Here is a 222,459-nt window from a genome sequence, read left to right on the forward strand (position 1 = left end):
ATCCTATGCTGTCGAGAAAAGCCTCTAGCGAGTTTCATGGCGGCCCGTACCCTAAACCGACTCAGGTGGTCAGGTAGAGAATACCGAGGCGTTCGGGTGAACTATGGTTAAGGAACTCGGCAAAATGCCCCCGTAACTTCGGGAGAAGGGGGGCCATCACTGGTGATCGGACTTGCTCCGTGAGCTGGGGGTGGCCGCAGAGACCAGCGAGAAGCGACTGTTTACTAAAAACACAGGTCCGTGCGAAGCCGTAAGGCGATGTATACGGACTGACGCCTGCCCGGTGCTGGAACGTTAAGGGGACCGGTTAGTGACCTTTCGGGGTTGCGAAGCTGAGAACTTAAGCGCCAGTAAACGGCGGTGGTAACTATAACCATCCTAAGGTAGCGAAATTCCTTGTCGGGTAAGTTCCGACCTGCACGAATGGCGTAACGACTTCTCGACTGTCTCAACCATAGGCCCGGTGAAATTGCACTACGAGTAAAGATGCTCGTTTCGCGCAGCAGGACGGAAAGACCCCGGGACCTTTACTACAGTTTGATATTGGTGTTCGGTTCGGCTTGTGTAGGATAGGTGGGAGACTTTGAAGCAGCCACGCCAGTGGTTGTGGAGTCGCCGTTGAAATACCACTCTGGTCGTGCTGGATGTCTAACCTCGGTCCGTGATCCGGATCAGGGACAGTGTCTGATGGGTAGTTTAACTGGGGCGGTTGCCTCCCAAAGGGTAACGGAGGCGCCCAAAGGTTCCCTCAGCCTGGTTGGCAATCAGGTGTTGAGTGTAAGTGCACAAGGGAGCTTGACTGTGAGACCGACGGGTCGAGCAGGGACGAAAGTCGGGACTAGTGATCCGGCGGTGGCTTGTGGAAGCGCCGTCGCTCAACGGATAAAAGGTACCCCGGGGATAACAGGCTGATCTTCCCCAAGAGTCCATATCGACGGGATGGTTTGGCACCTCGATGTCGGCTCGTCGCATCCTGGGGCTGGAGTCGGTCCCAAGGGTTGGGCTGTTCGCCCATTAAAGCGGTACGCGAGCTGGGTTTAGAACGTCGTGAGACAGTTCGGTCCCTATCCGCTGTGCGCGTAGGAATATTGAGAAGGGCTGTCCCTAGTACGAGAGGACCGGGACGGACGAACCTCTGGTGTGCCAGTTGTCCTGCCAAGGGCATGGCTGGTTGGCTACGTTCGGGAGGGATAACCGCTGAAAGCATCTAAGCGGGAAGCCTGCTTCAAGATGAGTATTCCCACCTCCTTGAGAGGGTAAGGCTCCCAGTAGACGACTGGGTTGATAGGCCAGATGTGGAAGCCCGGTAACGGGTGAAGCTGACTGGTACTAATAGGCCGAGGGCTTGTCCTCAGTTGCTCGCGTCCACTGTGTTAGTTCTGAAATAACGAACAGCTGTGAAAACACCAGCGTTCTAAATTTCATAGTGTTTCGGTGGTCATAGCGTTAGGGAAACGCCCGGTTACATTCCGAACCCGGAAGCTAAGCCTTTCAGCGCCGATGGTACTGCAGGGGGGACCCTGTGGGAGAGTAGGACGCCGCCGAACAATCATTGTGGGAAAGCCCCGCACCTTATGGTGCGGGGCTTTTCTGCGTTTACGGGGCGGATGGACTCCGGCCGCGCACCCGGACCGCGCCGGCCTCACGTCTCACGGCTGTCGTCCGAATGGCCGCAGCAGTCCGATGACGCGTCGTCGGCGGCCCGGCGAGACGGGCCCTACGTCCCTTTAGTTCGTACTGTGGGGGTATGGGCTACGACCTCGTCATCTTCGACAACGACGGCGTGCTGGTGGACAGCGAGCCGCTCGCCAACAGCATCCTCGCCGGGTACCTGACCGAGCTGGGGCACCCGACCACCTACGAGGAGTCGGTCCGCGACTACATGGGGTCCGCCGTGCACCGGGTGCACGACCTCGTCGTCGAGCGGACCGGGCAGCAGTTGCCGGCCGACTTCGACGAGACCCTGCACGCGCGGACCGTCGCCGCGTTCGAGCAGGAGCTGAAGCCCGTCCCCGGTGTGGAAGAGGTGCTGGGCGCGCTGACCGCGCAGGGGGTCGGGTACTGCCTGGCCTCCTCCGGGAGCCACGACCGCATCCGGGTCGGGCATCGGGTGGCCGGGCTCGACGGATGGTTCGAGGAGGAGTGGATCTTCAGCGCGCAGGACGTGGGCCAGGGGAAGCCGGCTCCCGACCTGTACCTGCACGCGGCGCGGCAGATGGGCGTGGAGCCCGGCCGTTGCGTGGTCATCGAGGACAGCCCGCTCGGTGTCCGTGCCGCCGTCGCGGCGGGCATGGACGTGTACGGGTTCACGGGCATGCTGCCCGCCGACCGACTCCCCGGAGCCACCGGGTACTTCGGTGACATGAAGCAGCTCACCGGACTGCTCGGGCTGGAAGCCGGACTGGGTATGTGATCTCTCTACCCACGGGTAGCCCGTGGCCCTACGCTGGCCCGCCATGACGGATGATGTGCGGCTGCGGCGCGGCCGCGGCGCTCTGGGGTTCAGTTTCTTCGTGCAAGGCGTCGCCTTCGCGCTGCTCGTGACGCGGATCCCGGCCATCCAGGACCGGTACGGGATATCCGACGGCCTGCTGCCCGCCTTCCTCGCGGCCGTGCCGGTGCTCGCGGGCGCGTCGAGCGTGGCCACCGAGCACCTGGTGAAACGGGTGGCGCCCAGCGTCGTACTGCGGTGGGCGCAGCCGCTGGTGCTGCTGTCCCTGCTGGCCGTCGGGGCCGGTAGCCGGATGTGGCACGTGGCGGTGGCGCTGGGGGCGTTCGGGCTGTCGGTGGGTGCGCTGGACGCCTCGATGAACATGCTCGGGGTCAGCCTGCAGCGGGCGTACGGGCGGAGCATCATGCTGGGCTTCCACGCCGCGTACAGCCTCGGCGGGATCCTGGGGGCCTCGGCCGCGTGGGCGGGCGCGCACTGGGAACTGGACCTCTTCGTCAGCTATCTGCCGGCCGTGGTCGTGCTGCTGCCGTCGGCGCTGCTGGGGAGCCGGCACTACGTCGACGGGACGGCGGGTCAGGGGGAGAGCGGCGGGAAGGGGACGGGGGCCGGCGGGTTCAAGCTGCTGTTGCCGCTCTGCCTGGTGATGGCGTGCGCGTACATCGGGGACTCCACGGTGGCGAACTGGAGTGCCAAGTACCTCCAGGACGTGCTGGGGAGCTCGGAGCAGATGGCGACCGTCCCCTACAACGTGTACATGGTGACCACCCTCGTGGGGCGGGCCGTCGGGGACCTGGGCGTGCGGCGCTTCGGGGCGGCGGCCGTGGTGCGGGCCGGGACGCTGGTGGCGGCCGCCGGGTTCGCCGTGGTGGCGGCGGCGCCGGGGGCGTGGGCGGGCATGCTCGGCTTCACGCTGCTGGGGATCGGGCTGTGCGTGATCGTGCCGCAGACCTTCGCCGCCGCGGGACGTCTGTTCCCGGGGGCGTCCGACACGGCCGTCGCGCGGCTGAACATCTTCAACTACGTCGGCTTCCTGATCGGGTCGCCGCTCGTCGGGGCGGTCGGTGACGCGTGGAGCTACCGGGGCGCGATGCTGGTGCCGATGGCGCTGGTCCTGGTGACACTCTTCCAAGCCCGCTCGTTCGGCTCCGAGGGCGCCCGATACGGTGTCCGGCATGAGCGGCGAGCCGGTGACCGGGCTGTTGATGTGGGACGAGGCGGTAACGGGGTATGACTTCGGACCGAGCCATCCGATGGACCCGGTGCGCCTGGCGCTGACCATGGGCCTGGTGCGCGCCTTCGGACTGGACCGGGCGATGGAGGTACGGGCGGCGCCCGCGGCCGGGGATTCGACGCTGCGGCTGGTCCATCGGGAGGACTACGTCGCCGCGGTGCGCGAGGTGTCGGCAGACCCCGGGACCGCGGACGGCTCGTACGGGCTGGGGACCCTGGACGATCCGGCCTTCCACGGGATGCACGAGGCGTCCGCGCTGATCGCCGGGCAGTCCGTGGCGGGCGCGGAGGCGCTCTGGCACGGTGAGGCCGAGCACGTCGTGAACTTCGCCGGCGGGCTGCACCACGCGATGCCGGGCGGGGCGGCCGGCTTCTGCGTCTACAACGACGCTTCGCTGGCGGTGGCACGGCTGCTGGAGCTGGGGGCCGAGCGGGTCGCGTACGTGGACGTGGACGTGCACCACGGGGACGGTGTGCAGGCGGCCTTCTGGGACGACCCCCGGGTGCTGACCATCTCGATGCACGAGCATCCGCGGACGCTGTTCCCGCAGACCGGCTGGCCCGAGGAGACCGGCGGGCCGGGGGCGGAGGGGTCGGCGGTGAACATCGCGCTGCCGGCCGGGACCGGGGACGAGGGCTGGCTGCGGGCCTTCCACGCGGTCGTGCCGGAGCTGCTGGCGGACTTCCGGCCGCAGGTGCTGGTGACCCAGCACGGGGCCGATACGCACTTCGAGGACCCCCTCGCCCACCTGGCGGTGTCACTGGACGCCCAGCGGGCCGTCCAGGAGGCCTGTCACCGGCTCGCGCACGAGTACGCGGACGGGCGGTGGCTGGCGCTGGGCGGGGGCGGTTACGCGGTGGTGGACGTCGTCCCGCGGTCGTGGACGCATCTGGTGGGGATCGCCGCCCACCGGCCGGTGGATCCCGGGACGGCGGTGCCCGCTTCGTGGCGGGACGAGGTGTACGCGCGGACGCGGCAGTTGGCGCCGGCCCGGATGACGGACGGGCGGACCCCTTCGTGGCCGGACTGGGACGCGGGCTACGACCCGGCGGACCGGACGGACCAGGCCGTTCTGGCCACGCGTCGGGCGGTGTTCCCGCTGCGCGGCATGCTGACCTGACGTGCGGTCCGGGGCTGGCGCATCGTTACGCCAACTGTGGGGCTGTTCGGTGGAATTGATGAACCGCCAGATGGGTTGGGGCAGCATCGGAGGGTGTTGAGCACCGGCGCGCTGCGTGCGCATCTGCTGGCCGCCCGGTTGGCCGGGCCCGTCGCCACCTCGCGGGAGGAGAGCCTGCGCAGTTACCGGCTGTTCGCGGCGCGGGATCCACGGGTGATGCTGGGGCTGGATCCGGAGTGGGCGTGGGGCGAGGGTGATCTGCTGAGGCTGATGGCGGACAAGTGCGGGGTCTCGGCGGACCCGGCGCACGTCAGCGGGCCGGACGTGATCGATCCGGAGCGGACGGTGGCCGCGCTGGAGGCCTTCGCGGGGCGGCTGTGCGAGGCGGCGAGGGTGCGGTCGCCTGTGTTGTTCGGGACGGGCCATCCGCATCGACTCCTGGGTTTCTACGCCGGTTTGGCGGAGGCGTTGTCGGCGGCGGGATGTGTTGTCCTCACCCCGGCGCAGGGGGTGAGCGTCGACATGGCGACGCGGTTCGGCGTACGCACGCACAGCATCGAATACGTACGGGGGGTCGCACTGGTGCGGGAACCCGGCGTGCGGGTGCCGGGAAGTGCGACCGGCGTGCACAGCCATTCGCCGCTGCCGGTTCGGGTGGCGCTGGGGGCCCTCGCGGAGGCCGGCGGGCCGCTGCCGGAGCTGGTGGTGGGGGACCACGGGTGGGTCTGCGGCGCAGGTCAGCTCGGTGTGGAGGCCATCGGGCTGGCGGATACGGATGATCCCGCGCTGTTCGTCGGGGAGGCCGAGGGGCGCGTCTCGGTGGCCGTTCCACTTGATGACGCGGTGCGAGCGGACTACTACCGACCGCTCACGCGATACGTGCTCGGCCGCGCGAGTCTGACGGGGCGGCAGGAGTGGCCGTAGCTCCTCTTCCCCACTCGTATCACGCGCCCCTACTCTGGGGAGTGAGCGTGCGACGACGAGGAGTAACCGGAGGGGAAGCCGGTGCCCGTCATGCGCGGAAGGTCAAGGTGTGTCATGGCTGCTGGCGAGAGGCCTCTCAGTGAGGTTCAGTTCCTGACCGTGGCGGAGGTCGCCTCGGTGATGCGAGTGTCGAAGATGACCGTGTACCGGCTGGTGCACAACGGTCATCTGCCCGCAATCCGGGTGGGCCGGTCCTTCCGGGTCCCCGAGAACGCGGTCCACGAGTACCTCCGAGAGTCCTATGTGGGGGTGGAGTCGGCCTGATACTGAGGCTCGGGAAGCCCCCGGCTACGACGCGGAAGCGCTCGGATTACAAGCTCAGAGCTCGGGCGGGTAGGCTAGGCCGACGTAGGTCGTGTGGGCCCAGACGCCCCGCACCAGTGAAGAGAAGTGAGCGAGGGTAGTCGTGGGCTCTGTTATCAAGAAGCGGCGCAAGCGGATGGCTAAGAAGAAGCACCGCAAGCTGCTCAAGCGCACCCGCGTCCAGCGCCGTAACAAGAAGTAAACGGCAGCTGTACGTGTTCTCCGCAGCCCCTCCACCATCCTTGGTGGAGGGGCTGCGGTGCAGCCGGGGGACTTCTCGAGGGAGGCGCTGAGCTCGTGGGGAAGGTCGTACTCGTCACCGGGGCTGCCCGGCAGTTGGGCGGCCGCTTCGTGCGCCGGATCCAGCGTGATCCGGACGTCGAGCGGGTGATCGCGGTGGACGCCGTGACACCGCCGCACCGGCTGGGATCGGCGGAGTTCGTCCGTACGGACATCAGGCAGTCGGCGATCGCCAGAGTGCTGGCCGAGCACGCCGTGGACACGGTGGTCCATCTGGCGGTCACCGGAGGCAGCGCGGGAACGGGCGGTGCGCACAGCACCGTCAAGGAAACGAACGTCATCGGCACCATGCAGCTCCTCGGGGCCTGCCAGAAGTCGCCGACGGTACGACGGCTCGTGGTGAAGTCCAGTACCAGCGTCTACGGCGGCACCCCCCGGGACCCGGCCGTCTTCACCGAGACCACGCAGCCGAAGTCCCTGCCGGCGGGCGGCTTCGCCAAGGACGCCGCCGAGGTCGAGGGCTACGTACGGGGCTTCGCGCGCAGACGGCCGGACGTCGCGGTGTGCGTCCTGCGCTTCGCGAACATCCTGGGGCCCTTCGCGGACTCGGCGCTCGCCGAGTACTTCTCCATCCCGGTGATGCCGACGGTGCTGGGGTACGACCCGCGGCTGCAGTTCGTGCACGAGGACGACGTCCTCGAAGTGCTGCGGCTGGCGGCGCGGGAGCCCCGGCGCGGGACCTTGAACAGCGGGACGTTCAACATCGCGGGTGACGGAGTACTGCTGCTGTCGCAGTGCTCGCGGCGGCTCGGGCGGCCCACGCTGCCGCTGCTGCTGCCGGCGTTGAACTGGGTGGGTGCCGCGCTGCGGGCGGTCGGGGCCAGTGACTTCTCGCCGGAGCAGATAAGGCTGCTCACCCACGGCCGGGTCGTGGAGACCACGCAGATGCGCGAGGTCCTCGGCTTCGAACCGCTCTACACGACCGCCGAGACCTTCGCGGACTTCGCGCGGAGCCGGGGGACGGGGCTGCTGCCGCCGGAGCGGGTCGGACGGGCCGTGGACCGGGTGGCGGCCATGCTGGACGCAGAGGGGCTCGACGGGCTCAAGGACGACGCCTACGCGGCTGAAGGAGCGAAGCGATAGTGGCGGACGCCAAGGTCATTCCGTTCGACGAGGACCGGCCGCGGCGGCGGATCCCCCGCCGGGTGCGGGCGGTACCCGCTGCCGAGCCGGTGGTGGAGCCGTCGGACGCTCCCCAGCCGGCGCCGGCGCCTGCGGCGGCGCCCGGTGACAGCTGGGACCGGCGGATCGCCGGCGGGCTGGCGTTCCTGCGGCGGCGGGTCACCGGGGACTACGAGGTCGACGACTTCGGCTACGACAAGGAGCTGACGGACCAGGTCCTGATGTCCCTGATGCGGCCGCTCTACGACAAGTACTTCCGGGTCGAGGTCAAGGGCATCGAGAACATCCCGGCGGAGGGCGGCGCGCTGATCGTGGCCAACCACTCCGGGACGCTGCCGCTCGACGGGCTGATGCTCCAGGTCGCCGTGCACGACCACCACCCGGCGGAGCGGCACCTGCGGCTGCTGGCGGCGGATCTGGTGTTCATGCTGCCGGTGGTCAACGAGCTGGCCCGCAAGGCGGGGCACACCCTGGCGTGCGCGGAGGACGCGCAGCGGCTGCTGGAGGCCGGGGAACTGGTCGGTGTGATGCCGGAGGGCTTCAAGGGGATAGGGAAGCCGTTCGGGGACCGGTACAAGCTGCAGCGGTTCGGGCGCGGCGGGTTCGTGTCGACGGCGCTGCGGGCGGGCACGCCGATCGTGCCGTGCTCGATCGTGGGGGCGGAGGAGATCTACCCCATGGTCGGCAACGCGAAGACGCTGGCGCGGCTGCTGGGCGTCCCGTACTTCCCGATCACGCCGACGTTCCCGTGGCTGGGGCCGCTGGGCGCGGTGCCGCTGCCGACGAAGTGGACGATCCAGTTCGGGGAGCCGATCCCGACGGACGGGTACGCCGCGGAGGCGGCGGAGGACCCGATGCTGATGTTCAACCTCACGGACCAGGTGCGGGAGCAGATCCAGCACACGCTCTACAAGCTGCTGGTGCAGCGGCGGTCCGTCTTCTTCTGACGCACTGTCGGCGCAAGGCCGAAGGGAAGGGCGGGGCTGCTGTGGCAGCCCCGCCCTTCCTCGTCACCAGGCGTTACTCGGCGTCCTCCGCGCCCAGGCCCAGGCCCGGAAGGAGTCCCGGGAGCAGGGGCGGGATGGTGATGTCCGGCTTCGGGTTCTCCGGCGTGCCCGAGGGGGGCGGGGCCGACTGTCCCGCGGGCGGGTTCAGCAGGTCGCCCGTACCGCCGAGGAGACCGCCGGCGGGCGGCCGGGAGGTGCCCGAGGGGGACGGCGCCGCGGGGCTGCCGGACGGCGTGCTGCCGGCGGCCGGGGCGGACGGGTGGGTGCCGCTGGGGGTGCCCGGCTTGGCGGACGAGCCGGGGGTGCCTCCGGTGCCGCGGGTCTGCTCCGGTGCCTTGGGGAGCAGGCTCTGCAGCGGCGCCACGTCTTCGTCTATGGCCTGGAAGACCGAGTCCACCTCACCGCCCACGTCCGTGAGCTGCGCCGGGAGCTTCTCGCGGAGCTTGCCCCACGCGTCGCGGTGGGAGCGGGAGAACGACGACAGCTTCTGGATCGGGCCGAGCGAGCCGTCCCGTTCGTACGCGGCCTGGAGGAGGCGGTGGCCCTCCTCCGCGTCGTGCTTCACGCTCGCCAGGGCCCGGCGGATCGCGCCCAGGGACTCGTGGTCCAGGTCGCCCAGCCGGCCTCGTTCCATCAGCCGACGGGCTTCCGACAGGCGGTTCGAGGCCTGGTCGAGATAGAGCTCGCCCCGGTCCGAGTCGTCGTCGGCCATCCCCAGCTTCAGGTCCTCCATGCCCCGCTTCACGGGGTAGAGGTTGTCACCGGGCAGGGCGTCGGAACTGGCAGCGGCCACTCCGCTGAAGGCCCCCGCGGCCACACCCACGGTGAGGCCGCCCGCTGCGATGCCCTTGGACCAGCGGGAGCGGGGCCGCAATTTCCGGAGCGGCGTCGCCCGGTGGGCGCCGCGGCCGGTCCGCTGTTCGGGCAGCTGAGGGTCCGAGGCGGCACCGCCCCCGGCCCTCTCTTCCAGCTCCATGGCCTCCATGGCGGCAATGAGCTGGGCTCGTTGCACCACTTTGACCTCGGGGTCCAGCGCTGGGCGCGGCATTCTTTCGCCGAGCACGCTCGCCAGGGCCAACAGCCGGTCGTGGTCGGCAGGTTCGGCAGGTGCCTCGGACTGCTCGGCCGCCGAGTCCGGATCTGGAAGGTCGGACGGGGTCCGATCCTCCAGGGCCTGGGCGAAGGCGTTCGCCCGCCGGTGCGGGGTCACGTTCGCGATCACTGGCGGCACCTCCTCTCGTCATGACGATCGACTCCCCAAGGTGTCCGGAAGGTTGCCTTCCTTGAGCGCATCCACACTTTCGAGTGAGCGGCTTCAGGCAAGGCGTGTCCACAGGGAGCCTGCATTCCGCACAACGAGCGTCGCGGCACTTGGGTTACGGACGAAGGATGATCTGACCACAGCGTCATCGAGGGGTCACCGAATGTGAGGTTGTCTGGTGTCGGAGGGTCAGCGGGCGTCTTCGGGGAGGAGGCGGGCCAGGGTGCGCACCGCCCGGTACTGGAGCGTCTTGATGGCGCCCTCGTTCTTCCCCATCACCCGGGCCGTCTCGGCGACCGAGAGGCCCTGCAGGAAGCGCAGGGTCACGCACTCCTGCTGCTGTGGATTGAGCTTGCGCACGGCCTCCAGGAGGGCCGCGTTGGAGAGGGACTCCAGGACGGAGTCCTCGGGGCTGCGCTCGACCTCGTTCGCGTCGAGCATTTCGCCGGTGGTGACCTCCAGCCGGAAGCGGCTGGACTTGAAGTGGTCCGCCACCAGGTTGCGGGCGATCGTCACGAGCCAGGCGCCGAAGTCGCGGCCCTGCCAGGTGAAGGTGGAGATCCGGCGCAGGGCGCGCAGGAACGTCTCGCTGGTGAGGTCCTCCGCGGTCGCCTTGCCGCCGACGCGGTAGTAGATGTACCGGTAGACCGTGTCGCTGTACTGGTCGTACAGGCGGCCGAAGGCCTCGGCCTCGCCCGCCTGGGCGCGCTCGACCAGATCCATCATGCGGGCCTGGTCGCTGTCCGCCGTGGGGCGGCGATGGGTGGTCTGGGTGCCGGTGGCGTTCGAGCCGCCGCCGCCGCGACCTCGTCTGCCCACCGTCGCGCCCCCGTCGGTCAGGGCATAGCAAGGACCGGCCGGGCCGAGGCCGGCAGGGACCGCGGCGGCGAAGGCGGGGGCGGCGTACGCGGTGGGGACGAAGCCGCGCAGGTGGTCGAGGACCGTTGCGCGCAGCTGAGCCAGGCCCGAGGCGTCAACCCCGACAGGTGGGTACACGGGACTCCCAGAGGCAGAGCTTCCATCACGTGCAGTGCGGAACCGTTCACCCGTCGTGGCGACAGATGGCCGGTGGCATGCGTTTGAGGAGAATAACGCTTCGTACAGGCAGTGCTACACCCAGTTGCTCAAATCACCGGTTCCGACACTTCTGTTGCGTGTCGAGGGCATATTCAGTCGCAGTTGGTGATCGATTCTTGATCGCTTGAGTGCGCGGAATGGACGCTTCCAAGGAGTCCCACGACCGAGTCGGGCATGCCGGAGTGCCGCACCGGGGGCGCGGGTAGAGGTGTGCGAATGTCCGGGCGGGGCCGTGGTCCGGGCGGGCCCGGGGCTCACGGGGCCCCGGGCCTGGTGTTGTTACTTGCGGCGGCGGTGCAGGGCGATGGCCGCGGCGGCGCCGCCGGCGATCGCGCCGACGCCGGCGGCCGCCGGGACGCCGACCTTCACGGCCTTGCGGCCGGTCCGATAGTCGCGCAGTCGCCAGTCGTTGGTGCGGGCATGCTTGCGCAGTTTTGTGTCGGGATTGATCGCGTACGGATGCCCGACCAGCGAGAGCATGGGGATGTCGTTGTGCGAATCGCTGTACGCGGCGCAGCGTTCGAGGTCGAGCCCCTCGGCGGCGGCCAGGGCGCGGACGGCCTCCGCCTTCGCGGGGCCGTGCAGCGGTTCGCCGACCAGGCGGCCGGTGTAGATCCCGTCGACGGACTCGGCGACGGTGCCCAGGGCCCCGGTGAGGCCCAGGCGGCGGGCGATGATCGTGGCCGTCTCCACGGGGGCGGCCGTGACCAGCCAGACCTTCTGGCCGGCGTCGAGGTGGGCCTGGGCCAGGGCGCGGGTGCCCGGCCAGATCCGCTCGGCCATGTACTCGTCGTAGATCTCCTCGCCGATCGCCATCAGCTCGGAGACCTTGTGGCCCTTGACGATGGACAGGGCGCTGTCGCGGGCGTCCTGCATGTGCTCGGGGTCCTCGACCCCGGCGAGCCGGAACCAGGCCTGCTGCCAGGCGAAGCGGGCGAGCTCGCGGCGCCGGAAGAACTCGCGCTTGTAGAGGCCGCGACCGAAGTGGAAGATCGCGGCGCCCTGCATGACGGTGTTGTCGAGGTCGAAGAAGGCGGCGGCGAGATCGTCGCCGGCGACCGGGAAGACGGGTTCGTCCGGGGTCTGCTCCGGGCTCTCTCCGGCCCGGGATTCCGGTTCCGTTTCTGGTTCGGTGAGCGCCGGGGCCTCGGCCAGAGCGGTCTTGCGGGCGGCCTCGGCCGAGGCCTCGCCCGCCAGCACGCTGCGTGCCGTGGCGGAGCGCCGACGAGAGGGGAGCCATCCGGGAGCGGCCATGACGCGAGCATAGCCACTGTGTTCGGGAGTTCCCGAACCGATGGGATGCGGAGGTGTGAACTCTTCGGGGCGCTGCTGTTACGTGCGGGCGCGGGAGAATGGGTGGCATGAGCCCTTTTTTGCGCCGCAAGGAAAAGAAGAGTCCCGGTGAGCGGACGGTGACGCTCATCGGGAAGCCCGGGTGCCACCTGTGCGACGAGGCGGAGGAGGTGGTCGCGAAGGTGTGCGCCGAGACGGGTGCGCAGTGGGAGAAGAAGGACATCTCGCAGGACGAGGAGCTCTACCGGCTGCACTGGGAGCAGATTCCGGTCGTGCTCGTGGACGGCGAGCAGCACACCTTCTGGAGGGTGAACCCCGACCGGCTCCGGCGGGCGTTGGAGGCCTGACCCTCCTCCCGGTTACCATCATGGGCGATTTGTGGGGTCTCGGGGGCGTATCTGTGAGGAGTGTGCACGGTTTTGCCCCCTTTGGGATTTGAACGGGTTCGACGTGCCGATGGTTCCGGCTTTAGGTGCCGGAGTTGCGTGACCCCGGTCACTTTGGTCGGACAAACCGGACACAATCTTTGTGCACGCGTTCACAAAGGCATAGCCTGCTGTCGACGGGGCGGTCCTGGGACAAGTGGCCGCCTGCAGCCCCGCTCATCCCGCAGGAGCATCGTGGCAACTGGCCGAACTCACCGACCGGCGACCCGCAGCCGAGGTATTCCCGAGGCCACTGTCGCCCGGCTTCCGCTGTACTTGCGTGCCCTCACCGCGCTCTCCGAGCGATCGGTGCCCACGGTGTCCTCCGAGGAGCTCGCGGCCGCCGCCGGAGTCAACTCCGCGAAGCTGCGCAAGGACTTCTCGTACCTCGGTTCCTACGGGACCCGCGGTGTCGGCTACGACGTCGAGTACCTCGTCTACCAGATCTCCCGTGAGCTCGGCCTGACCCAGGACTGGCCGGTCGTCATCGTCGGCATCGGCAACCTCGGCGCCGCCCTCGCCAACTACGGCGGCTTCTCCGCGCGCGGCTTCCGCGTCGCGGCCCTCATCGACGCCGACCCGGCGATGGCCGGCAAGCCGGTCGCCGGCATGCCCGTGCAGCACACCGATGATCTGGAGAAGATCATCTCGGAGAACGGCGTCTCGATCGGCGTGATCGCGACCCCCGCGGGCGCGGCGCAGCAGGTCAGCGAGCGGCTGATCGCGGCGGGCGTGACGTCCATCCTGAACTTCGCGCCGACCGTGCTGTCCGTGCCCGAGGGCGTGGACGTGCGCAAGGTCGACCTCTCCATCGAGCTCCAGATCCTCGCCTTCCACGAGCAGCGCAAGGCCGGTGAGGAAGCGGCCGCCGCTGCCTCCGGCAGCTCCTCCACGGGCGGCGCCGCGGCCGCCGCGGCCGTGCTGCCGCCGGCCGGGCGGACCGCCGCCGAGCAGCGCAAGGGCGGCCCCGACGGCGACGTGCCGGCGGTGATGCCGGCATGAGCCTGCTCGTCGTAGGGCTGAGCCACCGCAGCGCGCCCGTGAGCGTGCTGGAGCGGGCCTCGCTGTCCGCGGACGCCAAGGTGAAGCTGCTGCACGACACCCTCGCCGCCGAACCGGCGACCGAGGCGACCGTGCTGGCCACCTGCAACCGGATCGAGCTGTACGCGGACGTGGACAAGTTCCACGCCGGTGTCGCCGAGCTGTCCACGCTCCTCGCGCAGCACAGCGGGGTCGGGCTGGAGGAGCTCACCCCGTACCTGTACGTGCACTACGAGGACCGGGCGGTGCACCACCTGTTCTCGGTGGCGTGCGGCCTGGACTCGATGGTCGTGGGCGAGGGGCAGATCCTCGGCCAGATCAAGGACGCGCTGGCGCTGGGGCAGGAGCTCCACACCGCCGGGCGGCTGATCAACGACCTGTTCCAGCAGGCGCTGCGGGTCGGCAAGCGGGCGCACTCCGAGACCGGGATCGACCGGGCCGGCCAGTCGCTGGTGACCTTCGGCCTGGAACAGCTGGCCGTGGACGTGCCGGTGGGCGAGTGGGCCGCGGGCAAGCGGGCGCTGGTCATCGGCGCCGGATCGATGTCCTCGCTGGCCGCGGCGACGCTGGCGCGCGTCGGGGTCGCCGAGATCGTCGTGGCGAACCGGACCGCCGACCGGGCGGAGCGGCTCGCGGAGATTCTGGTTGCCTCGGGCACCGGGGTCGCGGCGGTGGCCGTGCCGATGGCCCGGGTCGCCGATGAGCTGACACGAGTCGACGTGGTCGTGTCCTGCACCGGCGCCACCGGGCTCGTGCTGAGCGCCGACGACGTCCTCGCCGCCGTCTCCTGGGGCGCTGCCCCAGACCCCGCGCCTCAAACGCCGGCGGGGCTGGATTCGGCTCCGGCCCAGTCGCCCGCGCCTCAATCTCCCCCAGCTACCGCTGGGCGGGGCCCCCTGGCGGGGCTGGATTCGGCGGGGCCGGACATGGCCGATGTCGTGGCCCGGTTGGCCGCCGCCGCGCAGACGCACGGCCGGCTCGCCGACGCCGGGGCCGCGCGGACGATCAGTGCTCCCGTGGAGGGCGACGGGTGCCCCGTCGGGCCCGACGGGCGCTCCGCGCTGACCGGGGTCGACGCCAACTCCCTCGAACTGCACGGGACCTGGGCCGACCAGGGCGAGGCCGCCGCACAGCGGCAGCCCCGCAGGAGCACCCGTACGCAGCCCCACGCGACCGCCGTCCGGCTCGCGCTGCTCGACCTGGCCATGCCCAGGGACATCGACGCGGCCGTGCACCGGATCCCGGGCGTCCGGCTCGTGGACATCGAGTCGCTCGCGGAGGCGTCCGCCGACGCCCCGATGGCGGCCGACGTCGACGCCGTCCGCGGGATCGTCGCCCAGGAAGTGGCGGCCTTCGGGGCGGCGCAGCGGGCCGCGCACATCACGCCCACCGTCGTCGCCCTGCGCGCCATGGCGGCCGAGGTCGTGGCCATGGAAGTGGCGCGGCTCGACGGGCGCCTGCCCGACCTCGACGAACGGCAGCGCGCCGAGGTGACCCAGACCGTGCGCCGCGTCGTGGACAAGCTCCTCCACGCGCCGACCGTGCGCGTCAAGCAGCTCGCGAGCGAGCCCGGCGGCGCCGGGTACGCGGAAGCGCTGCGCGAACTCTTCGACCTCGACCCTCAGACGGTTGCTTCCGTCAGCCGGGCGGACGCGGCCGATCCGATGAACGACGACGACCCAGGACGGGCATCATGAACACACGTCCCGACCAGCCGCTGCGGCTCGGTACGCGGCGGAGCAAGCTGGCCATGTCCCAGTCGGGGCACGTCGCCGACGCGGTACGGGCCGTCACCGGCCGGGCCGTAGAGCTCGTGGAGATCACGACCTACGGCGACGTCTCGCGCGAACACCTCTCGCAGATCGGCGGGACGGGCGTGTTCGTCACCGCCCTGCGCGACGCGCTGCTGCGCGGCGAGGTCGACTTCGCCGTGCACTCGCTGAAGGACCTGCCGACCGCGCAGCCCGACGACCTCGTGATCGCGGCCATGCCGCGCCGCGAGGACCCGCGGGACGCGCTCGTCGCCCGGGACGGTCTGACCTTCGATCAGCTGCCCGACGGCGCCCGGATCGGTACCGGCTCCTCCCGCCGCACCGCCCAGCTCAACCACCTGGCGCTGTCGCTCGGCAAGCGGATCGAGACGGTGCCCATCCGCGGCAACGTCGACACCCGGATCGGCTTCGTCCACGACGGTGAGCTCGACGCGGTCGTCCTCGCGGCCGCCGGTCTCAACCGGATCGGGCGCGGCGGCGAAGCGACCGACCTGCTGTCCGTCGACAGCGTCCTGCCGGCTCCCGGCCAGGGCGCCCTGGCCGTGGAGTGCCTCGCGTCCGACACGGACCTCGCCGCCGCTCTCGGCGTACTCGACGACCCGCACACCCGGGCCGCCGTGACCGCCGAGCGTTCCCTGCTCGCCGCCCTGGAGGCAGGCTGCAGCGCACCCGTGGGCGCGTTCGCCGACCTGTTGGCCGACGGGGAGACTGTCAATGAAATGCGCCTGCGCGGCGTCGTCGGAACCCTCGACGGCACGACGCTGGTGCAGCTGTCCACCACCGGTCCCGTGCCCCAGTCGTACGACGAGGCCATGGCGCTCGGCCGCGAACTCGCGGACGAGATGCTGGCCAAGGGCGCGGCCGGTCTGATGGGGGAGCGATCGCTTTGAACCCCTCAATTCCGACCACCTCCGCCTATCCGGCCGTCGCCGCCCACGGACGCGTCACCTTCCTCGGTGCCGGCCCGGGCGACCCGGGTCTGCTGACGCTGCGCGCCGTCGAGGCGCTCGCCGCCGCGGACGTACTGATCGCGGAGCCCGAGGTGCTCGAGGTCGTACGGACTCATGCGCGGGCGAACGTCGACACGCCGCAGCTGACGATTGCTGATGAAGTGTCAGCGGCCGCCGGGGTCCCGGTGATCCGGGACGCGGCCAATCTTGTCATGGAGGCCGCACGCTCCGGCAAGCGGGTCGTGCGTGCCGTCACGGGCGACCCCGGACTCGACGGCAACGCCGCCGAGGAGATGCTCGTCTGCGCCACCGCCGGCATCCCCTTCGAGGTGGTGCCCGGCGTCGCGACCGCGGTGGGCGTACCCGCGTACGCCGGTGTCCCGCTGCGCGACAAGCAGGGCGCGGACGTGCGGTTCGTCGACGCGAAGACCGCCTCGGCGCGCTGCTGGAGCGAGGTCGGCGCGAGCGACGGCATCCTCGTCGTGTCGGCGACGCTGGAGACCGTCCCGGCGGCCGCCGCCGAGCTGGTGAGCGCCGGGCGCAAGCCCGACACCCCGCTGACCGTGACGGTCTCCGGTACCACCACGCGGCAGCGGACCTGGTGCGCGACCCTGGGCACCATCGCCCAGGTGTTCAAGCAGGGCAAGGTGCTCCCCTCGCCCGAGGGCGCCCGGCCCGTCATAGCCGTGGTCGGTGAGCACAGCGCCGCCGCGCGGCGCGAGGACCTGTCCTGGTTCGAGTCGAAGCCGCTGTTCGGCTGGCGCGTCCTCGTACCGCGGACCAAGGAGCAGGCCGCTTCGCTCTCCGACCAGCTGCGTTCGTACGGCGCGGTGCCCCACGAGGTGCCGACCATCGCCGTGGAGCCGCCGCGCACCCCGCAGCAGATGGAGCGCGCGGTCAAGGGCCTGGTGACGGGCCGCTACGAGTGGATCGCCTTCACCTCGGTCAACGCCGTGAAGGCCGTCCGCGAGAAGTTCGAGGAGTACGGGCTCGACGCGCGCGCCTTCGCGGGCATCAAGGTCGCCGCGGTGGGCGAGCAGACCGCCGCGGCCCTCGTGGAGTTCGGCGTGAAGCCGGACCTGGTGCCCAGCGGTGAGCAGTCCGCGGCCGGACTGCTGGAGGACTGGCCGCCGTACGACCCGGTCTTCGACCCGATCGACCGCGTGTTCCTGCCGCGGGCCGACATCGCGACCGAGACGCTGGTCGCCGGGCTGATCGAGCTCGGGTGGGAGGTCGACGACGTCACCGCCTACCGGACGGTGCGCGCGTCGCCGCCGCCGGCGGACACGCGCGAGGCGATCAAGGGCGGCGGCTTCGACGCCGTTCTCTTCACGTCCTCGTCCACCGTCCGCAACCTGGTCGGGATCGCCGGGAAGCCGCACAACGTGACCGTCATCGCCTGTATCGGCCCCGCGACGGCCAAGACGGCGGAGGAGCACGGGCTGCGCGTGGACGTCCTGTCCCCGGAGCCGTCGGTGTCGAAGCTGGCCGAGGCCCTCGCCGAGTACGGTGCGGCGCGCCGCGAGGCGGCCAAGGAGGCCGGCGAGACGGTGTTCCGGCCGAGCGAGCGACGGCCGGGCGCGCGGCGGCGTCGTACGACGTGAGCGCCTTAGGCCCGGCCGGGACGCCGGCCCACGGAACGGGTGAGGGGCCCGGGTGCGATCGCACCCGGGCCCCTCACCCGTTCCGGCCCGGGCGCAATCCGGTTGCGGTCCCCCCTCGTCCCGGCGAGGATCCCCGCCGGGACGAGGGGGGCGGATGACGGAGCTGGACGACCGGCTGGCGGAAGCGGTGGCGGCGGGGGACGCGGAGACGGTCCGCACCCTGCTGGCGGAAGGCGCGGACCCGGACACGCCGGGCGGGGACGGGCTGCCGGTGCTGTGCGCGGCGGTCGCGGCGTACGCGTCCGCGGCGGCGGGGGCACTGGTCGAGGGCGGCGCGGATCCCTACCGGGTCCTGCCGGACGGCACGACCCCGCTGGCGCGGGCCGTCGAGGGAGGTTCCCCCGCGGTGTGGGAGGCGGTACGCGGCTCCGCGCCGGTGCGGGAACGCGAGCGGCTGCTCGCCGCCGCCCGGCGGTGGTACGAGGCCGGTGCGGAGGCGGAGCTGCGGCGCCTGACGGGGGTGGACGGACCGGCACGGACCCGGATCGTGCGGGACGGGGAGTCCGACCGGATCCTGGAGATCACCCTCGGCGGGCGGACCGTACGGGACGGGCACGGCGCGATCATGACCGTCCTGGAAGGGGACCTGCGGATCCTGCCGCCGGTCGGGGAACTGATGGCCCGGGCCGTACGGCAGGCCGACGCGTACGGGGACGAGGAGCACGTCGACCGGTCCGCGGCCCTCTGGCACCTCCTGTCGCGGCGGAGCGCCGAAACCTGGCAGGCGGTGGTGGACTTCCACCGGCACCCCTCACCCGCGTACCGGGGCTTCGTCGCCGACTTCCTGGGCCTGGGCACGCTGATGGCCGGCATGACCCGGCACCACCGCTGGTACGAGAAGCGGATCGCCGAGCTGCTCCCCGGCTGGGCGGCGGTGGAACCGGACGGCGGGGTGCTGGCGACGGTGCTCCGCCTGCTGGCCGAGACGTGCCATCCGCAGGCGCGGGCGTTCGGCCTGCGGTACGCCGGACACCCGGACCCGGGGGTGCGCTGCCGGGTGCCGCACATGTTCGAGGCGCCGGGGGACCCGGAGACGGCACGGGTGGTGCGCGGCCTCGGCCGGGACCCGGACGGCGAGGTGCGGTCGTGGGCGGCGGAGGCACTGGACTGCGATGTGGAGGAGGACCGCGAGGTGCTGCTCGCCCTGCTCCGGGACGAGAGCTCGCAGGTGCGGGTGCGGGCCGCGTACTCCGTGAGGTCGGGGCACGACCGCTCGCCGGCCGTCACCGGGGCGCTGGTGGAGCTCCTCGACGCCGACGAACAGGACGAACGGCTGATGGCCGCCTACGCGCTGGCCTGCCGGGACCACCCCGGCACGCCGGAGGCGTACGAGAAGGTGGGCCCGCTGGGCCCGGAGCTCGCCGGAGACCACCGGGCCGACGGGCTGTGGCGGTGGAGGTTCAGGAACGAACCCGCCGGGTGAGGCGGCGCGCCGGTCAGGTGGGGTTCGCGCTGCGGAACGCGCGGCGGTAGCTGTCGGGCGGGACGCCGACGATCCGCTTGAACTGGCGGCGCAGCGTCGTCGCCGTACCCATGCCGGTGGCGACGGCGACCGCCTCGATCGTCTCGTCGGTGGCCTCCAGCAACTCCTGGGCGCGCCGTACGCGTTGGGTCAGCAGCCATTGCAGCGGGGTCTGGCCGGTCACCGCCCGGAACTGCCGTCCCAGGTGGCGCGGGCTCGTACTGGCTCGGCGCGCCATGTCGGTGACGGTCAGCGGCCGGTCGAGGCGTTGCTGGGCCCAGGCGAGCAGCCCGGCGAGCCGGTGGTCGCCGTCGGCTCGCACCGGGGTGGCCACGAACTGGGCTTGGCCGCCCGGCCGGTGCGGCGCCATGACCAGGCGGCGGGCGACGGCGTTGGCGACGGCGGCGCCGTGGTCGAGGTGGACCAGGTGCAGGCACAGGTCCACGGCGGCGGCCTTCCCCGCGGCCGTGAGCACGCTGCCGTTGTCGGTGTAGAGCACGTCCGGGTCGACCTCGGCCAGCGGATGGCGTGCGCCCAGCTCCGCGGCGTGTGCCCAGTGGGTGGTGGCGCGCCGTCCGTCGAGCAGGCCCGCGGCGCCGAGCACGAAGGCCCCGGTGCACAGGGAGGCCACCCGGGCACCCGCCGCGTGGGCCGCGCGTACGGCGTCGACCAGCTCGGGCGGCGGCGGCTCGTCCACGTCCGCGCAGGCGGGCACGATCACGGTGTCGGCCCGGACCAGGCGCTCCAGGCCGTGCTCGGGCTCGACGGTGAACGGGCCGACGCGCACCGGGCCGGGGCCGCAGAGCAGTACGTCGTACCAGCCCTGCGGGGCGTCGGGCGGGGGGTTGCCGAAGATCTCGTGGGCCACCGCCAGCTCGAAGTGCAGCAGGTGACCGGCGGCCGCCAGGGCGACAGTGGGCATGTCCGAAAGTGTACGGGTGCTGTCGTTCCGGACCATCACGTTCGGGCACGGCCCGCGCCGAGACTGGGCGCATCGAGCCGCACAGGGCGCACGGGACGGGGAGCACGATGAGCACGATGAGCACGATGAGCACGGCGGGCGAGGCGCGTACGGCGGGGCCGGTGGTCGTATACGGGGCGACCGGGCACACCGGTCGTTTCATCGTCGCCGAGCTGCGCAGGCGCGGCATCGCCACCGTCGTCTCCGGCCGTGACGGAGCCCGGCTGGAGGAGCTGGCGGCCCAGGACGCGGACCTGCTCGTCAGCCCGGCCGCGGTGGACGACCCGGCCTCCCTGGACCGCGCCCTCGCCGGAGCCGCGGCCGTCGTCAACGCCGCCGGACCGTTCGCGGTGACGGGCGGCCCGGTCGTCGAGGCGGCACTGCGCGCGGGGATCCCCTACGTCGACGTCGCGGCGGAGATCGAGGCCAATGCGGCGATGTTCACCGACCACACGCGGGCGGCCCGCACGGCGCGGGTGCCCGTGGTGCCGGCGATGGCCTTCTACGGAGGCCTGGGCGACCTGCTGGTCGGCGCGGCGATGGGCGAATGGACCGCGGCGGACGAGGTGCACGTCGCGTACGGGCTGAGCAGCTGGCGGCCCACGGCGGGCACCAGGAAGGCCGGAGAGGTGTCCCACGAGCGCCGCGGGGGCCGCCGGGTGAGGTTCTCCGACGGCGCCCTGCGCTACCACGACGACGAGCTGTCGCAGCAGGACTGGGTCTTCCCCGAGCCGCTCGGCCGGCGGGCGGTGATCGCGGAGTTCACCATGGCCGACGTCGTCACCGTGCCCAGCCACGTGGCCGTGCCCGAAGTGCGCACGTACATGGCCGTGGCGGCCGCCCGGGACCTGGCCGGGGCGGACACACCGGCGCCGGAGGCGGTCGACGACCTCGGGCGGTCGGACCAGACCTTCGTCGTCGACGTCCTGGTCCGCGCGGGCGGCGTCGAACGCCGTGCCACGGCCCACGGCCGGGACATCTACGCGGTCACCGCGCCGCTGGCGGTGGAGGCCGTCGAACGCATCCTGTCGGGGCGCATCCGGACGACGGGCGTGGCCTCGGCCGCGGCGATGTTCGACGCACCGGACTTCCTGCGGGCGCTGGCACCGTACCTGTCGGTCGAGGTCCCGCACTGACCGACGGCCGGCCGGGAGCGGGCCGGGAGCCGGGCGGGAGCCGGGCGGGGCCCGGGAGCGGGGGGTCCGGGCTCTACCCTTGTCCGGACTGCTGTCGATGCTCGAAGAGGCGACTGAAGATGAGCGCGTACGGATCCTTCCCCGGTTCGCGGCCCCGCCGGCTGCGCACCACCCCGGCGATGCGGCGCATGGTCGCGGAGAACCGGCTGCACCCCTCGGACCTGATCCTCCCGGCGTTCGTCCGGGAGGGCATCACCGAGCCCCTGGCGATCTCCGCGATGCCGGGCGTCGTGCAGCACACCCGGGACACGCTGCGGAAGGCCGCCGTCGAGGCGGTCGAGGCGGGGGTCTCCGGGATCATGCTGTTCGGTGTCCCGGCCGACGAGAACAAGGACGCGCTGGGCACGGCGGGCACCGAGCCGGACGGGATCCTCCAGGTCGCCATCCGCGACGTGAAGGCCGAGGTCGGGGACGACCTGGTGATCATGTCGGACCTGTGCCTGGACGAGTACACCGACCACGGCCACTGCGGCGTGCTCGACGAGCACGGGCGCGTCGACAACGACGCGACGCTGGAGCGCTACGCCGAGATGGCGCAGGTCCAGGCCGACGCGGGCGTCCACGTGGTCGGGCCCAGCGGAATGATGGACGGTCAGGTCGGCGTCATCCGCGACGCCCTCGACGAGACCGGGCACGAGGACGTCTCGATCCTCGCCTACACGGCGAAGTACTCCTCCGCCTTCTACGGCCCCTTCCGCGAGGCCGTCGCCTCCTCGCTGCAGGGCGACCGCAAGACGTACCAGCAGGACCCGGCGAACGCCCGGGAGTCGCTGCGGGAGCTCGCCCTCGACCTGGAGGAGGGCGCGGACATGGTGATGGTCAAGCCGGCCGGCCCCTACCTCGACATCCTGCACCGGGTCGCGCAGGCGGTGGACGTTCCGGTGGCGGCGTACCAGATCAGCGGCGAGTACGCGATGATCGAGGCGGCCGCGGAGAAGGGCTGGATCGAGCGCGACCGCGCCATCCTGGAGACCCTGCTGGGCATCAAGCGGGCGGGCGCCGACACGATCCTCACCTACTGGGCGACCGAGGTCGCGGGCTGGCTGCGCGAGACCCGCTGACCTGCGCCACGGCCTAGGGCCAGTCGACGAGGCCGTTGAAGACGACGGCGTCGAGGACGACGGCGGCCGGAGCGACGAAGGCGAGCCACACCCTGGCGGCGGCGTACCGCCGCTGCCAGGGCAGCGCCCAGGCGGCGACCAGCACGACCAGCACCACCAGCAGGCCGAGCCCGAAGACGGGGAAGGCGACGTCGTACGAGGCGTCGAACCGGTCGCCGTCCGCGGTCCCGCAGGAGTCGCAGGCCATCGGGGACAGCCCGGCGAAGAAGAACGCGACGGCGGCCATCGGCAGCGTCAGCAGCGTGGCGACGAGCGGCGCGACGAAGGCACGCGGGTGGCGGGCGGTGTCCGGTGCCGGGTCCGCGTCGAGGTCCGTGGTCATGAGCCCCAGTCAACCCGGCCCGGCGGGCGGGGTCATGAGTGCCGGTACTCAGGCGGGCGCAGGGGCCCGTGCCCGGACGGGACCCGGTTGGCTGCGCTGTGTTGCAGGCCCGTGCACCCGGTGCGACCGTGGTCGAGGGGGCGATGCCGACGGCCTTGCGGGCGACGGCACTGCGGGCCGATACACGGCTGAACCGCGCCCCACCTTCTCCGGCATCCGCCAGTCGGTGCACCGGCGCGTCCACGAACCGGGGGCAGCGCACAGAGAGCGGGAAACCCAATGACGAACGGACCCATGGACAGGCGTGCCTTCAGCGAGCCGCCCGAACAGCACGGCGGCAACGGTACGGGCCAAGGCTCGGAGTACACCGGCCGGTACGTGGTCCTGCTCGATCCGGGGGATCAGGAGAGCGGACTGAACGCACTGCGCGCCTCCGCGAGCATCGCGCCCGTGGAACGGGTCAGGGGAGCCGCGGCCGCGAACGTCGCCGAACTCCTGGAGCGTCCGGACGTCTCGGTGCTCTTCGAGAACCTGTCCGTGGCCGTCGTCGAGGTACCGCCCGACAAGCGCTTCGCGCTGGTGACCGCGGCCGAGGCGGAGGGTTCGATCCTCGCGGCCGAACCGGAGCGCTGGGTCCGCGCCTCACCGATCACCGCCCCGCAGCAGGCGCCGACCGATTTCTACCCGGCCTACCGCAGCGACGAGGACGTGGTCGCCCGGCATTCCCTCGCCGAAGCGGCCGTGTCCCTGGGGCCGGCCCTGGACGAACAGAACGTGACCTGGGGCCTGCAGGTGATCAGGGCCAACGTCTCCGGCATGACCGGACGCGGGGTGAAGGTCGCCGTCCTCGACACCGGTGTGGCCACGGAACATCCGGACCTGATCGGGTGCATCGAGGAGACGGCGTCCTTCGTGCCCGGCCAGGCGGCCGAGGACGGCCACGGCCACGGCACGCACTGCATCGGCACCGTCGCCGGTCCGGCCAGTCCCCAGCAGGGGCCCCGCTACGGGGTGGCGTGCGACGCGCGCATCCTCGCCGGCAAAGTGCTCGCCAACGACGGCTTCGGTCCGGACGGCGGAATCCTGGCGGGCATCGAGTGGGCGATCGCCCGCGGCGCGAAGGTGATCTCCCTGTCGCTCGGCGCTCGCGTCCTGACGGGTGAGATCTTCCCGCAGACGTACGAGATCCTGGCCGCACGGGCGCTGGAGATGGGGACGGTGATCGTCGCGGCGGCGGGCAACAGCAGTCGGCGGCCCGGGCTCGTGTCCCCGGTCGAGCGGCCCGCCAACTGCCCGTCGATTCTCGCCGTGGGCTCGCTGGACAGGGCGATGAGGATGGCGCACAGCTCCTGCGGCGGCATCAACGGCCAGGGCGGCGAGGTCAATATCGCGGCCCCCGGCGTGAGCGTGCGCTCGGCGGCCCCCGGCGGCGGCTACGCGACGATGTCGGGCACCAGCATGGCCACGCCGCACGTCGCGGGTGTCCTCGCGCTGCTCGCCGAGGCGAACCCCAACGCATCCGCGGCCGATCTGAAGGCCACCCTGATGTCCAGCGCGCTCCCGTTGACGCACCCCGTACGGGACGTCGGCGCGGGTCTGCTGCAGGCCCCGTGAGCGAGTCGTCCGAGACGTCCGAGCCGGTCGGGGTCATCCTCGCGGTCGACCCCGGCCGGTTCGCAGACGTGGTCGAAGCCCTGCGGCGGGCCGGTCTGACGGTCTCGGCCGAGCAGCCCCTCGTCGGTACGCTCTCCGGCACCGTCGCCGGGGACCGGATCCCGGCGCTCGCGGCGGTCGACGGGGTCCGGGCCGTCGACCGCGAGTACACGAACCGGATCCCTCCGCCGTAGACCCGCCCGGGAGGGGCCGGGCTCCCGGCTCGCGTCGTATCCCCCGCGGGCGCACCCTGGAGGGAAGGGTGACCCCCTGGAGGTGATGCACCATGGCCACGCTCGTCGGGTGGCATGTGGAGCTCGAATTCACCGAGGAGGGCCACCGCACCAGTGCGGCGGCCCTGGTCAGGCTCGGGGACGGCTCCGAGATCAAGGCGCGGGGCTATGCCCTGCGTCATCCCTCCGACCCGGAGCAGCTGAGGGTCGGGGAAGAGATCGCGGGCGCTCGTGCGCTCATGGATCTCGCGTCGCAGATGCTGCAGAAGGCCCACGCCGAGATCGATGAGGCCACGGGCCGTACTTCCTACCCGCTCAATCACTGAGCTGAGCGGCAGGCTCACAGGCCCGCTGAGGGGCTCCGAACAGGGGCCCCTCAGCGGGTCCTGCCGCGGAACAGGACCGCCGCCAGGGTCACGGCCCCGGCCGTGATCCCCGCGCACCAGGCCAGCGACACCCAGGGGGCGTTCCCCGCGGGCTGCGCCAGGAGCAGTGCGCGCAGGGATTCGATCACCGGGGTCAGCGGCTGGTGGTCGGCGAAGCCGTGGAGCCAGCCCGGCATGGTCTCGATGGGGACGAAGGCGCTGGACGGGTACGGCAGGAACATCATCAGGAAGGTGAAGCCGCCCGCCGCCTCGGGGGACTTGGCCAGCAGCCCGAGTGCGGCGGCCAGCCAGGAGATCGCCGTGATGTACGTCAGCAGCAGTCCGGCGGCGGCGAGGAAGGCGGCCGGTCCCGCCTGCGGGCGGAAGCCGATCGCGAGGGCGACGGCGAGGACCAGGGCGGTGGAGATCAGGTTGCGCACGACCGAGGCCGCGACGTGTCCGGCGAGGATCGGGATGCCGCCGACATCGAGGGAGCGGAAGCGGTCGATGACGCCGTTTCCCATGTCCTCGGCGACGCTGACGGCGGTGGAGGCCGCGCCGAAGCCGGCGCAGAGCAGCATGGCGCCGGGCACCACGTACGTCACGTACGCCGTACCGGTGTCGATGGCCCCGCCGAAGAAGTAGACGAAGATCAGCATCAGCATGACGGGCAGCATCAGGGCGGCGATCAGCGCGTCGGGCCGCCGGCTGCTGATGCGCAGGCTGCGGCCGGCCAGGGTGAAGGCGTTCATGGGTACGGCAGTCATCGGCCGGCTCCCGTCAGGGCGAGGAAGACGTCGTCGAGAGTGGCGCTGCGCAGGGCGAAGCGGTCGATGTCGGTGCGGTCCGGGTCGAGTTCGTCGAGCAGGGTCCTGATGTGGGCGGCGGTGCCGTCGGTGGCCAGGCCGAGCGTGAGTTCTTCCGGGGCGTGGTGCACGGCGCGCGGGGCGAGCGCCTCGTAGGCGGCCCGGGTGGTGAGGGTCAGGTCCAGCCGGTGGCCCGCGACACGGGACTTGAGGTCGGCCGGGGCGCCCTCGGCGGCGATCCGTCCGTCGGCGAGCACGGCGACGCGGTCGGCCAGCCGGTCCGCCTCCTCCAGGTACTGGGTGGTGAGCAGCACGGTCGTGCCGTCGGCGCGCAGTTCCCGTACGAGCTCCCACAGCCCTTGGCGGCTGCGCGGGTCGAGCCCGGTGGTCGGCTCGTCGAGGAAGATCACCTCCGGCCGGGAGACCAGGCTCGCGGCGAGGTCGAGGCGGCGGCGCATGCCGCCGGAGTACGTCTTCGCGGTGCGGCCGGCCGCCTCGGTGAGGCCGAACCGGGCGAGGAGTTCGTCGGCGCGGGTACGGGCGGCGCGCGGGGAGAGCCCGGCCAGGCGGCCCATCACGCGCAGGGTCTCGGTGCCGGTCAGGAGTTCGTCGACCGCGGCGAACTGGCCGGTGAGGGAGATGAGTGCGCGGACCCGGGCGCGTTCGGCGACGGTGTCGTGCCCGGCGACGCGGACGGTGCCGGAGTCGGCGGTGGTGAGGGTGGCGAGGATCCGGACGGTGGTGGTCTTGCCGGCGCCGTTGGGGCCGAGGAGGGCGAGGACGCTGCCGCGCGGGACGGCGAGGTCGATGCCGTCGAGGACGCGGAGGTCGCCGTAGGACTTGGTGAGGCCGGTGGTGTGGATGCCGAGGTCGTCGGTGGCGTGCGTGGTCATGAGGGACGGTGCTCCCTTCCCAGCTTCTGCGTATGCCTTACGCTCTTCTGTGTAAGTAATACACAGAACTAGGATGGGGGTCAATCGAGGAGTGGGCGGTCATGGCGGACGAGGACAGCGGGACAGGGCTCCCGGCCAGCCTGGAAATGGCCTGGGGCCTGCGCGAACGCCCCGGCAAGGGGCCGCGCCCCACGCTCACCCTGCCGAAGATCGTGGAGGCGGCCGTGACGCTGGCCGCGGGTGAGGGGATGGACGCCGTCTCCATGGGCCGGGTGGCCAAGGAGCTGGGTGTCTCGACGATGTCCCTCTACCGGTACGTCGCCGCCAAGGAAGAGCTCTACGTCCTCATGGCGGACGCCGGCGTCGGCACCCCCCCACCGCTTCCGGCCGAGGCCGAAGGGTGGGGCTGGCGGGAGCTGCTGACGCAGTGGGCATACGCGCAGCGGGCCGTCCTGATGGCCAACTCCTGGATCCTGCGCATCCCGATCACCGCCGCCCCGGTCAGCCCCAACCAGCTCGCCTGGATGGAACGCGGGCTCGCGTCCATGGCCGGCACGTGCCTGAAGGAGAGCGAGAAGCTCTCGACGATCATCCTGATCGGAGGGCTGGTCCGGAACGAGGCCACGATGGCCGCCGACATGATGGACGCCATCGTCAAGTCCGGGGTCGCCCCGGAGCGGGCGCTCGGCCAGTACGTCCGCACGCTGGGCCTGCTGACCGGCCCGGACAGCCATCCGGCCGTGACACGGCTGCTGGACTCGGACGCGTTCAGCGGCTCCGGCGACCCGGACTTCCAGTTCCGCTTCGGCCTGGACCGGATCCTGGACGGACTGGCGCCCCTGGCGGCAGCAGATCGCTCGCGCTGACGGTGTACGTCAGCGCGGGATAGACGAAGTCCGTCTCGTGGTTCTCGCGGCGCCGCAGCCGGTAGAACTCGCCCCTCTGCTCCTCGTCGGCCGGTGTGAGGCGCGCGCCCCGTGCGAGGTGCGCCTGTCCGTCGCGGTACCGGACGAAGGTCTTCGACGTCCGGAACGTCACGCCCAGCCACTGGTTGTCCGCCGCCGGGACGGGCGCGTCCAGCACGATCCTGTGCCTGAACCGCCGATTCGCGTCCACGGAGAACGCGACGACACCGTTGTGGGCGAGAGGGATCTCGAACCCGTCGACACCGGGCCCCTTCGACTCGAACACCAGCTTCCGCGGCGGGCCCGCTTCGGGATGCCGGTAGCAGGAGAAGACGGCGATGAAGGACCCGTCGGCCAGGTCCAGGGCCTGGTCGGAATGACTGCCCATGGTCCTGTAGGCATTCGTGTAGCTCTCGATGAGAGCGTTGTTGAAGCCGACCGGGATCGCCGTGACTTCTTGAATCCGCTGCGCCAGCCGTTCGTGCACCGCGCGAAAACGCTGCGCCGGGCCGCCGTATTGAGTGGTGGTCCGCACGAGAGGCACACCCCGCGCCTCGTCGACCCGGGTGAGCACGGCACCCTGCCGGCCCTTTCCCACGTCCTCCAGAAGGGCCGACGCGGACAGCGCCGCGAAGAGGTCCTCCTCGGCCGGCAGCGAGTGCGAGATGATCTCGTCCGAGATCCTAGACACGGGGGGCCGCATAGTCTCCCGTGTTCATGCTGAAGAGGAACGCGTCGCCGTAGTCGATGAAGGACGAGGTCCTGTTCTCCTCGGCGTACAGCCTGCGCAGCTCGTCCATCCCCTCCGGCGTGGGCGGCCCAAGCTTCACCGGGTCCCCGGCCGCTTTGAGGAACGTGTGACCGTCCTTGTGAACGGCTTCGGCGCTCGAACAGCGCACCACGTACCCCAGGCGGGTCGGGAGCGCCTCGGCGCCCAGCGTCGAGGGCCGGATCTCGTGCGTGTACAGACGGTTGGTGGACAGCGGCATGAAGAACACGGAGCCGGGATACAGGGTCAGGGCGAACTGCGCGGGGAGAGCGACCCCGTCGATGTCCCCGACCGGCTCCTTGAGGCGGAAGTGGAGTCGGGTCAGCCCGCTGGCACGCTTCACGCCGTAGTCGAAGGCGTCTTCGGCCATGGGCCGCAGCCTTTCGAGCCCGTCATAGAAGGTGCAGAAGGCCATGACGCCGTTGACGGGCATGTCCTTGGTCTTGTCGGCATGGGCCGATATCTTCGCCTTCGACTGCTTGCGCTCGGCGGTGGCAAGGGTGTTGTGGTAGATCTGCGCGAGCACGTGGTTCAGCGGCGCCTGGTCCCGGAACACGGTGGCGGCCTCGCGGTTCAGCGCCTCGACGATGCGGGTGTCGGTCGCACGAAAGCCCTCGGTCGGCCCGGAGAGATTCGTGGAGCACCGCAGCAGGCGGAAATGCAGTTCGTCGCCGTCCCGCTCGACGGGCGTCAGATAGATTCCGCTGCGATGGGCCGTTCCTGGCTTGGTGGACTCCGTCAGGGACTGGAAGGCGTGCTCGGCAAGGATCCGCCCGAAGTGGTCGTCGCCGAGGTCGAAGAAGCGGCGGTAGTACACGCCGGCACCGTGCACCCGGACGGGAACCCGGCCGACACCGACGACCGGCCAAGGCGTCTCGTCGCCACCGTGCGACAGCTCCCGGACGACGAACACCCGCTCCGCCGCGTCCAGCCGGTGGCCGCCGATCCCGGACACGTCGCCGCAGAGGTAGACGGTCTTCCCAGCGAGGTCGGGCGAACCGGATACGAGGTCCTCCGGCGTGATCACGGACCCGAAGAAGTCCCTGATCAGGTCACTGTCCGGCGATGTCGAAGGCGCGACCAGTATGTTGCGCGCATCGTCGATGCGGGCTTCCGTCAGCTCTGTCGGGTGCACGCGGCTACCGCCCCAGCCAGCCGGTCAGCGCCGTCCAGCTGGCCGCACCGATCTCCAGGACGGGGCCGTCCTGGACCTTCGAGTCCCGGACGTGGATGGTGGTGGGGCTGATGGCCATTTCGACGCAGGCGTCACCGTCACCGCCGCTGTACGAGGACTTGCGCCAGGCTACGGCGACTTCCAAGCAGGCGCCGCCTTCGCTACCGCTGTAGCTGGACTTGAACCACTTCAGCGCAGTCGTGGCACTCATGTCTCTCCTAGCAGCTGGCCCAACAGGCCCTTCGTCTGCTCGGTGTTGAGGGCCTGAGTTCGCAGCATCGCATACTTGCGCGCGAGGATGCTGACCTCATCGGGGTCCGAGATGAGCTGGCTGCCGCGCTGGGTTTCTGTATAGCCGAGGTGCCGGTGATCCGGCGTTTCCACGAGGATGAACGGGCCGTCGAGAGCGGCGTGCGAGGTCCGCCCCAAGGGCATCACCTGAAGGCTTATGTCCGGCAGGTCGGCACAGGTACGGAGGTGGTGCAGCTGCTCCGCGTAGACCTCGTCCCCGCCCAGCCGGTCGCGGAGTACAGCCTCCCAGACGACGAAGCTCAGGGTCGGTGGCGTGCTGCGGCGCAGGATTTTCTGGCGCTCGATGCGGCGGGCGGTCAGGGCCTCGATCTCCGCCTCGGGGTGGGCCGGGACGCGGCACCTGAAGACGGCCCGGGCGTAGTTCTCCGTCTGGAGCAGGCCCGGCACCACCTGGTTGTCGAACCAGGAGAGCGCGACCGCACGGGCTTCGAGGTCCATGTACTCCTCGGCCCACGGCGGCGTCGCGTCCATGGCTGGCATCCCATGGGCCGCCACGGTCAGTAGCCCCGGAAGCCCCAGGTGGAAGTCCATCAGCTCCGCGACGTTCGGCATCAGCGCCCGCCGGCCCTGCTCGATCGACGCGATCGTCTCCGCGTCCAGCCGGACCAGTTCACCCAGCTGCTTCTGGGTCAGGTTCTTGGCGATGCGGGCTGCGGCCACCATCGCGCCGACCATCTTCATGGTCGTCGCGTTCGGCCGTACTCGTTTCCTCGGTGGCATGACAGCGAACTCCCCACCCACGCACGCGGAATACCCCGTGCCGACCCGTACTCATGAAGGAGTACGGGTCCGCGCTCAGCCACACGCTAGTCACGCAACGCGACGATCGTCCCGTGAATCCAACTATTCAGGCGGCGCTCGTGCGCGAGCGGCTCTACCTGCGCTCGCCCCGAACCGTCGCAGCTGCGCGCCAGTTCACACGTGACACCTTGCAGGCGTGGGTGGTGACCGAGCGGCAGGACGAGATGTTGCTCTGTGTGAGCGAACTGGCCACCAACGCCCTGCGGTACGGCGTCCCGGCCGGCCGCGGTTACCTGCTGCGGTTGTTCGGCTTCGAGGACGCGACCGTCCGCATCGAGGTGCACGACGGCGGGCCCGGAGCGTCGCGGATCGGTGAACGGCCGCACGGCCGGGGGCTGACCCTCGTCTCCGCGCTCGCAGACGAGTGGGGAGTGCTGGCGCGGACCCCCGGAAAGGTCGTCTGGTGCGAGTTCCACGAGGAGAAGGCGCACGGGGAGAACGTCACCCGTGCGCCCGATCGGATCAGGCCGGCTGCTCCGTGACCGTGGAGGTGATCACCGCGAAGGGGCCGCCCTGGGGGTCGGTCATGACGGCCATGCGGCCCGCCACCATGTCGAAGGCGGGGGCGAGGACGGTGGCCCCGGCCCGTACGGCGGCGGCCTGGATCTCGTCGACGTTGTCGACGTGGAAGTACGGCAGCCAGTTCGGGGGAGTGCCGGGCGGCGACTGGTCGAGGTTCATCATGCCGCCCACCACGCGCCCGGAGGCCTTGAACTCCGTGTACCCCTCGGCGCCGGGCATGTGGGATGCGGCCGTGGTGATCGGCAGGATCGCGGAGTAGAACGCTGCCGCGGCGGGGACGTCGCTGGTGCTCAGCTCGTTCCAGATGAGCGCGCCGTGCTCGTTGACGATGCCCGCGCCGTCGAAGGAACCCGGCTGCCACAGGCCGAACACGGCGCCGGTCGGGTCGGCGGCGACGGCCATCCGCCCGAGGTCCATGACGTCCATCGGGCCCATCATGACGGTGCCGTGGGCGTCGGTGACCGACTTGAGGGTGGAGTCGAGGGAGTCGGTGGACAGGTACGTCGTCCACACGGTCGGCGGCATCGGGTCCGGGACGGTGCCGTCCGGGTTCATCGCCTTCATGATGCCGGCGACCGGACGGCCCTTGAGGGTGCAGACGGAGTAGCCGCCCTGCTCGGCCGGACCGATCTCGCCCTGCCAGCCGAAAAGGTCGCAGTAGAAGTCGAGGGCGGCCTGCTGGTCGGGGACCATCAGGTCGATCCAGCAGGGAGTGCCGGGCTTGTAGGGGCCGTTCATGTCGGGCACGGAGGCCTCCGGGGTGTGTGGCGCCTATGGGGGGATGGACGGGCCATCCCCTACCCGGACATTACGCCCCGAACCGGGCTGAACGGGTGAGGCCCGCCGGTCGCGGCGGGCCGGCGTCCCGGGGAAGTGGTCTCACCGCACGAACGCGCCCAGCGGACCGTGTCACGCGGCGATGGTGTCGGCGGAACGCAAGGGTGCCGCCTACTGCCAGAAGCTCTCCTCCACCACGATCTGGGGCTCTGCCACCCGGGGAAGGAACGTGAACAGGATCCACCCGCGGTAGCCGTCGAAGTAGGCGATGTGCGGGCCGCGGGGCCGTCGGCGAGGGCGAGCCGGTACTTCTCGGCGTCCTGCGTGCGGTCCAGGGCCCAGGGAGGCCCGGTGAACTCCTCGCTCACTCGCCGGGCTCCAGGTCACGCAGCTCGTGGCGGATGCGCGAGGCCTCGTCGAGGAGTTCGCGAGCCGTTTCGGCGTTCGTGGCTTCGGCTGCCCGGGCTTCGAGGTCATTCACACGATGGTCGAGCTCGGGGTCGCGTGCGAGGGCGTACTCGCCCCACCAGCGGGCCATGAACGCGGGAACAGGCCCGATGTCGTAGGCGTCGGCGATCTGCTGTCGCCAGGCGGCGTCGAAGTCCGGCAGGAGTGCGGGAGGCGACGGCGGCACGTAGGGCCGTCGGCGTGTACTCAGGCATCGGCGGCACTGATCCGCCGTGTGCAGGCGTCGCGGTGGGCATTTGCGGTTCCTCCTCGGATCGGACGCCGCCCACCCCAGCCGTCGGGCTCGGGCGCGGCCCGTCCCACGCGGTCCGGCCCCGCCACCCGTGGGGGTGGCGGGGCCGGGACGGCGGCCGAGGGGGTCAGCGGGTAGTGCGGCGGCGGCGACCGGTGCCCGCGACCAGGGCGGCGCCCATGGCGAGGGCCACGCCCGCGCCGTTCAGGGCCCAGCTGGTGGCCGGGTCGGCGCCGGTGGCGGCGAGGGCGGGGGCGCCGGTGTCGCTCCCGCTGGTGGGGACAGTGCCGGTGTCGCTCCCGCTGGTGGGGACAGTGCTGATCGGCGTGGTCTCGGTGCCGCCGTTCGGCACGGGCCCGTTGCCGCCGGCCGCACCGCCCGGGGCGCCGCCTCCCGGGGCTTCGCCGCCGGGGGTCCCCCCTCCGGGCGCGCTGCCTCCGGGTGTCCCGTTCCCGGAGGTGCCGCTGCCGGGGGTCTCCCCGCCGGGCGTGTCGCCTCCGGGGGTGCCTCCGCCAGGGGTTTCCCCTCCCGGGGTGCCTCCGCCGGGTGTCTCCCCACCGGGAGTTTGCCCGCCAGGGGTACCGCCTCCGGGGGCGTTGCTTCCCGGGGCTTCGCCGCCGGGGGTGCCCCCGCCGGGCGTGCCTGCGCCTGGTGTCTCTCCGCCGGGGGTGCCTCCGCCGGGAGTTTCCCCACCTGGGGTGCCTCCGCCGGGGGTGCCTCCGCCGGGAGTTTCCCCGCCCGGGGTGCCTCCGCCGGGGGTCCCTCCGCCAGGGGTGCCGCCTCCAGGGGTCTCCCCGCCCGGGGTCCCTCCGCCGGGGGTGCCCCCGCCGGGGGTCCCGCCGCCCGGGGTTTCACCGCCGGGCGTGCCCCCGCCGGGGGTCTCCCCGCCCGGGGTCCCTCCGCCGGGCGTCCCGCCTCCAGGGGTTTCGCCGCCGGGCGTGGGGGCGGGGGCCGGTTCCAGGAGTGTGGTCAGGCGACGGGGCGAGCGGGAGCCGGCCCATGGTGGGGGTGTCTCCGCGTCGACCTGGGAGGTGCCCCAGGCGAAGAAGGAGACCGAGCCGGTCGGGGCGTCGGCGGAGAAGCGGACGCGGACCGGGACGTCGAAGGCCGCGCCCGCGCCGATCGGGCCGCGCACGAGGCCGCCCGCGAAGAAGTAGCCCTCCTCGTCCGGGGTGATCCCGACGGGCTGCCAGGCCGCCGGCTGCCCGTCGGCAGCCGGCCGCAGGACCTCGACCTCGATCTGCGAGACCTGCATGGAGACGAAGTCGGGCCGGGCCAGGACCAGTCCCAGATCGAAGGCGGCCAGTTCGCCCTTCCCCGCGTTGTCCACCCGGACGGAGAGCTCCGTCCAATCGCCGCCCGCCCGCACCGATTCCGGAACCCCGCTCACCGTCAGGGAGGGACCTTCGACGTGTACGGGGTCCTCGTCACCGCCGGGCGCACCCGTGATCCTGGTCGCGTACACGGACGTGAAGGAGCTGCCGGTGGCGTTCCCGACCCGGCCCCTGCCGTCCGCCGTCAGGTCGAACGGTACGGCGGGGGTGCCCGCGGCGAAGCTGATCCGGACCTCGATGGTCCGGGTCTGGCCGGAGGGGACCGTGGTGGCGCCGCCGAGGGCGTAGCCCAGCACGGGGGCCGTGCCCGGGACCGGCGCGGCGGCCGTCCACGGCCCGCCCGCGGTGCGGTACTCGACGCTGATCTGCGCCGGTACGAACTGCCCGGCGGCCTGCGAGACGCCCAGCACCGGGGTGTACTCGTCGACGGCGACGTGGCCCGAGTTGTCGACGGTCACGGTCAGCGGGGTCCAGCTGCCGTCGGCCCTGAAGCCGTTCGCCGGGATGCCCTGGACCGTGACCTCGGGGCCCATCAGGATCCGGCCGGACCCGGTGTCCTCACCCTCGCCGAGGGCCTCCGGCGGGGCGGCCTGCGCCGGCTCCTGCGTCTGGGCCGGGGCCTGTACCTGCGCCTGTACCTGCGCCTCCGGTGCGGCCGGGACAACAGGTGCGTCGGGCACCGCCGGTGCGGCCACGGCCTGTACGGCGGGCTGCTGCGCGCCGGAGTCCTCGGCCGGGGTCTTCTCCTCCGGCTGCTCCTGGGCTTCTTCCGACGGCCCGGCGGTGTCCACGGGTACCGCGTCCGGCGCGGTCACCGCCGGATGCTCCTCGGCCACCGCGGGTGCGGCCATCAGGAGTGTCTGGCCGGCCACCGCGGCTGCTGCCACGACGGCCATGCGCTTGAACTGCATGCTCTATACCTCCCCGGGCTCCGGACACGTCCGGAGCCACCCCAAACCCCTTGGGAGGCGCCAAGGCTAGTGAGGCGGGAGGAGCTTGCAGAGGGCTACAGGATTGCGAAGTATGTGCGGTCCGCCGACACGCCGGGGGCGGGCCGCCGACAGCGCCGGTCCGGGCCGTCTCCTGCCTGGCCGTACGACCCGTACGGCCCGAATCGGGCCGTACGGGTGAACGCGCGCTGTGCCTCAGGCGGTGGTGCGGCGGCGGCGACCGGTGCCCGCGACCAGGGCGGCGCCCATGGCGAGGGCCACGCCCGCGCCGCCGAGGGCCCAGGTGGTGGCCGGGTCGCTGCCGGTGGCGGCGAGCTCGCCACCGGTGGTGGTGGTGCCGGTGTTGCCAGTGGTGCCCGTGTTGCCGCTGGTGTCGGTGATCGGCTTGGCACCGCCGTTCGGCTTCGGCTGGTTGCCGTTGCCGTTGCCGTTGCCGCCCGTCTCCGTGGAGGCGGCGACGATGGTCGTCAGGCGGGCCCTGGAACGCGAGTCCGCCCACGGCCCCGGGGTGTCCGGGCCGACGTTGGACGAGCCCCAGGAGAAGATGCTGACGGCGCCGAGCGGCGCGTCGGCGGTGAAACGGATCCGGACCTGGACGTCGAAGCTCTTGCCGGCCGGGACCGGGCCGCCCGCGAGGTCGATGCCGAAGAAGACGCTCTCCTCCTCGGACCAGACCTCGGCCGAGTGCCAGCCGACCTTGCCGTTCTTGTCCTTGCTCAGGACCTCGGCCTTGATCTGGGACGGCTTCATCTTGACCCAGTCGGGACGGGCCAGGACCAAGCCGACGTCGAAGCCCTTCAGGGCCTCCTTGCCGGAGTTGTCCACGTGGACGGAGAGGTTCGTCCAGTCGCCGCCCGCCTTGATGCTCTCCGGTACGCCGTTGACCGTCAGCGCGGGGCCCTCGACGAACGGGTCCTCGGGTCCGCCGACCGCACCGGCGATGCGGGTGTTGTACCAGCTGGACGGCGAGTGGTTGACCTGGTTCCCGACGCGGCTCTGGCCGTCCGAGGTCAGCTCGAAGGGCACCACCGGGGTGTTCGCGGCGAAGGAGATCCGCACGTCGACCGTGTAGGAAGTGCCCTTGGCGAGGGACGCGGTGGTACCGAGGTTGTACTGGAGGCCGGGGCCGAGCGCCTCGCCCTGGACGAGCTTGGCCGCCTGCCAGGTGCCGCCGGCGGTCTTCCATTCGACCTTCACGTGCGAGGGCTTGAACTTGCCGTCCTGCTCGAAGACGGTCACGTTCGGCGTGTAGTTCGGCACGGCGACGTGGCCGCCGTTGTCGACCGTCACCTGCAGCGGGGTCCAGCTGCCGTCGGCCTTGAAGCCGTCCTTCGGGATGCCGGCGACCGTGACCTCGGGACCCATGAGCATCCCGTCGGTCACGTCGTCCTGCGTGTCCTCGTCGCTCTTGGCGTCCTTCTTGGCGTCCTTCGCCGCCTTGTCGGCGACGGGCGCCGGCTCCGTCTTCGGCGCGGGCGCCTGAGCGTCCGGGACGGCCGGCGCCGGGGCCTTGACGTCCGGTACGGCCGGGGCCGGCGTACCCGCGTCGGCGGCGTCGTCCTTCGGCGCCACGTCCGGGACGATGACGGCCGGCTGGTCGGCGGCCATCGCGGGCGTCGCGGTCAGGATGGTCGGGCCGGCCACGGCCACCGCGGCCACGGCAGCCATGCGCTTGATGCTCTTCACGAATTTCCCCCCACTAAGTTTTGAACACGATCAGATTAGTGGGGGTGGTGGGGTCATGGGGGCTTCGGAGATCACGAAATGCCTACGGCCCCGGCAGCAGCTGCCGGGGCCGTACACATTTGGCGCGGGTTGTGCGGTTGTCCGGATCGAGCGACGTCAGAGCTTCTCGGGGGTCCGGATACCGAGCAGGGACATGCCCTTCGTCAGCGTGCGGGCCGTCAGGTCGCACAGGAACAGCCGGTTCTCGACCTGCTCCGGGGTGTCGGCCTTGAGGACCGGGCACTCCGCGTAGAACGTCGTGAACAGGGACGACAGCTGGTAGAGGTACGCCGCCACCTTGTGCGGGGCGTGGTCCGCGGCCGCCTCGGCGATCAGCTCGCCGAACTGGTCCAGGTGCAGGCCCAGAGCACGCTCGGCCGGGGCCAGCTCCAGCTCCGGGTGCGCGACCGGCTTGCGGTCACCGGACCGGCGCAGGATCGACTTGATCCGCGCGTACGCGTACTGCAGGTACACCGAGGTGTCGCCGTTCAGCGAGACCATCTGGTCCAGGTCGAACTTGTAGTCGCGCGAGGCCGAGGTCGAAAGGTCGGCGTACTTCACCGCACCGATACCGACGTACTGGCCGTTCTCGACGATCTCCGCCTCGGTCAGGCCCACCTTCTCGGCCTTCTCGCGCACGACGGCAGTCGCCCGCTCCACGGCCTCGTCCAGCAGGTCCACCAGCCGGACCGTCTCGCCCTCACGGGTCTTGAACGGCTTGCCGTCCTTGCCGAGCACCGTGCCGAAGGCCAGCTGCACGGCCTTCACATCGTCGTTCAGCCAGCCCGCCCGGCGCGCCGTCTCGAAGACCATCCGGAAGTGCAGCGACTGCCGCGCGTCGACCACGTAGATCAGCTCGGTCGCGCCCAGCTTGCCCACCCGGTCGCGGATCGCCGACAGGTCGGTCGCCGCGTAGCCGAAGCCGCCGTCCGACTTCCGCACGATCAGCGGCGTCGGGTTGCCGTCCGGGCCCTTGACGTCGTCGAAGAAGACACAGAGCGCGCCGTTCGAGCGGACGGCGACGCCCGACTCCTCCAGCAGCTCGCAGGTCTCGACCAGCATGTCGTTGTAACCCGACTCGCCGACCACGTCCGGGTCCTGGATGTCCATGTCCAGCTTGTTGAAGACGGAGTAGAAGTAGATCTTCGACTCGTCGACGAACCGCTGCCACAGCTCCAGCGTCTGCGGCTCGCCCGCCTGGAGGTCCACCACCCGGGCCCGGGCCCGCGTCTTGAACTCCTCGTCGGAGTCGAACAGCGCGCGCGAGGCCTTGTAGAGCCGGTTCAGGTTGGACATGGCCTCCTCGCCGGAAGCCTGCTCGTCGGCGTCCTCGCCGCCCTTGTGGTCCAGCTCGTGCGGGTGCTCCAGCAGGTACTGGATGAGCATGCCGAACTGCGTGCCCCAGTCGCCGATGTGGTGGCGGCGGACCACCTTCTCGCCCGTGAACTCCAGGATCTCCACCATCGCCGCGCCGATCACGGCGGACCGCAGGTGACCGACGTGCATCTCCTTCGCCACGTTCGGCTGCGCGTAGTCGATCACCGTGGTGCCCGGGTTCGCCGCGAACGGGACGCCCAGACGGTCGTCGCCGGCCCGCGCGGCCAGGGTCTCGATGATCGCCCGGTCGGTGATGGTGATGTTGAGGAAGCCGGGGCCGGAGACCTCGATCTCCTGGATCAGGTCACCGGTCGGGATGCCCCCGACCACGGTCGCCGCAAGATCCCGCGGGTTGGCCTTCGCCTTCTTCGCGAGCGCCAGGATGCCGTTGGCCTGGAAGTCGGCCCGGTCGCTTCGTCGCAGCAGCGGGTCCGCGCCACCGGCCTCCGGCAGGGCGGAGGCAAGGGCGTCCGCGACGCGCTGATTGACGGAAGAAGCGAGGGAAGGGACCGAGGCCATGAGCTGCCGTTCCTGTGAGGTCGTGCCGGTGAGTGCACTTGGTTGTTCCGACAAGAGCCGAGTATCCCACGCGGGCGCAAACCGTTTCCCGATGGAAAAGCAACCTCAGAGTGACCCGTTCCGTCTGGGAGAATGGCTGAAGCCAGCATTCGAGATAGAAGGACGTGTCGTGGCTCAGAGCAGCACCGAGACCGACTGGGTCTCCCGTTTCGCGGACGAGGTCATCGCCGAGGCGGAGCGCCGAGCACCCGGCAAACCTGTCGTCGTCGCGTCCGGACTCTCCCCCTCCGGCCCCATCCACCTGGGCAACCTCCGCGAGGTCATGACCCCGCACCTGGTCGCGGACGAGATCCGCCGCCGGGGCATCGAGGTCCGCCACCTCATCTCCTGGGACGACTACGACCGGTACCGCAAGGTGCCCGCCGGCGTGCCCGGCATCGACGAGTCGTGGGCCCAGCACATCGGGCGCCCCCTGACCTCCGTGCCCGCCCCGGCCGGGTCCGCGTACCCGAACTGGGCCGAGCACTTCAAGGCCGCCTTCGTCGAGGCCATGGCCGAGATGGGCGTCGAGTACGACCCGATCAGCCAGACCGAGCAGTACACGAACGGCGTCTACCGCGAGCAGGTGCTGTTCGCGATGAAGCACCGCGGCGACATCGACGCCGTCCTCGACCAGTACCGCACCAAGCAGAAGCCGGGCGGCAAGAAGCCCCAGCAGAAGCAGGTCGACGAGGCCGAGCTGGAGGCCGCCGAGGGCTCCGGCGCCGCCGCCGAGGACGACGGCAGCACCGGCGAGGGCGGCTACTTCCCGTACAAGCCGTACTGCGGCCAGTGCGGCAAGGACTTCACCAAGGTCACCTCGTACGACGACGAGACCACCGAGATGACCTACGTCTGCACCGAGGACGAGTTCACCGAGACGGTCAAGCTCAGCGAGTTCAACCGCGGCAAGCTCGTCTGGAAGGTCGACTGGCCGATGCGCTGGGCCTACGAGGGCGTGATCTTCGAGCCCTCCGGCGTCGACCACTCCTCGCCCGGCTCGTCCTTCCAGGTCGGCGGCCAGATCGTGCACATCTTCGGCGGCGAACAGCCGATCGGACCGATGTACGCGTTCGTCGGCATCAGCGGCATGGCCAAGATGTCCTCCAGCAAGGGCGGGGTCCCCACCCCGGCCGACGCGCTGAAGATCATGGAGCCGCAGCTGCTGCGCTGGCTCTACGCCCGCCGCCGCCCCAACCAGTCCTTCAAGATCGCCTTCGACCAGGAGATCCAGCGGCTCTACGACGAGTGGGACAAGCTGGAGGCCAAGGTCGCCGACGGCTCCGTGCTGCCCGCCGACGCCGCCGCGCACACCCGCGCCGTGCGCACCGCCGCAGCCGAGCTGCCGCGCACCCCGCGCCCGCTCCCGTACCGGACGCTCGCCTCCGTCGCCGACATCACCGCCGGCCACGACGAGCAGACCCTGCGCATCCTGACCGACCTCGACCCGACGCAGCCCCTCACCTCCCTCGACGAGGTACGGCCGCGCCTGGACCGCGCCGAGAACTGGATCACCACCCAGGTCCCGGCCGACCAGCGCACCCTCGTACGCGAGGACGCCGACACCGAGCTCCTGTCGTCCCTGGACGACGAGGGCCGCGAGTCGCTGCGCCTGCTCCTGGAGGGCCTGGACTCGCACTGGTCCCTCGACGGGCTGACCACCCTCGTCTACGGCGTCCCGAAGGTCATGGCCGGCCTCGAACCCGACGCCAAGCCGACGCCCGAGCTCAAGGTCGCGCAGCGCACGTTCTTCGCGCTGCTCTACCGCCTCCTCGTGACCCGGGAGACCGGACCGCGACTGCCCACGCTGCTGCTGGCGGTGGGCGCCGACCGCGTGCGCAAGCTGCTCGCCGTCTGAGCCGGCCGAACCGGAACACGGAAGGGCCCGCACCCCTCGGGGTGCGGGCCCTTTCCGCTGTCCGTAGCCGTAGCCGTAGCCGTAGCCGTAGCCGTAGACGTCAGGCGATGTGCTCGGCCTCACGGTCCTTGTGGTACCGCTGCTTGAACGCCGGGATCATCCGGCGCAGCAGCGAACCGCTGCGCGGGTGGGTCACGCCGTAACCGTCCGACAGGTGTATGTCGAGGGCCTCCGCCGACGGGTAGTCCTGCTTCTCGTCGACCAGCGCGCAGAACACCTTGTACGCCACCTCGGCGAACTCGGCCTCGTCAGGGGTCTCGGGACCCTCGGCCGGAGCCTCCTCCTGGCGCGGCGCCGGCACGGACGGTTCCTCCTCCGGGCCCATCGGCGGCAGGACCGGGGTCGGCTCCAGGCCCTCCACGTACTGCGGGTTGTAGCCGCCCTCGTACGCCGCCTGCGGCGCGAGCGGCGCGGCGAACCACGCACTGTTGTGCGCCGCCGGCATCGCCGTCGGGTCCACCGCGAAAGCCGGCGGGGCGTGCTGGGCGACACCCGGAACAACACCGGCCGGATTCTGCATCTGCTGCACCGGTTGCGCCTGCTGGCCCTGCTGCGCGAGCTCCGGCCCGGCCGCCAGCGCCGGAGCCTGCTGCCCCGGCTGCATCTGCTGGACCTGCTGGACCTGCTGCTCCACCGGCGGCAGCACCGCCGGCTCGATACCCGTCGCCGCCAGCGCCTCCGGGGTCGTCTCCGCGAGCGGCACACCGATCTTGGCCAGCTTCAGCGGCATCAGCGCCTCCACCGGAGCCTTCCGCCGCCACGAACGCCCGTACCGCGCCTGCAGCCGCGCCTGGTAGATCAGCCGGTCCTGCTCCATACCGACCGCCTGCTCGTAGGAGCGCAGCTCCCACAGCTTCATCCGGCGCCACAGCTTGAAGGTCGGCACCGGCGACAGCAGCCACCGGGTGATCCGCACGCCCTCCATGTGCCGGTCCGCGGTGATGTCCGCGATCCGCCCCACCGCGTGCCGGGCGGCCTCCACCGTCACCACGAACAGCATCGGGATCACGGCGTGCATCCCGACACCCAGCGGGTCCGGCCACGAGGCCGCACCGTTGAAGGCGATCGTCGCGGCCGTCAGCAGCCACGCCGTCTGGCGCAGCAGGGGGAAGGGGATCCGGAGCCACGTCAGCAGCAGGTCCAGCGCGAGCAGCACACAGATGCCCGCGTCGATACCTATCGGGAACACCAGCGAGAAGCTGCCGAACCCCTTCTGCAGGGCGAGCGCACGCACCGCGGAGTACGAGCCCGCGAAACCGATCCCCGCGATGACCACGGCTCCCGCGACCACCACGCCTATGAGTATCCGGTGCGTACGAGTCAGTTGCATCGCGGCCACCCGCGATCCCCTCCCCTTGTCGAGCACATACCGAGCGCAGCGTGCCGAGACTCGGTACTGGGTACTTACCGAGCCTTTACAGAGCTGCGGCAGGCACAGCGTACGGGTGACTGGAGGTCAGTGCCCCAGGAGGCCCCGACCCGCACCCGTCCCTACTGGGGCTGCGGGGACTGCGACTGCTCCGCCGGCGCCTTGTTGGCCGCGCCCACCGAGGTCACGGCCTCCTTGGCCGCCGTGATCGCGTCCTGGAGCAGCTTCGCCTGGTCCGGCGCGCCGGCCCCCTCGTACGCGGCACCGTTGTAGTCGAGCCGGATGACCACGTTCTGGGCGCGCGCCACGATCGAGGTGTTGTAGGAGTCGACGTCCTTCTTCGTCTTGTAGACCACCGACGTCGCCTGGTCGCCGGTCTCGGCCACCGCCTCCGTCTTCGGGTCCTGCGCGCCCTCCTCGGTCTTCGCCGTCTCGACCTCCTTGTTGTACTGCTCCTCCGCACGCTTGTTGGCGTCGCCCAGGGTGGCGTGCGAGTCGTAGCGGAAGAAGGAGAGCGAGAGCCAGCGGTACTGCGAGCCCTTCAGGCCGTCCTCGTCCAGACCGTTCCAGGAGCAGCTGGCACGGGAGGCCAGGTCGTTCGACTTGGTCGCCGTCCCGTTCTTGTCCTTCGCCTCCGGGACGAGCGTGTCTATCGTCGCCGTCGCCAGCGCCTTGCAGGGATCCGGGAGCGTGGCGAACGCCGCCTTCTCCAGAACCTTGGAGGACTTCGGGTTGGGCTTGGCCGACGAGGACGAACCGGACTTCTTCTCGCCGTTCGAGCTCGTGTCCTTGCCCGAGTCGGACGAACACCCGGCGACGGTGAGGATCACCGGGACGGCTGCGCAGGCGAGAACGCGGGTGAGGCGCGAGGCTGATCGGTGCATGGTTCCTTCAGTACGTTTGTCGGTTGTTCTTCGGACGCGGGACCCGGGCAACGGTAGCCCGACCGGGTACCCGCCTGCTGTGCGCGCCATCACGCGACGGCGTGGCGCGCACCGCTCATTCGCTGAAACGCTCGGCCAGGGCCTGAGCCAACTGCCTTGCCCTGTCCTGGGTTTCGGTGCTCGGAGGGACCGTGCCGGGCAGTGCGGGCTGCACGCTGTACTCGATGGTGACGATCACGTTCGAGGTGCGGAACACAATGCGCACGGTGCGGGACTGCGCGGCGCTCGCCCCGGCGGGGCTGAGCTTGTCCTCCAGGAAGGCGTCGCTGCCGAGGCCCTCCAGGACGCGTGATCCGAGCTCGACCGGCGCCGACGGGCTCGCGGCCGGGGACGCCGGCGCCCCGGGGGCGGGCGCGCTCTGCGTCGGGGCCGCCGGGTTGGCGGCGGGGGTGGGGGCCGCCGGGGTGGGGCTCGCGGTCGGGCCGGGGAAGGGCAGCTTCGCGTCGGTGAGCCGGCGTACGTAGACCTGCTTGGCCTTGTCGTCGTCGCTGGTGGCGGTCCGGTCGTACGAGACCACGCGCTCGAAGCCGACCGCCAGCAGCCGCGTCTCCTCGGGGCTCTGCCCGGTCCAGCGGCAGCCGACGTGCCGGTCGCCGTCGTACGAGGCGTCCGCGACGCCGGCGTACATCTGGTCCCGCTGCTCGGGGGTGAGGCTGTCCCCGGCCGGGAGCATGCCCTTGAGCTTCTTGCTGTCGGCGGCGGCCCTGCAGGGCGCGGGCAGACTGCGGTACTTCCCCGGCTGGGCGGGCGCGGCGGAGCTGCCGCCGGCCTTCGAGTCGCTGGTGCTTCCGCCGTTGCTCCCGCCGGTGCACCCGGTCAGACCGGCCGCCCCGGCGGCGAGCGCGGTGAGCATCGCGATGCCTGGCAGGACTCGCCCCCGTACCGCCTTGCGCTGCACGTCCACTGGCTCCCTTCGACCGGCGGGCCCCCCGACGGTCAGGAAAATGCGTTGCCGCGACTTGGGCGCGGCTGGACACAATGTCTATCGCACACGCTGGTGCTGGCGCCGGTCCCCTGTCGTATTTGGGATCAAGAGCGAGGCTTTTGCGCATTCTGACTTTTCTGTGATTTTCGGGGGATTGATTCCTTATGTCGTATGTAGAGGTACCCGGGGCAAAGATCCCGATCCGGATGTGGACCGACCCGGCGTCGGTCGAGGACAGCGCGATGCAGCAGCTGCGCAACGTCGCCACCCTCCCCTGGATCAAGGGTCTGGCCGTCATGCCGGACGTCCACTACGGCAAGGGAGCCACCGTCGGCTCGGTCATCGCCATGAAGGACGCGGTCTGCCCGGCGGCGGTGGGCGTGGACATCGGCTGCGGAATGTCGGCGGTGAAGACGTCCCTGACGGCGAACGACCTTCCGGGGGACCTGTCGGGGCTGCGCTCGAAGATCGAGCGGGCGATCCCGGTGGGGGCTGGGATGCACCGCGAGGCGGTGGACCCGTCGCGGCTGTACGGATTCACGGATGCGGGCTTCGGGGACCTGTGGGAGCGCTTCGACTACGTCGCGGACGCGGTGAAGTTCCGGCGGGACCGAGCGATGCGGCAAATGGGAACCCTTGGCCAAGGAAATCACTTTTGCGAAGTATGTATCGATTCGTCCGGTTCGGTGTGGCTCATGCTGCACTCGGGATCGCGGAACATCGGCAACGAGCTCGCTGCCTTCCACATCGACGTGGCCCGCGGACTCTCGCACAACCAAGGACTCGTGGACCGGGACCTCGCGGTCTTCCTCGCGGCCACGCCGGAGATGGAGGCGTACCGCAACGACCTCTTCTGGGCTCAGGAGTACGCGAAGTACAACCGCGCCGTGATGATGAGCCTGTTCAAGGAGGTGTTCCGGAAGGAGTTCCGGAAGGCGAAGGTCTCCTTCGACCGGGAGATCAGCTGCCACCACAACTACGTGGCGGAGGAGCGGTACGACGGCATGGACCTGCTGGTCACCCGTAAGGGCGCGATCCGCGCCGGCAGCGGTGACTACGGGATCATCCCGGGCTCCATGGGCACGGGCTCGTACATCGTGAAGGGTCTCGGCAACGAGAAGTCCTTCAACTCGGCCTCGCACGGCGCGGGCCGGAAGATGAGCCGGACGGCGGCGAAGAAGCGGTTCTCGGCGCGTGACCTGGCGGAGCAGACCAAGGGCGTCGAGTGCCGCAAGGACTCGGGCGTCGTGGACGAGATTCCGGGCGCGTACAAGTCCATCGAGCAGGTCATCGACCAGCAGACCGACCTGGTGCAGGTCGTGGCCAAGCTCAAGCAGGTCATCTGCATCAAGGGCTGAGGCCCGGGCGCGGATGTCGGGGGAGTGGAGGGGCCCGGGTCGTGATCGGCCCGGGCCCCTCCGCGTCGTCTTGCTCAGGCTTTGCCGGTCCGCAGGCGCCAGAGGCGCATCGAGCAACTCTGCTCGGTCCTGTCGAGGGCGATCCCGGCCGCTGCGGGGTCGTTCAACCGCAGTAGGGTCTCGTCGTCCTTCGGGGTCCAGCGGCGGCGGGGCGGGGCGACTCGCATGTCAGCCGGTCGGAGCCAGCCGCGAATTTCGGCTGCCTTGGCCTTCTTGCGCTCCAGACCCAGGCAGCCGTCGTAGTACAGGTGCACGGCCAGCTCGATCGCCGCTTCCTTGGTGTAGAGGACGTTGTAGATCCCGTCGCGGGCATTGCGTTTGATGGTCCGCTCCGCTCCGGTGACCTTCTTGGCGTAGTGGCAGAGGTAGGCGCCGATCGCCGTGCTGGCGGTGGTGAGTGAGACGAACGGGAGGCCCTTGCCCGTGTAGCCGACGGATCCGTCGGCGTCGATGATCCCTCGAAGGTAGTCGCGGCGGGAGAACTCCACGCGGGGCGGCTTGATCGTCCTCGACTTGCGCCCATAGGGCATGCCAAGCCGGTTGATCGTGCTCCGGGCTTCGAGGGAGCAGAGGCTCCACGTTGCGGAAGGGTGGCACTCGGCGAAGTTCGTGCTCCTGACGCGCTCCGTGATGGAGCTGAAGTAGGGCGTGAGCTGCTGGAACTCGCGGAGGATGTGGATGTCCCGTGCGTTGATCTCGGCGGTGAGCTTGCCCTTCTGCCCCGCGCCCTGCGCGAGGTGCCCATCGGCCTGGAGGAAGCCGAACATGTAGGCGTAGCGGGGGTCGGTGAGGTCCATGAAGCGCGCGGCGGCGCTAAGGTCCTGTTCAGCCATGAGGAAGGCCTTTCTTCCCTGTTGGTGAGGCCCTCGCCCGGGACTGCCATCCCGGGCGGGGGCCGTTCGCGTTGCGGCTGAACTTAGGTGCGGATTCCTGGCGGGCCTGGCCGATCCCCCGATGATCGCTCGAACGTGTGACGGAATTTCACATTGCGCCGCGTGCGCGTAGCCGTGCCCGCCGACATTCCGTGCGTATCACCCGTACGGGCTCCAGGGATGCGGGGCGTCAACTTCCGCTTGGGGCAGGAGGGTTGACCCGCGAGATGGTCTAGACCAAGGTGTGCCGCATGTGGAGATCCCGCGTGCTGACCGCCGCGCTCGTGTCGTTGTCGCTCGTTCTCGGGGCCGTCGGGTCCGCCCGGGCGAAGGCCGGGCTGCCGCCCGTCGTGTCGCATGTGCCGACCCGGGAGAAGGTCGTCTTCATCACCGTCGACGACGGCTGGAACCACGATCCCGGCGCGGCCCGGATCCTGCTGGAGAAGCGGGTGCCCGCCTCGTTGTTCCTGCTGCCCGGGGCGATCTCGTACGACACCGCCTACTTCACCCGGCTCACGGAGGAAGGGCGGGTCACCGTCGAGAACCACACCGTCAGCCACCCGGACCTCACGACGCTCGACGCGGCCGGCAAGGACGCCGAGGTGTGCGGGGCCGGGGAGCGGCTGCAGGCGGCCTTCGGGCGGACGCCGAAGCTGCTGCGGCCGCCGTACGGGGCGGTGAACGACGACGTGCGGCTCGCGGCCAAGGCGTGCGGGGTGAAGGCGCTGGTCACCTGGACGCACGACTTCACCACCTGGGGCGAGACCCCGCCCACGCCGCGGCTGCAGGCCGGGGACATCGTGCTGCTGCACTTCACGCCGACCCTGGAGGCGGACCTGCGGCGGGCCCTGGACGCGGCGAGGGCCGCCGGGCTGAAGCCGGCGGCCCTCATGCCGCACCTGAAGGCGGCGGGAGTCCTTTAGAGCTCGCGGTGGACCTTGGTGTTCGAGGCCTGGGCGCGGGGGCGGACCACCAGGAGGTCGATGTTGACGTGGCTGGGGCGGGTCACGGCCCAGGTGATGGTGTCGGCCACGTCGTCGGCGGACAGGGGCTGTGCGACGCCCGCGTAGACCTTCTCGGCCTTCTCCGCGTCGCCGCGGAAGCGGGTCTTCGCGAACTCCTCGGTCTTGACCATGCCCGGGGCGATCTCGATGACGCGTACGGGCTGGCCGACGATCTCCAGTCGGAGGGTCTCGGCGAGGACGCGGGCGCCGTTCTTGGCGGCGACGTAGCCGGCTCCGCCCTCGTACGTGGCGTGCCCGGCGGTGGAGGAGAGGACCACGACCGTGCCGTCGCCGGAGGCGGTGAGGGCGGGGAGCAGGGCCTGGGTGACGTGGAGCGTGCCGATGACGTTGACCTCGTACATCGTGCGCCAGTCGGCGGGGTCGCCGGTGGCGACGGGCTCGGCTCCGATGGCGCCGCCGGCGTTGTTGACGAGTACGTCGACGGAGGGGAAGCGGTCCAGGGAGGCGGCGAAGGCGTCGACGGCGGCGCGGTCGGTGACGTCGAGGGCGTGCGCGGTGGCCTGGTGGCCGGCCTCGGTGAGCTCGGCGGCGAGGGCCTCGATGCGGTCCTTGCGGCGGGCGGTGAGGACGACGTGGTAGCCGGCTGCGGCGAGCTGCCGGGCGGTGGCCGCGCCGATGCCGCTGCTCGCGCCGGTGACTACGGCGGTTCGGGTGGCGGCCGTGCTCATGTGCGGGCTCCTCGGTCGTTCGTGGGTCGTTCGTACGGGCGATTCCCCGCCAGCATAGGCGCGGCCCGGCGGCCGCGCGGGGCGTGCGTGACGGCTCGGGGGTGTGCACGGCAGATGGGGGTGGGCGCGCCCTCGTTCGTGTGATGGTCCGACCGGTCGGGGGCGTGGGTGGCTAGCCTCCGCGCGAGGAGGTGGTGTCGGTGCGCCGTGGTGCCGTACGAGGTGTGGTGGTGGCGGGCTTGCTGGCGCTCGGCGCGGGTGTCCCCGGGTCGGCCCAGGCGTCGGCCCCGGTGTCGGACCGGGCGCCGGTGCCGGCGTGGGACGGGCCGGAGGCCGATGTGGCCTACCACGGCCGGGTGGCCCTGTCGGGGGCGCGGCTGCGGATCTGGCTGGTTCCGGAGAACGACGGCCCCGCCGCGCTGCCGAACGCGACGGTGCGGGTGCGGTTGTCGGCGGAGCTCGCGGACCGGCAGGAGCTGGCGGAGGGCTGCGCGCGGGCGGGGCTGCGCGAGGTGGTGTGCGAGACGGGGCCGCTGCCGTTGCACGGGCGGGGCCGGCACATCGGGCTGCGGCTGGAGCTGCGGGAGCAGGAGCCGGAGGTGGCGGTGCGGGTCGACACGTGGTGGAACGGTGGTGCGACGGACCGCAACCGCACCAACAACGAGCACGTGGTGCTGGCGCTGGACACGGGTGACGCCTACGCCTTCTAGGGGGCGTCAGGCCGTGCCGAACTCCACGAGGGCCTCGTCGACGATCCGTTCGAGGCGGGCGTGGTGGGCGCCGCGCCAGTAGACGCGCTCGCACTCGCCGCACTGCGCGAACACGTCGTAGGAGCGGTGCGTGCCGTGTTCCAGGCGGTCGCCGACGCTCTCCTTGTCGGCCTCGTGGAGCGGGCCGTTGCAGGCGGTGCAGCGGGTCCATGGTGCGAGGGCGGGCGCGAAGCGGCCGAGTACGTCGCGCAGTTGCTCGTCGGGGTTGTCGCTGTAGATGTACGCGCCGGCGAACAGCTCGCGGCGGCGCAGGAGTCCGCGGTCGCGGGAGAGCAGTACGCGCTGTTCGGCCGCGGAGCGGGTGGCGAGGGCGGGGTCGCCGATGTCCTCGTTCTCGTAGGCGGCGTCGACGCCGAGCAGGCGCAGGCGGCGGGCGAGGGTGCCGAGGTGGACGTCGAGGAGGAAGCGGAGGGGGGCGCCGGGGACCTGCTGGGGTCGTTCGACGCCGTACACCTCGACGTTCTGGCCGTTGCGGGGCACGTAGGAGACGGGTACCTCGTGGCCGTCGACGAGGAGGCGGCCGACCTCGGTGAGCGGGACGCCGGCCGATTCGACGACGTGGCCGAGGCTGGAGGCGCCGTCGGTCGCGGTCGGTACGCGGTCGGCGCGCCGGCTGGGCGGGGCGAAGAGGCGCAGTTCGGGGGCGAGGGTGAGCTGAATGCCGGGTCCGTTCACCCGCTCAGCATGCCATTTCCGGTGTGGTGGCCGCGGCCGAATTACGGGGTCGAATTACGGGGTCGCGGTGGCCTGGTCGTAGGTGTCGCGGTGGGTGCTGACCTCGTCGAAGTGGTTCTCGGCCCAGAGCTTCACGGACGACAGGAGGCAGCCGAGGCTGCTGCCGAGGTCGGTGAGCCGGTAGTCGACGCGGGCGGGGACGGTGGGGGTGACGGTGCGGGTGACGAGGCCGTCGCGTTCGAGGGAGCGCAGGGTCTGGGTGAGCATCTTCTGGCTGACGCCGGGGATCTTGCGGCCGAGGTCGCTGTAGCGCATGGAGCGGTTCTCGGCCTGGCCGAGGGCGCTGACGATGAGGCCGACCCATTTGTCGCTGATGCGGGCCAGGAGCTGGCTGGTGGGGCATTCCTTGAGGAAGGCGTCGTAGGCGGTACGGGCTTCCTCGCGGCGGGCCGCGGCGGTGCTGGTGGCCATGGGTGCCCCACTTCCGGGTCGGGTACGCACCTCGGAGTGCGTACTTACGAAAAGAGAGTACCTCTCCTTAAGTTAGTGCTCATCGGGAACGCGACAACGCGTGAGAACACGCGAGAACGCACGAGAACGCACGAGCGAACGGGAGAGACGAAGATGAGCGAGCAGACGATGCTGGCGGCCGTGGTGACCGGGTTCGGCGGCCCGGAGCGGGTCGAACTGGCCGAGGTCCCTGCGCCCCGCCCCGCCGCCGGCCAGCTCCGCATCAAGGTCACCGCCGCCGGGCTCAACCCGGTGGACGGCGCGGTCGTCGCCGGGGTCTTCGGCGGCGCCGGGCAGCGGCTCGGCCTCGGCTGGGACGTGTCCGGGGAGATCGACGAGATCGGCGCCGGGGTGACCGGCCGGCGCATCGGCGACCGGGTCGTGGGCCTGCACTACGGGCAGGTGAAGCCGCTCGGCACGCACGCGCAGTACGTGGTCGTCGACGCCGCCGCCGTCGCGTCCGCCCCGGCCACCGTGGACGCGGTGACCGCGGCCGGGCTCCCGCTCGCCGGCCTCACCGCCGCCCGCGCCGTGGACCTGCTCGGGCTCGCCCCCGGCTCCACGGTGCTGATCACCGGAGCCGCGGGCGTCGTCGGCGGCCTGGCCGTCCAGCTCGCCGTGCGGGCCGGCCTGGAGGTGACGGCCCTGGCGGGCGCCGAGGACGAGGAGTTCGTACGGTCCCTGGGCGCGACCGGGTTCGTCCCGCGCGGCGAGGCTCCGGCCGGGCCCGTGGACGGGGTTCTGGACGCGGCGGTACTGGGCGGGGCCGCGCTGGGCGCCGTGCGCGACGGCGGGGTCTACGTGGGCCTGATCCCGCACCACGCTCCGGCCGCGGAGCGCGGTGTGCGGGTCGTGGAGCAGGAGGTCGCGGCGGACGGGGCGCACCTGGCCCGCCTGGTGGCCCTGGTCGACGAGGGGGCGCTCACCCTGCGGGTCGCGGAGACCTTCCCGCTCGGCGAGGCGGCCGAGGCGCACGCCCGCCTGGCGACGCCCGGGGTCCGCGGCCGCATCATCCTGACGGTGTGAGGCCGCCCTGCGCACGCCCCACCCGGTAGCGCCAGTCGCGGCTCGGGTGGGGCACGCCGGGCGGGTACTCGAAGTCGACCTCGCCCAGGCAGGTGAAGCCGGCCCGTCGGCACACCGCGTTGGACGCGGGGTGGTCGGTGCCGGGGAAGGCGTGCACGCTGTCGCGGGTGCCGTGGGCGCGGACGTACGCCAGGAGCTCCGTGAGCGCCGCCACCGCCAGGCCGTGGCCCTGGAACTCGGGCAGGATGCCCCAGCCGGCCTCGTAGACCGGCTCGCCCCGCCACTCGCGTTCCCAGAAGCCGACGGAGCCGACGCTCTCGGCGCGTCCGCCGTCGATGTCGCCGCCGTCGTGCCCGTCGCCGTCGGCGGGGGTTGTCCCGGCCGGGGTCCGCACGACGCGGAACATCCGGCCCGCGGCCGGCTCCCGCGCGCTCAGGGCCTCGTAGCGCCGCTGCCGGTCGGCGAGCTTCGCGGCCGGCTCCGGGCCGCCCAGGAACCGGGTCATGGCCGGTTCGTTCTTGCGCTCCAGCAGCCAGAAGTCCCCGGCGGACCAGGGCTCCAGCCGTACTCGGGTCTCCATCGGGCCACTCTAGGGAGGCGCGGGCCGCCGCTCCACGGGTTTCGGCCTCGGCGGCGCGGCGCAGGTCGTGAACGCGTCTATTTTCAGGCCGTGTTCGGGTTCATCCGGACCGCGCGCATCCGGGTGGCGCGGCTCCGGCGGCGCTCCGCCGCCCCCTCCCGGTACCCGTGGGGCTGACCTGCGCCGACCCCTGATTTCCCGGCGGGTGCCGGTGTGCCGGAATGGTGGATTCGCGCATCGGGAATCGATCAGTGAATGATCAATTCCAATCATCAACAGCCGCTCTGATAAAGGCAATTGACCTTTTGTTTCCGGTGGGCGTGGCCTAGCCTGATCTCAGCCGACCGGGGGGAAGGGCTTCGGCTGCCCTGCCCTCTCACTGCATCAGTCACCACCCGACTAGGGGGAGTCACGAGTGCTCAGTAAGAGGATTTCGGCCGGATTCATCGCGATGGCGGCCGTGGCCGGCGTCATCGCCGCGGCGCCGTCCGCAGCGGCCGTGGACCGTACGTGTTACGACGGCAACTTCTGCATCTACAAGGACAGCAACTACAGCACCAACAACTCGATGTACCGGACGAAGTACGAGTCCGCCCGCTGGGACATCGACATGCCGGCCGTCTACGAGGCCGACAGCTCCTGGTGGAACCGGCGCGGTCAGTCGTCCAAGACCTACGGGGGTCGCTGGATGACGTGGGGCGTGGAGATCTGCCTCGTCCCGGGTGGTTCCGTGAACTACTACTGGGACGCCAACGACGACGGCGCGAGCAACACCCTGAACGACGGCAACGGCTGCTGATCACCGCCTGAAGGCTGGGTCGCCCCGCATCGCGGAGGCGGCCCGGCCGCACCTCCAAGAGGACACGGACATTGAAGAAGCGCACCCGGTGTATGACGGCGATCGCGGTGACGGTGCTGCTGGGCGCGGCCGCCTCCGCCTGCTCGGAGGAAGCCCCGCAGGACATGGAGACGGCCCGCAGGGCGCAGACGGCCCTCGACAGCGCCAACGCGGCGCTGGACCAGGAGCGTGACGCGGAGTCCAAACTGATCCGCAAGTGCATGAACGACAAGGGCTTCAAGGTCTTCCCGGCGAACGGCACCGCCACCAACAGCGGCAAGAAGCGCAGCGACGACCTCTCCCCGTCGGCCGAGACCGCGCGCAGCGTGGGCTACGGGGCGGACCCGCGCAGGTCGGACAACCAGAAGGCCCAGGAGGGCCCGGACGACTTCGACGCGCTGCCCGAGGACGTCAAGCGGGCCCACAGCATGGCCATGGACGGGTACGTCGACAAGCCCGAGGGCGGTGTGGAGTTCGACTTCGGAGGCGGCAAGGTCATGGTGCCCTCGAAAGGCTGCCGCGGTGAAACGCTCAAGGCCGTGTACGGGGACGTGAAGGAGTACCTCCGGCTCAACTGGACGGTCTACAACAGCGTCAAGCAGAACAGCGCGCATATCCTCGCCGATGACGACGGATATCAGAAGGCGGTTTCCGAGTGGGCTGCCTGCATGAAGGCCGGCGGATATCCGGAAATCGGGACTCCGGAGAAGGCCAGGGAATCGGCTCTCTCGCATTACTCGAATATTCCCGACGGTGACACCGCGGCGCTCGACAACGCCCAGCGTGCCGAGATCAAGCAGGCCACCACCGATGCCGAGTGCGGCACGAAGGCCGGTCTCAACACCAAGGCGCGGGAGGCCAAGAGCAAGGCCTCGGCCGCTTCGCTGGTGAAGCACGAAGCGGAGATCACGGCGTGGCTGGAACTCATCACGAAGGCCAAGGGCAAGGCCCAGGATCTACTGCGAGAGACGTCCTAATACTGTCATGAGCCTCGAACAAGCCGATGAGACACAGGTGGAGACACAGGTGGACCGGCCGGCCGGCGGGCGGGCGACGGGTGCGCGGCGGAGGTCTCGGCGGGGCCTGGTCGCCGTCGCCGTCGCCGTCGTGCTCTTCGGCGGCTCCGGTTCGGTCTGGTGGATCGCCTCCCAGGCCAGGACCCCGGAGCAGCGTGCCTCGAACGCCGCCGCGCCGCCGCCCTCCCAGATCACGGCGAAGGTCTCCGACCAGCAGCTCGTCGAGCGGATGGACCTGACCGGGAAGGTCGAGACGGCCTCCCGCACCACCATCACCGGTGTCCAGCCGCAGGGCACCAGCCGTGCGGTCGTGACGGCCCTGCCGGCGGCCGCGGGCAAGAGCCTCAAGGCCGGGGCGGTCGTCGCGGAGGTGTCGGGCCGGCCGGTCCTGCTGCTGCCGGGGCGCTTCCCCGCGTACCGGGACCTGAAGGCGGGCGACAAGGGTCCGGACGTGCAGCAACTGCAGCGCGCGCTGCAGCCGTTGTACGGGACGGCGGTGAACGGGACGTACGGCCCGGCCACCGTCGAGGCGGTCCGCAAGCTGTACGCGGCGGCCGGGTACGAGGCGCCCGCGGGGCAGGGGCAGAGCACCACCGGGGGCGGCGGTTCCGGCTCGGGCCCGGACCGCGGGGGCGGCGCGTCCCCGGGCGGCGGCACGGCTCCCCGGGGCGGTGCGGAGACCGACGGCGGCACCGGCGCGGCCCCCGGCACGAACGGCACTGGCAGTACGGGCGGCAACGGCGGCAAGGGCGCTGCGAACGGCACGGGTGGGGCGAGCGCGCCGCCCGCCGCCGGGCCGGCCGGGCCCGGCGAGGTGCTGCCGGCCGCGGAGGTCACGTACGTCGGCGCCCTGCCGGCCACGGTGGTGCAGGTCTCCGCAGCGATCGGCGACGCCGCCGACAAGCCGCTCGTGGTCCTCGGCAGCGGCGGCCGCCAGGTGCGGGCCGCCCTCAGCGCGGACCAGCGCACGCGGCTGCGCGATCTGCCGGCCGACGCGGTCATCCGCTTCGGCACCGGCCCGTACGAGGGCAGGGAGGGCACCCTGGGTTCCCTCACCAGCCCCTCGGACGGCAAGAGCGGCGACCAGCAGGGCAGGAGCGGGGGACAGGACGGCGCGGCCACGGCGGGAACGGGCGCGGCAGCCGGTACCGGCAGTGGCAGCGCCCCGGGCGCCGGGGGCGGCCAGCACGAGGCCCTGTTCGTACCCACCGGTGCGGAGGCCAAGGAGGGCTCGGCCCAGCAGATCAGCGTCGAGCTGCGGCGCAGCCCCAAGGGCGCGCTGACCGTTCCGGTGTCGGCGGTCTGGACCGACCTCGGCGGCTCGTCCACGGTCACCGTCACCGGCACCGGGGGCGGCAAGGAGCGGAACATCCCGGTCGAGGTGCTGTTCACCCATGAGGGCCTCAGCGCGGTCCGCGCGCTCGACGAGAACCTGGCCGTCGGCCAGACGGTCGTCCTCGTCCGCCGCGGCGGCCCGGCGGGCGGCGACTCGGGCGCTGCCCCGGGCGGTGCCGATGACTGAGGACGCCCCGCCCCTGCCCCTGCCCCCGCCCCCCGTCATCGAGATGACCGGCATCGCGAAGACGTATCCGGGACCGCCGCCCGTGCACGCGCTGGCCGACGTCACGCTCGACATCCGGCCCGGCCGGCTCGCGGCCATCGTCGGCCCCTCGGGTTCCGGGAAGTCCACCCTGCTGAGCGTGCTCGGACTGCTCGACGTCCCGACCCGCGGCCGGTACCTGCTGCAGGGCAACGACACCACCGCCCTGTCGGAGCGGGCCCGCACCGCCCTGCGGGCCCAGACGCTCGGCTTCGTCTTCCAGGCCTTCCACCTGGTCCCGCACCTGACCTGCGTGCAGAACGTGGCGCTGCCGCTGGTGCACCTGGGCGTGCCGCGCGCCCAGCGGCGGCCGCAGGCCGTGCGGGCGCTGGAGTCCGTGGGCCTCGGGCACCGGCTCGACGTCAGGCCCACCACCCTCTCCGGCGGGGAACGGCAGCGGGTCGCGGTCGCGCGGGCCATCGTCCACCGGCCCGCCGTCGTCCTGTGCGACGAGCCGACCGGCAACCTGGACACCGCCAACTCGGCCCGCGTGATGGACCTGCTGACGGGACTGGTCGCGCAGGACCGGGCCGTGGTCGTGGTCACGCACGAACCCGATGTCGCGGCCAGGGCCGATCGCGTCTTCAAGGTGGTGGACGGCCGTGTGGCGTAGCCGGAGGAGGGGCAGGCCGCCCGGGCACCCCCGGACGTCGGCGGCGGATCTGCTCGTCCAGGCGTTCCTCGCGCTGTTCGGCCGCCGGTTCCGCACGCTGCTGACCATGGTGGGCATCTCCGTGGGTCTGGCCGCCGCCCTGGCCACGCTCGGCATCACGGCCAGCGCGGCCGGCGCGGTCTCCGACCAGTTCGACGCGCTCAAGGCGACGCGGGTGACGGTCAAGTACCCGTCGGAGCCGGTCGGCGGGGTCCGGCCGCGGCCCGACGGCGGTGACACCCAGCGGGTGCGCGACCTCAACGGCGTCCGCAGCGCCGGTCTGGTCAGCCGGGCCGGCGAGCAGCCGGCCGTGTCGCGGCTGCCCGGTGGCACGGGGAACGATCTGCCCGAGGGCACGGTCATGGCCGCGCAGCCCGAGGCGCTGCTCGCGATGTCGGCCGAGCTCACGCAGGGCCGCTGGTTCGACACGGGGCACGACGCCCGGCGCGAGCGGGTGGCCCTGATCGACACGGCCGCCGCCTCCCGGCTGACCGTGGACGGCGGCGCCGGCAATTCGGTGATCCACGTCAACGGGGTCGCCTTCAGCGTGCTCGGCGTCTTCCGGGCGCCGACCGGCGACACGAACCTGACCGGTTCGGTGGTCATTCCCTACTGGGCCGCTCTGCAGGATCCGGCGGGGCTGGGCTTCGCCCCCGCGGAGATGGTCATCCGTACGGAGCTGGGCGCCGCCGACCAGGTCGGCGACGAGGCCCCCTTCGCCCTGGCCCCGGGCGCCCCGGACAAGCTCGTCGCGCTGGTGCCGCCGGACCCCCGGTCCCTGCGCCACGGGGTCGAGTCGCAGACCCGGGCCCTGTTCCTGGGCCTGGCCGCCGTCTCGCTGGGTGTGGGCGCGCTCGGCGTCAGCAACACCGCGTACGTGTCCGTGCTGGAGCGGCGCTCCGAGATCGGCCTGCGCCGGGCGCTGGGCGCCTCGCGGCGGGCGGTCGCCGGACAGTTCTGCATCGAGAGCGGCCTGGTCGGGCTGGCCGGCGGCGTGGTGGGCACGGTGCTCGGCATCCAGATCACCGCGGTGACCTGCCTGGCCAAGAACTGGCTGGTGGTCCTCGACCCCGTCCTCACCACCGCTGGCCCGCTGGTCGGCCTCGTGGTGGGTCTGGCCGCAGGGCTCTACCCGGCCCTGGCGGCCGCCCGCATCCTCCCCGCCGAAACGCTGCGCGCGGGTGTCTGAGGGCGGCCCGCGCGCCGGGCACCTGCGGCGGTCAGGGCCAGACCAGGCAGTACGGCTGGTGACCGGCCTCGTGGAGGCGGTGGCTGAAGTCCTGCCACTCGTGGAGCAGCTGGTAGACGTTGAAGGCGTCGCTCGGGCCGCCGCGGTCCGGGACCGTGGACCAGATGAAGGCCGCCGCGCCCACCGATTCCTCGCCGATCCCGCGCAGCGGGTCGACCACGGTCATCGGGAGCTTGACCACCGCGTAGTCGGGGTGGAGGACGACCAGCTCCAGCGGGGGCACCTTGTGGAGGGGTATGCCTTCGATGCCGGTCAGGACCATCGCGGCCACCGTCTCCGGCTTGATCTTGGTGAAGAGGCCGCCCATGCCGAGCTCGTCGCCGCCGAGCTCCTCCGGCCGCATCGTGACCGGGACCCGGGCCGCCGTGGCGCCGTCGGGGGCGCCGAAGTACTTGTACGTCACTCCCATGCCGCGGCCCTTGGGCAGGTCCTCGGGCGGGGTCGCCGGCCCGGGGGCGGCGTCGGCCGCCTCCATGCCGTGGCGCCGGTGCTTGCCCCGGCGGCGGGCCTCGCGGGCTTCGCGGGCGCGCTGCGGGTCGAGGCCGTCCGTACCCTCGCCCGGTCCACCACCGCGTTGCATATCTCCACCCGACTGGTCTTGCTCGCCCCGGCCCCGCGGCCCCCGCCACGCAGCCTGATCATCATGGCAGTGACCTCCCCCGCGGCGACGCGGTGAAACGCCCGTCCGCAAGTCTGTCGCGGCCTCTGAGACCATGGCAGGTGTGAGCTACCCGTACCCGTATGAAGCCCCAGTTTCGCAGACGCTCTTCGAGCGCGCCTCCCTCGTGACCCCCGGCGGCGTGAACTCTCCCGTGCGCGCCTTCCGCGCCGTGGGCGGTACGCCCCGGTTCATGGTGTCCGGGACCGGTCCGTACCTCACCGATGCCGACGGTCGTGAGTACGTCGACCTCGTGTGCTCGTGGGGGCCGATGATCCTCGGCCATTCGCACCCCGAGGTGATCGGGGCCGTCCAGGCGGCCGTCGCCCGCGGTACCTCTTTCGGTACGCCCGGTGAGGGAGAGGTGGCGCTCGCCGAGGAGATCGTCGCGCGCGTCGAACCCGTGGAGCAGGTCCGCCTGGTGTCCTCCGGCACCGAGGCGACCATGTCGGCGATCCGGCTGGCCCGCGGCTTCACCGGTCGCGCCAAGGTCGTGAAGTTCGCCGGCTGCTACCACGGTCACGTGGACGCGCTGCTGGCCGCCGCCGGTTCCGGTCTGGCGACCTTCGCGCTTCCGGACACCCCCGGTGTGACGGGTGCGCAGGCCGGCGACACGATCGTCCTCCCCTACAACGACCTCGAAGCGGTACGGGCGGCCTTCGCCGCGCACCCGGGCGAGATCGCCTGCGTGATCACCGAGGCGGCGCCCGGCAACATGGGCGTGGTGACCCCCGCCGAGGGCTTCAACCAGGGGCTTGCGGACCTGTGCCGGGAGCACAGCGCGCTCTACGTCTCCGACGAGGTCATGACCGGCTTCCGGACCTCCCGCGCCGGCTGGTACGGCGTCGACGGGGTCAAGCCCGACCTGATGACCTTCGGCAAGGTCATGGGCGGCGGCTTCCCCGCCGCGGCGTTCGGCGGCCGCGCCGACGTCATGGGCCACCTGGCCCCGGCCGGTCCCGTCTACCAGGCGGGCACGCTCTCCGGCAACCCGATCGCCACCGCCGCCGGTCTCGCGCAGCTGCGCCTGCTGGACGCGGCCGCGTACGAGAAGGTCGACGCGGTCTCGAAGCAGATCCAGGGCCTGGTCACCGGCGCGCTCGCCAAGGAGGGCGTGGCGCACCGGCTGCAGACCGCGTCCAACATGTTCTCCGTCTTCTTCACCGAGGACGAGGTGCGCAACTACGACGACGCGAAGAAGCAGGAGAGCTTCCGCTTCAACGCCTTCTTCCACTCGATGCTGGCGCAGGGCGTCTACCTGCCGCCGTCCGCCTTCGAGTCCTGGTTCGTCTCCACCGCCCACGACGAGAAGGCGATCGAGCGCGTCGCGGCGGCGCTGCCGGCCGCCGCCCGAGCCGCCGCGGAGGCCACCGCATGAGCAGCAGCGCCACGCCCGCCACCCCCGAGCTCACCGTCGTGCACCTGGTGCGCCACGGCGAGGTGCACAACCCCGAGGGCGTGCTCTACGGGCGCCGTGACGGATACCACCTCTCCGAGCTGGGCCGGCAGATGGCGGACCGGGTCGCCGAGCACCTGAGGGGCCGGGACATCGCCTACGTGGTGTCCTCCCCGCTGGAGCGCGCGCAGGAGACGGCCGAGCCGATCGCCAAGGTCCACGGCCTGGACCTGGCGACCGACGCGCGGCTGCTGGAGGCGGAGAACGTCTTCGAGGGCAAGACCTTCGGTGTCGGTGACGGCGCGCTGCGCAAGCCCGGCAACTGGAAGCACCTGACGAACCCGTTCAAGCCGTCCTGGGGCGAGCCGTACGTGGAGCAGGTGGTCCGGATGATGAGCGCGCTGGAGGCGGCGCGCGACGCGGCCCGCGGCCGTGAGGCGGTGGCGGTCAGCCATCAGCTGCCGATCTGGATCGTGCGCAGCTTCGCGGAGAAGCGCCGGCTGTGGCACGACCCGCGGCGCCGGCAGTGCACGCTCGCCTCGATGACCTCCTTCACCTTCCAGGGCGACAAGCTGGTGTCGGTGGGCTACAGCGAGCCGGCCCGGGACCTGGTCCCGGCCCATCTGCTGGCCGGGGCCAAGCCGGTGAAGGGTGCGTCCAAGGCGTTCGGCGCCTGATCGACGGACTGTTACGGGGCGTTACGTTTCTTCCCAACTAAAAAGAGGTCGCGCGGGAATCACCGTGTCAGCTCGCATATCCAATCTGATTGTCCGTTTATATGGGCTTCGGGTCGGTATGGGTGATCGACAGTGGGGACGGTGACATGCGCGACATCAGGGGAGTCAGTCGGAGGGGGTTGCTGGGACTGGGACTCGGTGCGGCCGCCGCGATGGGAATCGCGGGCTGCGGCTCATCGGAGACCTCCGGTCCCGGCGCTCCCGGACCCGCCAGGAACCCGAAGAACCCCAAGCCCGGCGAGAAGCCGGCGGCCAGGCCCATCGGTGACGGCTCCACCGCCGACACCGGCCCGCAGCCGAACCAGCCGGACGCGCCCGTGCCGCTCCAGCCGGGCGAGACCCCGCCGCAGTTCGTCGTCTTCAGCTGGGACGGCGCGGGGGAGATCGGCAACGGTCTCTTCCCGCGCTTCCTCAAGCTCGCCAAGGACCACGGCGCGGCCATGACCTTCTTCCTCTCCGGCATCTATCTGCTGCCCGAGTCCAAGCGGCACCTCTACCGGCCGCCGAACAACCCCGTCGGGGCCTCGGACATCGGCTACCTCAAGGACGAGAACGTCCGCTCCACCCTCACCTGCGTCCGCCAGGCCTGGCTCGACGGGCACGAGATGGGCACCCACTTCAACGGCCACTTCTGCGCCGGCTCCGGCTCGGTCGGCAGGTGGACGCCGGACGACTGGCAGAGCGAGATCGACCAGGCCGTGTCGTTCGTCACCAACTGGCGCACGAACACCGGATTCACCGACCTCGAACCCCTGCCCTTCGACTACGCCAAGGAGCTGAAGGGCGCCCGCACCCCCTGCCTCCTCGGCCGGGACGCCCTGCTGCCGACGGCCCAGCGGCTGGGCTGGCGCTACGACGCCAGCTCCCCCGGCGGTCTCCAGGTCTGGCCGGTGCGCCGGTCCGGCGTCTGGGACCTGCCGCTGCAGTCCCTGCCGTTCCCCGGGCACTCCTTCGAGGTCCTCTCGATGGACTACAACATCCTCGCCAACCAGTCGAAGAGCACGACCAGGGGCGTGCCCGCCAACTACCCCGGCTGGCGCGCCCAGGCCACGGCCACCTACCTGGGCGGCTTCCGCCGGGCCTACGAGACCAACCGCGCGCCCCTGTTCATCGGCAACCACTTCGAGGAGTGGAACGGCGGCATCTACATGGACGCCGTCGAGGAGGCACTCAAGGGCATGGCGGACAAAAGGGATGTACGGCTCGTATCCTTCCGGCAGTTCACCGACTGGCTGGAGGTCCAGGACCCCCGGGTGCTCGCCAGGCTCCGGGGCCTGGGCCCCGGCCAGCCGCCGGCCGGCGGCTGGAGCGCGTACATGACCGCCGCCTGACGGGCGGCTGGGCGCGGCGTGACCAGGGCGCGGACACCGCTCCGGGGGGTGCGGAAGATCCGCGAATTGCTCATGCGAAACTTTTCACATGAGCCTTAGCCGCGCGCGTATCCGTCGTAGTAGCCGCCGCTCGACCGGCGGCCGTGCCACCCTGCTGGCCGTGGCGGCCCTGGCCGGTGCCCTCACGCTGTCGGCGTGCGGGGGCCCGGACGGCGGCAAGCCGGTCAGCGGGTCCGGCGGCAACTACGTCACGGGTGCGAGCGGCATCTCCACCGTGTCCAAGGAGGAGCGGGCCGAGGCCCCCAAGCTCGACGGCGAGACGGTCGACGACGGGACCCTCGACACCAGCGCGCTCAAGGGCAAGGTCGTGGTCCTCAACGTGTGGGGCTCCTGGTGCCCGCCGTGCCGCGCCGAGGCCGGCCACTTCGCGACGGTCTCCAAGGAGTACGCCGACGCCGGCAAGGACGTCGCCTTCGTCGGGATCAACACGCGCGACAACAGCAAGCAGAACGCGATCGCCTTCGAAGAGAACTACGGGATCACCTACCCGAGCCTCTACGACCCCGCCGGAAAGCTGATGCTCCGCTTCCCCAAGGGCACGCTCAACCCGAACGCCATCCCCTCCACGATCGTCCTCGACAAGGAGGGCAAGATCGCCGCCCGCACCCTGGTCCCGGTCAACGCCGAGCAGCTGCGGTCGATGGTCGAGCCGGTCCTCGCGGAGAAGTGACCCCGTGGGCGGTGCGGACGTTCCGCATCACAGGTTCGTGGGACAGCATCGGCAGCGACACAGAGCGGGACCCAAGGCTTCACGGTGGGGATCTGAGGACTGAAGGCACATGAGTACGACAGACAAAGCGACCACTGAGACGCCCGACGAGGCCTTGCACCCGTCCGCCGCGGCGGACTCCGCCGACGCCGCGGCCGGTGCCCAGCTCTCCACCGCCCCGCTGGAGGACGGCCCCGCCGGGCCGGCCGTCGGCATCGGCGTGATCGGCTGGGCCCGCTGGTTCTGGCGGCAGCTCACGTCCATGCGGGTGGCGCTGATCCTGCTCTTCCTGCTGTCCCTGGGCGCCATCCCCGGCTCCCTCGTCCCGCAGACCAACGTCGACGCGATGAAGGTCGCCGAGTGGAAGCGGGACAACCCCTCCTGGGTGGGCGTCGCGGAGAAGCTCCAGCTCTTCGACGTCTACAGCTCGGTGTGGTTCTCCGCGATCTACCTGCTGCTGTTCATCTCGCTCATCGGCTGCATCGTGCCGCGCTCCTGGCAGTTCGTCGGCCAGCTCCGCGGCCGCCCGCCGGCCGCCCCCCGGCGCCTGGACAGGCTGCCCGCCCACACCACCTGGCGCACCGGGAAGACCCCGGACGAGGTCCTCTCGTACGCGCGCACGGTGCTGCGCGACAGCCGCTTCCGCACCGAGGCGGGCGAGGGCCACGTCGCCGCGGAGAAGGGCTACCTCCGCGAGGCCGGGAACCTGATCTTCCACGTCGCGCTGATCGTGATGCTGGTGGCCTTCGCCTGGGGCCAGTACTTCAAGTCCGAGGGCGGCAAGCTGGTCCTGCGCGGCACCGGCTTCTCGAACACGCTCACCCAGTACGACGACTTCAAGTCCGGCACCCTCTTCGACCCGGACGACCTGCCGCCGTTCAGCTTCACGCTGGACCGCTTCGACGCCTCGTACGAGATGACCGGCCCGCAGCGGGGCACCCCGCGCGACTTCAAGGCGTACGTCACCTTCTCGGACGGCGCCCACGGCGCTCCGCAGAAGCGCGAGATCCAGGTCAACAAGCCCCTGGAGGTCGACGGCTCCAAGGTCTACCTGCTCGGCCACGGCTACGCGCCGATCATCTCGGTGACCGACCCCACCGGCAAGGTGATCTTCAAGGACGCCGTGCCGATGCTGCCTCAGGACGCCAATCTCACCTCCACCGGAGCCGTCAAGGTCACCGACGGCTACAAGGACAAGGACGGCAAGAAGGAGCAGCTCGGCTTCAACGCCGTCTTCGTGCCGAGCTTCGCCGGTGAGGGCAAGGGCACGATGTTCTCCCAGTTCCCCGCCCTCCTGAACCCGCAGCTGATGCTCAACGCCTGGCACGGCAGCCTCGGCGTGGACTCGGGTCTGCCGCAGAACGTCTACCGGCTCACCACCACCAAGATGGAGCCCTTCAAGGACGAGTCGGGCGCGCAGTTCAAGCAGAAGCTGGCGCCCGGAGACACGATGACCCTGCCCGGTGGCGCGGGCACCGTGAAGTTCGAGGGCATCGAACGGTGGGCCACCTTCTCCGTCACCCACCAGCCCGGCAGCGGCCTCGCCCTCGCGGGTGCGATCGCCGCCATCGCGGGCCTGGCCGGATCGCTGTTCATCCAGCGCCGCCGGGTCTGGGTCCGCGCGGTGACCGGCAAGGACGGCGTGACCGTCGTCGAGATGGCGGGCCTGGGCCGCAGCGAGTCCACCAGGCTCCCGCAGGAGCTGGCGGAGCTCGCCGCCCAGCTGCACCAGCAGGCGCCCACGGCGTCTGATCCTGTTGAAGAAACCCCTGAAGGAGAGCGCGGATGACGCCGCTCGCAGCCGCAGCCAACGAGAACCTGGCTGAGATCAGCAACTATCTGATCTATTCGTCGATGGCGGTCTACATGCTCGCCTTCTTCGCGCACATCGCCGAGTGGACCTTCGGCAGCCGCAGCAAGGTGGGCCGTACGGCCGCCGCGCTGACCGGCGCCAAGGGAGCCGGAGCGGCCGCGGCGGCAGGAGCGGCGGCGAAGGCCCCCGCCGTGCAGGTCCGCGGCAAGGCCGGCGCCACCGCCGTCCTCGACCAGCCCAAGGTCACCACCCGCTCCGCCGCCGGCACCCGCGACGTCCCGGACGGCCCCGGCGCCGCCGGCGGCACCGTGCAGGGCGACCTGTACGGGCGGATCGCGGTCTCGCTGACCGCGCTCGCCTTCCTCGTCGAGGCGGCCGGGGTGGTCGCCCGCGCCCTGTCGGTGCAGCGGGCCCCCTGGGGCAACATGTACGAGTTCTCGATCACCTTCTCCACGGTGGCCGTCGGCGCGTACCTGGTGCTGCTCGCCCTGAAGAAGAACGTCCGCTGGCTCGGCCTGATCCTGGTCACCACGGTCCTGCTGGACCTCGGCATCGCCGTCACCTGGCTCTACACCGACAGCGACCAGTTGGTCCCGGCCCTGCACTCGTACTGGCTGTGGATCCACGTCTCCACCGCGATCTTCTGCGGCGCCGTCTTCTACATCGGCGCCGCGGGCGCGGTCCTCTACCTCTTCCGGGACTCCTACGAGAGCCAGCTGGAGGCCGGCCGCACGCCGGGCAGGTTCCGCACCTCGGTCCTGGAGCGGCTGCCCTCGGCGGCCTCCCTCGACAAGTTCTCGTACCGCATCAACGCGGCCGTCTTCCCGCTGTGGACCTTCACGATCATCGCGGGCGCGATCTGGGCCGGCGACGCCTGGGGCCGCTACTGGGGCTGGGACCCCAAGGAGGTCTGGTCCTTCGTCACCTGGGTGGCCTACGCCTGCTACCTGCACGCCCGCGCCACCGCCGGCTGGAAGGGCCGCAAGGCCGCCTACCTGGCGCTCTTCGCCTTCGCCTGCTGGATCTGGAACTACTACGGCGTGAACATCCTGCTCAGCGGCAAGCACTCGTACGCGGGCGTCTGACCGGCAGGAGTGGGACGCTGGTGGCATGTCTCTCGTGAGTCATGCCACCAGCGAGCAGCGCGGCGAGGACCGCTGGCTGCTCCGTTTCGAGCTGCACCTGCCGCACGCCTACGCGTCCCTGTGGCCGGCCCTGACCACGCCGGAAGGGCTGAGCGGCTGGCTGGCGGCGGCGGACGTCCTGGAGCGCAGGCTCGGCGGGGCGGTCACGCTGCGCTGGCTGAACACCGGGACCGTGGTGACCGGGCGGGTCACCGCCTGGGACGTGGAGCGGGTCGCCGAGTACACGGTCACCGAGCACGGGCGGATCCGCTTCCACCTGGAGCCGGTCGGGACCGATTCGACCGTGATCCGGTTCGTGAACGAGCGGGGCGGCAGCGAGGACGAGCGCCTGGACTGCCTGGCCGGCTGGCACGAGCACTTCGAGCTGCTGGACTCCGCCCTGGCCGGGCGGCCGGCGGACTGGTCCACCTGGACGGACATCCGCTGGGCGACCCTGCGCGAGGCCTACGCCTCCCTCGCCCGCGCCTGAGGCCCGTCACCACACCGGGCGCAGCGGCGGCAGTCCGCCCTCCCCGTGGAAGGTGCGCACGACCTCGCCGAGCCCCTCGCGCAGGGCGGTGAGGTCGGTGCCGCGGCCCAGTTCGGCCTCCAGCTCGTGCAGGATCCGGCCCGCGACGGCGAGGTGGTCGCGGGCCGCCCGGGTCAGGACCACCAGCTTGCGGCGGCCCCCCTCGGGGTGCGGCTCGCGGCGGACGTAGCCGCGCTTCTCCAGGTCGTCGACGATCTGTCCGGCGGCCTGTTTGGTCACTCCGAGCCGCTCGGCGAGCTCGGTGGCGGTGGCGCCGTCGCGCTGGAGGGCCTGGAAGGCCATGCCGTGCACCGGCCGCAGGTCCGGGTATCCGGCCTCGGCGACGCGCCGGGTGAACTCCCCCAGCAGTGTCTGGAAGCCCAGGCCGAGCAGGAACAGCAGCTCGACGCCCTCGTTCTCGTCTCTCGTCACGCAAATATGGTGACACGGTCGAGTCAAGCTGCTTTACTCAGTCGGAGTAAAGCAGCTTTACTCACATGCCGCGAGAAGACGAGGACCCGCCTTGCACGTGATCAGCGCATCCCCCGAGAACGTCACCACCACCCCCAACGCCACCATGACCGGCTTCGCCGCCCCCAGCCGCGGCAGCTCCGAGCTCAGCAGCTGGCACGTGGTCATGCCCGCCGGAGCCACCGGCCCCGAGCACTCCGTCAGCCGCGAGCAGGTGTGGACCCTGACCGCCGGCTCCCTGGAGGTCACCTGCGCCGGCCGCACCGAGAAGGTCACCGCCGGCCAGACCCTCGTCCTGCCCCCGGACGCGCTGCGCCGCATCCACTCCGCCGAGACCTTCGAGGCCTGCGTCGTGATGCGCGCGGACGGCGTGGTCTCGGTCCCGGGGGAGGAGGGCACCCGCGTACTGCCGTGGGCGCGCTAGGGCGGCCGTCGTCAAGTCGCGGGAATCAGGGACGTGACCGCAGGCGGCCGCCGGCGCGCAATGGAGGCACGGCCCGCCCGGCGGAGCCGCCCGCCCCAGGAAGGAGCACCACCATGTCCCGCACCCGCACCCGCACCCGCACCGGGTGGATCGCCCTCGCCACCGTGTCGGCCCTGGCCGTGGGAGGGGTCTCGCTCTCGTCCGGCGCCTTCGCCGACACGCCGGGACCGGCCCCCGCCCCGCGACCGAGCCCGAGCGCCCCACCGGGGCAGTACGCGCCGTTCGCCGACATCCGGGACCTCTACGGCCCCGAGCCGGGGCCGCACCCCAGCACCGGCTGGGTGGGTCCGCCGTACGCGGACATCGGGGACCTGCGGCCCGGGCCGCGCCCCAGCAACCCGGTCAGCCCGTTCGGCCTGGGCGGCCACGGTGGGGGCACGGGCACCAAGGACTCACGGCAGGGCCTTTGGTACTTCTTCGTCGGCTGAGCACGAGCACCGCCCCGCCGTCCGCGGGACCCCTCAGTCCTGGTCCTTGTCCTTCTTCTTCTCCTGCTCGTCGCGCAGCGACTTCAGGAACTCCGGGTTGTCGTCGGGCGCCACCCACTGCGTCCGGCGCGCCCGGCCCCCGCCCGCGGCCGCCCGTTCCTTGCCCGCGAACAGCCACACGACCGGCCCCACGATGGAGAAGAGCAGGATGATGATCACCCAGACCACCTTGGGGAGGTGCTTGACCTCCGGCTCCGGGGTGTTCAGGCAGTCGATGAAGGCGTAGATGGTCAGCGCGAGGATCAGCAGGAACGGCAGATAGCGCAGCACGGTGTGGGACCGACTCCCAGTCAAGTGACGGGGGGCCCGCGTCAGGGCCCCGGTGACGCCTCCAGGGTAGTTGGTGACGGATACTGACCCCTATGGCTTACGACGATCTCCGCTCGCTGCTCCGGGCTCTGGAGCGAGAGGGCGACCTCAAGCGCATCAAGGCCGAAGTCGACCCGTACCTGGAGGTCGGGGAGATCGTCGACAGAGTGAACAAGGCGGGGGGTCCGGCGCTCCTCTTCGAGAACGTCAAGGGCTCGGCGATGCCGCTGGCCATGAACGTCTTCGGCACCGACCGCCGCCTGCTGAAGGCCCTCGGCCTCAAGTCGTACGGCGAGATCAGCGAGAAGATCGGCGGCCTGCTCAAGCCGGAACTCCCGCAGGGCTTCATCGGGGTCCGCGAGGCCTTCGGCAAGCTCGGCTCGATGGTGCACGTGCCGCCGAAGAAGGTGAAGGGCGACGCCGCGCCCGTCCAGGAGGTCGTCCTCACCGGCGACGACGTGGACCTCGACCAGCTCCCGGCCCTCTTCACGTGGCCCAAGGACGGCGGCGACTTCTTCAACCTCGGCCTGACCCACACCAAGCACCCCGAGACCGGCGTGCGCAACCTCGGCCTCTACCGGCTCCAGCGCCACGACAAGCGCACCATCGGCATGCACTGGCAGATCCACAAGGACAGCCGCAACCACTACGCCGTCGCCGCGGCGAAGGGCGAGCGGCTTCCGGTCGCGATCGCCTTCGGCTGCCCGCCTGCGGTGACCTACGCGTCCACCGCGCCGCTGCCGGGCGACATCGACGAGTACCTCTTCGCCGGCTTCGTCGCGGGCAAGCGGATCGAGATGGTCGACTGCAAGACGGTCCCGCTCCAGGTCCCGGCCAACGCGGAAGTCGTGATCGAGGGCTGGCTGGAGCCCGGCGAGATGCTCCCGGAGGGTCCCTTCGGCGACCACACCGGCTTCTACACCCCGCAGGAGCCCTTCCCGGCCCTGAAGATCGACTGCGTGACGATGCGCAGGCGTCCGCTCATCCAGTCGATCGTCGTCGGCCGTCCCCCGACCGAGGACGGCCCGCTCGGCCGCGCGACGGAGCGGTTCTTCCTGCCCCTGCTCAAGATCATCGTGCCGGACATCGTGGACTACCACCTCCCGGAGTCGGGCGGCTTCCACAACTGCGCGATCGTCTCGATCGACAAGAAGTACCCCAAGCACGCCCAGAAGGTCATGCACGCCATCTGGGGCGCGCACATGATGTCGCTGACCAAGCTGATCATCGTGGTCGACAAGGACTGCGACGTCCACGACCTGCACGAGGTCTCCTGGCGGGCCCTCGGCAACACCGACTACTCCCGCGACCTCACCGTCGTCGAGGGACCGGTGGACCATCTGGACCACGCCTCGTACCAGCAGTTCTGGGGCGGCAAGGCCGGCATCGACGCCACCAAGAAGCTGCCCGAGGAGGGCTACACCCGCGACGGCGGCTGGCCCGACATGGTCGAGTCCGACCCGGACACCGCCGCCCTGGTGGACCGCCGCTGGAAGGAGTACGGCCTGTGAGCCCGATCGCCGTCGACGGCCCGGAACTCCTCATCGGCACCTCCGAGACCTACGTGGCCCTGATGCGCCCGGAGATCGACCCGACCCAGCCCGGCGTGCTGATCGCCGCCCGCGACGCGGGCGTGAGCCCGGAGGAGTTCGCGGGCACCGGCGACGTCTGGGCGCTGATGTACGACGTGGACGGCGAGGGCGACGGCTTCGAACTGCCCGGCGCGCGGGACGTGGAGGCGGACGCCTTCGCCGAGCAGCTGCAGCAGGCCCTGTCCGCGGCCGAGCCGTTCACCGTCGAGGCCGGCAACTTCCTGCGTCTCGAAGCCCGCCCGTCGGGCGGCGACTGGGTGGTCACCGCCCGGGTCACCCCGCCCGAGGACGAGGAGGACGGCGCGGCCGGCCCCCGGACCCTGGAACTCGGTGCGCTCCCGGCGGCGCAGCTGCTGGCCGACCTCGAAGACTTCCGGAGAACCCTCGCATGATGACGACCGCCGACGAGTTGATCGGGCGGGACCCGGCGCCGCAGCCGACCGGCAAGGTCAAGGCGTTCCTGAGACTCGTACTCATCGAGCACTCGGTCTTCGCCCTGCCCTTCGCCTACATCGCGGCGTTCACCGCCATGTTCCAGCTCGACCGGCGCGTCCACTGGGGCGTCCTGCTGCTCGTCACCATCTGCATGGTGGGGCTGCGGACCTTCGCGATGGCCGCCAACCGGATCATCGACCGCGAGATCGACGCCCGTAACCCGCGCACGGCCGGCCGCGAGCTGGTCACCGGCGCGGTGTCGGTCCGTGCGGCCTGGACCGGGGCCGGGATCGCGCTCCTGGTCTTCCTCGGCTCGGCGGCGCTGCTGAACCCGCTGTGCCTGGCGCTCGCGCCGGTCGCCGTGATCCCGATGGTGGTCTATCCCTACGGCAAGCGGTTCACGAACTTCCCGCACGCCATCCTCGGGCTGGCCCAGGCCATGGGCCCGGTCGGGGCCTGGCTCGCGGTCACCGGCGAATGGTCCTGGGACGCGGTCGTCCTGGGCCTGGCGGTGGGCGTGTGGATCGGCGGCTTCGACCTGATCTTCGCCTGCCAGGACGTGGCCGCCGACCGTGCGGAGGGCGTCAAGTCCGTCCCGGCCCGCTTCGGCGTCCCGGCCGCCCTCTGGGGCGCGCGCGGCGCGCACGCCGTGACCACGGCCCTGCTGGCCTGGTACGCGCTGGCCACCGGCGCGGGCGTGCTGTTCTGGACGGGTCTGGCGGTCGTCGTCGCCGCCTTCCTCTACGAGCACACGATCGTCAAGCCGCACGACCTGTCCCGCCTGAACCGGGCCTTCTTCACGGTCAACGGCTTCATCGGCATCGCCCTGTTCGTGTGCGCCCTGGCCGATCTGGTGGTCCGCGGCCTGACCGTGTAGGTAGCGTCCGGTCCGCCATCACGTGCGTGAACAGGCAGGCCGTGGAGGGCCGTGGAGGTCGTCTCCCCCAGCGGCGTGCAGAACGACTACGAGGTCAAGGACGGTCGACACCTCAGCCCTGCCCGTGGACCCCTCCGCCGTCAGCCGGTGAGAACGGGCTGCCGACGGGCCGGGCGGCGGTAGTAGAGGGCGGTGACGACGCCCGCGACGAGGCCGATGAGGTGGGCGTACCAGCCGATGCCGGTGTCCGTGGGGAGGATGCCCAGGAGGGCCGTGCTGCCCCAGAGACCGCCGATGACCAGGCCCACCGCCGCGTTCAGCGGCTTGCGCTCGACGAAGCCGCGGACGACCACGTAGCCGAAGAGGCCGAAGACCAGGCCCGAGGCGCCGGCCCCGACGGTGTGCGGCGGGGCGATCAGCCAGGAACCGATCCCGACCGCGGCTATGTTCAGGGCGCTCACGGCCAGGAAGCGGCGGATGCCGCTGAGGGCGGCGATGAAGCCGAGGACGAGCAGCGGCAGGCTGTTGGACGCGACGTGGCCGAAGCCGAAGTGCAGGAAGGGGTGGGCGACGATGCCGACCAGCCGGTCGGGGTCGCGGGGGAAGACCCCGTACGCGTCGAGGGCGTGGCCGGTGGCGTGGTCGACGGCCTCCAGGACCCACAGCAGGGCCACCCAGCCCAGCATCAGCTTGGCGGCCGCCTTCGCCCGGTCGGTCTGCGTCCAGCCGGTATCCACCGTCGTGCTCATCTTCGCCCCCTTCGTGGCTCCCCTCACGGGAACGTGCGGTCACCTTACTGAGTGCCCGCAGGGCATGGCCGGATAGTCTCGGAGGTATGACTGAGCGCAATCGCACCCCGTGGGTGGTCGGGGTTTCCGGGGCGTCCGGGACGCCGTACGCGGCGGCGGTGCTCCGCGGGCTGCTGGCCGCGGGGGAGAGTGTCGATCTGGTGGTGAGCCGCGCCTCGCGCCTCACCCTGCTGGACGAGACCGGGATCGCCTTCCGCGACGCGCACTGGCGCGAGGACCTGGGGGAGTGGCTGGAGCGCGGAGCCGACGGGAAGCCGGGGACCTTCGCGCGGCCGGAACTGGACGGCGTCCGGTACTGGGGTGCGGGGGACCTGGCGGCGGGCCCGAGTTCGGGCTCGTACCCGGTCAAGGGGATGCTCGTCGTCCCGGCGTCCACGGCCTGTGTGGCGGGGGTGGCGCTCGGACTGTCGAAGGACCTGCTCCAGCGCGTGGCGAGCGTGACGCTCAAGGAACGGCGCCGGCTGGTGGTCGCGGTGCGGGAGACCCCGCTGAACGGGCAGACGCTGCGCCACCTGGTGGCGCTGGACGAGGCGGGCGCGGTCGTGCTGCCCGCCTCTCCGGCGTTCTATGCGGGTGCGACGCACATCCAGGATCTGGTGGACTTCGTCGCGGGGCGGGTGCTGGACGCGGCAGGGGTGCCGCACCAGCTGTACCGCCGCTGGGAGGGGGAGCTCGGAGGCTCCCGTACTCCCCGGGAGGCAAGCGCCGGTGACTAGGCCTTCTTCTTGCGGCCGAGCGGCTTGCGGACCTTGTCGACGCGGTAGGCGGCGGCGGGCTGGTGGGCACGGGATCGGTTGGCCAGCTCCTGGAGCTCCCGCATGTGTGCGTAGGCCATCTCGATCGTGAACACGGTGAACCACTCCTGAAGATCGTCATTGATCAGTTGAAAGATTTCACAGGGTGTTGACCCTGTGTGCCTTAGATTCTATACCTAGACTTGCAGGATCGCCGAATAATGGAAGGCTCCACGTAATGGACACGGTGGACAGGCAGCTCATCCAGGCACTCCGGGAAAACGGCCGTGCCTCGTACGCGGAGCTGGGCCGTCTCGTGGGCCTCTCCGGCCCCAGCGTCACCGACCGCATCAACCGGCTGGAGACGGCCGGCGTCATCACCGGCTACCGCGCGACGGTCGACTCCGCCTCGCTCGGCCTCGGCGTCACGGCGCTGATCGGCATCTCGCTCTCGGACGCCGCGGACCACGAGGACGTGGCCCGGCGGCTGCGCGACCTCGCGGAGATCGAGGACTGCTGGTTCATCGCGGGCGACGACTCCTTCATGCTGAAGGTGCGCGCCAGCGACGTGGACGGCCTGGAGAAGATCATCCGCAAGCTCTCCGGCACCAAGGGCGTATCGCGCACCCGGACCACCATCGTGCTCTCCACCAAGTGGGAGAACCGGGTCGGGGAACTTCCCGAGGAAGCCTGAGAGTACGGTTGGCCAGGGTTCGCAGGACAGGCAGAGGCATCTAGAGGAGGCGACCGGCACATGGACGCTGGGCTCAAGCGTGAGCTGGAGGAGAAGGTCCGCTCCGGCGAGCGGCTGACCCGTGAGGACGGAATCGCCCTCTACGAGTCGGACGACCTGGCCTGGCTCGGTGGCCTCGCCCACGAGGTGCGCACGCGCAAGAACGGTGACGTCGTCCACTTCAACGTCAACCGGCACCTGAACATGACGAACGTGTGCACCGCCTCGTGCGCGTACTGCTCGTTCCAGCGCAAGCCGGGCGAGAAGGACGCGTACACGATGCGCATCGAGGAGGCCGTGCGCCTGGCCAAGGCCATGGAGAACGACAACCTCACCGAGCTGCACATCGTCAACGGCCTGCACCCGAACCTGCCGTGGCGCTACTACCCGCGCTCGCTCTCCGAGCTGAAGAAGGCGCTGCCGAACGTCTCGCTGAAGGCGTTCACGGCGACCGAGATCCACCACTTCGAGACGATCTCGGGGATGTCGGCCTCCGACATCCTCGACGAGCTGATCGAGGCCGGCCTGGAGTCGCTCACCGGCGGTGGCGCGGAGATCTTCGACTGGGAGGTCCGCCAGCACATCGTCGACCACCGCACCCACTGGGAGGACTGGTCGCGCATCCACCGGCTCGCGCACGAGAAGGGTCTCAAGACCCCCTCGACCATGCTGTACGGGCACATCGAGGAGCCGCGCCACCGCGTGGACCACGTGCTGCGGCTGCGCGAGCTCCAGGACGAGACCGGCGGCTTCCAGGTCTTCATCCCGCTTCGCTACCAGCACGACTTCGTGGACATGCAGGACGGCAAGGTGCGCAACAAGCTCCAGGCGCGCACGACGATGGCCACCGGCGCCGAGGCGCTGAAGACCTTCGCCGTCTCGCGACTGCTCTTCGACAACGTGCCGCACGTCAAGGTCTTCTGGGTGATGCACGGCGTGCAGACCGCCCAGCTCGCGCTGCAGCACGGCGCGGACGACATGGACGGCTCGGTCGTCGAGTACAAGATCACGCACGACGCGGACAACTACGGCACCCCCAACAAGCTGGGCCGTGACGATCTCCTGGACCTGATCCGGGAAGCGGGCTTCCGCCCGGTCGAGCGCAACACGCGCTACGAGATCATCCGCGAGTACCCCGGTCCGGACGCGAGCCTGCGCGAGACCCCGCAGGCGATGCGCGTCTGACGCCTCGTCCGACCCGTTCCAGGTGAGGTGGACCCCGGCCCGCGGGCCGGGGTTCCGCTTTTCTGGACGACTCGCCGAGGTAATGGATAATCTTGATGGATGACCCTTACGTTCACCCTGGACCCGGTCGTCGACCCCTCCCTGCGTGAGGGAATCGTGGCGCTGTGGGCCGACGTCTCCAACGCGGGCGGCGCCGTGGGCTTCGTGCCCCCGGTCACCCTCGACGACATCCGCCCCTCGCTCGACGAGCACCTCGCCGGCGTCGCCGACGGAAGCCGCCGCCTGCTCGTCGCGCGCGACGCGGGCGGGGCGGTCGCCGCGACCGCCTTCCTCGTCCACAACACGCACCGGCTCCAGCTCCACTGGCTGTGGGCCTACACCGTGATGGTCCATCCGCGGCACCAGGGCAAGGGGTACGGGCGCGAGCTGATGGCCGCGACCGAAGCCGCGGCCCGCTCCATCGAGGGCGTCGACGCGATCCGCCTCGGCTGCCGCGGCGGCCTCGGCCTGGAGCACTTCTACGCCTCCTGCGGATACAAGGAGGTCGGCCGCGTCCCCGGCGCCGTGCGGGTGGCCCCGGGCGACGACCGCGACGACATCACGATGCTGCTGCCACTGCACTGACGTGCGGCCGGGTCCGCCGCCGGACCCCGGAGGGCGGGGGGCGGGTTCCGGCGTGCTTCACTGGACGGGCACCAGCCACCGGACCACGACGAGAGAGAAGGGGTCACCGTGTCCCTCAGGACGAGCGCAACCAGGACGAGCGCAACGATCCGCTACACCGCGATGCGCCTGGGCATCTTCGTCGGCTGCCTCGTCGCCGTCGCGGGCCTCGTCCGGCTCGGCTGGGTGCCCGCAGGGCTCGGTGACGCCAACGCCGCCTGGGTCGTACTGCTCGCCATCGTGATCTCCGCCCCGCTCTCCTTCGTCCTTCTGCGCAAGCAGCGCGACGAGATGTCCACGCAGATCTCCGGGCGCGTCGCGGGTGCGAAGGAGCGGCTCGCCGCGAACCGCAGCCAGGAGGACCAGGCGGACGACGCGGCGCGCGCCACCTCGTAACACCGCAGTTGGCTTCATCACACATCGAACCGCCCCAGCACCGGGTATACCGCCCGTAACGCTGGGGCGGTGGTGTTTTCCGGGGGTGCGCAAGAGGGCCTCGTGCGCCGTTGTCTCAAAGCGCCCCTTTGAGATTCCCAAAGTGGAAGTGTTAGCGTGTTCAACATGTTGACCACAGTTGCGCACCCCCTGATCACGGGCCTTCCGCTCGTGACGCGCCTGCACGTCGACCTCTGCCGCCGCGCGTCCGCGGCCTGTTGCTGTTGAGCTGAATCGATACAGCAGCCGTCCCGGCCGGCCCTTCTGGCTGCTGCCGCACCGCTTCACCACCGCAGTACTTCCCCCCTGTCTTCGTGCGCCACCTCCGGAGAGTGTCCGTGTCCGCGACCCCCCAGGCCCCTGCCAAGGCCTCGTTCAAGTTCCCCTTCTGGGCCCAGATCGTCGCCGGTCTCGCCCTCGGTGTCCTCTTCGGCTGGATAGCCCGCAGCTACGACGTCAGCTGGCTCGCCACCACGCTGGAGAAGACCGGCGACCTCTTCGTCCAGCTGCTGAAGCTGGCCATCGCCCCGCTCGTCTTCTTCGCGATCCTGGTGTCGATCACCAACCTGCGGAAGGTGAACAACGCGGCGCGCCTCGCCTCCCGCACCCTCCTCTGGTTCATGATCACCTCGCTGATCGCGGTCGGCATCGGCATCGCCATCGGCCTGCTGACCGACCCCGGTTCCGGCACCGGCCTCACCGCCGCCGACGGCAAGGACCCGAAGAAGACCGGCTCCTGGATCGACTTCCTCACCGGGATCGTGCCGACGGACATCGTCACGCCGTTCACCGAGCTGAAGGTCCTTCAGATCGTCTTCCTGGCCGTCGTCGCCGGCATCGCCGCCCTCCAGCTGGGCGGCAAGGCCAAGCCGGTCCTCGACCTCGCCGAATCCGCCCTGGAACTGCTCCAGAAGGCCCTGTGGTGGGTCATCCGCCTCGCCCCGATCGGCACCGTCGGCCTCATCGGCACCGCGATCGCCACGTACGGCTGGGACCTGATCGGCAAGTACGCGACCTTCACCGCCGACATCTACATCGGCTGCGCCCTCGTGATGTTCGGCGTCTACCCGCTGCTGCTCGCGACGGTCGCCAAGGTCAGCCCGCTCCAGTTCTTCAAGGGCGCCTGGCCCGCCATCCAGCTGGCCTTCGTCTCCCGCTCCTCGGTCGGCACCATGCCGGTCACCCAGAAGGTCACCGAGCGCCTCGGCGTCCCGAAGGAGTACGCCTCCTTCGCCGTCCCGTTCGGCGCCACCACCAAGATGGACGGCTGCGCCGCGATCTACCCGGCCCTCGCCGCCATCTTCATCGCGCAGATCTTCGACGTGCAGCTCGGTATCAAGGAGTACCTGCTCATCGTCTTCGTCTCGGTCATCGGCTCCGCCGCCACGGCCGGTCTGACGGGTGCCACCGTCATGCTGACGCTGACCCTGTCCACGCTGGGCCTGCCGCTCGCGGGCGTCGGCCTGCTGCTGGCGATCGACCCGATCCTGGACATGATGCGCACCGCCACCAACGTGGCCGGCCAGGCCCTGGTCCCGGTCATCGTCGCGGCCCGCGAGGGGATCCTGGACAAGGAGGCCTACGCCTCCGCCTCGGCCTCCCCGCTGGACGAGCCCGCCCCGGCCACCGAGCCGGTCGCGGTCGCGGCCTGACCCGCACCGCCCCCCACGCACCACCCGCCGCAGCCCCCGCCCCCGACCGGGCGGGGGCTGCGGCGTTCCCTCGGGCCGGCCCGCGACGGTCGGCACGGAGCGCTGTCAGCGGCGGATGCAAGCATCGGGATCATGACGAAGCCGGATGCGACACCGTTCGACTGGCGCCCGTTCCTGCTCCGCTGGAGTGGGGAGTGGGCGGATTCCCTGCCCGACGACGCCGGGCTCGGCGAGGAGGACGAATCCGCCCGGCGGGACCGGTGGCTGGGGTTCCCGCCCGCGTCCGAGGAGCGGATCGCGGCCATGGAGCAGCGCCTCGGCCGACGGATGCCACCGTCGTACCGGGAGTTCCTCGAAGTCAGCGACGGGTGGCGGCACGCCGGCGGGTTCGTCCGGCTGCTGGCGGGGACCGCGGACGTGCGTCGGCACGACAACGAATCCGGGCTCGCGGACATGTTCGAGGAGTACCTGGACGACGATGCCGGACCCGACGCGCGGCGGAACGCGGACGTCTGGCGGCGCGGGCTCCAGCTCGACGTCGAGTCCGACATCACCCACGTCCTCCTGGATCCCGAGGACGTGGACGAGGACGGCGAGTGGGCCGTCTGCACGTGGGCGAGCTGGCGGGGCGAGGCACCCGAGCGGCACGCGAACTTCGCCGCGTTCATGCGGGCCATGTACCGGGAGTTCCACCGCTTGCACGCGCGTCCGGTCAACGGGGAGCCGGAGTTCGCCAACGACACGACGCGGGAGCTGGAGGCCCTGGTGGAGCAGGCCCGGCTGGAGGCGCTGCGCGGCGGGTGGGAGCGCGCCGGGCGTCAGCTGGACGAGGCGAAGGGGTACGGCAGACCGCGGGCAGGTGGACTGGGTGACCAGATACGCCGCCTGCTGGGACAGACCTACATGGTGTACTTCGAGGACGTGGTGATCGACCCGCGGTACGCGCCCGAGCTGCTGCCGGTACTGGTCGGCGACCATGCGGTCCAGTCGTACAGGGACGACTCCACGCTGGAGTACCACCTGCGGGGAGCCGGTGACGACGTGCTGGCGCAGGCCCGCGCGACGCTGGAGCAGGTGCGCGGCGGCACGTACCGGTACACGGCGGCCGGGCCGTTCGGGGAGGCGGTCGAGCGGGCACGGGAGCTGGCGAGGTGGGGCGACACCGACCGGGCATGGCGGACGCTGGTCGACGCCCTGCCGGTGTGGCAGCCGCCGGGCCCCGACCTCCTGGCGCCGCTCGGATGGCTGGCCGACCCGCTGCTCGGATCCCTGCTGACCCCGGAACGGGGCCGCGAGCTGCTGTCGACCCCCAGGGGCGGGCAGTCGGGCGAGGCGCCGAGCCCGAGCGCCGGCATCGACCCGGACGGCCTGGCGTGGCTCGCGGACCTGGACCCCCACGGCAGCCTCACGTCCTACCGGTTCGTCCTGGTCGAAGGCGTGGAACCGGAGGACCTTCCCGGACGCCTCGCGGACGGTGACGAGGCAGTCCTCGGCGATCCCGTGACCTACGACGAAGCGCGCTCCCGCCTGATCAACGGCCAACGGGAGTTCTCGTCCTACGACGACAAGGCCCTCATGGCGGTCGGCCGGGCCGGCGCCGGGTGGAGCTTCGCCTTCGACGGCAACCCTCCGTATTTCGACCCGCGGCGGTTCGTCTCCCCGGCCCCGGCCGCGGCCTCCGGCGCGGGCACCCGCGCGGTGGTCGTCTGGTGCGGCCTGCGGGACTGGCGCGGGGAACCGTTCTTCCACCTCTCCATGGCGCGGGACGGAGCCGAGCGGTACGCGTTCACGTACGCGGACGGCGAGGTCCACCGGACCGGGGAGATACCGGGGGCACTGGACCCGGACCGGTTCTTCGGCTCGCAGGCGGAGCGCGCCGGGGCGGAACGGTCCCTGCTGGAGGCCGTGGCCGACGAGTTCGGAGTCCGGCTGCCGCGCCACGCGCTCACGGCCGGACGGCTGCACACGTTCACCACCCGCTCGTGGCGGCGGCCGCCGGGGGACGGGGAGGGCTACGCCGTGATCACCCTGAGCTGAGGTCCCGCACCCGGCCGGGGCCGGGTGCCCCGCCTCCTCCGGTCAGGCCGTCTGCGCGCGGACGTAGGCGATCGTCGCCAGCAGGAACGGCAGGGCGAACCACCACCGGCCCATGGTCCGCCGGAACAGCGGGCTGATGGTGATCAGCAGTCCCGCGAGGCACAGCACCAGGCAGCAGCCGGCCAGGAAGCGGACGTCCTCGCGCAGCGGGTCGTCGCGGCCCTCCGGGTGGAGCGACAGGGTGAGGTAGCAGGTGTACACCGCGGGGACGTAGGAGAGGGCCAGCGGGATCCCGAGGACCCACTGCAGGCAGCCGCGGTCCTCGGGCAGGTCGATGTTCTCGCGCCGGAGCCCCATCCGGGCCTCAGCCGAGCGTCGAGCCGCGGAGGAACGCGGTCAGCCCGAGGAGGAGGGGCGGGGCGAACCACCACGGGCCCATCGTCCGGCGCACGCTCGGTACGGCGGTGATGAGCAGGCCCAGCACGCTCAGGGAGACGGAGACCAGGCACAGCGCGCCGACGTTCTCGTAGCCCTGGTCGTCCCATTCGCCCTGGGGTCCCGCGAACAGGGCCCCGAACACGGCGGCGCCGTTGAGCAGATGGATGATTCCGAGCGGAACGCCCAGCACCCACCGCAGGCAGCCCTGGTCCTGGGGCAGGTCGATGCCCTCACGGGGGTACGTCATCGCATTGCGTCCTTCGCTTGGGCGAGGTTGCCGACGAACCGGTCCCCGTAGCCCTGGGCCTTGGGGAGGTCCCAGTACGGGCCTCCGTTGTAGCGGGCGGCGATCTCCCGCATCTGGGCCTCCGTCATCCGATCGGCCGGGACGTCGGCGAGACCGCTCTCCGCCTTGATCTGGGCCAGGAAACCGGCCGCTATGAAGGCATTCTGCTTGGGGTCCTGGAGCGCCTCCTCCACCAGGGTCCGCTGGTGGTCCGTGAGGTTCGCCGGGTCGTAGCCGAGCACTTCTGCGCCGCGCCGGAGCTGGATGGCGATCGGCCCGTACGAGGTCTCGTCCAGCTTCCCGCCGAGCCGCCACGGAAGGTTCTCGGGGGTGACCGGGCTCAGGCCCCACGGGGCGGCGGCCTGTTCGCGGATCGTGCCGGTCACGTCGTCCAGCAGTCCGGGCTGGTAGCCGCCGATCTCCTGCCAGGCCACACCCGCGACCAGCTCTTCCGGCAGACCCGCGTTCTTGGCCGCCGCCCGCAGGATCTCCTTGTTCTGGGAGATCCAGTCGGCGTGCTGGCCGTCCGTGACCAGCGGGATCCAGTAGTTGTCGGCGGCGTCCCCCGGCAGTCCGGCGACCCGCAGCCGGATGTCGCGCAGCTGCGGGGAGACCGGGGTGTCCGGCCCCACCGGGCCGGTCATGTCCTTCTTCGGGCCGCTGCCCGGCAGCTGGACCAGGGGGTTGGTGCGGGCCTCCGCCGCCTCGCGGCGGATGTCGGCCATGGCCGCGTAGAGGTCGACCCCGCCGGCACCGCCCTTCAGCCGGAACTCGGGCAGCAGCTCGTACGCCTGCTTCAGCGCGTGGACGCAGGAGCTGCGCGCCTCCTGCTCGGTGGTCTTCGCCAGCTGGAAGTTGCCGCCCGCGTCGTCGTGGAGGCGGTCGGCCTCGTCGCGGATGTCGTCCACGTCCATCGTGAGCTCGGCGAGACCGTCGAGGAACCCGGTCGTCGCCCGCATGTCCTCCCACTGGCACATCGGCTCGGCCTCCTGGGCCGTGCGGGTCACCGCGGTGCCCTTCGTGGCGATCAGGGCGGCGAGCTTGCGCTCGGAGCCCTTGCCGTTCGCGTAGTGGGACTTGGCGGTCGTCAGGGCGGCCGCGTACGCGTGCAGGGCGCCGGCGGCCTTGTCGTAGCCCTCGGCGATGTGCTGCACGAGCTGCCGCGCCTCGGACAGGCGCGCGGTGTAGGTGTGGCTGCCGTCGCTGTGCCACTCCGTACGGGTCTCGGCGCGCCGGGCGGGCTCCTCGACCTGCACGAGCAGATCGCGCAGGCGCTTGAACTCGGCGGCGTTGCGTTCCACGAGCGCCGGGTTGCACTCCTCCAGGAACTGGACGTCCTTGCGGTGACTGATCCCGCTCACTTGGCCTCCGGCTTCACGTACTGCCCCGATTCGAGGAGGCCCGCGAGGAAGGAGCGGGCGGTGGCGTCGTCCACCTGGGCGAAGTCGGTGCCGGCCGTCTTCAGGCGGGTGGCGAGGGCGGCGAGCAGGCCGATCGTGTCCTTGAACTGGTCGTCGGCGAACCGGGCGAAGCGCAGAACCTGTGCCGAGACGTCGGCGTGGGCGCGCGGGGCGCGGGCCATCGTGCCGGCGTCGCCGTCGGGCCGGCCCTCGTGGAGGAGGGCGGCGATCTCGATCAGCAGGTTGGCGTTGCCGTTGATGGAGGCAGCCCCGGCCACCAGGCTCCCGGCGGGACTCCCCGGCACGCTGCCGTCCGCCGGCGCGTGGTTGAGGCGCATGACGGGTGACTGCTGTGCGAGGGCGGCGGCCTTGTGCTGGGCCCATTCCGCGTCGAACGACATGTGTCCCCTGAATAGTTGATAACTGGACATGGCCAGAATCAGCTGGTCATGTGCATGCTAATACGGGGATTTCCACGTCCGGAACCTTGTGGTGCCGTTATGGGCCGGAGACGCGACAGGTGCCCGTCCGGTTCCGCACGGGCCTCTCGGGCCGGAGCCGACCGGAGCCCGGGGATCCGCGACGCGGCGCGAGGGGAAGGAGGGGGGAGGCGGCCCCGGACCGGGCCGCGGAGGGCCGCGATCCGGCGTGCTTGGACGCGTAAGGATCCAAAAAACCGGGAGAAAGAACCAACCGACCCAACCCCACCCCGGCAGCCGGGGCGCGCATCGCTCGGTCGGGTGAATCGTGCCAACTGGGCTGGATTTCGCATGGGTTGGCGGGCATATGCTCGCCCCGACCACCGCAGACATGAGACGGCCCCCGACGGGACGGCGAATCCCGGCCGAGGGCCTGACCAACGAAGGAAGTCAACACCACTTCCCCATGGCTCTTGAGAACCCTAGCGCGCCCTCGCGCGCCTCGTCCCCCGTTCCCGCCGCGATCCCCCGATCCGGTGTCATCCACGTCAACGCGCGGCACGCGAGTCACTACACCGTGGTCGGCAACCACCTCCTGCAGCACAAGGAGTTGTCGGCGACGGCGATCGGGGTCGCGGCGTACATCCAGTCGCTGCCGCAGGGGGCGCCGATCGGCATCAAGGCGCTGACCGCACGGTTCCCGGAAGGCGAGATCCGGATCGGGTCCGCCCTGCGAGAGCTGGAGCGGCACGGATACCTGGAGCGGCGGCGCGAGCGGCTGGCGACCGGGCGGGTGGTGACCCGGACGTACTCGTACAACAAGCCGGGGAGCACCACGGCGGAACCGCCGTACCCGTCGCCTCCGACTCCGGCCCCGACTGCCCCGCCGGCGTCGCCGGCCGGGGAACCCGGCGCCGAGTCGGTGCCCGGGCCCGGGCCGGAAGCCGTACTCCCGCCCCCTCCCCGCCGCGTGCACCCCGGCGCCGTCGAACTGCTCGCCGGGCTGCGGCGCTACGACCCGCGGCTCCTGCTCTCCGAGCGGGACGTACGGCGGCTCGCGCCGGACGCATCGGCCTGGCTGGAGCGCGGGGTGACCCCCGAGGCGGTCGCGAGGGCCCTGTCGGCGGACCTCCCCGAGCGGATGCGCAGCCCCGCGTCGGTACTCGCGTACCGCCTCACCGCGCTGATCCCGCCGCAGCTGCCCCCGGCTCCGGCGGCCCCGGTGGTCCGGGACGGCAGACGGCCGGACCCGTTGCAGAACTGCGGCGGCTGCGAGCGCGCCTTCCGCGCCCCGCACCCCGGCCGCTGCCGGGACTGCCCGCCGGAGGAGGATGCGGCGGCGGCATGAGCGGGCCCGGCCGGGCCGGGCCCGGAGGCCTCAGGAACCGGCGGCGCGGACCGAGCCGGTGGTCGGGCCGGCGGGGTCGCCCATGAAGCAGGTGACCTCGCGGTCGCCGAGGACCCAGGTGGCGGCCTGCGGGTAGTAGTAGTAGACCTCCAGCTTCTCCGAGAGCTTCGGGTTGTCGCCCACGTAGGAGGAGAGGGCGGTGCCGCTGCACTTCTCCTCGGCGGACTTGATGACCTTGTCGTTGCCCGGGTACGCCCCGCTGTCCAGGTCGAAGACCGCGTAGGCCTCGCCCTTGTGCGGCTGGGTGCAGGGCACGATGGTCACCGAGCGGGCGGCCTGGGTGCCGTCCTCGTCGCCGTACTCGGTCAGGTCGTCCTTCGTGTTGAAGCAGTCGCCCTTGCGGATCTCGGTCACGCCGCTGGAGGCCGGACCGGTGACCTGGCCGGTGGTGGTGTCGCGCTTCTTCGGGGCGTCGTCGCCCAGCGATCCGGTGAGGCCGAGGGCCACGACGACGATCCAGAGCACGATGACCAGGCTGTGGATGACGATCGCCGCGACGGCGAGGCCCTTGCCCTTCTCACCGCGGGACTTGATCTGGGACAGGGCGACGATGCCGAGGATCAGCGGGACCAGCGGGATGCCGCAGACGAGCGCCATGACGAACGCGACGATGGCCAGCACGTTGGTCTTCTGCTGCTGCGGCGGGTACCAGCCCTGCGGCGCGCCGCCGTAAGGCGGCGGACCGGGCTGCCCCGGCTGCCCGTACGGTCCGGGCTGTCCGGGCTGCCCGTACGGACCGGGGGACGACGGGGGCTGCGGTGGTATGGACATGCGTGTGGAGCTCCTTGCTCAGAGGGTGGGACGCAACAACGGCCCGGCAGTCGCAACGCACCGACGCATGCCTGCCCGTGGTCTTTACGCCGCCCCTACGCTACCTCCCGCCGCCGACAGCCCACGGGCTGCCCGTCCCCGTGCCCCCGCCCTCCGGTCCGGCCCGCCGGGCGACGGCCCGCGCGCGGTGCCGGCCCGGGCGAACGGCTTCGGGCGGCGGCGCGGATCGAGAACGGCGGGGCCGGGACGTTCCGGCTGAACAGGGCGCCGTCGGACCGCACTTCGCCGGGCAGGCTCGCCGGCGCATCCATGCGGCCGGAGCCTGGACGCTCGGACATGGAACTGAGCGGGACGGCCATTTCGCGTCCGGGCGCCGCCGGATTCACTGGTCGCATGACGACGACGAGGAACGACACGGCGGCGAACGACACGGCGGCGAACGGCACGACGGCGAACGGCGCGACGACCGGGCCGATCCTGGTCCTGGGCAGCACCGGCCGGACGGGCAGCCGGGTGGCCGCGCAGCTGCGCCGGCGCGGACACGAGGTCCGGGGAGCCTCCCGGAAGGGGCCGGTCGCCTTCGACTGGACCGACGAGAACACCTGGGAGCGGACGCTGGAGGGGGTCGGCGCGGCCTATCTGGTCGACTCGCAGCTCCCCGACGCCGCCGAGTCGATGCGCTCCTTCGCCGAACTGGCCGCTGCCTCCGGCGTCGAGCGGCTGGTGCTGCTGTCCGCCCGCGACTGGGTGGTGCCGGAAGGCGCGGAGAAGCTCCCCTGCGAGCGCGCGGTCCGCGAGTCCGGCGCGCAGTGGACCATCCTCAAGCCGTCCTGGTTCTTCCAGAACTTCAGCGAGGACCCGTTCATCGCCGGTCAGGTCCAGGACGGCGAGGTCGTGATGTCGGCCGGGGCCGGCGTCGAGCCGTTCATCGACGCCGAGGACATCGCCGAGGTCGCCGTGGCCGCGCTCACCGAAGAGGGGCACGGCGGGCAGGCCTACGAGCTGTCCGGCCCGCGGCTGCTGAGCCTGGACGCCGTGGTCGGCGAGATCGCCCGGGCCACCGGCCGGGTCATCACCTACCGCCCGCTCCCGGCGGACGAGTTCGCCGCCCACGCGGTGGCGCAGGGCGTGCCGGAGGAGTTCGCCGGCCTGCTGAACATGCTCTACGGCTGGATCGCCGAGGGCCGCTTCGCCACCCTCGCCGACGGGGTGCAGCGGGTGCTCGGCCGGGAGCCCCGTGACTTCGAGGACTACGTGCGGACCACGGCCGCGTCCGGGGTGTGGGGCGGTTGCGGCGGCGGTGGCGGTGGCGTGGAGCGTCCGTGAAGAACGGCTCCGGGGGCTGGTCGGAGCGGGTTACCGCTACGTAAATTACCGGCGGTAACGCCCGTGCCGAGCCGAGGAGAGTCCGCCGTGGGAGCCGAGCTGAGGCCGGTCCGGGCCGTAGAACCGGTCGAACCCGTCAAGACCGTGATCGACGGAGTGGTCCGCGAGGTACGGGTGCCCGCGCTGGTGGGCCGCGTGGAGCGGGGAACCCTCGGGGACCTCCCCTTCGTCAACGCCCGGGAGGCCCCCGGGGAGGCGGTGTTCGCCCGCAAGGACCAGGACGGCGTCTGGCACGACATCCCGGCCGCGCAGTTCGCGGCCGAGGTGCTCGCCGTGGCCAAGGGCCTGATCGCCGAAGGGCTCCGCGAGGGCGACCGGCTCGCCATCATGGCCCGCACGACCTACGAGTGGACCCTGCTCGACTTCGCCGGCTGGGCCGCGGGCCTGATCACCGTACCGATCTACCCGACCTCCTCCGCCCTCCAGGCGCGCTGGATCATCCAGGACTCCGGGGCCGTGGCCTGCGCCGTCGAGGACACCGCGCAGGCCCGGCTCATCAGCGCCGAGCGCGCCAACCTGCCCTGGCTGACCCACCTGTGGGAATTCGACACCGGTGCGGTGGCCCGGCTGGTCAAGGCCGGGGAACGGATCCCGGACGCGGTGGTGCACAACCGGCGGGCCACCCTCACCCCGGACTCCGTCGCCACCCTCATCTACACCTCCGGCACCACCGGGCGGCCCAAGGGATGCGTGATCACCCACGCCAACTTCTTCGCCCAGGTGGACAACGCGGTGGAGCTGCTGCACCCCGTCTTCAAGTCCGTCAGCAAGGACCCCGCCTCCACCCTGCTGTTCCTGCCGCTCAGCCACGTCTTCGGGCGGATGGTGGCCGTCGGCTGCATGCGGGCCCGCGTCAAGCTCGGGCACGCGCCCAGCATCCGTACCGAGGACCTCCTCGCCGACCTCGCCGGTTTCCGGCCCACCTTCCTCCTGGCGATCCCCTACGTACTGGAGAAGGTCTACAACACCGCCCGGGCCACCGCCGAGAAGATGGGCCGGGCCTCCTCCTTCGACCGCGCCGCCCGCATCGCGCAGCGCTTCGCCGAGACCACCGAGGCAGGGCGCCCCGGGCCCGTGCTGCGCCTCGCCCGGTCCCTCTACGACCCGCTCGTCTACCGGCGCATCCGGGCCGCGCTCGGCGGCCGCGTCCGCTACGTCCTGAGCGGCGGATCACCCCTGGGGCGGCGGCTCGCCGCCTTCTACACCGGCGCCGGCATCGAGGTCTTCGAGGGCTACGGGCTGACGGAGACCACCGGTGCGAGCACCGTGACCCCGCCGCAGCGGCCCCGTCTCGGCACGGTCGGCTGGCCGCTGCCGGGCACGGCCGTACGGATCGCGGACGACGGGGAGGTGCTGCTGGGCGGCGGCCACGTCTTCGCCGGCTACTGGAACGCCGCGCACGCGGCCCCGTACGGCAGCTGGCTGGCCACCGGCGACATCGGCGAGCTCGACGCCGACGGGTACCTCACCATCACCGGCCGCAAGAAGGACCTGATCATCACCTCCGGCGGCAAGAACGTGGCCCCGGCGCCGCTGGAGGACTGGCTGCGGGCCCACCCGCTGGTCGGCCAGTGCATGGTGGTCGGCGACAACCGGCCGTACATCACCGCGCTGATCACCCTGGAACCCGACGGGCTGCAGCACTGGCGCCAGATGCACAAGAAGCAGAACGTGCCGATGCGCGAGCTGGTGCGGGACGAGGAACTGCGGGCGGACCTCCAGCGGGCGGTGGACGAGGCGAACCGGCTGGTCTCGCGGGCCGAGTCGATCCGCCGCTTCACCGTCCTGGCCGCCGATTTCACCGAGGCGCGCGGCCACCTGACCCCGTCGCTGAAACTCAGGCGGGGCGCGATCGCCCGGGACTACGCGGACCGGATCCAGGAGCTGTACCGGGGGCCGCGCGAAGCCTGAGCGGCGGGCACGGCGGGGCCGGTCTATGGTGGGCAGATGGGTCCGGGGGGCCGCCCGAGGAGGGCGCAGTGCACCGTTCCCGAGTCCGTACGGTCATAGCCGGCGGGACCGCTGCCGGTGCGATGCTCCTGGCCTCGCTGGGGGCCGCACCGCCGCCCACCCCGACCCCCAGCCCCAGCCCCAGCCCGGCGTCCGTGCCCGCAGGGGGCGACGACGACCCCCTGGCGCGGTTCCACGCCCAGCGCGTCCGCTGGGGCGCCTGCCCCGAGAAGCCCGTCCCCGCCGAGATGCGGTGCGCCGTCGTGGAGGTCCCGCTCGACTACGCGGCCCCGGGCAAGGGCACGGTCAAGGTGGCCCTGGGCCGGCTCCCGGCCACCGACCCGGACCGGCGGATCGGCTCGCTGCTGATCAACTTCGGCGGCCCCGGTGCCCCGGGCCTGGCCGGCCTCGCCGCCGATCCCAAGGCGTTCGCCGACCTCGGCGAACGCTACGACCTGATCGGCTTCGACCCCCGCGGCGTGGGCCACAGCGACCCCGTCTCCTGCGGCGGCGCCGGGGACAGCGCGGGAGACCCGGAGGCCGACACCGCGGCGGCGCTGGCCACCCTGCGGGAGGAGGTCAGGCGTTGCGAGATCAACTCCGGCCCGGTCCTCGCGCACATGGGAACCATGGACGTCGCCCGCGACATGGACGTGGTGCGCCGCCTCCTCGGGGACGAGAAGCTCAACTTCCTCGGGTTCTCCTACGGGAGCCGGCTCGGCGCGGTGTACGCCGCCCTGTTCCCCCGGGACACCGGCCGCATGGTCCTGGACGGCGTCGACACCCTCACCGAACCGCTGATGGAACAGGCGCTGGTATCGGCCCGCGGCCAGCAGCGGGCCCTGGACAACTTCCTGACCTGGTGCGCCCACCAGAGCGACTGCGTCTACGGGACGAACACCCGTACCGCGAAGGAGAAGGTGGCCGCCCTGGTGGAGCGGGCCGACACGAAGCCGCTGGTCGGCGACGACGGCACGGCGGTGGGCGGCCTGTTCATCGTCCTCGCGATCGGCCAGGCCCTGTACTCGCCGAAGACATGGCCCGCGCTCGCCAAGGCGCTGGCGCAGGCGGAGCGCGAGCACGACCCGGCCGGGATGCTGGCTCTGCTCGGCCTGGGCGCGCAGCCGACGGACCCTGCGGACCCGGCCGACCCACCCCAGGCCGCCGGATCCGACCCGGTGCCCGCCGACAACCTCGCCGCCGCCTTCGCCGCCGTGACCTGCGCCGACGACCCGGACCGGTCGATCGAGAAGGCCGGCCCGGCCGCGCTGGAGAAGGAGATCGAGGAACGGGCGGAGGAGTTCCTCAAGGTCTCGAAAGTGTTCGGCGTGCCACAACTGCTGTCCGTGCTGACCTGCTACGGACGGCCCGCCGGCACCGACTTCATCCGGAAGATCGACCACCCGGGAGCCCCGCCGATGCTCCTGATCGGCACCCGCGGCGACCCGGCGACACCGTACGAGTGGACGGAGGAAACGGCCGAGCGCCTGGGCTCGGCGGTGATCGTGGACCACAAGGGCGAGGGCCACACCGGCTACGCGACCTCGCGCTGCGTCCAGGAGTACGTGGACGACTTCCTCCTCCACGGCCGCCTCCCACCCGCAACCCGCTCCTGCCCCGCAGGAGAATGAACCGCCCCCGGCCCCGCTGGTCCCCCGTGACGCCTCTGCGATGCTGGAGCCCGATCGAGAGGGGCCGCAGCGATGTCCTGATGGACGAAGGGGTGCGTTGACCCTGAAGGAAAGCATCGCTCTCACCCTGCCCCTGCCGAGCAGCACCTTGTCCGACCTGGTGCGGTAGGTGCAAGGACTGAACCCACGCTGACTCGTGCCACGACGGTTTTCAAGAGGGTTATGCCCTGGCATGCACACGACTGGCTGACCTGCATGAACGGCTGCCACTGAGACTCCGAGAACCCTTGGCGGTCCATGCCTGGTCCACTGGGCCGGTGGCTCAAGTGCTCACTGACTTTCTACCGCTAGATCATCGCCCGGTATGTCGATCCATGCTCGCCGTCGACGAAGGTACTGAGGCTGGAGCGATTAGGCATCCTTGCTCGGGCTTGTGGTGGTGCGGCACTTCATTGCCTCTGCGCTTGGATGTGCTGGCTCGGCGCGGCTAACCTGGTTTGACGGCCTGCGGCCGTTCGCCCTCACTGCGATTGAGGGCGAACGGCCGCGGGTCTACTTCAGTGGCGGGGCCTGTCAGGTGGTGGCCTTGCCAATGCAGAACCACACGGTGCCTGCGCCGAGGCCGCCGGCGGCGGTGATGCAGGGAACACAGGCGGCCCCGGCTGTTCCTACGCAGGCGGCGGCGCACGCGGTACCGATCAGCGCGAGGGTCCAGGACGAGACACCCGCACTGGCCAGACAGTTGTTCAGCTTGCTCCAGCTGAAGCCGAAGGTCGAGAGCTGCGGCTGCTTGATGCTGAGGTCCTTGGGCAGGTCCTCCGCCTTGATGATCTTGTCGGCGGTCAGGCTGCCGTTGCGCCACACCTGCGCGTGTCCGGTCTTGTCGTCGTGGGTGAGCTGCATTTCCAGCGTCTCGACCAGCTTGCCGGAGGAGTTGTACACAGCGTTCAGGCTCGCGCCGACGACCTGGCCGCTGATGGGAACGGCCACCTGGGTGTTGCCGTTCTTGAACTTGTAGACGGTCGCGCCCTCCGTCACCAGGGACGAGCCGTCGTTCAGGTGGACGGTGATCTTTTTGCCGTCCACATCTGCGCCGACCCTCTCCACCCAGGTCTTGGCCTGCTCGCCCTCGATGACGGAAGCCTGGCTCTGAAGCGTCTGGATGTTCTTGGCCAGTGCGGCGGTCTCGGGAGATACAGAGCCCGAGGCGGACACCGAGCTGAACGCCGAGGGGGCGAACGCGTGGCTCTGCGCGGCTGTCGTGCCGACGAGGGCGAGGCCAGCCAGGGTGGCGGTGGCTATGCGGTAAGAGAGCTTCAAGGCGGCGTTTCCTTCTTGAGCACGGATAATGGAAAATTGCTCGCACGGATCATGGCCATCAGCGCTTGCGAAGAAGCACGAGGAAGACGAGCAAAGAACTCGCCGCAGCGGCCACCCAGGGAGTGGGACCGTCATCCCAAGTGACGACGGCTGCTGCAATGGTCAGGGCCGTGTTGAAGCCCGCAAGTCCCAGGACTACCCCGGTCGTTCGCCCGTCTTCCATCTGCGTCCCCTGCTGTGGTCGTTCACTCCTGCGATCAGAAGTGACCATATGAGCGCGATAAGCCCCTCTCAAGTGATCAACGGGTCATAGTAATGGTTTCCGGACAAGCTGAGGCGGCTTCGAGGCATGCGGACTGCTCGCTCACATCTCCGCCTTGCAGCTCGCAACAGACCTAAAAACAGGCGCAGTTGATTTGATGGCCTTGTTTCTGTGGGCTGCCGGTTCGCGGCGATCGACCGTCCGAGTGAGCTTCGGCGAGATGTCTTGATCGCGCGACAGTAGCCTGGCCTTCACGGAGGGCCCGTTCGGCTCCACTGTGCAGCTGAACTTTCCTTGTGCGGTGCGCCGTCCGGTGCGGATTGCCGCGACAGTCCGGGCTTCAATTTTTTTCAGACTGGTGGAGCCATGGAGCGCTTATGTTGTTTGCATGGCTGACTTCTGGATCGTGATCACGACTGTGAACACCCACGGCGGCGCGCAGAAACTTTCACTGTCGGCAGTGGGGGCGAGCCTGGCTGCCTCTGGGCAGGTGACCGGACCTATCGAGACGACGTACCGACACCTCGGATAGGTCTGCGCGTCATGATCGCGATCTCGTCCAGGTCCACCCAGTACGCCCAGTCCGGGCCTGGCTCGTCGCTGTGTTCGTGGATGGCATCTTCGGCAACGCCCAGGGCGTAGTCCGCCTCCCGGCCGTTCCCCACGGTCGCGTGCTGCCACGCCAGCCGGTCCGCCAGCAGTGCCCGCACCACGGGCGCTGTCCCGGAGCCGAGTGCCTCGTATGCGGCGGTGGCGAACTTGATCCCGGAGCCACCACCCACAGTCCACTCCAGGTAGGCCAGGAACGCGCGCGAGTTGCCCTCCAGGGCGGTGTCCTCTGCGGCCCGCGATGCGGCCAAGGCCGTCATGTAGTGCCCGCGGGCGCCCTCGTAGTTTCCGGCGTCGTACGCCGCCCAGCCCGCCAGCTGCGCCTGTTCCGCGATGATTCCGCGCAGTCCCCGGCCTGTCGCCTCGCTGTAGACCCCTTCGTCCGCCAGTCGGGTCGTGTCCTCCAACTCCCGGACGTACATCTGGTAGGTGTCTCCGCCACCCACGAAGTCGTCCAGGCGGCGGAGCCGGGCGGTGCGGTGGCTCAACTGCTTCGGGACGTCGGCCCCGATCCTTCTCCCCGACGAAAGCAGCGAAGAGGGCTGTATGACGGCGATCCCGGCGCCGGCCGAAGCCGTCATGAATCCGCGGCGGTCGAACACGTCGTTCTCCTGGTCGGTCTCGTCCTTCTTCTCCTGACGTCGCAGACGCCGGGCGAGAGTGACGGCCCGCCGCAATTCCGTCTCCGGCAGGCCGAACTCCGCAGACAGCAGCGCCCTCGAAGCCGGGTCCGGGAGACGCTCGTGGGTCTCCCACCGCGACACCGCACCCTGCTCCAGCGGGTACCCCCGCCGCGTGGAGAGATCAGCCGCCAGTTCCTCCTGCGTGCGCCCGCCGGCCATCCGCAGGCGCCGCAACAGCGGCCCGATCGGTTCCACGCCGTCGTCCTCGTTCGTGGTCATCATCGCCACCCCTGGCCATCCACAGAGCCCGGATCCCAGCCTGGCCATAAAACCTGGTCATGTCCCCGGAATGCCCATGTCTTCTGGCCCATCCGTCCAAACGCTGACGGCAGTTGACTGGTCACAGCCGCCCGGAGAGGCGGCCTCCCCCTCGCAGCGGGTCGTCGGGCCGTCCGCAACGTCACACCTACGGCCCGCTGCGGCCCCGGAGTGCAGTGCCCGACCGAGACCGAGGAGAGGCGCAGTGTCTACCAAGAGCCGTAATCGTCAGCGTCAGACCGTGCCAGGCTGGGTCAGCGAGGGCACCCGCATCCGCGACCCGCTGAACGGCCGCACCGGCATCGTCCAGTTCATCGGCGAATTCGAGGACCTCAAATCCCGCGTCGTCATGCAGAACGCCGTCTTCGCCCGGCCGGAGGGCGGTGGGGTGGAGTGGGTGGTCGAGGGCCCCTCCAGCCCGGAACGCGGCTGACTGCACGCGCCCCGGGGGGCTGGCCGTTAACAGCTCGCCGGCCTCCTGTACGCCGTCGCCGTCAGCGTCCTGATGGTCGCCCTGGCCATCGCTGGTGATCCCGGCCGCTGACCTCCGACCGGCCTCCGGCACAATTCATCGTGGGGCTCGATCTCCTCGACACCACAGTCGTCCTGCGCAATGCCTGGCAGGCGGGCGAGACCTGGGGCATGAGCCCGTTCGGGGGTGGCAACCGAAGGGTGTGGGAAGACTTCGACCCTCGCCCGTTCCTTCGACCGCCCCACGATGGCTTGTCCCGCGTGTAGGCAGCATTCCGTACGGCGTTCCACCTGCCGAGTGCTGCCGCGGTGACCGTCGGCACCGACGACCCCGGTCACCTGGCCCAGCTCGTCACGGCCCTGGGCGCGGAGGTGAACCCCACCGCCGTCAGTCAGTACCTGCGCGCCCTCCATGGACACCGTCAGAGCTGAAGCTCGGCCACCATGCGCTCGCCCTCCTTCCGGGCCGGGGCCAGCAGCGGATCCTCCTCGTACGCGTGAGGTCCGACGACCTTCGACAGGAAGAACAGCGACATCAGCTTGCCGTCCCGGCACTCCAAGTCCGCACGTCGCTCCTGACGGACGCGGTCCGCGAGCGCCGGGACGGCCAGCGCGTTACCCCACAGGGTGGCGGCGTCCAGGCCTCGGGGTGCCATGCCCCAGTCCTCCCAGTCGATGATGGAGAACTCCGGCCCCATCACGTTGGCCCAGGTGAGATCGGCATGAGCCGGAAGCCACCGCTCGATCCGCGTATCAGTGATGCCGGGAAAGACCTCGCAGAGTGTCTGCGTCACCTGCTCCTGGGTGATCGTCACCGTATCCGGCGTCGCGATTCGCGGCGTCTGCTGTCCAGCGAGGGCGTCCAAAGAGGAGTTCAGGGCCGACCACCAGGCATCCGGCAGGCCCGGGTCTTCGAGGGCCAAGGCGCCCTTGGCGACAGACGGCGACGCAAGCAACTGCAGCTCATCCGCCCGCCACATCACCGGTTCCCCCGGCTCGCGCCACGCCACGCCCTGGTACCACTCGGGCATCGCGACCCCTTGCAGAACGGCAGCGACCTCGGTCCCGTTCCAGCCCTGCGGGCCGATCCGCTCGAACCCCCGCCGCTCGATACGCACCCACGTCCCTCGGTCTGTACGGCTGCCCACCGAACGGCGCTTGCGTACCAGCGCTTCTCGGTCCAACTGAACGTGCAGGGCCCCCTCCACACGCTCCAGCACGTCGTCGAGCGGCTGGCGGCGCAGGTCCACTCGGGCAGCGACAGGCGGGGAAACAGCCATCATGACCTCCTCGGCGAACGGATGACCGTAGCAGCAGCGGCCTCCCCAACACGACCCGCCTGTCAACGTCCAGCGGAGCAACTCCTCCCCTTTCTTGAGGTGTTGCCGAGCCGCTCGACGTCACGCACGCAGGGCCCGTCGCCCCCGCCCTCCGGAGGTCCCGCGTCGGGGGGCGTCGGCCTGGGTATGCGCCAGGCGGGGGACCGAGGGGGCGGGCGTGGGGCGACGGGGTGTGCGGGTGTTGGGGCGGGGGGCCGCCGGGGTCGGGGTCGTGGTGACCCTGGCCCTCGCCGGGTGGTTGACGTGGCTGCTGCCCGGGCCGCAGATGGCCGCCGTGCTCGGGTTCGGGCCCGTCGACGGGGTCTTCTCCGTCCAGGAGTGCTACGAGGCGAGCGACGCAGAGGGCTATGCGACGGGCACCGACTGCACCGGCCGGTACACCCCCCGGGGGTCGGCCGGGCCGCCCCGCGACATCGTCCTGGACACGGCCGCCGACGACTACCGGCCCGGTACGCGGGTGGAGGTCCGGACGGCGCGGGGACGGGCGTACGAACTGTCGGGCGGCGCCGTGTTCCGCTTCGGCACCGTCATCGGCCTGCTGCTCGTGCCGTTCCTGGTCCTGGCGGCCTGGCTGTTCGCCTGCGCCCGCCGGGGCCGGGTGGCCGACGGCGAGGGCTACGTGTTCGTGGCCCTCGCCGGCCTGGTCGTCGCCATCGTGCCGGCCGCCGTCGCCGGGATCCTGGTCGAGATCGGCATGCTGGTCTTCTGACCAGGCCGTCTCTTTCGGCTCAGGCGGCCGGGCGGTAGGTGCACACGTGGACGCCGGCCGGGCTGATCGCCGTGGAGACCAGTTCGAGCGTGCGCAGTCCGCCGTCGGCGGGGAAGATCGACTTGCCGCCGCCGAGCAGCACCGGCATGACCATCAGCCGCAGTTCGTCGACCAGGCCCTCGGCCAGCAGGGTGCGTACGAGGGTGGGGCTGCCCATGACCACCACGTCGCCGCCCTCGGCCTCGCGCAGCTCCCGGATCCGGTCGACTGCCTTGTCTCCGGCGATGAGCGTGGTGTTGTCCCACGCCAGATCTGCCTCGCCCAGGCTCTGGGACACCACGTACTTCGGGAGGGAGTTCATCCGGTCGGCGAACGGGTCGCCCGCCCGCTCCGGCCAGGCCGCGGCCATCGTCTGCCACGTGCGGCGTCCGAACAGCAGGGCCTCGGCGTTCTCCACCGCCTCGGTGAAGGAGCCGCCGACCACCTCCGGGTCGAAGAACGGGTGCGACCAGCCGCCGTGGGCGAAGCCGCCGTCGTTGTCCTCGCCCTGGCCGCCCGGGGCCTGTACGACGCCGTCCAGGCTGATGAACTCGGTGATGACGATGCGCATGGGTGGTTCCTCCGTCTCGGTCCCGCTGTTTGTACAAGGGAGACCGCCGCGCTCGCCGGAATTCATCGCACCCGGCCGGGCCTTGTCGAGTGAGCTGGATCACACCTTCGATGACAGGTGGTAGAAATGGTCTGTCATCGGGGTGATTCGGGCGAGGGTTCGGGGCGGCTGTCCATTCGGTCGTGAGAGCCGGGTGAAGCCGAGACGAATGGTGCGTCACATCTCCCGGAGCAACGGCGAGTCGGGGGCAAATACCTGATAGACAGTGGATATTCACGGCTCGACCAGCCATGTACGTCTTGACGGCTCCTTGGGGGGATCGCCGCACTGTGAAGCCGCTTCACCGCCACCTCGTCAATACCTCGCGCAAGGTCCTGTGCACGGCCGCGCTCGCGGCCAGCCTGACCACCGCCGCGGTCGTGACCAGTCCGTCGACCGCCGACGCGGGAGAGTCCGAGCCCACTCCGGACAGTCCGCAGGCCGCCGACCGCGGTGACGCCCGGCTGGATCTGCCCGACATCATCGCCGACCCGCCGCCCTCCGGGGTGGCCGCTCCGGAAGGGGCCAGCGGGATACCCGCTACCGCCCTCGACGCCTACCACCGTGCCGAGCTGTCGGTGGCCGCCGCGCTCCCCGGCTGCAAGCTGCCCTGGCAGCTGCTCGCGGGCATCGGCCGCGTGGAGTCCGTCCACGCCTCGGGCTACGGCCTCAAGGCGGACGGCTACACCGAGAAGCCCATCCGCGGCCCCCGCCTCGACGGCAACGGCTTCGCCGAGATCCGGGACACGGACAAGGGCGAGTGGGACGCGGACGCGGTGTACGACCGGGCCGTCGGCCCGATGCAGTTCATCCCGTCCACCTGGCGCACCTGGGGCGCCGACGGCAACGGCGACTCCAAGCGGGACCCGAACAACATCTACGACGCGGCACTGGGCGCGGGTCTCTACCTGTGCGCGGGCGACCGCGACCTGTCCGACGCGGCCAAGCTCGACCAGGCGATCCTCAGCTACAACAACTCCCGCGAGTACGTGAACACCGTGCTCGGCTACATGCGCCAGTACCAGGCCGGTGGCGCGGACGCGGTGGCGAACCCGCCCGTCGGGGACTACCCGACGCAGCCGCCGGGCAGCACCCTGCCCACCCCGCGCGTGCCGGTCACGCCGTCGAACCCGGTCACGCCGTCGACCCCGGTGACGCCGACGCCCAAGCCCACCCCGACGCCGACCCCCACCCCCAAGCCCACACCGACGCCGACGCCGGAGCAGCCGAAGCCGGCCACCCCGCGCCTGGCGGAGCTGGCGCTCCTGGGTGGTCCCGGCCTCACGGCCGAGGCCGGTGCGGCCTTCGCGGAGGTCCCGAAGGTCAAGGTGCTCCTCAGCGACGGCAAGCCCGCCGTCAACCAGGAGGTCGTCTTCGCGGTCGAGGGGGACACCACCGGCGGCACCCGCTTCGGTACGGCGGACTCCCTGGTGGTCAAGGCGGGCGCCGACGGCATCGCCGCCGCGCCCGGACTCAAGGCGGGTCCCAAGGCCGGCACCTTCACCCTGCGGGCCTCGGCCTACGACAAGCAGGGCGGGTTCACCGTGCAGTTCGAGGGCAAGGTCACGGTGACGGTGACGGTCGCCGACAAGCTGGCCCGTGCGGGTGACGCGAAGCCGCTGGAGGCCCTCGCGGGCCAGAGCTTCACCGGCGTGGAGGTCTTCGCCACCGCCGCCGGCAAGCCCGTCGCGGGCACGGAGGCCGTCGCCGAGGTGGTCGTGAAGGACGCCGACGGCAAGTGGGTCCCGGTGGACCCGGAGGCCGCGAAGGGCCCGTTCTTCAAGGACGAGGCCGGGAAGCCGGTCTTCGGCCGGCTGCTGGCCAAGGCGGGCGCCGACGGCATGATCGTCCTGCCGGAGCTGTTCACCACGGACGTGGCCCCGGGCCCCTACTTCGTGCGCCTGACCACCAAGGAGAAGGTGACCCTGGTCCTGGAGCTCAAGGTCACGGCTCCGGCCACGACGCCGACCACGCCCACGACGCCCACGACGCCGACCACGACCCCGGCTCCGGCCCAGTCTCCCGCGAAGGAGCCGGCCGCCCGCCCCTGAGGCCGGTAGGTACGCCAGTGGCCCCCAGCACCGTTCCACGGTGCTGGGGGCCACTGCGTTGCTCCCCCTGCCCCACGCCGGCGGGCGAGGGGCAGGGGGAAAGGCAGGAGCCCTGCCGGATCTGCTCGCGCAGAGGGGACAGGGCTCCTTGGGTACTGCTTTTCCAACCCGCGAGAGTTGGCCCAGGCGACTAGGCCGGGGTGACGTTCTCCGCCTGCGGGCCCTTCGGACCCTGCGTGACGTCGAAGTTCACCGTCTGGTTCTCCTCGAGGGAGCGGAAGCCAGAGGCGTTGATCGCGGAGTAGTGGACGAAGACATCCGGGCCGCCGCCGTCCTGGGCGATGAAGCCGAAGCCCTTTTCAGCGTTGAACCACTTCACGGTTCCGGTAGCCATGAGCCCTCCTATGGGCCAAAGGGTCGCCCTGCTCCAGAACCTGCTAAGAAGTCTGAAAACTACAAAAGCCTGCGGGTCACATTCTCCGCAGGCCTCGTACTGCAAGGGAAACCAAACTGCAACTTGCGTCGAGCCTAGCACGCACCCTGCGGCCGAGACCAGAGGGAAAGATCACGTCACCCGGACGTTTGAGACCCGCCGCAAGGCTGACGCAGACCCGGCCGCTAGTCTCGCGATGTGGACGTCTATCGCAGCCGGCCCCGCGTCGGCCACATTCAGTTCCTGAACTGCCTGCCCCTCTACTGGGGGCTGGCCAGAACCGGCACTCTGCTGGACCTGGAGCTGACCAAGGACTCCCCCGAGAAACTCAGTGAGCGCCTCGTCCAGGGGGACCTGGACATCGCCCCGATCACCCTCGTGGAGTTCCTCCGCAACGCCGACCAGCTCGTCGCCTTCCCCGACATCGCGGTCGGCTGCGACGGTCCGGTGATGTCCTGCGTGATCGTCTCGCAGGTCCCCCTGGAGCAGCTCGACGGAGCCCGCGTCGCACTCGGCTCCACCTCCCGTACGTCCGTACGCCTCGCCCAGCTGCTGCTTTCCGAGCAGTACGGCGTACGGCCCGACTACTACACCTGCCCGCCCGACCTGAGCGTGATGATGCAGGAAGCGGACGCGGCCGTACTGATCGGGGACGCCGCGCTGCGGGCCTCCCTGCACGACGCGCCCCGGCTCGGGCTGACCGTGCACGACCTGGGGCACATGTGGAAGGAGTGGACCGGGCTGCCGTTCGTCTTCGCCGTCTGGGCCGCCCGCAAGGATTACCTCGCCCGCGAGCCCGCCGTCGTGCGGGAGGTCCACGAGGCCTTCCTCTCCTCCCGGGACGTCTCCCTGGAAGAGGTCACCAAGGTGGCCGAACAGGCGGCCCGTTGGGAGGCCTTCGACGCGGAGCTGCTGGAGCGTTACTTCACGACGCTCGACTTCCGCTTCGGCCCCGAGCAGCTGGCGGGCGTACGTGAATTCGCACGCCGTACGGGATCGACGACCGGGTATCCCGCGGATGTCGACGTGGAGCTGCTGAGCACGGTGGTCCAGGAGTGCTGACCGGGTTTACCCGGCTGTAGTCCAAAGGGTGGACAGCGACGGATGTGAGGTTTACCGGGAATTCCCGCCCTTTTAGCATTTCTCGCCCCGGGAGGGAAATGCAAAAGGGTGACCTCGCTGCGTCCCCGTCCCGCTCCGGCACCGCCTAGGCTGCTGCTCGGCCGGGCGGCACAAGACGCCCGGGATCACGGGGAATTGGGGGACGCGATGCAGCCGCTCGAAGCCGGTGAGCCACGGACCATCGGCGCCTACCGGCTGCTCGGCCGGCTCGGCGCGGGCGGCATGGGCCGGGTCTACCTGGGGCGCAGCGCGGGCGGCCGGACGGTCGCCGTCAAGATCGTGCACCCGCACTTCGCCACCGACGAGGAGTTCCGGGCCCGGTTCCGCCGTGAGGTGGAGGCGGCCCGCCGGGTGGGCGGCGAGTGGACCGCGCCGGTGCTGGACGCGGACCCCGAGGCCCCGGTGCCGTGGGTGGCCACCGGATACGTGGCAGGGCCCTCCCTGGACCGTGCGCTGGCCGCGCACGGCCCGCTGCCGGAGGCATCGGTACGGGCCATAGGCGCGGGTCTGGCGCGCGCCCTGGTGGCCGTGCACGGCCTGGGCCTCGTCCACCGGGACGTGAAGCCGTCGAACGTGATGCTCACCCTCGACGGGCCGCGGCTGATCGACTTCGGCATCGCGCGGGCCACGGACGGCACCGCCTCGCTGACCTCCACCGGTGTCTCCGTCGGCTCGCCCGGCTACATGTCGCCCGAGCAGATCCTGGGCAAGGGGATCACCGGGGCGGCCGACGTGTTCTCGCTCGGGGCGGTCATGGCCTTCGCGGCGACCGGGCGGCCGCCCTTCAGCGGGGACAACTCGGCCACCCTCCTGTACAAGGTGGTCCACGAGCCGCCCGAGCTGGGCGCGCTCCCGGCCGGGGAGCTGCGCGACCTGATCGAGTCCTGCCTGGCCAAGACGGCGACCGACCGGCCGGCCCCCGAGGTGGTCGTGGCGGCCCTCGGCGGGGCCCTGGGCGCGCCCGGCTGGCTGCCCGGGCCGCTGGTCGAGGAGGCCAGCCGGGCCGCCGTGGCCCTGCTGGACCTGGACGCCGATTCCCCGGAGGGCGGTGCGGGAGGGGGCAGGGCCCCGGCCGGAGCCGGAGCCGGAGCCGGGGCCGCGGCGGAGGCCGTGTCGGGCCCGGTCCCCTTCACCGCCGGGTCCTACGCCCCCGCCGGTGCGGGCTTCGGGGCCCCGGACCCCTCCTACGGCGGCGTCGCCGGCCCTTACGCCCCGCCCGGCGGTTCCGGCCCGTACGGGAGCGCGCCCACCGTCGGCTCCGGCCCGGCGGCGAGCCCGTACGCCTCGCCGACCGAGACCGCCGCCGGCAGCGGGCTGCCCGGGCAGCGGACCCCCTCCGACGGGCGGCAGGTCACCGTCAGCGCCGCGGGGCGCCGGTTCAGCTGCACCGTCGTACTGGCCGCGGCGGCCGTCCTGGCGGTGCTGTCCGGCGGGATCTACTTCCTGGACCTGCTGCCGGGCCAGGGCGGCAAGGAGCGGGACCTGGCCGATGCCGGAGCGCACCCCTCCGTCTCGGCGTCCGCGCCGGCCCCGGCGGCCACGCCCTCCTCGGTCCCGACCGGGAGCGGGAGCGCCGCCCCCAAGGGGACCCGTACCGACGTCCCCAAGGAGCTCATCGGCACGTGGAAGGGCACCGTCACCACCGCCCACACGCGCCTGTCCACCGAGTTCGAGATCACCGTCAAGGCGGGCAAGGTCGGTGACGTCGTCGGCCGCGACAAGTCGGTCATCCCCGTCCTCGGCACGGACTGCAGCGGCGACTGGAGGCTCGCCGCGGCGACCGACCGCTCCCTGGTCCTGGACACCTCCGCCGGACCCAACCCGGCGCCCGGCATGTGCTCCAACGGCTCCGCCGACGAGCGGTTCACCCTCAACGACAACGGGACGCTCCACTACAAGTCGGGCGACGGCGCGGCCGGAAACCCCGAGGGCGACCTCACGCGCAGCCCCTGAAATCCGTCGCCGGACCCTGGCGTAGGCTGGCTCGGTCCGGACCTTGACACAGACACACCGCCGAAAGGTGACTCACCGGTGACCGACCAGGCCGTTCTCCAGTCTGTCCTCGACCGCGCCGCCGCGGGGGGCCGGATCACCAAGGAAGAGGCGCTCGACCTCTACCGCCACGCACCGCTGCACGCGCTGGGCCAGGCGGCCGACGCCGTGCGCCGCCGCCGCTACGCCGGCAGCGAGCACATCGCGACGTACATCATCGAGCGCAACATCAACTACACCAACGTGTGCGTCACGGCGTGCAAGTTCTGCGCCTTCTACGCGGCCCCCAAGGACGCAAAGAAGGGCTGGTCCCGCGACCTCGACGACATCCTGCGCCGCTGCGCGGAGACCGTCGAGCTCGGCGGCACCCAGATCATGTTCCAGGGCGGGCACCACCCGGACTACGGCGTCGAGTACTACGAGCACCACTTCTCGGCCATCAAGAAGGACTTCCCGCAGCTGGTCATCCACTCCCTCGGCGCGTCCGAGGTCGAGCACATGGCCCGCATCTCGGGCGTCTCGGCGGAGGAGGCCATCCGGCGCATCCACGCGGCCGGCCTCGACTCCTTCGCGGGCGCCGGCGCCGAGCTGCTGCCGGAGCGGCCGCGCACGGCGATCGCGCCGCTCAAGGAGTCCGGCGAGCGCTGGCTGGAGATCATGGAGATCGCCCACAAGCTGGGCGTGGAGTCCACCTCCACCATGCTGATGGGCACCGGCGAGACCAACGCCGAGCGCATCGAGCACATCGCGATGATCCGCGACACGCAGGACCGTACGGGCGGCTTCCGCGCCTTCATCCCGTACACCTACCAGCCCGAGAACAACCGCCTCAAGGGCCGCACCCAGGCGACGATCTTCGAGTACCTGCGCATGATCGCGATCGCGCGCCTCTTCCTCGACAACATCGCCCACATCCAGGGCTCCTGGCTGACCGTCGGCAAGGAAGCGGGCCAGCTCTCGCTGCACTACGGCGCCGACGACCTCGGGTCGATCATGCTGGAGGAGAACGTCGTCTCCTCGGCCGGTGCCAAGCACCGCTCCAACCGCCAAGAGATCATCGACCTGATCCGCAAGGCGGGCCGCACCCCGGCGCAGCGCGCGACGACCTACGAGCACCTGCTCGTGCACGACGACCCGGCGAACGACCCGGTCGACGAGCGCGTGGTCTCGCACATCTCCTCCACCGCCATCGAGGGCGGCACGGCGCACCCCGAGCTGAAGCTCATCTCCACGAACTGACGACGCCCGCCGACCGATGCTGACGCTGCACACCGCCGAACTCCTGGTCCCCGGGCCCGGATCCGCGCCGCTGCCGGGCGGTGCGGTCCTCGTCGACGGCGACCGGATAGCCCGCGTGGGGCCGTACGAGGAGGTCGCCGCGGCGCACCCGCACGCCCGGACCCGCCGCTGGCCCGGGGTGATCACCCCGGGGCTGGTGGTGCGCGGCGCGGACGAGCTGCTGGAGCGCACGTACTACCCGGACGACCCGTACGAGGTCACCGAGCTCGGCGCCGACCCGATCCGGGGGGCGGCCGCGCTGGAGGCGCTGAGGATGACCGAGCCGCGGTGGGGCCACAGCGCCCGGCGCGGTACGCAGCGGCTGCTGGCCCGCGGGGTGGTGGCGGTCTGCGGCCGCTTCACGATCCCCGCGGTGCGCACGGCGGTGTCCCGGTCCGGGCTCACGATCCTGCCGCCCGCCGCCTACGAGGGGCTGCCCGCACTGGATCCCTTCGCCGGGCGGGGCGCCGCGGCGGAGGCCTTCCACGGGATCCTGGAGGCGGGGGTTCCGGCGCGCTTCGCGGTCTTCGCGGCGGCGGACGAGGCCGAGCTGCTGGAGCGGGGTGCGACCACGTGCGTGGCCACGGTCATCGGCGGGCGGTTGCTCCACCGTCGTCGCTGAGCCCGTTCTCCCCGTCGCCGGCGGGCCCTTTCTCCGCGTCGCCGGTGGCGTCCTCGGCGCGCCGGGTGTCCTCCCGGGCGAGGGCGGCCAGCAAACAGGCCTGCAGGCGGCTGATGCCGCCCAGCTTGGCCCGTATGTTCACCACGTGGAACTTGACCGTGCTGACGGAGAGTTGGAGCTCGTCGGCGAGTTCCCGGTTGGAGGCGCCGGTGGCCAGGCACAGGAACACCGCCGATTCCTGCTCGGTCAGCTGGGCGTCGACGGGCCGGCACCCGTCCGGCGCGGAGCCGTCCGGCACGGCGGCGCCCGGCACGTCCTCGCGCGGCGCCTGTTCCTCCGCGCCCGGCTCCTCGTACGAGGGGAACCACGCCGGGACGCTGAAGCTGACGACGCGCACGTTTTCTCCTAGCCCCCGGCGCCCGTCCTGTGGCCGCCTCTCGCCCTAGAGGACGGACGGACCGGACAGGTAGGTTCCATTCGCGTCGTACGGCCAGGCGTTGGACTTGCAGCCGAGGAGCCCCTTGATCTGCTGCATCATCGCGGGAGCGGGCTTCCCGGGGGCGGGGCAGGTCTCGTGCCCGCGGCCGAGCTCGTGGCCGACCTCGTGGTTGACGATCAGCGCCCGGTACTCCTCGGGCGTGCCGTCGAACTGCGGCGAACCCTCCTGCCAGCGCTTGAGGTTGACCACCACGGTGTGCCCCGTGCTGCAGTTGGTCTCGCCGATCAGCTCGGGCGTGACCACGTCGCACAGGCGGTCGGTGGTCTTGGGCGTGGCGATCTTGATGCTGAAATCGACCGGCTGGCCGGCCCCGACGAGCTGGAAGCCGTACTTCGGGTCCTGGGTCCAGCCGCGCGGGTCCCCGAGGATCGCCTCGACCGAGCGGGCGGCCGACTCCGGGTCGACCCCGCTGCCCTCCTCGACCTCGATCCGCCAGCGGCGCGCGGGCCCCTTGCCCTGTGCTTTGCCCGCGGTGGTGGAGGACTTGAAGGTGCCGCCCGGCTGGGCCGGTGTGGTGGCGCCGGACGGCGACGGCGTGGGCGAGCCGGGAAGGGACGCCTTGGGCGAGGTGGACGGCTGGGCGGAAGGGGACTCCTGGCCGCCCTGCGGGAGTGCGTTCGCGGAACCGTCGGCGGACTCCCCGGCCGTCGGGTCCGGCTTGGCCGCGGCCCGGCCGGCTGAGGCCTTCGCGTCGTCGTCCTGGGGCAGCAGCGTGTACGCGGTCGCCGAGACCACGGCCAGTGCCGCCGAGCCGAGGAGGATGGTGCGCCGCAGCCGCTTGCGCCGCTCGGCCCGGCGCTGGGCGCGCGGGCTGGTGCGGCGGGAGCGACCGGTGGAATGGCCTGGCGGCATCGTGAAGCTTCCTGTTCGCAGCGGCCACTGCCGGACCGGCCACGATTCGGTCACCGATCCGGTGGGTGACTTTCACCGGGCCGCACCATGTCAGTCAACGTGTCGGGCGGGGCGCGGCGTAACTGTCCTTCGGAACAGTTTCCGCCATCCTTCCGGTGGGAAGGGGGGCCGGGGGTGGCGGAGCCCGCGCGGTCGGTGGGGGGCGGGGCCTGAGAGGATGGGGCTCATCCGCCGATCCGCATCGCACACCGAGGGGCGAACGCCAGTGACAAGGGCTTCCCTGGACAAGCAGCCGCACGAAGTCGCCTCCATGTTCGACGGCATCGCGGCGAAATACGACCTCACCAACGACGTCATCTCGCTGGGCCAGGCCCGGCTGTGGCGCAAGGCTGTCGCCAAGGCGGTCGGTGCGCGCCCCGGGCACGTCGTCCTCGACCTGGCCGCCGGAACCGCCACCTCCTCGCTGCCCTTCGCCGCCACCGGCGCGTACGTCGTCCCCTGCGACTTCTCCCTGGGCATGCTCATGGAGGGCAAGAAGAAGCACTCCTGGCTGCCGCTGACCGCCGGTGACGCGACGAAGCTGCCGTTCAAGGACGACGCCTTCGACACCGTCACGATCTCCTTCGGGCTGCGCAACGTCCAGGACACCGACGCCGCCCTGCGCGAGCTGTACCGGGTGACGAAGCCCGGCGGGCAGGTCGTCATCTGCGAGTTCTCGCAGCCCACCTGGGCGCCGCTGCGAACGGTCTACACGGAGTACCTGATGCGGGCGCTGCCGCCGGTGGCCCGCACGGTGGTCTCCGACCCCGACCCGTACGTGTACCTCGCCGAGTCCATCCGCGAATGGCCCGACCAGCCGGCGCTGGCCGCCCTGCTGCAGAAGGCCGGCTGGTCCAAGGTCGCCTGGCGCAATCTCAGCGGCGGCATCGTCGCGCTGCACAGAGGCATCAAGGACTGACTGCGGTGCCTGACGTCGCGCCCACGGACTACGGGCCCCTGCTGGAGCGGATCGCCGCCGACATCGCCCCGCTGATCGGCAGCGGCACCCCGGCCGAGTACATTCCGGCGCTGGCCTGCGTGGACCGGCGGCAGTTCGGGATGGCCATCGCCGACCTCGACGGCAACGTCTTCGGGGTGGGCGACTGGCGGGTCCCCTTCTCCGCCCAGTCCATCACCAAGGTCTTCGCACTCGCCCTGGCGCTGGCGGAGGGCGGCGACAGCCTGTGGGAGCGGGTCGGCCGGGAGCCCTCGGGCAACCCGTTCAACTCGCTCGTCCAGCTGGAGTACGAAAACGGCATTCCGCGCAATCCCTTCATCAACGCGGGCGCCCTCGTCGTCACCGACCGGCTCCAGACCCTGACGGGCGACGCGAGCAGCGAACTGCTGGAGTTCCTGCGGCAGGAGAGCCAGAACCCGGACATAGGGTTCGACGCCGAGGTCGCGGCCTCCGAGCAGGAGCACGGCGACCGCAACGCGGCCGTCGCCCACTTCATGGCCTCGTACGGGAACATCGACAACCCGGTGCCCGCGCTGCTGGAGCACTACTTCTGGCAGTGCTCCATCGAGATGAGCTGCGCCGACCTGGCCCGTGCCGGACGATTCCTGGCCCGGCACGGGCTCCGCGCGGACGGCACGCGGCTGCTGACGCGCAGCGAGGCCAAGCAGATCAACGCGGTGATGCTGACCTGCGGGACGTACGACGCGGCGGGCGAGTTCGCCTACCGCGTCGGGCTGCCCGGCAAGAGCGGGGTGGGCGGCGGCATCGTCGCGGTCGTCCCGGGCCAGTGCACCCTCGCGGTGTGGAGCCCGGGCCTGGACGCCCGGGGCAACTCGGTGGCGGGCGTGGCCGCCCTCGACCGGTTCACCACGCTGACCGGGCTCTCGGTCTTCTAGGAGCAGGAGCCGTCGCCCGGAGCGCATTCCATGGCGAACCGGAAGAAAAGGGCGACGAGGAGACAGAAGCCCAGGGACAGGGCGCCCATGACCGCGAACCGCTTGCGCGCCCCGGCGTGCCCGGCGGCCCGCGCCACCACGAGGCCGAGGGCGGGTGCGAGCACGACCCCGCCGATGCACGTCCACAGCAGCACGCGGGCGACACCCTCCCCCAGCGGGCCGCGGACCCCCGCGGACCAGATGGACGCCTGCGCCACGAACACCACCGGCACGGCCGTCCACCACAGCGAAAGGCCGGTGATCAGCCGCCTGACGGCAGTGGAGGGCCCGCCGGACGGTTCGGGCCGCGGAGGGCGGCTGATGCCGACGGACACGGATCACTCCCCTCCGCTGCGCAGGTCCAGGACGTAGCGCCGCCCCGGATTCCCGCCCGGCGTGGTGAACTCCTCGGCCAGGGTCATGCCCAGACGCTCCGCCACCGCCACCGAACGCGCGTTCCGGGCATCGATCATCGCCACCACGTGCGGGACACCGGCGGCGCGGACCCGCTCCAGCGTGGCGAGCGCGGCGGCATACGCGTAGCCCTGGCCCCATGCCGAGCGGCCCAGCCGCCAGCCGATCTCGATCTCGCCGACCGGGCCCCACTCCTTCTCCCGGGGCCACGGCTGGGCGCCGGTGAAGCCGATGACCTCGTCCTGCGCGTCCACCAGGGTCCACAGGCAGTAACCCAGTTGGGCGTCGTGCATGCGCTGACGCGCGGTGAACTCCTCGTACGCGGACAGCTCCGCGGGACCTCCCAGGAACTCCATCACATCGGGGTCGGCGAAGGCCGCGTGCCAGGCGTGCGCGTCCTCGTCGGTGGGCACGCGCAGCTGCACGGCGGGAAGCGGCCGGGTCGGCGAGGTGGTCATCGGAGGCACCCTTCGGATCGCGATCTCTCTCGCTGCATAGACTGCACATGTCCGGTGCCGCCTGGCACCCTATATCGAGCCTTCGGGAGATCCCGCAGTGACCGAGCTCCTCTCCGAACACTCCGCGGACGTGATCGTCGTCGGGGCCGGGCCCGCCGGCTCGACCACCGCCTACTACCTCGCCAAGGCCGGATTGGACGTCCTGCTGCTGGAGAAGACGGCGTTCCCGCGCGAGAAGGTCTGTGGCGACGGCCTGACCCCGCGCGCCACCAAGCAGCTGGTGGCGATGGGCATCGACATCTCCGAAGAGGCCGGCTGGCTGCGGAACAAGGGCCTGCGGATCATCGGCGGCGGCCAGCGGCTCCAGCTGGACTGGCCGGAACTCGCCTCCTATCCGGACTACGGACTCGTCCGCAAGCGCGACGACTTCGACGAGACCCTGGCCCGCCAGGCACAGAAGGCCGGCGCCCGGCTGTACGAGCGCTGCACCGTCGGCGAGCCCGTGCGCGACGCGCGCACCGGTCACATCACGGGCGTGCACGCGAAGCTCGGCGAGGAGAAGACCCCGGTCACCTTCCACGCCCCGCTGGTCGTCGCGGCCGACGGCAACTCCTCCCGGCTGTCCCTGGCGATGGGCCTGCACCGGCGCGAGGACCGCCCGATGGGCGTGGCCGTGCGGACGTACTTCACCTCGCCGCGGCACGACGACGACTACCTGGAGTCCTGGCTGGAGCTGTGGGACCGGCGCGGTCCGCAGGACCGGCTGCTGCCCGGTTACGGCTGGATCTTCGGCATGGGCGACGGCACCTCCAACGTCGGCCTGGGCATCCTCAACTCCTCCTCCGCCTTCAAGGAGCTGGACTGGCGCGAGGTCCTCAAGGCCTGGTGCGCCTCCATGCCGGAGGACTGGGGCTACACCCCCGAGAACATGACGCAGCCGATCCGCGGCGCGGCCCTGCCGATGGCCTTCAACCGGCAGCCGCACTACACCAAGGGCCTGCTGCTGGTCGGCGACGCGGGCGGGCTCGTCAACCCGTTCAACGGCGAGGGCATCGCGTACGCCATGGAGTCGGGCCGGATCGCGGCCGACGTCATCGTGCAGGCCCATGCCCGGGCCACCCCGGCCCAGCGGGAACTGGCGCTGCACAACTACCCGAAGGTGCTCAAGGAGACCTACGGCGGCTACTACACCCTGGGCCGTGCCTTCGTGAAGCTGATCGGCAACCCGAAGGTGATGAAGATCGCCGCCCAGCGCGGTCTGACCCACCCGGTGCTCATGCGGTTCACCCTGAAGATGCTCGCCAACCTGACCGACCCGACGGGCGGCGACGCGATGGACCGCATCATCAACGGCCTCTCGAAGGTGGCTCCGAAGGCCTGAGCCGACCGGCCCTGAGCCGACCGGCCGGCCGAGCGATCGGCCGACCCGGTCAGCCGTCCGTGCCCGTGCCCGCTCCGGTGGGTGCGGGCACGTCCGCGTCCGGCTCCGGGCGGCCGTGGACGGTACGGACGCACCTGGCCAGCAGGACCAGCCCGCACACCAGCAGCGCCCCCGAGGCGGTCCAGCCGAGGCCCAGCGTGAACGGGTGACCGGGCTTGTGCCAGGGGCGGGCGGTGGTCAGCAGCCAGCCGCCCACCGCGAGCAGGCCGAGCCCGAGCGCGGCCGGGACCGCGGTGGGGTCGCCGGCGCCGTGGGACGTGTACGGCTTCGGGTTCACGGGACCACCAGCTCCAGGGCGGGTCGGGGCGGGTCGGGGCGGCCCCGAGGGTCGGGCGCGCGCTCCCGCTATCTTCGCAGGGCCTCGGCCGGTTCGACACGGGCCGCCCGCCAGGCGGGATGGAGCCCGGCCAGCAGGCCCGTGACCAGGCCGGCGAGCGGGGCCGCGGCGACGGTGACCGGATGGATCACCGGGGTCCAGTCCCGGGCGAGCGCGACGGCGACCACGGTCAGCTCGCCCAGCGAGGTGCCGACCAGGCCGCCGAGGGCCCCCAGGGCCGCCGACTCGGTGAGGAACTGGGCCGCGACGTGCCGCCCCCGCGCGCCGAGCGCCCGGCGCAGCCCGATCTCACCGGTCCGCTCCAGTACGGCGACCAGGGTGGTGTTGGCGATCCCGACCGTGCCGATGACCAGGCAGATCCCGGCGAGCAGCAGGAAGAGCGCACTCAGGTCGGCGGTGACACCGGAGCGCAGCGTCCGCGGATCGGGCGGCGGGACGGCCTTGAGGTACTCGCGGTGGTCGGGGCGCAGCGCGAGTGGGGCGAGGGCGGCGACCTGGCGGGCGGCGCCGAGCCGGGTGGAGATCAGCATGGTCGCGCCGCCGGGCGGGGGCGGCCCCCAGAGCCGCTCGGCGGTGGCGCGCGGGACGAGGACCGACATCAGGTGTTCGGGCCGACGGCGCAGGTCCGCGACGATGCCCGCCACGGTGAAGGGCTCCTGGCCGATGTAGAGGGCGGGCCGGGTGGCCAGGGTGGTGATGCCGAGGCGGGCGGCGAGCCCGCTGCCGATGACGACGACGCGCTCGTGGCCGCGCTCGGCGAAGTCGTCGTAGAGCCGCCCCTGCTGCAGGGTCGGTACGAGGGCGGCGACGGCACCGGGGGAGGCGGCGACGACGGCCGCCCCGGTGGCCGGGTCGCCGGCGCCGGACGGCAGGGTGGCGACGGCGGTGCGCGGGTCGAGCCGCACCGTCCACAGCACCCCGGCGTGCTCGATGCCCGCGACGGCGCGCAGCCGCTGCTCGGCGTCGGCGGGGAAGCCGGTCCCGGCGAACTCGTCGTGCTGGGCGGCGACGTCCTCGACGCCGACCTCGGTGGCGGTCAGGACGTCGAACCTGGCGTCGATCTGCGAGGAGATGGTGGCCGTGAGACCGAGCACGGCCACGAAGCTGCCCACGCCGAGGACGGTGCCGAGGGCGGTGAGCACGGCCCGGCCGGGACGGCGCAGCATCCCGGCGACTGCCTCGGCCAGGGCGTCGCGCACGGACAGCCGGGTGGGTGCGACGGGGCTCACGGATCCAGCCGCCCGTCGCGCAGGGTCACGGTCCGGGTGCCGCGCCGGGCCACCCCGGGGTCGTGCGTGATGACGAGGACGGTCATTCCGGCCCGGTGCACTTCGTCCAGCAGCCCGAGGACGGACGCGGCGTTCACGGAGTCGAGATTGCCGGTCGGCTCGTCGCACAGCAGCAGCGAGGGGCGCCCGACCAGGGCGCGGGCGATCGCCACCCGCTGGCGCTCGCCGCCCGACAGCCGGCCGGGTACGGCACCGGCGCGGTGCCCGAGACCGACCCGGTCGAGGGCTTCGCGGGCCCGTACGAGGCGCCGGGCGGGCGGGATGCCGGTGTAGAGCATGGCGAGGGTGACGTTCTCCAGGGCGGACCGGTGGGGGAGGAGGTGGAAGGACTGGAAGACGAATCCGATCCGGCGGCCGCGCAGGGCGGTGCGCTCCCGGTCGGGGAGGGCGGCGGTGTCGATCCCGTCGAGCAGGTAGCGGCCGCTGGTGGGGGAGTCGAGCAGCCCGGCGATGTTGAGGAAGGTGGACTTTCCGGAGCCGGAGGGGCCGACGACGGTGACGAACTCGCCGCGCCGGACGGTCAGGTCGCAGGGGTGCAGGGCCTCGACGGGCGGCGGCCCGGGGTAGGTGAGGCCGACCCCGCGCAGTTCGATCACGGGGCTTTCGCCGTCGTACTCGCCGTCGCGCTCGCGGCTCTCGTCGCCGGAGGGCGGCCGGGACTTCCGGGACCACGGGGACCGCCCGGACAGGAGCGTCATCCGTTCTTTCCCCGGGTCCCGCGGGGTGCGACCCCGATCACCACCTTGGTCCCGGCGGCCAGGGCGCCCGCCTGCGCCGGGGTGACGGCCACGAAGCCGTCGCCGCTGGTGCCGGTCCGCACCTCGATGCGCCGCTGGGTGCCTTCGGCGGACACGGCGGTGACGACCGTACGTCCGTCCGCGCCCGCCGAGACGGCGGTGACCGGGACGACGAGCGCCTCGCCGTCGGTGGCGGCGGACTCGACGGTCAGCCGGACGTCCTGCCCGGCGAAGCCCGCCGGCAGTGGCTGGTCGGCGCGGACCACCATCCGGTGGCCGAGGTCGGCGCCGCCGCCGGGGCCACCGCCTGCGCCGCCCTTCGGGTTCTGGCCGGGGTCCTGCTGCGGCTGCGGTCCGGCGGGCTGCGCGGTGGACCGCTCGGCGGCGACTCCCGCCACCTTGCCGCGGACATCGGTGCCGGAGAGCTCGGAGGAGATCACCACGGTCATCCCGGCACGCAGCAGCTGTCGCTTGTCGTCCTTGAGATAGGCCTCGACGACGAGCTCGCCGCCGGAGAGCGTGAGCACCGGCCCGGACACGGGGGCGCCGGCGCGGGCGCCGACCGAGCTGACGCGGGCCGGGAAGGTTCCCAGGAACACGGTCTCGGCGGCGGGCAGCATCGGCCCGTCGGCCGCCTCGGCGGCCGCGAGCGCGGCCTGGGCCTCGCCCAGGGCCTGCCGGGCCCGCGCGAGCTCCCGGCCGGACGGGGAGCCGGGACGGCCGCCGGAGCCGGCGCCGGCGCCTGACCCGGACCCGGCCCCGGACCTGGCGCCTGACCCGGACCCGGACCCGGAGCCGGCGCCGACGCCTGACCCGGACCCGGAGCCGGACCCGGACCCGGACCCTGAGTCGCCGGGGCCGGGAGCGGGGCTCGTCGTCGCGCCGGGGCCCGGCACGGCCCCGCCCTTGCCGGATCCGCCCTCCGCGGGCGCCCCCACGGCGGACACGGGGCTGCTCGCGTCCTCCAGGGCCCAGGTCGCGGCCCGCACGGCCTCCCGCGCCGACTTCAGGGCCGCGCCCCCGTCGGCGGCCGCGGGCAGCGGCTCGTACCCGATGGCCCGGTAGCGGGCGGCGAGCGCGGCCTTGGTACCGGCCCCGAAGACGCCCTTCGCGTCGCCGCCGGTGCCGTGCCCGAGCTCGCGCAGTGCCCGCTGCAGCTGCGCGACGTCGTCGCCGGTGGCCCCGGGCTTCAGATCGCGGTACATCGGCTGGGTGCCGTGCAGGGCGAACACCGGCCGCCCGGACACCTCGGCGACCAGCTGCCCCGCCGTGACCGGGTCCCCGGCCCGCAGCGGCAGCTTGGTCACCAGGGCCGCGCCCGTCCCCTCGCCGGAGCGCACCCCCTGCGGGGACACCACCATGCTCTGGTCGGCGACCACCGTCCCGCGCATGACGACGGTCCGCGCGAGCACCCGCCGCTCGACGTCGGCGGTCAGGGGCCCCTGGGCGGGCGGGGCGGTCTCGGCGGCCACCTGCGCGGGAGACTTGACCAGCGTGGTCGCCAGCAGCCCGCCGACCGCCATCAGAGCGGCCCCGCCGACGATCGCGAGCACCACGCGCCGCCCGCGCGCGAGTCCGCCGCGGTCGTCCCCGGGGCCCGCCGGGGAGGGGGCCGCGGCCCCGGGGCGCCCCACGACCCGCTCCGGTCCGCTCATCCCTCCGGCCGGCACTTCTTCAGCGCGTCGAGGTGGTCGCGCTTGAGCGAGCTCCACTGCTCGGGAGTGCCCCTTCGCTCGTCGATCTGGGCGGTGACCGGGTCCGGGTCCGGATACCAGGAGACGCCCTCGGCCCGCAGGCACGCGGACTCCTTCTGCGCGGCGGCGATCCGGGCGGGCTCGGCCGGCTGGGGCTTCGGCGGGGGCGGCAGCAGCGGCGCGCAGGTCCGGTGCGCCCCGTTGTTCCAGGGCTTCGACTTGTCCTCGCGCGGAGCACCGTATTCCGTGTACACGATCGCCACTCCTTGCTTCTTCAGGCAGTCGTAGTAAGCGATTTCCTCGGTAGTGGGGGGCGGGCTGTCGCTCACCACGGGTTTTTTGTCGCCGCCGCCGCATCCCGTCAGTGAAATGCACAGAAGAAGGAGAGGGGTCAGATATCTCGCGTGCACGACGGGTTTCCCCTTGTGTCGGTAGGAGTGGATTCCGCGCATCCGTTTCGACGGGTGGGGGAGCGCGCGCCAGATAGTAGGGACCCGGGTCCGGGCGGGACAAGTTACCTATCGGACAACAGAGTTGACTATCCATCAGCTGAGAAGAAGCTTGAACCGGCAGGAGGTTCGCTGTTGAATCCCCTGCCGGGCGGAAATACGTCACCCCGGTCCGCCCCGAACACTCCGATTTTCACCCGAAGAGTGAGGTAAGCGTGATGGGCAACGCAATGCGCAAGCTGACGGCCGGCTGCGCCGCCGCCGTTTCGTTCGGCGCCATTCTGCTGGGAACCGCGGGTCCGGCGGCCGCCTGGGGGCGCGACGGAAATCTGGAGAACCAGGAGTTCGGGCTCTTCTACTGGCAGAACCAGTCCGGTTGTGTCTTCGACCTGGCCACGAGCGACGTGAACTTCAGCGACGACAAGTACCAGGGGTCCTGCTCGGCCAGCGGGAGCTGGATCAACGACACCACCGAGTCCTACCGGAACCGGGACGTCTACGCCTGGAAGGTCGGCACGGACAAGGACCTGGGCGGCAACGTCGGGGAGATCCCGTCGAACTACGCGGGCAACGCCTCGGCCACCTTCAAGAACAAGATCAGCTCGGCCAAGTACACCCTCCACCCGTAGTCCGGATCCAGCACGAGGAGTGCCACGCGATGAACACCTCCCGGCGCCGCCGGCCCGCCGCCCCGGCCGCCGTTCTGCTGGCGGCCGCCCTCCTGGCCGGCTGCGCCGGGACCGGCGGCTCCGGAGGCGGTGAACCGGAACTCGGTCCCGTCGAGGTGAACCCGGCGACGGCCGCGCTGTCCCTCCCGATGGACGCGTACACGGACACCGGGGCCGAACGGATCCGGATGGGCCAGGTCCAGCAGACCCTGGTCGCCCGGTGCATGGCCCGGTACGGGTTCACCTACGAGGGCGTGCGACCGGCCGAGGCCCCCGGCGCCGGGGCCGAGGACCGGCACGAGTACCTCTTCGGCCTCGCCGATCCGGCGTACGCGGCGGCCCACGGCTACGACAAGTCGGCGGGGGAGGGGAATCCGGCCAAGCCCGCCGCCCCGCAGCTGAGCGACAGCGCGTACGTGGTGATGAACGGCGAGCGGCCGGGCGCGCAGGGCGGCACGGCTCCCGACGCGAACTCCGAGGAGGAGGCCGCGCTGGTGGACAGCGGCCTGACGGCGGCCGGGCAGAAGGTGCCGGCCGGCGGGTGCGGGCGCGAGGGGTTCCGCAAGCTGTACGCCCCGACCAAGGACAGCGTGGACCTGATGTTCACGTTCGGTCTGGCCTCGGAGGCGCACGACCGCTCCCGGCAGGACTCCCGGGTCGTCGACGCCCTCAAGAAGTGGTCGTCCTGCATGGACAAGTCGGGATATGCCGGGATCGAATCACCGTACGACGTCGTCGAAAAGCTCGGCCTGCAGGACGCCTTGGGCGGTCCGAAGGCCGTGACGGCGGCCAAGGCCGACGTCGCGTGCAAGCGCGAGGTGAACCTCGTCGGCATCTGGGGCGCGGTCGAGAAGGCGTACCAGGAGCGGCTCGTCGAGGAGCACGCCGAGACGCTCGCGCTCTACAAGGAGCAGCGGGAGGCCCGCTTCAAGCTGGCGGCCTCGCTGGTCTGAGGAGGCCCCGGGGGCCCTGGGGCACCCCCTGACGGCCCGGGAAGCACGAAGAACGGCTCCAGGCCGGTACTCCGCCCCCGAGCGGGGGAGTACCGGCCCTGGGCGTGCCTGGGTGCCTGCGTCCGAGCGGTGCTCAGAGGACGCGGACGGCGCCCGTCGGCTTGTCGTAGCTGAGGTTGCGCTCGACGATGCCGGTGCTGGGGTTCTGCGCGCCGACGAACTTGCCGCCGCCGACGTAGATGGCGACGTGGTACGCGCTGCCCTTGGAGCCCCAGTACAGGATGTCGCCCGGCTGCAGGGCGTTCAGCGACACCGAGGTGCCGAAGGAGGACTGCGCCTGGGACATGCGCGGCAGGGTGACGCCGGCCTGGCGGTAGGCGGCCTGGACGAGACCGGAGCAGTCGAACGAGGACGGGCCGGTGCCGCCCATCACGTACGCCTTGCCGACCTGCGCGCGGGCGAAGTTGACGATGGCCGCGGCGGAGCCGGTGGCCGGGGCGGAGACGGTGCCGGTGCCCTGCGGGGCGGCGGCGCTCTTCAGCGTCGTGCGCTCGGAGCCACGGCTGGAGCGCTCGGCCTCGGCCTTGCGGGCGGCCTCCTCCTTCGCCGTCTTCTCGGCCTTCTCGGCGTCGGCCTTCTTCTGGGCCTCTTCCTTGGCCTGCTTCGCCTCGGCGGCGGCGCCGGTACGGGCGCTCTCCTCCTGGGCGGTCAGTTCGCCTTCTACGGCCGCGAGACGGGTGTTCTCGGCGGCCACCGTGACGGCGGAGGAGACGTCGGCGCCCAGGTCCAGGTTGAGGACCGGCATTTCGAGCGTCGTCTCGGCCACGGGCTCGGCGGACGGGGACGCGCTCGCGGTGCCGGCCATGGCCAGGGTGCTGAGGACGCCACCGGCAACTCCGGCGCGGACCGCGAGCTTCGAGGCGCTGCGGCGGGGCTTCCGGTGGCTGGGTATGTGAGCGGTGTGGGACATGAGGACAACCGCTATCAGGGCGTCCGGGTTCCCTTCAAGAAACGTGGGGTGCGCCACAGTTGCGCGAGAAAGGCGTGAACCGGACGCGTCCGACTTCTTATTGACGCCGTAACGGGCGAATCGGACAGGCCCTCACAAGGCTGTGATCATGGGGTTTCGGAATTAAGTCCCAATTGGTCCTTGACCTACCATCACTCCGCACAGATGGCCAAGCCCTCTTTCGGAAGGCTCGATTCGGAGTGGTGCAGGTCACAGTCGTGTCACGCCATGCGGACGCTGTGCCCCTCCCGTGACCTTCCTGTGAACGCGCCGAGAGGTTCGTGAACGGAAGCACGTACTCGCGCGGCACCCGCGCCGGCGGCGGTGCGCATGGCGGCGTGCGCCTCGTGCGACCCTCCGGCCCCCGCCGGCACTCCCGCCCCTGGGTCCGTCCACCCCGCGCCTGCCCCGCGTCCACCTCCGTACACATGGACTCCCTCGACCGGGGGACGCCGATCCCTTTATCACCTCCGGACCCCGTCTGCCAATTTGCCTGCACCGGTCATCGTTTGATAGGGCGAGCCGCCTTCTACCTGCGGTAACGGGCCCGGATGTCACCTTTGGTGATCATGTGGATGCTTCGCGTATGAAGATCACCACTCATCGGGCTTCATGATCGTTCGTCAGGTGGTGGAGATCACAAACTCGGTGTTGTTACCCGTGTCGCAGATCACAGACGAGCGGGCATAAGATGCGCACCAGCCCGGCTTGTGAACTGCCTCACATGCAAGCGCCCGATCGGAGGGCGCGATCTTCGCGAGGCGGCGCACGCGGCGCCGGAGCAGCGGTCCAACGGTCAAGGACGACTGGAAGGAGCGAGGAGCGTGAATGCGTACGCGCCCATCCTCGTGCTCGGCGCCCTCGGCGCAGGGTTTGCGATCTTCTCCGTGGTCATGGCCACGCTGATCGGTCCAAAACGGTACAACCGGGCAAAGCTCGAAGCCTACGAGTGCGGCATCGAACCGACGCCGATGCCGGCCGGCGGTGGCCGCTTCCCGATCAAGTACTACCTGACGGCGATGCTCTTCATCGTCTTCGACATCGAGGTTGTCTTCCTCTACCCCTGGGCCGTCACCTTCGACTCCCTGGGGATCTTCGGGCTCGTCGAGATGCTGCTCTTCGTGCTCACCGTCTTCGTCGCCTACGCCTACGTGTGGCGCCGCGGCGGTCTGGAATGGGACTGAGGGGCTGAATTTTCCATGGGACTGGAAGAGAAGCTGCCGAGCGGCTTCCTGCTGACCACCGTCGAACAGGCCGCGGGATGGGTGCGCAAGTCGTCCGTCTTCCCGGCGACCTTCGGTCTGGCCTGCTGCGCCATCGAGATGATGACCACCGGAGCGGGCCGGTACGACCTGGCCCGCTTCGGCATGGAGGTCTTCCGCGGCTCCCCGCGCCAGGCCGATCTGATGATCGTGGCCGGGCGGGTCAGCCAGAAGATGGCGCCGGTGCTGCGGCAGGTGTACGACCAGATGCCGGCTCCCAAATGGGTCATCTCCATGGGGGTTTGTGCATCTTCGGGCGGAATGTTCAACAACTATGCGATCGTCCAGGGCGTCGACCACATCGTCCCGGTGGACATCTATCTGCCCGGCTGTCCGCCGCGCCCCGAGATGCTGATGGACGCGATCCTCAAGCTCCACCAGAAGATCCAGGGCGGAAAGCTCGGCGTGAACCGGGAAGAAGCGGCCCGTGAGGCGGAGGAGGCGGCCCTCAAGGCCCTCCCCACCATCGAGATGAAGGGGCTGCTCCGGTGAGCGAGACCCAAGAGCCGGAGAACGGCAGCAACGGCAGCAACGTCCCTGCGCCGCGTGACCAGGGCCCCGAGGTCATCGGCGTCCGCAAGGGCATGTTCGGTGCCGCGGGCGGCGGGGACACCAGCGGCTACGGCGGCCTCGTGCGGACCGTGGCCATGCCCGGCGCGACGGGCCGCCCGTACGGCTCCTGGTTCGACGAGGTGGCCGACGAGCTCGAAGGCGCACTGGAGGAACAGGACCTCGTCCCCGGCAACGCCATCGAGAAGACGGTGGTCGACCGGGGCGAGCTCACCTTCCACATCGCCCGCGAGCACCTCGTCCGGGTCGCGCGCACCCTGCGCGACGACCCGGCCCTGCGCTTCGAGCTCTGCACCGGCGTCTCCGGCGTGCACTTCCCCGGGGACAAGGGCCGCGAGCTGCACGCCGTCTACCACCTGCGCTCGCTCACGCACGGCCGGATCCTGCGGCTGGAGGTGTCCGCCCCGGACGGCGACCCGCACGTCCCCTCGCTCGTCTCCGTCTACCCGACCAACGACTGGCACGAGCGCGAGACGTACGACTTCTTCGGCCTGGTCTTCGACGGCCACCCGGCCCTCACCCGGATCATGATGCCGGACGACTGGCAGGGCTTCCCGCAGCGCAAGGACTACCCGCTCGGCGGCATCCCCGTCGAGTACAAGGGCGCCCAGATCCCGGCTCCCGACCAGCGGAGGTCGTACAGCTGATGTCCCCCCTCTCGAACGACGCAGAAAACCACGCCTCCGCTCGCGAGACGACCGAGGGCACCGTCTACACCGTCACCGGCGGCGACTGGGACGAGATCGTCCAGTCCGCGGCCAAGGCCGACGACGAGCGGATCGTCGTCAACATGGGTCCGCAGCACCCCTCCACCCACGGAGTGCTGCGCCTGATCCTGGAGATCGACGGCGAGACGGTCACCGAGGCCCGCTGCGGCATCGGCTACCTGCACACCGGCATCGAGAAGAACCTCGAATTCCGGAACTGGACGCAGGGCACCACCTTCGTGACGCGCATGGACTACCTGACGCCGTTCTTCAACGAGACGGCGTACTGCCTGGGCGTCGAGAAGCTGCTCGGCATCACCGACCAGGTCCCGGACCGCGCCACCGTCATCCGCGTCCTGCTGATGGAGCTCAACCGGCTCTCCTCCCACCTGGTGTGCATCGCCACCGGCGGCATGGAGCTGGGCGCGACCACGATCATGATCTACGGCTTCCGCGACCGCGAGCTGATCCTCGACATCTTCGAGCTGATCACCGGACTGCGCATGAACCACGCGTTCGTCCGCCCCGGCGGCCTCGCCCAGGACCTGCCCCCGGGCGCCGTCGACCAGCTGCGCGAGTTCCTCAAGACCATGAAGAAGAACCTGCCGGAGTACGACAAGCTCGCCACCGGCAACCCCATCTTCAAGGCCCGCATGCAGGACGTCGGCTACCTCGACCTCACCGGCTGCATGGCGCTCGGCGCCACCGGCCCGATCCTGCGCTCCGCCGGCCTGCCGCACGACCTGCGCAAGTCGGACCCGTACTGCGGCTACGAGAACTACGAGTTCGACGTGCCGACCACCGAGACCTGCGACTCCTACGGGCGGTTCCTGATCCGCCTGGAGGAGATGCGCCAGTCGCTGCGGATCGTCGAGCAGTGCCTGGAGCGCCTGGAACCCGGACCGGTGATGGTCGCCGACAAGAAGATCGCCTGGCCGGCGCAGCTCGCGATGGGCCCCGACGGCCTCGGCAACTCGCTCGACCACATCAGGAACATCATGGGCACCTCCATGGAGGCCCTCATCCACCACTTCAAGCTGGTGACCGAGGGCTTCCGGGTACCGCCCGGCCAGGCGTACGCGGCCGTGGAGTCGCCCAAGGGCGAGCTCGGCGTGCACGTCGTCTCCGACGGCGGGACCCGCCCCTACCGGGTCCACTTCCGCGACCCGTCCTTCACCAACCTGCAGGCCATGGCCGCGATGTGCGAGGGCGGCCAGGTCGCCGACGTCATCGTCGCCGTCGCCTCCATCGACCCCGTGATGGGAGGCGTCGACCGATGACCGCCAGTCCTTCGAACCAAGGGGTCTCGCTGGGCATGCCCCAGCTGCCGGCCCCCGACTTTCCGGCGGAGGTACGCGAGCGCCTCGAAGCCGACGCCAGGGAGGTCATCGCGCGCTACCCCGACAGCCGCTCCGCCCTGCTGCCGCTGCTGCACCTGACACAGTCCGAGGAGGGCTACGTCTCGCGCACCGGCATCCGCTTCTGCGCCGAGGTACTGGGCCTGACCACCGCCGAGGTCACGGCCGTGGCGACCTTCTACACGATGTACCGGCGGGGGCCCTCCGGCGACTACCAGGTCGGCGTCTGCACGAACACCCTGTGCGCGGTGATGGGCGGCGACGCCATCTTCGAGGAGCTCAAGGAGCACCTCGGGGTCGGCAACAACGGCACCACCCCCGACGGCAAGGTCACCCTCGAACACATCGAGTGCAACGCGGCCTGCGACTACGCCCCCGTGGTGATGGTCAACTGGGAGTTCTTCGACAACCAGACCCCCCAGTCCGCCAAGGCCATGGTCGACGACCTGCTGGCCGGCCGCGAGGTCTCGCCGACCCGGGGCGCGCCGCTGTGCACGTACAAGGAGACCGCCCGGATCCTGGCCGGCTTCCCGGACGAGCGCGAGGGCGCGGTCGAGGCGACCGGCGGCGCCGGTCCCGCCTCCCTGATCGGGCTGCGCATCGCGCGCGGCGAGTCCGCCCACACCCCGATCGTCCACCCGCGCGGCGAGGCCACCACCGAGGGAGGGGAGTGATGTCGGTGTCTTCCGAACTGAGCAACGGGGGCAATGGGGGCACCTCCCATCCGGCGGCCGGCGGCGGGACCAGCCCGGAGAAGCTCCTCGCCCCCGTGCTGTCCGCCTTCTGGGACGAGCCGAGGTCGTGGACGCTGGAGACCTACCGGCGCCACGAAGGGTACGAGGGCCTGCGCAAGGCGCTCGCGATGACCCCGGACGACCTCATCGCCTACGTGAAGGACTCGGGCCTGCGCGGACGCGGCGGCGCGGGCTTCCCCACCGGAATGAAGTGGCAGTTCATCCCGCAGGGCGACGGAAAGCCGCACTACCTCGTCGTGAACGCGGACGAGTCGGAGCCGGGAACCTGCAAGGACATCCCCCTCCTCTTCGCCAACCCGCACTCCCTCATCGAGGGAATGATCATCGCCTGCTACGCGATCCGCTCGGAGCACGCCTTCATCTACCTGCGCGGGGAGACGGTGCCCGTCCTGCGGCGCCTGCACGAGGCCGTGCGCGAGGCGTACGCGGCCGGATACCTCGGCAAGGACATCGACGGCACCGGGCGCAACCTCGACATCACGGTGCACGCGGGCGCGGGCGCGTACATCTGCGGCGAGGAGACGGCGCTGCTCGACTCCCTCGAAGGCCGGCGCGGCCAGCCCCGGCTGCGTCCCCCCTTCCCGGCGGTCGAGGGGCTCTACGCGTGCCCCACTGTCGTCAACAACGTGGAGTCGATCGCCTCGGTTCCCGCGATCCTGAACAAGGGCAAGGACTGGTTCAAGTCGATGGGGACCGAGAAGTCCCCCGGCTTCACGCTGTACTCGCTCTCCGGGCACGTCGCCGGCCCCGGCCAGTACGAGGCCCCGCTCGGCATCACCCTGCGCCAGCTCCTCGACATGAGCGGCGGCATGCGCCCCGGGCACCGGCTGAAGTTCTGGACCCCGGGCGGCTCCTCCACCCCGATGTTCACCGACGAGCACCTCGACGTCCCGCTCGACTACGAGGGCGTGGGCGCCGCCGGCTCGATGCTCGGCACCAAGGCCCTGCAGTGCTTCGACGAGACGACCTGCGTGGTGCGGGCCGTGACCCGGTGGACCGAGTTCTACGCCCACGAGTCCTGCGGCAAGTGCACCCCGTGCCGCGAAGGCACCTACTGGCTGGTCCAGCTGCTCCGCGACATCGAGGCCGGCCGGGGCGTCATGTCCGACCTCGACAAGCTGAACGACATCGCCGACAACATCAACGGCAAGTCCTTCTGCGCGCTCGGCGACGGCGCGGCCAGCCCGATCTACTCCTCGCTCAAGTACTTCCGCGAGGAGTACGAGCAGCACATCACGGGCAAGGGCTGCCCCTTCGACCCCAGGAAGTCGACCCTCTGGGCCGACACGGAGGTGAACGCATGACCGTCACCACTCCAGCGGCCTCCGGGGGCGCAGCGGCGGTTCCACCGGAGAACACCGTCTCGCTGACCATCGACGGCATCGAACTGTCCGTGCCCAAGGGCACCCTCGTCATCCGGGCCGCCGAGCAGCTCGGCATCGAGATCCCCCGGTTCTGCGACCACCCCCTCCTCTCCCCGGCCGGCGCCTGCCGCCAGTGCATCGTCGAGGTGGAGGGCCAGCGCAAGCCGATGGCCTCCTGCACCATCACCTGCACCGACGGCATGGTCGTCAAGACCCAGCTGACCTCGGAGGTCGCCGACAAGTCCCAGCGCGGGGTGATGGAGCTGCTGCTCATCAACCACCCGCTGGACTGCCCGGTCTGCGACAAGGGCGGTGAGTGCCCGCTGCAGAACCAGGCGATGTCGCACGGCAACGCCGAATCGCGGTTCGAGGGCAAGAAGCGCACCTACGAGAAGCCGGTCCCGATCTCCACCCAGGTGCTGCTGGACCGCGAGCGGTGCGTGCTGTGCGCGCGCTGCACCCGCTTCTCCAACGAGATCGCCGGCGACCCGATGATCGAGCTGCTGGAACGCGGCGCGCTCCAGCAGGTCGGCACCGGCGAGGGCGACCCCTTCGAGTCGTACTTCTCCGGCAACACCATCCAGATCTGCCCGGTCGGCGCCCTCACCTCGGCCGCCTACCGGTTCCGCTCCCGCCCCTTCGACCTCGTCTCCTCCCCGAGCGTGTGCGAGCACTGCGCGGGCGGCTGCGCGACCCGCACCGACCACCGGCGCGGCAAGGTCCTGCGACGCCTCGCCGCCGAGGACCCCGAGGTCAACGAGGAGTGGATCTGCGACAAGGGCCGCTTCGGGTTCCGCTACGCGCAGCGCCCGGACCGGCTGACCACCCCGCTGGTGCGCAGCGCCGCCGGGGTGCTGGAGCCGGCGAGCTGGCCCGAGGCCCTGGAGGCCGCGGCGAACGGGCTCGCCGCCGCGCGCGGCCGGGCCGGGGTGCTGACCGGCGGCCGGCTCACCGTCGAGGACGCCTACGCGTACGCCAAGTTCGCCCGGGTGGTGCTCGACACCAACGACATCGACTTCCGGGCCCGCGTGCACAGCGCGGAGGAGGCCGAGTTCCTGGCCTCGGAGGTCGCCGGGTACGGGGTCGACCTCGGCGGGCAGTGGCTCTCGTACACCGCCCTGGAGGCGGCCCCCGCGGTGCTGCTCGTCGGCATCGAGGCGGAGGAGGAGGCCCCCGGCGTCTTCCTGCGGCTGCGCAAGGCCCACCGCAAGCGGAAGCAGCGGACCTTCTCCGTCGCCCCCTTCGCCACCCGCGGCCTTCAGAAGGCGGGCGGCACCCTGCTGGCCGCCGCACCCGGCACCGAGCCCGAGTGGCTCGACGCGCTGGCCTCCCGGACCGGCCTGGAGACCGGGGGCGCCGAAGCCGCCGAGGCCCTGCGGCTGCCCGGCGCGGTCATCCTCGTCGGGGAGCGCCTCGCCGGGGTGCCGGGCGCGCTGACCGCCGCCGTACGGGCCGCCGGGGTCACCGGGGCCACCCTGGTGTGGATCCCGCGCCGGGCCGGTGAGCGGGCCGCCGTCGAGGCGGGTGCGCTGCCGTCCCTGCTGCCGGGCGGCCGCCCCGCCACCGACCCGCGCGCCCGCGACGAGGTCGCCACCGCCTGGGGCCTGGACGAACTCCCGCACCGCTACGGCCGCGACACCGGCCAGATCGTCGAGGCCGCGGCCACCGGGGAGCTCTCGGCCCTGCTGGTCGCGGGCGTCGAGGTCGCCGACCTGCCGGACCCGGCCCGCGCGCGGACCGCCCTCCAGGAGGCCTTCGTGGTCTCCCTGGAACTGCGGCCCGGCGAGGTCACCGACCACGCGGACGTGGTCCTCCCGGTCGCCGCGGTCGCCGAGAAGGCGGGCGCCTTCATCAACTGGGAGGGCCGGGTCAGGCCGTTCGAGGCCGCCCTCAAGCCCGACCAGATGACCCGCAGGCTCGCCCCGGCCGACGCCCGCGTGCTGCACATGCTGGCCGACGCCGCCGACCGGCCGATCGCCCTGCCCGACGTGCACGCCGTACGCCGGGAGATCGACCGGCTCGGCCCGTGGGCCGGGGAGCGGGCCGCCGCGCAGAGCGCGGACACCGTGGCGCTGCCCCGCCCGGGCACCGGCGAGGCGGTCCTCGCGGGCCACCGGCTCCTCCTGGACCTCGGCCGGCTGCAGGAGGGCGACGACGCCCTGGCCGGCACCCGGCACGAGGCGAGCGCCCGCCTTTCGGCCGCCACGGCCGCCGAGACGGGCGTCAAGGACGGAGACGTCCTCGCGGTCACCGGCCCGGCCGGCTCCGTGGAACTCCCGCTCCGGATCACCGAGATGCCCGACCGCGTGGTCTGGCTCCCGCTGAACTCCACCGGCTCCGGCGTCCTCGCCGACGCCGGCGCCCGCCCGGGCACCCTCGTACGCATCGGCCCGGCGACCCCGGCCGGCGCAGGCGACACCACTGCGGAGGTGGGCGCGTGAACACCGTTCAACTCGCTGCCGAGGACCTGTCCCTGTTCGGCAAGGACGTCTGGTGGCTCGTCCTGCTGAAGGCGGTCTTCTGCTTCGCCTTCCTGATGGTGACGGTGCTCTTCTCCATCGTGTGGGAGCGCAAGGTCGTCGCCTGGATGCAGCTGCGCATCGGCCCGAACCGGCACGGCCCCTGGGGCATGCTCCAGTCGCTCGCCGACGGCGTGAAGCTGATGCTCAAGGAAGACATCATCGTCAAGCGGGCCGACAAGGTGATCTACGTCCTGGCCCCGATCATCGCGGCGATCCCGGCCTTCATGGCCATCGCGGTGATCCCCTTCGGGCCCGCGGACGACGAGATCTCCATCTTCGGCCAGCGCACCACGATGCAGCTGACCGACCTGCCCATCGCGATGCTCTACATCCTCGCGGTGGCCTCGGTCGGCATCTACGGCATCGTGCTGGCGGGCTGGTCCTCCGGCTCCACCTACCCGCTCCTCGGCGGCCTGCGCTCCTGCGCGCAGATGATCTCCTACGAGATCGCGATGGGCGCCGCCTTCGCCTCGGTCTTCCTCTACTCCGGGTCCATGTCGACCTCGGCGATCGTCGAGGCCCAGGAGGACCGCTGGTTCATCGTCCTGCTGCCGGTGTCCTTCATCATCTACGTCGTCACGATGGTCGGCGAGACGAACCGCGCCCCCTTCGACATGCCGGAGTCCGAGGGCGACCTGGTCGGCGGCTTCAACACCGAGTACTCGTCCATCAAGTTCGCGCTGTTCATGCTGGCCGAGTACGTCAACATGGTGACCGTCTCGGCGGTCTCGGTCACCCTCTTCCTGGGCGGCTGGCGGGCCCCGTACCCGATCAGCTCCTTCTGGGAGGGCGCGAACCACGGCTGGTGGCCGATGCTCTGGTTCGTCCTCAAGGTGCAGCTGCTGCTGTTCTTCTTCATCTGGCTGCGCGGCACGCTGCCCCGCGTGCGCTACGACCAGCTGATGAAGCTCGGCTGGAAGGTGCTGATCCCGGTCTCGGTGGTCTGGCTGATGCTGGTGGCCACCGTCCGGGCGCTGCGCAACGAGGCGTACGACTTCAGCGAGATCGTCCTCTACGTCGGCGGTGCCGTCGTGGCGATCCTGCTCCTCTCCTTCGTCGCGGACGTCTTCCGCGACAAGCGGGACAAGAGGACGGCGGCCGCCGGGGCGGTGCACGACGCCGAACCCTTCGACCCGCTGGCGGGCGGCTTCCCCGTACCGCCCAAGCCCGGACAGCACCTGGCACCCGTACCGCGCAGGCGGTCCCGCACCGAGCGGGAGCTGATTGTCAGTGGCGGGGCGAATACTGACAGTGACCGAGAGGAGGCTTGAGAGATGTCCGACGAGAAGTGGCAGAACCCGGTGGCGGGCTTCGGCGTGACCTTCAAGGCCATGTTCAAGAAGCGCCTCACCGAGCAGTACCCGGAGCAGGAGAAGACGACCGCACCGCGCTTCCACGGACGGCATCAGCTCAACCGGCACCCCGACGGTCTGGAGAAGTGCATCGGGTGCGAGCTGTGCGCCTGGGCCTGTCCCGCCGACGCGATCTACGTGGAGGGCGCGGACAACACCGAGGAGGAGCGCTACTCCCCGGGTGAGCGGTACGGCCGGGTCTACCAGATCAACTACGCCCGCTGCATCCTGTGCGGGCTGTGCGTGGAGGCGTGCCCGACGCGGGCGCTGACCATGACGAACGAGTTCGAACTGGCCGACTCCAGCCGCGAATCGCTCATCTACACCAAGGAACAGCTGCTGGCCGGCCTGACCGAGGGCATGGTCGAGGCACCGCACTCGATCTTCCCCGGTATGGACGACACCGACTACTACCAGGGGCTGGTGACCGGGGCCGCCCCGGGCACCGTCCGGCAGGTCGCGGTCTCCAAGGGCGAAGTCGCCGGCGAAGTCGCTCCGGAGAACGGGCAGTCCGCGGAGGTGGACGCATGAGCGCCATCGCCGCCTCCGCCACCTCCATGACCTCCACGGGCGAGGCGATCCAGTTCTGGATCCTCGGCACGGTCGCCGTCATCGGCGCACTGGCCACGATCCTGATGAAGAAGGCCGTGCACAGCGCCCTCAGCCTGGCCGGGACGATGATCATCCTGGCCGTCTTCTACCTCGCCAACGGGGCGTACTTCCTGGGCGTCGTCCAGGTCATCGTCTACACCGGCGCGATCATGATGCTCTTCCTCTTCGTGGTCATGCTCGTCGGCGTCACCGCCGCCGACTCCCTAAAGGAGACCATCAAGGGGCAGCGCTGGCTGGCCGCCCTGTGCGGGCTCGGCTTCGGCATCCTGCTGATCGCCGGCATCGCCAACGCCGGGCTCACCCACTTCAACGGGCTCGGCCGGGTCAACTCGGGCGGGCACATCGAGGGCCTGGCGCAGCTGATCTTCACCAAGTACGTCTTCGCCTTCGAGATCACCGGCGCGCTGCTGATCACCGCGGCCGTCGGCGCGATGGTGCTCACCCACCGCGAGCGCACCGAACGGGCCGCCACCCAGCGCGAACTCGCCGAGAAGCGGGTCCGCGACGGCGTCCAGCTCCCGCCGCTGCCCGCGCCCGGCGTCTACGCCCGGCACAACGCGGTGGACGTCGCCGGTCTGCTGCCGGACGGCACCCCGTCCGAGCTGACCGTCAACCGGACGCTGCGCGCCCGCGGTCAGATCCGGGACGTCTCCAGCCAGGCGATCGACGACCTCAAGGCACTTGAGCAGGCCTCCTCGGAGCGCCTCGGCCGTGAGGAGGCCTCGAAGTGAATCCGGTCAACTACCTGTACCTGGCGGCCCTGCTGTTCACGATCGGTGCCGTCGGGGTCCTGATCCGCAAGAACGCGATCGTGCTGTTCATGTGCGTCGAGCTGATGCTCAACGCCTGCAACCTCGCCTTCGTCGCGTTCTCCCGGATGCACGGCAACCTCGACGGCCAGATCATCGCGTTCTTCACGATGGTCGTCGCCGCCGCGGAGGTCGTGGTCGGCCTGGCGATCATCGTGTCGCTGTTCCGTACCCGCCACTCGGCCTCGGTCGACGACGCCAGCCTGATGAAGCTGTAAGGGGTCGCTGTGGAGAACCTGATTGCGCTGCTGATCGCGGCGCCCCTGCTCGGAGCGGTGGTGCTGCTCTGCGGCGGCCGGCGCCTCGACAAGGTCGGTCACTGGATCGGCACCCTGCTCGCGGCCGCCTCCTTCGGGATCGGCGTCGTACTGTTCGCCGACATGCTGGGGCGCACGGCCGAGGACCGGACGCTGACCCAGAACCTGTACACCTGGATCCCCGTCGAGGGCTTCCAGGCGGACATGGCCTTCCAGCTGGACCAGCTGTCGATGACCTTCGTCCTGCTGATCTCCGGGGTGGGCACGCTCATCCACGTGTACTCGATCGGGTACATGGAGCACGACGAGCGCCGCCGCCGCTTCTTCGGCTACCTCAACCTGTTCGTCGCGGCCATGCTGCTGCTGGTCCTCGCCGACAACTACCTGCTGCTGTACTTCGGCTGGGAGGGCGTGGGCCTCGCCTCGTACCTCCTGATCGGCTTCTGGCAGCACAAGCCCAGCGCGGCCACCGCCGCTAAGAAGGCCTTCCTGGTCAACCGCGTCGGCGACATCGGCCTTTCGATCGCGATCATGCTGATGTTCACCACCTTCGGGACCTTCGCCTTCGGGCCGGTGTTCGCCTCGGCGGACAAGACCTCCGAAGGCACGCTGACGGCGATCGGCCTGATGCTGCTGCTGGCCGCCTGCGGCAAGTCGGCCCAGGTCCCGCTGCAGTCCTGGCTCGGGGACGCGATGGAGGGCCCGACCCCGGTCTCGGCCCTGATCCACGCGGCCACCATGGTGACCGCGGGCGTGTACCTGATCGTCCGCTCGGCCGCGATCTTCAACGGGGCGCCTGACGCCCAGCTGGTGGTCACCGTCGTGGGCGCGGTCACGCTCCTCTTCGGTGCGATCGTCGGTTGCGCGAAGGACGACATCAAGAAGGCCCTGGCGGGCTCGACGATGTCGCAGATCGGATACATGATCCTCGCCGCGGGCCTCGGCCCCATCGGCTACGTCTTCGCGATCATGCACCTGGTGACGCACGGCTTCTTCAAGGCCGGTCTCTTCCTCGGCGCCGGTTCCGTGATGCACGGGATGAACGACGAGGTCGACATGCGCAAGTACGGGGCCCTGCGGAAGTACATGCCGGTCACCTTCGTCACCTTCGGCCTCGGCTACCTGGCGATCATCGGCTTCCCGGGGCTGTCCGGCTTCTTCTCCAAGGACATGATCATCGAGGCGGCCTTCGCGAAGGGCGGCACCGAGGGCTGGATCCTCGGCGGGGTCACCCTGCTGGGCGCCGGCATCACCGCCTTCTACATGACCCGCGTCATGCTCCTCACCTTCTTCGGCGAGAAGCGCTGGCAGCCCGATGCGGAAGGCCACGAGCCGCACCCGCACGAGTCCCCGAAGTCCATGACGATCCCGATGGTCATCCTGGCCTTCGGCTCGGTCTTCGCCGGCGCCTTCTTCGAGATCGGCGAGCGCTTCCTGAAGTGGCTGGAGCCCGTCACGGGCTACTCACACGGCAATCCGCCGGTCAGTGCCATGACGGTGACCGCGGCCACCATGGTGATGCTCCTCGTCGGAGTCGGCATCGCCTGGGCGATGTACGGCAAGCGGCACGTCCCGGTCGTCGCCCCGCGCGGCTCGTTCCTCACCCGGGCGGCCCGCAAGGACCTCTACCAGGACGACTTCAACCATGTCGTGCTGGTGCGCGGCGGGGAGCACCTGACCCGCTCGCTCGTGTACCTCGACCACAGCGTGGTCGACGGGGTGGTCAACGGGACGGCCGCCTCGGTCGGCGGGCTCTCGGGCCGCCTGCGCAAGCTGCAGAACGGCTACGCCCGCAGCTACGCGGTCTCGATGTTCGGGGGCACGGTGGTCCTGATCGCCGCGACCCTGCTGATGAGGGCGGTGTGAGATGAGTTTCCCGCTTCTGACGGTGACGGCCGCGGTCCCCGCGGTCGGCGCGATCCTCACGGCGGCCGTACCGGCCGCCCGCAGGACCGCCGCCAAGTGGCTCGCGCTGCTCTTCTCCCTGGCGACACTGGCCCTGGCCGTGCTCGTCGCCATCCGTTTCGACCCGACCGGTGACCGCTACCAGCTCACCGAATCCCGGCCCTGGATCGCCGACTTCGGCGTCCGCTACGAGCTGGGCGTGGACGGGATCGGGGTGGTCCTCATCGGACTCACCGCGCTCCTGATCCCCTTCGTGATCGCGGCCGGCTGGCACGTCGCCGACCCGCTGGAAACCAGCTCCAAGCGCTGGCGGCCGACCCAGGGCTTCTTCGCCCTGATCCTCATGGTCGAGGCGATGGTGATCATCTCCTTCGAGGCCACCGACGTCTTCCTCTTCTACATCTTCTTCGAAGCCATGCTCATCCCGATGTACTTCCTCATCGGCGGCTTCGGGGACCGGGCACACACCGGGTCCGACGAGAACGCGGCCGCGCAGCGCAGTTACGCGGCGGTCAAGTTCCTCCTCTACAACCTGGTCGGCGGCCTGATCATGCTGGCGGCCGTCATCGGCCTCTACGTGGTCGCCGGTAACTTCTCCCTCCAGGAGATCACCGCCGCCCGCGCCGCGGGCACGCTCGACATGTCGGCCAACACCGAGCGGCTGCTGTTCCTCGGCTTCTTCTTCGCCTTCGCGGTCAAGGCCCCGCTGTGGCCGCTGCACACCTGGCTGCCGAACGCGATGGGCGAGTCCACCGCCCCGGTCGCCGTGCTGATCACCGCGGTCGTCGACAAGGTCGGCACCTTCGCGATGCTCCGCTTCTGCCTCGGGCTCTTCCCCGACGCCAGCAAGTGGGCCACGCCGGTGATCCTCGTACTGGCACTGATCAGCATCGTCTACGGCGCGCTGGTCGCGGTCGGCCAGCGGGACATCAAGCGGCTGGTCGCCTACGCCTCGATCTCGCACTTCGGCTTCATCATCCTGGGCATCTTCGCGATGACCTCCCAGGGCCAGTCCGGCGCCACCCTCTACATGGTCAACCACGGCCTGTCGACGGCGGCGCTGATGCTGGTGGCCGGCTTCCTGATCTCGCGGCGCGGCTCGCGGCTCATCGCCGACTACGGCGGTGTCCAGAAGGTGGCCCCGGTCCTCGCCGGAACCTTCCTGATCGGCGGCCTCGCCACCCTCTCGCTGCCGGGCCTCGCGCCCTTCGTCAGTGAGTTCCTGGTCCTGGTCGGCACGTTCGCCCGGTACCCGGTCGTCGGCATCATCGCCACCACCGGCATCGTGCTCGCCGCGCTCTACACCCTGGTGCTCTACCAGCGCACGATGACCGGCCCCGTGAAGGAGGAGGTCCGCACCATGCCGGACCTGCGCCTGCGGGAAGTCCTGGTGGTCGCCCCGCTGATCGCCCTGCTGATCGGGCTGGGCGTCTACCCGAAGGTGCTCACCGACATCGTCAACCCGGCGGTGGAGCACACCATGTCGGACGTGAAGCAGACGGACCCGCAGCCCGAGGTCGACGTCGAAGCGAAGAACGGGGAGGTGGCGAAGTGAGCGCGCTGACTTCCGCCCACAGCCTGTGGACACTGGCGGCCGAGGCACCGGCCGAACGGATCCCGGCACCGACCATCGAGTACGCACAGCTCGCGCCCACGCTGATCGTGGTGGGCGCGGCGGTGCTCGGGATCCTCGTCGAGGCCTTCGTGCCCCGCAAGTCCCGTTACTACGTCCAGGTGTTCCTCGCCTTCGCCGCGCTGGCCTCGGCCTTCGCCGCGGTCGTCGGCCTCGCGGCCGGCGGGTACGGGTCCGGCAAGGCGCACATCGCCGCGATGGGCGCCATCGCCGTGGACGGCCCGGCGCTCTTCCTCCAGGGCACCATCCTGCTGGCCTCGGTCGTGGCGGTCTTCACCTTCGCCGAGCGGCGCCTGGACCCCGCGGCGCACGGCAACCGGGTGGACTCCTTCGCCGCCCAGGCGGCGTCCGTACCGGGCAGCGACAGCGAGAAGGCCGCCGTCAAGGCGGGCTTCACCACCACCGAGGTCTTCCCGCTGGCCCTGTTCGCGATCGCCGGCATGCTGATCTTCCCGGCGGCCAACGACCTGCTGACGCTGTTCATCGCCCTCGAAGTGTTCTCCCTCCCGCTGTACCTGCTCTGCGCCGTTGCCCGCCGCCAGCGGCTGATGTCGCAGGAGGCCGCGGTGAAGTACTTCCTCCTGGGCGCCTTCTCCTCCGCCTTCCTCCTCTTCGGCATCGCACTGCTCTACGGGTACGCGGGCTCGGTCTCGTACGCGGCGATCGCCGACGTGGTCGACGGCACGGTCGCGAAGATCGACCCGACGCTGGCCTCCACCATGGGCAATGACGCGCTGCTGCTGATCGGCGGCGCGCTGATCATGATGGGCCTGCTCTTCAAGGTCGGCGCGGTCCCCTTCCACATGTGGACCCCGGACGTCTACCAGGGCGCCCCGACCCCGGTCACCGGTTTCATGGCGGCGGCGACCAAGGTGGCCGCCTTCGGCGCCCTCCTGCGCCTCCTCTACGTGGTCCTGCCGGGGCTGCGCTGGGACTGGCGTCCGGTGATGTGGGCGGTGGCCATCGTCACCATGCTCGCGGGTGCGGTGATCGCCGTGACCCAGACGGACGTCAAGCGGCTGCTCGCCTACTCCTCGATCGCGCACGCGGGCTTCATCCTGGCCGGTGTGATCGCGACCTCGGCGCAGGGCGTCCAGTCCGTCCTCTTCTACCTGGGTGCCTACTCCTTCGTGACGATCGGCGCCTTCGCGGTGGTCACGCTGGTGCGGGACGCGGGCGGCGAGGCCACCCACCTGTCCAAGTGGGCGGGTCTCGGCCGGCGTTCGCCGCTGACGGCGGCCGTCTTCGCGGTGTTCCTGCTCGCCTTCGCGGGCATCCCGCTCACCTCCGGCTTCACGGGCAAGTTCGCCGTGTTCAGCGCGGCGGCGGAGAGCGGCGCCGGGGTGCTGGTCGTGATCGGTGTGCTCTCGTCCGCGATCGCCGCGTTCTTCTACATCCGGGTGATCGTCCTGATGTTCTTCAGCGAGCCGAAGGCCGACGGCCCGACGGTGGCGGTTCCCTCGCCGCTGACGATGACCACCATCGCGGTGGGCGTCGCCGTCACCCTCGTCCTGGGTCTCGCCCCGCAGTACTTCCTGGACCTGGCGGGACAGGCGAGCACCTTCGTCCGCTGACCGGTCCGCCGCACGCGACAGGGCCCGGCCCCCTCGGGGGGAGCCGGGCCCTGTCGCGTTGCCCGGGACGCGGGGCGGGGCGGACTAGTGGCCGTGCGCGTGGGCGGCGGGCTTGCCCGGGGTGGGGGCCTTGATCGGGCAGGTCAGCGCCGGGTTCCAGTTGTGGAAGCGGCCGGCCGGGTTCTTCTTGTACGCCCACATGTGGAGGTCGTAGTGCTTGGGCATGCCCTTCCAGTGGCCGGGCATCGGGCCGTCGAAGGGCAGTCCGAACATGCTCGGCCGGTCGTCGGCGGTCTTCAGGTCCTGGTCCCGGTCGGTGGACATCCACTCCACGGTCTCCAGCCGGCGACGCCCGTTGCGGTCCTTGTCCCTGCTGTAGAGGAGCGCGGTCGGCCTGGCGGGGTCCTTCGAACCCCAGTTGGCCTGCTTGACGTAGTGGTAGTTCATGGCGCCCACCCCGAACGGGTTGGTCATGCACTCCTGGCCGTGGGGGACGTATCCGTCCTTGAGGGCTTCCCGCTCGTCCGCGTACTTGGCCGTCGCCGCGATCGCCGTCGCCATGTCCCGCATGGCCTGCTCGTTCCGCGGATCGGGCGCGGGCCCCTCCACTCCGTGCGCCGGGACCACGGCGGTCAGGCCCAGCGACACGGCGGCGGTGATCACGAGGGCGGCCTTGCGGACATCGGGGGACATGGGGACTCCTGCCGTCGACGGGCTTTCGTCCCACCATCCCGGCGCCCCGCGGGCCCCGCACGCTGCGGACCCCCGAACGGGGGGCGGATACCGCCGCCTGACGCCGCGTGAGGGTCACATGGCTCGGCGGGGTGACGGATCCTTCCGTCACCCCGCCGAACGTGTGTGCCGCCGGTGCCCGACTAGCGCGAGCCCACGATGCGGCCGGTGACCTCGCCGAGGCCGACGCGCGTGCCGTCCGTGCCGGGGGCCCACGCGGTGAGGGTGACGGTGTCCCCGTCCTCCAGGAAGGTGCGCTTGCCGTCGGTGAGCTCGATGGCGTCGCGGCCGTTCCAGGTGAGCTCCAGCAGCGAACCGCGCTGGCCGACCTCGGGACCGCTGACGGTGCCGGAGCCGAAGACGTCGCCGGTGCGCAGGGAGGCGCCGTTGACGGTCATGTGGGCGAGTTGCTGGGCGGCCGTCCAGTACATGGTGGCGAAGGGCGGCTGCGCCACCTCCTGCCCGTTGATGGAGACGGTGATGCGCAGGTCGAAGCCGCCCGGGCGGTCGACGTCGCTGTCGTCCAGGTAGGGCTGGAGCGGGAAGTCCCGGGCGGGCGGGGCGACACGGGCGGCGTCGAGGGCCTCCAGCGGGGTGACCCAGGCCGAGACGGAGGTGGCGAAGGACTTGCCGAGGAAGGGGCCCAGCGGCACGTACTCCCAGGCCTGGATGTCGCGTGCCGACCAGTCGTTGAGCAGGAACAGCCCGAAGACGTGCTCCTCGAAGTCGCCCAGTGCCACCGGGCGGCCCATCTCGGAGGGGGTGCCGACGACGAAGCCGACCTCGGCCTCGATGTCGAGCTTGACGGAGGGGCCGAAGACGGGCGCCGGGTCGGTGGGCGCCTTGCGCTGGCCACTGGGGCGCACGACGTCGGTGCCGGAGACCACGATCGTGCCGGAGCGGCCGTGGTAGCCGATGGGCAGGTGCTTCCAGTTGGGCGTCAGCGCGTCGCCGTCCGGGCGGAACATCTTCCCGACGTTGGTGGCGTGGTGCTCGCTCGCGTAGAAGTCGACGTAGTCGGCGACCTCGTACGGCAGGTGCAGGGTGACCTCGTCGAGCGGCACCAGGTGCGGCTCGACGGCGGGGCGGTGGCCGGGGTCGGTCACCCAGGCGGTCAGCGCGCGGCGCACGTCGCGCCAGGCGGTGTGGCCGGCGCCCAGCAGCGGGTTGAGGGAGTCCCGTCCGAGCAGGTCCGCGTACGGGGAGCCGAGCGCGGCCGCGGCCGCCCCCGCGTCGAGGACGAATCCGCCGATGCGCACGCCGACCCGTCGCCGGTCGTCCGCGGCGGTCGAGAAGACGCCGTAGGGGAGGTTGTGCGGCCCGAACGGGTCGCCCTCGGGGACATCGAGGGGGCTCTGCTGGGGCATGGGGTACTGCCTCGCTTTCGACGCGGTCCGGGGGTGTCCCGGTAGACACGGTGCGGGACACGCTACTCAGGATCCCGCGGGAACGCGCGGGTACCCGGTCGGAGATGAAACACATCCCTGTACGACTGCTGTGGTCAGGTATCCACAGTTCCGGTCATATCTGATCTTTTGGTGCGTGCGGGCGATCGAGGGCTCTACCGTCGGGGTTGTGCACTTCCCTGCCCCTTCCCTGTCCCGCTCGACGCGGGAGCGGGCCAGAGTGGCGGATGGGGCGTGGGGGAGGCCGGATTCGGGCTCTATTTGTAGGACTTGTCCAAAGGGGTCCGTATCCTAGGCGCCGTGACTTCCGCTCCGCCTCCGGCTCTTCCCTACGTCTTGATCGCCACAGACCTGGACGGGACTCTGCTACAAGCCGGGGACACCGTCTCCGCCCGCTCGTACGAAGCGCTCGCGACAGCGCGTGCGGCCGGCGCCCAGCACATCATCGTCACCGGACGCCCCGTTCCCCAGGTCCGACACGTCCTCGACGGGCTCGGTTACACGGGGCTCGCGGTGTGCGGGCAGGGCGCGCAGGTGTACGACGCGGCGCGCGGGCGCCTGCTGCACTCCGTCTCCATGGACCGGGAGCTGGCCGAGGTGGCCCTCGGCAAGATCGAGGCGGAGGTTGGCGAGGTCTACGCGGCGGTCAACCAGGAGGGCCTGGACGCGGAGATGCTGATAGGGCCGGGCTACCGGATGTGGCACCCCCACCTGCCGACGGTCCGCGTCCCGCGGCGCTGCGACCTGTGGACGGCGCCGATCAACAAGGTGCTGCTCCAGCACCCGGAGCTCGGCGACGACGAGCTGACGGAAGTGGCGCGGTCGGTGGTCGGCCACCTGGTGAACGTCACCATGGCGGGCGAGCACACGGTGGAACTCCAGCCGCCGGGCATCGACAAGGCCAGCGGGCTCGCGCGGGCGGCGGACGTCCTCGGCGTCAGCCCGTCCGGGACGATCGCCTTCGGGGACATGCCGAACGACATCCCGATGTTCGCGTGGGCGGCCCACGGGGTGGCGATGGCGAACGCGCACCGCGAACTGGTGGCCGTCGCCGACGAGGTCACCCTCTCGAACGACGCGGACGGCATCGCGGTGGTCCTGGAACGGCTCTTCGGCTGACCGCCGGTCCCGGGGGCTCGGCCGGTCCCGGCCCCGCCGGCGTTCCGGGCCCCGGGGGCGCGCGCCGGGGCGGCTTCGCTCAGCCCGCCGCGCGCGGCAGCCGGCGTTCCCACGTCCGGTGGAAGACCACCTCGTCCCCCTCCCGGCACACCACCTCGTTCGACGTCAAAAAACCGCCCTCGTCGCAACGGATCTCCGACCGGGTCTCCACCCTCGCGTCCCAGCCCAGTTCCGGCCGGTGCAGCCGGATCCGCCACCGAGACCGCGTCCGCGCCGAGAGCGCGTCCGCGTCCTGGATCTCGTACACCTCCTGCGCGTCCTCCTCGTACTCCAGGCCGTCCGGGTACACCCGGGTGCCCCCGTACCGCGGGTCCACCTCCAGCCGCCACGTCCCGCGCGCGACGTCCCGTACGACCAGCCGTTCCGGGCGCGGTTCGTCCAGCGTCCCCGGGAAGACCACACCCAGCGGCTCCGCCTGCTCCGGGGCCTCGAAGACGATCCCGCCGTCCGCCGCCGAGCCCGCCCGCACCGGCAGGGTCAGTGCGCTGCCCGCCGGGTCCAGGGTCCAGCCGGCCTCGGACCCGGCCCGCGGCCAGATCCACGGCCAGTACGCGGAGGACACGGCGAGCCGGATCCGGTGCCCCGGCGCGAAGGCGTGGCCGATGCCGTTCAGCTCGAAGGAGACGTCCTCGTACGCGCCCACCGGCCAGGGCAGCGCCCGGTCGCGGCCCCGGCGGGCGGAGAGGTTCAGCGCGCCCCGCGTGACCAGCGTCGAGGAGCCGTCCGGGGCCACGTCGCACAGCCGGGCGACCACCTGCCCGTACGGCACGTCGAGCCGCAGCCGCAGGGTCACCGACGGCCGTCCCAGGATCTCCAGCGGCTCCTCGCGCCCCACCGGGAACTCGAAGCAGGCCGACTTCGCGTCCTCCTCCCGCTGGTCCGGCGGCAGGTCGGCGTCGTTGCCGAAGGGGAAGAACCGGCCCGCGTCCAGCCCGGTGTGCTGCGGGGAGGCGACCTCCACCGGCGCGCCCTGGAACACGTACGGGACGGGGATGACGGACGCCGACGGCCAGGACTTCTCGCCGACCCAGCGGCCCGGCAGCTCCTCGTACACGGTCGCGGGCGGGTGCGAGTCGCTGATCCAGCTGCGCAGCAGCGGCTCCTCCATCACCCCGTTGTCCGCGCCCTTCAGCCAGTGGTCCCACCAGCGCAGGGTCTCCTGGAGGAAGCCGATGGCCGGTCCCGGCGGCAGGCCGCGGTCCGGGTACTGGTGCGACCAGGGGCCGATCAGGCCCCGCACGCGGGCGGACGGCAGGTGTTCGACCAGCCGCAGCACGGTGTCCCGGTACGGGTCGTGCCAGCCGCCGACGGCGAGCACGGCCGCGCCGACGGCCGGATAGTCCTCGCAGACGCTGCCGTGGCGCCAGTAGGCGTCGCGCGTCTGGTGGGAGAGCCAGGTGTGGATCAGCGGCTCCACGGCCTCCAGCCGCTCCAGCCACTGCCGGCGCCAGTCGTCGCCGACGAACTGCGGGTCCGGCGGCCGGGAGGTGAAGGCCAGCATGGTCGCCGCCCACGCGTGCATGTCCACGGCGAGCACCGAGCCGCCCATGTAGTGCACGTCGTTGTCGTACCGGTCGTCCGTCGAACAGACGGTGACGACCGCCTTCAGCGGTTCCGGGGCCAGCGCCGCGATCTGGAGGGAGTTGAACCCGCCCCACGAGATCCCGAACATCCCCACCGACCCCGTGCACCACGGCTGCGCCGCCAGCCACTCCACCACCGCCACGCCGTCGGCCAGTTCGCGGGCGTCGTACTCGTCGCCGGGCAGGCCGCCGCTGCAGCCGTGCCCGCGCACGTCCACCCGTACGGAGGCATAGCCGTGCCCGGCGTACCAGGGGTGGCGCTGCCGGTCGCGCGGCGCGGTCCAGTCGGTGAGCCGGTACGGGAGGTACTCCAGCAGCGCCGGAACCGGCTCGTCCGTCACCGGGCGCCAGATCCGGGCGTACAGCTCGACACCGTCGGGCAGCGGGATCCGGACATCCTCGTGGGTGGTGCCGTACGGGAAGTCGGTACGGATGATCATCTGCTCCCAGCCTCCGATCGCCTCGGACGTATCGCCTCGGACCCGGCCTCAGCGGACGGGGTGCATCGTGCGCCGCGGCCACGGCGCCGTCGTCTTGCCGTCGAAGGCCCGCGGCGCGGGCTCGGTGGCGGCCGACGCGCCCGAGGAACCGGGGATGCGGTCGGCGAGCCGTCCGCCGGCGACGGGGACGAGGTGGACCATGGTTCCGTGGGCCGCCGGGACGGAGGCGGCGGTGCGCGGGGGCGGCGGCGGCCGGTCGGCGGCCGGATCCGCGGGCTCGTCCTTGTCGGTCGCAGTTCTGGGCAAAACGCAATCTCCGGTTGTTTCGGCTTATCAAGAACATACCGGTGCTCATCGGACAGTGCGCGGGTGGTGTCGGGGCGGTGGCCGGGAAGGCGCTCTCGGTGATCGAAAACAGACCCGATACGCTGGCTTGAGTGATGGCAGCGACACATCGACAATCCATGTGATCGTCAGCGTGATCGTCAGCAGACAGGAGTACCCCTCGTGACCGTCGTCGGGCCGTTCGGACTGAGCGTGCGGGACCAGGCTCTTGAGACCGATGTCCAGGCCGGACTGGCCGCCGTCGAGGCGGGTCTGCTGGAAGCCACCAAGAGCGAAGTCCCCTTCATCACCGAGGCCGCACAGCACCTGGTCCGGGCCGGAGGCAAGCGCTTCCGGCCGCTGCTGGTGATGCTCGCGTCCCGTTTCGGTGATCCCTACGCGCCCGGCATCGTGCCGTCCGCCGTCGTGGTCGAGCTCACGCACCTCGCGACGCTCTACCACGACGACGTCATGGACGAGGCGGACGTCCGCCGCGGGGTGGAGAGCGCCAACGCCCGCTGGGGCAACTCGGTGGCCGTCCTCACGGGTGACTTCCTGTTCGCCCGCGCCTCGCACATCCTGGCCGACCTCGGGCCGGAGGCCGTACGCATCCAGGCCGAGGCCTTCGAACGGCTGGTGACGGGCCAGATCCTGGAGACGGCCGGCCCGCGCGACGGCCGCGACCCCGTCGCCCACTACCTCGACGTCATCGCCGGCAAGACCGGCTCGCTGATCGCGGTCTCCGGCCGCTTCGGCGCGCTCATGTCCGGTGCCGACGAGTCGGTCGTCGACATCCTGACCCAGTACGGCGAGCGCCTCGGCACCGCCTTCCAGCTCGCCGACGACGTCCTCGACATCGCCTCCGACGCGCACGAGTCCGGCAAGACCCCGGGCACCGACCTGCGCGAGGGCATCCCGACGCTGCCCGTGCTGCGGCTGCGCGAGATGGCGGCCCAGGGCGGCGACCCGGCGGACCTGGAGCTCGTACAGCTCCTGGACGGCGACCTGACGGACGACGCCCGCCACGCCGAGGTGCTCACCCGGCTGCGCGCGCACCCCGCCCTGGAGCGGGCCCGCCGCGACACCGTCCAGTACGCGGAGGACGCGCGGGCCATGCTGGCCCCGCTGCCGGACTGCTTCGCCAAGTCGGCGCTCGAAGAGCTCTGCGACGCGGTGGTGCACCGCGCCGGGTGACGGCCACGACTGCGGAACGGGCCCTTCCGCCCCGGCGACCCCTACGGGTCGGGGGAGGAGGGGCCCTTTCCATGTCATCCCACGGGCGTACGCGCAGTTGCGTCCGGGGACTGACGCCCCGGGGCCGCGGATTTGGTCAGATGGAGTCATCCAACCCCACCAGATCGGGTGAGCGCGGCGACACGGTGGTCACCGCAGTCGACACAGAGGGCAGGGCACTGACATGGCACCGAACACCAAGACTTCCCGCAAGGCCGCCCGGTACGCCGTACCGGTAGCGGTGGCGGGCGTGGCCGCGGCGACCGTTGCGATGGTCCCGGCCTTCGCCAACGCCGACGGGCCCGACCTGCCGAAGGTGACGGCGCAGCAGCTGATCGAGAAGGTCGCGGCCTCGGACGTGCAGCAGCTGTCCGGCACCGCCCGCATCACCACCGACCTCGGGCTGCCGACGATCGCGAGCGGGCTGCTCGGCGGCGGCGGCATCGCGGGCGGCTCCGCCAACCCGGAGGACAAGGTCGCCCAGCTGGCGAACGGCAGCCACACCCTGCGCGTCGCGGCCGACGGCCCGGACCGCCAGCGGCTGACCTTCCTCGACGGCAAGGACGAGTACAGCCTCATCCACAACGGCGACGACGTGTGGGGCTACGACTCCAAGTCCAACGAGGTCTTCCACGAGAAGAACGCCGAGGGCGGCCAGGGCAAGGCCAAGGACGGCGGCAAGGAGCACAAGACCGGCGACCGGCTGGCCGCCTCGCCGCAGAAGCTGGCCGAGGAGATCCTGAAGGCCGCCGGCCCCACCACGGACGTCAGCGTGGGCGACACCGCGCAGGTGGCCGGCCGGGACGCCTACCAGCTGGTGCTGAAGCCCAAGCAGTCCGGCTCCACGGTCGGCTCGGTCCAGATCGCGGTGGACGCCAAGAACGGCGTGCCGCTGCGCGTGCAGCTGCTGTCCGCCCAGGGCGGCAAGCCGATCGTGGACGCCGGCTTCACCAAGGTCGACTTCGCCAAGCCGGCCGCGGACACCTTCTCCTTCACCGCGCCCAAGGGCGCGAAGCTGACCGAGGGCGTGGACGGGGAGGGCAAGGGCAAGGGCGGCGCGGACGAGCACTGGAAGGCGCTGGAGTCCTTCCCGGGCCTCGGCGGTCTGGCCGGTGGCGCGGACGGCAAGGGCGACGTGAAGGTGCTCGGCGAGGGCTGGTCGACCATCGCCCGGATCGACAGCGGCGCGGGCCGCGGCCTGAAGGACCTGGAGAACGACAAGAACGCCCCGAAGGAGGCCAAGCAGTTCCTCAATGCCCTCGGGGACAAGGTCTCCGGGAAGTTCGGTGAGGGCCGCGTCCTGTCGACCCGCCTGGTCAACGCCCTGATCACGGACGACGGCAAGGTCTACGTCGGCGCGGTCACCAAGGACGCGCTGGTCAAGGCGGCCGACGCCAACAAGTAGCCGACGGGCTCACGGGCAGCCGCGGGGGTGGGCCGGGACTGTGTCCCTGCCCACCCTTGCGGCATTCCCGCTCCCCGTACAGCACACCCGCTGTACGGTGTTGGACATGTCGAGACACGTCACCATCCGCCTGGACGAAGAGTTCCACGAACGCCTGAAGGCGCGTGCGGCGGCACTGGGGACGACGGTCACCGCGCTGATCACCGAGGTCACCGAGCGCGAACTCGACGAGGACCGGAAGAACTTCCTCTCCGGCATCGAGGAGTTCGCCGACCACTGGAGCTACTTCCAGCAGCGGTTCGGCAATTGAAGATCACCATGGAGTGGGCCTGGACGGCTCTGGCCCACCATCTCCCGTCCGATCCCGCCGTGTGGGATCCCTCCGGGGTGGCCGCCGCGGTCGCCCGGCACCAGAACGACCTCGTCCTGGTGCCCGAACAGCCCGCCCCGGACACCGCGTGGCGGGCCGCCGCGTTTTTGCACACCCTCGCGGTGTGCCCCGCGCTGGAATCCCCGATGAACGAGTTCTACGCGGCCGCGGCCACCCGCTCGTACCTGCGGGTGGCCGGGGCGGAGCAGCTGCCCTCGCCGGAGGAGCTCGGCGACCTGGTGGAGGCGGCGAAGCTGGGCCGCGCGGACATCGCGGCCGTGGCCGAGGAGCTGCGCGCCCGTATCCAGGGGCCGCTCCAGGCGTCCTCGCGGTCCCGTGCCGAGGACGCCTGAGAGCCGGGCGGGGGCGGAAGGCCTAGAAAGTGATCTTCCAGCTGTTGATGTAGCCGACGTCCTGCGCCGCCGTGTCCTTGACCCGGAGGTTCCAGACACCGTTGGCGGCCTCGCTGGAGGCGTTGACGGTGTAGGTCTGGACGAGGTTGTCGGCGCTGCCGCCGGTGCGGTTGTGCAGGTTGTAGACGGTGCCGTCGGGGGCGACCAGGTCGACCACCAGGTCACCGCGGTAGGTGTGGACGATGTTCACGTCGACCTTGCTGGTCGCGGGGGCGTTGCCCGTCACACCGGAGACCGTGATCGGCGAGGACACGGCCGCCGCGGGGGAGTCCGGGATGTTGACGTCCGCCGTGTTCTCGAAGGACGGGCCCGGCGGGACCGGAGTGGCCGCCCCGAGCGTCCAGATCGCGTAGGCGACGGCGTCGGAGTTGCGGTCCAGGGCGGTGTCGTTGATGTTCGTCAGGCTGTCGCAGGAGGAGTGGTAGCAGCGGTCGAAGGCCTGACCGGAGGTGCCGCCCCACTTCTGCGCCTGCGCCGCCGTCTTGGTGTAGTCGGCGCCGGAGAACAGGCCGCCGACGGGGATGCCCGCGCTCTTGAAGGGGGCGTGGTCGGAGCGGCCGTCGCCCTCGGTCTCGATCTCGGTGGGGATGCCGAGGCCGGCGTAGTAGTTCTTGAAGGTCTGCTCGATCGTCGGGTCGTCGTCGTAGACGAAGTAGCCCGGGTTCGGCGAGCCGATCATGTCGAAGTTCAGGTAGCCGGAGATCTTCGCCTTTTCGGCCGCCGGCAGGTTGTTGACGTAGTACTTCGAGCCGATCAGGCCCAGCTCCTCCGCGCCCCACCAGCCGAAACGCAGGTGCTTGGTGGGCTGCAGACCGGCCCGGGAGACGGCGAGGGCCGTCTCCAGTACGGCCGCGCTGCCGGAGCCGTTGTCGTTGATGCCCGCACCCGCGGTCACCGAGTCCAGGTGCGAGCCGGCCATCAGGACCGAGTTCGGGTCGCCGCCCGGCCAGTCGGCGATCAGGTTGTAGCCGGTGGCGCCGCTGGAGGTGAAGGTCTGCAGGGTGGTCGTGAAGCCGGCCGCGTCGAGCTTGCCCTTCACGTAGTCGATCGAGGCCTTGTAGCCGGCCCTGCCGTGGGCGCGGTTGCCGCCGTTGTTGGCGGCGATGGTCGAGAGCTGCGACAGGTGGGCCTTGACGTTGGCCAGCGGTATGTCGGGCGGTGTCGGCGCCGCGGCGACCGCCGTGGGGGCGGCGAGAGCGGCGGGGACGGCGGAGGCGAACAGGCCGGCGACCGCGAACGCGGTCACGGCAGCAAGGCGCCGGGAGACGGACAGGCTCATGTGGGGGCTCCGGGATTCCGCGGGGATATGACGGAACGAGTGGGGAAAGAGCGGGTGAGCGTTAGTGCGTCAGTGCGAGCCTGATGTTCAGCGAGAGTATGACTGTCCGTCAAGACCACAATTCGGTCAGGGCAGTTCGGAAAACGGACGATCCCCGGTACGGGTGGTCCGTACCGGGGATCGTGGGGGCGGAGCGTTCGCTGTGGCGGGCCCTGCGGGCGGTCGTTACGCGGGTTCGCGCGCCGGCGCCGGGACGACCGCGGGAGCCGCCTCCAGCCGGGCGCGGGAGCGTCGCGCCGTACGCAGCGCGTCCCAGGTCAGGAGGGCCAGCGCGGCCCACACCAGGGAGAAGCCGGCCCAGCGCTCGGGCGGCATGGCCTCGTGGAAGTACAGGACACCGAGCCCGAACTGGAAGACCGGGGCCATGTACTGGAGCAGTCCGAGGGTGGACAGCGGGACCCGGATGGCGGCCGCCCCGAAGAACACCAGCGGGATCGCCGTGACCAGGCCGGTCGCGGCCAGCAGCAGCGCGTGGCCGACGCCCTGCGAGGTGAAGCTGGACTGTCCCTGCGCGCCCAGCCACAGCAGGTAGCCGAGGGCCGGCAGGAACAGCATGGCCGTCTCGGCGGCCAGCGACTCCAGCCCGCCCATGTTGAGCTTCTTCTTGATCAGGCCGTACGTCGCGAAGGAGCAGGCCAGGACCAGTGAGATCCACGGCGGCCGCCCGTAGCCGATGGCGAGCACGAGTACGGCGACGAAGCTGATGCCGACGGCCACCCACTGGGCGCGGCGCAGCCGCTCACCCAGGACCAGCACGCCCATCGCGATGCTGACCAGCGGGTTGATGAAGTAGCCGAGGCTCGACTCGACGACGTGGCCGTTGTTGACCGACCAGATGTACAGGCCCCAGTTGACGCTGATCACCGACGCGGCCAGCGCGGTCAGGCCCAGCTTGCGCGGCTGCCGCAGCAGCTCGCGTATCCAGCCCCAGCGGCGCACCGCGAGCAGGGCCAGCCCGACCACGGCCAGGGACCACGTCATGCGGTGGGCGAGGATCTCGACGGCCCCGGCAGGCATCAGGAGCGGCCAGAAGAGGGGGACCAGCCCCCACATCCCGTAAGCGCCGAATCCGTAGAGCAAACCCGCGCGCTGCTCGTTCTGTGCCTTCACGGGGCCTCCTGTGCGACTTCCAGCCAACTTCACGACGGTATCGCCGTCCGGCCCGGATGTCATGCCCGTAATCGAGAGATACTCATGACACCCTCCGTGGCCGTGGCGGCGCGCCCGCCGGGAGCCGCCCGTTTCAGGCCAGCGCGGCGCCGATCGCCGCGGCGACCGGGGTCGTGGGCCGCCCGATCAGCCGGGCCAGGTCTCCGCCGGTGCCCGCCAGCCGGCCGCGCGCGATCGCCGCGTCCACGTCGACGATGATCGCCGCGAAGCCCTCGGGGACCCCGGCGCCCGTCAGGATCCTCAGGTGCTCCTCGGCCGGGACCTCGGCGTACGCGATCTCCTTGCCGCTCTGCGCCGACACCTCGGCCGCGTACTCCGCGAGGCTCCACGCGGTGTCGCCGGAGAGCTCGTAGATCTCGTTCAGGTGCCCCTCGCCGGTGAGCACCACGGCCGCGGCGGCCGCGTAGTCGGCGCGTGCCGCCGAGGCGACCCGGCCCTCGCCCGCGCTGCCCACGACCGCCCCGTGCCCGAGGGCGGTCGGCAGCTCGCGGGTGTAGTTCTCGTGGTACCAGCCGTTGCGCAGGAAGGTGTACGGGAGCCCGGAGGCGAGGACGGCCCCTTCGGTGGCGGTGTGCTCGGCGGCCAGCTCGAAGTCCGCCTCGGGGCCGCCGAGTATGCCGGTGTAGGCCAGCTGCGCCACGCCCGCGGCCTTCGCGGCGTCGATCACGGCGGTGTGCTGGGCGACGCGCCGCCCGATCTCGTTGCCGGAGATCAGCAGCACGCGGTCGCCGGGCCGGAAGGCGACGGCCAGGGCGGCCGGGTCGTCGTAGTCGGCGACGCGCACCTCGATCCCGCGTGCCGCCAGGTCGGCGGCCTTCTCCTCGTTGCGTACGACGACGGCGACGCGGTCGGCGGGAACCCGTTCCAGCAGTTCCTCGACGACGAGACGGCCGAGGGCTCCGGTGGCTGCGGTGACGACGATGCTCATGACTGCTCTCCTCGTTGGGCGACCACAGCAGCCTACGGTAAGCGCTAACTTTTAGAAAGTGCTGCGTGGGGGAGAGTGTGTCGTGGGCGGGGGTCGCGTACACACACCGAAGCCCGGACCCCCAGGGGGTCCGGGCTTCCCGGAGGCCGAGTCGTCGGAGCCGGCCGGCCGGCCGAGGACGTCAGCCGACGACGGTCCAGGTGTCGTTGCCGGTCAGCAGCGCCCCCAGGTCCCCCTTGCCGCTGCGGTCGATCGCCGCGTCGAGCTGGTCGGCCATGAGGGTGTCGTAGACGGGCCGCTCCACGCTGCGGAACACCCCGATCGGAGTGTGGTGCAGCGTGTGGGGGTCGGCGAGGCGGGAGAGCGCGAACGCCGTGGTGGCGCTGGCGTTCCGCGCGTCGTGCACCAGGATCCGCGCCTCGTTGGCCGCGGTGACGTCCACGACCTCCAGATCCCCGGTGGCCGGGTTGCGTACGACACCCTTCGCGCCGTCCGCGCCGAAGCGGATCGGCTGCCCGTCCTCCAGCCGGATCACGGCTTCCAGGGCCTGGTCCTTGTCCTTGAGGACCTCGAAGGCGCCGTCGTTGAAGATGTTGCAGTTCTGGTAGATCTCCACGAGCGCCGTGCCCTGGTGGTCGGCCGCCTGGCGCAGTACCTCGGTGAGGTGTTTGCGGTCGGAGTCGACCGTGCGGGCCACGAAGGAGGCCTCGGCCCCGATCGCCAGCGACACCGGGTTGAAGGGCGCGTCCAGCGAACCCATCGGCGTCGACTTGGTGATCTTGCCGAGCTCGGAGGTCGGGGAGTACTGGCCCTTGGTCAGCCCGTAGATCCGGTTGTTGAAGAGGAGGATCTTGAGGTTGACGTTGCGCCGGAGGGCGTGGATGAGGTGGTTGCCGCCGATGGACAGCGCGTCGCCGTCGCCGGTGACGACCCAGACGGACAGGTCGCGGCGGGAGGTGGCGAGGCCGGTGGCGATGGCCGGGGCGCGGCCGTGGATCGAGTGCATCCCGTAGGTGTTCATGTAGTACGGGAAGCGGGAGGAGCAGCCGATGCCCGAGACGAAGACGATGTTCTCCTTCGCCAGGCCCAGTTCGGGCATGAAACCCTGAACCGCGGCCAGCACGGCGTAGTCACCGCAACCGGGGCACCAGCGGACCTCCTGGTCCGACTTGAAGTCCTTCATCGACTGCTTGCTCTCGGCCTTGGGTACCAGCGAGAGCAGCGTCCGCGCCCCGTCGGTCGCCTCGGTCACCTCAGTCATCGATGGCCTCCTTGAGAACCGTGGCGAGCTGCTCCGCCTTGAACGGCATTCCGTTGACCTGGTTGTACGACTGGGCGTCGACCAGGTATTTCGCCCGGATCAGGGTGGCGAGCTGCCCGAGGTTCATCTCCGGCACCACTACCTTCTCGTAACGCTCCAGCACCCCGCCCAGATTCCTGGGGAAGGGGTTGATGTGGCGCAGGTGGGCCTGGGCGATGGGGAGTCCGGCGCTGCGCAGCCGGCGGACGGCCGCGGTGATGGGGCCGTAGGTGGAACCCCAGCCCAGGACCAGGGTGGTGGCTCCGTCCGGGTCGTCGACGTCGAGGTCGGGTACCCGGATGCCGTCGACCTTGGCCTGGCGGGTGCGGACCATGAGGTCGTGGTTGGCCGGGTCGTAGGAGATGTTGCCGCTGCCGTCCTGCTTCTCGATACCGCCGATGCGGTGTTCGAGACCGGGGGTGCCGGGGATGGCCCAGGGCCGCGCGAGGGTCTCCGGATCCCGCTTGTACGGCCAGAACACCTCGGTGCCGTCGGCCAGGGTGTGGTTCGCGCCGGTGGCGAACTTGACCTTCAGGTCGGGCAGGTCGGCCACCTCCGGCACCCGCCAGGGCTCGGAACCGTTGGCGAGGTAGCCGTCGGAGAGCAGGAAGACCGGGGTCCGGTAGGTGAGCGCGATCCGGGCCGCGTCGAGGGCCGCGTCGAAGCAGTCCGCGGGGGTCCGCGGCGCCACGATCGGGACGGGGGCCTCGCCGTTGCGGCCGAACATGGCCTGGAGGAGGTCCGCCTGCTCCGTCTTGGTCGGCAGCCCGGTGGAGGGGCCGCCGCGCTGGATGTCCACGATCAGCAGCGGCAGCTCCAGCGACACCGCGAGGCCGATCGCCTCCGACTTGAGCGCCACACCGGGCCCGGAGGTGGTGGTCACCCCGAGCGCGCCGCCGAAGGCCGCACCGAGCGCCGCGCCGATGCCGGCGATCTCGTCCTCGGCCTGGAAGGTCCGCACGCCGAAGTTCTTGTGCTTCGACAGCTCGTGCAGGATGTCCGAGGCCGGGGTGATCGGGTAGGAGCCCAGGTAGAGGGGCAGATCGGCCTGCTGGCTCGCGGCGACGAGACCGTAGGAGAGCGCCAGGTTCCCGGAGATGTTGCGGTAGGTGCCGGTGGGGAAGGCGCGGGTGGCGGGGGCGACCTCGTAGGAGACCGCGAAGTCCTCGGTGGTCTCCCCGAAGTTCCAGCCGGCCCGGAAGGCGACGACGTTCGCCTCGGCGATCTCGGGCTTCTTCGCGAACTTCTGCCGCAGGAAGTTCTCGGTGCCCTCGGTGGGCCGGTGGTACATCCACGACAGCAGGCCCAGCGCGAACATGTTCTTGCTGCGCTCGGCCTCCTTGCGCGAGAGGCCGAACTCCTTCAGCGCCTCGACCGTCAGGGTGGTCAGCGGGACCGGGTGCAGGCTGTAGGCGTCGAGGGAGCCGTCCTCCAGCGGCGAGGTGGCATAGCCGACCTTGGCCATGGGGCGCTTGGTGAACTCATCCGTATTGATGATGATCTCCGCGCCGCGCGGCAGGTCCGCGATGTTCGCCTTCAGGGCCGCCGGATTCATCGCCACCAGCACGTTCGGGGCATCGCCCGGAGTGAGGATGTCGTGGTCGGCGAAGTGGAGCTGGAAGGAGGAGACGCCCGGGAGGGTTCCGGCAGGGGCGCGGATCTCGGCGGGGAAGTTCGGCAGCGTCGACAGGTCGTTCCCGAAGGACGCCGTTTCCGAGGTGAAGCGGTCACCGGTGAGCTGCATACCGTCACCGGAGTCACCCGCGAATCGGATGATCACACGATCGAGGCGGCGCACTTCCTTGCCGCCCGGACTCTCCGGGGTGCGCTGTCCACCGACAACCGCACCCCCGGCCCCGTCGGCCTGCTCGGCTGGGCTGCTGACCTGGCTGGTCACTGAACTGGACCTCCTTCGAGGCGTGACCCCCCGGGACCCACCCTACGACGGTAGGGATCAAGGCCCCCAGGAGCGGTCACATTCTGGACCGTAGGACCGCCCCTCGAGACGGCCCTGCCGGTATGCCATATCTGACAGAGTGTCAGTCGATCAAGATTTCAGATAGGTGAGAACGGCCAGTACTCGCCGGTGATCCCCGTCACTCGGCGAAAGGCCCAGTTTCATGAAGATGTTGCTGACGTGCTTCTCCACCGCTCCGTCGCTCACGACCAGCTGCTTCGCCACGGCGGAATTCGTCCGGCCCTCGGCCATCAGCCCGAGCACCTCGCGCTCGCGCGGGGTCAGGCCCGCCAGTACGTCCTGCTTCCGGCTGCGACCGAGCAGCTGGGCGACGACCTCGGGGTCCAGGGCCGTACCGCCCCGGGCCACCCGCACCACCGCGTCCAGGAACTCGCGCACCTCGGCCACCCGGTCCTTGAGCAGATACCCCACCCCGGTGCTGGAACCGGCCAGCAGCTCGGTGGCGTACTGCTCCTCCACGTACTGGGACAGCACGAGCACGCCTATCCCGGGGTGGTCGCGGCGCAGCCGCACCGCCGCCCGTACGCCCTCGTCGGTGTGGGTCGGCGGCATCCGCACGTCCGCCACCACCACATCCGGCAGCGCCCCCTCGGCCGCCAGGTCCGCGACCGTCTTGATCAGGGCTTCCGCGTCCCCGACGCCCGCCACGACGTCATGCCCCCGGTCGGTCAGCAACCGGGTCAGGCCCTCACGCAGCAGCACTGAATCCTCGGCGATGACCACCCGCACCCTGTCTTCCACGACTCTGCAGCTCCCGCGTCCACTCGTTCACGCACTACCCGACTCAGCCAAGCATCCCAGCCTCGGGTCCCCGTGAAGGCAGAGCCGGAGCAACACGTCGCCGTACGGGGGGAGTTTTCGCGTACTGGAAGGTCGCATACCGCAAACGGGCGCCGCGCGCGCCGGGAGTTGCGGAGGGTTGGGAGTTGCGAAGGGCCGGGCCATCCGGCCCGGCCCTTCGCCCGACGGCTTTTCCGCCGGCAGGGTCGTCCCTCTCGGCTCCTGCCGGGTGTCGCGGGCCCGGCAGGAGCCGAATGAGCCGGCCTAGGGGCGCCAGGGCAGCTCGGCGGTGACCGTCGTCCCGCCCCCGGCGGGGGAGTCGACGACCAGCACCCCGTCCACGGCGTCCAGCCGCTCGGTCAGCCCCGCCAGCCCCGTCCCCTCCCGCGGCACGGCCCCGCCCCGGCCGTCGTCCGCGACCTGGATCAGCAGCCGTTCCCCCGACTTCCACACATCCACCGAGGCCGACCGGGCCAGCGCGTGCTTGCTGACGTTCTGCAACAGCTCCGAGACCGTGAAGTACGCGATCCCCTCGATCGCCGCCGCGGGCCGGGCCGGCAGATCCACGGCCACCCGTACCGGCACCGCGCACCGCGAGGCCACCGACGACAGCGCCGCGTCCAGCCCCCGGTCCGTCAGCACGGCCGGGTGGATCCCGCGGGCCAGGTCGCGCAGCTCCTGGAGGGCGATCTTCACCTCGCCGTGCGCCTCGTCCACCATCCGGGCGGCGGCCCGCGGATCCTCGGCCAGCTTCTCCTTCGCCAGCCCCAGATCCATCGCCAGCGCCACCAGCCGGGCCTGCGCCCCGTCGTGCAGGTCCCGCTCGATGCGCCGCAGGTCGGCCGCCGCCGTGTCCACGACCACCCCGCGGTCGGACTCCAGCTCACTGACGCGGGTGGCCAGGCCGGAGGCCCCGAGCAGCCCGCCGACCATGACCCGGTCGACGGTGGTCAGGGCCCGGATCACCCACGGGGCGGTGAGGGTGACGGCCAGCCCGATGAGGCTCGTGAGGGCGATCCTGGCGGGCGAGTCGAGGTAGAAGGCGTAGTCGTCGTTCTGGAAGAGCTGCAGACCGGGCTGGTCGGTGTAGGCCGGGAAGACCCAGAACCAGAGCGGGTACAGCAGGTACGCCCACCCGCACGCCCAGAGCGTCAGGGACAGGCAGAAGGAGAACACCGCCCACGGGAAGTGGATGACCGAATACAGCGCGTGGCGCCAGGCGCTCCCGCTCTTGAGCAGCGCACCCATGGCGGCCAGCGGGCCGGGCTTCTTCCCCCGGATCGGCTCGGGGGCGGCGATGTCCGCCCCGAGCAGCGCGCGCACCCGGGCCCGCTCCACGTGCCCGAAGCCGCGGCTCATGGCGAGCACGCCGGCCAGCACCGGGACGCCGAGGAAGGTGACGAGCAGCCCGGCGCCGAGGCTCACGCCGGTGATGACGAGGGAGAAGTACAGCGTGCTCAGCGGCAGCCCGATCAGCAGGTATCCGAACTCCCGCCAGGTCCGCCCCGCGACCGGAGCCCGCAGCACCGCGCCGATCCCGCCGCCCGTGCCTGTGCCGTTGCCCATGATCCCGCCCCGCCCTTCCGGTCCTCCGTGACACCCCCACCCTGCCGCCCCGCCCAGCCCCCGACCATGCGGCGGGTCGGCATCTCCACCGGGGGGTTAACCCCACCCCGGCCCCCGCCGAACCCAGCCCCGCCGGCGTTTGAGGCGCGGGGTCCGGGGCGGGAGCTCCGGGAAACGGCGGCGCGCCGGAACACGGACGGGACCCCCGCCCAACCCCGGACGGGAGTCCCATTCAGGTACCGATCAAGTCGGCCCGGGGCCAAGGGGGCCCGGGGGCCTACCCCCGGTCCCGCCACGGCAGCTCGGCCGTGACCACCGTCCCCGCCCCTGCGGGCGAATCCACCACCAGCACCCCGTCCACCGCGCCCAACCGCTCCGCGAGCCCCGCCAGCCCACTCCCCCCGGAGGGACTCGCGCCGCCCCGGCCGTCGTCCGACACCCGGATCATCAGCCTGGCCCCCGCCCGCCACACCTCCACCGTCGCGCCCCGCGCCCCCGGCCCCGCGTGCTTGCTCACGTTCTGCAGCAGCTCGGACACCACGAAGTAGGCGATCCCCTCGATCGCCTCAGCCGGCCGCGCCGCCGGCGGATCCGCCGGCAGGTCCACCGCCACCTTCACCGGCACCACGCACCGCGCCGCCACCGACGACAGCGCCGCGTCCAGCCCCCGGTCCGTCAGCACCGCCGGGTGGATCCCCCGTGCGAGGTCCCGCAGCTCCTGAAGGGCGAGCTTGACCTCCCCGTGCGCCTCGTCGACCATCGCCGCCGCGCCCTCCGGGTCCTCCAGCAGCTTCTCCTTCGCCAGGCCCAGTCCCATCGCCAGCGCCACCAGCCGGGCCTGCGCCCCGTCGTGCAGGTCCCGCTCGATGCGCCGCAGGTCGGCCGCCGCCGTGTCGACCACCACGCCCCGGTCGGATTCCAGCTCCGCGATCCGCCGCTCCAGGTCGTCGGAGGGCGACAGCAGCCCCCGTACCATCGCCCGGTCCACGTTCGCCATCAGCCGCACCAGATACGGCAGCACCGGCCACAGCACGAACAGACCGGTCAGCGCTACCGTGAAGGTGAGTACTCCCCACGGCAGCCGGATCAGCTGGTACAGCACCGTGCGCCAGCCGACCGGGTCCTTGATGCTCGTCCACAGCCAGGGGAAGAATCCGCCGGACCGCTTCGGACCGGGGATCGGGGTCGGCTCGTCCACCCGTACGCCCAGCAGCCCGCGGGCGCGCGCCCGGTCCAGCCGTCCCAATTGCCGAGACAGATACAGACCGCACGCGAGCAGGGGAATTCCGACCGCGGTCACGGAAAGACCGCCGGCCGTGGAAACCATGACAACCGCGTAAACAAAACCGACGATCGCCAACGGCAGGTTGCTCACGAGATAGGCGATCTCCTTCCACGTCACGGCGCTGAAGACGGCGCGTACGGGGGGAGGTCGATCGTTGTCGGGTACGGCATGGCTCATGGTCATGTGCCACACCCTGTCAAGTGCGACCCGCTGATGCCATGGGGTGGCCGGGGTGCTGTGAACGGGGGATAACCCCACCCCGTGTGAGGCAGGCCCTAGACTCCCGTCCGTACCAGATCGTCGACAGTGACCGAGGAGCGAGGAACGGACGTGCCTGAACCAACGGTATCGACCGTAACCGTGCTCGCGGCGGACTACTTCCGGAGTTATTCGGTCGTCGGCCTGCTGGCCGCGCTCGGTGTGCTTTTCGTGGCCGTCGCCTTCGGCGCGGGCCGCCTGCTGCGGCCCGTCGTCCCGACCCCCGAGAAGCTGCTGACGTACGAATGCGGTGTGGACCCGGTCGGCGAGGGCTGGGCGCACACCCAGGTCCGCTACTACGTCTACGCGTTCCTCTACGTCATCTTCGCCGTCGACTCGATCTTCCTGTTCCCGTGGGCGACGGTGTTCGCCGCCGCCGGTTACGGCGCCACGACGCTGGTGGAGATGTTCATCTTCCTCGGCTTCCTGGCCGTCGGCCTGCTCTATGCGTACAAGAAGGGCGTCCTCGAATGGACGTGACACCGGCCGTGACGCCGACCGAGGGGCCGACCGAGGGCGTGCTGCTCCCGGAGCCCAAGCGCCTCGGAGTCCTCTCCCGCCTGGCCCCGGAACCGATGAAGGTGGTCCTGAACTGGGGCCGCCGGTACAGCCTGTGGGTCTTCAACTTCGGCCTGGCCTGCTGCGCGATCGAGTTCATCGCCGCGTCCATGGCCCGGCACGACTTCATCCGGCTCGGAGTGATCCCCTTCGCGCCGGGTCCCCGCCAGGCGGACCTCATGATCGTCTCGGGCACCGTCACGGACAAGATGGCCCCGGCGGTGAAGCGGCTCTACGAGCAGATGCCGGAGCCGAAGTACGTCATCTCCTTCGGCGCCTGCTCCAACTGCGGCGGCCCCTACTGGGACTCGTACTCGGTGACGAAGGGCGTCGACCAGATCATCCCGGTCGACGTCTACGTGCCGGGCTGCCCGCCGCGCCCCGAAGCCCTCCTCCAGGGCATCCTCAAGCTGCAGGAGAAGATCGCCCGCGAGTCGCTCGCGGAGCGGTACGCCGCCGGGCCGTCGGTGTCGCAGCTGACGAGCCCACTGGTCACCCCGCCGCCCGCGCCCGCCCCGGGGGCCGGCGCGTGAACCTCTACGACTCCCTTCCCGACGCGGCGGCCACGGTCTTCGGTGCCGAGGCCGTCGCCGAGGTCTCGTACGACGTCCTCACGGTGGACGTGCCCGTCGGCAGCTGGATCTCCGCCCTGGAGATCGCCCGGGACAAGCTGGGCTGCACGTACTTCGACTGGCTGAGCGCGGTGGACGAGCCCGGCACCGGTTTCCGGATCTGCGCGCACGTCGCATCGCTGGAGAACCACCGGGTGCGCCGGCTGCTGCTGCGCACGACCGTCCCGCACGGCGCCGCCTCCCTGCCGTCCGCGGTCGCCGTATACGCGGGGGCGGAATGGCACGAGCGCGAGACGTTCGAGATGTTCGGGGTGACCTTCACCGACCACCCCCACCTCGTTCCCCTCCTCCTCCCCGAGAACTTCGAGGGCCACCCGCTGCGCAAGGACTTCGTCCTGGCCGCGCGCGTCGCCAAGGCCTGGCCCGGCGCCAAGGAGCCGGGCGAGGCGCACGACCCGGACGCGCCCAAGCGCCGCCAGATGCTCCCGCCGGGCGTACCGGACCCCAACGACTGGGGCCCGATGAAGGGCCAGCTCCCGCCGGCCCCGTCCCGCCCGGCCCGCACCCCGCGTGCGGCCGGCGCGGCGGGCGCCGCCGCCCGTACCCCGCGCGAGGGCGCACCGGTCCGCCGCACCCGCTCGGTCGCCGAGGGCTCGGCCACCCAGTCCCCGGCCGACGCGGCCACCGGGACGGGCGCGGAAGCCACCCCCCACCCGCCGCGCCGCACCCGTTCGGTATCGGAGGGCTCGGCGAGCCAGGCAGCCGAGACGGCCGCTGCGGACGCGACCGCTCCGGGCACGCAGACCCCCGAGGCCCCGGCCCGCCCGCCGCGCCGCACCCGTTCGGCGGCCGACGGCTCGGCGAGCCAGGCGGCCGAGGCCGCCCCCGGCACGGAGGCCCCGGGCACGGAGGCCCCCGAAGCCGCGCCGCGCCCGGCCCGTCGCACCCGTTCCGCCGCCGACGGCTCGGCGAGCCAGGCGGCCGAGGCCCCGGCCCGTCCTACCCGCTCGGCAGCGGACGGCCCCGCGAACCGGCACCCGGGCACGGAGCCGGCCGCCCCGGACGCCGGTGCTCCGGCAGCGGAGCCCGCGCCCCGCACCCCGCGCCGACCCGCCCCCCGCAGCTCCGACGCCCCCTGGCACGACCCGAAGCCCGCCTTCGACGCGCCGGCCCCCGAGCCGGTCCCGAAGGCCGAGCCCGGATCCACCCCGAAGGCCGGACCCGCCCCCGAGCCGGTCCCGAAGGCCGAGCCCGAGACCGACCCCACCCCCGACCCCGACAACGGAGGCGACGCGTGAACGACGTCCTCGACGTCGCCCTGCGGCTGATCGTCGTCTTCGCCGTCTTCCTCGTGCTCCCGCTCGTCGTCGGGCAGACCGAGCACAAGGTGATGGCCCACATGCAGGGCCGCCTCGGCCCCATGTACGCCGGCGGCTTCCACGGCTGGGCCCAGCTCGTCGCCGACGGCGTGAAGTTCGCGCAGAAGGAAGACATCGTCCCGGCGGGCGCCGACCGCCGGATCTTCCAGCTCGCCCCCGCCGTCGCCCTGCTGCCGTACCTCCTCGTCCTGCTGGCCATCCCCATCGGCCCGGGCGAGGGCGCCGTCGGCCAGGTCATCGACGCGGGCCTGTTCTTCGCGCTCGCCGTCATGGGTGTCGGAGTCCTCGGCTCCCTGATGGCCGGCTGGGCCTCGGCGAACAAGTTCTCCCTGCTCGGCGGCCTGCGCACCGCCGCCCAGCTGCTCGCCTACGAACTCCCGATGCTTCTCGCCGCCGCCTCCGTGGCCATGGCGGCCGGTACGGTCTCGCTCCCCGGGATCGTCGAGGCCTTCGAGTGGTGGTGGTTGCCCTGGCAGATCGTCGGCGCGCTCGTCTTCTTCGTCGCCGGCCTCGCCGAACTGCAGCGGCCCCCCTTCGACATGCCCGTCGCCGACTCCGAGATCATCTTCGGCGCGTACACCGAGTACACCGGTCTGCGCTTCGCGCTGTTCCTCCTCGCCGAGTACGCCGGCATCGTCGTCCTCTGCGCCCTGACCACCGTCCTGTTCCTCGGCGGCTGGCACGGCCCGTTCGGTGACGACCTCGGTTGGGTATGGACCCTGCTCAAGATCGCGATCCTCGCCTTCGTCGTGATCTGGCTCCGCGTGAGCTACCCGCGCCTGCGCGAGGACCAGCTCCAGAAGCTCGCCTGGACGACACTCATCCCGCTCGCGCTCGCCCAGATCGCGCTCACCGGCATCGTGAAGGTGGCGATCCAGTAATGCCCATCCCCGGATCCGGTCTGGCCAAGGGCCTGGCCGTCACGCTGCGCACGATGACGAAGCGCTCGCACACGGCCCAGTACCCCGAGGTCCAGCCCGAGCTGCCGCCCCGCTCCCGCGGGGTCATCGGTCTGTTCGAGGAGAACTGCACCGTCTGCATGCTCTGCGCCCGCGAGTGCCCCGACTGGTGCATCTACATCGACTCCCACAAGGAGACGGTCCCCGCGTCCACCCCCGGTGGCCGCGAGCGCAGCCGCAACGTCCTCGACCGCTTCGCCATCGACTTCTCCCTTTGCATGTACTGCGGCATCTGCATCGAGGTGTGCCCCTTCGACGCGCTCTTCTGGTCGCCGGAGTTCGAGTACGCGGAGACCGACATCCACGAGCTGACCCACGAGCGCGACAAGCTCCGCGAGTGGATGTGGACCGTCCCGGCGCCGCCCGCGCTGGACCCGGCGGCCGAGGAGCCCAAGGAGATCGCCGCCGCCCGCAAGGCGGTGGAGAAGGCCGAAGCCGCAGCCGCGGCGGCAGCCGCCGCCGAAGCCGCCGCCCGGGCGGCCGAGACCGAACCGCCGACCGAACCGAACCCGGAGGGAGACGCGTGAGCCCCGCCGCCACCCTGGCCGCAGCCACCACCACCGGGCCCGGCTTCCTCTCCCCGACCGGCGTCGAGATCGCCTTCGTCCTCGTCGGACTCGCCACCCTCGGCGCGGCCCTCGTCACGGTCACCACCAAGCAGCTGGTGCACGCCGCCCTGTGGCTGGTCGTCGCGCTCGGCGGCATCGCCGTCGAGTACCTGCTGCTGACCGCCGAGTTCATCGCCTGGGTCCAGGTCCTCATCTACCTCGGTTCCGTGGTCGTCCTCCTCCTCTTCGGGCTGATGCTCACCAAGGCCCCCATCGGCCGCTCCCCGGACGCGGACTCCGGCAACCGCTGGATCGCGCTCGGCGTCGCCGTCGTCGCGGCCGTCTCGCTCGTCTGGGTGGTCGTCGACGCCTTCCGCACCACCTGGATCGACCTCGACGGACCGGCCCAGGGCTCCACCAAGGTCTCCGGCGAGATCCTCTTCCAGCACTGGGTGCTGCCGTTCGAGGCGCTCTCCGTTCTCCTCCTCGCAGCCCTGATCGGCGCCATCGTGCTGTCCCGCAGGAACGAACCCACCGACGCCACCGACGCCACCGACGCCAGCGACAAGAGGCAGCGCTGATGCACCTCGCCTACCCCGCCGTACTCGCGGCGCTCCTCTTCTGCACGGGCCTGTACGGCGTACTCGCCCGCCGCAACGCCATCCTGGTCCTGATGTCCGTCGAGCTGATGCTCAACGCCGTCAACCTCAACCTGGTGGCCTTCGACGTCTGGCTGCGCGACGCCCTGCACGCCGGCCAGGCCCTGACCCTCTTCACCATCGCGATCGCCGCCGCCGAGATCGGCATCGGTCTCGCGATCGTGCTGATGGTGTACCGCAACCGGGGCACCTCCGACGTCGACCGGCTGCGCGACACCGCCGAAGGCCACGAGCCCGCCGCGAACAACCAGAGCGAGGTCACCGCGTGAGCACCACGACCCTCGCCGTACTCGTCCCGCTGCTCCCCTTCCTGGGCGCTGTGGCGGGACTGCTGCTCGGCCGCACCGCCCCCGGGTTCGTCCGGCCGCTCGCGATCCTGCCGACGCTCGGCGCCGCCGTACTGGCCGCACTCGTCGCCGTCCGCCAGGGCGGCGGCGAGACGATCAGCGCCGCGACCGAGCTGACCCCGACCGGCTCGGTGCCGATCGACCTCTCGCTCTACATCGACGGCTTCGCCGCCCTGGTCGCCGTCCTGGTCGGGGCGGTCGCCACCTGCGTACAGGTCTACTCGACGGCGTACCTCCGTGAGGACCCGCGCTACCCGTCGTATGCCGCTCTCGTCTCACTGTTCACCTCCGCCATGCTGCTCGTCGTCTACTCCGGCGACCTGATGGTGCTGCTGGTCGGCTGGGAGGTCATGGGCATCTGCTCGTACTTCCTGGTCGGCCACTACTGGGAGACCGAAGCGGCCCGCTCCGCCTCCCTGAAGGCCTTCCTCGTCACCAAGCTCGGCGACGTCCCCTTCCTGATCGGCCTGTTCGCGCTCGCCACCGACGCCGGCTCCTTCGAGATCCCGAAGATCCTGGGCACCGTCGCCGCGGGCGGACTCGACCACCCGACGCTGATCGCGCTGCTCCTGCTCGCCGGTGTGGCGGGCAAGTCCGCGCAGTTCCCCCTGCACACCTGGCTCCCCGACGCCATGGCGGGCCCCACCCCGGTCTCCGCGCTCATCCACGCCGCGACGATGGTCGCCGCCGGTGTCTACTTCATCGCCCGCCTCCTGCCCGTCTTCGCGTCCTCCTGGGCCGCGCTGGTGGTCATGGCCGTGATGGCGGCCGTCACGATGGTCGGCTCCGGCCTGGCCGCCATCGCCCAGGACGACATCAAGCGGGTGCTCGCGTACTCCACGATCGGTCAGCTCGGCTACATGGTCGGCGCCCTGGCCGTCGGCGACCGCGGTGCCGCCGTGTTCCACCTCCTGTCCCACGGCGCCTTCAAGGCGCTCCTCTTCCTCGGCGCCGGCGTGATCATCCACGCCGCCGGTACGAACTCCCTGGGCGTCATGTCCCGGATGGACGGCCTGGCCAAGCGCATCCCCGACGCGTTCTGGACGATGACGATCGCGCTGCTCGCGCTCGCCGCGGTCCCGCCCTTCGCCGGCTTCTTCTCCAAGGAAGCCGTCCTCGTCGCCGCCGAGCACACCGCGACCGGCCACTCGGAGTTCGCGCCCAGCGCCGCCGGCTGGCTGGTGCTCGTCGCCGGTCTGCTGACCGCACTGCTCACCGCCGCCTACGCCACCCGGCTGTGGCTGATGGCCTTCCGCGGCCGGGGCGCCGCCGCCCCCGACCACGGCAAGGAGCCCCTCGCCATGACCGGCGTGCTGTGGCTGCTGGCCATCCCGTCGATCGGCTTCGGCCTCGCGGCCGGCCGCCTCTCCGACTGGTTCGACGGCGGGCAACTCACTCCGACCCTCGTCACCTCCGTCCTCGGAACGGGCGCCGCGGCCATCGGCGCGATGCTCACCTACGCCCTCTGGCAGCGCGCCTCGGCGAAGGCCGTCCTCGCGACCGCCACCGCCGGCACTGCCGCCGGCACCTCAGCAGGTGCCGCAGCCGGTGCCGACACAGGAGCGCCCGCCGCAGTCGCGGTCGCCGCCGCCGAATCCGCCGCGGAAGCCCCCGAGGTGGCCGAGGTGACCCACGATCACCCCGCCGTCCCGGCCGGCCCCGCCGCCGACCCCGGCAAGGCGTTCCTCGGCCCGCTGCACCGCCACGCGGCCGTCGGCTTCCACCTCGACGCCGTCTACGACCGGCTGTTCGTCCGGCCCGTCCGGGCCGCCGCGAGCCTCGTCCGCTTCCTCGACCGCGAGGTCGTCGACACGTACGTCCGCGGCGCGGGCACCGGCACCCAGCTGCTCGGCAGCCTCGTACGCCGTGCCCAGACCGGCAACGTGCAGAGCTACCTGAGCGCCCTGCTCGCCGGCGCCGTGGTCCTGGCGATCGCCACCGCCGTCCTCGCCAACGTCAACGCCGGATCGTGAGCCGTGAGTCAGCCGTGATTGATATCAGCCCGTCCGTGATGCAGTTCCTTCTGGCGTTCATCGTGGCCGCACCGCTCCTCGGCTCCGCCGCGGCGCTCCTGCCGGCCCCGCCCGGCCTCAAGGGCAAGAGCCCCGAGCAGGCCGTGCTCCGCCACGGCGTGACCGTGACCGGCGTGATCCTCGCCGCGGCCGTCGCCCTCACCCTGGGCTTCGACCACGACGCCCCGTCCCGCATCCAGGCGACGACGGACATCAGCTGGATCCAGGCGCTGAACGTCCGGATCCACCTCGGCGTCGACGGCATCTCGCTCCCCCTCCTCCTGATGACCGCGCTGCTGTTCTTCCTCTGCGCGCTCTACAGCTACTTCAAGCTGCCCGCGGGCCCCTCCCCGAAGGCCTTCGTCGCACTGCTCCTGGTCCTGGAGTCCGGCACCCTCGCGACCTTCGCCGTCCTCGACCTGCTGCTCTTCTTCCTCGCCTTCGAGATGGTCCTCATCCCGATGTACTTCCTGATCGCCCGCTGGGGCGGAGCTCAGCGGCAGGCCGCCGCCTGGAAGTTCATCCTCTACACCCTCCTCGGCTCCGTCGTCATGCTGCTCGGCCTCCTCCTCATCGGTGTGACGGCGGGCACATTCGACATGGTGGCACTCGCCTCTGACAACGGCCGCGAACTGTCCCACAGCACCCAGATCCTGGCCGTGCTCGCCATCGGGATCGGCCTCGCCGTGAAGACCCCGATGTGGCCCCTCCACAGCTGGCTGCCGGACGCCCACACCGCCGCGCCCACCGTCGGATCCGTCCTGCTGGCCGGCGTCCTGCTCAAGATGGGCACGTACGGGTTCGTCCGCATCCTGCTCCCCATCACCCCGGACGGCATGGCCACCTTCGCCCCCTACCTCGGCGCCTTCGCGGCCGTCGGCATCGTCTACGGATCGCTCGCCTGCCTCGCCCTGGCCCGCAAGGGGAACAAGGGCGACCTCAAGCGCCTCATCGCCTACTCCTCCGTCGGCCACATGGGCTTCGTCCTCCTCGGCATCGCGAGCATGACCCCCACCGGCGTCAACGGCGCGCTCTTCGCCAACATCGCCCACGGCCTGATCACCGGCCTGCTCTTCTTCCTGGTCGGCGCCCTCAAGGACCGCTACGGCACCGCCGACCTCGACACCCTCGCCGGAGCCACGGGCGCCGCCCTCTACGGCCGCGCCCCCCGCCTCGGCGCGCTCCTCGCCTTCGCCGCCGTCGCCTCCCTGGGCCTGCCCGGCCTCGCCGGCTTCTGGGGCGAGATGCTGGCCCTCTTCGGCGCCTTCGACCCCGCCGAGGGCCTCTCCCGCCCCGCGTTCCTCACGTACGTGGCCGTCGGCGCGTTCGGCACCCTGCTCACCGCCGCCTACCTCCTGATCGTCGTACGGCGCGTCTGCATGGGAGACCCGAAAGCCGGTCCCGAGCTCGCCGTCGCGGACGTCCAGCACTACGAGTTCGCCGCCTGGACCCCGCTCGTCGCCCTCACCGTCCTCGCCGGCCTGTGGCCCGCGGTCCTCCTCGGCCTCACCGACCCGGCCGTCCAGAAGCTCCTCGCAGGAGGCAACTCATGACGGCCATGACGGCCATGACGGTCCTCTCCGCCGAGGCCCCGAGCCTGGTCCAGTCCGTCGACTGGCTCGCCATCGCACCCGTGGTGATCACCGCCGCCGTCGGCCTGGTCGTCCTCGTCGCCGACCTGTTCCTCGCCGAACGCCGCAAGCCGGTCCTCGGCTGGATCACGGTCGCCGGCCTCGCCGCCGCGACCGCCACCCTGATCCCCCTGCGCGCCGGCGACCGCGCCACCTTCTGCCTCACCGGCGACCCGGCAACCTGCAGCTACGTCACCGACCGCTTCACGCTCGTCATCCAGTTCCTGGTGCTGGCCGGCGCCCTGATCACCGCCCTGGTGTCGGTCACCGCCGTCCACGACACCCGCATGCCGGCCGGCGAGTACTGGTTCCTGCTGCTCTCCTCCGCCGCCGGCGCGGCCCTGCTGCCCGCCTCCCGCGACCTCGCCACCCTGATCGTGGCGCTCGAAGTCGCCTCGCTGCCCGCCTTCGCCCTCGTCGGCATGCGCCGCGGCGACCGGCTCTCCTCCGAGGCCGCCCTGAAGTTCTTCCTGTCCTCCGTCACCGCCACCGCCGTGTCGCTGATGGGCGTCAGCTTCGTCTACGCCGCCACCGGCTCCCTGCACCTCACCCAGGTCGCGGACCGCCTCGAAGACGTCCCCGGGCAGCTCGACACGCTCGCCATGGCCGGTGTCGCGCTCACCCTCGTCGGCTTCGCCTTCAAGACCGCGGCCGTCCCCTTCCACTTCTGGGTCCCCGACACCTACGTCGGCGCCCCCCTGCCCATCGCCGGCTACCTCTCCGTGATCGGCAAGGCCGTCGGCTTCACCGGCCTCATCCTCGTCACGGTGATCGCCTTCCCGGCGTACTCCGACGTCTGGGGCCCGGCCCTGGCCGTCCTCGCCGCCCTCACCATGACCCTGGGCAACGCCGCCGCCCTGCGCCAGTCCCCGGACCGCCCGAACAGTGCCGTACGGCTGCTCGCCTGGTCCTCGGTCGGCCAGGCCGGATACCTGCTGGTCCCGATCGCCGCGGCCGCGTACTCCGGGCGCGACCAGATCGGCTCCACCGTCGCCTACGCCCTCATGTACGCCGCCGTGAACCTCGGCGCCTTCGCCGTGGCCGCCCTGGTCGCCCGTACCAAGCCGCTCCACCGGATCAGCGACTACCGGGGGCTCTACGCCGAGCGCCCGCTGGCCGCCCTCTCCCTGGGCTTCTTCCTGCTCTGCCTGGCGGGCCTGCCCCCGGGCATCATCGGGCTCTTCGCCAAGGTCACCGTCTTCCGGTCCGCGGTCGACGCGGGCCTGGGCTGGCTGGCCGTGGTCATGGCGATCAACGTCGTCATCGCCCTGTACTACTACCTGCGCTGGACGGCCCTGCTCTTCCGCACCCCCGAGGGCGCGCAGACCCGTACGCGCGCTCCCTGGCCGGTGGCGGCGGCCATCGTCGTCACCGCGATCACGGCGGTCGTCCTCTCGGGCGCCCCGGAACTCATCCTGCGCGTCACCTCGGGCAGCCTCTTCGCGCAGTAACCGACGCCGACGGACGCGTGTAACCCGTACGGAGTAACGCCCGCCGCGGCCCCGCCGCCCCCCGGGAAGGGGCGGCGGCGGCCGGCCGCACCCCCACGCCCTGGGAACCTGACGCCCTCACCTCGCGTTGACCAGGAAGGGAGGGTCCACTGGACCGTAGACCCTCAAATCCATGACGGGCTCCCCTGCCGCACCACTTGGAGGGCGTACCGTGCACCGCCGGCACAACGGGCTGAAGACCGCCGTACTCCTCGGCGGGCTGTCCGCACTCATCATCCTCATCGGAAGCTTCTTCGGACGGGGCGGCCTGATCGTCGCCGTCCTCGTCGCCCTCGGGACGAACGCCTACGCGTACTGGAACAGCGACAAGCTGGCTCTACGCGCGATGCGCGCCCGCCCCGTCAGCGAGTTCGAGGCCCCCCAGCTGTACCGCATGGTGCGCGAGCTCTCCACGTCCGCGCGCCAGCCCATGCCACGCCTGTACATCTCACCCACCGAGGCCCCCAACGCCTTCGCCACCGGCCGCAACCCGCGCAACGCCGCGGTCTGCTGCACCGAGGGCATCCTGCGCATCCTCGACGAGCGAGAGCTGCGCGGGGTCATCGGCCACGAGCTCAGCCACGTCTACAACCGCGACATCCTGATCTCCTCCGTCGCCGGCGCCCTCGCCTCGGTGATCATGTTCCTGGTCAATTTCGCCTGGCTGATCCCGATCGGCCGGTCGAACGACGACGAGGGTCCCGGCCTCCTCGGCATGCTGCTGATCATGATCCTGGGCCCGCTGGCCGCCTCCGTGATCCAGCTGGCCATCAGCCGCTCGCGCGAGTACGAGGCCGACGCCTCCGGCGCCCAGCTCACCGGCGACCCGCTCGCCCTGGCCAGCGCCCTGCGCAAGCTCGACGCGGGCACCAAGCAGCTCCCGCTGCCCCCGGAGCCCCGGCTGGAGGCCGCGAGCCACATGATGATCGCCAACCCGTTCCGCCCAGGTCAGGGCCTTTCTAAGATGTTCTCCACACACCCTCCGATGGCCGAGCGCATCGCCCGGCTCGAACAGATGGCAGGCCGCCGCCAATGAAGACAATCCTCAACATCATTTGGCTCATCCTCAGCGGCATCTGGCTGTTCCTGGGCTACCTCCTCGCGGGCGTGCTGCTCTGCATCACGATCATCGGCATCCCGTTCGGCATCGCCGCCTTCCGCATCGCGGTCTACGCCCTCTGGCCCTTCGGCTACACCACGGTCGAGCGCCACGACGCGGGCGCCCCGTCCTGCATCGGCAACGTCCTGTGGCTGGTACTGGCCGGCTGGTGGCTGGCCCTCGGCCACATCGTCACGGGCATCGCCCTCTGCATCACGATCATCGGCATCCCGTTCGGCATCGCCAACTTCAAGATGGTCCCGCTCTCCCTGCTCCCGCTGGGCCGCGAGATCGTCCCGACGGACGCGCCGTTCGCCTCCCGCTGACACAGCGACCGGCGTCCCGGACGCCGGCACACACCCCGCCCGCAGGCCGTCGGATCGGCCTGCGGGCGGAGTTGTCCACAGGCCCGGGCGACTGTCGGTGGGATGCGTCACCATGAACGCATGAACGAGACCGAGCAGTTGCTGGAGCAAGTCGCCGTGCGCGCACGCAACTCCGCGCAGGGGCACGGAAAGTCCCTGCCCGCCGTCCTGGGCACGGAGGAGATCGCCCGGGCCGAGGACATACTCGGCTTCGCCCTGCCGCCCCTGCTCGCCGCGCTCTACACCCGTGTCGGCGACGGCGGATTCGGCCCGGAGTGCGGACTGCTGTCCCTGTACGACGCCGTCAGTTCCTACGGGGCCGGCCGCTCGTCGGCCTGGCGCTGGCCCGAGGGCGTGCTGCCGATAGCCGACTTCGGCTGCTCCCTGTCCGTCTGCGTCGACTGCCGCTCCGACACCGCCCAGGTCCTCCTCTTCGACCCCGGCCTCGGGGAGCCGGAGCTCGCCTGGTCCATCGACGCCCCGAGCCTGGCCGGCTGGCTGCACGGCTGGCTCGACGGCACCGCCTGGTACTGCGACGGCTCTGCGGCGGGGGAGGAGTACGACCTGGAGCTGATGCCCTGGGCCGGATTCAGATCCCGGATCTGAGCCGCCCCTGCACCCCGTAGAGCAGTCCGCCCACCGCCAGCACCGCCGCCCCCCAGAGCGCCGACGCGAGGGGCAGCGCACACGCCAGCACCACACAGCCGGACAGCCCCACCACTGCCACGGCCCGACCCTTGACAGCTGAATCGAGAGTCCACGCGGAGGCGTTCGCGATCGCGTAGTAGGCGAGCACTCCGAAGGAGGAGAAACCGATCGCGCCCCGCAGATCGGCGGTGGCCGCCAGCACCGCCACGACCGCACCCACGGCCAGCTCCGCATGGTGCGGCACCTGGTGCCGAGGATGCACGGCCGCCAGTGCGCGCGGCAGATGACCGTCCCGGGCCATCGCCAGGACCGTCCGCGAAACCCCGAGCACGAGCGCCAGCAGCGAACCCAGCGCGGCCAGGGCCGCGCCCACCCGGACCACCGGGGCCAGTCCGGGCCACCCGGCCGCCCGCACCGCGTCGGCGAGCGGCGCCGACGACCGCGCCAGCCCCTCCGCGCCGAGCACCGACAACGCCGCCACCGCCACCGCGGCGTACACCAGCAGCGCGATCCCCAGTGCGATCGGCACCGCCCGCGGGATCGTCCGCCCCGGATCGCGCACCTCCTCGCCCAGAGTGGTGATCCGGGCGTAGCCCGCGAAGGCGAAGAACAGCAGACCCGCGCCCTGCAGAAGCCCGAAGACGCCCCCGCCCGACCCGCCCAGCCGCTCCGCGTCGGCCGCCCCGGAGGACAGGCACACCACGACCACCCCGGCCAGCACCGCCAGCACCACCGCCACGATCAGCCGGGCGATACGGGCCGACTTCTGCACGCCGCCGTAGCTCGCGGCGGTCAGCGCCACCACCGCCGCGACGGCCACCGCGTGCTGCCGCCCCGGCCACAGGTACGCCCCCACCGTGAGGGCCATCGCCGCGCAGGACGCGGTCTTGCCGATCACGAACCCCCAGCCGGCCAGGTACCCCCAGAACGGCCCGAGCCGCTCCCGCCCGTAGACGTACGTGCCGCCGGAGGCCGGGTACCGCGCGGCCAGCCGCGCCGAGGAGTGCGCGTTGCAGTAGGCCACGAGCCCCGCCACGCCCAGAGCGGCGAGCAGGGCCCCACCCGCCGCCCGCGCCGCGGGAGCCAGGGCGGCGAAGATACCGGCGCCCACCATCGCGCCGAGTCCGACGACCACGGCATCGAACACCCCCAGGGTGCGCTTCAACTCGTTTTCCACGGGCGGAGGGTAACCCCGCTAGATGACGCCCTCCCGGCCGGACAGTGGCGCCCGGGTGCGCTCCCAGCCCTCCAGAGCGGTCAGACAGGCGTGGTCCAGGTGCCGCAGCCCGCTCAGATCCAGCCGTACCGGCTGCCCGTGCGGCAGCGCGTCCAAGGCGTCGAGCAGCTTGGGAAGCCGCAGGAAACTGGCGTTCCCCAGGACCTGCACGCACAGCTCCTCGTCCTCCCACACCTCCTCGATGTGCACGTGGGAGGTCTCCCAGGCCGCCTTGGCGACAGCCAGCCCCAGCCCGATCAGCACCCCCTCGAAGAGATTGGTGACCACGATCGCCGACGCCGTGACCACCAGCACCACCGCCTCGCCCCGGTGCGTCCGCCACAACGCGGCCACCGCCCTGGCCGGCAGCAGCTTCCAGCCCGCGTGCAGCAGCACCCCGGCCAGCGCGGCCAGCGGCACGCTCTCCAGGAGCTGGGGAAACGCCACGGCGAAGAGCAGCAGCCAGCCACCGTGCATCACCCTGGACGCGCGGGTCCGCGCCCCGGCCTCCACATTGGCGGCGCTGCGCACGATGACCGCGGTCATCGGCAGCGCGCCCAGCAGCCCGCACACACTGTTGCCCACACCCTGGGCGATGAGTTCCTTGTCGTACTCCGTCCTCGGACCGTCGTGCATACGGTCCACGGCCGCGGCGCTGAACAGCGTCTCGGCGGAGGCGATCAACGCCAGCGCGACCACGGTTCCGGCCGCGCCGACCGAGGCCAGGACCTCGAAGTCGCCCCAGCCGGGCGGGGACACGGCAGCCAGCACGCCCGTCACCCGCACCTTGTCGACGGGCAACTGCAGCAGGACGGCCGCGGCGGTGGCGGCGGCCACCCCGACGAGCGCCCCGGGCACGATCCTCAGCCGGGCGGGCACCCGGCGCCAGGCGACCATGACGGCGATCGTCCCGACCCCGAGCAGCACGGCGGCCAAGTCGGCCTGCGCGCCGAGCTCGTGCACCCCGCCCAGCTTCGCCAGGGTCTGCCCCGGAGCCTCCACACCGCCCAGGGCGTACAGCTGCCCGGAGATCAGTACCAGCCCGATCCCGGCCAGCATCCCGTGCACGACGGCGACGGAGATCGCCCGGAACCACCGCCCGAGCCGCAGCATCCCCATGCCCAGCTGCGCCACCCCGGCGGCCAGCACCAGCACCCCGAGCGCGGGAAGACCGTAGGCCTGCACCGCCTCGTAGACGAGGACGGTGAGACCGGCCGCGGGCCCGCTCACCTGCAGGGAGCTCCCGCGGAACCAGCCGGTGACCAGACCGCCGACCACCCCGGTGACGATCCCCAGCTCGGCCGGTACCCCGGAGGCGACCGCCACCCCGACGCACAGGGGTAGAGCGACCAGCGCGACGACCACGGATGCCCCGAAATCATCACGGAACGTGCCGGCCCCAGCCATGCGAGAACCCCCTGCCACGCGGTGGATGTGATGCCGTCCAGCGTGGTGGGCGCACTCACCGTGTCCCAAGTGCCCACAGGAGTCCGCGGTGGCGCGTGCGCCGCACACGCCCCGCACACACCCCCTTCGCAACCGCCGCGGCCCGGCGGTCGGTGAAGACCGCCGGGCCGGCGTGGGGCAGTGCGCGGAACAGGGTCAGCGGTAGTTCACGAACTGGATCGCGAAGTCCAGGTCCTTGCCCTTGAGCAGAGCCTGGACCTCCTGGAGGTCGTCACGGCTCTTGGAGCTGACGCGCAGCTCCTCGCCCTGGACCTGGGCCTTGACGCCCTTGGGACCCTCGTCCCGGATGATCTTCGCGACCTTCTTGGCGTTCTCCTGGGAGATGCCCTCCTCGATCGTGGCGAAGATCTTGTACTCCTTGCCGGACAGCTGCGGCTCCCCGGCGTCCAGCGCCTTCAGCGAGATCCCGCGCTTGACCAGCTTGGTCTCGAAGACGTCGAGGACGGCCTTCACGCGCTCCTCGGAGTTCGCCTCCATCAGGATCTTCTCGCCGGACCAGGCGATGGTGGCGCCGGTGCCCTTGAAGTCGTAACGCTGCGAGAGCTCCTTGGCGGCCTGGTTGAGGGCGTTGTCGACCTCCTGCCGCTCGACCTTCGAGACGATGTCGAAACTGGAGTCGGCCATGTGGTGTGGCTCCTTGAAGTCGGTTGTGATCACCCCGGAGGGCACGGCCGGACATGCCCGGCCCGCTCGGCAAAGCCTAGCCACCGCGCCCACCCGCGGTGCTGATCAATCCGGTGGTGAAGCACCCCCGGTCATCAGGTATCGTTTACGTCGTTGCCAGGGAGCGCCGCCGCAAGGCGGAAAAAATGGCAGCAAATCTTGGCGGTGTGCCCGAGTGGCCAAAGGGAGCAGACTGTAAATCTGCCGGCTCAGCCTACCCAGGTTCGAACCCTGGCGCCGCCACGCGAGTGGAACCCCCGTTCATCTGTGGAATCACAGTGAGCGGGGGTTCTTTCGTATCCGTGGTTGGTCCGGTCAGATGAACTACTCACCTGACTGGGCCACAGCCCCGGCCCTGCCAGCGCCACGGCGAGGCCGTGGCCAGGTCGGATGGGCGGCGCGTGACGCACGCACCCCTCCCATCGCATCCCGCGGCAGCCCTCGGCGCCGGCGGGTAAGGAAGCCATGAACCTGAACCATCAGTCGGCGACGATTCAACGGCCCCGGGGGCGCTCCCGGGTTCTGCTCGCCTCCATCGCCGCCGCGGCGGCCCTCACCGGCCAGTTGATCGCGCTGGCTCCGGCCGCATCCGCGGACGGGCCCAAGCCGACGGGCCACCATGACGTGCAGCCCGGGGGCAAGAAGCACGGGCTCTCGGAGCACGACAAGCACAAGAAGCACGGGCCCCTGGTCGTCCACGGCCTGCGGCAGTTCACCTCGGACAACACCTTCACCCCGCCGCCCGGCGTCACCTCGGTGTTCGTCCAGGCATGGGGCGCCGGCGGTGGCGGCGGTGGTGGCGGCGGGTCCGCGCGCAACAACGGCGGCGGCGGCAACCCCAACAACCCGAACAACAACCCGAACGGCGGAGTCGACGCGGCCGCGGACTCGGACGCCGCCGCGGCCGCGCGGAACGTCGGTGGCCACGGTGGCGGTGGCGGTGGCGGCGGCTTCACCTGGTGCGTCATCCCGGTCACCCCGCTGACGGACTACGGCGTGGACGTCGGCACCGGAGGTGCCAACGGCCTCGGCGGCGCGCCGGGCGCCAACGGCACCGCCGGTTCGGCCGGCACCACCACGTCGCTGACCGTGGCGTCGAGCAACACCGTGCTCCTCACCGCCACCGGCGGCGGGGGCGGCGGTGGCGGCGGCGCCGCGGACCGCGGTCCCGGCGAGCCCGGCACGCCCGGCCTGGGCGGCACCGGAACGTGCTCCTCCGGCGGCGTCAACCACAACGGTGACCCGGGTAACGCCGACGGCACCGGCGGCGGCACCGCGGACGGCATCGTCCAGCTCCCGGACGGCACGGCCGTGGGCGGCGACGGCGGCCGCGGCGGCGGTACCAACCGCGCCATCGGCAATTCCGGCTCCCGCGGCAAGGACGGCGGCGACGGCTACGTAGTCATCTACTGGTAGCCGCACCCCACAGCACCGATCCGGAAGCCCGTCCCGCCCGCCTCCACGGGCGGGCGGGCTTCCCGCCGTCGCCCGACGGCGTACGGGCGGCGCACCGAACACGACCGCAACGTCCACGGCCCCTGTTCGTTCACCGGGGGTGAAATGGACATCTGACACGCGCGGGAAGGTCGGCGGCGGGGTGCTCATGGCCCTGCTCGGCGCAGGGCTCCCGGCTCTGGTGGGAGCCGCCCTCCACACGGACGTGGGGGAGCCCTACCAGGAGACCCGGCTGTACTTCGGCACCCAACGGGCCGACGGTCGCGATCCGGTGGAGGAACGCGAGTTCATGCGGTTCCTGGACCTGGAGATCACCCCCGCCTTCCCCGAGGGGCTGACCCTCCACGACGGGTACGGCCAGTGGCGCGGCCAGGACGGTAGGACCGTCCGCGAGACCTCCTACGAGGTGGTCCTGCTCTACCCGGAGAAGGAGGCCGACGAGCGCAGCACGCGCATCGAGCGGATCCGGCAGGCGTACGAGGACCGGTACCAGCAGGACTCCGTCGGCCGGTCCGACGACAAGGTCAGCGCCGGGTTCTGAAGCACCGGGCCGCCGGGCCGGCGAAGCGCCGGACCGCCGGACTGCCGGGGCGACGGCCTCAGTTGCCCGCCACGTCCTTCACGGCCACCTCGACCGGCGTCGAACCGGAGACCAGTTCCAGGGTCAGGCCCGCCGTCGCCGGGGTCTCGACCAGCTCGGCCAGCACCGCCGCCACGTCGTCGCGCGGGACGGCCCCGCGGCCCGTCTGCGCCTCCAGACGGACCAGGCCCGTCCCGGCGTCGTCGATCAGCGAACCAGGGCGCAGAACGGTCCACTCCAGGCCCAGCCGGGTCCGTACGTGGTCATCGGCCTCGCCCTTGGCCCGCAGGTACGCGTCGAAGACCTCGTCACCGCCGTGGTGCGCGTCCGCACCCATCGAAGAGACCATCAGGAAGCGCCGTACGCGGGCCCGTTCGGCGGCATCGGCGAACAGGACCGCAGCCCCGCGGTCCACGGTGTCCTTCCGCCCGATTCCGCTGCCGGGGCCCGCGCCGGCCGCGAACACCGCCGCGTCCGCGCCCTGCAGGATCCCCGCCACATGTTCCACCGAGGCCGATTCCAGATCGCAGAGCACCGGCTCGGCGCCCGCCTGCCTCAGGTCGTCGCCCTGTGCCGGGTCGCGGATGATGCCCGCGACCTCGTACCCGCGCGCGGCGAGCAGGCGCTCCAGCCGCAGCGCGATCTGACCGTGTCCACCCGCGATGACGATGCGCATGACCCGACCGTACGACGAGCCGGGCGCCGACGCCCGCGAGCGGACGGCGAACTTCACGGCCCTGCCTCCGTACGGCCCTGCCGGGGCAGGTCCAGGGCCACCGCGACGGCGGAGTCGCAGTACTCCCGTACGGCACTCGTACGGGCTACCACGCGCCCGCGGTGGATCACGATCCGGCTGTAGGCGAGGGAGAGCACGCCCGCGATCCGGTCCCCGCGCACGGCGAGCAGCTCCGCCGGGAACCCGGCCTCCACCCGGACCTCCGGCAGGCCCATGGCCTCACGGGCGCAGCCGCTGACGGATTCGTACGCCTCGCCCGCCCGGAGCCCTCCCTGGGAGGCCAGCAGGTACGCGGCCTCCAGCGGATCCCCGCGGCCGACGGGGTTCCCGGCGTCCCGCAGGGCCCCGCTGCCGGCCGCGACGCGCACACCGGCGGCCCGCAGCAGCCGGACGGGGGCGGTACGCAGGCCGCGGCGTTCCAGGGCCGCGCAGTCGCCCTGGGGCAGGCAGGTGACCCGTACGCCGGCCGCGGCCAGCTGATCGGCGGCGCGGGCGGCCGCGTCCAGCGGGAGCCGGGACAGGCCGCCGCACGGGCCGATGGCCACTCCGGGGCGGAGCCCGCCGGCCATCGCCGCGAGCCGGGCGAGGCGGCCCGGGTCGTCACCGTCGGTGTGCAGATCCACGGGGCAGCCGTGCTCGGCGGCGAGGTCCAGGACGGCTTCGAGGAAGCCCGTCGGGTCCGGGTCCAGGTCGGGGCAGCCGCCGATCACGGAGGCGCCCATCTTGACCGCGTCCCGCAGCATGGCCAGCCCGTCGGCGCCGGCCACCCCGGTCAGCAGCCGGGGCACGGCCACGGCGGTGAGGTCGGCGAGCCCGCGCAGGGAGCGGCGGGCCTGGAGCACGGCTTCCATGGGGCCGAGGCCGTGCACGTCGCCGATGCGGACGTGGGAGCGGACCGCTGTGGCGCCGTGCCCGAGCTGGAGCAGGGCGGCTTCGGTGGCCCGGCGCTGGACCTCGTCCGGGGAGTAGGAGACGGGCCCCTCGGCGTCGGCGGTCAGCGCGGTGTCCCCGTGGGCGTGCGGCTCGGCGGGGGCGGGGAGCAGCAGGTAGCCGGTCAGGTCCACCCGGGCCGGCGCGGGGGAGGGGAGGCTGCCCGCGGTGCCGACGGCCTGGATCCGGCCGCCGCCGAGGCGGACGTCGACGGTGCGGCCGTCGGTGAGGCGGGCCCCCGCGAGCAGCAGGGTGGTGGCGGCCTCGGCGGCGGCCGCGTTGCCGTTTCCGCCGCTGGGCGCCTGGAACGGCTGCTGCGGCTGGCTGTCGGACATCGCGCTCCTGCGGTGGGCTCGGGCGGTTCCTGGAGCCGTGGCCCGCGGCCCAAGATCACGCAGCGTGCTCAGAGCCTAGGGCGCGGCGCACCCCGCTTCGCGGAAGAGCGCAATAGTCGTACCGGTGTGGTGCCACGCGCCGGGGCGCCCGCGTGTGCGCCCCGACGGGCCGCAGGGCTCCGACCGGCGGGTGCCGGACTGTGAGCCCGCCCACATTCCGCCCGAGATGTGGGGCGGAAGTGATCGGCGGGTTGATCGGGAGCGGCTCGCGAACCCCCTCGGAGCCCTGTTCCCGCAAAGGATTTGGGCGATCGGCGGGCAACCGTGTAATGTCTTCATCGCTCGCCCCAATAGCTCAGTCGGTAGAGCGTCTCCATGGTAAGGAGAAGGTCTGCGGTTCGATTCCGCATTGGGGCTCTGGTGAGAGAGGTTCCCCACCCTCGGGTGGGGAGCTGATCACATCAAAGCGGCGTAGCTCAGTCGGTAGAGCAAGCGGCTCATAATCGCTGTGTCACCGGTTCAAGTCCGGTCGCCGCTACACACAGTAGCCGATTGCGGGGTCGGTCTCCCGATCGGCTACTCTTTTATGCGTTCATCCGTCCCATAGTCCGTCAAGGAGCACTCACGTGGCTGCCACCGACGTCCGCCCGAAGATCACGCTGGCCTGCGTGGAGTGCAAGGAGCGGAACTACATCACCAAGAAGAACCGGCGTAACAACCCGGACCGTCTTGAGATGAAGAAGCACTGCCCGCGCTGCAACTCGCACACCGCGCACCGCGAGACCCGCTGACCCCAGCGAAGTCTCCAATAACAGGCACCGTCATGAGGTCGTCCCCTTCATTGGGGGCGGCCTTGTGTCGTTTCCGTGCCCGTTCCTGTCTTTCTTCTTGCGTCATTCGTGTCCCTTCAACAGGAGGTAGTGAGTCATGGCTCTCGACCAGTCCTTCGTGGGGCGGAGCTACCCGCCCACCGATCCGTACGAGGTCGGCCGGGAGAAGATCCGCGAATTCGCGGCCGCGGTGGGTGACACCAATCCCGTCTACAGCGATCCCGAAGCCGCGAAGTCGTACGGCTACCCCGATGTGATCGCTCCGCCGACTTTTGTGTTCGCGATCACTTTCAAGGCCGCCGGCCAGGTCGTCGAGGACCCGCAGCTGGGACTGGACTACAGCCGCGTCGTGCACGGTGACCAGAAGTTCGCGTACTCCCGCCCGGTGCGCGCCGGTGACCGGCTGTCGGTGGTCTCCACCATCGAGTCCGTGAAGTCGCTCGCGGGCAATGACGTCATCGACATCCGCGGTGAGGTCCACGACGAGACCGGCGAGCACGTGGTGACGGCGTGGACGAAGCTCGTCTCCCGCGCCCCCGAGGAGGCCTGACATGGCAGCGCAGATCCAGTACGCCGACGTCGAGGTCGGCACCGAGCTGCCGGCGGCGTCCTTCCCCGTGACGCGCGCCACGCTCGTCCAGTACGCGGGCGCCTCGGGCGACTTCAACCCGATCCACTGGAACGAGAAGTTCGCCAAGGAGGTCGGACTGCCGGACGTGATCGCGCACGGCATGTTCACCATGGCCGAGGCGATCCGCGTGGTCACCGACTGGGCCGGCGATCCGGGCGCGGTGGTCGAGTACGGCGTGCGCTTCACCAGGCCGGTCGTGGTCCCCAATGACGACCGGGGCGGGCTGATCGAGGTCACCGCGAAGGTCGCCGCGAAGCTGGACGACAACCGCGTCCGGGTCGACCTGACGGCCATGAGCGCGGGCCAGAAGGTCCTGGGCATGTCCCGCGCGGTGGTCGAACTGGCCTGAGCCGACGGGCGCAGCGCGGTGCAGTGAAGCGAAATGAAGTGAAGTGAAGCGGGAAGGGCGGGGGCGCCGGGGTGGCGCCTCCGCCCTTTTTGATGGGCGGGGGTGTGCGGGAGCCGGCGGGGCGGGGTCGGGTCGGGCGGGGCGGGGGCTTCGGTGGGGGTGGGGCGGGGTCTTCTGGGGCGGTGTCGGGGATGTGCTGGGGGTTTCCCGTCAGTCCCATCGTCCCTCCGTGTCGGGCCGGTCCCTCAAGGGCGCTCGTTCCTCGCGTCGCTTCGCGATGGCCTGCGGCCACCCTTGACCGACCGTCCCGCCCCGGAGAAACGAAAGACTGCCGGGAAGCCCCCAAAGGAACGGGCCGGGGGATCAAGACACGGACGGGGACGGTCGGCCATGCCCGGCCCTGTCGGGCGTAGGGGACGGTCGGCAGGCGGGGCCGACAGGAGCCGCCTGCCGGGACGGGGGTAGCGCGTCCAATCGCTACGCGCTCCTCATTCCTCAGCGTCCGACGACCGTCTTGGGCTGGACATAGGCCGCCCACGGCCTGGGGTGTTTCTCGCCGACAGCGGCCGACGGCCGTTTGTGGCCGTTCATAAGCCGCCCAATGCCTCGGTGCGACGCTCGACCTGCGCCCGTCGGCCGTCTGTGGCGGGTCATAGGCCACCCACGGGCCGCAGGTGCTTCTCCCGGGAGGTGTCTGGCGGTCGTCCGGGGCGGAAAGGCGTGAGACAGCGCCTATTCCGCAGTGGGTGCGGGTCAGTGTGAGCGGGCGGCCGGGCGAGCCGGAAGATTGCCCTAATTGCCCCTGTTTGGTGGTGGGTTTGTGGTGCGATGCTTGCGCTGACCCGGCTCCACTGCGGAATACCCGGACTATCGGCCGTCCGCCCCTTCTCGTCAGCCGCTGACGGCCGTCGGACGCGGTCAGGGAGAAGCGCGTAGCGATCTGGGGCGGCCTGTGCCCGGCCTGGGCCGGTCGTCGGACGCAGGTCGAGTGCCGGACCGAGGCCGTGGGCGGCCTATGTCCAGCCCCAGACGGTCGTCGGACGCTGAGAGATGAGGAGCGCGTAGCGATTTGGCGCGCCCACCGATCCGGGCCCCGGTCTGGATCGGCCTCGTCTGTCGGCCCTGGCTCACGTGGAAGGGGGCTGGGTGTATCCGACGCCCCGTCCCTGGAAAGGATCCTCCGGCCCGTTCCTCTGGGGGCTTCCCGGCAGTCTTTCGTTTCTCCGGGGCGGGACGGTCGGTCAAGGGTGGAGCGCAGCGACATCGCGAAGCGACGCGACGAAGGAGCGCCCTTGAGGGACCGGCCCGACCCGGAGGGACGATGGGACTGACGGGAAACCCCCAGCACATCCCTGATACCGCCCCAGAGGACCCCGCCCCACCCCCACCGAAGCCCCCGCCCCGCCCCGCCCCGCCTCCCGAGCCCGCCCCGCCCAACCCCCGCACCCCCTTGACTTGGTTAGTGATTGAGCACTAACTTGGTCACATGGTCAGGATGAGCGCAGATGAGCGGCGTGAGAGCGTCATTCGGGCGGCGGTGCATGAGTTCGCGCGTGGAGGTTACTACGGGACCTCCACCGAGGCGATCGCCAAGCGGGTGGGGGTTTCGCAGCCGTACCTCTTCCGGCTCTTCCCCAGCAAGCAGGCGATCTTCCTCGCGGCTTCCGAGCGCTGCCTGAGGGAGACGCGTGAGCTCTTCGCCGCTGCCGCCGAAGGGCTGCAGGGGGAGGAGGCCACGCAGGCGATGGCGAACGCCTACACCCGGCTGATCGCCGAGGATCCCGACAAGCTGCAGATGCAGCTCCAGATGTACGTCAGCGTCGCCGCCGCCGAGGCGGCCGGCGACCGCGAGCTCGGTGAGCTCGTGCGCAAGGGCTGGATGGAGCTCTGGGACACGGTCCACGTGCCCTTCGGCGGGGACGTCGGCGAGGGTACGACCTTCATGGCGTACGGAATGCTGATCAACACCCTCGCCGCCATGGGCTTCCCTCCCGGGCATCGGGTCTGGGAGGGTCTCTACCCGTCGGCGGGTGCCGAGGGGCGTCTGGAGAAGTGACGGCGTGCGGGATCTGCCCGCGCGCATTGTCATGGCCACGAAAGTTAGTCAGCAATAACTAACAAACCGCAGGGGGACATCGTGCACACGCAAGACACCAACGACACCAAGCTCCGGGGGCCCGCCGTCTGGGCCCTCGTCCTCACCGGCGTGGCCAGCTTCATGGCCGCGCTCGACAACCTGGTCGTCACCACCGCCCTCCCCGCCATCCGCGAGGACCTCGGCGGCAAGCTGGAGGACCTGGAGTGGACGGTGAACGCGTACACGCTCACCTTCGCCGTCCTCCTGATGTTCGGTGCCGCCCTCGGGGACCGCTTCGGCCGCCGCCGGCTGTTCATCGCCGGCCTCGCGGTCTTCACCGGAGCCTCCGCCGCGGCCGCCCTCTCCACCGGCATCGACGCGCTCATCGCCGCCCGCGCCGTGCAGGGCGTCGGCGCCGCGATCATGATGCCGCTCACGCTCACCCTGCTCACCGCCGCCGTCCCGGCCGCCCGCCGCGGCATGGCCCTCGGGATCTACGGAGCCGTCACCGGCCTCGCCGTCGCCAGCGGCCCCCTCATCGGCGGCAGCCTCACCGAGCACATCTCCTGGCAGTGGATCTTCTGGCTCAACGTGCCGATCGGCCTCGCCCTGATCCCGCTCGCCCGCCTGCGCCTCGCCGAGTCCACCGCCCCCGGCGCGCGCCTCGACATCCCGGGCACCCTGCTCATCAGCGGCGGCCTCTTCGGCATCGTCTACGCCCTGGTCAACGCCAACTCCGAGGGCTGGACCAGCGCCCCCGTCCTGACCGGCCTGATCCTCGGCTCCGCGCTCGTCGGCGGTTTCATCCACCACGGCTTCAACAACGCCAACCCCATGCTTCCCATGCGGCTCTTCCGTGACCGCGGCTTCCTCGGGATCAACCTGGCCAGCCTGCTGATGTTCCTCGGCATGTTCGGCTCGATCTTCCTGCTCAGCCAGTTCCTCCAGGGCGTCGCCGGTTACTCGCCCACCGAGGCCGGACTGCGCATGCTCCCCTGGACCGGAATGCCGATGATCGTCGCCCCGCTGGCCGGGATCCTCTCCGACCGCATCGGTGGCCGTCCGGTCGTCGCCGCCGGGCTCGCCTTCCAGGCCCTCGGTCTCGGCTGGTTCGCGGCGATCCTGAGCGCGGACGTCTCGTACGCGGCCCAGCTCCCGCCGCTGATCCTCAGCGGCATCGGTATGGCCCTCTACTTCGCCCCCGCGGCCAACGTCCTGATGTCCACCGTCGCCCCGGCCGACCAGGGCAAGGCCTCCGGCACCAACAACGCGCTGCGCGAGGTCGGCGGAGCCCTCGGCGTCGCGGTCCTGGCATCGGTCTTCTCCGCCCAGGGCGGCTACGAATCCCCGCAGGCCTTCACCGACGGCACCGTCCCCGCCCTGTGGATCGGCGCCGGAGCGGTCGCCCTCGCCGCCGCCCTGGCCCTGCTGGTGCCCCGCAAGGCCAAGGCCGCCCAGGCTCCCGCGAGCCGGCCCACCGCCGTCCCGGACAAGGTCCCCGCCGCCGGCTGACCCCACCCGCACCCGCACCCGCACCGGCACAGGCACTCGCACCCTCACCCGACCACGACCACGACCACGACCCCGACCACGACCGCCAAGGAGAGCCAGCCATGCCCGACGTCCCCTGGTCCACGCCCACCCAGGCCGCCCCCGACGCCGAGGTCTACGTCATGGCCTCGCGCTTCGAGACCGCCACGCTCATCGGCGCCGTCAGGTTCTTCCTCAAGGCGCCCGGCATCATCCTCCAGATGCGCAAGGCCCCGGGTGCCCATGGAGTCGCCCTCCGCGCCCGGGTCCTCAGCCGTACCTTCCTCACCCTCTCCGCCTGGGAGGACAGGGACGCGCTCTACCGCTTCGCCCGCAGCGAGCCGCACCGCTCCAGCTCCCGCGCCGCCAGCGCGTACACGAAGGAATCGGCGTTCACCTTCTGGACCGTGCGGGCCGACGAGCTCCCCCTCACCTGGGCCGAGGCCGAACGCCGCCTCGCCGAGCAGAAGACGGACCGCTGACCCCGTCGGCAGGGGGACGAGTGAGTACGGTCCGTGGCCACGCAGGGATGCGAGGGACACGGACCGTACTCTTGTCCACGTGCAGGAACTCCACGATGCCCCCCTCGCCCCGCTGACCACCTTCCGTCTCGGTGGTCCCGCCGCCCGCCTGGTCACCGCGACCACCGACGCCGAGGTCGTCGCCACCGTGCGCGCCGCGGACGAGAGCGGGACCCCGCTCCTGGTCATCGGAGGCGGCAGCAACCTGGTCATCGGCGACCGGGGCTTCGACGGCACCGCCCTGCGCATCGCGACCACCGGCTTCACCCTCGACGGCACCACCCTGGAACTCGCCGCGGGCGAGAACTGGAGCGACGCCGTGGCCCGCACCGTCGAGGCCGGCCTGGCCGGTATCGAGTGCCTCGCGGGCATCCCCGGCTCGGCCGGCGCCACCCCGATCCAGAACGTGGGTGCGTACGGCCAGGAGGTCTGCGACACGATCACCGAGGTCGTCGCCTACGACCGCACCACTGGAGAAACGGTCACCCTGAGCGCCGCCGAGTGCGCCTTCCGGTACCGCAACAGCACCTTCAAGGACCAGCCCGACCGCTACGTCGTCCTGCGCGTGCGCTTCGCCCTGGAAGACGCAGGCGGCCTGTCGGCACCGATCAAGTACCCCGAGACCGCCCGCGCCCTCGGCGTCGAGGCCGGCGACCGGGTCCCCGCCGCCACCGCCCGCGAGACCGTGCTGCGGCTGCGCGCCGGCAAGGGCATGGTCCTCGACCCCGCCGACCACGACACCTGGTCGGCCGGCTCCTTCTTCCACAACCCGATCCTGACCGACGAGGCCTACGCCGCCTTCCTCACCCGCGCCCAGGACCGCCTCGGCCCCGAAGCCGCCCCGCCCGCGTACCCCGCCGGCGACGGCCGTACGAAGACCAGCGCGGCCTGGCTGATCGACAAGGCCGGCTTCACCAAGGGCTACGGCACCGGCCCGGCGCGCATCTCCACCAAGCACACCCTCGCCCTCACCAACCGCGGCGAGGCCACCACCGAGGACCTCCTCACCCTGGCCCGCGAGGTCGTCGCGGGCGTCCACGCGGCCTTCGGCGTCACCCTGGTCAACGAACCGGTGACGGTCGGCGTCAGCATCTGAGGAGCCCCGGCCGCCCATGCTCTGTCCCCTGCACGGGGCCGGTACGGACCCCACCCGTCTCGTGGGTCGCACGCTCAGCCGAGTCGTCGCGTCCTGGCACGTCAGCGACGGCGAACGTTCCGAGGCGCCCCTCGACGTCTGGCTGATCGACAGCATCGGCGACACCATCCGCATCACCACCGGATCCGACCAGTGCCTCATCGTCGAGTCCGCCACCCCGCACGCGGCGTACGACATGGGGGAGTGGGGCCGCATCGAGGTCGGCGAGGACCTCGGCGACCACCCCTTCCTGCAGCACCTCGGCGAGACCGTCGCCTCGGTCGCCGAGTTCGCCCTGCCCGAACAGGGCCGCACCCACCTGGAGATCGGCTTCCTGGACGGCGGGCGGGTACGCGCCGACTGCTACGAGGGGGACCTGCGGCTCACCCGGTGAGCCAGTGGTCGATCCCCGCCAGCAGCTTGGCCTGCACCTCGTCGGGGGCCGCGCTGCCGCGCACCGACTGGCGGGCCAGCTCGGCGAGCTCCGCGTCCGTGAAGGCGTGGTGGCGGCGGGCGATCTCGTACTGGGCCGCGAGCCGGGACCCGAAGAGCAGCGGGTCGTCGGCGCCCAGCGCCATGGGGACCCCGGCCTCGAACAGGGTGCGCAGCGGTACGTCCTCGGGCCGCTCGTAGACCCCGAGGGCGACGTTGGAGGCCGGGCAGACCTCGCAGGTGATCTGCCGGTCGGCGAGCCGCTGGAGCAGCCGGGGATCCTCGGCGGCCCGCACCCCGTGCCCGATCCGGGAGGCGTGCAGATCGTCGAGGCAGTCGCGGACGGAGGACGGGCCGGTGAGCTCGCCGCCGTGCGGTGCGGCGAGGAGACCGCCCTCGCGGGCGATGGCGAAGGCCCGGTCGAAGTCGCGGGCCATGCCGCGGCGCTCGTCGTTGGAGAGGCCGAACCCGACGATGCCGCGGTCGGCGTAGCGGACGGCGAGGCGGGCGAGGGTACGGGCGTCGAGGGGGTGTTTCATGCGGTTGGCGGCGATGAGGACCCGCATGCCGAGGCCGGTCTCGCGGGAGGCCGCGTCGACGGCGTCGAGGATGATCTCGACGGCCGGGATCATCCCGCCGAGCAGGGGGGCGTAGGAGGTGGGATCCACCTGGATCTCCAGCCAGCCGCTGCCGTCCCGTACGTCCTCCTCGGCGGCCTCGCGGACCAGGCGCCGGATGTCGTCGGGCTCGCGCAGGCAGGAGCGGGCGGCGTCGTAGAGCCGCTGGAAGCGGAACCAGCCGCGCTCGTCGGTGGCGCGGAGCTTGGGCGGCTCCCCGGCCGTGAGGGCGTCGGGAAGGCGCACGCCGTACTTGTCGGCGAGCTCCAGCAGGGTCGATGGCCGCATCGACCCGGTGAAGTGCAGGTGGAGGTGGGCCTTGGGCAGAAGCGTGAGATCGCGTGCGTGCTCCATCTGGTGATCCTGCCGTACCGCTGCGCTCGGCGGGAGGGGGTTTTACCGATCGGGGGCTTGCGCGAACGCGTGAGCGGGGGCCGGAGCCGCGCCTCAAACGCCGGCGGGGCTGAGGTAGCGGGGCCGGGAAACGCCTGGGCGGCGGCACCCTCGGGGGTGCCGCCGCCCAGGTCCGGCTGCGGGCCGCGTCAGGCCTTGGCCTCCGCAAGGAGCTTCTGGATGCGGGAGACACCCTCGACCAGGTCCTCGTCGCCCAGGGCGTAGGACAGGCGCAGGTAGCCGGGGGTGCCGAAGGCCTCGCCCGGGACGACCGCGACCTCGACCTCGTCCAGGATCAGGGCGGCGAGCTCGACCGAGCTCTGCGGGCGCTTGCCGCGGATCTCCTTGCCGATGAGCTCCTTGACCGACGGGTACGCGTAGAACGCGCCCTCGGGGGTCGGGCAGAAGACGCCGTCGATCTCGTTGAGCATCTTCACCATCGTCTGGCGGCGGCGGTCGAAGGCCTTGCGCATCTCGGCGACCGCGTCGAGGTTGCCCGAGACGGCGGCCAGCGCGGCGACCTGGGCCACGTTGGAGACGTTGGAGGTGGCGTGCGACTGGAGGTTGGTCGCGGCCTTGATGACGTCCTGCGGGGCGATGACCCAGCCCACGCGCCAGCCGGTCATCGCGTACGTCTTGGCGACGCCGTTGACGATGATGCACTTGTCGCGCAGGGCCGGGACCAGGACCGGCAGCGAGGTGAACTTCGCCTCGCCGTAGACCAGGTGCTCGTAGATCTCGTCCGTCAGCACCCACAGGCCGTGCTCGGCGGCCCACTCGCCGATCGCCTTCGCGTCGGCCTCGCTGTAGACCGAGCCGGTCGGGTTGGACGGGGAGACGAACAGGACGACCTTGGTGCGCTCGGTGCGCGCGGCCTCCAACTGCTCGACGGAGACGCGGTAGCCGGTGGTCTCGTCGGCGACGACCTCGACCGGGACACCGCCGGCGAGACGGATGGACTCCGGGTAGGTGGTCCAGTACGGAGCCGGGACGATGACCTCGTCACCCGGGTCCAGGATGGCCGCGAAGGCCTCGTAGATGGCCTGCTTGCCGCCGTTGGTCACCAGGACCTGCGAGGCCTCGACCTCGTAGCCGGAGTCGCGCAGCGTCTTGGCGGCGATCGCGGCCTTGAGCTCGGGCAGACCGCCGGCCGGCGTGTAGCGGTGGTACTTGGGGTTGCGGCAGGCCTCCACCGCAGCCTCGACGATGTAGTCCGGAGTCGGGAAGTCGGGCTCGCCGGCACCGAAGCCGATCACCGGGCGCCCGGCGGCCTTGAGGGCCTTGGCCTTGGCGTCCACGGCGAGGGTGGCGGACTCGGAAATGGCGCCGATACGGGCGGACACCCGGCGCTCGGAGGAAGGCGTTGCAGAGGTCATACGAGCAATCGTCCCAGACGGCAAAGAAGCGCCGCACACCGTTTCAGTCAACGGACCGGCGCATGTCGGATCGGGCGCTGTTCGACGTCACGGCCCGGTTCACGTACACTCACCTGTCGTTGGACCTCACCAGCCGCTGCAAGCGCGAGCACTCCGTGCACTCGCTCGGATGCGGTAGGTTGGGGGACGCAAAGGGTCGTAGCTCAATTGGTAGAGCACTGGTCTCCAAAACCAGCGGTTGGGGGTTCGAGTCCCTCCGGCCCTGCTCCACACTCCATCTCGGACGTGTGTGCGCAGGTACGTACTTAGATGCAACGCCGTGCGGCGCAACCGGGCGCGGTACGGCCACGACCCGGATTCAGGTGAGAGACGTGACGGACGCCCTGGGCTCCATCGACATGCCTGACGCCGAGGACGAGACGCGCGAGAAGAAGGCCCGCAAGGGCGGCAAGCGCGGCAAGAAGGGCCCTCTGGGCCGTCTCGCGCTTTTCTACCGCCAGATTGTCGCGGAACTCCGCAAGGTTGTTTGGCCGACTCGCAACCAGCTCACGACGTACACCACCGTGGTGATTGTCTTCGTGGTCATCATGATCGGTCTGGTGACCGTGATTGACTATGGGTTCCAGGAAGCCATCAAGTTCGTCTTCGGCTGATCCCCGCGGAGGGCGGCGCCTGATGGGTGCCGCCCGTTTTCGCATGTTCCACCACCTTTTGTATCCAGGAAGAAGCAGCCACCGTGTCTGACCCGAACCTGAACGCGAGCCACGACTCCGTCGAGTCCGTCGAGGACGAGCTCGACATCGTCGAGGCGGCAGACGCTGTGGACCCCGACGAGGCCGACCTCGCCGACGTCGAGGCGGGTGTCCCCGCCGAAGAGGCCGCGCTGCACGTCGAGTCCGACGAGGACGAGGACGAGGACGACGAGGCTGACGTCGTCGACGTCGACGTCGAGGTCGAAGAGGCTGCTGACGAGGTCGAGGCCGACGAGGAAGAGGCTCCGGTCGAGCCCGCCGAGCCCGTCGACCCCATCCAGGCCCTGCGCGACGAGCTGCGCCTGCTCCCCGGCGAGTGGTACGTGATCCACACCTACGCCGGCTACGAGAAGCGCGTGAAGGCCAACCTCGAGCAGCGCGCCGTCTCGCTGAACGTCGAGGAGTTCATCTACCAGGCCGAGGTGCCCGAGGAAGAGATCGTCCAGATCAAGAACGGCGAGCGCAAGAACGTCCGGCAGAACAAGCTGCCCGGCTACGTTCTCGTCCGCATGGATCTGACGAACGAGTCCTGGGGCGTCGTCCGCAACACGCCTGGCGTCACCGGCTTCGTGGGCAACGCGTACGACCCGTACCCGCTGACCCTGGACGAGATCGTCAAGATGCTCGCCCCGGAGGCGCAGGAGAAGGCCGCCAAGGCCGCCGCGGAAGAGGCCGGTCTGCCCGCGCCCGCCGTCAAGCGCACCATCGAGGTCCTGGACTTCGAGGTCGGCGACTCGGTCACCGTCACCGACGGTCCGTTCGCGACGCTGCAGGCGACCATCAACGAGATCAACCCCGACTCGAAGAAGGTCAAGGGCCTCGTCGAGATCTTCGGCCGCGAGACCCCGGTCGAGCTCAGCTTCGACCAGATCCAGAAGAACTGATCTTCTGAGCGACAGCTTCCGGACAGGTCAGATCGCCCCGTGAAGGGCGGTCTGACCTGCTCGGTTTTTAGCCCCGCACCGATACCCGTTATCGTGGTGCGGTATGCCTCCATCCGGATGACCGGATGGGCGGCTGAAAACTCTCACTAGGACCCGGAGAGAGCAATGCCTCCCAAGAAGAAGAAGGTCACGGGGCTTATCAAGCTCCAGATCAAGGCCGGTGCGGCCAACCCGGCTCCGCCGGTCGGCCCCGCGCTCGGTCAGCACGGCGTCAACATCATGGAGTTCTGCAAGGCCTACAACGCCGCGACCGAGTCGCAGCGTGGCATGGTCGTGCCGGTGGAGATCACGGTCTACGACGACCGCTCCTTCACCTTCATCACCAAGACTCCGCCGGCCGCGCGCCTCATCCTGAAGCACGCGGGCATCGAGAAGGGCTCCGGCGAGCCCCACAAGACCAAGGTCGCCAAGCTCACGGCTGCCCAGGTCAAGGAGATCGCCGAGCTGAAGATGCCCGACCTGAACGCCAACGACATCGACGCCGCCGTCAAGATCATTGCCGGCACCGCGCGTTCGATGGGCGTCACCGTCGAAGGCTGATCCAGCCACCCCCCAGCACCATCAGTGGTAGGACCAAGCGCTGGTCCGCACCACGACTCCATGCCTGAAGCCGAAATACAGGAGCAGAAGTGAAGCGCAGCAAGACTCTCCGCGCTGCGGACGCCAAGGTCGACCGGGAGAAGCTGTACGCCCCGCTCGAGGCCGTCCGTCTCGCCAAGGAGACCTCCACGACCAAGTTCGACGGCACCGTCGAGGTCGCCTTCCGCCTGGGTGTCGACCCGCGCAAGGCCGACCAGATGGTCCGCGGCACCGTGAACCTCCCGCACGGCACCGGCAAGACCGCCCGGGTCCTGGTCTTCGCGACCGGTGACCGTGCTGCGGCCGCGGAAGCCGCCGGCGCCGACATTGTCGGCGACGACGAGCTGATCAACGAGATCGCCAAGGGCAACCGCCTGAACGAGTTCGACGCCGTTGTGGCCACCCCGGACCTCATGGGCAAGGTCGGCCGCCTCGGCCGCGTGCTCGGTCCCCGTGGCCTGATGCCGAACCCGAAGACCGGCACCGTCACGATGGACGTCGCGAAGGCTGTCACCGAGATCAAGGGTGGCAAGATCGAGTTCCGCGTCGACAAGCACTCGAACCTGCACTTCATCATCGGCAAGGTCTCCTTCTCCGATGACAAGCTGGTCGAGAACTACGGCGCGGCCCTGGACGAGATCCTTCGTCTGAAGCCGTCCGCCGCGAAGGGCCGCTACATCAAGAAGGCCGCCATCAGCACCACCATGGGCCCCGGCATCCAGCTGGACCCGAACCGCACCCGGAACCTCCTCGTCGAGGAAGACCCGGCTGCTGTCTGAGCCTGACGGCTCACCGAGTGGCTCAGCGGGCCCCTCGCCCCCTTCACAGGGCGGCGGGGGGCCCGCTCCCGTGTTCGGGGCCGGGCATGCCCCCTGAAGGCGGACGACGCCGTCAGGGCGGCCCTCGGGGTGACTGCGGGGCGGCCTCGGGGCGGGCCGCGGCGCCATCGCCCGGGCGGCCCGCGGGGCGGCGCCCGAGGCGATTTGCCTCGGCTGCACCCCTTCACGTAGTCTTCCCCAGAAGCCAAAGACCGCTGGTCGTTGCCGTGCCCGCAAGGGTTCGGTGGCCGAAGGATCCGTTGAATACGGACGACCCGCGTAGGTGACTGTGGAAGGTTCCTGGAATTCGTTCCGGTCGAGCCACGCCCTGGCGCCTGCGCCGGGGCGTTTTTTGTTCAGCCCCTTCTGAGCGGTCCTCATCACCCGGAAGGAGGCGAACGCACCATGCCGACGCCCAACAAGGCTGCATCGGTAGCCGAGCTCAAGGACGCGTTCCAGAGCTCGAACGCCGCCGTGCTGACCGAGTACCGGGGTCTCACCGTCGCGCAGCTCAAGACGCTGCGTCGCTCCCTCGGTGAGAACGCCCAGTACGCCGTGGTGAAGAACACGCTGACCAAGATTGCGGCCAACCAGGCCGGGATCACCGCGCTGGACGAGCACTTCGCTGGTCCGACCGCGGTCGCCTTCATCACCGGTGACCCGGTGGAGTCGGCGAAGGCTCTGCGTGACTTCGCCAAGGAGAACCAGAACCTCATCATCAAGGCCGGTGTCCTTGACGGTAAGGCTCTCTCCGCCGACGACATCAAGAAGCTTGCGGACCTCGAGTCCCGCGAGGTTCTGCTCAGCAAGCTGGCCGGCGCGTTCAAGGGCAAGCAGTCTCAGGCTGCCTCGCTCTTCCAGGCGCTGCCGTCGAAGTTCGTCCGCACCGCGGAAGCGCTTCGCGTCAAGCTCGCCGAGCAGGGCGGTGCCGAGTAATTCGGCTCGCGCACTGATCCGCGCCGCCTAGTGCGCGGGTCGTAGCGGGCCGTTACGCCCGCCTCTATATACATCCGGCACCTGCCGATTTAGTGGAAGGATCGCCCATCATGGCGAAGCTCTCTCAGGACGACCTCCTCGCCCAGTTCGAGGAGATGACCCTCATCGAGCTCTCCGAGTTCGTTAAGGCCTTCGAGGAGAAGTTCGACGTCACCGCCGCCGCGGCCGTCGCCGTTGCCGGCCCCGCCCAGGGTGGCCCGGTTGCCGACGCCGCCGAGGAGCAGGACGAGTTCGACGTCATCCTCACCGGTGCCGGCGACAAGAAGATCCAGGTCATCAAGGTCGTGCGCGAGCTGACCTCCCTGGGTCTGAAGGAGGCCAAGGACCTCGTGGACGGCGCCCCGAAGCCGGTCCTCGAGAAGGTCGCCAAGGAGGCCGCTGACAAGGCCGCCGAGGCCCTCAAGGCTGCCGGCGCGGCTGTCGAGGTCAAGTAACACCTCTGAGGCCCTCCAGGGCCTCATCCAAGGGCGATCACCCGTAAGGGTGGTCGCCCTTTGGCGTACCCGCGGTGCCTGACTTGCCCTGGTCCCGTTGGGGAGTAGGGTGATCATCGTTGCTCCGACGCAGGGTCCGAAGATGATCCGCTCGGAGCAGGGGGCCTTGACGAACGGGACGCGGCGCGCAATTCTCAGTCCCGTCGAGAGGTCGACCAGCTGGATCCTGGATCCCAGGCATGGATCGACTACGAAGAGGGCAGTACTGATACGCGCTCTGTGCACGTGTACGGGCGCCGCAGCGTTGGACACAGTGTTGGTTGAACGACATGGGGAAGGCCTGTTGCCGGTTTCCGGAAACCTGGTCTGGACATCAGTGAGCCGAGTGGCTACACTGACCCTTTGCGCTGCCTGTTAGCTGTCCCCTGCCCGTCGCCAGGGACATGCCCACGCTTGAGCACACTTGATTGATCCACCCTGACCTGGCCTTTTCGGTTGGATTCGGGGGGCTTGTCTTCTGTGTCTGCTGGGACCGGTACGCGCGTAGTGAGTCCGAGCCCTCGGAAGGACCCCCTCTTGGCCGCCTCGCGCAACGCCTCGACCAATACGAACAACGGTGCCAGCACCGCCCCGCTGCGCATCTCCTTTGCAAAGATCAAGGAGCCCCTCGAGGTTCCGAACCTCCTGGCGCTGCAGACCGAGAGCTTTGACTGGCTTCTCGGCAATGCCGCCTGGAAGTCTCGCGTCGAGTCGGCGCTTGAGAGTGGACAGGACGTCCCCACCAAGTCCGGTCTGGAAGAGATCTTCGAGGAGATCTCGCCGATCGAGGACTTCTCCGGGTCGATGTCGCTGACCTTCCGCGACCACCGTTTCGAGCCGGCGAAGAACTCTGTCGACGAGTGCAAGGAGCGCGACTTCACGTACGCGGCTCCGCTGTTCGTCACGGCCGAGTTCACGAACAACGAGACCGGAGAGATCAAGTCTCAGACGGTCTTCATGGGCGACTTCCCGCTCATGACCAACAAGGGCACCTTCGTCATCAACGGCACCGAGCGTGTCGTCGTGTCGCAGCTTGTCCGCTCCCCCGGTGTCTACTTCGACTCCTCCATCGACAAGACGTCCGACAAGGACATCTTCTCCGCCAAGATCATCCCGTCCCGGGGTGCCTGGCTGGAGATGGAGATCGACAAGCGCGACATGGTCGGTGTCCGCATCGACCGCAAGCGCAAGCAGTCCGTCACCGTCCTCCTGAAGGCTCTCGGCTGGACCACCGAGCAGATCCTCGAGGAGTTCGGCGAGTACGAGTCCATGCGCGCCACCCTGGAGAAGGACCACACCCAGGGTCAGGACGACGCGCTGCTCGACATCTACCGCAAGCTGCGCCCGGGCGAGCCGCCGACCCGCGAGGCCGCTCAGACGCTGCTCGAGAACCTCTACTTCAACCCGAAGCGCTACGACCTCGCCAAGGTCGGCCGCTACAAGGTGAACAAGAAGCTCGGCGCCGACGAGCCGCTCGACGCCGGTGTGCTCACCACCGACGACGTCATCGCGACGATCAAGTACCTGGTCAAGCTGCACGCCGGCGAGACCGAGACGACCGGCGAGTCCGGCCGTTCGATCGTGGTCGAGACCGATGACATCGACCACTTCGGCAACCGTCGTCTGCGCAACGTCGGCGAGCTCATCCAGAACCAGGTCCGCACGGGTCTGGCTCGTATGGAGCGCGTCGTCCGCGAGCGCATGACGACCCAGGACGTCGAGGCGATCACGCCGCAGACCCTGATCAACATCCGGCCGGTCGTCGCCTCCATCAAGGAGTTCTTCGGCACCAGCCAGCTGTCGCAGTTCATGGACCAGAACAACCCGCTCTCGGGCCTGACCCACAAGCGCCGCCTGTCGGCGCTGGGCCCCGGCGGTCTGTCCCGTGAGCGGGCCGGCTTCGAGGTCCGTGACGTTCACCCGTCGCACTACGGCCGCATGTGCCCGATCGAGACCCCCGAAGGCCCGAACATCGGTCTGATCGGCTCGCTCGCCTCCTACGGCCGCGTCAACGCGTTCGGTTTCGTCGAGACCCCGTACCGCAAGGTCATCGACGGTGTCGTCACCGACGAGGTCGACTACCTCACGGCCGACGAGGAAGACCGCTTCGTCATCGCCCAGGCCAACGCCGGCCTGTCCGAGGACATGCGCTTCACCGAGAACCGCGTGCTGGTGCGCCGTCGTGGCGGTGAGATCGACTACATCGCCGGCGACGACGTCGACTACATGGACGTCTCCCCGCGCCAGATGGTGTCCGTCGCGACCGCGATGATCCCCTTCCTCGAGCACGACGACGCCAACCGTGCCCTCATGGGCGCGAACATGATGCGCCAGGCCGTTCCGCTCATCAAGGCGGAGGCCCCGCTCGTCGGCACCGGCATGGAGTACCGCTGTGCGGTCGACGCCGGTGACTCGATCCGTGCGGAGAAGGACGGTGTCGTCCAGGAGGTCTCGGCCGACTACATCACCGTCGCCAACGACGACGGCACGTACACCACGTACCGCGTCGCGAAGTTCTCCCGCTCGAACCAGGGCACCTCGGTCAACCAGAAGGTCATCGTCAACGAGGGTGACCGGATCGTCGAGTCCCAGGTCCTCGCCGACGGTCCCGCGACCGAAGAGGGCGAAATGGCCCTCGGCAAGAACCTGCTCGTGGCGTTCATGCCCTGGGAAGGTCACAACTACGAGGACGCGATCATCCTGTCGCAGCGCCTCGTGCAGGACGACGTCCTCTCCTCGATCCACATCGAGGAGCACGAGGTCGACGCCCGTGACACCAAGCTGGGCCCCGAGGAGATCACCCGGGACATCCCGAACGTCTCCGAGGAGGTCCTCGCCGACCTCGACGAGCGCGGCATCATCCGCATCGGTGCGGACGTCGTCGCCGGCGACATCCTGGTCGGCAAGGTCACGCCCAAGGGTGAGACCGAGCTGACCCCGGAGGAGCGCCTGCTCCGCGCGATCTTCGGTGAGAAGGCCCGCGAGGTGCGTGACACCTCGCTCAAGGTCCCTCACGGTGAGATCGGCAAGGTCATCGGTGTCCGCGTCTTCGACCGCGAGGAGGGCGACGAGCTTCCTCCGGGCGTGAACCAGCTGGTCCGCGTCTACGTCGCCCAGAAGCGCAAGATCACCGACGGTGACAAGCTCGCCGGCCGTCACGGCAACAAGGGTGTCATCTCCAAGATCCTTCCGATCGAGGACATGCCCTTCCTGGAAGACGGCACGCCGGTCGACATCATCCTGAACCCGCTGGGTGTCCCGTCCCGAATGAACCCGGGACAGGTCCTGGAGATCCACCTCGGCTGGCTCGCCAGCCGCGGCTGGGACGTTTCCGGCCTGGCGGAGGAGTGGGCCGAGCGTCTGAAGGTCATCGGGGCCGACCGTGTCGAGCCCGGTACCAACGTCGCCACCCCCGTGTTCGACGGTGCCCGCGAGGACGAGCTCGCCGGCCTCTTCGAGCACACCATCCCGAACCGCGACGGTGACCGCCTGGTCCTCCCGTCCGGTAAGGCGCGTCTGTTCGACGGCCGCTCCGGCGAGCCGTTCCCGGACCCGATCTCGGTCGGGTACATGTACATCCTCAAGCTCCACCACCTGGTCGACGACAAGCTCCACGCTCGGTCGACCGGTCCGTACTCCATGATCACGCAGCAGCCGCTGGGTGGTAAGGCACAGTTCGGTGGCCAGCGCTTCGGTGAGATGGAGGTGTGGGCGCTCGAGGCTTACGGCGCCGCTTACGCCCTCCAGGAGCTGCTGACCATCAAGTCCGACGACGTCACCGGCCGCGTGAAGGTCTACGAGGCCATCGTCAAGGGCGAGAACATCCCCGAGCCGGGCATTCCCGAGTCCTTCAAGGTGCTCATCAAGGAAATGCAGTCGCTCTGCCTCAACGTGGAGGTGCTGTCCTCGGACGGCATGTCCATCGAGATGCGCGACACCGACGAGGACGTCTTCCGCGCGGCGGAGGAGCTCGGTATCGACCTGTCCCGGCGCGAGCCGAGCAGCGTCGAAGAGGTCTGACGGGCCTGACGGGGGGCTCGCTCAAGAGCCCCCCGTCATCCCCGGGACCGTTCAGACCATGATTGAGACTCGACCCCGAAAGAGGGATTGACGCACAGTGCTCGACGTCAACTTCTTCGACGAGCTGCGGATCGGCCTTGCCACCGCGGACGACATCCGAACCTGGTCGCACGGCGAGGTCAAGAAGCCGGAGACCATCAACTACCGCACCCTCAAGCCCGAGAAGGACGGACTCTTCTGCGAGAAGATCTTCGGTCCTACCCGGGACTGGGAGTGCTACTGCGGCAAGTACAAGCGTGTCCGCTTCAAGGGCATCATCTGTGAGCGTTGTGGCGTCGAGGTCACGCGCGCCAAGGTGCGCCGCGAGCGGATGGGCCACATCGAGCTTGCCGCTCCCGTCACCCACATCTGGTACTTCAAGGGCGTCCCGTCGCGCCTCGGATACCTGCTGGACCTCGCGCCGAAGGACCTCGAGAAGGTCATCTACTTCGCCGCGTACATGATCACGTTCGTCGACGACGAGCGTCGCACCCGCGACCTCCCGTCGCTGGAGGCGCACGTCTCCGTCGAGCGCCAGCAGATCGAGAACCGCCGTGACGCGGACCTCGAAGGCCGGGCCAAGAAGCTCGAGTCCGACCTGGCCGAGCTGGAGGCCGAGGGCGCGAAGGCCGACGTGCGCCGCAAGGTGCGCGAAGGCGCCGAGCGCGAGATGAAGCAGCTCCGTGACCGCGCCCAGCGCGAGATCGACCGCCTCGACGAGGTGTGGGCCCGCTTCAAGAACCTCAAGGTCCAGGACCTGGAGGGCGACGAGCTCCTCTACCGCGAGCTGCGTGACCGCTTCGGCACGTACTTCGACGGCTGCATGGGCGCCGCCGCGCTGCAGAAGCGCCTGGAGTCCTTCGACCTCGAGGAGGAGGCCGAGCGCCTCCGCGAGATCATCCGTACCGGCAAGGGCCAGAAGAAGACCCGTGCGCTCAAGCGCCTCAAGGTCGTCTCCGCGTTCCTGCAGACCAGCAACAAGCCCAAGGGCATGGTTCTGGACTGCGTGCCGGTGATCCCGCCGGACCTGCGTCCGATGGTGCAGCTGGACGGTGGCCGCTTCGCGACCTCCGACCTGAACGACCTGTACCGCCGCGTGATCAACCGCAACAACCGTCTGAAGCGTCTCCTCGACCTCGGTGCCCCCGAGATCATCGTGAACAACGAGAAGCGCATGCTTCAGGAGGCCGTGGACGCCCTCTTCGACAACGGTCGTCGTGGTCGTCCGGTGACCGGTCCCGGCAACCGTCCCCTGAAGTCCCTCAGCGACATGCTGAAGGGCAAGCAGGGTCGATTCCGCCAGAACCTTCTCGGTAAGCGTGTGGACTACTCCGCGCGTTCCGTGATCGTCGTCGGTCCGCAGCTGAAGCTGCACCAGTGCGGTCTGCCCAAGGCCATGGCGCTGGAGCTCTTCAAGCCGTTCGTGATGAAGCGCCTGGTCGACCTGAACCACGCGCAGAACATCAAGAGCGCCAAGCGGATGGTCGAGCGCGGCCGCACGGTCGTCTACGACGTCCTCGAAGAGGTCATCGCCGAGCACCCGGTCCTGCTGAACCGTGCGCCCACGCTGCACCGCCTCGGCATCCAGGCCTTCGAGCCCCAGCTGGTCGAAGGCAAGGCCATCCAGATCCACCCGCTCGTCTGCACCGCGTTCAACGCGGACTTCGACGGTGACCAGATGGCCGTGCACCTGCCGCTCTCCGCGGAGGCGCAGGCCGAGGCCCGCATCCTGATGCTGTCCTCGAACAACATCCTCAAGCCGGCCGACGGCCGTCCGGTCACGATGCCGACCCAGGACATGGTCCTCGGTCTGTTCTTCCTGACCACCGACGGTGAGCTGCGCAACACCAAGGGCGAGGGCCGCGCGTTCGGTTCCACGGCCGAGGCGACGATGGCGTTCGACAACGGCGAGCTCGCGCTGCAGTCGTCCGTCGACATCCGCTTCCCGGTGGGCACCATCCCGCCGCGCGGCTGGGTGGCGCCGGTCGCCGAGGAGGGCGAGCAGGAGTTCCAGCCGGGCGACAGCTTCCGTCTGAAGACCACCCTGGGTCGCGCGCTCTTCAACGAGCTGCTGCCCGAGGACTACCCGTTCGTCGACTACTCGGTGGGCAAGAAGCAGCTCTCCGAGATCGTCAACGACCTGGCGGAGCGCTACCCCAAGGTCATCGTGGCGGCGACGCTCGACAACCTGAAGGCGGCCGGCTTCCACTGGGCGACCCGTTCGGGCGTCACCGTGGCCATCTCCGACGTCGTCGTGCCCGAGGCCAAGAAGGCCATCGTCGCGGGCTACGAGGCGCAGGACGAGAAGGTCCAGAAGCAGTACGAGCGCGGTCTGATCACCAAGGACGAGCGCACGCAGGAGCTCATCGCGATCTGGACCAAGGCGACCAACGAGGTTGCCGAGGCGATGAACGCGAACTTCCCCAAGACGAACCCCATCTTCATGATGGTTGACTCGGGTGCCCGAGGAAACATGATGCAGATGCGACAGATCGCCGGTATGCGTGGTCTGGTGTCGAACGCGAAGAACGAGACCATCCCGCGTCCGATCAAGGCGTCCTTCCGTGAGGGCCTCACCGTTCTGGAGTACTTCATCTCCACGCACGGTGCCCGTAAGGGTCTGGCGGACACCGCCCTGCGTACCGCCGACTCGGGTTACCTGACCCGTCGTCTGGTGGACGTCTCGCAGGACGTGATCATCCGCGAGGAGGACTGCGGCACCGAGCGCGGCCTGAAGCTGAAGATCGCCGTTCGCGGCGAGGACGGCGTGCTGCGCAAGGCCGACGACGTCGAGACCTCGATCTACGCCCGCATGCTGGCCGAGGACGTCGTCATCGACGGCAAGGTCATCGCGCCGGCCAACGTCGACCTCGGTGACGTGCTCATCGACGCCCTGGTCGCCAACGGCGTCGAGGAGGTCAAGACCCGCTCGGTCCTGACCTGTGAGTCCGCGGTCGGCACCTGTGCCTTCTGCTACGGACGCTCGCTCGCCACCGGCAAGCTGGTCGACATCGGTGAGGCGGTCGGCATCATCGCCGCCCAGTCCATCGGTGAGCCCGGTACCCAGCTGACGATGCGTACCTTCCACACCGGTGGTGTGGCCGGTGACGACATCACGCAGGGTCTGCCGCGTGTCGTCGAGCTCTTCGAGGCCCGTACCCCGAAGGGTGTCGCCCCGATCTCCGAGGCCGCCGGCCGCGTGCGGATCGAGGAGACCGAGAAGACGAAGAAGATCGTCATCACGCCCGACGACGGCAGCGACGAGACGGCGTTCCCGATCTCGAAGCGCGCCAAGGTCATCGTGCACGAGGGCGACCACGTCGAGGTGGGCCAGAAGCTCACCATGGGTGCCACCAACCCGCACGACGTGCTGCGCATCCTCGGCCAGCGTGCCGTCCAGGTCCACCTGGTCGGCGAAGTCCAGAAGGTCTACAACTCGCAGGGCGTGTCGATCCACGACAAGCACATCGAGATCATCATCCGGCAGATGCTGCGCCGCGTGACGATCATCGAGTCCGGCGACGCGGAGCTCCTGCCGGGCGAGCTGGTCGAGCGGTCGAAGTTCGAGACCGAGAACCGTCGTGTGGTCACCGAGGGCGGTCACCCCGCCTCCGGCCGTCCGCAGCTGATGGGTATCACCAAGGCCTCGCTCGCGACCGAGTCGTGGCTGTCGGCGGCGTCCTTCCAGGAGACGACCCGAGTCCTGACGGATGCGGCGATCAACGCCAAGTCCGACAGCCTCATCGGCCTCAAGGAGAACGTCATCATCGGTAAGCTCATCCCGGCCGGTACGGGCCTCGCCCGCTACCGCAACATCCGGGTGGAGCCCACCGAGGAGGCCAAGGCCGCGATGTACTCGGCCGTCGGTTACGACGACATCGACTACTCGCCCTTCGGCTCCGGCTCCGGCCAGGCCGTCCCGCTGGAGGACTACGACTACGGCCCGTACAACGGCTGAGTCGCAGCAGAGCAGTAACCGCAGGGCGGTCACCCGTGAGGGTGGCCGCCCTGCGGCGTTCCTGGCCCGGGCGGGACGTCAGGAGCCGTTGCCGGTACCCCACAGGACGAATCCGTCGGTGCCGCCCACCGCCGTCATGCCCTCGGTGATCGACCCCGTCAGCGTCGGGCGCAGCTTCCAGTCCCCGTCCTCCCACACCGCGGACGCGGTGAGGGCGGCGTGCCTGCCGTCCGCCGTCCGCACCAGGATCATGGCCGTGACCTGGTCCTTCGAAGCGTTGATGAGCCTGAAGCCGAGGAAGGTGCCGTCGCTGCCGGGGGTGCCGGTCTTGTTCGTGTCCGGGAGCTTGCTGCGCTCGGCGATGAACGCGTCCCGGCCCGGCCCGCGGGCCAGCTGCTTCTCGGTGACGACCTTCCAGTCGGAGCCGCCCATCTTCGCGGAGATGGCGTGCAGCGCGATCACGGCACCGAGCGGAGTGCGCGCGAAGCAGGACCAGACGGGGCCGTCGACCTTCAGGGGGCCGGCGGCCGGGGAGGCCGGCAGGAGGTCGGTCTGGTAGATCATCCACTTGAGGTCGGCGGGACTCCGCGTCGGCACGGCCTGGTCGGTGTCGTTCGTGCCGCACCCCGCGGGGCGGCCCTCGGACGTGCCGGACGGCTGCTTCGCCTGCTCCGCGGGGACGGACGCGGTGCCGGCGGCCGCCGGAGCGGACGCCCGGGGCCGCCCGTCGCCGTCGGTCGAGTCGTCTTCCGCGTGCTGCGCGCACCCGCCGACCAGGAGCGTCGACAGCAGGAGCACGGCCGGGACCAGCGGGCCGCGCCGGTGCCCGAACGCCTTTGCCGTCGTGCCGTCCGCTGCACGGACCTTGCTGAGCATGCGAAATCCCCCATGGTGATGTCTGATCGTTTGCCGCCGACATCATGGCAGGGGATATCGAAAGAATGATCGAATGAGTCCGGTTCGCGAACGGGGCGCGCGCCGCGAGCGATCAGGATCCGGACCTGTGGCGGCGGCGCAGTCGGGCGGTCAGGGGGACCGCGGTGAGGGTCAGGAGGGCCAGTGCGCCGCCGGTCAGGCCGGCCGTGAAGCCCTTCGGGGTGAAGGTGCAGGAGACCTCGGTCGTGCCCGGGGGGAGGTCCACGGCCAGCAGGCCGTGGAAGGGCTTGACCGGGGCCGAGCAGCTCCAGCCGGGGACCGCCGTGGTGGCGATGACGGCCGTGCCCCGCGTGCCCGCGGGGAAGGTGGCCCCGATGGAGTGGTCGCCGACCTCGACCGCGGTGGCGCCGGTGGCCTTCAGACGGTCGACGGAGGCGGCGAGGGCCGCGCGGTCCAGGCAGCCCAGCGGGTGGGCGCCCGCGTCGGCGCCCTCCGTACGGGTCCGCACGGTGACCTCGACCTTGCCGGAGGCCGGGACGGGGCCGAGCGGGGTCACCCCGGTCATCTCGTCCTCCAGCGGCTTCTCGGTGTCGCCGGCGCGGATCGTGCCGTAGAGGGCGGGGGAGTACCAGTAGGCCTCGGACCCGGGGGTGCACTGGGCGGTGTACGTCTGCTCGGTGGCGGTCCCGCCGCGGGTGATCGGCGGGACCTGGTGGACGGTGGCGCCCAGGACGTTCTCCTGGCGGGCGTAGACGCTGTCCGCCGGGTTGGGGGAGGTGTAGGGCGCGCTGCGGACGGTGACCAGCGGGGGCGCGGGGAACTTCGAGGCCGTCCAGGTGCCGGGGGCGGTGCCCGGGCGGACGCGCGCGCCGATCGAGAAGATCGCGTCGAGTACGGGGTCGTCGGCGCCGAAGAAGGTCCGGCCGTCGTTCTTGAAGCCGTATCCCAGGGGCTCCAGCGCCGCGTAGGTGGCCTCGGGGAGGTAGCTGCTGTAGTACTGCGGACCCTCCGCCCGCAGCGCCAGGGCGTCGTTGTACGCGCTCTGGGGCGCGCCCGAATCGGTCCGGTGGGCGGGCCAGCCGGTCACGTCGCGGACGGCTTCGAAGTGGTCGCCGATCGACCGGTTCGAGGTGACGACGGGCTTGGCCCAGCGCTCGCGGGCCCGGCGGGCGTCCGCGTTCGCGGCGGCCACAGTGGACTCGGCGAACACCACGCCGATCATCAGGGCGGCGGCCACCGGGATCAGGAACCGGCGCTTCTCGCCCAGCCGCAGCAGGACCAGGGCCAGCAGGGAGACCGCACCGCCGCCGAGCACGGCGGGCCAGGTCCAGCCGCCGAAGTCGTCGGTGCGGCGCAGTACGAAGGCGGCCGCCACCAGGAGGGCCGCGACGAGGGCCAGGTGCAGGGGGCGCGGCCGGTTGGCCAGTGCCAGCCAGGCCACGATCACGACCATCCCGCTGAAGACGAAGGCCTCGCGGTACGGGTTGCCGTTGGGCACCGCCAGGCCGTGCCACACGTACTGCGTGGGCGGGAACTGGAAGGAGGCCAGCACGAGCAGGGTCGCGGCCGCCCACACCAGACGGGTCCGCCGGGCGACCGCCGTGTTGAGGACGAAGGCGCCGGCCAGGATCAGCCCGAGCGAGGCGACGTAGAGCCGCGGGCGGCCGCCCCACAGGTGCGTGGCCGGGAGCATGCCCGCGAGGAAGACCTCGATCCGTACGGGGTCGAAGGCGGCCGCCTTCGTGGGCTGCGCGGCCCCGCTCGCCAGGAACGAGGGCAGGAGCAGCGGCAGCGTCAGCAGGATTCCGGTCCCGGACGCCGTCGCGGCCCGCCACAGGGCGCGCAGCCGGTCGCGGGCCGTCATCTCGCGGGTGGCCATGCGGACGGCCAGCAGGACGCAGGCGGCCATCGTGGCCATCATCGCGGTGTAGAAGTTCCCGAACCAGGCGAGCGCGACCAGCAGGACCACGCCCGGCCAGCGGCGCTGCTCCAGGCACCACTCGACGGCGATGCCGAGCATCGGGAGCGCGACCAGGCCCCAGAGCCACATGGGGATGTACGAGGCGTCGCTCAGCGCCCAGCCGCACAGGCCGTACGTGGCCCCGAGCACGCCCCGCTGCCACCAGGGGCCGGGGTGCAGCTTGCCGAGGTACACCGTCATCACGGCGGCGGCCGCGCCCATGGTGACCGGGGTGATCGCGAAGACCGCGAGGTCGACGTGGGCGCGCGGGACGACGACGGCCAGCCACGAGAAGGGGTTGCCGAGATAGGTGTGGTAGTCGGCGAGGAACTGCTGTCCGAAGCCGCCGCGCCAGGTGAACAGGACGTCGCCGGCGGCCTGCCCGTGGACCAGGTCCCACAGCGCCCGGTGGAAGGGCACGTACTGGTTGGCCTGGTCGTTCAGGGCCCGGCCGGTGTTCCCGAAGGGGAAGGTGCCGCGCACCACCCAGGCGGCGCAGAAGGCGCCCGAGGTGATCAGGAAGGCCAGCAGGGGACCGCGGGAGCGGGTGATCCTGCGGATGGCCGGTCCGCGCGGGGCGGGTCTGCGCGGGGCGGGGGGACGAGCGTCGACTGTGGTCGGCCCGGGTGCCACGGTCCCCAATGTCCTGCTCCCTGCTGATCGACTCGCGGGTGTCCCGCGCCGGTCAAGCCGTCAGTTTAGGGCGCCGGGGCCGGGCGCCGGGCCGATGGGGCCGCTCCCCACTTGCGCGCGGCGGGTTTTCGTGCTGGGCATTTGTTTTGACCTACCTCTGTGAGGTAGGTACGCTCTGACCTTGTGCCTGGGGTGTGCCCTGGGCTCCCGCGCGTGCTCAAGACCCCGCGGAGAGCCGAGAAGACCACACCGCAATCTGCGCCCGATTCACCTCGGTGAAAGCGTGCAGTGTTCGACACACCCGACCGCGTGGGTCGGGAAAGTTCCAGGTTAGTTTCACTACACGGCACACAGAAACCGGAGAAGTAGTGCCTACGATCCAGCAGCTGGTCCGTAAGGGCCGGCAGGACAAGGTCGAGAAGACAAAGACTCCCGCGCTCGAGGCTTCGCCCCAGCGTCGTGGTGTCTGCACGCGTGTGTTCACGACCACCCCGAAGAAGCCGAACTCGGCGCTCCGTAAGGTCGCGCGTGTGCGTCTGACCTCCGGCATCGAGGTCACCGCTTACATTCCGGGTGAGGGACACAACCTGCAGGAGCACTCGATCGTGCTCGTGCGTGGTGGCCGTGTGAAGGACCTGCCGGGTGTTCGTTACAAGATCATCCGCGGTGCGCTTGACACCCAGGCTGTCAAGAACCGCAAGCAGGCCCGCAGCCGCTACGGCGCCAAGAAGGAGAAGTAAGAATGCCTCGTAAGGGCCCCGCCCCGAAGCGCCCGGTCATCATCGACCCGGTCTACGCATCTCCTCTGGTGACGTCGCTCATCAACAAGATCCTCCTGAACGGCAAGCGCTCCACCGCCGAGCGCATCGTCTACGGCGCCATGGAAGGCCTCCGCGAGAAGACCGGCAACGACCCGGTCATCACGCTGAAGCGCGCGCTGGAGAACGTCAAGCCGTCCCTCGAGGTCAAGTCCCGCCGTGTCGGTGGCGCGACCTACCAGGTCCCCGTCGAGGTCAAGCCGGGTCGCCAGTCGACCCTGGCCCTCCGCTGGCTCGTGGGTTACTCCCGCGCCCGTCGTGAGAAGACCATGACCGAGCGCCTCATGAACGAGCTGCTCGACGCCTCCAACGGTCTTGGCGCTGCCGTCAAGAAGCGCGAGGACACGCACAAGATGGCCGAGTCCAACAAGGCCTTCGCGCACTACCGCTGGTAGTCCCACCCCACATCGAGACCGAGAGAAGACCGAAGCCTTATGGCTACCACTTCGCTTGACCTGGCCAAGGTCCGCAACATCGGGATCATGGCCCACATCGACGCGGGCAAGACGACCACCACCGAGCGCATCCTGTTCTACACCGGTGTGTCGTACAAGATCGGTGAGGTCCACGACGGCGCTGCCACGATGGACTGGATGGAGCAGGAGCAGGAGCGTGGTATCACCATCACGTCTGCCGCGACCACCTGCCACTGGCCGCTCGAAGATGTTGACCACACCATCAACATCATCGACACCCCGGGTCACGTCGACTTCACCGTCGAGGTGGAGCGTTCGCTCCGCGTCCTCGACGGCGCCGTCACCGTCTTCGACGGTGTGGCCGGCGTAGAGCCGCAGTCCGAGACCGTTTGGCGTCAGGCGGACCGCTACGGCGTGCCGCGCATCTGCTTCGTCAACAAGCTCGACCGCACCGGCGCCGAGTTCCACCGCTGCGTCGAGATGATCAAGGACCGCCTCGGTGCGGTTCCGATCGTCATGCAGCTCCCCATCGGTGCCGAGGCCGACTTCCAGGGTGTCGTCGACCTCGTCACGATGAAGGCGTTCGTCTGGTCCGCCGAGGCGACCAAGGGCGAGATGTACGACATCGTCGACATCCCGGCCACGCACACCGAGGCTGCTGAAGAGTGGCGCGGCAAGCTGGTCGAGACCGTCGCCGAGAACGACGACGAGATCATGGAGCTGTTCCTGGAGGGCAACGAGCCCTCCGTCGAGCAGCTGCACGCCGCCGTCCGTCGGATCATCCTGAACTCCGGCAAGGGCAAGGGCGAGCCCACGATCACCGCGGTGTTCTGTGGCACGGCGTTCAAGAACAAGGGTGTTCAGCCCCTGCTCGACGCCGTCGTCCGCTACCTGCCGTCGCCGCTGGACATCGAGGCCATCGAGGGCCACGACGTCCGCGACCCCGAGGTCGTCGTGAAGCGCAAGCCGTCCGACGAGGAGCCCCTCGCCGCGCTCGCGTTCAAGATCATGAGCGACCCGCACCTCGGCAAGCTCACCTTCGTCCGGGTTTACTCGGGCCGCCTGGAGGCCGGCACTGCGGTGCTGAACTCCGTCAAGGGCAAGAAGGAGCGCATCGGCAAGATCTACCGCATGCACGCCAACAAGCGTGAAGAGATCGACGCGGTGGGCGCCGGTGACATCGTCGCCGTCATGGGCCTGAAGCAGACCACCACCGGTGAGACGCTGTGTGACGACAAGAACCAGGTGATCCTGGAGTCCATGGACTTCCCGGCGCCGGTCATCCAGGTCGCCATCGAGCCCAAGTCCAAGGGTGACCAGGAGAAGCTGGGTGTCGCCATCCAGCGTCTCGCGGAGGAGGACCCCTCCTTCCACGTTCACTCGGACGAGGAGACGGGCCAGACCATCCTCGGCGGTATGGGCGAGCTGCACCTCGAGGTGCTGGTCGACCGTATGAAGCGCGAGTTCAAGGTCGAGGCCAACGTCGGCAAGCCGCAGGTCGCGTACCGCGAGACGATCCGCAAGGCCGTCGAGCGTCACGACTACACCCACAAGAAGCAGACCGGTGGTACCGGTCAGTTCGCCAAGGTGCAGATCGCGATCGAGCCGATCACCGAGTCGGACGGCCCGGCGTACGAGTTCGTGAACAAGGTCACCGGTGGCCGCGTGCCGAAGGAGTACATCCCTTCGGTCGACGCCGGTGCGCAGGAAGCCATGCAGTTCGGCATCCTGGCCGGCTACGAGATGACGGGCGTCCGCGTCACGCTTCTCGACGGTGGCTACCACGAGGTCGACTCCTCGGAGCTCGCCTTCAAGATCGCCGGTTCGCAGGCCTTCAAGGAGGCCGCGCGCAAGGCTTCTCCCGTGCTCCTCGAGCCGATGATGGCCGTAGAGGTCACCACGCCCGAGGACTACATGGGTGACGTCATCGGTGACATCAACTCCCGCCGTGGCCAGATCCAGGCCATGGAGGAGCGTCACGGTGCTCGCGTCGTGAAGGGCCTCGTGCCCCTTTCGGAGATGTTCGGCTACGTCGGAGACCTCCGCAGCAAGACCTCGGGTCGCGCCAGCTACTCGATGCAGTTCGACTCCTACGCCGAGGTTCCCCGGAACGTCGCCGAGGAGATCATCGCGAAGGCCAAGGGCGAGTAACTCTTCCGAGTACACGCTTTAGGCTTGTCACCGGAGCCTCTGGGGCAACAGGAGTAATCCTCCATTGCCCCGGAGGGCCGGCTTTCCAGCAAAGATCACCTGGCGCCGATCTGTAAGGCGTACAGAACCACTCTCCAGGAGGACCCCGTGGCGAAGGCGAAGTTCGAGCGGACTAAGCCGCACGTCAACATCGGCACCATCGGTCACATTGACCACGGTAAGACGACCCTCACGGCCGCCATTACCAAGGTGCTGCACGACGCGTACCCGGACCTGAACGAGGCCTCGGCCTTCGACCAGATCGACAAGGCTCCTGAGGAGCGCCAGCGCGGTATCACCATCTCGATCGCGCACGTCGAGTACCAGACCGAGGCGCGTCACTACGCCCACGTCGACTGCCCGGGTCACGCCGACTACATCAAGAACATGATCACCGGTGCCGCGCAGATGGACGGCGCGATCCTCGTGGTCGCCGCCACCGACGGCCCGATGCCGCAGACCAAGGAGCACGTGCTCCTGGCCCGCCAGGTCGGCGTCCCCTACATCGTCGTCGCCCTGAACAAGGCCGACATGGTGGACGACGAGGAGATCCTGGAGCTCGTCGAGCTCGAGGTCCGCGAGCTCCTCTCCGAGTACGAGTTCCCGGGCGACGACCTGCCGGTCGTCCGCGTCTCCGCGCTGAAGGCGCTCGAGGGCGACAAGGAGTGGGGCGAGAAGCTCCTCGGCCTCATGTCCGCCGTCGACGAGGCCATCCCGACCCCGCCGCGTGACACCGAGAAGCCGTTCCTCATGCCCGTCGAGGACGTCTTCACGATCACCGGTCGCGGTACCGTCGTCACCGGCCGTATCGAGCGTGGTGTCCTGAAGGTCAACGAGACCGTCGACATCATCGGTATCAAGGAGACCAAGACCACCACCACGGTCACCGGTATCGAGATGTTCCGCAAGCTCCTCGACGAGGGCCAGGCCGGTGAGAACGTCGGTCTGCTCCTCCGTGGCATCAAGCGCGAGGACGTCGAGCGCGGCCAGGTCATCATCAAGCCCGGTTCGGTCACCCCGCACACCGAGTTCGAGGCCCAGGCCTACATCCTGTCGAAGGACGAGGGTGGCCGTCACACCCCGTTCTTCAACAACTACCGTCCGCAGTTCTACTTCCGTACCACGGACGTCACGGGTGTCGTCACCCTGCCGGCCGGCACGGAGATGGTCATGCCGGGCGACAACACCGAGATGACGGTCGCGCTGATCCAGCCGGTCGCCATGGAGGAGGGCCTGAAGTTCGCCATCCGTGAGGGTGGTCGTACCGTGGGCGCCGGCCAGGTCACCAAGATCACGAAGTAATTTCGTGCTCTGACCTGGTAGCCCGTTCACCGGGCACCAAGTTGCACTGAAGGGCCCCGGCCCATCGCCTCGGCGGTGGGACGGGGCCCTTCGGCATGTCCGCCCCGGTCCGGGCGGGTGGCGCGGCGGGTACGAGTGAGGGCCGCACCCCGTCCGGGGTGCGGCCCTCACTCGTAACTCGTCGCTCGGCGGTGGGTCAGTTCACGCGCAGGGACTCGGTGAACTCGACGCAGGCGGCGTGGTCGGGCAGCAGACCGGTCGCGAGGGCGTCGGCCAGCGAGGGGGCGGCCTCGTCGCGGGCGGACAGCAGCGGCACGTCGGCCGGCCACTCGATGCCCAGGTCGGGGTCGAGCGGGTGCACCGAGTGCTCACCGGTCGGGTTGTACGTCTCCGAGCAGAGGTACGACAGCGTCGCGTCGTCGCTCAGCGCGCAGAAGCCGTGGCCGAGGCCCTCGGGGATGTAGACCGCGCGGCGGTCCACGTCGTCGAGGCGGACCCCCTCCCACTGGCCGAAGGTGGGGGAGCCGACCCGCAGGTCGACGATGACGTCGAGCACGGCGCCGCGTACGCAGGTCACGTACTTGGCCTGGCCGCGCGGTACGTCGGCGAAGTGGATGCCGCGGACCACGCCCGCGGAGGAGACCGAGAGGTTCGCCTGCGCCAGGTTCAGAGGGTGGCCGACGACCTCGGCCAGCCGGTCGAAGCGGTACCACTCGGTGAACAGGCCGCGCGGGTCGCCGTGCAGCTGCGGGGTGACCTCGAAGGCCCCGGCGATGGAGAGTTCACGGAACTTCATCGGGCGTCCTCCTCGGCGAGCAGCATCAGCAGGTAGTCGCCGTAGCCGCTCTTGGTCAACGGCTCGGCGAGCGCGCGCAGTTGCGCGGAGTCGATCAGGCCGGCCCGCCAGGCCGCCTCCTCGATGCAGCCTATTTTGAAGCCCTGGCGCTCCTCGATCACGCGGACGAACTCGGAGGCCTGCACCATCGAGACGAAGGTGCCGGTGTCCAGCCACGCCGTACCGCGGTCGAGGATGGTCACGTTGAGTTCGCCGGCCTGGAGGTAGGCGTCGTTGACGGCGGTGATCTCCAGCTCGCCGCGGGCGCTGGGCTTCAGGCCCTTGGCTATCTCGACGACCCGGTTGTCGTAGAAGTACAGACCCGGCACCGCGTAGCGGGACTTGGGCTTCTCCGGCTTCTCCTCGATGGAGATGGCCTGGCCGTTCTCGTCGAACTCGACCACGCCGTAGGCGGTGGGGTCCGCGACCGGGTACGCGAACACGCGGCCGCCCTTGGCGTTCGTGTGCTGGGCGAGGCGGGTGCCGAGGCCGCTGCCGTGGAAGATGTTGTCGCCGAGGATCAGGGCGACGGACTCGTCGCCGATGAATTCGGCGCCGAGGACGAACGCCTGCGCGATGCCCTCCGGGCGCTCCTGCACGGCGTATTCCAGCCGCAATCCGAACTGCGAACCGTCGCCGAGCAGTCGCTCGAACTGGGCGCGGTCGTCCGGGGTGGTGATGATCAGGATCTCGCTGATTCCCGCCATCACGAGGGTGGAGAGGGGGTAATAGATCATCGGCTTGTCGAAGACGGGCAGCAGCTGCTTCGAAACGGCCCGGGTCAGCGGCCAGAGTCGGGATCCGGTGCCACCGGCCAAGAGGATTCCACGCATGGGGAGAACCCTATGCGAGAGGGCGTGGGGGAGCGGAGTTGAGCGCATGTGACGTTGGGTGGCCCGCTAGACTCTTCGTATTATGCGCATTCTCGTGACCGGCGGCGCCGGCTTCATCGGTTCAGAATTCGTCCGCCAGCAGCTCGCTGCAGATGCATCGGCGCAGATCACTGTTTTCGACAAGCTGACGTACTCGGGAGTCGAGGCCAACCTCGCCCCGGTCGCCGATCACCCCGGATACACCTTCGTCAAGGGCGACATCTGCGACGCCGACGCCGTGGACCGGGTCATGCCCGGTCATGACGTCGTCGTGCACTTCGCCGCGGAGTCCCACGTGGACCGCTCGATCGCCGGCGCGGGCCCGTTCGTGATGACCAACGTCGTGGGCACCCAGGTGCTGCTCGACTCCGCCCGCAAGCACGGCGTCGGCCGCTTCGTCCACATCTCCACCGACGAGGTCTACGGCTCGATCAGCGAGGGCTCCTGGACGGAGGAGTGGCCGCTGGTGCCGAACTCCCCGTACTCCGCCTCCAAGGCCTCCTCCGACCTGCTGGCGCTGGCCTACGCCCGCACCCACGGCATGGACGTGGTGGTCACGCGCTGCTCCAACAACTACGGGCACTACCAGTTCCCGGAGAAGGTCATCCCGCTGTTCGTCTCGAACCTGATGGACGGCAAGAAGGTACCTCTGTACGGCAACGGCGGCAACGTCCGCGACTGGCTGCACGTCTCGGACCACTGCCGCGGCATCGACCTGGTCATGCGCAAGGGCCGGGCGGGCGAGGTCTACAACATCGGCGGCGGCACCGAGCTCACCAACAAGGAGCTCACCGGCGTCCTGCTGGAGGCCGCCGGCCTCGGCTGGGACATGGTCGAGCACGTCGAGGACCGCAAGGGCCACGACCTGCGCTACTCCATCGACATCAGCAAGATCGGCGCCGAGCTGGGCTATGCCCCGCAGGTCACCTTCGAGGACGGCATCAAGGCCACCATCGAGTGGTACCGCGAGAACCGTGCCTGGTGGGAGCCGCTGAAGGCGAAGGCGGCCCTGCAGAAGTGACCGCGAACCCGGGAGCCGGCCGCTGGCTCGTCACCGGCGCAGCCGGAATGCTCGGCCAGGACGTCCTGGCCGCGTCGAAGGACGCCGGCATCGAAGCCGAGGGCCTGCGCCGCGCCGACCTCGACATCACCGACCCGGCAGCCGTCCGGGCCGCCGTCGAGGGCGTGGCCGTCGTCGTCAACTGCGCGGCCTGGACCGACGTGGACGGCGCCGAGACCGCCGAGGAAGCAGCCACCGCCGTCAACGGCACCGGCGTGCGCGTCCTCGCCGCGGCCTGCGCCGACGCCGGTGCGCGCCTGCTGCACGTCTCCACCGACTACGTGCTGCCCGGCCGTGCCGCGCAGCCGTACCCCGAGGACGCCGGGACCGGCCCGGTCAACGCCTACGGGCGCTCCAAGCTGGTCGGCGAACGGGCCGTCGCCGAACTGCTCCCGCAGGACGGCTACATCGTGCGGACCGCGTGGCTGTACGGCGAGCACGGGGCGAACTTCGTCGCCACCATGCTGAAGCTGGCCGCCCAGCGGGACACCCTCGACGTGGTCGACGACCAGCACGGCCAGCCCACTTGGTCCCGCGCGCTGGCCCGTCACCTGGTCGGCCTCGGCCTCGCGGCGCTGGCGGGCGAGGCCCCGGGCGGGATCTACCACGGCACCGCGAGCGGCCGTACGACCTGGATGGGGCTGGCGCGCGAGGCGTACCGGCTGAGCGGGCTCGACCCCGAGCGGATCCGGCCGACGACCTCCGAGGCGTTCGTCCGCCCCGCCGTGCGACCGGCCTTCAGCGTGCTCGCGCACGACCGCTGGCAGGAGGCGGGCATGGCCCCGCTCGCCGACTGGCGCGAACAGCTGGCCGAGGCGCTCGCCACCCCCGCCTTCACGGCACTGGCCGCAGCGGCCCGGGACGGCCGGGCGGGATGAAAACCCTGCTGAACAAGTTGAGCGCGGCGCTGCCGCCGGGCACCGCCGCGGTGGCCGGCGGCACCGTCGTGCTCGGCGCGGCCTCCTACGCCCATCTGGGCGTGGCCGGCCACAGCCTGTCCGACGCGGGCTACGCGAACGTCTCGGTGCTGTGGACGATCGTGATGTCCATCGGCATCGGCGTCTTCTTCCCCATCGAGCAGGAGCTCACCCGGATCGTCTCCGCCCGGGCGGTCCTGGGCCAGGGCGCCGCCCCCGTGCTGCGCCGGGCCGGTCTGCTCACCGCGGGGATCCTCGGCGCGACCCTGCTCGTCCTCGTCCTCGGCGCACGGCCCATCGCCGATCTGCTGTTCCACGGGGACCGCGGCCTGGTGGCCGCGCTCGGCGGGGCCTTCACCGGCATGGCCGTCTGCTACCTCACCCGCGGAGTGCTCGCCGGCCTCGGCCGGTTCGGCGCGTACGGTACCCACCTCGCCGTCGACGGCGGCCTGCGGATCGTGCTCGCCTCCGGCTGCGCGCTGTCCGGGCTGCACTCGGCGCTGGCCTTCAGCCTCATCCTCGCCGTCGCGCCCGTCGTCGCGACGCTGGTCACGCTGCCCGCGCTGCTGCGCGCGGCCGGGCCCGGCGGGCCCATCGCCTGGCGGGACCTGTGCAACGGTCTCGGCCTGCTGGTCTGCGCGACCCTGCTGTCCCAGGCGGTCGTCAACGCGGGCGTCATGAGCACCAAGCTGCTGGCCCCGTCCGACAGCGCGCTGATCGCGGCGCTGATGAGCGCGACCGTGCTCGCGCGGGTGCCGCTCTTCGTCTTCGGTTCGCTCCAGGCCTCGCTGCTCAGCGGCCTCACCGCGGCCTTCACGGCCGGCGACAGGGCGGCCTTCTGGGCGATGCTGCGCCGGATCGCCGTGGTCGTCTCGGCGCTCGGACTCCTCGGCGGCGTACCGGCCACGGTCCTGGGCCCCTGGCTCATCGAGGTGCTCTTCGGCATCGAGGACCCGGTGCTGGGCCGCCTCGACTTCTTCCTGCTGTCCGCCGGCACCGTGGCGTACATGTTCGCGATGGTCCTCGGACAGGCGCTGATGGTATTCAAGCGGCACAACCTGCAACTGCTCTGTTGGGGCGTCGGTACCGCGGTACTGGTGGCCATCACCCTGGTCCCCGGCGACGTGGCCGTGCGCGTCATCCTCGCCTACGCACTCGGCTCCACCGCCACCGTCCTCGCTATGCTGGCAGCCCTCAGGCTGAGCTTCCCGGCAGCCGCGGCCGCAGCCGGTGAAGCGCCCCGGCAGATGGCCGACGCAGGCCCCGCGGGCGTGGGCGCGGCCGGGAAATGACCATGCCTCCCCACGACGTCACACCGATCACCGAGCACTCGTACGTGCCACATTCCGCTGGAGCTGCCGTGTCCCAATACGACGACGTCTGGCTGGTCATACCGGCCTACAACGAGGGCCAGGTGATCGCCGACGTGGTCGAGGGGGCCCGCAGGACGTTCCCCAACATCGTCGTCGTCGACGACGGCAGCACCGACGACTCGGCCAAGCACATCGCGACGACCGGCGCCCACCTGGTGCGCCACCCGGTCAACCTCGGCCAGGGCGCGGCCCTGCAGACCGGCCTCACCTACGCGCTCGCCCAGCCCGGCGCCCGCTACTTCGCCACCTTCGACGCCGACGGTCAGCACCAGACCAAGGACGTCGAGACGATGGTCGCGGTGCTCCGCCGCGACGAGGCCGACGTCGTGCTCGGCTCCCGCTTCATCGAGCAGAACGGCCAGGTGCCGTGGATCAAGCAGGTCGTGCTGCGCACGGCCGCCGCCGTCAGCCCGACCGCGCGCAAGCTCAAGCTCACCGACGCGCACAACGGTCTGCGCGTGCTGGGCCGTGAGGCCGCCGAGCAGCTGAACATCACCATGAACGGCATGGCCCACGCGTCCGAGCTCGTCGGCTTCCTCGCCGGCTCCACGCTCCGCGTCACCGAGGTGCCGGTGGACATCCTCTACACCGACTACTCACGCGCCAAGGGTCAGTCCCTGATCAACGGCGTCAACATCCTTTTTGACATTTCGCTGCGGGAGCGTGGCCGTCGATGAAGTACTTCTGGATCCAGCTGCTGCTGATCGTCGGCTCGGTGTCGATGGCCCTGGTGTTCATCCGGACCTGGGGCCAGGCCAAGAACCGGGCGTGGAAGCGCCTCGCGTTCTCGGCGTTCGTCGTCGTCAACGTGTACGCGGTGCTCCGCCCGACCGACGTCACCTGGCTCGCCCAGCTGCTGGGCGTCGGCCGTGGCACCGACCTGGTGCTGTACGTGATGGTCCTCGCGATGGGCTTCCTCACGCTCAACACCTTCCTGCGCTTCCGCTCGCTGGAGAAGAAGATCACCGACCTCGCCCGGACGGTGGCCATCAACGAGGGCGTCCGGCACAACGACGAGCGCCTGGAGGCGAAGGCCGCCGTGCCGCAGCCCGCCACCCCGGACTCCGCCGCGGGTACCGAGGCCGGTACCGGGGCCGAGGCCGACGCCGAATCCGTGAAGGCCTGAAGTCCATGGCGACCTTCGACTTCATGCTCCCCTACTACGGGGACGTACGGCTGATGCAGGACGCCGTCCGCAGCGTCCTGGCGCAGACGGACCGGGACTTCCGCCTCGTCGTGATCGACGACGGCAAGGAGCCCGACGTACCCGGCTGGTTCGCGCAGCTCGGTGACGACCGGGTCCACTACACGCGCAACGAGCAGAACCTCGGCATCACCAAGAACTTCCAGAAGTGCGTGCGGATGTCCGCGGCCGACTACGTCGTCATCATGGGCTGCGACGACCTGCTGCACCCGCACTACCTGGAGACCGTGCGCGCGATCGTCGGGGCGCACCCGGGCATCGGCATGGTCCAGCCCGGCGTCGAGGTCATCGACGGCGACGGCCGGGTGACGGCGGGCCTCGCGGACAACACCAAGAAGCGGTTGTACGCACCGCAGGTGAAGGGCCGTCGGCTGATGGGCGGTGAGGAGCTGTCCGCCAGCGTGCTGCGCGGCAACTGGCTCTACTTCCCGTCGATCGCCTGGCGCGGCGAGGCCCTGCGCAAGGTGAACTTCCGCGACGACTACTCGGTGATCCAGGACCTCGCGCTCGTCGTCGACCTGCTCGAAGACGGCGAGCAGATGGTCATCGACAACTCCACCACCGTGTTCCGGTACCGCCGCCACGCGGTCAGCGAGTCCTCCGTGCAGGCCTTCTCCGGCACCCGCTTCGCCGAGGCCGAGCGGTACTTCTCCGCGGTCGCCGCGCGCATGGACTCCCGCGGCTGGCCGAAGGCGGCCCGCGCGGCGCGCTTCCACAGCGCCTCCCGTCTGCACGCGCTGACGATGCTCCCCGGAGCCCTGCGCCGCGGACACAAGGAGGGCGCTCGTACGCTGGTGAAGCACGTCTTCACCTCCGGCCAGAACTGAGCCGACTCCGCCCACCATGAAACGGACTGAGATGACACAACTGGCCACCGAGGAGGTCGGTGAGGCCGGCACCGCGGCGCAGCGGCCTGCCGAACCGGCGCAGGACAAGGGCCACTTGTCCGCCACCCGGAACGAGGCGTGGCTGTCGCGGCGGTGGGTGCTGGCCCTGGCCGAGGCCGTCGTCAGTCTGGTGGCAGCCCTCGGGTTCACGCTGCTGAGCACCCACATCAGCGTGAACCCGCTCATCCGCATCGGGCAGGTCAGCGGTCTCGCCAAGCTCCAGATGTTCGCGGCCGTCCTCGGCCTGCCGCTGCTGGCGATCCTGCTCTTCACCGCCTACCGGGGCAGCCTGCGCCGCCACCAGCTGGTGAAGCGCATGGTGTGCGCCGCCCTGGCCGGTCTCGCCACCGGTGTGGTGGCGGGCGGTGTGGTCGTCGCGCTGCGCGGTACGCCCTGGGGCCTCGGCGGCCAGGAGGGCGACCCGGGCGTCCTGATCGCCATGGCGAACTCGTTCCTGCACGGCGAGGGCCCGTCGGGCATCTACCCGCCGCTCTTCCCCGGCGTGCTGGCCGTCTGGACGAAGCTCCGCTACGACGGCGTCGGCGGGGCCGGGTTCGCCCTCAAGGACCTCCAGATCTTCTTCACCGCCATCGCCGGCCCGATGGCGTACCTGGCCTGGCGGCTGCTGCTCCGGCCGTTCTGGGCGCTGCTGATCGCCGTGCCGTCGGCCGTCCTCTTCATGGACCCGATCCGTCCGTACAGCCACGCCAGCATGCTCGTCCTGCTGCCGCTGCTTGGCTACACCCTGCGCGAGATGCGCCGCAGCGGCGACCGTCCGCTGCGCGCGACGCTGCTGCGCGGCGCGGTCCTCGGCCTCGTCTTCGGCGTGGTCTTCCTCTGGTACTCGGGCTGGTACGTCTGGTCCGCACCGGGTGTGTTCCTGCTGGCGCTGTTCCTCTTCCCGTGGCGCGCGGGCAAGGCGGTGGTCAAGCGGACCGCCGCGTTCATCGGGGTCACCGTGGTGACGGCCGGCGTCGTGGGCGCCCCGCTGATCTACCAGATGGCCCGGCTCGGCTCCCAGACCCCGGACCGCTACGCGTTCCTGGCGGTGTACGTCGACCCGGCGTACGTACTGGGCTGGGTGTCCGACCGCTCCGGGAAGCTGAACTACCAGACCTGGCCGGCGGCCGGCGAGATGGCCGGCCAGAGCGGCTTCGCCCTGCTGCTGCTGTTCGCCGTGGGCCTGGGCGTCGGCCTGGGGCTGCGCAACGTCATGGTGCTCACCGCCGCCGCCACGCTGGCGGGTGCCTGGCTGGCACGCTTCTGGTTCGCCTCGCACATGGCGCACGACAAGGCCGTGCAGCTCTTCCCGCGCACGACCTGGATCATCATGTACTGCCTGATGATCCTGGCCGTCCTCGGCATGATGGCGGTCGTCGACCGGGGCTCCGGGTGGGCCGAGCGCACCTTGCGGCCGCGCGGAGCGGCCCCGGCCGCCCGTGTCGTGCCCCGGCGGGTCGTCGCGCAGCTCGCGACCGGCATGGTGTGCGCGGTCGCGCTGTTCGCGACGATGGGCGCGTCCTGGTCGGTCAACCGGTACATGCCGCAGTCCGACGTCATGTCCATGGGCATCGACGCCTGGCGGGCCCACACCATCAAGAAGGCGGACGGCACCTGCCCGCGCTTCGCGCCGGACAAGAAGCAGTGCGCGGGCATCATCACGAAGGACTGGAAGCAGTACCCCGACAGCGGCGAGCTCTGGTGCGACGGCATCGCCCCGCAGGACTGGAAGGCCGTCTGCGGGCACGGGGCGCCCGCGTCGGAGGCACAGAAGGAAGAGCAGGAGCAGGAGGAGCGGGAGAAGGCGAAGAAGTAGCCCTCGTCCCCGTCGAGGACCCCCGGTCCGCGGTTCGCCGCGGAGCGGGGGTCCTCGTGCGTGCGCACCCGGGTCCGCGGCATGCCGACCCCCATGATCGGACCGGGGCCGGACACCAGTAGCATCCGGCCGGTCGGACAAGATCTCCGACCGTCACAACAGGGGTCGGGGACGCGGGGGGACGGGGCAGGGGCATGGGGAACAACGACCGGAACGACGACAACGGCGGGGGAGCGGGCGTCTCCGACGAGGAATGGCGCCGGTTCCAGGAGGACGCCGCCATAGGAACGGGCGCGGCGCCGAGGGAGCCCTCCGCACGGGCGCGGATGGTCACCGAGCGGCTGCGAGCGACGCAGGGCCAGGAGCCGCCGGGGTGGCGCACCGGGCCCGCCTGGCAGCAGCGCAGGCGCCCGGGGCGGCTGGGGGCCGCCGTGGCCGTCGTACTGATCGCCGGGATGGCGCTGATCGCCGTACGGCCCGAGCTGGTGATCGACCGGATCGCCGGCAAGGCGGAGGCCCGCCAGGAGGCGAGGAACGCCGCGCCGCTGCCCGCGGAGTCCGTCCGCCCGACCGAGCCGCCGCCGTCGCTGCCGCCGGACCGGCCGACTCTGCAGGAACCTTTCCGCGGGTCCCCGGCCCTCCAGTGGGCCGACGGGGCCGCCGGCATCGAGGTCCCCGAGGCCGCGGCCGTCGGCGGGATGTCGAAGCAGCAGGTCGCGGACGCGCTGGAGAAGGCCAGGCAGTTCCTGATCGCGGCCAACCTCGACCCGGCGACCCTGCGCGGGGAGCGGCCGACCGCCGCCCTGGCGATCCTGGACCCGCGGCAGCCGGAGGTCCCGCAGCGGCTGGAGGAGTCCCTGGCGAAGCCCACCGCGGAGAACACCCCGGCGCTGCTCTTCACCCGCTTCGACCAGACGAAGGTCAAGCCGGTCGGAGACGTCGTCAAGGTGCGCGGCAGCATGCGGGCGGAAGAGGGTGAGCCAGGTGAGCTGCTCGTGGTGACGGACTACACCTTCGTCCACCCCATGACGAACGGCGGCACGGAGGTGCAGCGCACCATCGTGCGCCGGCAGATCACCCTGAGCCTGCTCGACCCGGCCCGCTGGGAGACCACCCGGGGCCGGTTCCAGCTGCGCCAGTACGTCTCGGAGTGGTCGAACGTCGGCTGCGAGGCCGCGGACGGCTTCCTGCACCCGGACTTCCCCCGGGAGGCTGCGCAGGGGCCCGCGCCCACCGGGCCGGCCGTGGATCCGTACGACCGCAGCAGGGACATCAAGGGCGAAGGGTGTGGGACGGTCACCCGCTCCTGACCGGGGAGCAGCCCCGCCGGGCGAGGCGCGTGGTGCAGTTTGACCACTCAGCGTGGCGGGGTATTCTCTTCGGCCCGATTGGCCAGGTACGTGCCTCGTATGGCAGACTACTCAAGTTGCTCGGCTGAGTGCCGATGCTGCGCGCCTCCCGCCGGGAGGACCGGAAGCGAGTCCCACAGTACTCGTCGTCCTTAATCTGCCTCTCGGGGCAGCAATGAGGGCGGACGTACGGGAATCTTCTGGGAAGTGTCAGCACGGTGCCCACCAGGCACTCGGTGGGTGTTTCTCCCCCGAATCGCGGTCACTGGGACCGTACCCCCTTGGACGAGGGAATTTCCGTATGGGAATTTTCTGTAGAGGGAGTGCGACACGCCCGACCGCGTGGGTCGGAGGAGAGGCCGCGGGATCCGTCCCGCAGCCGACCGGGAGCCAGAGCGTTTCCACATAGAGACAGGACTACGGAGTAGCCATGGCGGGACAGAAGATCCGCATCCGGCTCAAGGCCTACGACCACGAGGTCATCGACTCCTCGGCGAAGAAGATCGTCGAGACGGTGACCCGCACTGGTGCGTCGGTCGCGGGCCCGGTGCCGCTGCCCACTGAGAAGAACGTGTACTGCGTCATCAAGTCGCCGCACAAGTACAAGGACTCGCGCGAGCACTTCGAGATGCGCACGCACAAGCGCCTGATCGACATCCTCGACCCGACGCCCAAGACCGTTGACTCGCTGATGCGCCTGGACCTTCCGGCCGGCGTTGACATCGAGATCAAGCTCTGAGAGGCGTCGAGAAGATGGCAAAGCAGATCAAGGGCGTCCTGGGCGAGAAGCTCGGCATGACCCAGGTCTGGGACGAGAACAACCGTGTCGTCCCGGTGACCGTGGTCAAGGCCGGACCCTGCGTCGTTACCCAGGTCCGTACGAACGACATCGACGGCTACGAGTCGGTCCAGATCGCCTTCGGCGAGATCGACCCGCGCAAGGTGAACAAGCCCCTCAAGGGCCACTTCGCCAAGGCCGACGTGACCCCCCGCCGCCACCTGGTGGAGCTCCGCACCTCCGACGCCAGCGAGTACACGCTCGGCCAGGAGATCACTGCTGAGGTGTTCGAGTCCGGCGTCAAGGTTGACGTCACGGGCAACAGCAAGGGCAAGGGCTTCGCCGGTGTCATGAAGCGGCACAACTTCCGGGGCCTCGGCGCCGGTCACGGTGTGCAGCGCAAGCACCGCTCCCCCGGTTCGATCGGTGGCTGCGCCACCCCTGGGCGTGTCTTCAAGGGCATGCGCATGGCCGGTCGCATGGGTAACGAGCGTGTCACCACCCAGAACCTGACCATCCACGCGGTTGACGCGGAGAAGGGTCTGCTCCTCATCAAGGGCGCGGTCCCCGGTCCGAACGGCGGCCTCGTCCTGGTCCGTACCGCGGCCAAGGGGGCTTGAGGTAATGAGCACCATTGACATCCTTTCGCCGGCAGGCGACAAGGCCGGTACCGTCGAGCTCCCCGCGGAGATCTTCGACGCCAAGACCAGCGTTCCGCTGATCCACCAGGTCGTTGTCGCTCAGCTGGCTGCTGCCCGTCAGGGCACGCACAAGACCAAGACCCGTGGCGAAGTCCGTGGTGGTGGCCGCAAGCCGTACCGCCAGAAGGGCACCGGCCGCGCCCGTCAGGGTTCGACCCGCGCTCCGCAGTTCGCCGGCGGTGGCGTCGTCCACGGCCCGCAGCCGCGTGACTACTCGCAGCGGACCCCGAAGAAGATGAAGGCCGCCGCCCTCCGCGGTGCCCTCTCGGACCGTGCGCGTCACTCCCGCATCCACGTCGTCACCGGCGTGGTCGAGGGTGCCGCCTCCACCAAGGCCGCCAAGACGCTGTTCGGCAAGATCTCGGAGCGCAAGAACCTGCTCCTGGTCGTCGACCGCAGCGAAGAGGCCTCGTGGCTGTCCGCCCGCAACCTGCCCCAGGTTCACATCCTGGAGCCGGGCCAGCTGAACACGTACGACGTGATCGTCTCTGACGACGTGGTCTTCACTCAGGCCGCTTTCGAGTCCTTCGTGTCTGGCCCCAAGGCCGATGAGACCGAAGGGAGCGACGCCTGATGTCTGAGGCGACCGTTACCAGCAAGACCTTCACCGACCCGCGCGACCTGCTGATCAAGCCGGTCGTCTCGGAGAAGAGCTACGCGCTGCTGGACGAGAACAAGTACACGTTCATCGTCGCGCCCGGCGCCAACAAGACCCAGATCAAGCAGGCCGTGGAAGCGGTCTTCTCGGTCAAGGTCACCGGGGTCAACACGATCAACCGTCAGGGTAAGCGCAAGCGCACCAAGACCGGTTTCGGCAAGCGTGCCAACACCAAGCGCGCCATCGTGACCCTTGCCGAGGGCAACCGTATCGACATCTTCGGCGGCCAGGCCTCCTAACGGAGGTCTAGTCGTCCGGAATCGGACGAGGACTGAGAAATGGGTATCCGCAAGTACAAGCCGACGACCCCGGGCCGTCGTGGCTCCAGCGTCGCCGACTTTGTCGAGATCACGCGGTCCACGCCGGAGAAGTCGCTGGTTCGCCCTCTGCACAGCAAGGGCGGCCGTAACAACACCGGCCGGATCACCGTTCGCCACCAGGGTGGCGGACACAAGCGCGCCTACCGTGTGATCGACTTCCGTCGTCACGACAAGGACGGCGTGCCGGCCAAGGTCGCGCACATCGAGTACGACCCCAACCGCACCGCGCGCATCGCGCTGCTGCACTACGCCGACGGCGAGAAGCGCTACATCATCGCGCCGCGCGGTCTGCAGCAGGGTGACCGGATTGAGAACGGCCCCACGGCCGACATCAAGCCCGGCAACAACCTGGCGCTCCGCAACATCCCGGTCGGTACCACGATCCACGCGATCGAGCTCCGTCCCGGTGGCGGCGCCAAGTTCGCGCGTTCGGCCGGTGCCTCCGTGCAGCTGCTGGCGAAGGAGGGCGTGATGGCCCACCTCCGCATGCCGTCGGGCGAGATCCGTCTCGTCGACGCGCGCTGCCGCGCCACGGTCGGCGAGGTCGGCAACGCCGAGCAGTCGAACATCAACTGGGGCAAGGCCGGCCGTATGCGCTGGAAGGGCGTTCGCCCGTCCGTCCGCGGTGTCGCGATGAACCCGGTTGACCACCCGCACGGTGGTGGTGAGGGCAAGACCAGCGGTGGTCGCCACCCGGTCTCCCCGTGGGGTCAGAAGGAGGGTCGTACTCGCTCGCCGAAGAAGGCTTCGAGCAAGTACATCGTCCGCCGCCGCAAGACGAACAAGAAGCGCTAGGAGCGGGTTTAGATGCCGCGCAGTCTCAAGAAGGGGCCCTTCGTCGACGACCACCTCGTAAAGAAGGTGGACGCCCAGAACGAAGCCGGCACCAAGAACGTCATCAAGACCTGGTCCCGTCGCTCGATGATCATCCCCAGCATGCTGGGTCACACCATCGCGGTGCACAACGGCAAGACCCACGTCCCGGTGTTCGTCACCGAGTCGATGGTCGGCCACAAGCTCGGCGAGTTCTCGCCGACTCGCACCTTCCGCGGCCACGTCAAGGACGACCGGAAGTCGAAGCGCCGCTAAAGGCGGGGTGGTTACGACTATGACTTACACCGAAGGGACAACCATGGAAGCCAGGGCCCAGGCGCGGTACATCCGCGTCACGCCCATGAAGGCCCGCCGCGTGGTGGACCTTATCCGTGGCATGGATGCCACGGAGGCTCAGGCGGTCCTGCGTTTCGCCCCGCAGGCCGCGAGCGTGCCGGTTGGCAAGGTGCTGGACAGCGCCATCGCCAACGCCGCACACAACTACAACCACCCGGACGCCTCCACGCTGGTCATCAGCGAGGCGTACGTGGACGAGGGCCCGACCCTGAAGCGGTTCCGTCCGCGTGCCCAGGGCCGTGCCTACCGGATCCGCAAGCGGACCAGCCACATCACCGTGGTCGTCAGCAGCAAGGAAGGTTCCCGGTAATGGGCCAGAAGGTAAACCCGCACGGGTTCCGACTCGGCATCACCACCGACTTCAAGTCGCGTTGGTACGCCGACAAGCTGTACAAGGACTACGTCAAGGAAGACGTCGCCATCCGTCGGATGATGACGTCCGGCATGGAGCGCGCCGGCATCTCGAAGGTTGAGATCGAGCGCACCCGTGACCGCGTGCGTGTGGACATCCACACCGCTCGTCCGGGCATCGTCATCGGCCGCCGTGGCGCCGAGGCCGACCGCATCCGCGGTGACCTCGAGAAGCTCACGGGCAAGCAGGTCCAGCTGAACATCCTCGAGGTCAAGAACCCCGAGCTCGACGCTCAGCTGGTTGCCCAGGCCGTTGCCGAGCAGCTCTCCTCCCGCGTCTCCTTCCGTCGTGCCATGCGCAAGAGCATGCAGGGCACGATGAAGGCCGGCGCCAAGGGCATCAAGATCCAGTGCGGCGGCCGTCTCGGCGGCGCCGAGATGTCCCGCTCCGAGTTCTACCGCGAGGGTCGTGTGCCGCTGCACACGCTGCGCGCGAACGTGGACTACGGCTTCTTCGAGGCCAAGACCACCTTCGGCCGTATCGGTGTGAAGGTCTGGATCTACAAGGGCGACGTCAAGAACATCGCCGAGGTTCGCGCCGAGAACGCTGCGGCCCGTGCGGGTAACCGCCCGGCCCGTGGCGCGCAGGGCGCTGGCGACCGTCCCGCCGGCCGTGGTGGCCGTGGTGGCGAGCGCGGCGGCCGTGGTGGCCGCAAGCCGCAGCAGGCTGCTGGTGTCGAGGCCCCCAAGGCCGACGCTCCCGCCGCCGCTCCGGCCGAGAGCACCGGAACGGAGGCCTGACCGACATGCTGATCCCTCGTAGGGTCAAGCACCGCAAGCAGCACCACCCGAAGCGCCGCGGTATGGCCAAGGGCGGTACTGAGGTCTCGTTCGGCGAGTACGGCATCCAGGCGCTGACCCCGGCGTACGTGACGAACCGCCAGATCGAGGCGGCTCGTATCGCGATGACCCGCCACATCAAGCGTGGCGGCAAGGTCTGGATCAACATCTACCCGGACCGCCCGCTCACGAAGAAGCCCGCCGAGACCCGCATGGGTTCCGGTAAGGGTTCTCCCGAGTGGTGGATTGCCAACGTGCACCCGGGTCGGGTCATGTTCGAGCTGTCCTACCCGAACGAGAAGATTGCTCGTGAGGCGCTCACCCGCGCTGCTCACAAGCTTCCGATGAAGTGCCGGATTGTTCGGCGCGAGGCAGGTGAGTCGTGATGGCGACGGGAACCAAGGCGTCCGAGCTGCGTGAGCTCGGTAACGAGGAGCTCGTTGGCAAGCTGCGCGAGGCCAAGGAAGAGCTGTTCAAGCTCCGCTTCCAGGCGGCCACGGGTCAGCTCGAGAACAACGGCCGGCTCAAGTCCGTCCGTAAGGACATCGCTCGCATCTACACCCTGATGCACGAGCGTGAGCTCGGTATCGAGACGGTGGAGAACGCCTGATGAGCGAGAAGAACGTGACTGAGACGAACGAGCGCGGTTTCCGCAAGACCCGTGAGGGTCTCGTCGTCAGCGACAAGATGGACAAGACCGTCGTCGTCGCTGTCGAGGACCGTGTGAAGCACGCGCTGTACGGCAAGGTCATCCGCCGTACGAACAAGCTCAAGGCTCACGACGAGCAGAACGCTGCCGGCGTCGGCGACCGCGTCCTCATCATGGAGACGCGTCCGCTGTCGGCGAGCAAGCGCTGGCGCATCGTCGAGATCCTCGAGAAGGCCAAGTAAGCACCTGAGGGGTTCCCCTTAGGTTCGTTCCGCCAGGCTCGGTGGGGGCGACGCTCTCCGGAGTGAAGCCCCCGCCGGGAACCGGCAGACAAACAGGAGATAGACGTGATCCAGCAGGAGTCGCGACTGCGTGTCGCCGACAACACTGGTGCCAAGGAGATCCTTTGCATCCGTGTTCTCGGTGGTTCCGGTCGCCGCTACGCGGGCATCGGTGACGTCATCGTCGCCACCGTCAAGGACGCGATCCCCGGTGGCAACGTGAAGAAGGGTGACGTCGTCAAGGCGGTCATCGTTCGCACCGTCAAGGAGCGCCGCCGCCAGGACGGCTCGTACATCCGCTTCGACGAGAACGCCGCCGTCATTCTGAAGAACGACGGCGACCCTCGCGGCACCCGTATCTTCGGCCCCGTGGGCCGTGAGCTGCGCGAGAAGAAGTTCATGAAGATCATCTCGCTCGCGCCGGAGGTGCTGTAAGCATGAAGATCAAGAAGGGCGACCTGGTCCAGGTCATCACCGGTAAGGACAAGGGCAAGCAGGGCAAGGTCATCGTTGCCTTCCCCGCTGAGAACCGTGTCCTCGTCGAGGGTGTCAACCGGGTCAAGAAGCACACGAAGGCTGCGCAGAACCAGGCCGGTGGCATTGTGATCACCGAGGCCCCGGTCCACGTCAGCAACGTTCAGCTGGTTGTGGAGAAGGACGGCAAGAAGGTCGTCACCCGCGTCGGCTACCGCTTCGACGACGAGGGCAACAAGATCCGCGTTGCCAAGCGGACGGGTGAGGACATCTGATGGCTACCACTCCGCGTCTCAAGACGAAGTACCGCGAGGACATCGCGGGCAAGCTGCGTGAGGAGTTCTCCTACGAGAACGTCATGCAGATCCCCGGCCTCGTGAAGATCGTGGTCAACATGGGTGTGGGCGACGCCGCCCGCGACTCCAAGCTGATCGACGGCGCCATCAAGGACCTGACGACGATCACCGGTCAGAAGCCGGCCGTCACGAAGGCCCGCAAGTCCATCGCGCAGTTCAAGCTGCGCGAGGGTCAGCCGATCGGCTGCCACGTCACCCTCCGTGGTGACCGCATGTGGGAGTTCCTGGACCGTACGCTGTCGCTCGCGCTGCCGCGTATCCGTGACTTCCGTGGTCTGTCGCCGAAGCAGTTCGACGGCCGTGGTAACTACACCTTCGGTCTCACGGAGCAGGTCATGTTCCACGAGATCGACCAGGACAAGATCGACCGTACCCGGGGTATGGACATCACCGTGGTCACCACGGCGACCAACGACGACGAGGGCCGTGCCCTCCTTCGTCACCTCGGCTTCCCCTTCAAGGAGGCGTAAGCGAGATGGCGAAGAAGGCTCTCATCGCGAAGGCTGCCCGCAAGCCCAAGTTCGGTGTGCGTGCGTACACCCGCTGCCAGCGCTGCGGTCGTCCCCACTCCGTGTACCGCAAGTTCGGCCTGTGCCGCGTCTGCCTTCGTGAGATGGCTCACCGTGGCGAGCTGCCGGGCGTGACCAAGAGCTCCTGGTAATTCCCTTCCGTCCGTAAGGACTTGGGAAGTTCCAGAGACTCTCGGTAAGCATCTGGTCGGTGGGTGCCCAGCTCCGCATGCCGTAGGCTTGTGGGGTTGGGCGTCCGCCGCCCTATCGACTTACTACGCCGTAGGTCCCCGCACCGCACCCGTCCCGCCACTGAGTGGGGAGAGGGATGGCGCATACAGGAAACCCCGGCGAGAGAGGCCGAAGGCCACTTCATGACCATGACTGACCCGATCGCAGACATGCTGACCCGTCTGCGTAACGCTAACTCGGCGTACCACGACTCCGTCGTGATGCCGCACAGCAAGATCAAGTCGCACATCGCAGAGATCCTCAAGCAGGAGGGTTTCATCACCGGCTGGAAGGTCGAGGACGCCGAGGTCGGCAAGAACCTCGTCCTCGAGCTGAAGTTCGGGCCGAACCGTGAGCGCTCCATCGCGGGCATCAAGCGGATCTCGAAGCCCGGTCTGCGCGTGTACGCGAAGTCCACCAACCTGCCGAAGGTGCTCGGCGGCCTGGGCGTGGCGATCATCTCCACGTCGCACGGTCTGCTCACCGGCCAGCAGGCAGGCAAGAAGGGCGTAGGTGGGGAAGTCCTCGCCTACGTCTGGTAGTCGGGAACGGAGGAAAAGCAATGTCGCGAATCGGCAAGCTCCCCATCCAGGTTCCCGCCGGTGTGGACGTCACCATCGATGGCAGCACGGTTTCGGTGAAGGGCCCCAAGGGTTCCCTGAGCCACACCGTTAAGGCTCCCATCGCCGTCGCCAAGGGCGAGGACGGCGTTCTGAACGTCACCCGTCCGAACGACGAGCGTCAGAACAAGGCCCTGCACGGCCTGTCCCGCACGCTGGTGGCGAACATGATCACCGGTGTGACCACGGGATACGTCAAGGCTCTCGAGATCAGCGGTGTCGGTTACCGTGTCCTGGCGAAGGGCTCCGACCTGGAGTTCCAGCTGGGTTACAGCCACCCGATCCTGGTGGAGGCGCCCGAGGGCATCTCCTTCAAGGTCGAGTCGCCGACCAAGTTCACGGTCGAGGGCATCGACAAGCAGAAGGTCGGCGAGGTCGCCGCCAACATCCGCAAGCTGCGGAAGCCCGACCCGTACAAGGCCAAGGGTGTCAAGTACGCCGGCGAGGTCATCCGCCGCAAGGTCGGAAAGGCTGGTAAGTAGCCATGGCATACGGTGTGAAGATCGCCAAGGGCGACGCGTACAAGCGCGCTGCCAAGGCTCGCCGCCACATCCGCATCCGCAAGAACGTCTCGGGTACGGCGGAGCGTCCGCGCCTCGTCGTGACGCGTTCGAACCGCAACATCGTTGCTCAGGTCATCGACGACCTCCAGGGCCACACCCTGGCGTCGGCGTCGACCCTGGACGCTTCGATCCGCGGTGGCGAAGGCGACAAGAGCTCGCAGGCCCAGGCTGTCGGCGCGCTCGTCGCCGAGCGTGCCAAGGCTGCGGGTGTCGAGACCGTCGTGTTCGACCGCGGTGGCAACCGATACGCCGGGCGCATTGCCGCTCTGGCTGACGCCGCCCGCGAAGCCGGGCTGAAGTTCTAAGCCCCGGTTCCGGGACTCACGGACGTAACAGAGAGAGGTAATCCAATGGCTGGACCCCAGCGCCGCGGAAGCGGTGCCGGTGGCGGCGAGCGGCGGGACCGGAAGGGTCGCGACGGTGGCGCTGCCGCCGAGAAGACCGCTTACGTTGAGCGCGTTGTCGCGATCAACCGTGTCGCCAAGGTTGTCAAGGGTGGTCGTCGCTTCAGCTTCACCGCGCTCGTCGTGGTGGGTGACGGTGACGGCACCGTAGGTGTCGGTTACGGCAAGGCCAAGGAAGTTCCCGCGGCCATCGCCAAGGGCGTCGAGGAAGCCAAGAAGAACTTCTTCAAGGTTCCCCGCATCCAGGGCACCATCCCGCACCCGATCCAGGGCGAGAAGGCGGCCGGCGTTGTCCTGCTGAAGCCTGCTTCCCCCGGTACCGGTGTTATCGCCGGTGGCCCGGTGCGCGCCGTTCTGGAGTGCGCCGGCGTTCACGACATCCTGTCGAAGTCGCTCGGCTCCGACAACGCGATCAACATCGTGCACGCGACCGTGGAGGCCCTCAAGGGCCTGCAGCGTCCCGAGGAGATCGCGGCTCGCCGTGGTCTGCCCCTCGAGGACGTCGCCCCCGCGGCTCTGCTTCGTGCGCGTGCTGGGGCGGGTGCGTAATGGCTCGCCTCAAGATCACGCAGACGAAGTCGTACATCGGTAGCAAGCAGAACCACCGCGACACGCTGCGTTCGCTCGGGCTCAAGCGCCTGAACGACGTCGTCGTCAAGGAGGACCGCCCCGAGTTCCGCGGAATGGTGCACACCGTCCGCCACCTCGTGACGGTTGAGGAGGTTGACTAATCATGGCTGAGAACAGCCCGCTGAAGGCCCACAACCTCCGTCCCGCCCCCGGCGCCAAGACCGCGAAGACCCGTGTCGGTCGTGGTGAGGCGTCGAAGGGTAAGACGGCCGGTCGTGGTACGAAGGGCCAGAAGGCCCGTTACCAGATCCCGCAGCGCTTCGAGGGTGGGCAGATGCCCCTCCACATGCGCCTGCCGAAGCTCAAGGGCTTCAAGAACCCGTTCCGCACCGAGTTCCAGGTCGTGAACCTGGACAAGCTCGGTGCCCTCTACCCCGAGGGTGGAGAGGTCACGGTGGCCGACCTGGTCGCCAAGGGCGCGGTTCGCAAGAACAGCCTCGTCAAGGTCCTGGGCCAGGGCGAGATCTCCGTGGCGCTGCAGGTTTCGGTTGACGCCGTCTCCGCCTCCGCCAAGGAGAAGATTGCCGCTGCCGGCGGCACCGTCACCGAGCTCGTCTAAGACGATTTCAGTGGCTGAATAGCTCGAAACCCGACCGGGGATGCCTCACATATGGGGCATCCCCGGTCGGTCGTTCCACGGAAGGCACACTCGCCGGTAAGGTGGCGTGCACCTTTGCTTTGTCGTATTCGTCGATCCCTCAGACCGTCACCTCTGACGCAGTAGCGCGGGGGTCGCAGGAGGCACCGTGCTCACCGCGTTCGCCCGGGCGTTCAAGACGCCCGACCTGCGCAAGAAGCTGCTCTTCACGCTCGGCATCATCGTGCTGTTCCGGCTCGGGTCCCATGTACCGGTACCCGGCGTGAGCTACAAGAACGTTCAGATCTGTGTCGAGCAGGCAGGCAACAGCAGTGGGCTGTTCGGCCTGGTCAACATGTTCAGCGGCGGTGCGCTGCTGCAGATCACGATCTTTGCGCTCGGCATCATGCCGTACATCACGGCGAGCATCATCCTGCAGCTGCTGACCGTGGTCATCCCGAAGCTGGAAACCCTCAAGAAAGAGGGACAGTCCGGCACGGCGAAGATCACTCAGTACACGCGCTATTTGACGGTTGCCCTTGCGATCCTGCAGGGCACCGGCCTCGTCGCCACCGCCCGCACCGGTGCCCTTTTCGGGACCTGCCCGGTCGGCCGCGAGATCGTTCCGGACCGGTCGATCTTCACCACGGTCGTCATGGTGATCACCATGACCGCCGGTACCTGCGTGGTCATGTGGCTCGGTGAGCTCATCACCGACCGCGGCATCGGCAACGGCATGTCGATCCTCATGTTCATCTCGATCGCCGCCGGCTTCATCGGCGCCCTCTGGCAGATCAAGCTCCAGGGCAAGATCGCGGACGGCTGGGTCGAGTTCGGCGTGGTCATCCTGGTCGGCCTCGCGATGGTGTGCCTGGTGGTCTTCGTCGAGCAGGCGCA

Annotated in this window: 221 protein-coding genes, 4 tRNA genes, 2 rRNA genes and 2 pseudogenes (2 of these 229 cut by a window edge); 157 read left to right on the forward strand and 72 right to left on the reverse strand. The window is 70.6% G+C overall.

The genetic code is table 11. The features are described 5' to 3' along the window. The 10 genes from ACXNSR_RS22110 to ACXNSR_RS22155 all read left to right on the forward strand — a co-directional run. A 23S ribosomal RNA gene (locus ACXNSR_RS22110) occupies positions 1-1,353 on the forward strand; it begins 1,771 nt to the left of the window's first position. Positions 1,354-1,430: 77 nt separating this feature from the next. Beyond that, positions 1,431-1,547 (forward strand): 5S ribosomal RNA (rrf, locus tag ACXNSR_RS22115). Between the two features lie 200 nt (positions 1,548-1,747). Beyond that, positions 1,748-2,413, forward strand: a complete 666-nt coding sequence (locus ACXNSR_RS22120; RefSeq protein WP_458637259.1) for an HAD family hydrolase — start codon at positions 1,748-1,750, stop codon at positions 2,411-2,413. A 43-nt stretch (positions 2,414-2,456) separates the two neighbouring features. Then, positions 2,457-3,683 (forward strand): MFS transporter, encoded by a 1,227-nt coding sequence (locus ACXNSR_RS22125; protein WP_458637260.1) that lies wholly within the window; start codon positions 2,457-2,459, stop codon positions 3,681-3,683. Then, complete coding sequence (locus ACXNSR_RS22130; protein ID WP_458643359.1) at positions 3,655-4,803, forward strand: acetoin utilization protein AcuC; 1,149 nt, start codon at positions 3,655-3,657, stop codon at positions 4,801-4,803. Before ACXNSR_RS22125 ends, ACXNSR_RS22130 begins: the two co-directional genes overlap by 29 nt. Positions 4,804-4,896: 93 nt before the next feature. Continuing rightward, entirely contained in the window at positions 4,897-5,727 is an 831-nt protein-coding gene (locus ACXNSR_RS22135) for a phosphatase (protein ID WP_458637261.1), read from the forward strand. A gap of 114 nt (positions 5,728-5,841) precedes the next feature. Next, positions 5,842-6,051 (forward strand): helix-turn-helix domain-containing protein, encoded by a 210-nt coding sequence (locus ACXNSR_RS22140; RefSeq protein WP_008738568.1) that lies wholly within the window; start codon positions 5,842-5,844, stop codon positions 6,049-6,051. Between the two features lie 142 nt (positions 6,052-6,193). Continuing rightward, positions 6,194-6,292, forward strand: coding sequence for a 30S ribosomal protein bS22 (locus ACXNSR_RS22145; RefSeq protein WP_003948845.1), 99 nt, complete (start codon positions 6,194-6,196; stop codon positions 6,290-6,292). A 95-nt stretch (positions 6,293-6,387) separates the two neighbouring features. Next, positions 6,388-7,473 (forward strand): NAD-dependent epimerase/dehydratase family protein, encoded by a 1,086-nt coding sequence (locus ACXNSR_RS22150; RefSeq protein WP_458637262.1) that lies wholly within the window; start codon positions 6,388-6,390, stop codon positions 7,471-7,473. Further along, a complete protein-coding gene (locus ACXNSR_RS22155; protein ID WP_458637263.1) occupies positions 7,473-8,459 on the forward strand; it encodes a lysophospholipid acyltransferase family protein in 987 nt (328 codons plus the stop codon). Before ACXNSR_RS22150 ends, ACXNSR_RS22155 begins: the two co-directional genes overlap by 1 nt. A gap of 73 nt (positions 8,460-8,532) precedes the next feature. Here ACXNSR_RS22155 and ACXNSR_RS22160 read toward each other — a convergent pair whose 3' ends face one another. The 3 genes from ACXNSR_RS22160 to ACXNSR_RS22170 form a co-directional block, all read right to left on the reverse strand. Further along, positions 8,533-9,741, reverse strand: a complete 1,209-nt coding sequence (locus ACXNSR_RS22160) for a DUF5667 domain-containing protein (protein ID WP_458637264.1) — start codon at positions 9,739-9,741, stop codon at positions 8,533-8,535. Between the two features lie 228 nt (positions 9,742-9,969). Continuing rightward, entirely contained in the window at positions 9,970-10,776 is an 807-nt protein-coding gene (locus ACXNSR_RS22165; RefSeq protein WP_458637265.1) for an ECF subfamily RNA polymerase sigma factor, BldN family, read from the reverse strand. 360 nt (positions 10,777-11,136) lie between these two features. Beyond that, a complete protein-coding gene (locus tag ACXNSR_RS22170; RefSeq protein WP_458637266.1) occupies positions 11,137-12,111 on the reverse strand; it encodes an HAD family hydrolase in 975 nt (324 codons plus the stop codon). 98 nt (positions 12,112-12,209) lie between these two features. Here ACXNSR_RS22170 and ACXNSR_RS22175 point away from each other — a divergent pair, with 98 nt between their 5' ends. The 6 genes from ACXNSR_RS22175 to ACXNSR_RS22200 all read left to right on the forward strand — a co-directional run bounded on the left by ACXNSR_RS22175 (position 12,210) and on the right by ACXNSR_RS22200 (position 19,425). Beyond that, the gene (locus ACXNSR_RS22175) at positions 12,210-12,497 is read left to right on the forward strand and encodes a glutaredoxin family protein (protein WP_458637267.1); all 288 of its coding nucleotides are present in this window, start codon (positions 12,210-12,212) and stop codon (positions 12,495-12,497) included. 273 nt (positions 12,498-12,770) lie between these two features. Then, a complete protein-coding gene (locus ACXNSR_RS22180) occupies positions 12,771-13,577 on the forward strand; it encodes a redox-sensing transcriptional repressor Rex (protein WP_458637268.1) in 807 nt (268 codons plus the stop codon). After that, positions 13,574-15,313: a glutamyl-tRNA reductase gene (locus ACXNSR_RS22185; protein ID WP_458637269.1), complete on the forward strand. Its 1,740-nt coding sequence runs from the start codon at positions 13,574-13,576 to the stop codon at positions 15,311-15,313. The genes ACXNSR_RS22180 and ACXNSR_RS22185 overlap by 4 nt, the downstream gene beginning before the upstream one ends. Then, a complete protein-coding gene (gene hemC, locus ACXNSR_RS22190; protein ID WP_458637270.1) occupies positions 15,310-16,278 on the forward strand; it encodes a hydroxymethylbilane synthase in 969 nt (322 codons plus the stop codon). The genes ACXNSR_RS22185 and hemC overlap by 4 nt, the downstream gene beginning before the upstream one ends. Further along, positions 16,275-17,942 (forward strand): bifunctional uroporphyrinogen-III C-methyltransferase/uroporphyrinogen-III synthase, encoded by a 1,668-nt coding sequence (locus tag ACXNSR_RS22195; RefSeq protein ID WP_458637271.1) that lies wholly within the window; start codon positions 16,275-16,277, stop codon positions 17,940-17,942. Before hemC ends, ACXNSR_RS22195 begins: the two co-directional genes overlap by 4 nt. 154 nt (positions 17,943-18,096) lie before the next feature. Continuing rightward, the gene (locus ACXNSR_RS22200; protein ID WP_458637272.1) at positions 18,097-19,425 is read left to right on the forward strand and encodes a HEAT repeat domain-containing protein; all 1,329 of its coding nucleotides are present in this window, start codon (positions 18,097-18,099) and stop codon (positions 19,423-19,425) included. A 13-nt stretch (positions 19,426-19,438) separates the two neighbouring features. On the opposite strand, the gene ACXNSR_RS22205 is transcribed toward ACXNSR_RS22200, so the two are convergent. Continuing rightward, positions 19,439-20,386, reverse strand: a complete 948-nt coding sequence (locus ACXNSR_RS22205; protein WP_458637273.1) for a helix-turn-helix domain-containing protein — start codon at positions 20,384-20,386, stop codon at positions 19,439-19,441. Positions 20,387-20,511: 125 nt separating this feature from the next. Between ACXNSR_RS22205 and ACXNSR_RS22210 the strand changes: the two genes are divergently transcribed. Together ACXNSR_RS22210 and hemB are read left to right on the forward strand one after the other, a co-directional pair. Further along, positions 20,512-21,561: a saccharopine dehydrogenase NADP-binding domain-containing protein gene (locus ACXNSR_RS22210; protein ID WP_458643360.1), complete on the forward strand. Its 1,050-nt coding sequence runs from the start codon at positions 20,512-20,514 to the stop codon at positions 21,559-21,561. A gap of 119 nt (positions 21,562-21,680) precedes the next feature. Next, on the forward strand, positions 21,681-22,682 hold the full coding sequence (hemB, locus tag ACXNSR_RS22215) for a porphobilinogen synthase (protein WP_458637274.1): 1,002 nt from the start codon (positions 21,681-21,683) through the stop codon (positions 22,680-22,682). A 13-nt stretch (positions 22,683-22,695) separates the two neighbouring features. On the opposite strand, the gene ACXNSR_RS22220 is transcribed toward hemB, so the two are convergent. Then, a complete protein-coding gene (locus ACXNSR_RS22220; protein ID WP_458637275.1) occupies positions 22,696-23,064 on the reverse strand; it encodes a hypothetical protein in 369 nt (122 codons plus the stop codon). Between the two features lie 279 nt (positions 23,065-23,343). Between ACXNSR_RS22220 and ACXNSR_RS22225 the strand changes: the two genes are divergently transcribed. From ACXNSR_RS22225 to ACXNSR_RS22235, 3 genes are all read left to right on the forward strand, one after another. Continuing rightward, positions 23,344-24,678, forward strand: a complete 1,335-nt coding sequence (locus tag ACXNSR_RS22225; protein WP_458637276.1) for a S8 family serine peptidase — start codon at positions 23,344-23,346, stop codon at positions 24,676-24,678. After that, the gene (locus ACXNSR_RS22230) at positions 24,675-24,911 is read left to right on the forward strand and encodes a hypothetical protein (protein ID WP_458637277.1); all 237 of its coding nucleotides are present in this window, start codon (positions 24,675-24,677) and stop codon (positions 24,909-24,911) included. Before ACXNSR_RS22225 ends, ACXNSR_RS22230 begins: the two co-directional genes overlap by 4 nt. 92 nt (positions 24,912-25,003) lie before the next feature. After that, positions 25,004-25,276, forward strand: a complete 273-nt coding sequence (locus ACXNSR_RS22235; protein ID WP_458637278.1) for a DUF1876 domain-containing protein — start codon at positions 25,004-25,006, stop codon at positions 25,274-25,276. Between the two features lie 50 nt (positions 25,277-25,326). On the opposite strand, the gene ACXNSR_RS22240 is transcribed toward ACXNSR_RS22235, so the two are convergent. Both ACXNSR_RS22240 and ACXNSR_RS22245 read right to left on the reverse strand, forming a co-directional pair. Continuing rightward, complete coding sequence (locus ACXNSR_RS22240) at positions 25,327-26,082, reverse strand: ABC transporter permease (RefSeq protein WP_458637279.1); 756 nt, start codon at positions 26,080-26,082, stop codon at positions 25,327-25,329. After that, positions 26,079-27,014, reverse strand: a complete 936-nt coding sequence (locus tag ACXNSR_RS22245; RefSeq protein WP_458637280.1) for an ABC transporter ATP-binding protein — start codon at positions 27,012-27,014, stop codon at positions 26,079-26,081. Before ACXNSR_RS22245 ends, ACXNSR_RS22240 begins: the two co-directional genes overlap by 4 nt. 101 nt (positions 27,015-27,115) lie before the next feature. Here ACXNSR_RS22245 and ACXNSR_RS22250 point away from each other — a divergent pair, with 101 nt between their 5' ends. Continuing rightward, positions 27,116-27,880, forward strand: coding sequence for a TetR/AcrR family transcriptional regulator (locus ACXNSR_RS22250; RefSeq protein WP_458637281.1), 765 nt, complete (start codon positions 27,116-27,118; stop codon positions 27,878-27,880). On the opposite strand, the gene ACXNSR_RS22255 is transcribed toward ACXNSR_RS22250, so the two are convergent. Genes ACXNSR_RS22255 through ACXNSR_RS22270 form a run of 4 tightly spaced genes read right to left on the reverse strand, consistent with a single transcriptional unit; the run spans position 27,783 to position 30,894 of the window. Next, complete coding sequence (locus ACXNSR_RS22255) at positions 27,783-28,622, reverse strand: hypothetical protein (protein ID WP_458637282.1); 840 nt, start codon at positions 28,620-28,622, stop codon at positions 27,783-27,785. The two genes, ACXNSR_RS22250 and ACXNSR_RS22255, sit on opposite strands and share 98 nt — an antisense overlap. Next, on the reverse strand, positions 28,603-29,823 hold the full coding sequence (locus ACXNSR_RS22260) for a hypothetical protein (RefSeq protein ID WP_458637283.1): 1,221 nt from the start codon (positions 29,821-29,823) through the stop codon (positions 28,603-28,605). Before ACXNSR_RS22260 ends, ACXNSR_RS22255 begins: the two co-directional genes overlap by 20 nt. Positions 29,824-29,827: 4 nt before the next feature. After that, entirely contained in the window at positions 29,828-30,073 is a 246-nt protein-coding gene (locus ACXNSR_RS22265; protein ID WP_458637284.1) for a DUF397 domain-containing protein, read from the reverse strand. Further along, positions 30,070-30,894, reverse strand: coding sequence for a helix-turn-helix domain-containing protein (locus ACXNSR_RS22270; protein WP_458637285.1), 825 nt, complete (start codon positions 30,892-30,894; stop codon positions 30,070-30,072). Before ACXNSR_RS22270 ends, ACXNSR_RS22265 begins: the two co-directional genes overlap by 4 nt. A gap of 113 nt (positions 30,895-31,007) precedes the next feature. Here ACXNSR_RS22270 and ACXNSR_RS22275 point away from each other — a divergent pair, with 113 nt between their 5' ends. After that, positions 31,008-31,457, forward strand: a complete 450-nt coding sequence (locus ACXNSR_RS22275; protein WP_458637286.1) for an ATP-binding protein — start codon at positions 31,008-31,010, stop codon at positions 31,455-31,457. On the opposite strand, the gene ACXNSR_RS22280 is transcribed toward ACXNSR_RS22275, so the two are convergent. The 5 genes from ACXNSR_RS22280 to argS form a co-directional block, all read right to left on the reverse strand. Further along, positions 31,438-32,235 (reverse strand): VOC family protein, encoded by a 798-nt coding sequence (locus tag ACXNSR_RS22280; RefSeq protein ID WP_458643361.1) that lies wholly within the window; start codon positions 32,233-32,235, stop codon positions 31,438-31,440. The two genes, ACXNSR_RS22275 and ACXNSR_RS22280, sit on opposite strands and share 20 nt — an antisense overlap. Positions 32,236-32,638: 403 nt before the next feature. Next, positions 32,639-32,908 carry a hypothetical protein gene (locus ACXNSR_RS22285; protein WP_458637287.1) on the reverse strand — a complete coding sequence of 90 codons (270 nt, stop codon included), beginning with the start codon at positions 32,906-32,908 and terminating at the stop codon, positions 32,639-32,641. Between the two features lie 193 nt (positions 32,909-33,101). Continuing rightward, the gene (locus ACXNSR_RS22290; RefSeq protein WP_458637288.1) at positions 33,102-35,219 is read right to left on the reverse strand and encodes a hypothetical protein; all 2,118 of its coding nucleotides are present in this window, start codon (positions 35,217-35,219) and stop codon (positions 33,102-33,104) included. 234 nt (positions 35,220-35,453) lie between these two features. Further along, on the reverse strand, positions 35,454-36,944 hold the full coding sequence (locus tag ACXNSR_RS22295; protein WP_458637289.1) for a hypothetical protein: 1,491 nt from the start codon (positions 36,942-36,944) through the stop codon (positions 35,454-35,456). A gap of 156 nt (positions 36,945-37,100) precedes the next feature. Further along, positions 37,101-38,879, reverse strand: a complete 1,779-nt coding sequence (gene argS, locus ACXNSR_RS22300) for an arginine--tRNA ligase (RefSeq protein ID WP_458637290.1) — start codon at positions 38,877-38,879, stop codon at positions 37,101-37,103. Between the two features lie 169 nt (positions 38,880-39,048). Here argS and lysS point away from each other — a divergent pair, with 169 nt between their 5' ends. Further along, positions 39,049-40,776 (forward strand): lysine--tRNA ligase, encoded by a 1,728-nt coding sequence (lysS, locus tag ACXNSR_RS22305; RefSeq protein ID WP_189733589.1) that lies wholly within the window; start codon positions 39,049-39,051, stop codon positions 40,774-40,776. 100 nt (positions 40,777-40,876) lie between these two features. On the opposite strand, the gene ACXNSR_RS22310 is transcribed toward lysS, so the two are convergent. The 3 genes from ACXNSR_RS22310 to ACXNSR_RS22320 form a co-directional block, all read right to left on the reverse strand. Beyond that, positions 40,877-42,166 (reverse strand): DUF2637 domain-containing protein, encoded by a 1,290-nt coding sequence (locus tag ACXNSR_RS22310; RefSeq protein WP_458637291.1) that lies wholly within the window; start codon positions 42,164-42,166, stop codon positions 40,877-40,879. Positions 42,167-42,327: 161 nt separating this feature from the next. Next, positions 42,328-43,089: a DUF3558 domain-containing protein gene (locus tag ACXNSR_RS22315; RefSeq protein WP_458637292.1), complete on the reverse strand. Its 762-nt coding sequence runs from the start codon at positions 43,087-43,089 to the stop codon at positions 42,328-42,330. 115 nt (positions 43,090-43,204) lie between these two features. Beyond that, positions 43,205-44,047, reverse strand: coding sequence for a DUF3558 domain-containing protein (locus tag ACXNSR_RS22320; RefSeq protein WP_458637293.1), 843 nt, complete (start codon positions 44,045-44,047; stop codon positions 43,205-43,207). Between the two features lie 191 nt (positions 44,048-44,238). Between ACXNSR_RS22320 and ACXNSR_RS22325 the strand changes: the two genes are divergently transcribed. Next, positions 44,239-45,432 (forward strand): RtcB family protein, encoded by a 1,194-nt coding sequence (locus ACXNSR_RS22325; RefSeq protein ID WP_458637294.1) that lies wholly within the window; start codon positions 44,239-44,241, stop codon positions 45,430-45,432. A 74-nt stretch (positions 45,433-45,506) separates the two neighbouring features. Here ACXNSR_RS22325 and ACXNSR_RS22330 read toward each other — a convergent pair whose 3' ends face one another. Beyond that, the gene (locus ACXNSR_RS22330; protein WP_458637295.1) at positions 45,507-46,325 is read right to left on the reverse strand and encodes an LAGLIDADG family homing endonuclease; all 819 of its coding nucleotides are present in this window, start codon (positions 46,323-46,325) and stop codon (positions 45,507-45,509) included. A gap of 290 nt (positions 46,326-46,615) precedes the next feature. Here ACXNSR_RS22330 and ACXNSR_RS22335 point away from each other — a divergent pair, with 290 nt between their 5' ends. Beyond that, entirely contained in the window at positions 46,616-47,287 is a 672-nt protein-coding gene (locus ACXNSR_RS22335; RefSeq protein ID WP_458637296.1) for a polysaccharide deacetylase family protein, read from the forward strand. Here ACXNSR_RS22335 and ACXNSR_RS22340 read toward each other — a convergent pair. Then, positions 47,284-48,057 carry an SDR family NAD(P)-dependent oxidoreductase gene (locus ACXNSR_RS22340; RefSeq protein ID WP_458637297.1) on the reverse strand — a complete coding sequence of 258 codons (774 nt, stop codon included), beginning with the start codon at positions 48,055-48,057 and terminating at the stop codon, positions 47,284-47,286. The two genes, ACXNSR_RS22335 and ACXNSR_RS22340, sit on opposite strands and share 4 nt — an antisense overlap. 230 nt (positions 48,058-48,287) lie before the next feature. Between ACXNSR_RS22340 and ACXNSR_RS22345 the strand changes: the two genes are divergently transcribed. Beyond that, positions 48,288-48,767 carry a hypothetical protein gene (locus ACXNSR_RS22345; protein WP_458637298.1) on the forward strand — a complete coding sequence of 160 codons (480 nt, stop codon included), beginning with the start codon at positions 48,288-48,290 and terminating at the stop codon, positions 48,765-48,767. Between the two features lie 6 nt (positions 48,768-48,773). On the opposite strand, the gene ACXNSR_RS22350 is transcribed toward ACXNSR_RS22345, so the two are convergent. Together ACXNSR_RS22350 and ACXNSR_RS22355 are read right to left on the reverse strand one after the other, a co-directional pair. Beyond that, on the reverse strand, positions 48,774-49,502 hold the full coding sequence (locus ACXNSR_RS22350) for a Mut7-C RNAse domain-containing protein (RefSeq protein WP_458637299.1): 729 nt from the start codon (positions 49,500-49,502) through the stop codon (positions 48,774-48,776). A 54-nt stretch (positions 49,503-49,556) separates the two neighbouring features. Beyond that, positions 49,557-49,973: a winged helix-turn-helix transcriptional regulator gene (locus ACXNSR_RS22355; protein WP_458637300.1), complete on the reverse strand. Its 417-nt coding sequence runs from the start codon at positions 49,971-49,973 to the stop codon at positions 49,557-49,559. A gap of 168 nt (positions 49,974-50,141) precedes the next feature. On the opposite strand from ACXNSR_RS22355, the gene ACXNSR_RS22360 reads away from it, so the two are divergent. Then, positions 50,142-51,038, forward strand: a complete 897-nt coding sequence (locus ACXNSR_RS22360) for an NADP-dependent oxidoreductase (RefSeq protein WP_458643362.1) — start codon at positions 50,142-50,144, stop codon at positions 51,036-51,038. Here the strand turns inward: ACXNSR_RS22360 and ACXNSR_RS22365 are convergent. Then, positions 51,022-51,618 (reverse strand): GNAT family N-acetyltransferase, encoded by a 597-nt coding sequence (locus ACXNSR_RS22365; RefSeq protein ID WP_458637301.1) that lies wholly within the window; start codon positions 51,616-51,618, stop codon positions 51,022-51,024. The genes ACXNSR_RS22360 and ACXNSR_RS22365 overlap by 17 nt on opposite strands. A gap of 415 nt (positions 51,619-52,033) precedes the next feature. Here ACXNSR_RS22365 and ACXNSR_RS22370 point away from each other — a divergent pair, with 415 nt between their 5' ends. From ACXNSR_RS22370 to ACXNSR_RS22390, 5 genes are all read left to right on the forward strand, one after another. Next, positions 52,034-52,417, forward strand: a complete 384-nt coding sequence (locus ACXNSR_RS22370) for a hypothetical protein (RefSeq protein ID WP_458637302.1) — start codon at positions 52,034-52,036, stop codon at positions 52,415-52,417. Positions 52,418-52,509: 92 nt separating this feature from the next. Further along, on the forward strand, positions 52,510-53,433 hold the full coding sequence (locus ACXNSR_RS22375; protein ID WP_458637303.1) for a hypothetical protein: 924 nt from the start codon (positions 52,510-52,512) through the stop codon (positions 53,431-53,433). Between the two features lie 7 nt (positions 53,434-53,440). After that, positions 53,441-54,994, forward strand: a complete 1,554-nt coding sequence (locus tag ACXNSR_RS22380; RefSeq protein ID WP_458637304.1) for a peptidoglycan-binding domain-containing protein — start codon at positions 53,441-53,443, stop codon at positions 54,992-54,994. Further along, a complete protein-coding gene (locus tag ACXNSR_RS22385) occupies positions 54,987-55,685 on the forward strand; it encodes an ABC transporter ATP-binding protein (RefSeq protein WP_458637305.1) in 699 nt (232 codons plus the stop codon). The genes ACXNSR_RS22380 and ACXNSR_RS22385 overlap by 8 nt, the downstream gene beginning before the upstream one ends. After that, a complete protein-coding gene (locus ACXNSR_RS22390) occupies positions 55,675-56,913 on the forward strand; it encodes an ABC transporter permease (protein ID WP_458637306.1) in 1,239 nt (412 codons plus the stop codon). The genes ACXNSR_RS22385 and ACXNSR_RS22390 overlap by 11 nt, the downstream gene beginning before the upstream one ends. Positions 56,914-56,944: 31 nt before the next feature. Here ACXNSR_RS22390 and ACXNSR_RS22395 read toward each other — a convergent pair whose 3' ends face one another. Beyond that, positions 56,945-57,553: a hypothetical protein gene (locus ACXNSR_RS22395; RefSeq protein WP_458637307.1), complete on the reverse strand. Its 609-nt coding sequence runs from the start codon at positions 57,551-57,553 to the stop codon at positions 56,945-56,947. Positions 57,554-57,686: 133 nt separating this feature from the next. Between ACXNSR_RS22395 and hemL the strand changes: the two genes are divergently transcribed. From hemL to ACXNSR_RS22430, 7 genes are all read left to right on the forward strand, one after another. Continuing rightward, the gene (hemL, locus tag ACXNSR_RS22400) at positions 57,687-59,009 is read left to right on the forward strand and encodes a glutamate-1-semialdehyde 2,1-aminomutase (protein WP_458637308.1); all 1,323 of its coding nucleotides are present in this window, start codon (positions 57,687-57,689) and stop codon (positions 59,007-59,009) included. After that, entirely contained in the window at positions 59,006-59,704 is a 699-nt protein-coding gene (locus ACXNSR_RS22405; RefSeq protein ID WP_458637309.1) for a histidine phosphatase family protein, read from the forward strand. The genes hemL and ACXNSR_RS22405 overlap by 4 nt, the downstream gene beginning before the upstream one ends. A 155-nt stretch (positions 59,705-59,859) precedes the next feature. Further along, positions 59,860-61,095, forward strand: coding sequence for a polysaccharide deacetylase family protein (locus ACXNSR_RS22410; RefSeq protein ID WP_458643363.1), 1,236 nt, complete (start codon positions 59,860-59,862; stop codon positions 61,093-61,095). 88 nt (positions 61,096-61,183) lie between these two features. Next, positions 61,184-61,825: a TlpA family protein disulfide reductase gene (locus ACXNSR_RS22415; protein ID WP_458637310.1), complete on the forward strand. Its 642-nt coding sequence runs from the start codon at positions 61,184-61,186 to the stop codon at positions 61,823-61,825. Between the two features lie 109 nt (positions 61,826-61,934). After that, the gene (gene resB, locus ACXNSR_RS22420) at positions 61,935-63,653 is read left to right on the forward strand and encodes a cytochrome c biogenesis protein ResB (protein ID WP_458637311.1); all 1,719 of its coding nucleotides are present in this window, start codon (positions 61,935-61,937) and stop codon (positions 63,651-63,653) included. Continuing rightward, positions 63,650-64,762, forward strand: coding sequence for a c-type cytochrome biogenesis protein CcsB (ccsB, locus tag ACXNSR_RS22425; protein WP_458637312.1), 1,113 nt, complete (start codon positions 63,650-63,652; stop codon positions 64,760-64,762). The genes resB and ccsB overlap by 4 nt, the downstream gene beginning before the upstream one ends. A 25-nt stretch (positions 64,763-64,787) precedes the next feature. Next, the gene (locus ACXNSR_RS22430) at positions 64,788-65,291 is read left to right on the forward strand and encodes an SRPBCC domain-containing protein (protein ID WP_458637313.1); all 504 of its coding nucleotides are present in this window, start codon (positions 64,788-64,790) and stop codon (positions 65,289-65,291) included. Positions 65,292-65,297: 6 nt separating this feature from the next. Here ACXNSR_RS22430 and ACXNSR_RS22435 read toward each other — a convergent pair whose 3' ends face one another. Further along, entirely contained in the window at positions 65,298-65,762 is a 465-nt protein-coding gene (locus tag ACXNSR_RS22435) for a MarR family winged helix-turn-helix transcriptional regulator (RefSeq protein WP_458637314.1), read from the reverse strand. A 97-nt stretch (positions 65,763-65,859) separates the two neighbouring features. Here ACXNSR_RS22435 and ACXNSR_RS22440 point away from each other — a divergent pair, with 97 nt between their 5' ends. Both ACXNSR_RS22440 and ACXNSR_RS22445 read left to right on the forward strand, forming a co-directional pair. Then, positions 65,860-66,225, forward strand: a complete 366-nt coding sequence (locus ACXNSR_RS22440; protein WP_458637315.1) for a cupin domain-containing protein — start codon at positions 65,860-65,862, stop codon at positions 66,223-66,225. A 113-nt stretch (positions 66,226-66,338) separates the two neighbouring features. Further along, entirely contained in the window at positions 66,339-66,713 is a 375-nt protein-coding gene (locus tag ACXNSR_RS22445) for a hypothetical protein (RefSeq protein WP_458637316.1), read from the forward strand. A gap of 33 nt (positions 66,714-66,746) precedes the next feature. On the opposite strand, the gene ACXNSR_RS22450 is transcribed toward ACXNSR_RS22445, so the two are convergent. Then, complete coding sequence (locus ACXNSR_RS22450; protein WP_458637317.1) at positions 66,747-67,043, reverse strand: PLD nuclease N-terminal domain-containing protein; 297 nt, start codon at positions 67,041-67,043, stop codon at positions 66,747-66,749. Positions 67,044-67,135: 92 nt separating this feature from the next. Here ACXNSR_RS22450 and ACXNSR_RS22455 point away from each other — a divergent pair, with 92 nt between their 5' ends. Genes ACXNSR_RS22455 through mqnP form a run of 3 tightly spaced genes read left to right on the forward strand, consistent with a single transcriptional unit; the run spans position 67,136 to position 69,986 of the window. Continuing rightward, on the forward strand, positions 67,136-68,593 hold the full coding sequence (locus ACXNSR_RS22455) for a menaquinone biosynthesis decarboxylase (RefSeq protein ID WP_458637318.1): 1,458 nt from the start codon (positions 67,136-67,138) through the stop codon (positions 68,591-68,593). Beyond that, positions 68,590-69,066, forward strand: a complete 477-nt coding sequence (locus ACXNSR_RS22460) for a hypothetical protein (protein ID WP_458637319.1) — start codon at positions 68,590-68,592, stop codon at positions 69,064-69,066. Before ACXNSR_RS22455 ends, ACXNSR_RS22460 begins: the two co-directional genes overlap by 4 nt. Next, entirely contained in the window at positions 69,063-69,986 is a 924-nt protein-coding gene (gene mqnP, locus ACXNSR_RS22465; RefSeq protein WP_458637320.1) for a menaquinone biosynthesis prenyltransferase MqnP, read from the forward strand. Before ACXNSR_RS22460 ends, mqnP begins: the two co-directional genes overlap by 4 nt. A gap of 140 nt (positions 69,987-70,126) precedes the next feature. On the opposite strand, the gene ACXNSR_RS22470 is transcribed toward mqnP, so the two are convergent. Beyond that, positions 70,127-70,735 carry a rhomboid family intramembrane serine protease gene (locus ACXNSR_RS22470; protein ID WP_458637321.1) on the reverse strand — a complete coding sequence of 203 codons (609 nt, stop codon included), beginning with the start codon at positions 70,733-70,735 and terminating at the stop codon, positions 70,127-70,129. Positions 70,736-70,821: 86 nt separating this feature from the next. Here ACXNSR_RS22470 and ACXNSR_RS22475 point away from each other — a divergent pair, with 86 nt between their 5' ends. Then, a complete protein-coding gene (locus ACXNSR_RS22475) occupies positions 70,822-71,511 on the forward strand; it encodes a UbiX family flavin prenyltransferase (RefSeq protein WP_458637322.1) in 690 nt (229 codons plus the stop codon). On the opposite strand, the gene ACXNSR_RS22480 is transcribed toward ACXNSR_RS22475, so the two are convergent. Continuing rightward, positions 71,508-71,645 carry a hypothetical protein gene (locus ACXNSR_RS22480; RefSeq protein WP_327740403.1) on the reverse strand — a complete coding sequence of 46 codons (138 nt, stop codon included), beginning with the start codon at positions 71,643-71,645 and terminating at the stop codon, positions 71,508-71,510. The two genes, ACXNSR_RS22475 and ACXNSR_RS22480, sit on opposite strands and share 4 nt — an antisense overlap. A 122-nt stretch (positions 71,646-71,767) precedes the next feature. On the opposite strand from ACXNSR_RS22480, the gene ACXNSR_RS22485 reads away from it, so the two are divergent. The 6 genes from ACXNSR_RS22485 (at position 71,768) to ACXNSR_RS22510 (ending at position 78,234) form a co-directional block, all read left to right on the forward strand. Further along, positions 71,768-72,223, forward strand: coding sequence for an Lrp/AsnC family transcriptional regulator (locus ACXNSR_RS22485; protein WP_328789285.1), 456 nt, complete (start codon positions 71,768-71,770; stop codon positions 72,221-72,223). Positions 72,224-72,283: 60 nt separating this feature from the next. Then, a complete protein-coding gene (gene mqnE, locus ACXNSR_RS22490) occupies positions 72,284-73,447 on the forward strand; it encodes an aminofutalosine synthase MqnE (RefSeq protein WP_030009229.1) in 1,164 nt (387 codons plus the stop codon). A 99-nt stretch (positions 73,448-73,546) separates the two neighbouring features. Then, entirely contained in the window at positions 73,547-74,071 is a 525-nt protein-coding gene (locus ACXNSR_RS22495; RefSeq protein ID WP_458637323.1) for an N-acetyltransferase family protein, read from the forward strand. A gap of 162 nt (positions 74,072-74,233) precedes the next feature. Further along, positions 74,234-74,506 carry a DUF4229 domain-containing protein gene (locus tag ACXNSR_RS22500; RefSeq protein WP_458643364.1) on the forward strand — a complete coding sequence of 91 codons (273 nt, stop codon included), beginning with the start codon at positions 74,234-74,236 and terminating at the stop codon, positions 74,504-74,506. A gap of 371 nt (positions 74,507-74,877) precedes the next feature. Then, a complete protein-coding gene (locus ACXNSR_RS22505; RefSeq protein ID WP_458637324.1) occupies positions 74,878-76,197 on the forward strand; it encodes a dicarboxylate/amino acid:cation symporter in 1,320 nt (439 codons plus the stop codon). A 132-nt stretch (positions 76,198-76,329) separates the two neighbouring features. Then, positions 76,330-78,234 (forward strand): SMI1/KNR4 family protein, encoded by a 1,905-nt coding sequence (locus tag ACXNSR_RS22510; RefSeq protein WP_458637325.1) that lies wholly within the window; start codon positions 76,330-76,332, stop codon positions 78,232-78,234. A gap of 42 nt (positions 78,235-78,276) precedes the next feature. Here ACXNSR_RS22510 and ACXNSR_RS22515 read toward each other — a convergent pair whose 3' ends face one another. Genes ACXNSR_RS22515 through ACXNSR_RS22530 form a run of 4 tightly spaced genes read right to left on the reverse strand, consistent with a single transcriptional unit; the run spans position 78,277 to position 80,759 of the window. Further along, positions 78,277-78,591, reverse strand: coding sequence for a hypothetical protein (locus tag ACXNSR_RS22515; RefSeq protein ID WP_458637326.1), 315 nt, complete (start codon positions 78,589-78,591; stop codon positions 78,277-78,279). A 7-nt stretch (positions 78,592-78,598) separates the two neighbouring features. Then, the gene (locus tag ACXNSR_RS22520; RefSeq protein ID WP_458637327.1) at positions 78,599-78,919 is read right to left on the reverse strand and encodes a hypothetical protein; all 321 of its coding nucleotides are present in this window, start codon (positions 78,917-78,919) and stop codon (positions 78,599-78,601) included. Next, a complete protein-coding gene (locus ACXNSR_RS22525; protein WP_458637328.1) occupies positions 78,916-80,319 on the reverse strand; it encodes a hypothetical protein in 1,404 nt (467 codons plus the stop codon). The genes ACXNSR_RS22520 and ACXNSR_RS22525 overlap by 4 nt, the downstream gene beginning before the upstream one ends. Continuing rightward, positions 80,316-80,759, reverse strand: coding sequence for a hypothetical protein (locus tag ACXNSR_RS22530; protein WP_458637329.1), 444 nt, complete (start codon positions 80,757-80,759; stop codon positions 80,316-80,318). Before ACXNSR_RS22530 ends, ACXNSR_RS22525 begins: the two co-directional genes overlap by 4 nt. 484 nt (positions 80,760-81,243) lie before the next feature. Here ACXNSR_RS22530 and ACXNSR_RS22535 point away from each other — a divergent pair, with 484 nt between their 5' ends. Further along, positions 81,244-82,125, forward strand: a complete 882-nt coding sequence (locus ACXNSR_RS22535) for a helix-turn-helix domain-containing protein (RefSeq protein WP_458637330.1) — start codon at positions 81,244-81,246, stop codon at positions 82,123-82,125. A gap of 30 nt (positions 82,126-82,155) precedes the next feature. On the opposite strand, the gene ACXNSR_RS22540 is transcribed toward ACXNSR_RS22535, so the two are convergent. Further along, positions 82,156-82,956 carry a DUF4190 domain-containing protein gene (locus ACXNSR_RS22540; protein ID WP_458637331.1) on the reverse strand — a complete coding sequence of 267 codons (801 nt, stop codon included), beginning with the start codon at positions 82,954-82,956 and terminating at the stop codon, positions 82,156-82,158. Positions 82,957-83,349: 393 nt separating this feature from the next. Here ACXNSR_RS22540 and ACXNSR_RS22545 point away from each other — a divergent pair, with 393 nt between their 5' ends. The 3 genes from ACXNSR_RS22545 to ACXNSR_RS22555 all read left to right on the forward strand — a co-directional run bounded on the left by ACXNSR_RS22545 (position 83,350) and on the right by ACXNSR_RS22555 (position 87,923). After that, complete coding sequence (locus ACXNSR_RS22545) at positions 83,350-84,282, forward strand: NAD(P)H-binding protein (protein WP_458637332.1); 933 nt, start codon at positions 83,350-83,352, stop codon at positions 84,280-84,282. Positions 84,283-84,381: 99 nt separating this feature from the next. Further along, positions 84,382-86,253, forward strand: a complete 1,872-nt coding sequence (locus ACXNSR_RS22550; protein WP_458643365.1) for an AMP-dependent synthetase/ligase — start codon at positions 84,382-84,384, stop codon at positions 86,251-86,253. Positions 86,254-86,321: 68 nt separating this feature from the next. After that, on the forward strand, positions 86,322-87,923 hold the full coding sequence (locus tag ACXNSR_RS22555) for an alpha/beta hydrolase (protein WP_458637333.1): 1,602 nt from the start codon (positions 86,322-86,324) through the stop codon (positions 87,921-87,923). 573 nt (positions 87,924-88,496) lie between these two features. On the opposite strand, the gene ACXNSR_RS22560 is transcribed toward ACXNSR_RS22555, so the two are convergent. Both ACXNSR_RS22560 and ACXNSR_RS22565 read right to left on the reverse strand, forming a co-directional pair. After that, the gene (locus ACXNSR_RS22560) at positions 88,497-89,243 is read right to left on the reverse strand and encodes a hypothetical protein (RefSeq protein WP_458637334.1); all 747 of its coding nucleotides are present in this window, start codon (positions 89,241-89,243) and stop codon (positions 88,497-88,499) included. Between the two features lie 762 nt (positions 89,244-90,005). Then, entirely contained in the window at positions 90,006-91,019 is a 1,014-nt protein-coding gene (locus ACXNSR_RS22565) for a helix-turn-helix domain-containing protein (RefSeq protein ID WP_458637335.1), read from the reverse strand. Between the two features lie 241 nt (positions 91,020-91,260). On the opposite strand from ACXNSR_RS22565, the gene ACXNSR_RS22570 reads away from it, so the two are divergent. After that, on the forward strand, positions 91,261-91,488 hold the full coding sequence (locus tag ACXNSR_RS22570; protein WP_458637336.1) for a hypothetical protein: 228 nt from the start codon (positions 91,261-91,263) through the stop codon (positions 91,486-91,488). A gap of 347 nt (positions 91,489-91,835) precedes the next feature. Beyond that, positions 91,836-91,958, forward strand: a complete 123-nt coding sequence (locus tag ACXNSR_RS22575) for a hypothetical protein (protein WP_458637337.1) — start codon at positions 91,836-91,838, stop codon at positions 91,956-91,958. On the opposite strand, the gene ACXNSR_RS22580 is transcribed toward ACXNSR_RS22575, so the two are convergent. Continuing rightward, positions 91,949-92,806 (reverse strand): hypothetical protein, encoded by an 858-nt coding sequence (locus ACXNSR_RS22580; protein ID WP_458637338.1) that lies wholly within the window; start codon positions 92,804-92,806, stop codon positions 91,949-91,951. The two genes, ACXNSR_RS22575 and ACXNSR_RS22580, sit on opposite strands and share 10 nt — an antisense overlap. 238 nt (positions 92,807-93,044) lie before the next feature. Here ACXNSR_RS22580 and ACXNSR_RS22585 point away from each other — a divergent pair, with 238 nt between their 5' ends. Continuing rightward, positions 93,045-93,575, forward strand: a complete 531-nt coding sequence (locus ACXNSR_RS22585; RefSeq protein WP_458637339.1) for a hypothetical protein — start codon at positions 93,045-93,047, stop codon at positions 93,573-93,575. Between the two features lie 19 nt (positions 93,576-93,594). On the opposite strand, the gene ACXNSR_RS22590 is transcribed toward ACXNSR_RS22585, so the two are convergent. After that, complete coding sequence (locus tag ACXNSR_RS22590) at positions 93,595-94,185, reverse strand: dihydrofolate reductase family protein (protein WP_458637340.1); 591 nt, start codon at positions 94,183-94,185, stop codon at positions 93,595-93,597. Between the two features lie 329 nt (positions 94,186-94,514). On the opposite strand from ACXNSR_RS22590, the gene ACXNSR_RS22595 reads away from it, so the two are divergent. Continuing rightward, entirely contained in the window at positions 94,515-96,275 is a 1,761-nt protein-coding gene (locus ACXNSR_RS22595; protein WP_458637341.1) for a lytic transglycosylase domain-containing protein, read from the forward strand. Between the two features lie 190 nt (positions 96,276-96,465). Here the strand turns inward: ACXNSR_RS22595 and ACXNSR_RS22600 are convergent, their stop codons facing one another. After that, a complete protein-coding gene (locus ACXNSR_RS22600) occupies positions 96,466-96,669 on the reverse strand; it encodes a cold-shock protein (RefSeq protein WP_030012116.1) in 204 nt (67 codons plus the stop codon). A 237-nt stretch (positions 96,670-96,906) separates the two neighbouring features. On the opposite strand from ACXNSR_RS22600, the gene ACXNSR_RS22605 reads away from it, so the two are divergent. The 4 genes from ACXNSR_RS22605 (at position 96,907) to ACXNSR_RS22620 (ending at position 101,722) form a co-directional block, all read left to right on the forward strand. Beyond that, a complete protein-coding gene (locus ACXNSR_RS22605; RefSeq protein WP_030012117.1) occupies positions 96,907-97,770 on the forward strand; it encodes a menaquinone biosynthetic enzyme MqnA/MqnD family protein in 864 nt (287 codons plus the stop codon). Positions 97,771-97,977: 207 nt separating this feature from the next. After that, positions 97,978-99,783, forward strand: a complete 1,806-nt coding sequence (locus ACXNSR_RS22610; protein WP_458637342.1) for a serine/threonine-protein kinase — start codon at positions 97,978-97,980, stop codon at positions 99,781-99,783. A 78-nt stretch (positions 99,784-99,861) separates the two neighbouring features. Further along, positions 99,862-101,061, forward strand: a complete 1,200-nt coding sequence (gene mqnC / locus ACXNSR_RS22615) for a cyclic dehypoxanthinyl futalosine synthase (RefSeq protein WP_458637343.1) — start codon at positions 99,862-99,864, stop codon at positions 101,059-101,061. A gap of 16 nt (positions 101,062-101,077) precedes the next feature. Then, on the forward strand, positions 101,078-101,722 hold the full coding sequence (locus tag ACXNSR_RS22620; RefSeq protein ID WP_458637344.1) for an imidazolonepropionase-like domain-containing protein: 645 nt from the start codon (positions 101,078-101,080) through the stop codon (positions 101,720-101,722). Here ACXNSR_RS22620 and ACXNSR_RS22625 read toward each other — a convergent pair. Both ACXNSR_RS22625 and ACXNSR_RS22630 read right to left on the reverse strand, forming a co-directional pair. Beyond that, on the reverse strand, positions 101,688-102,119 hold the full coding sequence (locus ACXNSR_RS22625) for a response regulator transcription factor (protein WP_458637345.1): 432 nt from the start codon (positions 102,117-102,119) through the stop codon (positions 101,688-101,690). The genes ACXNSR_RS22620 and ACXNSR_RS22625 overlap by 35 nt on opposite strands. 45 nt (positions 102,120-102,164) lie before the next feature. Further along, entirely contained in the window at positions 102,165-103,073 is a 909-nt protein-coding gene (locus tag ACXNSR_RS22630; protein WP_458637346.1) for a DUF3152 domain-containing protein, read from the reverse strand. 265 nt (positions 103,074-103,338) lie between these two features. Between ACXNSR_RS22630 and ACXNSR_RS22635 the strand changes: the two genes are divergently transcribed. Both ACXNSR_RS22635 and ACXNSR_RS22640 read left to right on the forward strand, forming a co-directional pair. After that, positions 103,339-104,031, forward strand: coding sequence for a demethylmenaquinone methyltransferase (locus ACXNSR_RS22635; RefSeq protein WP_458637347.1), 693 nt, complete (start codon positions 103,339-103,341; stop codon positions 104,029-104,031). Between the two features lie 5 nt (positions 104,032-104,036). Beyond that, complete coding sequence (locus ACXNSR_RS22640; protein WP_458637348.1) at positions 104,037-104,966, forward strand: glutaminase; 930 nt, start codon at positions 104,037-104,039, stop codon at positions 104,964-104,966. On the opposite strand, the gene ACXNSR_RS22645 is transcribed toward ACXNSR_RS22640, so the two are convergent. Both ACXNSR_RS22645 and ACXNSR_RS22650 read right to left on the reverse strand, forming a co-directional pair. Further along, on the reverse strand, positions 104,963-105,340 hold the full coding sequence (locus ACXNSR_RS22645) for a hypothetical protein (RefSeq protein WP_458637349.1): 378 nt from the start codon (positions 105,338-105,340) through the stop codon (positions 104,963-104,965). The two genes, ACXNSR_RS22640 and ACXNSR_RS22645, sit on opposite strands and share 4 nt — an antisense overlap. A gap of 3 nt (positions 105,341-105,343) precedes the next feature. Then, positions 105,344-105,877 (reverse strand): GNAT family N-acetyltransferase, encoded by a 534-nt coding sequence (locus tag ACXNSR_RS22650; protein ID WP_458637350.1) that lies wholly within the window; start codon positions 105,875-105,877, stop codon positions 105,344-105,346. A 97-nt stretch (positions 105,878-105,974) separates the two neighbouring features. Here ACXNSR_RS22650 and ACXNSR_RS22655 point away from each other — a divergent pair, with 97 nt between their 5' ends. Further along, positions 105,975-107,258, forward strand: a complete 1,284-nt coding sequence (locus ACXNSR_RS22655) for a geranylgeranyl reductase family protein (protein WP_458637351.1) — start codon at positions 105,975-105,977, stop codon at positions 107,256-107,258. A gap of 49 nt (positions 107,259-107,307) precedes the next feature. Here ACXNSR_RS22655 and ACXNSR_RS22660 read toward each other — a convergent pair whose 3' ends face one another. The 5 genes from ACXNSR_RS22660 to ACXNSR_RS22680 all read right to left on the reverse strand — a co-directional run bounded on the left by ACXNSR_RS22660 (position 107,308) and on the right by ACXNSR_RS22680 (position 111,629). After that, positions 107,308-107,595, reverse strand: a complete 288-nt coding sequence (locus tag ACXNSR_RS22660; protein ID WP_458637352.1) for a hypothetical protein — start codon at positions 107,593-107,595, stop codon at positions 107,308-107,310. Between the two features lie 68 nt (positions 107,596-107,663). Beyond that, entirely contained in the window at positions 107,664-108,884 is a 1,221-nt protein-coding gene (locus tag ACXNSR_RS22665) for an ABC transporter permease (protein ID WP_458637353.1), read from the reverse strand. Further along, positions 108,881-109,642 (reverse strand): ABC transporter ATP-binding protein, encoded by a 762-nt coding sequence (locus ACXNSR_RS22670; protein WP_458637354.1) that lies wholly within the window; start codon positions 109,640-109,642, stop codon positions 108,881-108,883. Before ACXNSR_RS22670 ends, ACXNSR_RS22665 begins: the two co-directional genes overlap by 4 nt. After that, positions 109,639-111,336 (reverse strand): peptidoglycan-binding protein, encoded by a 1,698-nt coding sequence (locus ACXNSR_RS22675; RefSeq protein WP_458637355.1) that lies wholly within the window; start codon positions 111,334-111,336, stop codon positions 109,639-109,641. The genes ACXNSR_RS22670 and ACXNSR_RS22675 overlap by 4 nt, the downstream gene beginning before the upstream one ends. Further along, positions 111,333-111,629 (reverse strand): hypothetical protein, encoded by a 297-nt coding sequence (locus tag ACXNSR_RS22680; protein WP_458637356.1) that lies wholly within the window; start codon positions 111,627-111,629, stop codon positions 111,333-111,335. Before ACXNSR_RS22680 ends, ACXNSR_RS22675 begins: the two co-directional genes overlap by 4 nt. A 413-nt stretch (positions 111,630-112,042) precedes the next feature. Here ACXNSR_RS22680 and ACXNSR_RS22685 point away from each other — a divergent pair, with 413 nt between their 5' ends. Further along, on the forward strand, positions 112,043-112,453 hold the full coding sequence (locus ACXNSR_RS22685; protein ID WP_458637357.1) for a hypothetical protein: 411 nt from the start codon (positions 112,043-112,045) through the stop codon (positions 112,451-112,453). A 29-nt stretch (positions 112,454-112,482) separates the two neighbouring features. Beyond that, entirely contained in the window at positions 112,483-113,445 is a 963-nt protein-coding gene (locus tag ACXNSR_RS22690; RefSeq protein WP_458637358.1) for a hypothetical protein, read from the forward strand. Between the two features lie 133 nt (positions 113,446-113,578). On the opposite strand, the gene ACXNSR_RS22695 is transcribed toward ACXNSR_RS22690, so the two are convergent. After that, positions 113,579-114,415 carry a C40 family peptidase gene (locus ACXNSR_RS22695; protein WP_458637359.1) on the reverse strand — a complete coding sequence of 279 codons (837 nt, stop codon included), beginning with the start codon at positions 114,413-114,415 and terminating at the stop codon, positions 113,579-113,581. An 863-nt stretch (positions 114,416-115,278) separates the two neighbouring features. Between ACXNSR_RS22695 and ACXNSR_RS22700 the strand changes: the two genes are divergently transcribed. The 14 genes and pseudogenes from ACXNSR_RS22700 (at position 115,279) to nuoN (ending at position 131,134) form a co-directional block, all read left to right on the forward strand. Continuing rightward, entirely contained in the window at positions 115,279-115,638 is a 360-nt protein-coding gene (locus tag ACXNSR_RS22700; protein WP_030010013.1) for an NADH-quinone oxidoreductase subunit A, read from the forward strand. Positions 115,639-115,653: 15 nt separating this feature from the next. Continuing rightward, entirely contained in the window at positions 115,654-116,208 is a 555-nt protein-coding gene (locus ACXNSR_RS22705; protein ID WP_030162005.1) for a NuoB/complex I 20 kDa subunit family protein, read from the forward strand. Next, positions 116,151-116,933: pseudogene (locus ACXNSR_RS22710) on the forward strand (NADH-quinone oxidoreductase subunit C); the annotation flags it as partial. The gene ACXNSR_RS22705 and the pseudogene ACXNSR_RS22710, both read left to right, overlap by 58 nt. Further along, the gene (locus ACXNSR_RS22715) at positions 116,933-118,273 is read left to right on the forward strand and encodes an NADH-quinone oxidoreductase subunit D (RefSeq protein ID WP_458637360.1); all 1,341 of its coding nucleotides are present in this window, start codon (positions 116,933-116,935) and stop codon (positions 118,271-118,273) included. The pseudogene ACXNSR_RS22710 and the gene ACXNSR_RS22715, both read left to right, overlap by 1 nt. Further along, a complete protein-coding gene (gene nuoE, locus ACXNSR_RS22720) occupies positions 118,270-119,025 on the forward strand; it encodes an NADH-quinone oxidoreductase subunit NuoE (protein WP_030010009.1) in 756 nt (251 codons plus the stop codon). Before ACXNSR_RS22715 ends, nuoE begins: the two co-directional genes overlap by 4 nt. Then, complete coding sequence (gene nuoF, locus ACXNSR_RS22725) at positions 119,025-120,410, forward strand: NADH-quinone oxidoreductase subunit NuoF (RefSeq protein WP_458637361.1); 1,386 nt, start codon at positions 119,025-119,027, stop codon at positions 120,408-120,410. Before nuoE ends, nuoF begins: the two co-directional genes overlap by 1 nt. Further along, positions 120,407-122,911 (forward strand): NADH-quinone oxidoreductase subunit G, encoded by a 2,505-nt coding sequence (locus ACXNSR_RS22730; RefSeq protein ID WP_458637362.1) that lies wholly within the window; start codon positions 120,407-120,409, stop codon positions 122,909-122,911. The genes nuoF and ACXNSR_RS22730 overlap by 4 nt, the downstream gene beginning before the upstream one ends. Continuing rightward, positions 122,908-124,263 carry an NADH-quinone oxidoreductase subunit NuoH gene (nuoH, locus tag ACXNSR_RS22735; protein WP_458637363.1) on the forward strand — a complete coding sequence of 452 codons (1,356 nt, stop codon included), beginning with the start codon at positions 122,908-122,910 and terminating at the stop codon, positions 124,261-124,263. The genes ACXNSR_RS22730 and nuoH overlap by 4 nt, the downstream gene beginning before the upstream one ends. Before the next feature lie 3 nt (positions 124,264-124,266). Continuing rightward, positions 124,267-124,875, forward strand: a complete 609-nt coding sequence (gene nuoI, locus ACXNSR_RS22740; protein ID WP_458637364.1) for an NADH-quinone oxidoreductase subunit NuoI — start codon at positions 124,267-124,269, stop codon at positions 124,873-124,875. After that, on the forward strand, positions 124,872-125,687 hold the full coding sequence (locus tag ACXNSR_RS22745) for an NADH-quinone oxidoreductase subunit J (RefSeq protein ID WP_458637365.1): 816 nt from the start codon (positions 124,872-124,874) through the stop codon (positions 125,685-125,687). Before nuoI ends, ACXNSR_RS22745 begins: the two co-directional genes overlap by 4 nt. Continuing rightward, positions 125,684-125,983, forward strand: a complete 300-nt coding sequence (gene nuoK / locus ACXNSR_RS22750; protein WP_030016652.1) for an NADH-quinone oxidoreductase subunit NuoK — start codon at positions 125,684-125,686, stop codon at positions 125,981-125,983. Before ACXNSR_RS22745 ends, nuoK (ACXNSR_RS22750) begins: the two co-directional genes overlap by 4 nt. Positions 125,984-125,992: 9 nt before the next feature. Then, positions 125,993-127,888, forward strand: coding sequence for an NADH-quinone oxidoreductase subunit L (gene nuoL / locus ACXNSR_RS22755; RefSeq protein WP_458637366.1), 1,896 nt, complete (start codon positions 125,993-125,995; stop codon positions 127,886-127,888). A gap of 1 nt (position 127,889) precedes the next feature. After that, entirely contained in the window at positions 127,890-129,482 is a 1,593-nt protein-coding gene (locus tag ACXNSR_RS22760; protein WP_458637367.1) for an NADH-quinone oxidoreductase subunit M, read from the forward strand. Beyond that, positions 129,479-131,134, forward strand: a complete 1,656-nt coding sequence (gene nuoN / locus ACXNSR_RS22765; RefSeq protein WP_458637368.1) for an NADH-quinone oxidoreductase subunit NuoN — start codon at positions 129,479-129,481, stop codon at positions 131,132-131,134. Before ACXNSR_RS22760 ends, nuoN begins: the two co-directional genes overlap by 4 nt. Before the next feature lie 84 nt (positions 131,135-131,218). On the opposite strand, the gene ACXNSR_RS22770 is transcribed toward nuoN, so the two are convergent. Together ACXNSR_RS22770 and fahA are read right to left on the reverse strand one after the other, a co-directional pair. Continuing rightward, positions 131,219-131,827 (reverse strand): hypothetical protein, encoded by a 609-nt coding sequence (locus tag ACXNSR_RS22770; protein ID WP_458637369.1) that lies wholly within the window; start codon positions 131,825-131,827, stop codon positions 131,219-131,221. Between the two features lie 182 nt (positions 131,828-132,009). Then, complete coding sequence (gene fahA, locus ACXNSR_RS22775; RefSeq protein WP_458637370.1) at positions 132,010-133,233, reverse strand: fumarylacetoacetase; 1,224 nt, start codon at positions 133,231-133,233, stop codon at positions 132,010-132,012. 339 nt (positions 133,234-133,572) lie between these two features. On the opposite strand from fahA, the gene ACXNSR_RS22780 reads away from it, so the two are divergent. After that, positions 133,573-134,391, forward strand: coding sequence for an HAD family hydrolase (locus ACXNSR_RS22780; RefSeq protein WP_458637371.1), 819 nt, complete (start codon positions 133,573-133,575; stop codon positions 134,389-134,391). Positions 134,392-134,470: 79 nt separating this feature from the next. On the opposite strand, the gene ACXNSR_RS22785 is transcribed toward ACXNSR_RS22780, so the two are convergent. Together ACXNSR_RS22785 and ACXNSR_RS22790 are read right to left on the reverse strand one after the other, a co-directional pair. Then, complete coding sequence (locus ACXNSR_RS22785; RefSeq protein WP_458637372.1) at positions 134,471-136,474, reverse strand: CocE/NonD family hydrolase; 2,004 nt, start codon at positions 136,472-136,474, stop codon at positions 134,471-134,473. A 48-nt stretch (positions 136,475-136,522) separates the two neighbouring features. Beyond that, complete coding sequence (locus ACXNSR_RS22790; protein WP_458643585.1) at positions 136,523-136,780, reverse strand: hypothetical protein; 258 nt, start codon at positions 136,778-136,780, stop codon at positions 136,523-136,525. A 201-nt stretch (positions 136,781-136,981) separates the two neighbouring features. Between ACXNSR_RS22790 and ACXNSR_RS22795 the strand changes: the two genes are divergently transcribed. The 4 genes from ACXNSR_RS22795 (at position 136,982) to ACXNSR_RS22810 (ending at position 140,159) form a co-directional block, all read left to right on the forward strand. Beyond that, a complete protein-coding gene (locus ACXNSR_RS22795) occupies positions 136,982-137,992 on the forward strand; it encodes a polyprenyl synthetase family protein (RefSeq protein ID WP_458637373.1) in 1,011 nt (336 codons plus the stop codon). Between the two features lie 223 nt (positions 137,993-138,215). Then, entirely contained in the window at positions 138,216-139,436 is a 1,221-nt protein-coding gene (locus tag ACXNSR_RS22800) for a LolA family protein (RefSeq protein ID WP_458637374.1), read from the forward strand. Between the two features lie 106 nt (positions 139,437-139,542). Beyond that, complete coding sequence (locus tag ACXNSR_RS22805) at positions 139,543-139,746, forward strand: ribbon-helix-helix domain-containing protein (protein WP_234314053.1); 204 nt, start codon at positions 139,543-139,545, stop codon at positions 139,744-139,746. After that, positions 139,743-140,159: a hypothetical protein gene (locus ACXNSR_RS22810; RefSeq protein WP_458637375.1), complete on the forward strand. Its 417-nt coding sequence runs from the start codon at positions 139,743-139,745 to the stop codon at positions 140,157-140,159. Before ACXNSR_RS22805 ends, ACXNSR_RS22810 begins: the two co-directional genes overlap by 4 nt. A gap of 22 nt (positions 140,160-140,181) precedes the next feature. Here the strand turns inward: ACXNSR_RS22810 and ACXNSR_RS22815 are convergent, their stop codons facing one another. The 8 genes from ACXNSR_RS22815 to ACXNSR_RS22850 form a co-directional block, all read right to left on the reverse strand. Next, a complete protein-coding gene (locus ACXNSR_RS22815) occupies positions 140,182-141,498 on the reverse strand; it encodes a M28 family metallopeptidase (RefSeq protein ID WP_458637376.1) in 1,317 nt (438 codons plus the stop codon). A gap of 225 nt (positions 141,499-141,723) precedes the next feature. Next, on the reverse strand, positions 141,724-142,668 hold the full coding sequence (gene rarD, locus ACXNSR_RS22820) for an EamA family transporter RarD (RefSeq protein ID WP_458637377.1): 945 nt from the start codon (positions 142,666-142,668) through the stop codon (positions 141,724-141,726). A 133-nt stretch (positions 142,669-142,801) separates the two neighbouring features. After that, a complete protein-coding gene (locus tag ACXNSR_RS22825; protein WP_458637378.1) occupies positions 142,802-143,656 on the reverse strand; it encodes an SDR family oxidoreductase in 855 nt (284 codons plus the stop codon). Positions 143,657-143,837: 181 nt separating this feature from the next. After that, on the reverse strand, positions 143,838-144,917 hold the full coding sequence (locus ACXNSR_RS22830) for a 2-oxoacid:ferredoxin oxidoreductase subunit beta (protein WP_458637379.1): 1,080 nt from the start codon (positions 144,915-144,917) through the stop codon (positions 143,838-143,840). Then, positions 144,910-146,853, reverse strand: a complete 1,944-nt coding sequence (locus ACXNSR_RS22835) for a 2-oxoacid:acceptor oxidoreductase subunit alpha (protein ID WP_458637380.1) — start codon at positions 146,851-146,853, stop codon at positions 144,910-144,912. The genes ACXNSR_RS22830 and ACXNSR_RS22835 overlap by 8 nt, the downstream gene beginning before the upstream one ends. Positions 146,854-147,003: 150 nt before the next feature. Further along, on the reverse strand, positions 147,004-147,663 hold the full coding sequence (locus tag ACXNSR_RS22840; RefSeq protein ID WP_150262025.1) for a response regulator transcription factor: 660 nt from the start codon (positions 147,661-147,663) through the stop codon (positions 147,004-147,006). Positions 147,664-147,978: 315 nt separating this feature from the next. Next, entirely contained in the window at positions 147,979-149,280 is a 1,302-nt protein-coding gene (locus ACXNSR_RS22845; protein WP_458637381.1) for a sensor histidine kinase, read from the reverse strand. Between the two features lie 277 nt (positions 149,281-149,557). After that, positions 149,558-150,748 (reverse strand): sensor histidine kinase, encoded by a 1,191-nt coding sequence (locus ACXNSR_RS22850; protein WP_458637382.1) that lies wholly within the window; start codon positions 150,746-150,748, stop codon positions 149,558-149,560. A gap of 147 nt (positions 150,749-150,895) precedes the next feature. On the opposite strand from ACXNSR_RS22850, the gene ACXNSR_RS22855 reads away from it, so the two are divergent. From ACXNSR_RS22855 to ACXNSR_RS22915, 13 genes are all read left to right on the forward strand, one after another. Next, positions 150,896-151,303: an NADH-quinone oxidoreductase subunit A gene (locus ACXNSR_RS22855; protein WP_030012240.1), complete on the forward strand. Its 408-nt coding sequence runs from the start codon at positions 150,896-150,898 to the stop codon at positions 151,301-151,303. Then, on the forward strand, positions 151,294-151,914 hold the full coding sequence (locus tag ACXNSR_RS22860) for an NADH-quinone oxidoreductase subunit B (RefSeq protein ID WP_458637383.1): 621 nt from the start codon (positions 151,294-151,296) through the stop codon (positions 151,912-151,914). The genes ACXNSR_RS22855 and ACXNSR_RS22860 overlap by 10 nt, the downstream gene beginning before the upstream one ends. After that, positions 151,911-153,251: an NADH-quinone oxidoreductase subunit C gene (locus tag ACXNSR_RS22865; RefSeq protein WP_458637384.1), complete on the forward strand. Its 1,341-nt coding sequence runs from the start codon at positions 151,911-151,913 to the stop codon at positions 153,249-153,251. The genes ACXNSR_RS22860 and ACXNSR_RS22865 overlap by 4 nt, the downstream gene beginning before the upstream one ends. Beyond that, positions 153,248-154,213: a complex I subunit 1/NuoH family protein gene (locus ACXNSR_RS22870; RefSeq protein WP_266381556.1), complete on the forward strand. Its 966-nt coding sequence runs from the start codon at positions 153,248-153,250 to the stop codon at positions 154,211-154,213. The genes ACXNSR_RS22865 and ACXNSR_RS22870 overlap by 4 nt, the downstream gene beginning before the upstream one ends. Beyond that, positions 154,213-154,818 carry a NuoI/complex I 23 kDa subunit family protein gene (locus tag ACXNSR_RS22875; protein WP_458637385.1) on the forward strand — a complete coding sequence of 202 codons (606 nt, stop codon included), beginning with the start codon at positions 154,213-154,215 and terminating at the stop codon, positions 154,816-154,818. The genes ACXNSR_RS22870 and ACXNSR_RS22875 overlap by 1 nt, the downstream gene beginning before the upstream one ends. Next, positions 154,815-155,420: an NADH-quinone oxidoreductase subunit J family protein gene (locus tag ACXNSR_RS22880; protein ID WP_458637386.1), complete on the forward strand. Its 606-nt coding sequence runs from the start codon at positions 154,815-154,817 to the stop codon at positions 155,418-155,420. The genes ACXNSR_RS22875 and ACXNSR_RS22880 overlap by 4 nt, the downstream gene beginning before the upstream one ends. Beyond that, positions 155,420-155,767, forward strand: a complete 348-nt coding sequence (gene nuoK / locus ACXNSR_RS22885) for an NADH-quinone oxidoreductase subunit NuoK (protein ID WP_030726044.1) — start codon at positions 155,420-155,422, stop codon at positions 155,765-155,767. The genes ACXNSR_RS22880 and nuoK (ACXNSR_RS22885) overlap by 1 nt, the downstream gene beginning before the upstream one ends. Next, positions 155,764-157,818, forward strand: a complete 2,055-nt coding sequence (locus tag ACXNSR_RS22890) for an NADH-quinone oxidoreductase subunit 5 family protein (RefSeq protein ID WP_458637387.1) — start codon at positions 155,764-155,766, stop codon at positions 157,816-157,818. Before nuoK (ACXNSR_RS22885) ends, ACXNSR_RS22890 begins: the two co-directional genes overlap by 4 nt. A gap of 38 nt (positions 157,819-157,856) precedes the next feature. Beyond that, positions 157,857-159,410 (forward strand): complex I subunit 4 family protein, encoded by a 1,554-nt coding sequence (locus tag ACXNSR_RS22895; RefSeq protein WP_458643366.1) that lies wholly within the window; start codon positions 157,857-157,859, stop codon positions 159,408-159,410. After that, the gene (locus ACXNSR_RS22900) at positions 159,407-160,939 is read left to right on the forward strand and encodes an NADH-quinone oxidoreductase subunit N (RefSeq protein WP_458637388.1); all 1,533 of its coding nucleotides are present in this window, start codon (positions 159,407-159,409) and stop codon (positions 160,937-160,939) included. The genes ACXNSR_RS22895 and ACXNSR_RS22900 overlap by 4 nt, the downstream gene beginning before the upstream one ends. A gap of 211 nt (positions 160,940-161,150) precedes the next feature. Next, positions 161,151-162,014, forward strand: a complete 864-nt coding sequence (gene htpX / locus ACXNSR_RS22905; protein WP_458643367.1) for a zinc metalloprotease HtpX — start codon at positions 161,151-161,153, stop codon at positions 162,012-162,014. Continuing rightward, positions 162,011-162,403 (forward strand): YccF domain-containing protein, encoded by a 393-nt coding sequence (locus tag ACXNSR_RS22910; protein ID WP_030009012.1) that lies wholly within the window; start codon positions 162,011-162,013, stop codon positions 162,401-162,403. Before htpX ends, ACXNSR_RS22910 begins: the two co-directional genes overlap by 4 nt. Positions 162,404-162,523: 120 nt before the next feature. Continuing rightward, a complete protein-coding gene (locus ACXNSR_RS22915; protein ID WP_458637389.1) occupies positions 162,524-163,048 on the forward strand; it encodes an SMI1/KNR4 family protein in 525 nt (174 codons plus the stop codon). Here the strand turns inward: ACXNSR_RS22915 and ACXNSR_RS22920 are convergent. From ACXNSR_RS22920 to ACXNSR_RS22930, 3 genes are all read right to left on the reverse strand, one after another. Beyond that, on the reverse strand, positions 163,032-164,267 hold the full coding sequence (locus tag ACXNSR_RS22920; RefSeq protein ID WP_458637390.1) for an APC family permease: 1,236 nt from the start codon (positions 164,265-164,267) through the stop codon (positions 163,032-163,034). The genes ACXNSR_RS22915 and ACXNSR_RS22920 overlap by 17 nt on opposite strands. Positions 164,268-164,285: 18 nt before the next feature. After that, complete coding sequence (locus tag ACXNSR_RS22925; protein WP_458637391.1) at positions 164,286-165,713, reverse strand: SulP family inorganic anion transporter; 1,428 nt, start codon at positions 165,711-165,713, stop codon at positions 164,286-164,288. Between the two features lie 195 nt (positions 165,714-165,908). Beyond that, a complete protein-coding gene (locus ACXNSR_RS22930; protein WP_030009008.1) occupies positions 165,909-166,397 on the reverse strand; it encodes a YajQ family cyclic di-GMP-binding protein in 489 nt (162 codons plus the stop codon). Between the two features lie 200 nt (positions 166,398-166,597). On the opposite strand from ACXNSR_RS22930, the gene ACXNSR_RS22935 reads away from it, so the two are divergent. The 3 genes from ACXNSR_RS22935 to ACXNSR_RS22945 all read left to right on the forward strand — a co-directional run bounded on the left by ACXNSR_RS22935 (position 166,598) and on the right by ACXNSR_RS22945 (position 168,432). Then, a tRNA-Tyr gene (locus ACXNSR_RS22935) sits at positions 166,598-166,679 on the forward strand. 222 nt (positions 166,680-166,901) lie between these two features. Continuing rightward, positions 166,902-167,852: a hypothetical protein gene (locus tag ACXNSR_RS22940; RefSeq protein ID WP_458637392.1), complete on the forward strand. Its 951-nt coding sequence runs from the start codon at positions 166,902-166,904 to the stop codon at positions 167,850-167,852. Between the two features lie 139 nt (positions 167,853-167,991). Then, positions 167,992-168,432, forward strand: a complete 441-nt coding sequence (locus ACXNSR_RS22945; protein WP_458637393.1) for a DUF3574 domain-containing protein — start codon at positions 167,992-167,994, stop codon at positions 168,430-168,432. Between the two features lie 58 nt (positions 168,433-168,490). Here ACXNSR_RS22945 and ACXNSR_RS22950 read toward each other — a convergent pair whose 3' ends face one another. Both ACXNSR_RS22950 and ACXNSR_RS22955 read right to left on the reverse strand, forming a co-directional pair. Then, positions 168,491-169,147: an SDR family oxidoreductase gene (locus ACXNSR_RS22950; RefSeq protein ID WP_458637394.1), complete on the reverse strand. Its 657-nt coding sequence runs from the start codon at positions 169,145-169,147 to the stop codon at positions 168,491-168,493. Between the two features lie 53 nt (positions 169,148-169,200). Next, positions 169,201-170,472 (reverse strand): amidohydrolase family protein, encoded by a 1,272-nt coding sequence (locus tag ACXNSR_RS22955; RefSeq protein ID WP_458637395.1) that lies wholly within the window; start codon positions 170,470-170,472, stop codon positions 169,201-169,203. A gap of 344 nt (positions 170,473-170,816) precedes the next feature. On the opposite strand from ACXNSR_RS22955, the gene ACXNSR_RS22960 reads away from it, so the two are divergent. The 10 genes and pseudogenes from ACXNSR_RS22960 (at position 170,817) to ACXNSR_RS23005 (ending at position 177,939) form a co-directional block, all read left to right on the forward strand. Continuing rightward, positions 170,817-170,889 (forward strand) — tRNA-Thr (locus ACXNSR_RS22960). A 48-nt stretch (positions 170,890-170,937) separates the two neighbouring features. Continuing rightward, positions 170,938-171,010: transfer RNA gene (locus ACXNSR_RS22965), tRNA-Met, on the forward strand. Between the two features lie 88 nt (positions 171,011-171,098). Next, on the forward strand, positions 171,099-171,263 hold the full coding sequence (rpmG, locus tag ACXNSR_RS22970; RefSeq protein ID WP_003956487.1) for a 50S ribosomal protein L33: 165 nt from the start codon (positions 171,099-171,101) through the stop codon (positions 171,261-171,263). A gap of 136 nt (positions 171,264-171,399) precedes the next feature. Continuing rightward, a complete protein-coding gene (locus tag ACXNSR_RS22975; RefSeq protein WP_189733406.1) occupies positions 171,400-171,852 on the forward strand; it encodes a MaoC family dehydratase N-terminal domain-containing protein in 453 nt (150 codons plus the stop codon). 1 nt (position 171,853) lies between these two features. Further along, the gene (locus ACXNSR_RS22980) at positions 171,854-172,282 is read left to right on the forward strand and encodes a MaoC family dehydratase (protein ID WP_458637396.1); all 429 of its coding nucleotides are present in this window, start codon (positions 171,854-171,856) and stop codon (positions 172,280-172,282) included. Positions 172,283-173,768: 1,486 nt separating this feature from the next. Beyond that, positions 173,769-174,338, forward strand: coding sequence for a TetR/AcrR family transcriptional regulator (locus ACXNSR_RS22985; protein ID WP_458637397.1), 570 nt, complete (start codon positions 173,769-173,771; stop codon positions 174,336-174,338). Between the two features lie 81 nt (positions 174,339-174,419). After that, positions 174,420-175,871, forward strand: a complete 1,452-nt coding sequence (locus ACXNSR_RS22990) for an MFS transporter (RefSeq protein WP_458637398.1) — start codon at positions 174,420-174,422, stop codon at positions 175,869-175,871. Between the two features lie 101 nt (positions 175,872-175,972). Further along, entirely contained in the window at positions 175,973-176,371 is a 399-nt protein-coding gene (locus ACXNSR_RS22995; protein WP_458637399.1) for a DUF3291 domain-containing protein, read from the forward strand. Between the two features lie 64 nt (positions 176,372-176,435). After that, positions 176,436-177,506, forward strand: a pseudogene (locus ACXNSR_RS23000) (UDP-N-acetylmuramate dehydrogenase); the annotation flags it as partial. A 16-nt stretch (positions 177,507-177,522) separates the two neighbouring features. After that, the gene (locus ACXNSR_RS23005) at positions 177,523-177,939 is read left to right on the forward strand and encodes a hypothetical protein (RefSeq protein ID WP_458637400.1); all 417 of its coding nucleotides are present in this window, start codon (positions 177,523-177,525) and stop codon (positions 177,937-177,939) included. Here ACXNSR_RS23005 and ACXNSR_RS23010 read toward each other — a convergent pair. After that, on the reverse strand, positions 177,929-178,948 hold the full coding sequence (locus ACXNSR_RS23010; RefSeq protein WP_458637401.1) for an adenosine deaminase: 1,020 nt from the start codon (positions 178,946-178,948) through the stop codon (positions 177,929-177,931). The genes ACXNSR_RS23005 and ACXNSR_RS23010 overlap by 11 nt on opposite strands. A gap of 188 nt (positions 178,949-179,136) precedes the next feature. Continuing rightward, positions 179,137-180,363 carry a pyridoxal phosphate-dependent aminotransferase gene (locus ACXNSR_RS23015; protein WP_458637402.1) on the reverse strand — a complete coding sequence of 409 codons (1,227 nt, stop codon included), beginning with the start codon at positions 180,361-180,363 and terminating at the stop codon, positions 179,137-179,139. Between the two features lie 192 nt (positions 180,364-180,555). Here ACXNSR_RS23015 and ACXNSR_RS23020 point away from each other — a divergent pair. From ACXNSR_RS23020 to ACXNSR_RS23060, 9 genes are all read left to right on the forward strand, one after another. After that, a tRNA-Trp gene (locus ACXNSR_RS23020) sits at positions 180,556-180,628 on the forward strand. A gap of 106 nt (positions 180,629-180,734) precedes the next feature. Further along, entirely contained in the window at positions 180,735-181,016 is a 282-nt protein-coding gene (gene secE, locus ACXNSR_RS23025; RefSeq protein WP_030825982.1) for a preprotein translocase subunit SecE, read from the forward strand. 83 nt (positions 181,017-181,099) lie between these two features. Continuing rightward, entirely contained in the window at positions 181,100-181,999 is a 900-nt protein-coding gene (gene nusG, locus ACXNSR_RS23030; protein WP_458637403.1) for a transcription termination/antitermination protein NusG, read from the forward strand. A gap of 165 nt (positions 182,000-182,164) precedes the next feature. Next, positions 182,165-182,599: a 50S ribosomal protein L11 gene (gene rplK, locus ACXNSR_RS23035; RefSeq protein ID WP_030008445.1), complete on the forward strand. Its 435-nt coding sequence runs from the start codon at positions 182,165-182,167 to the stop codon at positions 182,597-182,599. An 89-nt stretch (positions 182,600-182,688) separates the two neighbouring features. Further along, positions 182,689-183,417: a 50S ribosomal protein L1 gene (gene rplA, locus ACXNSR_RS23040; RefSeq protein WP_150258764.1), complete on the forward strand. Its 729-nt coding sequence runs from the start codon at positions 182,689-182,691 to the stop codon at positions 183,415-183,417. 444 nt (positions 183,418-183,861) lie between these two features. Beyond that, positions 183,862-184,392, forward strand: a complete 531-nt coding sequence (gene rplJ, locus ACXNSR_RS23045; protein WP_364850894.1) for a 50S ribosomal protein L10 — start codon at positions 183,862-183,864, stop codon at positions 184,390-184,392. 110 nt (positions 184,393-184,502) lie between these two features. Beyond that, positions 184,503-184,886, forward strand: a complete 384-nt coding sequence (rplL, locus tag ACXNSR_RS23050) for a 50S ribosomal protein L7/L12 (RefSeq protein ID WP_328789191.1) — start codon at positions 184,503-184,505, stop codon at positions 184,884-184,886. A 576-nt stretch (positions 184,887-185,462) separates the two neighbouring features. Then, a complete protein-coding gene (rpoB, locus tag ACXNSR_RS23055; RefSeq protein ID WP_458637404.1) occupies positions 185,463-188,945 on the forward strand; it encodes a DNA-directed RNA polymerase subunit beta in 3,483 nt (1,160 codons plus the stop codon). 97 nt (positions 188,946-189,042) lie between these two features. After that, the gene (locus ACXNSR_RS23060; RefSeq protein ID WP_458637405.1) at positions 189,043-192,942 is read left to right on the forward strand and encodes a DNA-directed RNA polymerase subunit beta'; all 3,900 of its coding nucleotides are present in this window, start codon (positions 189,043-189,045) and stop codon (positions 192,940-192,942) included. A gap of 78 nt (positions 192,943-193,020) precedes the next feature. Here ACXNSR_RS23060 and ACXNSR_RS23065 read toward each other — a convergent pair whose 3' ends face one another. Next, on the reverse strand, positions 193,021-193,818 hold the full coding sequence (locus ACXNSR_RS23065; protein ID WP_458637406.1) for a hypothetical protein: 798 nt from the start codon (positions 193,816-193,818) through the stop codon (positions 193,021-193,023). 112 nt (positions 193,819-193,930) lie between these two features. Continuing rightward, the gene (locus tag ACXNSR_RS23070; RefSeq protein WP_458637407.1) at positions 193,931-196,411 is read right to left on the reverse strand and encodes a YfhO family protein; all 2,481 of its coding nucleotides are present in this window, start codon (positions 196,409-196,411) and stop codon (positions 193,931-193,933) included. Positions 196,412-196,779: 368 nt separating this feature from the next. On the opposite strand from ACXNSR_RS23070, the gene rpsL reads away from it, so the two are divergent. The 4 genes from rpsL (at position 196,780) to tuf (ending at position 201,137) form a co-directional block, all read left to right on the forward strand. Next, positions 196,780-197,151: a 30S ribosomal protein S12 gene (gene rpsL, locus ACXNSR_RS23075; RefSeq protein WP_007265893.1), complete on the forward strand. Its 372-nt coding sequence runs from the start codon at positions 196,780-196,782 to the stop codon at positions 197,149-197,151. A 2-nt stretch (positions 197,152-197,153) separates the two neighbouring features. After that, positions 197,154-197,624 carry a 30S ribosomal protein S7 gene (gene rpsG / locus ACXNSR_RS23080; protein ID WP_007265894.1) on the forward strand — a complete coding sequence of 157 codons (471 nt, stop codon included), beginning with the start codon at positions 197,154-197,156 and terminating at the stop codon, positions 197,622-197,624. A 39-nt stretch (positions 197,625-197,663) separates the two neighbouring features. Continuing rightward, positions 197,664-199,796, forward strand: coding sequence for an elongation factor G (gene fusA, locus ACXNSR_RS23085; RefSeq protein ID WP_458637408.1), 2,133 nt, complete (start codon positions 197,664-197,666; stop codon positions 199,794-199,796). 147 nt (positions 199,797-199,943) lie between these two features. Beyond that, positions 199,944-201,137 (forward strand): elongation factor Tu, encoded by a 1,194-nt coding sequence (gene tuf, locus ACXNSR_RS23090; protein WP_030008455.1) that lies wholly within the window; start codon positions 199,944-199,946, stop codon positions 201,135-201,137. A 196-nt stretch (positions 201,138-201,333) separates the two neighbouring features. Here tuf and rfbC read toward each other — a convergent pair whose 3' ends face one another. Together rfbC and rfbA are read right to left on the reverse strand one after the other, a co-directional pair. Next, the gene (gene rfbC / locus ACXNSR_RS23095) at positions 201,334-201,933 is read right to left on the reverse strand and encodes a dTDP-4-dehydrorhamnose 3,5-epimerase (RefSeq protein WP_030008456.1); all 600 of its coding nucleotides are present in this window, start codon (positions 201,931-201,933) and stop codon (positions 201,334-201,336) included. Further along, positions 201,930-202,805, reverse strand: a complete 876-nt coding sequence (rfbA, locus tag ACXNSR_RS23100) for a glucose-1-phosphate thymidylyltransferase RfbA (RefSeq protein ID WP_458637409.1) — start codon at positions 202,803-202,805, stop codon at positions 201,930-201,932. The genes rfbC and rfbA overlap by 4 nt, the downstream gene beginning before the upstream one ends. 82 nt (positions 202,806-202,887) lie before the next feature. Between rfbA and rfbB the strand changes: the two genes are divergently transcribed. The 30 genes from rfbB to secY form a co-directional block, all read left to right on the forward strand. Next, positions 202,888-203,865 (forward strand): dTDP-glucose 4,6-dehydratase, encoded by a 978-nt coding sequence (rfbB, locus tag ACXNSR_RS23105; RefSeq protein WP_458637410.1) that lies wholly within the window; start codon positions 202,888-202,890, stop codon positions 203,863-203,865. Next, positions 203,862-204,782 carry a dTDP-4-dehydrorhamnose reductase gene (gene rfbD, locus ACXNSR_RS23110; protein WP_458637411.1) on the forward strand — a complete coding sequence of 307 codons (921 nt, stop codon included), beginning with the start codon at positions 203,862-203,864 and terminating at the stop codon, positions 204,780-204,782. Before rfbB ends, rfbD begins: the two co-directional genes overlap by 4 nt. Beyond that, complete coding sequence (locus ACXNSR_RS23115) at positions 204,779-206,113, forward strand: lipopolysaccharide biosynthesis protein (RefSeq protein WP_458637412.1); 1,335 nt, start codon at positions 204,779-204,781, stop codon at positions 206,111-206,113. The genes rfbD and ACXNSR_RS23115 overlap by 4 nt, the downstream gene beginning before the upstream one ends. A 68-nt stretch (positions 206,114-206,181) precedes the next feature. Beyond that, on the forward strand, positions 206,182-206,871 hold the full coding sequence (locus ACXNSR_RS23120) for a glycosyltransferase family 2 protein (RefSeq protein WP_458637413.1): 690 nt from the start codon (positions 206,182-206,184) through the stop codon (positions 206,869-206,871). Then, complete coding sequence (locus ACXNSR_RS23125; RefSeq protein WP_458637414.1) at positions 206,868-207,320, forward strand: DUF2304 family protein; 453 nt, start codon at positions 206,868-206,870, stop codon at positions 207,318-207,320. The genes ACXNSR_RS23120 and ACXNSR_RS23125 overlap by 4 nt, the downstream gene beginning before the upstream one ends. Positions 207,321-207,325: 5 nt before the next feature. Continuing rightward, positions 207,326-208,225, forward strand: coding sequence for a glycosyltransferase family 2 protein (locus ACXNSR_RS23130; RefSeq protein ID WP_458637415.1), 900 nt, complete (start codon positions 207,326-207,328; stop codon positions 208,223-208,225). Between the two features lie 16 nt (positions 208,226-208,241). Further along, positions 208,242-210,101 (forward strand): hypothetical protein, encoded by a 1,860-nt coding sequence (locus ACXNSR_RS23135; RefSeq protein WP_458637416.1) that lies wholly within the window; start codon positions 208,242-208,244, stop codon positions 210,099-210,101. A gap of 194 nt (positions 210,102-210,295) precedes the next feature. After that, the gene (locus tag ACXNSR_RS23140; RefSeq protein ID WP_458637417.1) at positions 210,296-211,411 is read left to right on the forward strand and encodes a hypothetical protein; all 1,116 of its coding nucleotides are present in this window, start codon (positions 210,296-210,298) and stop codon (positions 211,409-211,411) included. A 469-nt stretch (positions 211,412-211,880) separates the two neighbouring features. Further along, the gene (gene rpsJ, locus ACXNSR_RS23145; protein ID WP_003948644.1) at positions 211,881-212,189 is read left to right on the forward strand and encodes a 30S ribosomal protein S10; all 309 of its coding nucleotides are present in this window, start codon (positions 211,881-211,883) and stop codon (positions 212,187-212,189) included. Positions 212,190-212,203: 14 nt separating this feature from the next. Beyond that, positions 212,204-212,848 (forward strand): 50S ribosomal protein L3, encoded by a 645-nt coding sequence (gene rplC / locus ACXNSR_RS23150; RefSeq protein WP_007265899.1) that lies wholly within the window; start codon positions 212,204-212,206, stop codon positions 212,846-212,848. Between the two features lie 4 nt (positions 212,849-212,852). Further along, positions 212,853-213,503, forward strand: coding sequence for a 50S ribosomal protein L4 (gene rplD, locus ACXNSR_RS23155; RefSeq protein WP_376660051.1), 651 nt, complete (start codon positions 212,853-212,855; stop codon positions 213,501-213,503). Continuing rightward, positions 213,503-213,826 (forward strand): 50S ribosomal protein L23, encoded by a 324-nt coding sequence (gene rplW / locus ACXNSR_RS23160; protein ID WP_007265901.1) that lies wholly within the window; start codon positions 213,503-213,505, stop codon positions 213,824-213,826. The genes rplD and rplW overlap by 1 nt, the downstream gene beginning before the upstream one ends. A gap of 39 nt (positions 213,827-213,865) precedes the next feature. Then, the gene (rplB, locus tag ACXNSR_RS23165) at positions 213,866-214,702 is read left to right on the forward strand and encodes a 50S ribosomal protein L2 (protein ID WP_030388860.1); all 837 of its coding nucleotides are present in this window, start codon (positions 213,866-213,868) and stop codon (positions 214,700-214,702) included. 12 nt (positions 214,703-214,714) lie between these two features. Beyond that, positions 214,715-214,996 (forward strand): 30S ribosomal protein S19, encoded by a 282-nt coding sequence (gene rpsS / locus ACXNSR_RS23170; protein ID WP_007265903.1) that lies wholly within the window; start codon positions 214,715-214,717, stop codon positions 214,994-214,996. A 43-nt stretch (positions 214,997-215,039) separates the two neighbouring features. Next, positions 215,040-215,387, forward strand: coding sequence for a 50S ribosomal protein L22 (gene rplV, locus ACXNSR_RS23175; RefSeq protein WP_007265904.1), 348 nt, complete (start codon positions 215,040-215,042; stop codon positions 215,385-215,387). Then, entirely contained in the window at positions 215,387-216,229 is an 843-nt protein-coding gene (gene rpsC, locus ACXNSR_RS23180; protein WP_030230639.1) for a 30S ribosomal protein S3, read from the forward strand. Before rplV ends, rpsC begins: the two co-directional genes overlap by 1 nt. A 5-nt stretch (positions 216,230-216,234) precedes the next feature. Further along, entirely contained in the window at positions 216,235-216,654 is a 420-nt protein-coding gene (gene rplP / locus ACXNSR_RS23185) for a 50S ribosomal protein L16 (protein ID WP_030026326.1), read from the forward strand. Then, positions 216,654-216,878 carry a 50S ribosomal protein L29 gene (gene rpmC, locus ACXNSR_RS23190; protein WP_054222532.1) on the forward strand — a complete coding sequence of 75 codons (225 nt, stop codon included), beginning with the start codon at positions 216,654-216,656 and terminating at the stop codon, positions 216,876-216,878. Before rplP ends, rpmC begins: the two co-directional genes overlap by 1 nt. After that, positions 216,878-217,159, forward strand: a complete 282-nt coding sequence (gene rpsQ, locus ACXNSR_RS23195) for a 30S ribosomal protein S17 (protein WP_030026328.1) — start codon at positions 216,878-216,880, stop codon at positions 217,157-217,159. The genes rpmC and rpsQ overlap by 1 nt, the downstream gene beginning before the upstream one ends. A 105-nt stretch (positions 217,160-217,264) precedes the next feature. Further along, positions 217,265-217,633, forward strand: a complete 369-nt coding sequence (gene rplN, locus ACXNSR_RS23200; RefSeq protein WP_003956455.1) for a 50S ribosomal protein L14 — start codon at positions 217,265-217,267, stop codon at positions 217,631-217,633. Between the two features lie 2 nt (positions 217,634-217,635). Further along, on the forward strand, positions 217,636-217,947 hold the full coding sequence (gene rplX / locus ACXNSR_RS23205) for a 50S ribosomal protein L24 (RefSeq protein ID WP_150258782.1): 312 nt from the start codon (positions 217,636-217,638) through the stop codon (positions 217,945-217,947). Continuing rightward, positions 217,947-218,498 carry a 50S ribosomal protein L5 gene (gene rplE / locus ACXNSR_RS23210; RefSeq protein ID WP_030388859.1) on the forward strand — a complete coding sequence of 184 codons (552 nt, stop codon included), beginning with the start codon at positions 217,947-217,949 and terminating at the stop codon, positions 218,496-218,498. The genes rplX and rplE overlap by 1 nt, the downstream gene beginning before the upstream one ends. A 5-nt stretch (positions 218,499-218,503) precedes the next feature. Beyond that, positions 218,504-218,689, forward strand: a complete 186-nt coding sequence (locus ACXNSR_RS23215) for a type Z 30S ribosomal protein S14 (RefSeq protein WP_003956452.1) — start codon at positions 218,504-218,506, stop codon at positions 218,687-218,689. 222 nt (positions 218,690-218,911) lie between these two features. Then, positions 218,912-219,310, forward strand: a complete 399-nt coding sequence (rpsH, locus tag ACXNSR_RS23220; protein WP_008739698.1) for a 30S ribosomal protein S8 — start codon at positions 218,912-218,914, stop codon at positions 219,308-219,310. A gap of 20 nt (positions 219,311-219,330) precedes the next feature. Then, positions 219,331-219,870, forward strand: coding sequence for a 50S ribosomal protein L6 (gene rplF / locus ACXNSR_RS23225; protein WP_458637418.1), 540 nt, complete (start codon positions 219,331-219,333; stop codon positions 219,868-219,870). A 2-nt stretch (positions 219,871-219,872) separates the two neighbouring features. After that, positions 219,873-220,256: a 50S ribosomal protein L18 gene (gene rplR / locus ACXNSR_RS23230; RefSeq protein WP_030008471.1), complete on the forward strand. Its 384-nt coding sequence runs from the start codon at positions 219,873-219,875 to the stop codon at positions 220,254-220,256. A 45-nt stretch (positions 220,257-220,301) separates the two neighbouring features. Then, entirely contained in the window at positions 220,302-220,904 is a 603-nt protein-coding gene (gene rpsE, locus ACXNSR_RS23235) for a 30S ribosomal protein S5 (RefSeq protein WP_015035588.1), read from the forward strand. Then, a complete protein-coding gene (gene rpmD, locus ACXNSR_RS23240) occupies positions 220,904-221,086 on the forward strand; it encodes a 50S ribosomal protein L30 (protein ID WP_005313525.1) in 183 nt (60 codons plus the stop codon). The genes rpsE and rpmD overlap by 1 nt, the downstream gene beginning before the upstream one ends. A 2-nt stretch (positions 221,087-221,088) precedes the next feature. Further along, positions 221,089-221,544 carry a 50S ribosomal protein L15 gene (rplO, locus tag ACXNSR_RS23245; RefSeq protein ID WP_030008473.1) on the forward strand — a complete coding sequence of 152 codons (456 nt, stop codon included), beginning with the start codon at positions 221,089-221,091 and terminating at the stop codon, positions 221,542-221,544. A gap of 187 nt (positions 221,545-221,731) precedes the next feature. After that, positions 221,732-222,459: the 5' portion of a preprotein translocase subunit SecY gene (gene secY / locus ACXNSR_RS23250; RefSeq protein ID WP_458637419.1), read on the forward strand. It continues 586 nt past the right edge of the window; 728 of the gene's 1,314 nt are visible here — the first part of the coding sequence; it begins with the start codon at positions 221,732-221,734; its stop codon lies off the right edge, out of view.

Source organism: Streptomyces sp. NC-S4, assembly GCF_054353315.1.

Excerpts from the sequence above, each read along its gene's own strand:
- ACXNSR_RS22120 (WP_458637259.1), top strand. The coding sequence starts at position 1,748 with ATGGGCTACGACCTCGTCATCTTCGACAACGACGGCGTGCTGGTGGAC.
- ACXNSR_RS22125 (WP_458637260.1), top strand. The coding sequence starts at position 2,457 with ATGACGGATGATGTGCGGCTGCGGCGCGGCCGCGGCGCTCTGGGGTTC.
- ACXNSR_RS22130 (WP_458643359.1), top strand. The coding sequence starts at position 3,655 with ATGTGGGACGAGGCGGTAACGGGGTATGACTTCGGACCGAGCCATCCG.
- ACXNSR_RS22140 (WP_008738568.1), top strand. The coding sequence starts at position 5,842 with ATGGCTGCTGGCGAGAGGCCTCTCAGTGAGGTTCAGTTCCTGACCGTG.
- ACXNSR_RS22170 (WP_458637266.1), bottom strand. The coding sequence starts at position 12,111 with ATGGCCGCTCCCGGATGGCTCCCCTCTCGTCGGCGCTCCGCCACGGCA.
- ACXNSR_RS22175 (WP_458637267.1), top strand. The coding sequence starts at position 12,210 with ATGGGTGGCATGAGCCCTTTTTTGCGCCGCAAGGAAAAGAAGAGTCCC.
- ACXNSR_RS22185 (WP_458637269.1), top strand. The coding sequence starts at position 13,574 with ATGAGCCTGCTCGTCGTAGGGCTGAGCCACCGCAGCGCGCCCGTGAGC.
- hemC (WP_458637270.1), top strand. The coding sequence starts at position 15,310 with ATGAACACACGTCCCGACCAGCCGCTGCGGCTCGGTACGCGGCGGAGC.
- ACXNSR_RS22200 (WP_458637272.1), top strand. The coding sequence starts at position 18,097 with ATGACGGAGCTGGACGACCGGCTGGCGGAAGCGGTGGCGGCGGGGGAC.
- ACXNSR_RS22205 (WP_458637273.1), bottom strand. The coding sequence starts at position 20,386 with ATGCCCACTGTCGCCCTGGCGGCCGCCGGTCACCTGCTGCACTTCGAG.
- ACXNSR_RS22210 (WP_458643360.1), top strand. The coding sequence starts at position 20,512 with ATGAGCACGGCGGGCGAGGCGCGTACGGCGGGGCCGGTGGTCGTATAC.
- hemB (WP_458637274.1), top strand. The coding sequence starts at position 21,681 with ATGAGCGCGTACGGATCCTTCCCCGGTTCGCGGCCCCGCCGGCTGCGC.
- ACXNSR_RS22220 (WP_458637275.1), bottom strand. The coding sequence starts at position 23,064 with ATGACCACGGACCTCGACGCGGACCCGGCACCGGACACCGCCCGCCAC.
- ACXNSR_RS22225 (WP_458637276.1), top strand. The coding sequence starts at position 23,344 with ATGACGAACGGACCCATGGACAGGCGTGCCTTCAGCGAGCCGCCCGAA.
- ACXNSR_RS22235 (WP_458637278.1), top strand. The coding sequence starts at position 25,004 with ATGGCCACGCTCGTCGGGTGGCATGTGGAGCTCGAATTCACCGAGGAG.
- ACXNSR_RS22240 (WP_458637279.1), bottom strand. The coding sequence starts at position 26,082 with ATGACTGCCGTACCCATGAACGCCTTCACCCTGGCCGGCCGCAGCCTG.
- ACXNSR_RS22245 (WP_458637280.1), bottom strand. The coding sequence starts at position 27,014 with ATGACCACGCACGCCACCGACGACCTCGGCATCCACACCACCGGCCTC.
- ACXNSR_RS22250 (WP_458637281.1), top strand. The coding sequence starts at position 27,116 with ATGGCGGACGAGGACAGCGGGACAGGGCTCCCGGCCAGCCTGGAAATG.
- ACXNSR_RS22255 (WP_458637282.1), bottom strand. The coding sequence starts at position 28,622 with ATGCGGCCCCCCGTGTCTAGGATCTCGGACGAGATCATCTCGCACTCG.
- ACXNSR_RS22265 (WP_458637284.1), bottom strand. The coding sequence starts at position 30,073 with ATGAGTGCCACGACTGCGCTGAAGTGGTTCAAGTCCAGCTACAGCGGT.
- ACXNSR_RS22270 (WP_458637285.1), bottom strand. The coding sequence starts at position 30,894 with ATGCCACCGAGGAAACGAGTACGGCCGAACGCGACGACCATGAAGATG.
- ACXNSR_RS22280 (WP_458643361.1), bottom strand. The coding sequence starts at position 32,235 with ATGAACGGCCCCTACAAGCCCGGCACTCCCTGCTGGATCGACCTGATG.
- ACXNSR_RS22290 (WP_458637288.1), bottom strand. The coding sequence starts at position 35,219 with ATGCAGTTCAAGCGCATGGCCGTCGTGGCAGCAGCCGCGGTGGCCGGC.
- argS (WP_458637290.1), bottom strand. The coding sequence starts at position 38,879 with ATGGCCTCGGTCCCTTCCCTCGCTTCTTCCGTCAATCAGCGCGTCGCG.
- ACXNSR_RS22310 (WP_458637291.1), bottom strand. The coding sequence starts at position 42,166 with ATGCAACTGACTCGTACGCACCGGATACTCATAGGCGTGGTGGTCGCG.
- ACXNSR_RS22315 (WP_458637292.1), bottom strand. The coding sequence starts at position 43,089 with ATGCACCGATCAGCCTCGCGCCTCACCCGCGTTCTCGCCTGCGCAGCC.
- ACXNSR_RS22325 (WP_458637294.1), top strand. The coding sequence starts at position 44,239 with ATGTCGTATGTAGAGGTACCCGGGGCAAAGATCCCGATCCGGATGTGG.
- ACXNSR_RS22330 (WP_458637295.1), bottom strand. The coding sequence starts at position 46,325 with ATGGCTGAACAGGACCTTAGCGCCGCCGCGCGCTTCATGGACCTCACC.
- ACXNSR_RS22335 (WP_458637296.1), top strand. The coding sequence starts at position 46,616 with ATGTGGAGATCCCGCGTGCTGACCGCCGCGCTCGTGTCGTTGTCGCTC.
- ACXNSR_RS22340 (WP_458637297.1), bottom strand. The coding sequence starts at position 48,057 with ATGAGCACGGCCGCCACCCGAACCGCCGTAGTCACCGGCGCGAGCAGC.
- ACXNSR_RS22355 (WP_458637300.1), bottom strand. The coding sequence starts at position 49,973 with ATGGCCACCAGCACCGCCGCGGCCCGCCGCGAGGAAGCCCGTACCGCC.
- ACXNSR_RS22360 (WP_458643362.1), top strand. The coding sequence starts at position 50,142 with ATGCTGGCGGCCGTGGTGACCGGGTTCGGCGGCCCGGAGCGGGTCGAA.
- ACXNSR_RS22365 (WP_458637301.1), bottom strand. The coding sequence starts at position 51,618 with ATGGAGACCCGAGTACGGCTGGAGCCCTGGTCCGCCGGGGACTTCTGG.
- ACXNSR_RS22375 (WP_458637303.1), top strand. The coding sequence starts at position 52,510 with ATGACGGCGATCGCGGTGACGGTGCTGCTGGGCGCGGCCGCCTCCGCC.
- ACXNSR_RS22380 (WP_458637304.1), top strand. The coding sequence starts at position 53,441 with ATGAGCCTCGAACAAGCCGATGAGACACAGGTGGAGACACAGGTGGAC.
- ACXNSR_RS22385 (WP_458637305.1), top strand. The coding sequence starts at position 54,987 with ATGACTGAGGACGCCCCGCCCCTGCCCCTGCCCCCGCCCCCCGTCATC.
- ACXNSR_RS22395 (WP_458637307.1), bottom strand. The coding sequence starts at position 57,553 with ATGCAACGCGGTGGTGGACCGGGCGAGGGTACGGACGGCCTCGACCCG.
- hemL (WP_458637308.1), top strand. The coding sequence starts at position 57,687 with ATGGCAGGTGTGAGCTACCCGTACCCGTATGAAGCCCCAGTTTCGCAG.
- ACXNSR_RS22405 (WP_458637309.1), top strand. The coding sequence starts at position 59,006 with ATGAGCAGCAGCGCCACGCCCGCCACCCCCGAGCTCACCGTCGTGCAC.
- ACXNSR_RS22415 (WP_458637310.1), top strand. The coding sequence starts at position 61,184 with ATGAGCCTTAGCCGCGCGCGTATCCGTCGTAGTAGCCGCCGCTCGACC.
- resB (WP_458637311.1), top strand. The coding sequence starts at position 61,935 with ATGAGTACGACAGACAAAGCGACCACTGAGACGCCCGACGAGGCCTTG.
- ccsB (WP_458637312.1), top strand. The coding sequence starts at position 63,650 with ATGACGCCGCTCGCAGCCGCAGCCAACGAGAACCTGGCTGAGATCAGC.
- ACXNSR_RS22430 (WP_458637313.1), top strand. The coding sequence starts at position 64,788 with ATGTCTCTCGTGAGTCATGCCACCAGCGAGCAGCGCGGCGAGGACCGC.
- ACXNSR_RS22445 (WP_458637316.1), top strand. The coding sequence starts at position 66,339 with ATGTCCCGCACCCGCACCCGCACCCGCACCGGGTGGATCGCCCTCGCC.
- ACXNSR_RS22455 (WP_458637318.1), top strand. The coding sequence starts at position 67,136 with ATGGCTTACGACGATCTCCGCTCGCTGCTCCGGGCTCTGGAGCGAGAG.
- mqnP (WP_458637320.1), top strand. The coding sequence starts at position 69,063 with ATGATGACGACCGCCGACGAGTTGATCGGGCGGGACCCGGCGCCGCAG.
- ACXNSR_RS22470 (WP_458637321.1), bottom strand. The coding sequence starts at position 70,735 with ATGAGCACGACGGTGGATACCGGCTGGACGCAGACCGACCGGGCGAAG.
- ACXNSR_RS22475 (WP_458637322.1), top strand. The coding sequence starts at position 70,822 with ATGACTGAGCGCAATCGCACCCCGTGGGTGGTCGGGGTTTCCGGGGCG.
- ACXNSR_RS22485 (WP_328789285.1), top strand. The coding sequence starts at position 71,768 with ATGGACACGGTGGACAGGCAGCTCATCCAGGCACTCCGGGAAAACGGC.
- mqnE (WP_030009229.1), top strand. The coding sequence starts at position 72,284 with ATGGACGCTGGGCTCAAGCGTGAGCTGGAGGAGAAGGTCCGCTCCGGC.
- ACXNSR_RS22495 (WP_458637323.1), top strand. The coding sequence starts at position 73,547 with ATGACCCTTACGTTCACCCTGGACCCGGTCGTCGACCCCTCCCTGCGT.
- ACXNSR_RS22500 (WP_458643364.1), top strand. The coding sequence starts at position 74,234 with ATGCGCCTGGGCATCTTCGTCGGCTGCCTCGTCGCCGTCGCGGGCCTC.
- ACXNSR_RS22510 (WP_458637325.1), top strand. The coding sequence starts at position 76,330 with ATGACGAAGCCGGATGCGACACCGTTCGACTGGCGCCCGTTCCTGCTC.
- ACXNSR_RS22515 (WP_458637326.1), bottom strand. The coding sequence starts at position 78,591 with ATGGGGCTCCGGCGCGAGAACATCGACCTGCCCGAGGACCGCGGCTGC.
- ACXNSR_RS22520 (WP_458637327.1), bottom strand. The coding sequence starts at position 78,919 with ATGACGTACCCCCGTGAGGGCATCGACCTGCCCCAGGACCAGGGCTGC.
- ACXNSR_RS22530 (WP_458637329.1), bottom strand. The coding sequence starts at position 80,759 with ATGTCGTTCGACGCGGAATGGGCCCAGCACAAGGCCGCCGCCCTCGCA.
- ACXNSR_RS22535 (WP_458637330.1), top strand. The coding sequence starts at position 81,244 with ATGGCTCTTGAGAACCCTAGCGCGCCCTCGCGCGCCTCGTCCCCCGTT.
- ACXNSR_RS22540 (WP_458637331.1), bottom strand. The coding sequence starts at position 82,956 with ATGTCCATACCACCGCAGCCCCCGTCGTCCCCCGGTCCGTACGGGCAG.
- ACXNSR_RS22545 (WP_458637332.1), top strand. The coding sequence starts at position 83,350 with ATGACGACGACGAGGAACGACACGGCGGCGAACGACACGGCGGCGAAC.
- ACXNSR_RS22565 (WP_458637335.1), bottom strand. The coding sequence starts at position 91,019 with ATGATGACCACGAACGAGGACGACGGCGTGGAACCGATCGGGCCGCTG.
- ACXNSR_RS22580 (WP_458637338.1), bottom strand. The coding sequence starts at position 92,806 with ATGGCTGTTTCCCCGCCTGTCGCTGCCCGAGTGGACCTGCGCCGCCAG.
- ACXNSR_RS22590 (WP_458637340.1), bottom strand. The coding sequence starts at position 94,185 with ATGCGCATCGTCATCACCGAGTTCATCAGCCTGGACGGCGTCGTACAG.
- ACXNSR_RS22600 (WP_030012116.1), bottom strand. The coding sequence starts at position 96,669 with ATGGCTACCGGAACCGTGAAGTGGTTCAACGCTGAAAAGGGCTTCGGC.
- ACXNSR_RS22610 (WP_458637342.1), top strand. The coding sequence starts at position 97,978 with ATGCAGCCGCTCGAAGCCGGTGAGCCACGGACCATCGGCGCCTACCGG.
- ACXNSR_RS22620 (WP_458637344.1), top strand. The coding sequence starts at position 101,078 with ATGCTGACGCTGCACACCGCCGAACTCCTGGTCCCCGGGCCCGGATCC.
- ACXNSR_RS22630 (WP_458637346.1), bottom strand. The coding sequence starts at position 103,073 with ATGCCGCCAGGCCATTCCACCGGTCGCTCCCGCCGCACCAGCCCGCGC.
- ACXNSR_RS22650 (WP_458637350.1), bottom strand. The coding sequence starts at position 105,877 with ATGACCACCTCGCCGACCCGGCCGCTTCCCGCCGTGCAGCTGCGCGTG.
- ACXNSR_RS22670 (WP_458637354.1), bottom strand. The coding sequence starts at position 109,642 with ATGACGCTCCTGTCCGGGCGGTCCCCGTGGTCCCGGAAGTCCCGGCCG.
- ACXNSR_RS22675 (WP_458637355.1), bottom strand. The coding sequence starts at position 111,336 with ATGAGCGGACCGGAGCGGGTCGTGGGGCGCCCCGGGGCCGCGGCCCCC.
- ACXNSR_RS22685 (WP_458637357.1), top strand. The coding sequence starts at position 112,043 with ATGGGCAACGCAATGCGCAAGCTGACGGCCGGCTGCGCCGCCGCCGTT.
- ACXNSR_RS22690 (WP_458637358.1), top strand. The coding sequence starts at position 112,483 with ATGAACACCTCCCGGCGCCGCCGGCCCGCCGCCCCGGCCGCCGTTCTG.
- ACXNSR_RS22695 (WP_458637359.1), bottom strand. The coding sequence starts at position 114,415 with ATGTCCCACACCGCTCACATACCCAGCCACCGGAAGCCCCGCCGCAGC.
- ACXNSR_RS22705 (WP_030162005.1), top strand. The coding sequence starts at position 115,654 with ATGGGACTGGAAGAGAAGCTGCCGAGCGGCTTCCTGCTGACCACCGTC.
- ACXNSR_RS22715 (WP_458637360.1), top strand. The coding sequence starts at position 116,933 with ATGTCCCCCCTCTCGAACGACGCAGAAAACCACGCCTCCGCTCGCGAG.
- nuoE (WP_030010009.1), top strand. The coding sequence starts at position 118,270 with ATGACCGCCAGTCCTTCGAACCAAGGGGTCTCGCTGGGCATGCCCCAG.
- nuoF (WP_458637361.1), top strand. The coding sequence starts at position 119,025 with ATGTCGGTGTCTTCCGAACTGAGCAACGGGGGCAATGGGGGCACCTCC.
- ACXNSR_RS22730 (WP_458637362.1), top strand. The coding sequence starts at position 120,407 with ATGACCGTCACCACTCCAGCGGCCTCCGGGGGCGCAGCGGCGGTTCCA.
- nuoI (WP_458637364.1), top strand. The coding sequence starts at position 124,267 with ATGTCCGACGAGAAGTGGCAGAACCCGGTGGCGGGCTTCGGCGTGACC.
- ACXNSR_RS22745 (WP_458637365.1), top strand. The coding sequence starts at position 124,872 with ATGAGCGCCATCGCCGCCTCCGCCACCTCCATGACCTCCACGGGCGAG.
- ACXNSR_RS22760 (WP_458637367.1), top strand. The coding sequence starts at position 127,890 with ATGAGTTTCCCGCTTCTGACGGTGACGGCCGCGGTCCCCGCGGTCGGC.
- ACXNSR_RS22770 (WP_458637369.1), bottom strand. The coding sequence starts at position 131,827 with ATGTCCCCCGATGTCCGCAAGGCCGCCCTCGTGATCACCGCCGCCGTG.
- fahA (WP_458637370.1), bottom strand. The coding sequence starts at position 133,233 with ATGCCCCAGCAGAGCCCCCTCGATGTCCCCGAGGGCGACCCGTTCGGG.
- ACXNSR_RS22785 (WP_458637372.1), bottom strand. The coding sequence starts at position 136,474 with ATGATCATCCGTACCGACTTCCCGTACGGCACCACCCACGAGGATGTC.
- ACXNSR_RS22800 (WP_458637374.1), top strand. The coding sequence starts at position 138,216 with ATGGCACCGAACACCAAGACTTCCCGCAAGGCCGCCCGGTACGCCGTA.
- ACXNSR_RS22805 (WP_234314053.1), top strand. The coding sequence starts at position 139,543 with ATGTCGAGACACGTCACCATCCGCCTGGACGAAGAGTTCCACGAACGC.
- ACXNSR_RS22815 (WP_458637376.1), bottom strand. The coding sequence starts at position 141,498 with ATGAGCCTGTCCGTCTCCCGGCGCCTTGCTGCCGTGACCGCGTTCGCG.
- ACXNSR_RS22825 (WP_458637378.1), bottom strand. The coding sequence starts at position 143,656 with ATGAGCATCGTCGTCACCGCAGCCACCGGAGCCCTCGGCCGTCTCGTC.
- ACXNSR_RS22830 (WP_458637379.1), bottom strand. The coding sequence starts at position 144,917 with ATGACTGAGGTGACCGAGGCGACCGACGGGGCGCGGACGCTGCTCTCG.
- ACXNSR_RS22845 (WP_458637381.1), bottom strand. The coding sequence starts at position 149,280 with ATGGGCAACGGCACAGGCACGGGCGGCGGGATCGGCGCGGTGCTGCGG.
- ACXNSR_RS22850 (WP_458637382.1), bottom strand. The coding sequence starts at position 150,748 with ATGACCATGAGCCATGCCGTACCCGACAACGATCGACCTCCCCCCGTA.
- ACXNSR_RS22860 (WP_458637383.1), top strand. The coding sequence starts at position 151,294 with ATGGACGTGACACCGGCCGTGACGCCGACCGAGGGGCCGACCGAGGGC.
- ACXNSR_RS22875 (WP_458637385.1), top strand. The coding sequence starts at position 154,213 with ATGCCCATCCCCGGATCCGGTCTGGCCAAGGGCCTGGCCGTCACGCTG.
- nuoK (WP_030726044.1), top strand. The coding sequence starts at position 155,420 with ATGCACCTCGCCTACCCCGCCGTACTCGCGGCGCTCCTCTTCTGCACG.
- ACXNSR_RS22895 (WP_458643366.1), top strand. The coding sequence starts at position 157,857 with ATGCAGTTCCTTCTGGCGTTCATCGTGGCCGCACCGCTCCTCGGCTCC.
- ACXNSR_RS22900 (WP_458637388.1), top strand. The coding sequence starts at position 159,407 with ATGACGGCCATGACGGCCATGACGGTCCTCTCCGCCGAGGCCCCGAGC.
- ACXNSR_RS22910 (WP_030009012.1), top strand. The coding sequence starts at position 162,011 with ATGAAGACAATCCTCAACATCATTTGGCTCATCCTCAGCGGCATCTGG.
- ACXNSR_RS22915 (WP_458637389.1), top strand. The coding sequence starts at position 162,524 with ATGAACGAGACCGAGCAGTTGCTGGAGCAAGTCGCCGTGCGCGCACGC.
- ACXNSR_RS22925 (WP_458637391.1), bottom strand. The coding sequence starts at position 165,713 with ATGGCTGGGGCCGGCACGTTCCGTGATGATTTCGGGGCATCCGTGGTC.
- ACXNSR_RS22930 (WP_030009008.1), bottom strand. The coding sequence starts at position 166,397 with ATGGCCGACTCCAGTTTCGACATCGTCTCGAAGGTCGAGCGGCAGGAG.
- ACXNSR_RS22940 (WP_458637392.1), top strand. The coding sequence starts at position 166,902 with ATGAACCTGAACCATCAGTCGGCGACGATTCAACGGCCCCGGGGGCGC.
- ACXNSR_RS22950 (WP_458637394.1), bottom strand. The coding sequence starts at position 169,147 with ATGCGCATCGTCATCGCGGGTGGACACGGTCAGATCGCGCTGCGGCTG.
- ACXNSR_RS22955 (WP_458637395.1), bottom strand. The coding sequence starts at position 170,472 with ATGTCCGACAGCCAGCCGCAGCAGCCGTTCCAGGCGCCCAGCGGCGGA.
- ACXNSR_RS22975 (WP_189733406.1), top strand. The coding sequence starts at position 171,400 with ATGGCTCTCGACCAGTCCTTCGTGGGGCGGAGCTACCCGCCCACCGAT.
- ACXNSR_RS22980 (WP_458637396.1), top strand. The coding sequence starts at position 171,854 with ATGGCAGCGCAGATCCAGTACGCCGACGTCGAGGTCGGCACCGAGCTG.
- ACXNSR_RS22985 (WP_458637397.1), top strand. The coding sequence starts at position 173,769 with ATGGTCAGGATGAGCGCAGATGAGCGGCGTGAGAGCGTCATTCGGGCG.
- ACXNSR_RS22995 (WP_458637399.1), top strand. The coding sequence starts at position 175,973 with ATGCCCGACGTCCCCTGGTCCACGCCCACCCAGGCCGCCCCCGACGCC.
- ACXNSR_RS23005 (WP_458637400.1), top strand. The coding sequence starts at position 177,523 with ATGCTCTGTCCCCTGCACGGGGCCGGTACGGACCCCACCCGTCTCGTG.
- ACXNSR_RS23010 (WP_458637401.1), bottom strand. The coding sequence starts at position 178,948 with ATGGAGCACGCACGCGATCTCACGCTTCTGCCCAAGGCCCACCTCCAC.
- ACXNSR_RS23015 (WP_458637402.1), bottom strand. The coding sequence starts at position 180,363 with ATGACCTCTGCAACGCCTTCCTCCGAGCGCCGGGTGTCCGCCCGTATC.
- rplK (WP_030008445.1), top strand. The coding sequence starts at position 182,165 with ATGCCTCCCAAGAAGAAGAAGGTCACGGGGCTTATCAAGCTCCAGATC.
- rplJ (WP_364850894.1), top strand. The coding sequence starts at position 183,862 with ATGCCGACGCCCAACAAGGCTGCATCGGTAGCCGAGCTCAAGGACGCG.
- rplL (WP_328789191.1), top strand. The coding sequence starts at position 184,503 with ATGGCGAAGCTCTCTCAGGACGACCTCCTCGCCCAGTTCGAGGAGATG.
- ACXNSR_RS23065 (WP_458637406.1), bottom strand. The coding sequence starts at position 193,818 with ATGCTCAGCAAGGTCCGTGCAGCGGACGGCACGACGGCAAAGGCGTTC.
- rpsG (WP_007265894.1), top strand. The coding sequence starts at position 197,154 with ATGCCTCGTAAGGGCCCCGCCCCGAAGCGCCCGGTCATCATCGACCCG.
- fusA (WP_458637408.1), top strand. The coding sequence starts at position 197,664 with ATGGCTACCACTTCGCTTGACCTGGCCAAGGTCCGCAACATCGGGATC.
- rfbC (WP_030008456.1), bottom strand. The coding sequence starts at position 201,933 with ATGAAGTTCCGTGAACTCTCCATCGCCGGGGCCTTCGAGGTCACCCCG.
- rfbA (WP_458637409.1), bottom strand. The coding sequence starts at position 202,805 with ATGCGTGGAATCCTCTTGGCCGGTGGCACCGGATCCCGACTCTGGCCG.
- rfbB (WP_458637410.1), top strand. The coding sequence starts at position 202,888 with ATGCGCATTCTCGTGACCGGCGGCGCCGGCTTCATCGGTTCAGAATTC.
- ACXNSR_RS23115 (WP_458637412.1), top strand. The coding sequence starts at position 204,779 with ATGAAAACCCTGCTGAACAAGTTGAGCGCGGCGCTGCCGCCGGGCACC.
- ACXNSR_RS23125 (WP_458637414.1), top strand. The coding sequence starts at position 206,868 with ATGAAGTACTTCTGGATCCAGCTGCTGCTGATCGTCGGCTCGGTGTCG.
- ACXNSR_RS23130 (WP_458637415.1), top strand. The coding sequence starts at position 207,326 with ATGGCGACCTTCGACTTCATGCTCCCCTACTACGGGGACGTACGGCTG.
- ACXNSR_RS23135 (WP_458637416.1), top strand. The coding sequence starts at position 208,242 with ATGAAACGGACTGAGATGACACAACTGGCCACCGAGGAGGTCGGTGAG.
- ACXNSR_RS23140 (WP_458637417.1), top strand. The coding sequence starts at position 210,296 with ATGGGGAACAACGACCGGAACGACGACAACGGCGGGGGAGCGGGCGTC.
- rpsJ (WP_003948644.1), top strand. The coding sequence starts at position 211,881 with ATGGCGGGACAGAAGATCCGCATCCGGCTCAAGGCCTACGACCACGAG.
- rplC (WP_007265899.1), top strand. The coding sequence starts at position 212,204 with ATGGCAAAGCAGATCAAGGGCGTCCTGGGCGAGAAGCTCGGCATGACC.
- rplD (WP_376660051.1), top strand. The coding sequence starts at position 212,853 with ATGAGCACCATTGACATCCTTTCGCCGGCAGGCGACAAGGCCGGTACC.
- rplW (WP_007265901.1), top strand. The coding sequence starts at position 213,503 with ATGTCTGAGGCGACCGTTACCAGCAAGACCTTCACCGACCCGCGCGAC.
- rplB (WP_030388860.1), top strand. The coding sequence starts at position 213,866 with ATGGGTATCCGCAAGTACAAGCCGACGACCCCGGGCCGTCGTGGCTCC.
- rpsS (WP_007265903.1), top strand. The coding sequence starts at position 214,715 with ATGCCGCGCAGTCTCAAGAAGGGGCCCTTCGTCGACGACCACCTCGTA.
- rplV (WP_007265904.1), top strand. The coding sequence starts at position 215,040 with ATGGAAGCCAGGGCCCAGGCGCGGTACATCCGCGTCACGCCCATGAAG.
- rpsC (WP_030230639.1), top strand. The coding sequence starts at position 215,387 with ATGGGCCAGAAGGTAAACCCGCACGGGTTCCGACTCGGCATCACCACC.
- rplP (WP_030026326.1), top strand. The coding sequence starts at position 216,235 with ATGCTGATCCCTCGTAGGGTCAAGCACCGCAAGCAGCACCACCCGAAG.
- rpmC (WP_054222532.1), top strand. The coding sequence starts at position 216,654 with ATGGCGACGGGAACCAAGGCGTCCGAGCTGCGTGAGCTCGGTAACGAG.
- rpsQ (WP_030026328.1), top strand. The coding sequence starts at position 216,878 with ATGAGCGAGAAGAACGTGACTGAGACGAACGAGCGCGGTTTCCGCAAG.
- rplX (WP_150258782.1), top strand. The coding sequence starts at position 217,636 with ATGAAGATCAAGAAGGGCGACCTGGTCCAGGTCATCACCGGTAAGGAC.
- rplE (WP_030388859.1), top strand. The coding sequence starts at position 217,947 with ATGGCTACCACTCCGCGTCTCAAGACGAAGTACCGCGAGGACATCGCG.
- ACXNSR_RS23215 (WP_003956452.1), top strand. The coding sequence starts at position 218,504 with ATGGCGAAGAAGGCTCTCATCGCGAAGGCTGCCCGCAAGCCCAAGTTC.
- rpsH (WP_008739698.1), top strand. The coding sequence starts at position 218,912 with ATGACCATGACTGACCCGATCGCAGACATGCTGACCCGTCTGCGTAAC.
- rplF (WP_458637418.1), top strand. The coding sequence starts at position 219,331 with ATGTCGCGAATCGGCAAGCTCCCCATCCAGGTTCCCGCCGGTGTGGAC.
- rplR (WP_030008471.1), top strand. The coding sequence starts at position 219,873 with ATGGCATACGGTGTGAAGATCGCCAAGGGCGACGCGTACAAGCGCGCT.
- rpsE (WP_015035588.1), top strand. The coding sequence starts at position 220,302 with ATGGCTGGACCCCAGCGCCGCGGAAGCGGTGCCGGTGGCGGCGAGCGG.
- rpmD (WP_005313525.1), top strand. The coding sequence starts at position 220,904 with ATGGCTCGCCTCAAGATCACGCAGACGAAGTCGTACATCGGTAGCAAG.
- rplO (WP_030008473.1), top strand. The coding sequence starts at position 221,089 with ATGGCTGAGAACAGCCCGCTGAAGGCCCACAACCTCCGTCCCGCCCCC.